The 230,686-nt window shown below is 45.3% G+C and carries 185 protein-coding genes, 2 pseudogenes and 1 riboswitch (1 of these 188 cut by a window edge); of the genes and pseudogenes, 72 read left to right on the forward strand and 115 right to left on the reverse strand.

Annotation, left to right across the window (positions count from 1 at the left end; all coding sequences use genetic code 11):
- Positions 1-903: 903 nt before the first annotated feature.
- On the reverse strand, positions 904-1,221 hold the full coding sequence (locus tag U4956_RS00120) for a PTS lactose/cellobiose transporter subunit IIA (RefSeq protein ID WP_323088078.1): 318 nt from the start codon (positions 1,219-1,221) through the stop codon (positions 904-906).
- Between the two features lie 31 nt (positions 1,222-1,252).
- Positions 1,253-1,966, reverse strand: coding sequence for a GntR family transcriptional regulator (locus tag U4956_RS00125; RefSeq protein ID WP_323088079.1), 714 nt, complete (start codon positions 1,964-1,966; stop codon positions 1,253-1,255).
- A 906-nt stretch (positions 1,967-2,872) separates the two neighbouring features.
- On the opposite strand from U4956_RS00125, the gene U4956_RS00130 reads away from it, so the two are divergent.
- From U4956_RS00130 to U4956_RS00140, 3 genes are read left to right on the forward strand one after another with little or no spacing between them, the layout of a single operon-like run.
- Entirely contained in the window at positions 2,873-4,279 is a 1,407-nt protein-coding gene (locus tag U4956_RS00130) for a glycoside hydrolase family 1 protein (protein ID WP_323088080.1), read from the forward strand.
- A gap of 56 nt (positions 4,280-4,335) precedes the next feature.
- Positions 4,336-4,503 carry a hypothetical protein gene (locus U4956_RS00135; RefSeq protein ID WP_323088081.1) on the forward strand — a complete coding sequence of 56 codons (168 nt, stop codon included), beginning with the start codon at positions 4,336-4,338 and terminating at the stop codon, positions 4,501-4,503.
- Positions 4,504-4,530: 27 nt separating this feature from the next.
- On the forward strand, positions 4,531-5,076 hold the full coding sequence (locus tag U4956_RS00140; RefSeq protein WP_323091414.1) for a PTS transporter subunit EIIC: 546 nt from the start codon (positions 4,531-4,533) through the stop codon (positions 5,074-5,076).
- A gap of 348 nt (positions 5,077-5,424) precedes the next feature.
- On the opposite strand, the gene U4956_RS00145 is transcribed toward U4956_RS00140, so the two are convergent.
- Together U4956_RS00145 and U4956_RS00150 are read right to left on the reverse strand one after the other, a co-directional pair.
- A complete protein-coding gene (locus tag U4956_RS00145; RefSeq protein WP_323088082.1) occupies positions 5,425-6,966 on the reverse strand; it encodes a hypothetical protein in 1,542 nt (513 codons plus the stop codon).
- A 29-nt stretch (positions 6,967-6,995) separates the two neighbouring features.
- Positions 6,996-7,664 carry an IS607 family transposase gene (locus tag U4956_RS00150; RefSeq protein WP_323088083.1) on the reverse strand — a complete coding sequence of 223 codons (669 nt, stop codon included), beginning with the start codon at positions 7,662-7,664 and terminating at the stop codon, positions 6,996-6,998.
- A 108-nt stretch (positions 7,665-7,772) separates the two neighbouring features.
- Here U4956_RS00150 and U4956_RS00155 point away from each other — a divergent pair, with 108 nt between their 5' ends.
- The 6 genes from U4956_RS00155 to U4956_RS00180 all read left to right on the forward strand — a co-directional run bounded on the left by U4956_RS00155 (position 7,773) and on the right by U4956_RS00180 (position 13,541).
- Complete coding sequence (locus U4956_RS00155; protein ID WP_323088084.1) at positions 7,773-8,393, forward strand: PTS transporter subunit EIIC; 621 nt, start codon at positions 7,773-7,775, stop codon at positions 8,391-8,393.
- Positions 8,394-8,549: 156 nt separating this feature from the next.
- Entirely contained in the window at positions 8,550-8,864 is a 315-nt protein-coding gene (locus U4956_RS00160; protein WP_323088085.1) for a PTS sugar transporter subunit IIB, read from the forward strand.
- A 410-nt stretch (positions 8,865-9,274) separates the two neighbouring features.
- Positions 9,275-10,261, forward strand: coding sequence for a patatin family protein (locus tag U4956_RS00165; RefSeq protein WP_323088086.1), 987 nt, complete (start codon positions 9,275-9,277; stop codon positions 10,259-10,261).
- Positions 10,262-10,469: 208 nt separating this feature from the next.
- Positions 10,470-11,786, forward strand: a complete 1,317-nt coding sequence (locus U4956_RS00170; RefSeq protein WP_323088087.1) for a MurT ligase domain-containing protein — start codon at positions 10,470-10,472, stop codon at positions 11,784-11,786.
- Positions 11,783-12,547 carry a glutamine amidotransferase gene (locus U4956_RS00175; protein ID WP_323088089.1) on the forward strand — a complete coding sequence of 255 codons (765 nt, stop codon included), beginning with the start codon at positions 11,783-11,785 and terminating at the stop codon, positions 12,545-12,547. Before U4956_RS00170 ends, U4956_RS00175 begins: the two co-directional genes overlap by 4 nt.
- A 229-nt stretch (positions 12,548-12,776) precedes the next feature.
- A complete protein-coding gene (locus U4956_RS00180) occupies positions 12,777-13,541 on the forward strand; it encodes an SDR family NAD(P)-dependent oxidoreductase (protein WP_323088090.1) in 765 nt (254 codons plus the stop codon).
- Between the two features lie 592 nt (positions 13,542-14,133).
- Here U4956_RS00180 and U4956_RS00185 read toward each other — a convergent pair.
- Both U4956_RS00185 and U4956_RS00190 read right to left on the reverse strand, forming a co-directional pair.
- On the reverse strand, positions 14,134-14,256 hold the full coding sequence (locus U4956_RS00185) for a hypothetical protein (protein ID WP_323088091.1): 123 nt from the start codon (positions 14,254-14,256) through the stop codon (positions 14,134-14,136).
- A 903-nt stretch (positions 14,257-15,159) separates the two neighbouring features.
- The gene (locus U4956_RS00190) at positions 15,160-16,533 is read right to left on the reverse strand and encodes an IS4 family transposase (RefSeq protein ID WP_323088093.1); all 1,374 of its coding nucleotides are present in this window, start codon (positions 16,531-16,533) and stop codon (positions 15,160-15,162) included.
- A 669-nt stretch (positions 16,534-17,202) separates the two neighbouring features.
- On the opposite strand from U4956_RS00190, the gene U4956_RS00195 reads away from it, so the two are divergent.
- From U4956_RS00195 to iscB, 5 genes are all read left to right on the forward strand, one after another.
- Positions 17,203-17,535, forward strand: coding sequence for a hypothetical protein (locus U4956_RS00195; RefSeq protein WP_323088094.1), 333 nt, complete (start codon positions 17,203-17,205; stop codon positions 17,533-17,535).
- A gap of 135 nt (positions 17,536-17,670) precedes the next feature.
- The gene (locus U4956_RS00200) at positions 17,671-19,041 is read left to right on the forward strand and encodes an IS4 family transposase (protein ID WP_323088095.1); all 1,371 of its coding nucleotides are present in this window, start codon (positions 17,671-17,673) and stop codon (positions 19,039-19,041) included.
- Between the two features lie 320 nt (positions 19,042-19,361).
- A complete protein-coding gene (locus U4956_RS00205; RefSeq protein ID WP_323088097.1) occupies positions 19,362-20,198 on the forward strand; it encodes a hypothetical protein in 837 nt (278 codons plus the stop codon).
- 494 nt (positions 20,199-20,692) lie between these two features.
- Positions 20,693-20,857 carry an RRXRR domain-containing protein gene (locus U4956_RS14360; protein WP_416347416.1) on the forward strand — a complete coding sequence of 55 codons (165 nt, stop codon included), beginning with the start codon at positions 20,693-20,695 and terminating at the stop codon, positions 20,855-20,857.
- Positions 20,787-21,992: an RNA-guided endonuclease IscB gene (iscB, locus tag U4956_RS00210; RefSeq protein WP_323088098.1), complete on the forward strand. Its 1,206-nt coding sequence runs from the start codon at positions 20,787-20,789 to the stop codon at positions 21,990-21,992. The genes U4956_RS14360 and iscB overlap by 71 nt, the downstream gene beginning before the upstream one ends.
- A 168-nt stretch (positions 21,993-22,160) precedes the next feature.
- On the opposite strand, the gene U4956_RS00215 is transcribed toward iscB, so the two are convergent.
- Positions 22,161-22,859, reverse strand: coding sequence for a hypothetical protein (locus tag U4956_RS00215; RefSeq protein ID WP_323088099.1), 699 nt, complete (start codon positions 22,857-22,859; stop codon positions 22,161-22,163).
- A gap of 398 nt (positions 22,860-23,257) precedes the next feature.
- On the opposite strand from U4956_RS00215, the gene U4956_RS00220 reads away from it, so the two are divergent.
- From U4956_RS00220 to U4956_RS00230, 3 genes are all read left to right on the forward strand, one after another.
- Positions 23,258-25,141 carry a PP2C family serine/threonine-protein phosphatase gene (locus U4956_RS00220; RefSeq protein ID WP_323088101.1) on the forward strand — a complete coding sequence of 628 codons (1,884 nt, stop codon included), beginning with the start codon at positions 23,258-23,260 and terminating at the stop codon, positions 25,139-25,141.
- A 1-nt stretch (position 25,142) separates the two neighbouring features.
- On the forward strand, positions 25,143-26,078 hold the full coding sequence (locus tag U4956_RS00225; RefSeq protein WP_323088102.1) for a transglutaminase domain-containing protein: 936 nt from the start codon (positions 25,143-25,145) through the stop codon (positions 26,076-26,078).
- A 68-nt stretch (positions 26,079-26,146) separates the two neighbouring features.
- Positions 26,147-28,030, forward strand: a complete 1,884-nt coding sequence (locus tag U4956_RS00230) for a hypothetical protein (protein WP_323088104.1) — start codon at positions 26,147-26,149, stop codon at positions 28,028-28,030.
- Positions 28,031-28,439: 409 nt separating this feature from the next.
- Here U4956_RS00230 and U4956_RS00235 read toward each other — a convergent pair whose 3' ends face one another.
- Positions 28,440-29,006, reverse strand: a complete 567-nt coding sequence (locus tag U4956_RS00235; protein WP_323088105.1) for a DUF1836 domain-containing protein — start codon at positions 29,004-29,006, stop codon at positions 28,440-28,442.
- 363 nt (positions 29,007-29,369) lie between these two features.
- Here U4956_RS00235 and U4956_RS00240 point away from each other — a divergent pair, with 363 nt between their 5' ends.
- The 10 genes from U4956_RS00240 to U4956_RS00285 all read left to right on the forward strand — a co-directional run bounded on the left by U4956_RS00240 (position 29,370) and on the right by U4956_RS00285 (position 39,310).
- Positions 29,370-30,302: a hypothetical protein gene (locus U4956_RS00240; protein WP_323088106.1), complete on the forward strand. Its 933-nt coding sequence runs from the start codon at positions 29,370-29,372 to the stop codon at positions 30,300-30,302.
- 468 nt (positions 30,303-30,770) lie between these two features.
- The gene (locus U4956_RS00245; RefSeq protein ID WP_323088108.1) at positions 30,771-31,727 is read left to right on the forward strand and encodes a sugar ABC transporter substrate-binding protein; all 957 of its coding nucleotides are present in this window, start codon (positions 30,771-30,773) and stop codon (positions 31,725-31,727) included.
- Positions 31,724-33,046, forward strand: coding sequence for a sensor histidine kinase (locus tag U4956_RS00250; RefSeq protein ID WP_323091416.1), 1,323 nt, complete (start codon positions 31,724-31,726; stop codon positions 33,044-33,046). Before U4956_RS00245 ends, U4956_RS00250 begins: the two co-directional genes overlap by 4 nt.
- Positions 33,043-33,720 carry a response regulator transcription factor gene (locus tag U4956_RS00255; protein ID WP_323088110.1) on the forward strand — a complete coding sequence of 226 codons (678 nt, stop codon included), beginning with the start codon at positions 33,043-33,045 and terminating at the stop codon, positions 33,718-33,720. Before U4956_RS00250 ends, U4956_RS00255 begins: the two co-directional genes overlap by 4 nt.
- Positions 33,721-33,871: 151 nt before the next feature.
- Positions 33,872-35,215 (forward strand): sugar ABC transporter substrate-binding protein, encoded by a 1,344-nt coding sequence (locus U4956_RS00260; RefSeq protein ID WP_323088112.1) that lies wholly within the window; start codon positions 33,872-33,874, stop codon positions 35,213-35,215.
- A 448-nt stretch (positions 35,216-35,663) separates the two neighbouring features.
- Positions 35,664-36,095 carry a PTS sugar transporter subunit IIA gene (locus U4956_RS00265; RefSeq protein WP_323088113.1) on the forward strand — a complete coding sequence of 144 codons (432 nt, stop codon included), beginning with the start codon at positions 35,664-35,666 and terminating at the stop codon, positions 36,093-36,095.
- A 262-nt stretch (positions 36,096-36,357) separates the two neighbouring features.
- On the forward strand, positions 36,358-36,849 hold the full coding sequence (locus tag U4956_RS00270; RefSeq protein ID WP_323088114.1) for a PTS sugar transporter subunit IIB: 492 nt from the start codon (positions 36,358-36,360) through the stop codon (positions 36,847-36,849).
- A gap of 185 nt (positions 36,850-37,034) precedes the next feature.
- Entirely contained in the window at positions 37,035-37,883 is an 849-nt protein-coding gene (locus U4956_RS00275; RefSeq protein WP_323088117.1) for a PTS sugar transporter subunit IIC, read from the forward strand.
- Positions 37,884-37,885: 2 nt separating this feature from the next.
- On the forward strand, positions 37,886-38,722 hold the full coding sequence (locus U4956_RS00280) for a PTS system mannose/fructose/sorbose family transporter subunit IID (RefSeq protein WP_323088120.1): 837 nt from the start codon (positions 37,886-37,888) through the stop codon (positions 38,720-38,722).
- A 321-nt stretch (positions 38,723-39,043) separates the two neighbouring features.
- Positions 39,044-39,310, forward strand: coding sequence for a hypothetical protein (locus U4956_RS00285; RefSeq protein WP_323088122.1), 267 nt, complete (start codon positions 39,044-39,046; stop codon positions 39,308-39,310).
- A gap of 965 nt (positions 39,311-40,275) precedes the next feature.
- On the opposite strand, the gene U4956_RS00290 is transcribed toward U4956_RS00285, so the two are convergent.
- Complete coding sequence (locus tag U4956_RS00290) at positions 40,276-41,703, reverse strand: mechanosensitive ion channel family protein (RefSeq protein WP_323088124.1); 1,428 nt, start codon at positions 41,701-41,703, stop codon at positions 40,276-40,278.
- 1,457 nt (positions 41,704-43,160) lie between these two features.
- On the opposite strand from U4956_RS00290, the gene U4956_RS00295 reads away from it, so the two are divergent.
- Both U4956_RS00295 and U4956_RS00300 read left to right on the forward strand, forming a co-directional pair.
- On the forward strand, positions 43,161-43,502 hold the full coding sequence (locus U4956_RS00295; RefSeq protein ID WP_323088126.1) for a hypothetical protein: 342 nt from the start codon (positions 43,161-43,163) through the stop codon (positions 43,500-43,502).
- A 376-nt stretch (positions 43,503-43,878) separates the two neighbouring features.
- A complete protein-coding gene (locus tag U4956_RS00300; RefSeq protein WP_323088127.1) occupies positions 43,879-44,016 on the forward strand; it encodes a hypothetical protein in 138 nt (45 codons plus the stop codon).
- Between the two features lie 155 nt (positions 44,017-44,171).
- Here the strand turns inward: U4956_RS00300 and U4956_RS00305 are convergent, their stop codons facing one another.
- A complete protein-coding gene (locus U4956_RS00305) occupies positions 44,172-45,233 on the reverse strand; it encodes a YdcF family protein (RefSeq protein WP_323088128.1) in 1,062 nt (353 codons plus the stop codon).
- Between the two features lie 494 nt (positions 45,234-45,727).
- Positions 45,728-48,313, reverse strand: a complete 2,586-nt coding sequence (locus U4956_RS00310) for an ABC transporter ATP-binding protein/permease (RefSeq protein WP_323088130.1) — start codon at positions 48,311-48,313, stop codon at positions 45,728-45,730.
- A gap of 1,013 nt (positions 48,314-49,326) precedes the next feature.
- Between U4956_RS00310 and U4956_RS00315 the strand changes: the two genes are divergently transcribed.
- From U4956_RS00315 to U4956_RS00335, 5 genes are all read left to right on the forward strand, one after another.
- Positions 49,327-50,910, forward strand: a complete 1,584-nt coding sequence (locus tag U4956_RS00315) for a hypothetical protein (RefSeq protein WP_323088131.1) — start codon at positions 49,327-49,329, stop codon at positions 50,908-50,910.
- A 200-nt stretch (positions 50,911-51,110) separates the two neighbouring features.
- A complete protein-coding gene (locus U4956_RS00320) occupies positions 51,111-51,620 on the forward strand; it encodes a metallophosphoesterase (RefSeq protein WP_323088132.1) in 510 nt (169 codons plus the stop codon).
- 143 nt (positions 51,621-51,763) lie between these two features.
- Entirely contained in the window at positions 51,764-53,389 is a 1,626-nt protein-coding gene (locus U4956_RS00325) for a transposase (RefSeq protein ID WP_323088133.1), read from the forward strand.
- 251 nt (positions 53,390-53,640) lie between these two features.
- Positions 53,641-54,291 carry an IS607 family transposase gene (locus tag U4956_RS00330; protein ID WP_323088134.1) on the forward strand — a complete coding sequence of 217 codons (651 nt, stop codon included), beginning with the start codon at positions 53,641-53,643 and terminating at the stop codon, positions 54,289-54,291.
- A complete protein-coding gene (locus U4956_RS00335) occupies positions 54,251-55,459 on the forward strand; it encodes a transposase (protein WP_323088136.1) in 1,209 nt (402 codons plus the stop codon). Before U4956_RS00330 ends, U4956_RS00335 begins: the two co-directional genes overlap by 41 nt.
- Before the next feature lie 688 nt (positions 55,460-56,147).
- Here the strand turns inward: U4956_RS00335 and U4956_RS00340 are convergent.
- Positions 56,148-56,588, reverse strand: coding sequence for a hypothetical protein (locus U4956_RS00340; protein WP_323088138.1), 441 nt, complete (start codon positions 56,586-56,588; stop codon positions 56,148-56,150).
- 654 nt (positions 56,589-57,242) lie between these two features.
- Positions 57,243-58,949: a C39 family peptidase gene (locus tag U4956_RS00345; RefSeq protein WP_323088140.1), complete on the reverse strand. Its 1,707-nt coding sequence runs from the start codon at positions 58,947-58,949 to the stop codon at positions 57,243-57,245.
- A gap of 797 nt (positions 58,950-59,746) precedes the next feature.
- Between U4956_RS00345 and U4956_RS00350 the strand changes: the two genes are divergently transcribed.
- On the forward strand, positions 59,747-60,145 hold the full coding sequence (locus U4956_RS00350) for a hypothetical protein (protein ID WP_323088142.1): 399 nt from the start codon (positions 59,747-59,749) through the stop codon (positions 60,143-60,145).
- Between the two features lie 187 nt (positions 60,146-60,332).
- Here U4956_RS00350 and U4956_RS00355 read toward each other — a convergent pair whose 3' ends face one another.
- The 5 genes from U4956_RS00355 to U4956_RS00375 all read right to left on the reverse strand — a co-directional run bounded on the left by U4956_RS00355 (position 60,333) and on the right by U4956_RS00375 (position 65,131).
- Positions 60,333-60,677 carry a hypothetical protein gene (locus tag U4956_RS00355; protein ID WP_323088144.1) on the reverse strand — a complete coding sequence of 115 codons (345 nt, stop codon included), beginning with the start codon at positions 60,675-60,677 and terminating at the stop codon, positions 60,333-60,335.
- Positions 60,678-60,752: 75 nt separating this feature from the next.
- Positions 60,753-60,926 (reverse strand): hypothetical protein, encoded by a 174-nt coding sequence (locus tag U4956_RS00360; RefSeq protein ID WP_323088146.1) that lies wholly within the window; start codon positions 60,924-60,926, stop codon positions 60,753-60,755.
- 506 nt (positions 60,927-61,432) lie between these two features.
- Positions 61,433-63,055: a hypothetical protein gene (locus tag U4956_RS00365; RefSeq protein WP_323088148.1), complete on the reverse strand. Its 1,623-nt coding sequence runs from the start codon at positions 63,053-63,055 to the stop codon at positions 61,433-61,435.
- 132 nt (positions 63,056-63,187) lie between these two features.
- Positions 63,188-64,564 carry a DNA-directed RNA polymerase subunit alpha C-terminal domain-containing protein gene (locus U4956_RS00370; RefSeq protein WP_323088150.1) on the reverse strand — a complete coding sequence of 459 codons (1,377 nt, stop codon included), beginning with the start codon at positions 64,562-64,564 and terminating at the stop codon, positions 63,188-63,190.
- Between the two features lie 417 nt (positions 64,565-64,981).
- On the reverse strand, positions 64,982-65,131 hold the full coding sequence (locus tag U4956_RS00375) for a hypothetical protein (RefSeq protein WP_323088152.1): 150 nt from the start codon (positions 65,129-65,131) through the stop codon (positions 64,982-64,984).
- A 997-nt stretch (positions 65,132-66,128) separates the two neighbouring features.
- Here U4956_RS00375 and U4956_RS00380 point away from each other — a divergent pair.
- Complete coding sequence (locus U4956_RS00380; RefSeq protein ID WP_323088154.1) at positions 66,129-66,755, forward strand: hypothetical protein; 627 nt, start codon at positions 66,129-66,131, stop codon at positions 66,753-66,755.
- 5 nt (positions 66,756-66,760) lie between these two features.
- Entirely contained in the window at positions 66,761-67,501 is a 741-nt protein-coding gene (locus U4956_RS00385; RefSeq protein WP_323088156.1) for a Panacea domain-containing protein, read from the forward strand.
- Between the two features lie 135 nt (positions 67,502-67,636).
- Here the strand turns inward: U4956_RS00385 and U4956_RS14365 are convergent, their stop codons facing one another.
- Together U4956_RS14365 and U4956_RS00390 are read right to left on the reverse strand one after the other, a co-directional pair.
- Positions 67,637-67,831, reverse strand: coding sequence for a type II toxin-antitoxin system HicA family toxin (locus U4956_RS14365; protein ID WP_416347417.1), 195 nt, complete (start codon positions 67,829-67,831; stop codon positions 67,637-67,639).
- Between the two features lie 67 nt (positions 67,832-67,898).
- A complete protein-coding gene (locus U4956_RS00390; protein ID WP_323088158.1) occupies positions 67,899-69,137 on the reverse strand; it encodes an ISAzo13 family transposase in 1,239 nt (412 codons plus the stop codon).
- A gap of 185 nt (positions 69,138-69,322) precedes the next feature.
- Here U4956_RS00390 and U4956_RS00395 point away from each other — a divergent pair, with 185 nt between their 5' ends.
- Positions 69,323-69,550, forward strand: a complete 228-nt coding sequence (locus U4956_RS00395; protein ID WP_323088159.1) for a DUF6290 family protein — start codon at positions 69,323-69,325, stop codon at positions 69,548-69,550.
- Between the two features lies 1 nt (position 69,551).
- Entirely contained in the window at positions 69,552-69,785 is a 234-nt protein-coding gene (locus U4956_RS00400; protein ID WP_323088160.1) for a hypothetical protein, read from the forward strand.
- Between the two features lie 338 nt (positions 69,786-70,123).
- Here the strand turns inward: U4956_RS00400 and U4956_RS00405 are convergent, their stop codons facing one another.
- Positions 70,124-71,020: a hypothetical protein gene (locus tag U4956_RS00405; protein ID WP_323088161.1), complete on the reverse strand. Its 897-nt coding sequence runs from the start codon at positions 71,018-71,020 to the stop codon at positions 70,124-70,126.
- A gap of 597 nt (positions 71,021-71,617) precedes the next feature.
- Between U4956_RS00405 and U4956_RS00410 the strand changes: the two genes are divergently transcribed.
- Positions 71,618-72,256, forward strand: coding sequence for an AAA family ATPase (locus U4956_RS00410; RefSeq protein WP_323088162.1), 639 nt, complete (start codon positions 71,618-71,620; stop codon positions 72,254-72,256).
- 16 nt (positions 72,257-72,272) lie between these two features.
- Here the strand turns inward: U4956_RS00410 and U4956_RS00415 are convergent, their stop codons facing one another.
- Positions 72,273-72,422, reverse strand: coding sequence for a hypothetical protein (locus U4956_RS00415; protein WP_323088163.1), 150 nt, complete (start codon positions 72,420-72,422; stop codon positions 72,273-72,275).
- A 583-nt stretch (positions 72,423-73,005) separates the two neighbouring features.
- On the opposite strand from U4956_RS00415, the gene U4956_RS00420 reads away from it, so the two are divergent.
- Both U4956_RS00420 and U4956_RS00425 read left to right on the forward strand, forming a co-directional pair.
- On the forward strand, positions 73,006-74,049 hold the full coding sequence (locus U4956_RS00420; protein WP_323088164.1) for a hypothetical protein: 1,044 nt from the start codon (positions 73,006-73,008) through the stop codon (positions 74,047-74,049).
- A gap of 342 nt (positions 74,050-74,391) precedes the next feature.
- A complete protein-coding gene (locus U4956_RS00425; protein ID WP_323088166.1) occupies positions 74,392-75,765 on the forward strand; it encodes an IS4 family transposase in 1,374 nt (457 codons plus the stop codon).
- 222 nt (positions 75,766-75,987) lie between these two features.
- Here the strand turns inward: U4956_RS00425 and U4956_RS00430 are convergent, their stop codons facing one another.
- Together U4956_RS00430 and U4956_RS00435 are read right to left on the reverse strand one after the other, a co-directional pair.
- Positions 75,988-76,527, reverse strand: coding sequence for a DUF2812 domain-containing protein (locus U4956_RS00430; RefSeq protein WP_323088167.1), 540 nt, complete (start codon positions 76,525-76,527; stop codon positions 75,988-75,990).
- Positions 76,514-76,843, reverse strand: a complete 330-nt coding sequence (locus U4956_RS00435) for a PadR family transcriptional regulator (protein WP_323088169.1) — start codon at positions 76,841-76,843, stop codon at positions 76,514-76,516. Before U4956_RS00435 ends, U4956_RS00430 begins: the two co-directional genes overlap by 14 nt.
- A 414-nt stretch (positions 76,844-77,257) precedes the next feature.
- Between U4956_RS00435 and U4956_RS00440 the strand changes: the two genes are divergently transcribed.
- The 4 genes from U4956_RS00440 to U4956_RS00455 all read left to right on the forward strand — a co-directional run bounded on the left by U4956_RS00440 (position 77,258) and on the right by U4956_RS00455 (position 82,343).
- On the forward strand, positions 77,258-79,900 hold the full coding sequence (locus U4956_RS00440; protein WP_323088171.1) for a DEAD/DEAH box helicase: 2,643 nt from the start codon (positions 77,258-77,260) through the stop codon (positions 79,898-79,900).
- Entirely contained in the window at positions 79,897-80,631 is a 735-nt protein-coding gene (locus U4956_RS00445) for an SWIM zinc finger family protein (RefSeq protein WP_323088173.1), read from the forward strand. Before U4956_RS00440 ends, U4956_RS00445 begins: the two co-directional genes overlap by 4 nt.
- A gap of 345 nt (positions 80,632-80,976) precedes the next feature.
- Positions 80,977-81,699, forward strand: coding sequence for a hypothetical protein (locus U4956_RS00450; RefSeq protein ID WP_323088175.1), 723 nt, complete (start codon positions 80,977-80,979; stop codon positions 81,697-81,699).
- Positions 81,696-82,343 carry an ATP-binding cassette domain-containing protein gene (locus U4956_RS00455; protein WP_323088176.1) on the forward strand — a complete coding sequence of 216 codons (648 nt, stop codon included), beginning with the start codon at positions 81,696-81,698 and terminating at the stop codon, positions 82,341-82,343. Before U4956_RS00450 ends, U4956_RS00455 begins: the two co-directional genes overlap by 4 nt.
- Before the next feature lie 236 nt (positions 82,344-82,579).
- Here U4956_RS00455 and U4956_RS00460 read toward each other — a convergent pair whose 3' ends face one another.
- The 6 genes from U4956_RS00460 to U4956_RS00485 form a co-directional block, all read right to left on the reverse strand.
- Entirely contained in the window at positions 82,580-82,738 is a 159-nt protein-coding gene (locus U4956_RS00460; protein WP_323088179.1) for a hypothetical protein, read from the reverse strand.
- A gap of 402 nt (positions 82,739-83,140) precedes the next feature.
- The gene (locus U4956_RS00465) at positions 83,141-83,905 is read right to left on the reverse strand and encodes a prolipoprotein diacylglyceryl transferase (RefSeq protein WP_323088180.1); all 765 of its coding nucleotides are present in this window, start codon (positions 83,903-83,905) and stop codon (positions 83,141-83,143) included.
- Positions 83,906-83,995: 90 nt separating this feature from the next.
- Positions 83,996-84,904 carry a metallophosphoesterase gene (locus U4956_RS00470; RefSeq protein WP_323088182.1) on the reverse strand — a complete coding sequence of 303 codons (909 nt, stop codon included), beginning with the start codon at positions 84,902-84,904 and terminating at the stop codon, positions 83,996-83,998.
- Between the two features lie 174 nt (positions 84,905-85,078).
- Positions 85,079-85,333, reverse strand: coding sequence for a hypothetical protein (locus tag U4956_RS00475; RefSeq protein WP_323088184.1), 255 nt, complete (start codon positions 85,331-85,333; stop codon positions 85,079-85,081).
- Positions 85,334-85,434: 101 nt separating this feature from the next.
- On the reverse strand, positions 85,435-86,427 hold the full coding sequence (gene bsh / locus U4956_RS00480) for a choloylglycine hydrolase (protein WP_323088185.1): 993 nt from the start codon (positions 86,425-86,427) through the stop codon (positions 85,435-85,437).
- Positions 86,428-86,888: 461 nt separating this feature from the next.
- Complete coding sequence (locus U4956_RS00485) at positions 86,889-88,085, reverse strand: SPFH domain-containing protein (RefSeq protein ID WP_323088186.1); 1,197 nt, start codon at positions 88,083-88,085, stop codon at positions 86,889-86,891.
- Between the two features lie 965 nt (positions 88,086-89,050).
- Between U4956_RS00485 and U4956_RS00490 the strand changes: the two genes are divergently transcribed.
- Positions 89,051-89,698: a hypothetical protein gene (locus tag U4956_RS00490; protein ID WP_323088187.1), complete on the forward strand. Its 648-nt coding sequence runs from the start codon at positions 89,051-89,053 to the stop codon at positions 89,696-89,698.
- A gap of 235 nt (positions 89,699-89,933) precedes the next feature.
- On the opposite strand, the gene U4956_RS00495 is transcribed toward U4956_RS00490, so the two are convergent.
- The 3 genes from U4956_RS00495 to U4956_RS00505 all read right to left on the reverse strand — a co-directional run bounded on the left by U4956_RS00495 (position 89,934) and on the right by U4956_RS00505 (position 93,103).
- Positions 89,934-90,929, reverse strand: coding sequence for a Fic family protein (locus U4956_RS00495; protein WP_323088189.1), 996 nt, complete (start codon positions 90,927-90,929; stop codon positions 89,934-89,936).
- A 101-nt stretch (positions 90,930-91,030) separates the two neighbouring features.
- A complete protein-coding gene (gene msrA / locus U4956_RS00500; RefSeq protein ID WP_323088190.1) occupies positions 91,031-91,573 on the reverse strand; it encodes a peptide-methionine (S)-S-oxide reductase MsrA in 543 nt (180 codons plus the stop codon).
- A 267-nt stretch (positions 91,574-91,840) separates the two neighbouring features.
- Positions 91,841-93,103, reverse strand: coding sequence for a helix-turn-helix transcriptional regulator (locus U4956_RS00505; protein ID WP_323088191.1), 1,263 nt, complete (start codon positions 93,101-93,103; stop codon positions 91,841-91,843).
- A gap of 716 nt (positions 93,104-93,819) precedes the next feature.
- Here U4956_RS00505 and U4956_RS00510 point away from each other — a divergent pair.
- Together U4956_RS00510 and U4956_RS00515 are read left to right on the forward strand one after the other, a co-directional pair.
- Positions 93,820-94,311: a hypothetical protein gene (locus tag U4956_RS00510; RefSeq protein WP_323088192.1), complete on the forward strand. Its 492-nt coding sequence runs from the start codon at positions 93,820-93,822 to the stop codon at positions 94,309-94,311.
- 849 nt (positions 94,312-95,160) lie between these two features.
- Positions 95,161-95,574, forward strand: a complete 414-nt coding sequence (locus U4956_RS00515; protein ID WP_323088193.1) for a hypothetical protein — start codon at positions 95,161-95,163, stop codon at positions 95,572-95,574.
- Between the two features lie 199 nt (positions 95,575-95,773).
- Here U4956_RS00515 and U4956_RS00520 read toward each other — a convergent pair whose 3' ends face one another.
- From U4956_RS00520 to U4956_RS00585, 14 genes are all read right to left on the reverse strand, one after another.
- Entirely contained in the window at positions 95,774-96,070 is a 297-nt protein-coding gene (locus U4956_RS00520) for an HU family DNA-binding protein (RefSeq protein WP_323088194.1), read from the reverse strand.
- Between the two features lies 1 nt (position 96,071).
- Positions 96,072-97,067: an NAD(P)H-dependent glycerol-3-phosphate dehydrogenase gene (locus tag U4956_RS00525; RefSeq protein ID WP_323088196.1), complete on the reverse strand. Its 996-nt coding sequence runs from the start codon at positions 97,065-97,067 to the stop codon at positions 96,072-96,074.
- A 2-nt stretch (positions 97,068-97,069) separates the two neighbouring features.
- Positions 97,070-98,374, reverse strand: a complete 1,305-nt coding sequence (gene der, locus U4956_RS00530; protein ID WP_323088197.1) for a ribosome biogenesis GTPase Der — start codon at positions 98,372-98,374, stop codon at positions 97,070-97,072.
- 2 nt (positions 98,375-98,376) lie between these two features.
- Complete coding sequence (cmk, locus tag U4956_RS00535) at positions 98,377-99,045, reverse strand: (d)CMP kinase (protein ID WP_323088198.1); 669 nt, start codon at positions 99,043-99,045, stop codon at positions 98,377-98,379.
- A complete protein-coding gene (locus U4956_RS00540; RefSeq protein ID WP_323088199.1) occupies positions 99,046-99,972 on the reverse strand; it encodes a hypothetical protein in 927 nt (308 codons plus the stop codon).
- A gap of 114 nt (positions 99,973-100,086) precedes the next feature.
- Positions 100,087-100,650 carry an elongation factor P gene (gene efp, locus U4956_RS00545; protein ID WP_323088200.1) on the reverse strand — a complete coding sequence of 188 codons (564 nt, stop codon included), beginning with the start codon at positions 100,648-100,650 and terminating at the stop codon, positions 100,087-100,089.
- A gap of 522 nt (positions 100,651-101,172) precedes the next feature.
- Positions 101,173-102,567, reverse strand: coding sequence for an NADPH-dependent glutamate synthase (gene gltA / locus U4956_RS00550; RefSeq protein ID WP_323088203.1), 1,395 nt, complete (start codon positions 102,565-102,567; stop codon positions 101,173-101,175).
- 2 nt (positions 102,568-102,569) lie between these two features.
- A complete protein-coding gene (locus U4956_RS00555; protein WP_323088205.1) occupies positions 102,570-103,412 on the reverse strand; it encodes a sulfide/dihydroorotate dehydrogenase-like FAD/NAD-binding protein in 843 nt (280 codons plus the stop codon).
- Between the two features lie 403 nt (positions 103,413-103,815).
- Positions 103,816-106,365 (reverse strand): beta-glucosidase, encoded by a 2,550-nt coding sequence (locus U4956_RS00560; protein WP_323088207.1) that lies wholly within the window; start codon positions 106,363-106,365, stop codon positions 103,816-103,818.
- 336 nt (positions 106,366-106,701) lie between these two features.
- The gene (locus tag U4956_RS00565; protein ID WP_323088208.1) at positions 106,702-107,670 is read right to left on the reverse strand and encodes a zinc dependent phospholipase C family protein; all 969 of its coding nucleotides are present in this window, start codon (positions 107,668-107,670) and stop codon (positions 106,702-106,704) included.
- A 1-nt stretch (position 107,671) separates the two neighbouring features.
- On the reverse strand, positions 107,672-109,177 hold the full coding sequence (locus tag U4956_RS00570) for a DUF2779 domain-containing protein (protein WP_323088209.1): 1,506 nt from the start codon (positions 109,175-109,177) through the stop codon (positions 107,672-107,674).
- The gene (locus U4956_RS00575) at positions 109,161-110,108 is read right to left on the reverse strand and encodes a helix-turn-helix transcriptional regulator (RefSeq protein ID WP_323088210.1); all 948 of its coding nucleotides are present in this window, start codon (positions 110,106-110,108) and stop codon (positions 109,161-109,163) included. Before U4956_RS00575 ends, U4956_RS00570 begins: the two co-directional genes overlap by 17 nt.
- A 284-nt stretch (positions 110,109-110,392) precedes the next feature.
- Entirely contained in the window at positions 110,393-110,653 is a 261-nt protein-coding gene (locus U4956_RS00580; protein ID WP_323088211.1) for a hypothetical protein, read from the reverse strand.
- Between the two features lie 77 nt (positions 110,654-110,730).
- Positions 110,731-112,575 carry an IS1634 family transposase gene (locus U4956_RS00585; protein ID WP_323088213.1) on the reverse strand — a complete coding sequence of 615 codons (1,845 nt, stop codon included), beginning with the start codon at positions 112,573-112,575 and terminating at the stop codon, positions 110,731-110,733.
- 335 nt (positions 112,576-112,910) lie between these two features.
- Between U4956_RS00585 and U4956_RS00590 the strand changes: the two genes are divergently transcribed.
- From U4956_RS00590 to U4956_RS00640, 11 genes are all read left to right on the forward strand, one after another.
- On the forward strand, positions 112,911-114,554 hold the full coding sequence (locus U4956_RS00590) for a CTP synthase (RefSeq protein WP_323088215.1): 1,644 nt from the start codon (positions 112,911-112,913) through the stop codon (positions 114,552-114,554).
- A gap of 748 nt (positions 114,555-115,302) precedes the next feature.
- Positions 115,303-115,512: a hypothetical protein gene (locus U4956_RS00595; RefSeq protein WP_323088217.1), complete on the forward strand. Its 210-nt coding sequence runs from the start codon at positions 115,303-115,305 to the stop codon at positions 115,510-115,512.
- A 40-nt stretch (positions 115,513-115,552) separates the two neighbouring features.
- The gene (locus U4956_RS00600) at positions 115,553-115,747 is read left to right on the forward strand and encodes a hypothetical protein (RefSeq protein WP_323088219.1); all 195 of its coding nucleotides are present in this window, start codon (positions 115,553-115,555) and stop codon (positions 115,745-115,747) included.
- 133 nt (positions 115,748-115,880) lie between these two features.
- Positions 115,881-116,285, forward strand: coding sequence for a hypothetical protein (locus tag U4956_RS00605; RefSeq protein ID WP_323088221.1), 405 nt, complete (start codon positions 115,881-115,883; stop codon positions 116,283-116,285).
- Between the two features lie 298 nt (positions 116,286-116,583).
- The gene (locus tag U4956_RS00610; protein WP_323088223.1) at positions 116,584-117,498 is read left to right on the forward strand and encodes an SGNH/GDSL hydrolase family protein; all 915 of its coding nucleotides are present in this window, start codon (positions 116,584-116,586) and stop codon (positions 117,496-117,498) included.
- A 156-nt stretch (positions 117,499-117,654) separates the two neighbouring features.
- Positions 117,655-118,149, forward strand: coding sequence for a DUF4358 domain-containing protein (locus U4956_RS00615; protein WP_323088225.1), 495 nt, complete (start codon positions 117,655-117,657; stop codon positions 118,147-118,149).
- A gap of 2 nt (positions 118,150-118,151) precedes the next feature.
- A complete protein-coding gene (locus U4956_RS00620; RefSeq protein WP_323088227.1) occupies positions 118,152-119,627 on the forward strand; it encodes an MBOAT family O-acyltransferase in 1,476 nt (491 codons plus the stop codon).
- A gap of 12 nt (positions 119,628-119,639) precedes the next feature.
- Positions 119,640-121,019 carry a DHHW family protein gene (locus U4956_RS00625; RefSeq protein WP_323088229.1) on the forward strand — a complete coding sequence of 460 codons (1,380 nt, stop codon included), beginning with the start codon at positions 119,640-119,642 and terminating at the stop codon, positions 121,017-121,019.
- A gap of 893 nt (positions 121,020-121,912) precedes the next feature.
- Positions 121,913-122,986 carry an ABC transporter permease gene (locus U4956_RS00630; protein ID WP_323088231.1) on the forward strand — a complete coding sequence of 358 codons (1,074 nt, stop codon included), beginning with the start codon at positions 121,913-121,915 and terminating at the stop codon, positions 122,984-122,986.
- Positions 122,987-123,002: 16 nt separating this feature from the next.
- Complete coding sequence (locus tag U4956_RS00635) at positions 123,003-123,956, forward strand: hypothetical protein (protein WP_323088232.1); 954 nt, start codon at positions 123,003-123,005, stop codon at positions 123,954-123,956.
- A gap of 74 nt (positions 123,957-124,030) precedes the next feature.
- Positions 124,031-124,669 carry an ABC transporter ATP-binding protein gene (locus U4956_RS00640; RefSeq protein ID WP_323088235.1) on the forward strand — a complete coding sequence of 213 codons (639 nt, stop codon included), beginning with the start codon at positions 124,031-124,033 and terminating at the stop codon, positions 124,667-124,669.
- 152 nt (positions 124,670-124,821) lie between these two features.
- Here U4956_RS00640 and U4956_RS00645 read toward each other — a convergent pair whose 3' ends face one another.
- The 9 genes from U4956_RS00645 to U4956_RS00685 form a co-directional block, all read right to left on the reverse strand.
- Positions 124,822-125,265, reverse strand: coding sequence for a hypothetical protein (locus tag U4956_RS00645; protein ID WP_323088236.1), 444 nt, complete (start codon positions 125,263-125,265; stop codon positions 124,822-124,824).
- A gap of 712 nt (positions 125,266-125,977) precedes the next feature.
- On the reverse strand, positions 125,978-126,709 hold the full coding sequence (locus U4956_RS00650) for a LytTR family DNA-binding domain-containing protein (protein ID WP_323088238.1): 732 nt from the start codon (positions 126,707-126,709) through the stop codon (positions 125,978-125,980).
- 190 nt (positions 126,710-126,899) lie between these two features.
- Positions 126,900-128,207, reverse strand: coding sequence for an alpha-amylase family glycosyl hydrolase (locus tag U4956_RS00655; RefSeq protein WP_323088240.1), 1,308 nt, complete (start codon positions 128,205-128,207; stop codon positions 126,900-126,902).
- A gap of 662 nt (positions 128,208-128,869) precedes the next feature.
- Positions 128,870-129,811 carry a hypothetical protein gene (locus tag U4956_RS00660; RefSeq protein ID WP_323088241.1) on the reverse strand — a complete coding sequence of 314 codons (942 nt, stop codon included), beginning with the start codon at positions 129,809-129,811 and terminating at the stop codon, positions 128,870-128,872.
- 179 nt (positions 129,812-129,990) lie between these two features.
- On the reverse strand, positions 129,991-130,719 hold the full coding sequence (srtB, locus tag U4956_RS00665) for a class B sortase (protein WP_323088243.1): 729 nt from the start codon (positions 130,717-130,719) through the stop codon (positions 129,991-129,993).
- 74 nt (positions 130,720-130,793) lie between these two features.
- The gene (locus U4956_RS00670; protein ID WP_323088245.1) at positions 130,794-131,921 is read right to left on the reverse strand and encodes a hypothetical protein; all 1,128 of its coding nucleotides are present in this window, start codon (positions 131,919-131,921) and stop codon (positions 130,794-130,796) included.
- Between the two features lie 296 nt (positions 131,922-132,217).
- Positions 132,218-132,961, reverse strand: a complete 744-nt coding sequence (gene lepB, locus U4956_RS00675) for a signal peptidase I (RefSeq protein WP_323088247.1) — start codon at positions 132,959-132,961, stop codon at positions 132,218-132,220.
- Positions 132,958-133,536 carry a hypothetical protein gene (locus tag U4956_RS00680; protein ID WP_323088249.1) on the reverse strand — a complete coding sequence of 193 codons (579 nt, stop codon included), beginning with the start codon at positions 133,534-133,536 and terminating at the stop codon, positions 132,958-132,960. Before U4956_RS00680 ends, lepB begins: the two co-directional genes overlap by 4 nt.
- 181 nt (positions 133,537-133,717) lie before the next feature.
- Positions 133,718-136,519, reverse strand: a complete 2,802-nt coding sequence (locus U4956_RS00685; protein ID WP_323088250.1) for a DUF5979 domain-containing protein — start codon at positions 136,517-136,519, stop codon at positions 133,718-133,720.
- Between the two features lie 379 nt (positions 136,520-136,898).
- On the opposite strand from U4956_RS00685, the gene U4956_RS00690 reads away from it, so the two are divergent.
- Entirely contained in the window at positions 136,899-138,278 is a 1,380-nt protein-coding gene (locus U4956_RS00690; protein WP_323088251.1) for an IS1380 family transposase, read from the forward strand.
- 535 nt (positions 138,279-138,813) lie between these two features.
- Here U4956_RS00690 and ybaK read toward each other — a convergent pair.
- The 3 genes from ybaK to U4956_RS00705 are packed head-to-tail and all read right to left on the reverse strand — an operon-like array spanning position 138,814 to position 141,018.
- Positions 138,814-139,290: a Cys-tRNA(Pro) deacylase gene (gene ybaK, locus U4956_RS00695; protein ID WP_323088252.1), complete on the reverse strand. Its 477-nt coding sequence runs from the start codon at positions 139,288-139,290 to the stop codon at positions 138,814-138,816.
- On the reverse strand, positions 139,253-139,858 hold the full coding sequence (locus U4956_RS00700; RefSeq protein WP_323088253.1) for an ANTAR domain-containing protein: 606 nt from the start codon (positions 139,856-139,858) through the stop codon (positions 139,253-139,255). The genes ybaK and U4956_RS00700 overlap by 38 nt, the downstream gene beginning before the upstream one ends.
- Positions 139,852-141,018 (reverse strand): glutamine synthetase family protein, encoded by a 1,167-nt coding sequence (locus U4956_RS00705; protein ID WP_323088255.1) that lies wholly within the window; start codon positions 141,016-141,018, stop codon positions 139,852-139,854. The genes U4956_RS00700 and U4956_RS00705 overlap by 7 nt, the downstream gene beginning before the upstream one ends.
- A 1,164-nt stretch (positions 141,019-142,182) precedes the next feature.
- Here U4956_RS00705 and U4956_RS00710 point away from each other — a divergent pair.
- From U4956_RS00710 to U4956_RS00725, 4 genes are all read left to right on the forward strand, one after another.
- Positions 142,183-144,276 (forward strand): glutamine synthetase III, encoded by a 2,094-nt coding sequence (locus U4956_RS00710; RefSeq protein WP_323088257.1) that lies wholly within the window; start codon positions 142,183-142,185, stop codon positions 144,274-144,276.
- A gap of 424 nt (positions 144,277-144,700) precedes the next feature.
- Positions 144,701-146,284, forward strand: coding sequence for an asparagine synthase B (asnB, locus tag U4956_RS00715; RefSeq protein WP_323088258.1), 1,584 nt, complete (start codon positions 144,701-144,703; stop codon positions 146,282-146,284).
- Between the two features lie 12 nt (positions 146,285-146,296).
- Positions 146,297-150,784: a glutamate synthase large subunit gene (gltB, locus tag U4956_RS00720; protein WP_323088260.1), complete on the forward strand. Its 4,488-nt coding sequence runs from the start codon at positions 146,297-146,299 to the stop codon at positions 150,782-150,784.
- 19 nt (positions 150,785-150,803) lie between these two features.
- On the forward strand, positions 150,804-152,252 hold the full coding sequence (locus U4956_RS00725) for a glutamate synthase subunit beta (protein WP_323088261.1): 1,449 nt from the start codon (positions 150,804-150,806) through the stop codon (positions 152,250-152,252).
- Positions 152,253-152,764: 512 nt separating this feature from the next.
- Here U4956_RS00725 and U4956_RS00730 read toward each other — a convergent pair.
- The 9 genes from U4956_RS00730 to ppdK form a co-directional block, all read right to left on the reverse strand.
- Positions 152,765-154,303, reverse strand: coding sequence for a hypothetical protein (locus U4956_RS00730; RefSeq protein ID WP_323088263.1), 1,539 nt, complete (start codon positions 154,301-154,303; stop codon positions 152,765-152,767).
- 591 nt (positions 154,304-154,894) lie between these two features.
- Positions 154,895-155,242 (reverse strand): cyclophilin-like fold protein, encoded by a 348-nt coding sequence (locus U4956_RS00735; RefSeq protein WP_323088265.1) that lies wholly within the window; start codon positions 155,240-155,242, stop codon positions 154,895-154,897.
- A gap of 85 nt (positions 155,243-155,327) precedes the next feature.
- Complete coding sequence (gene epsC / locus U4956_RS00740; RefSeq protein WP_323088267.1) at positions 155,328-155,975, reverse strand: serine O-acetyltransferase EpsC; 648 nt, start codon at positions 155,973-155,975, stop codon at positions 155,328-155,330.
- A gap of 643 nt (positions 155,976-156,618) precedes the next feature.
- On the reverse strand, positions 156,619-158,094 hold the full coding sequence (locus U4956_RS00745) for an MFS transporter (RefSeq protein WP_323088268.1): 1,476 nt from the start codon (positions 158,092-158,094) through the stop codon (positions 156,619-156,621).
- A gap of 313 nt (positions 158,095-158,407) precedes the next feature.
- A complete protein-coding gene (locus U4956_RS00750; RefSeq protein ID WP_323088269.1) occupies positions 158,408-159,460 on the reverse strand; it encodes an NAD(P)-dependent alcohol dehydrogenase in 1,053 nt (350 codons plus the stop codon).
- A gap of 884 nt (positions 159,461-160,344) precedes the next feature.
- Positions 160,345-161,469, reverse strand: a complete 1,125-nt coding sequence (locus tag U4956_RS00755) for an ROK family transcriptional regulator (RefSeq protein WP_323088270.1) — start codon at positions 161,467-161,469, stop codon at positions 160,345-160,347.
- Positions 161,470-162,343: 874 nt separating this feature from the next.
- Entirely contained in the window at positions 162,344-163,987 is a 1,644-nt protein-coding gene (locus U4956_RS00760; protein WP_323088272.1) for a hypothetical protein, read from the reverse strand.
- Positions 163,988-164,016: 29 nt separating this feature from the next.
- Positions 164,017-164,685, reverse strand: coding sequence for an IS607 family transposase (locus U4956_RS00765; RefSeq protein WP_323088274.1), 669 nt, complete (start codon positions 164,683-164,685; stop codon positions 164,017-164,019).
- Between the two features lie 229 nt (positions 164,686-164,914).
- Positions 164,915-167,545, reverse strand: coding sequence for a pyruvate, phosphate dikinase (ppdK, locus tag U4956_RS00770; RefSeq protein ID WP_323091418.1), 2,631 nt, complete (start codon positions 167,543-167,545; stop codon positions 164,915-164,917).
- Between the two features lie 992 nt (positions 167,546-168,537).
- Between ppdK and trpS the strand changes: the two genes are divergently transcribed.
- Positions 168,538-169,521 (forward strand): tryptophan--tRNA ligase, encoded by a 984-nt coding sequence (trpS, locus tag U4956_RS00775; RefSeq protein WP_323088276.1) that lies wholly within the window; start codon positions 168,538-168,540, stop codon positions 169,519-169,521.
- Positions 169,522-169,805: 284 nt separating this feature from the next.
- On the opposite strand, the gene U4956_RS00780 is transcribed toward trpS, so the two are convergent.
- From U4956_RS00780 to mraY, 3 genes are all read right to left on the reverse strand, one after another.
- On the reverse strand, positions 169,806-170,441 hold the full coding sequence (locus U4956_RS00780) for a hypothetical protein (RefSeq protein ID WP_323088278.1): 636 nt from the start codon (positions 170,439-170,441) through the stop codon (positions 169,806-169,808).
- A 541-nt stretch (positions 170,442-170,982) separates the two neighbouring features.
- Positions 170,983-172,314: a UDP-N-acetylmuramoyl-L-alanine--D-glutamate ligase gene (gene murD / locus U4956_RS00785; RefSeq protein ID WP_323088279.1), complete on the reverse strand. Its 1,332-nt coding sequence runs from the start codon at positions 172,312-172,314 to the stop codon at positions 170,983-170,985.
- A gap of 403 nt (positions 172,315-172,717) precedes the next feature.
- Positions 172,718-173,722, reverse strand: a complete 1,005-nt coding sequence (gene mraY, locus U4956_RS00790) for a phospho-N-acetylmuramoyl-pentapeptide-transferase (RefSeq protein WP_323088280.1) — start codon at positions 173,720-173,722, stop codon at positions 172,718-172,720.
- A 568-nt stretch (positions 173,723-174,290) separates the two neighbouring features.
- On the opposite strand from mraY, the gene rpmB reads away from it, so the two are divergent.
- The gene (rpmB, locus tag U4956_RS00795; RefSeq protein WP_323088282.1) at positions 174,291-174,482 is read left to right on the forward strand and encodes a 50S ribosomal protein L28; all 192 of its coding nucleotides are present in this window, start codon (positions 174,291-174,293) and stop codon (positions 174,480-174,482) included.
- A 254-nt stretch (positions 174,483-174,736) separates the two neighbouring features.
- Here the strand turns inward: rpmB and U4956_RS00800 are convergent, their stop codons facing one another.
- The 11 genes from U4956_RS00800 to U4956_RS00850 form a co-directional block, all read right to left on the reverse strand.
- Positions 174,737-176,080, reverse strand: a complete 1,344-nt coding sequence (locus tag U4956_RS00800; RefSeq protein ID WP_323088284.1) for a hypothetical protein — start codon at positions 176,078-176,080, stop codon at positions 174,737-174,739.
- Entirely contained in the window at positions 176,058-176,669 is a 612-nt protein-coding gene (locus U4956_RS00805) for a thiamine diphosphokinase (RefSeq protein ID WP_323088286.1), read from the reverse strand. Before U4956_RS00805 ends, U4956_RS00800 begins: the two co-directional genes overlap by 23 nt.
- A complete protein-coding gene (gene rpe / locus U4956_RS00810; RefSeq protein WP_323088288.1) occupies positions 176,663-177,319 on the reverse strand; it encodes a ribulose-phosphate 3-epimerase in 657 nt (218 codons plus the stop codon). The genes U4956_RS00805 and rpe overlap by 7 nt, the downstream gene beginning before the upstream one ends.
- Positions 177,320-177,750: 431 nt before the next feature.
- Positions 177,751-178,620 carry a ribosome small subunit-dependent GTPase A gene (gene rsgA, locus U4956_RS00815; RefSeq protein WP_323088289.1) on the reverse strand — a complete coding sequence of 290 codons (870 nt, stop codon included), beginning with the start codon at positions 178,618-178,620 and terminating at the stop codon, positions 177,751-177,753.
- 3 nt (positions 178,621-178,623) lie between these two features.
- Positions 178,624-180,303 (reverse strand): Stk1 family PASTA domain-containing Ser/Thr kinase, encoded by a 1,680-nt coding sequence (pknB, locus tag U4956_RS00820; protein ID WP_323088291.1) that lies wholly within the window; start codon positions 180,301-180,303, stop codon positions 178,624-178,626.
- The gene (locus tag U4956_RS00825) at positions 180,287-181,033 is read right to left on the reverse strand and encodes a protein phosphatase 2C domain-containing protein (RefSeq protein WP_323088293.1); all 747 of its coding nucleotides are present in this window, start codon (positions 181,031-181,033) and stop codon (positions 180,287-180,289) included. The genes pknB and U4956_RS00825 overlap by 17 nt, the downstream gene beginning before the upstream one ends.
- A gap of 280 nt (positions 181,034-181,313) precedes the next feature.
- Positions 181,314-182,495 (reverse strand): 23S rRNA (adenine(2503)-C(2))-methyltransferase RlmN, encoded by a 1,182-nt coding sequence (gene rlmN / locus U4956_RS00830; RefSeq protein WP_323088295.1) that lies wholly within the window; start codon positions 182,493-182,495, stop codon positions 181,314-181,316.
- Between the two features lie 299 nt (positions 182,496-182,794).
- Positions 182,795-184,081: a 16S rRNA (cytosine(967)-C(5))-methyltransferase RsmB gene (gene rsmB / locus U4956_RS00835; RefSeq protein ID WP_323088297.1), complete on the reverse strand. Its 1,287-nt coding sequence runs from the start codon at positions 184,079-184,081 to the stop codon at positions 182,795-182,797.
- A gap of 1 nt (position 184,082) precedes the next feature.
- Complete coding sequence (gene priA / locus U4956_RS00840; RefSeq protein ID WP_323088299.1) at positions 184,083-186,326, reverse strand: replication restart helicase PriA; 2,244 nt, start codon at positions 186,324-186,326, stop codon at positions 184,083-184,085.
- A 1-nt stretch (position 186,327) separates the two neighbouring features.
- Positions 186,328-187,197 (reverse strand): DUF4438 domain-containing protein, encoded by an 870-nt coding sequence (locus U4956_RS00845; protein WP_323088300.1) that lies wholly within the window; start codon positions 187,195-187,197, stop codon positions 186,328-186,330.
- A 270-nt stretch (positions 187,198-187,467) separates the two neighbouring features.
- Positions 187,468-188,223 carry an RNA methyltransferase gene (locus U4956_RS00850; RefSeq protein ID WP_323088302.1) on the reverse strand — a complete coding sequence of 252 codons (756 nt, stop codon included), beginning with the start codon at positions 188,221-188,223 and terminating at the stop codon, positions 187,468-187,470.
- 80 nt (positions 188,224-188,303) lie between these two features.
- Between U4956_RS00850 and U4956_RS00855 the strand changes: the two genes are divergently transcribed.
- Entirely contained in the window at positions 188,304-189,506 is a 1,203-nt protein-coding gene (locus tag U4956_RS00855) for an AI-2E family transporter (RefSeq protein ID WP_323088305.1), read from the forward strand.
- 209 nt (positions 189,507-189,715) lie between these two features.
- On the opposite strand, the gene cytX is transcribed toward U4956_RS00855, so the two are convergent.
- The 5 genes from cytX to thiW form a co-directional block, all read right to left on the reverse strand.
- Entirely contained in the window at positions 189,716-190,915 is a 1,200-nt protein-coding gene (cytX, locus tag U4956_RS00860) for a putative hydroxymethylpyrimidine transporter CytX (RefSeq protein ID WP_323088308.1), read from the reverse strand.
- Positions 190,912-191,727 carry a bifunctional hydroxymethylpyrimidine kinase/phosphomethylpyrimidine kinase gene (gene thiD / locus U4956_RS00865; RefSeq protein WP_323088309.1) on the reverse strand — a complete coding sequence of 272 codons (816 nt, stop codon included), beginning with the start codon at positions 191,725-191,727 and terminating at the stop codon, positions 190,912-190,914. The genes cytX and thiD overlap by 4 nt, the downstream gene beginning before the upstream one ends.
- 220 nt (positions 191,728-191,947) lie before the next feature.
- Positions 191,948-192,592 carry a thiamine phosphate synthase gene (thiE, locus tag U4956_RS00870; RefSeq protein ID WP_323088310.1) on the reverse strand — a complete coding sequence of 215 codons (645 nt, stop codon included), beginning with the start codon at positions 192,590-192,592 and terminating at the stop codon, positions 191,948-191,950.
- A gap of 301 nt (positions 192,593-192,893) precedes the next feature.
- A complete protein-coding gene (thiM, locus tag U4956_RS00875) occupies positions 192,894-193,796 on the reverse strand; it encodes a hydroxyethylthiazole kinase (RefSeq protein WP_323088311.1) in 903 nt (300 codons plus the stop codon).
- Between the two features lie 87 nt (positions 193,797-193,883).
- Positions 193,884-194,402: an energy coupling factor transporter S component ThiW gene (gene thiW / locus U4956_RS00880; protein WP_323088313.1), complete on the reverse strand. Its 519-nt coding sequence runs from the start codon at positions 194,400-194,402 to the stop codon at positions 193,884-193,886.
- Positions 194,403-194,592: 190 nt separating this feature from the next.
- A riboswitch (TPP riboswitch) is annotated at positions 194,593-194,698 on the reverse strand.
- Between the two features lie 358 nt (positions 194,699-195,056).
- On the opposite strand from thiW, the gene U4956_RS00885 reads away from it, so the two are divergent.
- Positions 195,057-196,535 (forward strand): hypothetical protein, encoded by a 1,479-nt coding sequence (locus U4956_RS00885; protein WP_323088315.1) that lies wholly within the window; start codon positions 195,057-195,059, stop codon positions 196,533-196,535.
- Between the two features lie 142 nt (positions 196,536-196,677).
- On the opposite strand, the gene U4956_RS00890 is transcribed toward U4956_RS00885, so the two are convergent.
- The 11 genes and pseudogenes from U4956_RS00890 to U4956_RS00940 all read right to left on the reverse strand — a co-directional run bounded on the left by U4956_RS00890 (position 196,678) and on the right by U4956_RS00940 (position 209,021).
- Positions 196,678-198,114, reverse strand: a complete 1,437-nt coding sequence (locus U4956_RS00890) for an MFS transporter (protein ID WP_323088317.1) — start codon at positions 198,112-198,114, stop codon at positions 196,678-196,680.
- Positions 198,115-198,584: 470 nt separating this feature from the next.
- Positions 198,585-198,815, reverse strand: coding sequence for a nitroreductase family protein (locus U4956_RS00895; RefSeq protein WP_323088319.1), 231 nt, complete (start codon positions 198,813-198,815; stop codon positions 198,585-198,587).
- Positions 198,794-199,255: pseudogene (locus U4956_RS00900) on the reverse strand (nitroreductase family protein). The gene U4956_RS00895 and the pseudogene U4956_RS00900 overlap by 22 nt, the downstream one beginning before the upstream one ends.
- A 244-nt stretch (positions 199,256-199,499) precedes the next feature.
- On the reverse strand, positions 199,500-201,191 hold the full coding sequence (locus U4956_RS00905; RefSeq protein WP_323088321.1) for an FAD-dependent oxidoreductase: 1,692 nt from the start codon (positions 201,189-201,191) through the stop codon (positions 199,500-199,502).
- A gap of 375 nt (positions 201,192-201,566) precedes the next feature.
- Entirely contained in the window at positions 201,567-203,111 is a 1,545-nt protein-coding gene (locus U4956_RS00910; RefSeq protein ID WP_323088323.1) for a transposase, read from the reverse strand.
- Between the two features lie 234 nt (positions 203,112-203,345).
- Entirely contained in the window at positions 203,346-204,647 is a 1,302-nt protein-coding gene (locus U4956_RS00915; protein WP_323088324.1) for a serine dehydratase subunit alpha family protein, read from the reverse strand.
- Positions 204,644-205,675 carry an L-serine ammonia-lyase, iron-sulfur-dependent, subunit alpha gene (locus U4956_RS00920; RefSeq protein WP_323088326.1) on the reverse strand — a complete coding sequence of 344 codons (1,032 nt, stop codon included), beginning with the start codon at positions 205,673-205,675 and terminating at the stop codon, positions 204,644-204,646. The genes U4956_RS00915 and U4956_RS00920 overlap by 4 nt, the downstream gene beginning before the upstream one ends.
- A 44-nt stretch (positions 205,676-205,719) precedes the next feature.
- A complete protein-coding gene (locus tag U4956_RS00925) occupies positions 205,720-206,544 on the reverse strand; it encodes a transposase (RefSeq protein ID WP_323088327.1) in 825 nt (274 codons plus the stop codon).
- Positions 206,545-206,997: 453 nt separating this feature from the next.
- Positions 206,998-207,921, reverse strand: coding sequence for an IS3 family transposase (locus U4956_RS00930; RefSeq protein WP_323091419.1), 924 nt, complete (start codon positions 207,919-207,921; stop codon positions 206,998-207,000).
- A gap of 17 nt (positions 207,922-207,938) precedes the next feature.
- Entirely contained in the window at positions 207,939-208,238 is a 300-nt protein-coding gene (locus U4956_RS00935) for a transposase (protein ID WP_323088329.1), read from the reverse strand.
- A gap of 84 nt (positions 208,239-208,322) precedes the next feature.
- The gene (locus U4956_RS00940) at positions 208,323-209,021 is read right to left on the reverse strand and encodes a hypothetical protein (protein WP_323088330.1); all 699 of its coding nucleotides are present in this window, start codon (positions 209,019-209,021) and stop codon (positions 208,323-208,325) included.
- Positions 209,022-209,298: 277 nt separating this feature from the next.
- On the opposite strand from U4956_RS00940, the gene U4956_RS00945 reads away from it, so the two are divergent.
- The gene (locus tag U4956_RS00945) at positions 209,299-209,430 is read left to right on the forward strand and encodes a hypothetical protein (RefSeq protein WP_323088331.1); all 132 of its coding nucleotides are present in this window, start codon (positions 209,299-209,301) and stop codon (positions 209,428-209,430) included.
- A gap of 78 nt (positions 209,431-209,508) precedes the next feature.
- Entirely contained in the window at positions 209,509-210,432 is a 924-nt protein-coding gene (locus tag U4956_RS00950) for a putative manganese transporter (RefSeq protein ID WP_323088333.1), read from the forward strand.
- Positions 210,433-210,549: 117 nt separating this feature from the next.
- Here the strand turns inward: U4956_RS00950 and U4956_RS00955 are convergent, their stop codons facing one another.
- The 3 genes from U4956_RS00955 to U4956_RS00965 form a co-directional block, all read right to left on the reverse strand.
- Entirely contained in the window at positions 210,550-212,913 is a 2,364-nt protein-coding gene (locus U4956_RS00955; RefSeq protein WP_323088334.1) for a CHAP domain-containing protein, read from the reverse strand.
- A gap of 573 nt (positions 212,914-213,486) precedes the next feature.
- Entirely contained in the window at positions 213,487-214,347 is an 861-nt protein-coding gene (locus U4956_RS00960; protein ID WP_323088336.1) for a deoxyribonuclease IV, read from the reverse strand.
- Entirely contained in the window at positions 214,344-215,657 is a 1,314-nt protein-coding gene (locus U4956_RS00965; protein WP_323088338.1) for a DEAD/DEAH box helicase, read from the reverse strand. Before U4956_RS00965 ends, U4956_RS00960 begins: the two co-directional genes overlap by 4 nt.
- A 450-nt stretch (positions 215,658-216,107) precedes the next feature.
- Here U4956_RS00965 and ispH point away from each other — a divergent pair, with 450 nt between their 5' ends.
- The gene (gene ispH, locus U4956_RS00970) at positions 216,108-216,977 is read left to right on the forward strand and encodes a 4-hydroxy-3-methylbut-2-enyl diphosphate reductase (protein WP_323088340.1); all 870 of its coding nucleotides are present in this window, start codon (positions 216,108-216,110) and stop codon (positions 216,975-216,977) included.
- A 135-nt stretch (positions 216,978-217,112) separates the two neighbouring features.
- Here the strand turns inward: ispH and U4956_RS00975 are convergent, their stop codons facing one another.
- The 14 genes and pseudogenes from U4956_RS00975 to U4956_RS01040 all read right to left on the reverse strand — a co-directional run.
- On the reverse strand, positions 217,113-217,487 hold the full coding sequence (locus U4956_RS00975; protein WP_323091421.1) for a family 1 glycosylhydrolase: 375 nt from the start codon (positions 217,485-217,487) through the stop codon (positions 217,113-217,115).
- A gap of 233 nt (positions 217,488-217,720) precedes the next feature.
- A pseudogene (gene rho, locus U4956_RS00980) lies at positions 217,721-219,014 on the reverse strand (transcription termination factor Rho).
- A 405-nt stretch (positions 219,015-219,419) separates the two neighbouring features.
- Entirely contained in the window at positions 219,420-220,097 is a 678-nt protein-coding gene (locus tag U4956_RS00985) for a class I SAM-dependent methyltransferase (RefSeq protein ID WP_323088342.1), read from the reverse strand.
- Between the two features lie 159 nt (positions 220,098-220,256).
- A complete protein-coding gene (rpoD, locus tag U4956_RS00990; RefSeq protein WP_323088343.1) occupies positions 220,257-221,426 on the reverse strand; it encodes an RNA polymerase sigma factor RpoD in 1,170 nt (389 codons plus the stop codon).
- Between the two features lies 1 nt (position 221,427).
- Positions 221,428-223,191 (reverse strand): DNA primase, encoded by a 1,764-nt coding sequence (dnaG, locus tag U4956_RS00995; RefSeq protein ID WP_323088344.1) that lies wholly within the window; start codon positions 223,189-223,191, stop codon positions 221,428-221,430.
- Between the two features lie 59 nt (positions 223,192-223,250).
- Complete coding sequence (locus U4956_RS01000; RefSeq protein ID WP_323088345.1) at positions 223,251-224,636, reverse strand: glycine--tRNA ligase; 1,386 nt, start codon at positions 224,634-224,636, stop codon at positions 223,251-223,253.
- Between the two features lie 206 nt (positions 224,637-224,842).
- On the reverse strand, positions 224,843-225,820 hold the full coding sequence (locus U4956_RS01005; protein WP_323088346.1) for a protein phosphatase 2C domain-containing protein: 978 nt from the start codon (positions 225,818-225,820) through the stop codon (positions 224,843-224,845).
- A gap of 373 nt (positions 225,821-226,193) precedes the next feature.
- Positions 226,194-226,472, reverse strand: a complete 279-nt coding sequence (locus tag U4956_RS01010; protein WP_323088347.1) for a (Fe-S)-binding protein — start codon at positions 226,470-226,472, stop codon at positions 226,194-226,196.
- A gap of 10 nt (positions 226,473-226,482) precedes the next feature.
- Positions 226,483-226,662: a hypothetical protein gene (locus tag U4956_RS01015; RefSeq protein WP_323088348.1), complete on the reverse strand. Its 180-nt coding sequence runs from the start codon at positions 226,660-226,662 to the stop codon at positions 226,483-226,485.
- Positions 226,662-227,240 carry an electron transport complex protein RnfA gene (locus tag U4956_RS01020; RefSeq protein WP_323088349.1) on the reverse strand — a complete coding sequence of 193 codons (579 nt, stop codon included), beginning with the start codon at positions 227,238-227,240 and terminating at the stop codon, positions 226,662-226,664. The genes U4956_RS01015 and U4956_RS01020 overlap by 1 nt, the downstream gene beginning before the upstream one ends.
- The gene (gene rsxE / locus U4956_RS01025; protein ID WP_323088350.1) at positions 227,240-227,941 is read right to left on the reverse strand and encodes an electron transport complex subunit RsxE; all 702 of its coding nucleotides are present in this window, start codon (positions 227,939-227,941) and stop codon (positions 227,240-227,242) included. Before rsxE ends, U4956_RS01020 begins: the two co-directional genes overlap by 1 nt.
- Positions 227,942-227,952: 11 nt before the next feature.
- Positions 227,953-228,480, reverse strand: coding sequence for an FMN-binding protein (locus U4956_RS01030; RefSeq protein ID WP_323088351.1), 528 nt, complete (start codon positions 228,478-228,480; stop codon positions 227,953-227,955).
- Positions 228,480-229,634 (reverse strand): RnfABCDGE type electron transport complex subunit D, encoded by a 1,155-nt coding sequence (locus U4956_RS01035; RefSeq protein WP_323088352.1) that lies wholly within the window; start codon positions 229,632-229,634, stop codon positions 228,480-228,482. The genes U4956_RS01030 and U4956_RS01035 overlap by 1 nt, the downstream gene beginning before the upstream one ends.
- A 13-nt stretch (positions 229,635-229,647) precedes the next feature.
- On the reverse strand, positions 229,648-230,686 hold the 3' portion of the coding sequence (locus tag U4956_RS01040) for an RnfABCDGE type electron transport complex subunit C (protein ID WP_323088353.1). It continues 272 nt past the right edge of the window; the window shows 1,039 of its 1,311 coding nt (coding positions 273-1,311); the start codon falls outside the window, past its right edge — the gene reads right to left on this strand; its stop codon occupies positions 229,648-229,650.

The following is a 230,686-nucleotide window of genomic DNA, read 5'->3' on the forward strand; positions in this document are numbered from 1 at the left end:
GATTGAACTCCTTTATATGATTTCAATTATAATCTTTATATTACATTGATCAATATTTTACTCATGTAATATCAATATATAATCACGTTTTTAATGATATTCAGAGATTTGAACAGAACGAATGGAAGAAATGATGGGATATCACCTGACGGCCGTGTCTATCTAAGAAAATATAATTAAGATTAAATATAAATCTATAATAATATTATAATGCATCTATTAAAGTTATACCAGCAACAGAGATAACGATGGTCTTTCAAAGGGGGTTGTTTACCATATGATAGTGAATATAAATTTGATTTTAAAATACATAGATTGAGATTTTTGATCAATGATGTCATTTATGATGCGTAGATTTAAAATGGCGGATTAAAAATAGAACATAAATTACGTTAAAACTAAATTTATAATCCGGATAAAATGCAAATATATCCAGCGACTTAAGAATTTGATTTTTAATGAATCAATTATGTGATTATAAAATGAATAATTGAATCACATAAATTGAAGATTTTGAAAGAAAAAACGTGGAAAGGACGCTGAAATGCAATTTGGGTTCACTAATCTGCATTAACGAACCCAAATTGCAGGAACCAAACGATATATCCGCAAATCTGCCCGAAAAACCAGATTGCCTGGCTGTTTTTTGCAGATAGAAAAGAATCAGTCCTCAGAAGAAAGAAAATGATCTTGAAGACAGAGAAACAGGAACATAAGAAGAGTCACGATCGGCAAACAAGAGGAGACAGAATTACAGACCAAACAGAAAGCTGCGCAAAAAGAAAAGGATCGGGCTATGAAGGGGTTCGAAAAAAAGCTGGCCTGCCAGAAAACTTGCAAAAGAAAACCCGCCATCAGGCGGGGAAAAGTCTTTTGAACAACGAAGAGATCTCAAAGACTTGTTTATTCAGCTTTTTCTAAACGTTTATAAAGGTCAATCATCTGAGCAGCCAAAGCTTTGAACTGTTCAGCACCCATCATCTGGTCTTCTGCATGCAGCAGCAGTAAGGATACAGGCGTTGACTCACCAGCTGCTTCTTTCTGGATGAGTTCGGCATGCGGGCCATGACCCTGGTTCATGTACTCGTCGCCTTCATTCATGAGTTCAGCAGCTTTTTCAAAATTGCCATTTTTCGCTTCCTCAATTGCAGACATATAGGCAGTTTTAGCGCCTCCGCTGTTTGCGATGATCTGGAAGCAGATCATTTCCATTCCTTCCATGGAATTTCCTCCTTTTGCCGGTTATCCTGGCTCAACGGCGCAGGGAATACACAGAAAACTTGAACAAGTCATAACGATGACGGGAGATGGAGTATTCAAAAGGCGTACCGTTGTCGAGGTAGGCGATCTGTTCAACGACGAGTACAGGCTCAATATCCTTTAACCCTAATTCCCTGTGGTCAAGATCCGAAGAAACATCAGCACTGGTCGTCTTCTGGGCCGCTCCAATCCGGAATCCCAGTTCGCTTTCAATGTAGTTGTAGACTGACTTATGCAGGATATCTTCGGTAATCCCAGGAATCAGGGCCGGGGACATGTAGGTCTGTTCAATGACGTAAGGCTGATCGTTGACCAGACGCACGCGCAGAATATCGTAGACCGGATCGTTGACACGGATGTTGAGATTGCGGGCAATTTCTTCGGTGGCAAAAATCAGCTGAAAATGCAGGATCTTCGAACGGCCTTTACCATCCGTTGCCCGGGTAAATCCACTGAGTTCTCTTTCGAAAATCTCAACTTCCTTTTTGGAACTGGTGCGGGACAGAACAAAACTGCCCTGGCCCTGCCTTCTGTAAATCAACCCTTCAAGAACGAGCATATCGTAGGCTTTTTTGACAGTCATCCGTGAACAGCCATACATTTCACACATCGAAAGCTCGTCGGGAATCATCTGGCCGACTTTGTACTCTCCGTTTTCAATCTTCTTTTTCGTTTCTTCGTAAATCGTTTTGTACTTGGTTTTCATATTCGCATTCTGTAGCCGGATTCGTGTACGACTTCACTATACCGCGATTTCGTTAATCTAGACAATAGAATATTTTAAATATTTACAAATTGTATTTGGTTGTCTGTACAATTTAATTTCCAGATTCTCTCTTTCAGGAAATACGAAAGCAGAATTCGCGTACAGATCGCGGAAGTCACAGATTCATTTCTCTCTTTCTTGTCCTATTCATTGTAACGTAAATGACCATCGTTTGCTTTAAAAGATATAGATTCGAATAAAATTTAGGTCATATTTTTGCCAAAAAAGTATTAGACATTTCTTGAAGCAGGTTAACCCAGGCAGTTTTGCGTAAGGAAACTGTCTCAAAAGAAATAAAAATGAAGATAAACCATATCTAGTTGCCATCCAAAATCCTGAAAGATTGCCAGGGATTGAAGGCGCTTATGTTGGAAAAAGGGGAGAAGAACCGAAGATGACAGCCGTTTCATGAAAATACATTCAATAAAATAAGAAGGACTTTTTTCGGTATATGTATAGACATTCTGTAACCGCTTGCTAGAATATAAGTGTCAATCCCATAAACATTCGATAATCTTCCATGATTTCGTTGAACGATCCGGCAATTGCTGAAATCAGATGGATGGTGTTGGCAGCTTTGAAAGACGCAAAGGAGATTTTTGGGCTTTTCCGATTTCAAAGACAGATGCCAGCCGATTGGAGTGAGGGAAATCGAATCAGAAAGGGGAATGTGCGTTTGAAATCCGATTCCTATGATCTAGACATATGAATCCGATTTCAATTAGCGGTTTTCACAAATTGTATATGCATGAAAATAGTAATGAAGAAATAAAATGTTAAAAATGACTAGACAAACAAACGAGAATTGGATAGACTAAAGGCACATGAAGAAAAGGAGCAAAAGAGATGGAGCAAAAACTTCAGTTTCCAGAAGGCTTCTGGTGGGGGGCTGCCAGCAGCGGACCTCAGACCGAAGGCTGGTATGGAAAGCGCCATGAAAATGTGATGGATTACTGGTATCGCAATCAGCGCAACGATTTCTTTGATGGAGTCGGGCCAGATGTGGCCAGCGACTTCTATCATCACTATCCGGAAGACTTCAGACTCATGAAAGAAATCGGTCTGAATTCCTTCCGTACTTCCATTCAGTGGAGCCGTCTGATCAAAGATCTTGAGACTGGCGAACCGGATCCAGAAGGAGTCGAATTTTATCGAAATCTCATTGCCGAGGCGAAGAAAAATGGCATTGAGCTGGTACTCAACCTGCATCATTTCGATCTGCCAGCTGAGCTGCTGGAAAAATACGGGGGATGGCAGAGCAAACATGTGGTCGACCTGTATGAAAAATTTGCCCGGACAGCCTTTGAACTGTTTGGCGATGATGTAAAGTACTGGACAACTTTCAATGAACCGATGGTCATTCCGGAAGCCGGCTGGCTGTATGGATTCCACTGGCCAAAACTGACTGGCAAGGGAAAAGAAGCCCTGCAGATTATGTACAACATCAACCTGGCCAGCGCGAAAGCTATTCAGGCCTACAGAGACCTTGAAAAAGACGGCGAGATCGGTATCATTCTCAATCTGACCCCAAGCTATCCAAGATCGCAAAGTGAAGAGGATCTCAAAGCGGCTGCCTTTGCGGATGACTTCTTCAACAACAGTTTCCTGGATCCGGCTGTAAAGGGTAAATTCCCCGAACATCTCGTAGAAGTCATTGAAAAAGACGGTGTGAAATGGGATGAAACCAAAGAAGAACTGGAAACAATCGCCAACAATACGGTCGATTTTCTGGGTGTGAACTACTATCATCCAAAACGTGTTATGGCCCCTTCCAATCCAGAGAAATATCCGGACTGGATGCCAGACAAATATTACGAAGAATGGGAATGGCCGGAAGCCAGAATCAATCCTTACCGCGGCTGGGAAATCTATCCGCAGGCGATGTATGACATTGCCAAAAACGTCCAGGACAATTACGGAAATATCAAATGGTTTGTTTCGGAAAATGGAATGGGTGTGGAAGGCGAAGAAAAATACCGCAACGCGGATGGATCGATCGATGATGATTACCGCATCGAATTCTACAAAGAACACCTGGCACAGCTGCACCGGGCAATGGAAGAAGGTTCGAACTGCTTTGGCTACCATCCATGGACCGCGATGGACTGCTGGAGCTGGAACAATGCCTATAAAAACCGTTATGGATTTATCGGCATCGATCTGAACGATCAGAAACGGACAATTAAAAAATCTGGACGCTGGTTTAAGGCAGTGTCCGATGAAAACGCTGTCACGATTGAAACAGAAGAATAACAAAAAAGCAATAAAACGAAACGTCATACGAATCGAACGTCTAGAGGAAGGAACTCATGGAACAGACAAAATCTAACGGGTTTATGACCAAGTTCGCCGACTTCGCTGCGAAATTTGGAAACCTGCTCTATCTGCGCACAATGCGCGATGCTTTTGCGACGATCATGCCACTGTATATTCTGGCTGGTATCGCATTTCTTTTAAACAACACCGTATTTACCTGAATCTTCTCCGGAGATGCCCTTACAAACATCCAGTACTGGGGCAACGCTCTGGTCAATGGTACGCTGAATATTTCCGGTCTGCTTATTGCAGCCACCATCGGATACTGCTTATCCGTCAACCGTGAATTCGACAACCCATTATCCACTGCGGTTGTCGCTGTAGCTGGTGTCGTTTTCATGATGCCTATGCAGGTTGAATTAACACCAATCGCAGAAGGTGCGAATGCGGATATCTTCTCTGGTGTGCTGACTTATAACAACCTGGGTACCGGAGGTATGTTTGGTGGTATTCTCATTGGTCTTCTGATCTCTGAGCTTTACATCAAATTATCCAACATGAAACAGCTCCAGATTAACCTTGGCAATCAGGTTCCCCCTGCTGTTGGAAAATCTTTCAACGTCCTGATTCCAGTTATGCTTTCCCTGGCCATCTTCGCAGTTTTAGCCACTCTGATCGCAATGTGTGGAACGGATTTAATTACCCTGATCAAGAACTTTATCCAGACTCCTCTGAAATCCATCGGTACAAGCCTTTGGGGAACGATCATTCTGTATACCGTAGCCTATTTTTAGCTAATCCAGCTATACGGATAAAATGAAGCTGCCCTAGAATCCCTACGGCTGGTTCCTCTGCCGGGTTGAAAAAAGCTCTTTCACCTTCAGAGCAAGGCTAATGATCCGCTGGCCATTAACCGGGATGAAGGATAAACTTTTCCGTGCCCAACAAACTTGCGTTTGTACAGAGTTGGACTCGCTTCATATATAGCGGACTGCAGATTAAATGCATTTCAAAAATACATTGCAAGACACCTTGGGCTTTCGCCCATGTCGCAATAAAAACAAGTGAGGCCTCTTCAATCAAGTGGACTAAGAGGCCGGATTTTCAAAGCAGAATGGACTTACATCATTGCTGAATGCCAGTTACGCACATGGTTTTGATGCCTTTGTTTCAGACTTCTTTGTTTTAGTTTTCTTTGCTTTGGACTTTCCTTTTTTTTTGGGAGGAATATAGAATTCGCTGTAATTCTGAGCCCGCCGGGCAATCACATAGGCTGCCGCCTGATGACGGCTGATCCCCAGCTTTTCAGAGTACTTCTCGTCTCCAAGAACGGATGACCAGTAAGGGGAGACGTAATAAAGGGGAACACCGCTTTTAAGTGATAATGCTTCACAGTTGTCCATATATCTTAAGTATGGGAAATTTGAAATCATTCGGTTATATTTTCTTTCCCATCTCTTTTGAATCTTTGTTTTCTTCTTCGTAAGATTGATTGTCTCGATGGCAACCCCATAATGGAGCTTCTCTGCTCTGGTAAAAATTTCAGACAGCTTCTGAGCCATAACGGTGGCATTTACCGCTTTGGAGCCTGAATTTGAATAGGTGATATCCTGGGAAGAAACAAATTTTCCCTGGCCGTCACTTTCAGTAACCGAGAAGAATCCATCATTAATATCGATTCCAAGCATTCCCTGTGGTTCATAGGTTTCTTTTTTCTGGATTGTAACCATCGGCTGGATATACAGTCCTTTATCTTTCAGAACAAAACGATAGGAAACAGAGCGGTTTTCGAGATTGTCTTTCAGTTTTTTTTTCAGATATGGAATCCGCACTGCGATGTGATGCTCAGTTTTGTCATCTTTAAATCCGCTTCTAAGAAGCAGACTGAACCAGTCAGAGCCAAGTTTAGATTCTGGTGTTAATTGACACAACTGGTTTCCCTGAGTCTCATCCGAACTGCCAAACAGATAATAGCTTTTCTTTCTGGCTTTTCTCCAGGCCGCTTTCCATTCCTCGTGGTTTGCAAATCCTGCTTCTATTAAATGGTATTGAGCCTTAAAGAGTTTTCTAGATCCAAAGCAGCATGAAAAAGAACTGCTTTCAATTTTTTCTTTCCAGTTAGCCAGTTTCTGCTTCATTCCATGGAGGCGGTTTTTCATGTTATTGAGTTTTCGCTTCCAGTATCTGTTTTTCTGGCAGTCACCTTTTTGCGGCTTATGCCAGTTTACGCCCTGGTGCCATTCTTTATGCTCCTTTTTCTGATCTTCAAGCAGCTCCTCGTAGGCGCTGATTTTGGATTCAAGCTCCTCCATCTGTGTCACTTTGAGAGCACTCAGGGAATTCATTCTGGTGCGAGCCTGGTTGATTGCCGCATTCGCTGCTCTTGCTTTAACAGAATACTGTTTGGTCAGAGAAGCTTTAATCTCACCATCTTCCAATCCATGGCAGATCATCACCCATGCCGAATGAACCATCCGGGAAAAATGTTCTGCCATTGTTTCAATATAGGCTCTAAGTTCCGCCAGCTGCGCCACAGCTTCTTCCTTTGGTTTGAGCAGTGATTTTTTATCCAGACATCCTTCTTTACCAAAACGGCCGGAGGAAGTGAGTGTAAACGATTCTTCATCAAAAAGAGCTGCTCTTTGATAAGGGACTTTTTCTCGAATCTTCATTTTTGTCGCCATATACACAGCTCCTTTCTTTTACAGGCCTCTCAATCTTTTGTTTCTTCCTGTTTGAGAGGTTCTTCAATTGCTTCTTTGGCCTGTTGGGCAATCTTTTTTCTTTGAGACCTTCTCATTCCATACATTTTCCCGGAAAAGGAGGCAAGGAGCGACATCATATCGTCTACCAGCTCCTCCTGATAGTTCTTATCCGGCTTATCCTCGGTCACTATGATTTTGACTCCATGGGCATTAAAAAACTTTTCAAGATAGCCATATCCAAATCTGGTGAGTCTGTCTTTATGAGTAATATAGAGGACATCAATCTTATTATGAATGACCTCATCTATGAGTTTATTTAGTCCTTTGCGTTCTGTATTCAGGCCGTTGCCAACATCAGAAAAGATCATTGCGCCAGAAGCTTTCTGGCAGAGCCTGCCGATCTGTCTGTCCAGATCACCATGTTTCTTTTGATCATGGGAAGAAACCCTGGCATAGATAGCATTCTTTTTCTCGGAATTGTTCCATAATCCGAGCTTTTTCAGATAATCAATCAGGTCTTTTTTATTGGCATACCAGAACCCGGAAACAGGATCCTGCACCATATTAATCATTCCCTTGTTTTTATGAAGGGCAATTGTATGGTAGCTTTTCCCTACAAGCTTTCCAATTTGTCCAGTGGTATAGCGTTCTCTTCTTAAGTCTTCAGGACCGATCATAACGTCATCTCCTGTTTGAATGATACCATAAAAAATCCACAATTAGTAGAATTATAAAATAGTTATATAGGAATATTAATATCTTGATTCGCCAAGATAAGGTAACAGTTGTGTACCCTGGGCAACCTGCTCTGGCTGTTTGGTATTCACCAGTCTGTTATTTACTCCTCGATTCTTGAACCACTGTTAATTATCAACATCCAGGAAAACATCGCTGCTTATGCAGCTGGTACTGCAATTCCAAACGTAATTAACGTCTCTCAGGTAACCTCCTTTGGTCTGTTAGGCGGATCTGGCTCAACCCTGTGCCTGTTAATTGCAACCTTCATCGTAGGCCGCAACGCTGCAACCCGCAATGTTGCGAAACTGTCGATTGTTCCAGGTCTGTTCAACATCAACGAACCTGTATTATTCGGCTACCCAATCGTTTACAACATCACCATGGCGATTCCATTCCTGTTAGTTCCAGTTATGGGTATCGTTATTTCTTACCTGGCCACTGTATCGGGCATGATGCATCCATGTGTAACGTTAGTTCCTTGGACAACTCCAGTTCTGCTCTCCGGCTTCTTGGCAACAGGTGGTGACTGGATGGCCGTTATCGTTCAGGCAGTCGTTCTGATTCTTGGTGTTCTGATCTACATGCCATTCGTTAAGGTCAACGATAAGGTTATGGAACGTCAGGCCGTTGAAGCTGATGACGATGATGATGTCTTCGACCTCGACTGATCAACAGAACAGCTGACAAAGAAACCGAAAAGTCTGAACAGAAATCAATAAAGCTGATTTCCATTCAATTTTAAAGACTCGAAAAGGCGCTTCGCCTTTGAGCATAAACTCAATGATTCATGCAAACAGACCAATGTCTGAAGGAGAAAATAGAACATGAAAAACATTCTGCTCGTCTGCAACGCTGGTATGTCCACTTCCATCCTCGTGCGCAATATGACCAAAGCTGCCGAAGAACTCGGCGTTGACTGCCACATCGAAGCCAAATCCTTAACCCAGGCAAAAAAAGAACTGAATGGCGTAGATGTCATTTTGCTTGGACCGCAGATCGGCTACGAACTCAATAACGTCAAGGAACTCGCTCCTGACACTCCATCCGCTGTCATCGACATGAAAGAATATGGTTCCATGGATGGTAAAAAAGTTCTGAAGACAGCCTATAAACTGATGAAAGCCGCTCAGAAAAAGTAAGAAGAAAAGCAAAACTGCTCCTGAATCACTCATTCCCAAAAGAACTGCAAACCTTCCCGCCGGCCTGCAGTTCTTTTTTTTACAGTTCCTTTTGCAGACTTAACTTTGCCAACTGCCAGACTTCTGGCAGCCTGTCTGGACGATACCGCTTACAGGTCAAACCATTCAATCTGTCCAGTAAAAATCATGCGTCTGGAAATGGTCATTTGCATCGCAAAGGGGATAATAAAAAACGTATCCTCGAAAAATCTCGACAGATGCTTCCTTATGCGAAGCAAAACAATAACTTTTATCTCATATCTGTCTGATCTCTGTCTGATCTTCAACAGTTTCTGTTTTATGAACAAAAGCAGTTTTTTATGAAAACTTAAGAAGATGAATGGAAGGATGAAGGGAAAGGAAAATGGAATATGCTGCAATGGATTGAAAACATTCAATCTCTTTTTAACCGCCAGGAAAGTGAATCTGATTCTTCGTCTGGCCAGAGCTTCGAGCCGGGAAAGACAAGCTTGAAACCTTCTTTGAAACCAGAGCATACAACATGCCTGATTGATGTGGGCGGAGGACTTCGCGGGGTGTATGCGGCCGGGGTCCTGGAAAGATTGATGGATGAAAATATCCAGGTTGATTTATGTATCGGGGTCAGTGCGGGCAGCGCCAATCTGGCTACCTATATCGCGAAACAGAAAGGGCGATTATACGCCTATTATCATGAATACGGCTTTCGTCAGGAGTATGCCTCGATTCATAATTATCTGACCAAACGCTCCTTTTTTGATATGGACTATATTTATGGAACACTCTCCAACTCAGATGGGGAATACCCGCTCGACTATTCGGCACTTATAGCTTCGCCCACCCAGCTGATTACGGTTGCAACCAATGCCTTAACAGGCCGGCCAGTTTATCTTGGCAAAGAATGGATAAGCCAGGACGATTATGCACTGATCAAAGGCTCCTGCTCGGTTCCTTACTTATGTACGACCAATAGCATCGCCAATCTTCCATTCTGTGATGGAACGGTCAGTGATCCCATCCCGGTCCAGCAAGCTCTGGACAGGGGAGCAGACCGGATCGTCATTCTCTTTCCAAGACCTGTCGAAGAAGACAAGCCAAGTAAAGCCATGGAACTGACCATCGAACTGGCCGCTCGCTTTTCTGAATACGGTCGCTCATTTCCGGCTGTCCATGAGGCCCTGAAAGTTCGCATGCACAAAAATAACGAGTCGTTACAGCTGGCTTTGAAACTGCAAGAAGAAGGAAAACTCCTGTTTGTCTTTCCAAAAACGCTTCATGATGTAAAATCTCTAGGTGGCTCGCCAGATGCCGTCCAGGGCCTGTATGATGAAGGGTATCAGGATGGCCGCAAGGCTGCTGATTTTCTGCTTCAACCATAAAATTTAAATTTATGATTCTTCTCTTGCTTTCCATGACCAGAGTCTGAATAGTCTGATCCAGGCTGCAGACAGCCAGATTGAATAGACTTTATGGGCCTGTTTGATGGAGGATGGATTTTCTCTTCCATATATTTATAAGATTCTTTATAGAGGAATATTTACAGAGAAAATTCTGCTGGGAAGAATTTCAGATCAGGAAGGATTCTTCATGAGTAAACTCTCTATTCTCGCTGCGAAAACTTCATTCAAGCTGCTTTCGCTGGTTGGCCGTGGTGGTTCGATGCCAGGGACGATCGCTTTGAAAGTGGATCCTGATTCACTGAGCAAGCTGCGTTTTCGCGGACCGGTCATTTTAGTGACCGGAACCAATGGCAAGACTTCAACTGCCAACATGATTTCCTCGCTTTTTGAAAAAGCCGGCAGGAAAGTCGTTTCCAACCGTAAAGGAGACAACCTGAAAGCCGGGATTACTTCAGCGCTGTTACAGAATACAAAAAGCGATGGAACCGTCGATGCGGATGTCGTCGTTCTCGAAGTCGATGAACTCAATGTCCGTCATATTCTGCCGTTTATTCCCGTTTCCGTACTGGTGGTCAACAACTTCTTTCGAGACCAGCTAGACCGGGCTCGCGAAATGGAACAGCTGATTGAGTCGATCGAAAACGTTCTGCCAGATTTTAAAGGCACGCTCGTTTTAAATGGAAATGACCCCAACACGGTCCGGCTGGCTTTGAAGGCCCCAGACGTGAGCGCGATGTATTTTGGCCTGGGCCGCACGCCTTACTCCTTTACGCAATCCAAAGAAGCCAGTGAAGGAAAGTTCTGTCCACGCTGCAACACGAAACTTGAATACGAGTATTATCAGTACTCTCATATCGGCAAGTTCCACTGCCCAGGGTGTGGGTTTGAAACCCCGGAATTTGATGTCCAACTTAACCAGATTGACCTGAACCGTCAGACATTTGACTACAAAGGCCATCGTTTCCAGGGGCCTTATGAAGGCATGTACTCGATGTATAACTATGCCGCTGTTCTGACGGTCCTGGAAAAATACAATCTGCCCCTTTCAGCCTTTGAAAAGATGTTAAAAGATGCCCCGCATCCTGCCGGACGCAATGAGCGCTTTAAAAAGGAAAATAAGGAAGTTGTTCTTAACCTCGTTAAAAACCCGACTGGTGCCAATGAGGTGATGAAAGTCATTGAACGCGATGGAACAAAGAAAGCCATTGTGATCGTTTTAAATGACCATGAGCAGGATGGCACCGATGTCTCCTGGATTTATGACACCCAGTTTGAAAAGTTCATGAACCCACAGACTGCAGCGGTCATCTGCTCAGGAACAAGAGCCGGAGATATGGCATTGCGGATGTATTACGGAAACTTCCAGTCGGATCTTTCTGTAGAGTCCAGCATTGAAAGGGCCGTGAACAAGGCCCTTGAAAAGAGCGATACGGTTTATGTGGTGGCAACGTATACAGCCCTGCTGCCAAGCCGTAAAGCGATTATGAAGGAATTAAATGTATGATCGTTAAATGTGCATGGATGTATCACGATATCATGGATCTTTACGGAGATAAGGGCAATATCATGACCCTGACCAGCAGAGCCAGCCAGCGCGGCATTGACTTTCAGGTGACAACTGTCGGCATTGGTCAGGAAGCTGATCTTTCGGACTTTGATCTGGTGTTTATGGGTGGTGGTGCCGATAAGGAGCAGGTCGCTCTGATTCCGGATCTGCTCTCGCGTAAGGACAATATCCGCAAGGCCATGGATGAAAACACGTTTTTCTTATTGATCTGCGGCGGCTATCAGCTGTTTGGCCAGTATTACGAAACAGCAGATCGAGAAAAGATCGAAGGCCTGAAATTTGCCGACTACTATACCGCAACGGGCAAGGCAAAATCCCGCTGCATCGGCAACATCATCATTGATGCTCCACTCGATGGGATTAATCTGCGGCTGATTGGTTTTGAAAACCATGGCGGACAGACCATGAATGTTGCCCATCCGCTAGGAAAAGTCGTTCATGGCTATGGAAACAGCTTTGATGGCGGTTATGAAGGATATTATGACGGCCATATTCTGGGTACGTATCTGCATGGACCACTGCTGCCCAAAAATGGTCAGCTGGCGGATTTTGTGCTGACCAAAGCCATCCAGAAGCGAAATCCGGAATTTACCTTTGACATGCTCGCTCCAATTGATCAGCCCTGGGAAGGGATTGCCCGCAAGGCACTGCTCGATCGCTGGAAACTGGAAGACAAGGCGGAAGTCCACAACAGTTAACCACCGCCCAACTTGTCCTTAAGACCATTCTGGATTTGGGGCTGCTTCAAAATTCTGAAGAAAACCTGAAAAACAGGGCACGTTTGTGGCAGATCGTCTGTTCTTTGCCGGCATTCTGATTGTCGGTCTTCAAAAAAGGTCCTCAGCTTGTATGAGAACTGGTTTAACGCTAAAATAAGGCAATATACAAGACGGATTTAACCGTCTCGAAAGGATATAACACAATCAAATGAATCGTTTAGCTGACAAAGTTGCTGTCATCACAGGTGGAAATGCCGGAGTCGGTGCTGAAATTGCCAAACTGTTTGCGGATGAAGGCGCAAAAGTCGTCATTTCAGCAAGACGGATGGACAAGCTGGAAAAAGTCGCTGATGAAATCCGCGAATCCTCAGGAGAAGTCCTGCCGGTTCGCTGCGATATTTCAAAACCTGAAGAAGCAGATAATCTTATTCATCAGGCAATTCGTGAATATGGTCAGATTGATATTCTCGTCAATAATGCTGGAATTCTCGAAGAAGGCATGAAACCGATTGAGTGTGCCACGGACGAAGATATCAGTCGGATTATCGATACCAATTTAAAAGGAACCATGTACGTGACCCGGGCCGCCTTGCAGGAAATGCAGGAAAACGACCGGGCTTCGATTGTGAATATTGCCTCTGTTGCGGGCGAAAAAGGCTGCGGACCTGCTGCCTATGCGGTTGCCAAAGCCGGAATCATCGGCCTGACCAAGCATACGGCTTTCCGTTTTACCGGCACAGGAATCCGCTGCAATGTCATCTGCCCGGGAACCATCGCCACCTCGATGACGGCTCATCAGGATGTGGCCGCACTCAATAAAGATATGATGAAAGCCATGCGCTCTCATCTTGATCTTTCCGCTGGTGTGGCTTCGGTTGAAGACATTGCCAACATCGCTTTATTTTTAGCTTCAGATGAATCCAATGCGATGACTGGACAGGTTCTGGTCTCTGATTTTGGCGCTTCGCTATAGATTCTGTCCACCCAATATTCAAATCACCTATAGAAAGAGGCTATTGCTTTTGGCAAAGATGCTTCTTTTGGTGTTGCAAACCAATGTCATTAAGTTTAGTAAGTTCAGGCTTCTGCTCATCAGGTCTCTGATAGTGGGGGCCTTTTTCTTGTGGGTAATACTGGGCATACAAGAAAAGAAGATGCCACTTTAGACATCTTCTTTCGTGAGAATTCTTGATTTGCTACAGACTTTGCACAAGATTCGGATAGAGCAGATCCGTTCTATGGCCTGATGAGGTTTGTTTTCATGTAATTTTCTAGAACCGATTTTTCATCATGAAATTTTTGATTATCAAAAATAATCGGCCTGCAAAGCATTCAGAGCAATGCAGGCCTGTAAGTCTTCAAAATCGTGACACAAGAATGACAGTATTTTGTTCTTTGCTTAGGCGGTTGCTTGATTTAAGTGAGTCTGCGTAGGATAGGCAACATTCATGAACTGTTCTTCTTTTTAGTGCTATCCACCGCAAAGCTAATCACTTCCATCAATGCACACCCAATAACGACCAAGAAGATATTGTTCGCTCCTACCCCCCCAATTGCAACAGATGCTACTGCCCACAAAGAAAGAACAGCGCATCTGTATGAATATGCTTTGGTGGGAGCTTTTTTAATGCTACCCAAACAAAAACTAATACAATTGCTAAAGCAATAGCTTTTTCAATAGTATTCATACCTATACCTCCTTACGATTCAAGGGAATTGTATAGAAGAGATGGAAGGTATAATGCATCATCTATGATAACAGTTTACCTTCGCATTATTAGTAATCTGTTCCAATGGCTTTTATATTTATTCCTGAAAGAAAATATTACTAGATTTACTTTTATATAAAGCCGGATCTCTAATGAGGCAGGGCCTTATTAATATGAAAGTCAGTGAAACAAAACATTAGGGGGTATTTGTATTTTCTAGTAGTATTACCCCAAAGTAAAAATGGTTCCTACTCAAATGCTGCGTTTTGAATGATTACTCCTATCAAATACAGTTTATTTATCTTCTGAAATATTTATTAGTATATTAGTACTAATGAACAGTCCTTTAATTAACTGCTTTTCTCGTCTACCATTATCCATTAGAGCGCTTGTTGGTTCTTAATTTAAATATAAAACTTTAAATAAAAGATTTTTGAGCGGTGCTTGTTCCGGATATTTTGTTTCATTACTTTGAAAGTTTTAATAACAATCAACTCGATAAACAATTGACTGATTTCTATATCAATCACTATTATCAGAAGACTGAAAAATTTTCATAGTTGTTTGAAAACAGTACCTTGGAACAAATATCGCTCAAGGTCCAAATAAAATCCATATAACTAAATTGTAGTGCTGCTTTTATCAATGTCATTTAGCTAGAAAAATATGACCTCAAACTTTGTATAAAAATCAAAGACAAAGTGGATGATAGGAATAGAATTTGCTGCTGATTATATCCATATGCACCAACCAAGCACAAAATATACTGATTGATTTGGCTGTATTCATCAAAATAGGTACACTAAAAACAACCCTTCGATAAGAGCCGTTTTTAAGAATTGTATGGGTGGTTTGTATCAATAAGATGCGCATATAATGCACTTATCGGTAAGTGAACCATATCAAACGATTGGGATGGAGATTTCGCTTGAAGCTCCTTTCCGGCCGAACGGGCAGTTTTTCTCTTAGCAGCTCCTCAGTCAGAGCTTGAAACTCCGCTTTTGTAATTTGACAGATTGTTCGTTTTTTCGTCCATTTCGGAGTAAACGTATTCCTGATAGCCCGTATCGCCTTAGTTGTATTGATTTGGTATTCATAAGTTGTCTGCTTCTCTTCTTTATTATCCGATTGAGATGATTCAAGAACACACTTTTTGATCTCGGAAACCAGATTGTAGAAGATAAGGGATGAATAAATCTCCTGAATGATGTATTCTGCTTTTATCGAGTGGATACGTTTCATTCCTATTCCATATTTAAGCCAGGAGAAACTCTGCTCGATTCGCCACCTTAGGTGGTAAATAAATCCAAGAGCCTCCGGAGGAAATTCTGCTTCATCCAGATTGGTAATCAGTCCTTCCCAGACGTTGTCGCCAATCTCGATAGCTACCACCCTGCAGTCAAAATCAATAAATTCAGATTCTTGATCAATCTGTCTCATTGATTTTTTGACCAGGTATTTCATCTGGGGGTTTTCTTTTTCCTCTTTTCTTTGGTGGTGGGTAAGAATGCGGCTGATCTGCTGGTCTTCTGTATGGTCAAGCTGTGTATAAGTCAGGCAGCTATACTCTCGTTCTTTCATACGTATGAGGTATTTGTGCCCTAAGGATTCAATAAGCTTACACAATGGATAAGAAAAATACCCTCTGTCCATGACAAAGAGAAATGTCTCGCCAGGATAAGCTTCATGAATCTCCTTGACCATTTTCATAGCAGCGCCCCGTTCGTCTTTGGACCTCTGGTCTTGAGTGACGATGGCTAAAAATTTGTCATTAAGTACGTCATAGGCTGCGTTAACATGAATACCGGCCCGGATAATGTTTTCCTTGTTCTTGGTATAAATGATGTAGTCAGGTTCATCTTCATTTGGCGCAACAGGTTCATTGGTTCCGTCAAAAGCGATTACCCTGTGTTCTTTATATTTTTTATCCATGGAATAAAGTGCCAATGTGGCTTTGTGCAGTGTTGAAAATACGCTGACTGGAGTCTTGGCTTTTGTCTGAACAAGTGCCGAAGCAGATGGTCTTACACTGCCCATGCCGAAATAGTTCATGGATAAATCGGAGAGTGTTGATCCATTCCCGATAATGGATGTATTCAGGAAATGGAACAAGTTTATTTTTGATGATCGATAATGACTTCGTGAGAGAGCTCCTGTTTGAGAAGCAAGAATCTTCTCCTGTTTGTGGGCAAATTCCTCAAGGAATTTCATGAATCTTTGATAAATCACGGACGGCGAAGTAACTTTAGTTGCCATATTTTCCTCCTTATAAAGTTATGTTTTCAACGTGATAAGGATTAAATTAGACAATTATAGAGTTGTTGTCAAAGCTAATTTTCGTTAAACCAGAAAATATAAAATCCACCATCTGTGCACGGATGGTGGACAATACTAACTATCAAAAACTAAGCTAAATGACATTGCTGCTTTTATTTTAAAATATAAGCACCAATGAATGGGAAGGGCTATTCTATCGACTGAGCAATAGACATGTTAAGGGACTATTACTAATAATTTTATATGAGAAATAACTAAATCCGTATGAAGGGCACCCGACTGTTTTGAATTGGATAGTCAACTGTGGGTTTGATATTCGATTTAGTCTTCAACCAAACCGCCTAATCCACCTTTCGGATCTATCAAGTGGACCCAACAATAGTCTTTTATTTGATGCTCTTGGCAAAACTTTGGAACTACTGTGAGTCCAGTCCATAAGATCGTGAAACAAACTATCACTATCATAGTAAAATGCTTCATAAATCTTTTTTTCCTTTCGTTTCTATGGATAAATACTACAATAGATTTAAAACATAATAAACCATGAAAAATTCGCGAACTTTTGGAGGGGAATATGGATATTGATAATGGTTATGAGAAGTACCTTGGTTTTATTGAGAAAAACATTAGATTGAAAAAAGGATTGTATTGGATAATGTTTCATATGACTTGAAAATTTCAAAGGGAAATCTGAGTGATTCTGAAAATGGGAAGAAACCAATGAGAGAAGCGATATTTAAAAGGTTTCTTGATTATTATGGAATAGAATTCTGCTTTGATCGATGTCTGCTTGATGAGGTTCGCCGGCTGCTTGGCAATTTAATGGATGCTTATATCTACAAAAATCGAGTAAAAGAAGCACAAGTTCTAGAACAGTTTATTCAAAGGCAGAGTATTTACGAGTATTCTTTCGGATGCCTGTATGTGCCTTTGTTTACTATGATGGCTTCAATGTCATTTAGCTTAGTTTTTGATAGTTAGTATTGTCCACCATCCGTGCACAGATGGTGGATTTTATGTTTTCTGGTTTAACGAAAATTAACTTTGACAATAGCTCCATAATTATCTAATTTAATCCTTATCACGTTGAAAACATAACTTTATAAGGAGGAAAATATGGCAACTAAAGTTACTTCGCCGTACAGGATTTATCAAAAATTCATGAAATCCCTTGAGGAATTTGCCTACAAACAGGAGAAGATTCTTGCTTCTGAAACAGGAGCTTTCTCACGCAGTCATTATCGATCATCAAAAATAAACTTGTTCCATTTCCTGAATACATCCATTATCGGGAATGGGGCAACACTCTCCGATTTGTCCATGAACTATTTCGGCATGGGCAGTGTAAGACCATCTGCTTCAGCACTTGTTCAGACAAAAACCAAAACTCCAGTCAGCGTATTTTCAACACTGCACAAAGCCACATTGGCACTTTATTCCATGGATAAAAAATATAAAGAACACAGGGTAATCGCTTTTGACGGAACCAATGAACCTGTTGCGCCAAATGAAGATGAACCTGACTACATCATTTATACCAAGAACAAGGAAAACATTATCCGGGCCGGTATTCACGTTAACGCAGCCTATGACGTACTTAATGACAAATTTTTAGCCATCGTCACTCAAGACCAGAGGTCCAAAGACGAACGAGGTGCTGCTATGAAAATGGTCAAGGAGATTCATGAAGCTTATCCTGGCGAGACATTTCTCTTTGTCATGGACAGAGGGTATTTCTCTTACCCATTGTGTAAGCTTATTGAATCCTTAGGGCACAAATACCTCATACGTATGAAAGAACGAGAGTATAGCTGCCTGACTTATACACAGCTTGACCATACAGAAGACCAGCAGATCAGCCGCATTCTTACCCACCACCAAAGAAAAGAGGAAAAAGAAAACCCCCAGATGAAATACCTGGTCAAAAAATCAATGAGACAGATTGAACCAGAATCTGAATTTATTGATTTTGACTGCAGGGTGGTAGCTATCGAGATTGGCGACAACGTCTGGGAAGGACTGATTACCAATCTGGATGAAGCAGAATTTCCTCCGGAGGCTCTTGGATTTATTTACCACCTAAGGTGGCGAATCGAGCAGAGTTTCTCCTGGCTTAAATATGGAATAGGAATGAAACGTATCCACTCGATAAAAGCAGAATACATCATTCAGGAGATTTATTCATCCCTTATCTTCTACAATCTGGTTTCCGAGATCAAAAAGTGTGTTCTTGAATCATCTCAATCGGATAATAAAGAAGAGAAGCAGACAACTTATGAATACCAAATCAATACAACTAAGGCGATACGGGCTATCAGGAACACGTTCACCCCGAAGTGGACGAAGAATCGAACGATTCGTCAAATTACAAAAGCGGAGTTTCAGGCTCTGACTGAGGAGCTGCTAAGAGAAAAACTGCCCGTTCGGCCGGAAAGGAGCTTCAAGCGAAATCTCCATCCCAATCGTTTGATATGGTTCACCTATTGATAAGTGCATTATATGCGCATCTTATTGATACAAACCACCCGTACAATTCTTAAAAAAGGCTCTTATCAAAGGGTTGTTTTTAGTGCACCTATTTTGATGAATACAGCCAAATCAATCAGTATATTTTGTGCTTGGTTGGTGCATATGGATATAATCAGCAGCAAATTCTATTCCTATCATCCACTTTGTCTTTGATTTTTATACAAAGTTTGAGGTCATATTTTTCTAGCTAAATGACATTGATGATGGCTTCAAGGACGAAAGAACCGTCATCTTTATCGAAGATTGAAACTCGCGCTTATGATGAAATTGATGAATATATGCCAGCCTTCGATAATGATGAAACGGCTCTGATCTTATATTTAAAAGCTTTCCAGGCCAGAAAAAGAATGGCCTTTGATCAGTCGATCCAATACTATGCTATGGCTCTTGACTCCTTTAACGGGCGGCTCTGGCCGCAGCTTGAAGGAATCATTAAGCTTAACTATGCCCAATCGCTGACGATTGCCTCGTCCTATTATGATGGGTATCTGTCAGCGAAAGAAGCACACGATCTATTTGTGAAGCATGGCAACTATGTCAGAGCGTTAATGTGTTATAACAATCTGGCAAATTATTTACTTTGCCTTCAATCCTTTTCGGCTGCCAGGACATGCAGCGAGAAAGCATTACTTTCCATGGGCTCCTTTACAGGAGATTCCCTTTATTACCGTCATGCAGTAACCACGATGCTGATTATTTTAACGCTGGAAGGCAGTTTTGAGCAGGCAATCCAGTTTGCAAAGGATCATCCTGTTGACTGGAGCGATGGCTTTGTGGGAAATCTGATTTTGATTCCGTATTGTTATTATCGTCTGGGGCAAAAAGAATGTTGTCTCAAGGAGATGGAAAAGTTCGATCCTGACCTGCTTGAAAGTGACGATAAAGCCTTGTTTGCACTGCTTAAAGCAATTTTGCGAGAGAATTCTGCCAAGATCGAGGCAGCCAAACAGAAAATGCTCAGGATTTGCTGCCGGCAGAAAAACTGGCTGATGCTGATGGTCCTCTATCAATTGCTGATTGATTACTATAAATCAGTCAATGACCTGGAATTGCTGGTCGATGCCTATGAAGGAAATAATAAAGTTCTTAGACACCAGCTGCCGCTATCAATTTAACAAGAGAAGACAAGTTGCAAAAATCGAGAATCTTTCCTTTCAAAAGATTTCTTTTGGTGGATCCTGGAGTTCAGGCTTTCTTATCCAGGCAATCTTATCAGGAACAATCCCTGAATAAGTGGTTTTAAACAGGATGAGTCAATGACCCCACCCAAACTGCCTTGCAATTTGGATGGGGCTTGAAGACAAGGCTTTAAAACACCTTTATTCAAGCTGATTGACTAGCCTGAGTCTTAACTGACTACGTTATTTGAGAATTGACCTTTCATAGGTCTAAACAGACACTCTGGAACGTTCAGCCTAATTCCAGACTCTGCGGATCTGCATTAACCAGCGCTGAGGTCAGGCGCAGTGTGCAGATCAACAAACCTCTTATAACATTGGCGAAGGCTGATGCTTTATACACTTCAAAGGATGCTTTTTGTCCCAAGAAGATTTATTACCCTGGAGGTAAAACTATGGTTTATGTATTAGATATCGATGGCAAACCTTTAATGCCAACCGAAAGGCATGGCAAGGTGCGCCGCCTTTTAAAAGAAAGAAAAGCTAAAGTGGTAAAGAAAACTCCCTTTACCATTCAGCTTTTATATGATTCAACAAGATATACCTCTTACTGTCACTCTTGGAGTAGACGCTGGTTCCAAACACATTGGTCTTAGTGCTTCCACGGAGACAAAAGAACTTCTTGCCTGGGATGTCCAGTGTAGAACAGATATTCCTGAGCTGATCTCCACCAGAAGAGAAGCCCGACGGGCAAGAAGAAACCGCAAGACAAGATACAGAGCACCCAGATTTAAAAACCGGAACAGATCGCAGTCAAACCAGGTTCAGCCTGAACAAAAGGATACTCAATCTAAACAAAAAGGATGGCTTGCTCCCTCTGTTGAACATAAAATTGACACGCATCTTAACCGGATTGCGGCAGTTCAAAAAATTCTGCCCGTGACAAAAATTGTGGTGGAAACGGCCTCCTTTGATACGCAGAAACTGAAGAATCCTGAGATCAGCGGTATTGAATACCAGCAGGGGGAACAGACTGGTTTCTGGAACGTTCGTGAATACGTGCTGTGCCGCGATAATCACGAATGCCAGCACTGTCATGGCAAAAAGAAAGATCCGATCTTAAATGTGCATCACATTGAAAGCCGGAAGACTGGCGGAGACTCACCTTCCAACCTGATTACGTTATGTGAAACCTGCCATAAGGAATACCATGCAAAAATCAAGGCTGGAGAAATTAAAGGACCAAAGGATTTCAAGCTTCCTGAACGGGCTGAGTCTTATCGGGATGCAACCTTCATGGGCATCATGCGCTGGACACTGCTGGAACGATTAAAAACAGCCAATCCCAATATTGAAGTGGTCAATACCTATGGCTACCTGACAAAGAATAAAAGGATCAGGCTTGGGCTGACGAAAGAACACTACAATGATGCATATTGCATCGCGGGCAATCTCAATGCCAGACCGTTAGACAAATGCCTGTATTTCAAAAAGATCAGAAGGCATAACCGTCAGATTCATAAATTTAACTTCAGCAAAGGACATGTACGTAAGAACAACCAGGCTCCACATCTGGTTGGCGGCTTTTGTCTTTTTGATAAAGTCCTGTACAAAGGACAGAAATGTTTTATTACCGGACGCCGGGTAAGAGGCGCTTTTACACTCAAAACATTTTGGGGACAGAAGATAAAAGACGGAGCTTCCATGAAAAAACTGATTCTCGTAGAACGAGCAAAAGGATACATTCAAGAAACAGCAATTCGGCAATTCCTCCCCACCCAAACTGCATAGCAATTTGGATGGGGTACCCTTGCCTATCATATGGAGCGAAGAAGATTGAAAACAAAGCGTGAAGAGCCGCGCTGAAAGAATCCAAAAAGAGCGTAAGGATGAGGTATGACGTTCATCTTTACGCTCTTTTTGATTGTAGGTGGCTCACTTTGGTTTTGGGGTCTTCAATCAGATGCCGATTGTGATCGTCCGATCTACCTGCGGGCTTTTAATGGTATCGCCGCCGCTAAGATCCGTACGGGAAACCTGGGAGATGCTGTTGGAAAGAAAGACAAATGCCTGCTTGAAATCTGAGGCTTTCGCTTTGAAGTAAGGCTTCTGGGATTGTTCTGGCGGATAGTAGTCCTGCAGGATTCTTGGATTTGCCTGATCGCCGATCGCCATGGGCAGATAGAAAACACCTTTATTTCTGATCTCCTTTTGAAGCCTTTCCTGTGTGGCTTTGGTCAGTTCTTTGTCTGTTGGATAGCCATCAGTTAAAACAAACAGCCAGGGACGATAATATTTGGTGCCGCTGACTTTGGCATAATAGTCTTTTCTTGAGCGGATCATGTCCAGGGCATGGTTGATGGCCCCATTCAGAGAGGTCATGCCACTGGCTTCAAGCGTCGGCGGCTGATACATGGAAGCTGGCATAAACGGCTGAATTTCATGGACACTTGAATTGAAGGTCACAATCGCAAGATCAGCCCGTCCTAAAGCCAGCGGATCTTCTCGAAGTGTCCTGCCAAAAATTTGTAATCCGTCATTGAGCTCTTTTAAAGGTGCTCCATTCATGGAATGGGAACAATCCAGCAGCAATACAGCCGGCACATGGTATTCTCCAGGATTGTCTGGCGGATACATCTCTTGTAAATAATCAGACATACAAAATTTTCTCTTTTCTCTTTTCTCTATTGTTTTGTTGAATCCGGTTTTCTCTTATGCCTTTCACTTTAAACCAGTCATTATGAATTGCACAACCTGTAGTCCAAAATGTGCTCAGACTGATTTCAGAAATGAATTCGAAAGATGTTTTTCTTCAAAAAGGATGCAAGTCTTCTGCCCAGGATGCTGACAAGGTGAAATGCGCCTTTTTCGTGTTCATCATCCAAAGTTTGGCCGCAGTTTACTGAAAGGGCTTTAATCCATCTGTAATCTTGCTAGAATTGAAGAACCTGAATGGGAGAGACGTGCAAAAAAGATCCAGATACGTCTTTAGAAAATCGAAAATCCTGTTCAGAAAACGTTCTGCAATCCAGGATGAAGAAGGGAAAGAAATCCATATGCCAGAAAGAAGCAACAACACTGTTTTTACCTTTGGACTGACTGCCGATCAGACAGATCCAAAAGAAGATGGACTGAGCTGCCCGGATTTTGTCAGTCCAAAAGAAGCAAAGAAGACCGACTGGAAGCAAGAACAGACAAAAAAGCCTCTTTCGAAGCCAGAAGAGAAGGCTTTCCAGACGCATAGGGCTGAACATCCAGAACAAACGCAAACGGATCCCGTGAATGAGAACTCAAAAAAAGAAGAAGACGAAAAGTCAGATCCTTCTTCAGATGCTGGTCAGAACAGGGAAGAAGCAGCCAGACAAGAAAAAGAAGAATCTCCAGCCCCCAGACCACAGGCAGATCAAGGTGGAAAGCCTCTGGAAGCGCAGGAAAATCATTCCACTGACAATTTTCAAAACGAATCCGCCTTTGAGAAAGTCGCAGAAGCCTCTGAACTGGAAACTGTTCTTTCTTCAGATGAAGAACCAGAGTTTGTGAAAGCATCTTTTCTTGAACAGACAGATGATAGTCAGTCGGAGGCTTTTGAAGAAGAAACGGACACCATTTCTATCCCGCCTGTTCCTGCCTGCCTTTCCAGATCTTATCGGGGTTCTGATCTGTTTGTTTTCAACATCACCCAGACAGGAGAAAGCCATGTAAAGAACGAAACAGAATGCCAGGATTACAGCGGTTTTGAAGTGGTCGGGGACCGGATCGTTCTGGCTGCCATTGCTGATGGTGTGGGCTCCTGTATTCATTCTGACTGGGGAGCAAGAGTGGCAGTCAGTGAAAGCCTTCAGTACATGAAAAACTACTTCACTGCTGCTTTAGAAAAACATGATTTTGTTTTTGATGATGTCCTGGCCATGGGACCCCTGCTTCAGGAAACGATGCATCGTGCTTTGCGAAAGATCAGTGAAAAGGCTGACGAGTTCAATGTTCTTGACTACGCGATGCACACAACGCTGACCATCGCCGCCTACGATGGAAAAACGCTCTATTTTGCGCATGCTGGAGATGACGGCATTGTCATCTTACAGGATGATGGCGGCTATAAAATGATTACGCACCGCCATAAAGGGCCTGAAGCCAGCAGCGTCTTTCCTTTACAGAGCACAACCACCTGGCAATATGGAAAAGAAATGCATATTACCGGCTTTGTGATGGCTACGGATGGACTGCTTGACTACTTCGTTCGGAGTGCTTTTGAAGACAACCGGGTATTCTTTCCCTTTATCAGGCCAATTCTTTTTACCCCGATCGAAGATCCGAAGCAGGCTGAAACTCTGCACCACGATCTGGAAGACTTCCTGAACTCGCCCAGACTGCGAAAGGCCGTTGGTGATGATTTAAGCCTGATTGGTGTGGTTAACGAGAAGAAAATGCAACAGATTGTGGAGCCAGAATTTGACATTGAACACTGGAAAGCGATGACGAAAGTCTACGAACGGCAAAAACAGAAAGCTTTGTATCCGGGACTTTTTGAAGACAAAGATGAAGACGAAAAGGCAAAAAAGACAGGCGATGCTGCTTCAAAACCGGAAAAGCAAGCTGTCCAATCCACCAAACCCGAATCCTCTTCACCCTCTTGCGATGAACACCCGCAGCCTGCTTTCAAACCGGAAAATACCACTCTGCCTGATTTTCCATCCTCCCAGCCGCTTCCTTTAAAACCGGCGGATCTTCACGCATTAGAAAGTCCGACTGCTGCCCATCCAGAAGAAATCAAAGACGAAAACACATTTGGAGATAAATTGCTTCGCAATGTTGGAGCAGCCGCTTCGTATCTTGGCCGTAAGCTGGTCAAAGCCGGTCAGGATTTAGAAGAAAGAGCCAGCCGGGATTCCAAAAAAGTCAGGGAAATGAAGGAAAAGTCAGATTCAGATAGGGAGAGCTGAGATGGACATCAGACCTTATTTTTACTACCGAAACCTCCTGGATTTGCACGATCAGAAAATTGTCGACAACCTGATTGATGAATGGATGCATATGCCAGAAACAATCACCATTCCCCAGCCCTATGCCCGGCTGCTCGATATTACGCATGCCATCAAGATGGATGTACCAGCGCTTTTCTATATTCATTACTGGTTTATCCCTGTGGATTGCGCGGATCATGAAAAAGTTGTTCTCAGGCCCAATTATCTCTTTGAAAAAGAGCAGGCCAGAAAGAATCTGGCCAAAGTTGAAAAGTGGATCACGGAAGTCTTGCGTAAGCTGCCCGATGGTCTTGATGATCTGAGCAAAGCTTTATGGCTGCGAGATGTCATCATTCTCAATTGTAAATATGGAGATTCCAAGAATATGGAGGCGCACAGTGTCTATGGGGTTGCTGTCAACCGGATTGCAGTCTGTGAAGGCCTGGCAGCAGCCTATAAGATGCTTTGCGATCTTTGCAATCTGCCCTGCATCATTGTCAATGGCAAGCTGGCTGGTGAAAATCACAGCTGGAATATTGTCTGGATTGATGGCAAGCCTTCCTTTGTCGATCCGACTGCGGATCTGAGGGATGGAAGAGCCACCTGCCGCAACAGCTTTATCCGCGCCAGCGATGAAATGGCCGGCTATGAATGGAATCGTGACGAAGTCCCGGAATGCAAAGTCAAAAATTTAAGCAATCCTTTCATCCGGATTGGCTGCGAAGACGATCTGATGAGTGAAATTCGAAAACATCGTGAATGTCCATCGATGACCTTGTTTCTTGATTATCCAGGGGCAGATTCTGATGCGTATCGAAATCGGATCAGCACCCAGCTTGCATTCACCCCTGAAATTACATCCCGCTGGAAAGTCAGCCACTGCACCAGAAGACCGATTATCTATCTTGACCAGTAGATCAGAAAATAGAGAAGAGAAACAGACCGAAAACAAATAGGCCAAAAAATAAAGGAAAGGAAGATCACATGCGTACCTGTATTGGACTTGGAGGGAAGAGCTATATACTGGAAGATTCCCAATTTCAGGGCGGTGGAGAAGCGTCGTTGTATCAGATTGTCGACCGGCCAAATCTGGCTGCCAAACTCTACAATTCCAGAATTTCAGAAGATCCTGTCCAGATCCGTGAGCGGGAGCGCAAGCTTAAAGCGATGGTTGCCACCAATATTCCAGCCTATATGGATGGACTGCTGCGGCTGGCCTGGCCGATGGATGTTCTGTACGAGAACGGAAAAATGGTCGGCTTTGTGATGCCCAAAGTTTCCTGTCCACTCAACTTCTATGACGTGCAGCGTTTTAACCGCAGTGCGCCAAACAGTCTGAGCACAAAAAACGTTCTGGCGGTATGGCCGGATTTCAACTGGAAATCGTCACTCCAGGTCGCCTACAATCTTGCTGCGCTGGTGGCCTTCTTACATGCCAAAGGGATTGTCATCGGGGATTTGAACCAGAAAAACATTCTGCTCGATGGGAAAACCCGACAGGTCGTTCTGGTCGACTGTGACTCTTTTCAGTTCATGGATCCGAAATCCAAAGAAATGTTTTATTGTGATGTCGGCATGCCGGAAATTCTCCCGCCCGAACTTCAGCAGAAAGGATCTTTCCGGGGAAAATTTAACCGTTATACGGATGATTTTTCGCTTGCGGTTCATATCTTCCGCCTGATGATGATGAACGCCGATCCTTTTGGCGGCATCGGGAGTCAGGGACCATCGAGAAGCGCGATGGAGTGGGGAAATCAAGACATCCTGGAAGGCAACTGTCCCTATGTGAGAACCTGTTCGATTCAGGTGCCGCCATTTGTCCCGGATTACACCATGATTCCATCCGAAATCCGTCAGTTGTTTGACCGGACGTTTAACTATACGGCCGGGAGTGCAAAAGCCAGGATTTCGCAGCGGGCCACAGGAAGGGAATGGGTCAAAGCGCTTGAACCGTATTGCCTGCCCAAAACAAGCTTGATCACACATTGTCAGAAGGATCCAAAATCTCACGTTTATCCTTTCCATAACCCCTATTGTCCCTGGTGTGCTCTTGAACAGAGGATGAATCTAAAAGCGAGCCAGAACACTGGCGCAGGCAAAAGCAGACAGAATCAAAAACAAACCAATCCGTTTTCTTCCACCGGGCAAAAAAGCGGCTTTACCGCAAACAACCGGAAAACTTCCACCAGTTCCAATTCCAGCCAGACACAGCGAACAAGAACAGCCCATACCGTCTCTGGTTCAGCCTTTTCAGCGGCAGCCAAAAATGCCAGTCGAAATCAGGGTCAGAATGCTGCAGCATCAAAATCCGCTGGTACGGCTTCCAGAGTGTCGGGTTCAGGCCGCGCTTCTGGCACCCGTTCAAAGAGTGTCTCACCAAGTGCCCATCATTCAAGTGTAAAAAGTTCGCCAACTTCTGCCAGGCAAAACCAGACCGCGAAAACCAGATCGGCTGCCAGTTTTCCAGGTGGTTCTTCTTCGAATAGAACAGCCAAGATGGCCGGTCCTGCTCAGCCTGCCAGAAGTGCAGGATCCAAAAGGCCTGAGCGTTCGACGTTTTGGATGTACGTTCTCTTTGGCCTTTCCGGCCTTTTTGGATTTCGAATTTTGCAGGGCATAGATATGGTTTCAATTTACTATTGGACGCAGGTCGACTTTGAAGCGCATGTGTTTTTTGTCAGCATTTGCGGCCTGATCTTTGGACTTCTTTGTGCAAGACTGCTGGAAGAAAGCTATCAGACAAGCGAGCATCCGGTTTGGATGCTGGCGTATATGTCAGCCGGCCTTATGATTCTGGCGCCATTGGCTGGCGCGATTGTGTTGATTGGCCTGATGGCAATTGAAGTCTTGCTGGAATCTATCCTGTAGAAGGCCAAAATGGGAAAAGCAAGAGAAGAAAGGCTCTACATAAAGTTCAAAAGAGAAAGAGAACTGGACAGATTCTTTCTCGAAACTCAAGATTTCAAAAAGCCAGAAAACAGAAGGATCGATTCTGGATCTCTTTGTTTTCTGGCTTTGATGCTTGTGGCTTTTCTTAGGCCTGCATCTCATCGTTCCATCGTTTTGTTGTTGTCAGTCTTTTATGAATCCGCCTGCAACAGAGACTGGATACGGATGTCTGGATGAAATCCTGGACTTTGACAGGCTCAAAACGGATCCGTCTAGTCAAGTTTGGTCTTTGTGATGCCTTTTATGGACATTTGTTGAATCTGGCCGGTGACCATCTTTACCTTTGTGATTCTTCATTCTCCCTGAGAAGGCAGGACAAAAAGAAAGACTATCGGATTTTGGGATGCGTTTTGGCAGAGATCTGATCCTGGTCTTCGCTAAAAAAGACAATCTGGTAGACGCAGAAGATTTTGCAGCAGACCGCCTGCAAAGCGTTGATCATCAGATGCTGCTGCCAGTTGGGCTGTTCAATGACAGTGCAGTCTGCCTCACTGGTTTTCATCACCTGATGGAGCATCGTTTCAAAGGCCGAGGCAAACGTATCAAAGTGGTCTGCTGTGTGACTTGGATTTTGCATCGTGCGATAGATCGTGATTAAAGTCGAGATCTCGTTTAAAGAGAAACAGTGTTTTAAAACCATCACGACATACAGGAAGGCAAGGTGATAGCGGGTGTAGCGCTTTTTAACCGGAGGTTCAACGATCGAATTCTTGACATAATTATTGATCATACTGGCGGTGATACAGGGCTTGGTCTGGTCAAAATATAAAGGAGACAGCCAGCTGGTTAACAGTTCAACCATCTGATCCATATATAAGTCGATATCAGGAAATTCTTCAAAGCGGGGCGCTTTATAGTTGAGCAGTTTAGAGTAGATGACATGAGAGGGTTGCATGGTTTCTATTTTAACAAATTTAAACTGTTCTTGAGCGACGGTTATTCAATTCGATCACTGTACGATCCTTCTTTTTTCTCAAGGATAGACAGAGTTGCGAATCTGGCTGAATTTTGAAAAACAGAAAGGGAAGCGGCCTGCACATAGCCGCAAAATGGTTAAGTCCTATGCGCGAAGCCGATCCTGGTCTGGCTCGATTGAATTCAGGCTAACCGCTTCCAGTTCAATCCAACGAAAACATTTTCTGAGTCTGAACGATACAATCCGGTATGAGGATGTGATTCTGGTAGAGGAAAGGTCAGCTGGTCCAGTCCCGGTTGGCAGATTGTCGGTTTTTTTCTAAAATGGAAAAAGGTGATAAACATGAAAAAACTATTGAGCGCATTGCTTTGCTTTCTGATGGCTTTTACCCTGGCAGGCTGTCAGCCAAAAGTCTCTTCAATTGAGGTGGCCGATGGTGTTGACTTTAAACTGGTTGACGTTCTGGAAGTCGAAAACCACCAGGTCAATACGGTCTACTACTATTTTCTGGCCAGCATCGAAAACAATTCTGAATCGGTTTACCATATGTCCAATCTGGTCTATCAGCTTTCTGCCTCTTCCAAAGACGGCTATAAGCCGATCAACCCGATTGACCAGTTCAAGACAATCATTACCAACGATGTCAACCCAGGATCTTCGACCTATATTTACGGCTACATTGGCGTACCAAAGACCGAAGATCGGACCATTGGCCTGTATGTGAAGAAAGAAGACTCCTTCATTCCCTTTGACAGCGTCAAAATCCGAACCATTCAGGATGATAAGATCACGAACTCAGATGCCAAGAAATTTACCGTATACTCGGATGATTATTACGAATTTGAGGTCGATGCTGAAAACGTGACCTACACCTACAAGGATGGCAAATCGACCATCGATGGTCTTCTGATCAATTACAAAAACAAGACCGACAGCCGTCTGGTCGTGCCATTTTTGTCTCCAGCCTGCACCATTGATGGCTTCAAGGTTTCTTCCCTGCCGGATGCCGATAAACTGAAAGGGATGTCCTTAGAAGAGATTTCCCAGCAGAAATTTGAACAGAACGGGATGAGCGCCAAGACGGAAGCGATCAAGGCGACTACTTATGGCTATCAGGTCTTCTACCTGGATCCAAACCAGGAACTGACCGCCCATATTCTGTTTGAAGCCGATGATGCCATTCCTGATTTCTCTGCGAAACAGAAAAATGGGGTGACGATTACCATCAATTCCCCCGCTTTTGGCTATAAGCAGGTCATTAAAGTCAATTACTGATCCCCCGCGAAGCTTTGCTTTGCTTTGCTTTGCAAATGAAATGCTGGAGTGATCAACAGACTTATACTCCACACCTTCAACCAGAAACCCTAATCCGGGTTTCTGGTTTTTTTAACGGGCTGAAGGCATGGAAATTGAGGTTTTTGAAGAGCGTTTGAAAAACTGATACTTTCTGGCTTCTAAAAACGAATTCAAAACGGGTCAGAAATGATTGGCAGCCATCGAAAAAACAGGGTCCCTCGAACACGCAGGATCAAGACCAGTTGGAGCCAGAGTCCGTATTTTCGGCCGAAAAGAAACCTCAACTTCTTGCGAATATGACAATTGTCAATTTCTTCCCTAACGGGGCTGTGTTAAGTTTATGAATTGGAAGAGAGACCTTTCTGCCTTAAAAAAGGGCAGTGGTTTTTCATGTCGTCTTGTGCATAGAATCAATCAAGTACGATTAAAAGGGATGAATAAAGGGAAATGAGAAAGATACAGCAGAATCTGTTTCTGTATTGCCTGATTGCCAGCATGGCTTTAGCCGGGTCACTGATCTATTTTGGCAGCCCGCCGGTCGCAAAAAGCAGCAATCGGCGCTTTGGGGTTACCTATATGACCATGAACAACCCGTTTTACCCGGTCTTGAACAATGAACTGGTCAAGTATATCGAGGGCAACGGCGATCAGCTGATTTTACGCGATCCTTTGCTGGATGAAGAGAAGCAGATTGAACAGATTGAAGAATTTATTGAGATGGGTGTAGAGGGGATTTTTATCAATCCCGTCAACTCCAATACGATTTCGCCAGTGTTAAGCAAGGCGGCAGCCCATCACATTCCGGTGATTATCATCGACTGTCCGGTCGATGATCAAGAAGGGATCACAACACAGATCTATTCAGATAACTACCAGGCCGGTGTCCTTTGCGCTCAGGATCTGATGCGCCGTTATGAGCAGGGCACGATTGGCCTGCTGGAGCATTCCAAGGTTCGAAGCGGGGCAGAGCGGATTGCGGGATTTGTCGATACGATTGCCCAGGATCCCCGCTTTTCCATCGTGAACCGCCGTGAGTGTTATGGACAGACAGAAACAGCGATGCCAGCAGCCCTGGATTTGCTCGAAGAAAGTCCAAATATCAATTTTCTGATGTGCCTGAACGATCCAAGCGCGATTGGCGCCATGGCAGCCGTTGAATACTTGCAGCGTTCGGATATCCATATTTATGGCGTTGATGGAATGCCGGAATTCAAGTCTTTACTGGCCTGTGCCAATGCTGCGGAAGCAACCGCCCTGCAGTCCCCGTACACCATGGCTCAAAAAGCGGCCGAAAGCATGTATGCCGCCCTGAATGGGCAGGAAGTTGAAAAAGAGGTTGTCATTCCTGTCAGCCTGCTGAACCGCGAAAATGCTGCCAGTAATGATCTGAGGTCGTGGCAATGAAGCGGCTGACCAATATCCAGACCATTTCAGCCCTGCGAAATGGGATGATTACCCTGAACTACATCATCGTGATGTTCTTTGCATCAGTCAATCTTCTGGTGTCCAGAGAGGTGATCCGCCAGGACCGGAGCCATCTGCTTCTGGAAACCGTCGAACATCTGCCTAAAAATCCAGATTCGGTGTTCTGGATCTGCCTGGTGGCCTATGCATTGCTGGCTGCCCTGATCCTTTCACGGGTGGTGGCTGAAATTCCAGGCAAAAAGGCCAACTATGCCTCCATCGTACTGGAAATCCTGCTGTCCTTGCTGATTACCTGGCAGCTGAATCTGGCCTATTCGGGACTGTATCTGCTGGTCTTTTCGGATTGCCTGTTTCATATGCGCCGGGAGAAAAAATCAGCCAACTATACGGTCATGGTGGTGCTGGTCCTGTTTTATTTTCTGTCCAACTATTACGTGATTTCATTTTTCATGCCGATGACCGATCCGATGGCCTATTTTTCCGTCCCTGAAAGGAAGCTGTCGCTTTTGCTGGTGCTGGTCAAAAATGTGCTGGAAGTCGCCAACCTGCTGATGTTTGTGGCCTATCTGTCCCTGTATATTGCTCATCAGACCGTTGAAAATGAAAATATTGCCCAGGAGCTGGACATGATTAACCAGGTGAATAAAGAGCTGCGCAACTATGCGGCGGTGACCGAGCGCATTGGGGAAAATAATGAACGCAAGCGTCTGGCCAGAGAAATTCATGATACCCTCGGCCATGCACTGACCGGAATTGCTGCCGGCGTTGATGCGACCCTGATCATTATTGATAAATCTCCTGATCTGGCCAAAAAGCAGCTGGAACTGGTCAGCCAGGTGGTGCGCGAAGGCATTAATGATGTCCGCAATTCGCTCAATAAGCTGCGTCCGGGAGCCCTGGAAAATACCGGCCTGAAAGGCGCCTTGCAAAAGATGATCAGCGAATTTGTGGGACTGAGCAAAGATTTGTCCATTGATCTGGATTATGAAGCGGAACAGGTCAATTTTGAAGTGGCCAAAGAAGATGCCCTGTTTCGCGTCATTCAGGAAAGCCTGACCAATTCTATCCGCCATGGCCTGGCCAGCCATGTTTATATTCGCCTTTATATTGAAGACAACGCCCTTCACATTCTGATTGAAGACAATGGACAGGGATGTCTTTCCATTCAGCCCGGTTATGGGCTGACTCAGATGAAAGAACGCATTGCGGCCTTGCATGGGGCTGTTCAGTTTGATGGATCGGATGGATTTACGACATCCATCGTGGTCCCGATGCAGACAGGAGAGTATCAATCATGATAAATGTAGTAATTGCCGATGATCAGGCGCTGATCCATGATTCTCTGAAAATTGTGCTTTCGATGGATCCGGAGATCAATGTCGTCGGGACCGCTGAAAACGGATTCCAGGTGCTGGATCTTTTGAAGATTAAGCGTGTGGATGTCATTTTGATGGATATCCGGATGCCCAAAATGGATGGGGTTCTGGCCACGAAACTGGTTAAAAAAGACTATCCGCAAACCAAAGTGATTGTCTTAACCACATTTGACGATGACGATTTTGTCTTTTCCGCCTTGCGCTATGGAGCCAGCGGCTATCTGCTCAAAGGGGTCAGCATGGACGAACTGGCTGCATCGATCAAAACAGTTTATTCGGGCGGTGCCATGATCAATCCAGACATCGCAGCCAAAGTCTTTGCTCTGTTCAATCACCAGATGGATGAAGAAAGCATAATTACGATCCGTGAGGATGCTGAACAGGAAATTTCGCAGACCGAATGGGAAGTCATCCGCCAGGTGGGCAAAGGAAGGTCCAACAAAGAAATCGCCTCAGCCCTGTTTCTTTCTGAGGGCACTGTGCGCAATTATTTGTCCAGTATTTTAAGTAAGTTCTGTTTGCGGGATCGCACGCAGCTGGCCATCTGGGCGGTAGAAAACCGCAAGCGGATCAAAGAACTGGTCGGCCAGAAGTAGTCGCATTTTCCCATGCTTCTACTTTGAAAACAGCGCCTATCCATTCACTGTTTTCATTTTGGCATGTGGCTGCCAAGCCATGAAGTTTCTTTGGATGGAAGTCTGACAGAGCAGGTGGATTTCCTGTGATCAGATGAAAAGGGAGGTTCAGATGAAGTCACTGTTTTCTTCTTTTAAGCAAAATCTGTCCAGGTCGCGCAGCCATCGTGTGGTCTGGCTGGTTAGTCTGATTCTGGTCTGTGCGCTTGGCGTGGGGCAGCTTCGAAGCTGCCTGCCCATTTGTCGCACGCTGCATCTTGGCGTCTTTTCCACAAGCAACTGGGATGTGCCTGATTCCAGTACGTATGAGGTAGTGGACCAGGTCATTGCCCGCTTTGAACGTCTGCATCCAGGTCTTTCAGTGTCCTATACCAGCGGCATTATTAAGGATGATTATTCGTCATGGCTGTCGGATCAGATTGTCCAGGGACGCCTGCCGGATGTCTTCATGGTTCTGGATGAAGACTTCAATATGCTGGCAAGTCTGGGCGCTTTGCGCAATCTCGATTCCTATATCCTGCGTGATCCTGCGTTTGACCAGGAAGCCTATTACAAAAGTGCCCTGCAGGCCGGACAGTTTGATGGAGCCCAATATGCTTTGCCTTACCAGTGCAACCTTCGGCTCATGTTTGTCAACACCACCCTGCTGGACCAGGAAAAGATCAGCCTGCCGGACTGGAACTGGACCGTTGATGATTTTGCTGCCTTGTGCCAGCAGGTCACCAAAGATACCGACCAGGATGGCATGGTGGACCAGTGCGGATTCGTGAATTATACCTGGAAAGATGTCCTGGCCGCCTTTGGTGTTCCCATCTTTACCGATGATGGTCTTTCAGTCCAGATCAACAATGACCAGGTCAGAAGGGCGCTGCGCTTCATGCAGCAGATCAAGGACTATGACCAGGCGTATTCCCCCTTTACTTCCGCCGATGGCTTTGACTCCGGGCAGGTTGCTTTTGCGGCAATGAGTTATGCCGAATATAAAACATACAGTCCCTATCCCTGGAAAGTAAGGCGCTATTCCAGTTTCGAATGGTCCGTACTGCCGATGCCGGCGGGCATTGAGGGCGGTGCCAATATCAATCTGGATTCGCTGATGATGGGGATTTCATCGCAGAGTTCTCATCCCCAGGAAGCCTGGGAGCTTTTGAAACTGTTTGTCCAGGACGAACAGACTCAGCAGCTGATTGCTTCCAATACCGGTGGTCTTTCTTCTTTGCGCCAACTTTCCGGATCGTTTGCCCAGTTTGAAGAGGAAGATTCGGAAAAGGCCAATACGGAAGGCCTGCTGGATTATGCTCTGGAAAACTCAACCTGCAAAGTCCGTTTTAAAAAATATGAAGATGCGATGAATCTACTCGATACCGGCATGAATGAAATTGTATCGGGAAACGAGGATATCGGTCTGCAGCTGCTTACCCTTGAACGACGGATCAACGACTATTTACGCAGCTGAATAAGAATTCGTCAGCTGCCCTTCAGGACGTCAGAAATGCCGTCCTTTTTCTGATGGAAAAAAAGCAGGCCCAATTGCCGCAAAAAAAAAGCAAAAGAGCTTGGAGTCAGCAAAGTTTCTCCAGACAGAAACACGTATTCTGTTCTTTTATCCGACGCTCCTTTATCTGATCGTTTAAACGATATCTTTTATATACAATCCATTTCGATACAGAATAAGGCCAAAAGTGAAATGGATTCAAAAAATTTCAATCTGAATTCGATATGGACATGGAATATTTGCCATAAAAATCACCTGCAATTGAATACAACTCTATACGAATTATCGATTTGTCAAATGACAGATGTCATGAATCGATGTGAATTTTTTCTTGGATCTCATGACATCTGACACATTATATTTTCCCGAATTCTTCATAGAATAACGCTGTAAGAAGGGAGAAATATTGATGAAATATGTGATTTTAGTCAGCCACGGACAGCTTGCATCAGGGCTGGCCAATGCACTGGGGATGCTGGCAGGAGATCGGAAAGATTTGATTGCCTGCCAGCTGGAAGATGGCAAGAGCGCCGACCAGTTTGCAAAGGAATTTGGCCAGGCCATTGAGTCCGTTACCGATCAGGATGAAATTCTGATGCTCGGGGATATTCTTGGCGGATCCCCTTTGACAACCGCTGCCAATGTAATTGCGCAAAAGGGTCTGGCTGCAAATACCCGGGCAATCGGCGGGATGAACCTGCCGCTGGCTTTAACTGCGCTGCTGATGAAAGATGCGATGGATCTGGATTCATTAAAAGAAAGCATCCTGATGGAAGCCAAAGATGCGATGAAAGAATTCGCCTTTGCTGCTGTTGATGAGGATGACGAAGAAGATGTTTAATTCACAACTGTCCTGAAGCCGAATCATTCAAAAAGATTTGAAACTGAAAATCGAAGCTGGCCTGGCCTTCCCTTGCAGCAGTCAAAACGATCGGCACAAAAACGATCGGCACAAAAGGGAAGCAAGTGACATCAGTGAAGCAAGTGATCAGAGAAAATGCTTCGAAAGCTGTAAGCGACAGCCACCAAACCAAGAAAAGATTCAGGGCGATCCCAAAGAAGAAAAACGATCGAAAAGCCGGCAGGCTTAACAGGAGGAAAGTATGAGTGTTTCATTTATTCGCGTTGATGACCGCATGATTCATGGTCAGACTTGCACCCGCTGGGCAAAAGAATATCCCTGCGATGGCATTATTGCTGTGAACGACAAAGCAGCAGCCAATCCGGTTTTAAAAAATGCCTACAGAGCAGCGTCCGGAAAGAAAACCTTTGTCTGGGGCGTAGATGAGTTTATTAAGAAGAGTCCGAAAGTGCTCAACTCTGACACCCAATATTTTGTCATTACCAAAAATCCGGTGGATATGGAAAAAATTCTCGTTCAGGCCGGCTTTAAGCCCGGCGTGGAAAAAGTGATTATCGGTCCTTGCAACGATCGCCCGGATGCCGTGAAACTTGGCAATAACCAATCCATTACCCAGGAAGAAGCCGATGCCCTCGAAAGCATCAGCAAAGCTGGTTATGATGTTCGATTCCAGCTGCTGCCCGATGTATCGATCGGTGGATGGAATGATTTCAAAGGTCGTTTCGGATATTAATCGGATATTCGTCACATATGAAGAGGGAAGGATTCATCAAGCGAATCAGCAAACCCTCAGAAAATTTTGAATTCTCGATCCATCCAAAGGATCCAACGAAACAATGACTCAGACAGCACCTGCTTCTGTTCGAGCCATTCAGGAAAACAAAGAAAATAAACAGAAAAATGAGAGGAAAAAATCATATGGAAATCAGTTGGCTGCAGGCAGCCATTATTGGTTTGTTTGCCTGCTTATCGAGTATGCCGGGTCTTGGCGGCACCTCGTTTGGTAACTATACATTAGGAAGACCTTTAGTTGGTGGTCTGATCTGTGGAATTGTTTTAGGAGATATTCAAAGCGGGGTTTTAGTCGGTGTTGCAATGCAGATCGTCTATATCGCCCTGGTTACTCCAGGCGGTACGGTATCGGCGGATGTGCGTGCTGTTTCCTATATCGGTGTACCACTGGCCATGATCGCTTTAAAATCCTATGGCTTATCTGCGGATTCGCCAGACGGCCAGGCCCTTGCGACTTCCTTTGGCACGATGGTTGGTACGTTAGGAACCGTTCTGTTTTATGGAACCGCGACCATGAACCTGGTGTGGCAGCATATGGGCTGGAGCGCTGTGGAAAAAGGAGACTTTGACAAGCTGTATCTCGTGGATATGGTCTATCCATGGGTATCGCATATTCTGTTCTCCTTCTTGCCGACCCTGATCATGGTCAAGATGGGCGCGCCAATGGTAGAGCTGATCAAAAACTATCTGCCTATGGATGGCCTGGCTATGAAAACCCTGTTTACAGTCGGAGCGCTGCTTCCCTGCGTCGGAATTGCCATCCTGCTGAAACAGATCGTAGCCAAAGCGCTGGATTTCATTCCATTCTTCTTTGGCTTTACGCTGGCTGCTTCCTTAGGCATCAACCTGGTCAGCGCAACCATTATTGCGGCGATGTTTGCCTATATCAATTACCGCATCAAGATGCTTTCCCTTGCAAAATCCGCGCCCGGCGGCGTTGCTGAATTTGAAGAGGAAGAAGAGGAGGATATCTGATCATGGCAAAGATCTCCAAAAAGGCGCTCACCAAAGCCTTTAATAACTGGTATTATGGAAATTTGACCTGCTTTTCACAAGAACACATGCAGACATTTGGATACATGGTTTCCATGCTGCCCATCATCCGCGATCTGTATTCGGACGATCCAGATCTGCAAATGCGTTCGATGAATACCTATCGGACTTTCTTCAATACAGAACCTCAGTTAGGAACCGTGATTGTCGGCATTACCGCTGGTCTGGAAGAAGCCAGAGCCAATGGACAGGAAGATGTCGATGATGAAACCATCAACAGCCTGCGTGCAGGTCTGATGGGGCCAATTGCTGGCATTGGGGATTCCCTGGTTGTCGGAACCTTGATTCCAATTCTGCTTGGTATTGCAATGGGGATGTCCACTGGCGGAAGTCCGATCGGTGCGATCTTCTATATTATTGTCTGGAACCTGATTGCCTACTTTGGCATGAAAATGCTCTTCTTTAAGGGCTATGAAATGGGTGGAAAAGCGGTTGACTTCCTGGTTGGCCCGCAGGGCGAAGCGCTGCGTGAATCCATTACGATGCTTGGCGGTATTGTCATTGGTGCTGTTGCTGCCAGCTGGGTATCGGTAACAACGGCTTTCTCCATGACTGCCAATGGCGCCGATGAACCATTCCTGGTTTTGCAGGATACCTTGAACAATGTTTATCCTGGCTTTTTAACCGCTGCCTTCATCATGCTTTGCTGGTGGCTGATGGCCAAAAAGAAAATGTCGCCGCTCAAAGTGATGCTCTTACTGGTTGTCATCGCTTTTGTGGGCGTACTGATCGGCTTCTTCGATCCAGGCCTGAACTACTAAACAAAAACAAGCATCTGCCTTCATGTGGTCTTCGTTGTATTGACTCCAATGAGAAATTCAGGCGAGAAATTTCAACAGGAAATCTGGAAAGTCTGAAAGGGTACACAACGGGGCCTTGGTCATGAAATGAGGCGGATATATTTCAATTTTGCTAAACAACGAAGAGAACGTTTTGGTCAACAGGCCGAATGGTCTTTTCAAACGAATTAGCTCCTGACTGTATGAATGTCTTCTTCATTCGGAGTGTCCGTTCTGGATGCCGGGATTGGAATTTTAGGGAGCGATTGATCATGAATTGAATTTGGAAGGGGAGTTTGAACAATGTTGAGTCCACAACAGATCAGACAGCAGTTTGTTACACAGACAACACTCTACAACCGGCTTAAAAAATGGCTGGCAAATACAATGATATTGTCTTCCTTTTTCATCAGCCTGGCTCTCTTCTTCAGATCTGTTCCCTGGGTTGTCTGGCCGGCCTGTATTCTGTTTGCCTGCAGCGTAGCAGCAGTCCTCACAATTGGTCTGGCTTTAAAACGGGGAAAAGACAATCTTGACAAGCTGCTTCTCCTTCTGAATCAAGAGGCATAATTCCTGCCATGCCGAAAGCCATCCGGATCCACCTGATTCGGATGGCTTTTTTTGCAGAAATCTCACTCAGGCCAGAAGATCTGTTTTAGTAACAAACGATAAACAGACAAAACAGGAAAGAATCGTTGCTTTAGAAAAATCGGAATTTTCCTCAAAGGACAGACTGCACGAAAAGCTGAAATTTCAGACCAGGAAAAAAAGCAGTGATAGTCATGGCCGAAATGAGAGCTGGGCACTTCCTGTAGAGTCTTACCGAGATTGATTCCTATCCTGATAAGTAAATCAGGCGTTAGAATTGTCATTGAATTCAATTTTGTTAAGATGATATCAGTTAAACAGTCTGGATGACTCGATAACAGGCTGCGCTTTTTGTTGCCGCAAAAGCAATAACTATTTATTTCTGGCAAGCTGACGATGATTCCCTCATCATCTGTCAAAAATCCCTCAAATCCTTTACCGCAAGGTAAGGCCCGCTACGGTTCCATTGATGAAGACTCCTGATGTGGAGCCTTTTTTATTTTGTTTTCCGCCGGTTTAACGGCTTGTGGAATCGTCATCGAATTTCTCCATCCCGCTGCGTCTGTTCCCATCTTTTCTGCGCTTTTCGTCCTGGTTTTTTCATGCTTCAGCTCATCTTTCCTCGTCTTTCTTTCCTGGCCTTTCTTTCTAAATCACATCAAGTCGGGTTTGTCTTTCGCGTAATGGTCTTCTTCATTATTTGATCCCTGCTTTCTTTCCATAAATATGGGTTAGAAATATGGATCAGGAAACCAGACTTGGAAAATTTCTGCTGCTTTCAGTCTGTAAACTGACCATTTTCGCGCTTTAAAAAGCCTTGAACGTCAAAAAAAGCCACCTGTAAGAAGACAAGTGGCAACGGAAGAGATGGCGTGCTGAGAGGGCAGGGCGATCCCTGAAGAGCGTCCTTCGATTTCTGGCCTGATCTTTGATTGAAAAGAATCCGATCAGGATGAAGTGTTTTGGTCTGGATGAACATCAGTCCTCTTGCTTTGGGGCTGGTCCATGGAGGAAGCGGCAGACGAAGAGGATTGTGGGGAGGCGGCCAAAGACTTTTCAGAAGTCTTTGTTTCGACAGCATTCTGCAAGGAAGCTGATGAAGAACTGGCTTCAGGCTGCAAAGCCGGATCCACTGAAACTGGAATGGACGGAATACGATCGGGTTCTGGGCTGATGGAATCGGCGGTTTTCAGGTTTGCAGAAGCGGGATTTAAAGCCGTCGTGGCGGAGGGGAAGCTTTGCGCGGTTTCTGTACTGGAAGCCTGTTTTGGATTAGAAGTCTGGCTGGTCAGTTGAGACGTGTCGGCAAAAGCAGGCTGGCAATCGTCAGTACTGGTATATTTTTCGTTTTCCTCCAGTTCATGTTCCCGGATTTTATCTTCGATTGTGCGGATGGGGTGGAGAAAGGGTTCAAGCGGCAGGGAAAGATCTTCTTTGAGTTTATCTTCCAGATCTTTAACCTTACTGGCTTCAGGAACAGGCTGTGGAATCGGAGCCTGGATGCTGGCTGGTTCAGGCAGGTCAGCCAGGTCAACCCCGGCTGCTTTGGTATTGATATCCTTCTGGTTGACTACTGTTTCTGGAATATCGTTGACCAGCTTCACGACCTCAGTATCCGTTTCGCCATGCTGGAAATAGGGAAGACCACGAGAAAGTTCCTGATAGACAAGATTTTTGCAGACTTCCATCTGGCTGACCAAAACGAAACCGATGACTTTCATTTCTACCCCACTGCTGGTCATATTGGTGACCAGCACATCGACGGGTTTATCTTTGATGAAATAGGGATTGTCCTTCATCAGACTCAGAACCCGCTTGCGAACCTGTTCATAATCCATGCCGATCGGCAGGACAAATGGAATTTTAAGGCGCAGGGCCGGATATTTTGAATAGTTGATAATCATGTCCTCTACGATTGTGGAGTTAGGAATAACAATTTCTTTGCCATTATCGGTTCGAATGGTAATAAACATTAACTCAATGGCCGTTACGACTCCGCGATGACTGGCAACTTTGATATAATCGCCAACGTTGAACGGTTTTGTGATCAGAATCTGGATCCCTCCGGCCACGTTGGCCATATTGCCTTTTAAAGCCAGTGCAACGCCAAGACCCAATGCAGAGATCAAAGCAATTACACTGTTCATTTTCACACCAAAAGCTTCAGCGGCCATGATCAGGGAAATGGCAATGATCAACATATTGGCTGCCGATCCAATGAAAGTCATCAACCCCTTATTTGCGGACTTTCTTGACATCCGAACGATCAGACGTTTGACCCACGGTCCAACAATCACGCCAAAAAGGACTTCCACGATTGGAATCCAGATGGTGGTTAAAAACTGAAGAATATCTTTACTGATGTCTTGTGACATAAAATCCCCCTGTTTGCGAATACAGTTTCAATTTAATTGTAGACAGAACCTTCTTTTGGGGGATTGACTTGACCGGGATTCCTGAAATATGCAAATATCAATATCGACCAGATTTCTGCCCGTTTTCTTTACGGATAAAAGCGCACAGGCAAGAGGACCACAATGTTATCGATCACTTTCTGGCTGGTGAAACTTTCTGGTCAAGGTACAGATTCAGAAAATAAAGCCAGAATCAGTCTGTTCATAAAAAGATGGGCAGGCAATTGACAGGCAATCGAAATGATCTGTTGAGAGAAAATCAAAACCAGGAAATTGAGCAGCCAGACCTTATTCACGCACCCTCATGCTTTCAGGCAGGAAAAAGAGGTGTCTATAAAAAAAGGCAGAACTGAACTGAGTCGGTCTTTAGGCAGATGGCCAATTCAAATGAAAAATGATCAGTTTGAATCGATCATCTCGAACAGAGAGAATAAAGACAGAAAAATTCCCGGCCTAATGAAATCAGTCTTTCTTCTTTGTCTCTTCTTCCTGACCAAAATCAAGTTCAACCGGAGGATAAAGCAGAATATACATTTTCAGAAATGGTAATTTTAAATTTGAAGCAAAGAGAGATAAATAATAGAGATTTTTCTTTGATTAATTTCGTATAGGGGACGGTTTTCTATACGAAAAAGGCACATATAAAATATAAATAAAAATTTTATACAAGATCTCACCTGATGGCAATTTTGAATTTCGAGGATTTGCCAGAATTTCGAAAAAATACCAAAAAACAATACACTTTTAAAAATGTATAAAAAAGTGATTAAACATGATCAGAAAAATGTTTTAACAAAAGCTATGGGATATATCCATCTGATTGAGATAAGCGTATAAACAACTTTGATTCTCTAGGGAATAGTTGCTTTTTCTAATCCTTTGAGCTTTACTTTAAGTGAAAACAAAGGTCATACTAATTGCCGGATCTGTCGATTTCATTAGTGTAAAAATCGAAATAATACAGCGCGTCCCGGTCAGGTTCAGGGTCAGGCAGTCCCGTGGTCAGAACCAGTGGTCTGGAGGGATCGGGAAGGGAATGTATTATTCTGAATGCATATTTGTGAATATATGGACAGACAAATCCATATTCACCAGCTTGATTCCATGTGATTGAACGATTATGAAGACCGGGAGGGAGAGAACAGAAGTCTCAAAGAAGAGATAGCAATTAATATTCCTTGTACATAAAAGGGAATCATCTTATCCTTGAAGATTTCAAATCATCTAACAAAAACATGCAAAAAATCCATATTTTTTAAAAAATCGCATTTCATCGCATTCATTGACAGAAAATCTGCCTATAATGAAAATGTGAATTGTGAATAACTCGAATTTCTGGATGAAATGATCGTCCAATCATTAAACAACCGAATGCAATTCGGTTATCATCCCTAGATTGTCCCATGGAGGAAACGGATATGAGTAAAACGAACAAAATTAAAAGTCTGCTCGCGTTAAAAGGAGTAAAAAGCGTCGAATATACTCGGATTCTGGGACTCTCCAGACCCCAGGCTCTGAACACGAAATACTCCAGAGATGCCTTTTCTGGCGACGATTTAATCCGTCTGGCGGATCTGACTGGTACCAGACTGGCTTTTATCGATCCAGCTACACGCGAACCTCTGGTTACTTTTGACCAGAATGATGTCAAGAAGGAAAAACCTGCCACCCATGCAGCGAATGAACGTTCGTCCAGACGCAACGAACAGCATGATGTTCGGATGGAGAAGATTGAAGCTGAACCCGCAAGCGCAGCTTAAGTCAATGAATAAAAACCTCACCTCGATTGTGGGGTTTTTATTTTGGCCGCCACAGGAGCGTTTCCTTAAAGGATTGGATAAACTTATTCTTTTCGAAGACTGATAAGGCTTTCATCTGAATTGAGCCGTGATCCAGGTCTTAAAATTGTCTGCTTTTCACTCAATCCGGATCGCTTCAACGACTTTGAGAGATTGTTTTTTCATTCCAACCTGTGATAGACTCGGCTACACGTCAGCAATTGATCGGATTTCGGCCTGATTGTGGGAAGCGTCTGCCCAGAAATCAGTAGAAAATGGATTTCTTTCAGTTTTATTCGCCAGCTGAAAGAGGATGGTCAATGTTGATTTGTTACTCTGATAAGCAGGAGGAATATACATGAGAAGAAGCAGAAACTGGTTATGGCTGCTTGGCATCATGGCTGTCGTCTGGTGGCTGATCTGCGGCTGGTATCAAATCATAGGCCTGTTTGCCCGCGGCAGTGGATACAGACCCCGCAGATCCAGAAAACACTGAAGGAGTCTTTGATCTCATTTCAGCCTGGAGATGCAATTTCATTAGATGGATAAACTGCCCGCTTTACACGGGCAGGCAAAGAGAAAACGCCAGAACGCATGGATTTGATCAATTTTGACCATCCAGAAGGTTCTGGCGTTTTAAATTCAGATGGATTAAGTACTGAAAATCAGGTTGAAGAGCGCAACAAGCAAGAACGGCGACATCAACACCAGCAGATACTTGATCTGCTTTTTTTTCGTCATGCTCAGATACGCGACAAACTCACGAAGCAAGGCATTGAGAGTGAAATACCACTTGGTTTTCGATCCATAGCCGATTGCTTTCATATGCACCTGGCGGCTGAGCAGCAAAGCTCGAAAAACATGATAGCGGGTTGTGACCAGGGCGGTCTTTCCATAGGGACTGGCAAATAGTTCTCTTGAAAAGATCAGGTTCTCCTGGGTGTTCTTCGATCTGGTTTCAGCGATAGTTCGATCTGGATCTGCTCCATGATCAATCGCCCAGGCCATCATGGCCATGCCTTCCGGGATTTGTTCACCTGGACCCTGACCGCCAGACAGAATCAAAACAGCATGGGGATTCTGTCTTTGAAGCCGAATTCCTTTTTCAATGCGTCCCTGAAGAAGCGGCGGGACAACCGTGCCAATCAGACCAGATCCCAGTACAACAATCTGATCCAGTTTTCTTCTGCGAATCGGATGAAACAGATTCACCAGTGCGGACAGGCAATAGATCGCCAGCTGAATGGAGAAGTAAGTCGTTATGATCAAAAGAATCGATGCGATAAACCAATAGAAGGAATTGTCTCCAAGTTTTTGTGCCAGCAGCGGGATAATGAACAGATCAAACAGAATCAGAGTTCCAAGCCCTAAAGACAGGCAGTTTGACCACGAAAAACCTTCACGGCGAATCAGCTTGATGCCCTCAATGATCAAAAACCCGCCCAGTGCAAACGGGAAGAACACCAGAAAGAGTAAAAAGCCCATTGCCAGAATCACCAGGAACATTGACAGCGCTTGATTGTTGACCCAGTAGTCCCTGAATCCAAACAGTAAAATGACGGCTGATAAGCCAACGCCCACCACCAGGGCAAATAAAGCTGTTCCACTCCACAGCGATCGCGGCTCAATAGCCATGACCACGATAAAGAATAACAGTCCCATAACAAATGGAAGACTGGCCAGCATCCATACAGAATCTGTAATGAAAATCACCTCACAATCGACAGATCTTGGTCTGTCTTCATTTTTTTTATTGCCATAAGCGTTAATTCTTCCAACGATTATAGACCGCAGACTTAAACAGAGTGCTTCTGTCTTTTCCAATTCATTTTCAAAATCAATCGCCTCAACCTGCTCAGGGCATCTTTTGATTTTGAACCAGAATCAGGCGGCAGCAACGACGTTATAGTCTAATCGTAATCCACAATCTTTTCAGCAGGATTTCACCAGTCCAATAGTGACCTTACATTGATGTAATCTGGACTGCCAGAAATCTTTACAATTCTAGCGATCTACACCTACCTAAATTCAGGTCTATTGTACAGGCGCCAAACAAAAGCCCTTTGGAGATGAACATCCAAAGGGCTGACAACGATCAATAAACGATAGATATAGATATAAATATATGGATAAGAGAATAGCTAAATGTGGAAAGCTGATTTTATTGATTCGGTGCGCATTCGTTTATGCACATGATTGGATGCACATTATTCTGTACGCAGTGCTTCGACTGGATTTTTCTTGGAGGCAATCGAAGCAGGAATCAGACCGGCGATCATGGTCAGAACCAGATTGATTGCAATCAGAATCAGGCCGCCCTGCCATGGCAGGACTGCAACATTGGCTACTCCAGTCAGGTTTTCGACAACCATGCTGATGGGAATATTCAGCAGGATTGTCAGGCCCACACCAAGAAGTCCGGCAGTTAAGCCGATAATGAACGTTTCCGCATTGAATACATTGCGGATATCACGCTTAGAAGCCCCCATCGCACGAAGAATACCGATCTCTTTGATGCGCTCGAGAACGGAGATGTAGGTGATGATTCCAATCATAATCGAAGAAACGATCAGGGAAATGGAAACAAAGCCCATCAGAACGTAGGAGATCATATTGATAACCGTCTGGACACCGGAAAGCATCGTACCGATTGTATCGGAATAGGTGATGATATTTTCTGGATGATTGTCATCTTCCTGAAGGGTGTTGTACTCCGTAATCAGATCGCCCAGTTTTTCCTTGTCATCAAAGTTTTTGGCATACAGCTTAATGGAAGAAGGAATTTCCTTGTCCAGTACGCCTAGTGTATCCAGGTTGCTCTGGTAAGTCGCATTGGCGTTGTTGTTGTAGGTGGCAATGTATTCAAGCAGCTGCTCTTGCGGCATGGACTGCATCTGCATCATCTGTTCTGGGGTTAACGTATCCATCGAGAATTTTTCACCGTTAGAGAACTCTTTGCCGGTAAAGATGTTGATATCCGGATTGTCTTGTTGCTCTTTAACGATTTCACTTTCCTCAGCCTGCTTTCCAGCCCAGTCACGCAGTTTGGAATCATAGAGAACACCGCCCAGGGCAGTGGTGCTGACTGTCTTTTCTTTTGGCTTGACGATACCAACCACTTTAACATGAGCAGCTTTGTTTTGGATTTGCGTTTTGATGAAATCTTTATCGTCGCTGTTATCAAACCAGAGTCCATTTTCTTTGGTATATAAATCGCAATCAGGCAGGACTTCTAATTCCATGCCTAAGAAGTCTTCGTTGGTATATTCCCCTTCGCTGGAAACTTCAATTTTATCAAGCTTGCCATTCAGGACATTCTGGTAGTTGTCTGCCAGCTCATCCTGGTCGAGCATGCCTAATGAATATAGCGCGTAATCCGTGATTTCATTGCGGGAGTTCACAGCCAGCAGAATTTCATTTTCATTGGCCGGCCAAAAACCGTCGATCAGCTCATAGTTTTCTTCACGCAAAACCTGTGAATCCGGCATCTGTACCCAGACTTCCTGATTCATTGGCGTTTTCATCCCGAAGGTAGACTGCATCTGGCCCATAGAACTCAGTCCAAGTTTATCCATCAGTCCATTTGGGGAGACTTTGACCAGACCATAGGGAGAAGCTTCGTTGTAGACACTCATCTGCATCGCATACGAGTATTCAATGGCTTTTGCGGTATCCCGAATTTCTTGGCCATCTTCGGATTCAATGTATTTCTTGAACTCAGAGAGATTGTTGGTTTTGGTGTTGGAGATTGAACTGAGAATCGACTCAACCATTTTGGACGTCTTAATGTTTTTGTTGTCTTCCTCATTAACTTCCTGATCATCGGCCATATCCATCATGGTCGTCATCATGACTGACATATCCATCGTATTGTCCTTCAGATCAATCGGATAATCCGCCATCGTATCATTCTGCACCTGGTTGATATAAGCCTGCATTCCATTGGATAAGGACATGATCAGCCCGATGCCAATAATGCCAATTGATCCGGCAAATGCAGTCAAAAATGTCCTGGCTTTCTTGGTCATCAGGTTATTGAAGGAGAGGGAAAGCGCGGTCCAGAAGGACATCCCCGGCTTGGTCATCTGGCGGTTTCTGACTTCTGTTTCTTCTTCAGTTACCGGATTGGTATCAGAAAGCATCTTACCGTCTTTTAAGCGTACAATTCGGGTCGAATACTGCTCAGCCAGTTCCGGGTTATGGGTAACCATGACAACCAGTCTGTCTTTAGCAATTTCTTTAAGCAGATTCATGATCTGCACCGATGTTTCGGAATCCAGCGCGCCCGTTGGTTCATCGGCCAGGACAATTTCCGGATCATTCACCAGGGCTCGGGCAATGGCCACACGCTGCATCTGGCCGCCCGACATCTGGGTTGGTTTCTTATAGATCTGATCGTGCAGACCGACTTTTTCAAGAGCCGCAATGGCGCGTTTTTTCCGTTCTTCTTTTGGAACACCAGATAAAGTCAGCGCCATTTCAACGTTTTTGAGAACAGTCTGATGCATGATCAGGTTGTAGCTCTGGAAAATAAAGCCGACCCGATGGTTACGATAGGTATCCCAGTCTTTATCTGTGTATTGCTTGGTGCTTTTGCCGTTGATGATCAGATCCCCGCTGGTGTACTGGTCCAGGCCCCCAACAATATTTAAAAACGTCGTTTTTCCACACCCGGAAGGACCGAGAATCGAAACAAATTCACAATCCCGGAAGGTGACCGACAGATCATTGACTGCTTTTACAATCTGATCGCCAGCGTAGTATTCCTTAACGATATGTTTGCATTGAAGCATAGAGTATCCTTTCTGCAGATTTGCTGATGAATTCAGAGTAGCGGATTTCATGCTGACTGTCTTTGATTTCGATTGATATCCACACGATTTCCATGACCAGACTTCAATAAGAATCGGGCTGAATTTTCTTTGGATCCATCACAAACTGCCTTGAACGAAAACAATTGTATCAGAACTGCAATTACAGCTGGCTTGATTCGTCAAGGCGTAAGGCGATCTGAAACACAATGGAATTTCTTGAATCGAAATGTAGATTTTGCGTCATGTTTACCATACTTGTTCAAAGAAAACGGCTTGAGACAAGCAAATGGAAAACGTTTCCTATTAAAAATTCTCCTGAAAACCGCCAAATTTAGGGGCGCTGAATAATCCGGCAGGATTTGGGATTCTTAACTGCTGTCGGATATGAGACTTCGATGATCTTCAGGAAGAAATAGCCTTCACCTCATCCCCATAGGCCTGCCTTTGTACGGTTTTGATCTTGTTGTTGGCTCCTTGTATCCGTCTGGTAAGCCATAAGGAACAGTTTGAGACTTCGATCCCATCGGGCACAATGATGCTGGCGATTTTTACAGCACTTGCCCAGTTGGATTTGAAAGGGAAATCGCGCTGGCCAAGCAGAAAAGAAAGAGGGAATTGCCATGCAAAGGGAAAGGAATTTACAAAGGACGGAAGAAAACGGAAATAATCGCGGATCGGATTTAGGCAATGAAAAATGGGCAGATAAGGAAATCTCACTGGAAACTGTACTCAGATTCTGCAATGAGCCCAGCGCATCGTTTTTCCGTGTGTGTCGTGTGCAAGGAGAACGAATTTTCGAGAAGAACGAAGAAATAGCTGTTAATAAAGAAAGATCCAAAATCAGGGCAGCCAATACGAGGTCATAAGCCAGTGTTCAATAGTTTTGTTTTACCACAGTTTCTGTTTTGCTTAATGTTCGCTCATAAAAGCAGCTATAATAATTGAAAACACAAAGCAAATTTCAGCGCTGAAATGAGAAAGGAAATTGATCTATGAGTAAAAAAACCAGAGACCAGATTACAGCAGGCGCACTGGCACTCCTGCTGAGTCTGGGACCTGTCGGCTGCAGCATAGCGGACAGTTCAGGATCCACCACTGCTTCACAAAGTACGGTTTCCGGATCCGATCAGACGAATGGAGTGGGTTTGAGCGGCAGACTTGCGTATGCGTCTATTGACCATAATCTCAAAGCCCTATATCAAAATCAGTCAAAATCTATAAAGGCTGTCTGGAGCTTTGATGAGCTGAAACAAGCAGTAGACCAGGCCAGTCAGGAAGATGCTGATGACAATGATGAATCCTTAACTGTTCAGGTTTATCAGAACCTGACATCAGAGAATTCGAGTGGTGAAGACATTGTGGTTGAAGGACCAGTCGATATTTATCTCACCTCCGGCAGTCTATGGAACCTTCCAGAGGTACTGGAAGAGAAAGAGTGGATTGTTGCAGAGTTGCTGGAAAACTGCAAAGACGATCCTGCCAGACTCCAGCAGCTGGTGGCAACATACGGAATTCGTTTTTTTGATCCACTGGATGACGTCACAGAAGTTACTGTGAAAACACCCGAAGAACTTTCAAATCTGATTGAAACCCTGAAGTTGATGTCCTTTAAGTCTCAAAAGACAGGAGACATTGCCATTACGCTGGAAAATGAACCCACAGATGACCAGATCGTACAGGAAATTGCAAGAACCATTCAGGCAATGGATGCTCTGGATGTTTCCTATGCAGACCTTTGTGCAGAAACCGTAAAACGAATAGAAGCCTCGAAGGGAATGGTGAACAAGACGATTGATAACGTTCACTTTACTGTTCAGGATGGCGGAGCACTATGGTTTTATGACATAAACCTGACCGCTCCCGAACACCAGACGCTCGCTTCGGTAAATGGGGGATATTTTGGAGCGGCTCTTGATGGATCCATTGCGGATAAAAAAGAGACAATTACGGGATCGCCGGTTCTGATCGAACTGAATGCCGACAGTAAATTTGGCAGTTCGACTGCTCTTTGCGGCCGCTGGTCAGGGAAAGTTATCATACAACAGGGAAATCAGATGCCTGGACCTGATAACTGCGTTCTTGCAACGGATCCAGTTGAGATAACTGTTCAAAATCAAGACAACAGCCAGCCTGTTTATTCCGTTCTGGTCCCTGATTGGTATGAGTTTGGTGACCTTCCTGTTTCCAGTAATGCTTTTTCATCGTTGCTGAACAGTCAGCCTGATGAGATTCTTGCAGCCTCTTTCTGGACAAGATGCTATAGTGATCCTGCAATGTGCTCTTCCGTGTTTACGATCCACTCAGATTTTTTTGACAGTGACAAGCCAGAGGATTACAGAATCTGCTATCTGTCCATTCCCCGGCATTTAGGACCGTTTACAGACAACGAAGAGATTACCTCACAAGTTGACGCACCGATTCAGATTATGGAGCTGACTCCCCAAAAGATTTCAAAAAAAGATTCGGAATATGAAATGGTCATCGAACTGCCTGTTGACAAGGACAATTCATCTGACGAAAAATCCGATTCTGTTCAACAGCAGTTCTATGTTGCGATCTTCAGAAGCAATCACTAAAAAACTGTAGAGGACTTATTGCTTTCATGAATTCATGAGTTTTACAGACCAAGGCCGAAAAGCTGCCAAATAAGGCCGATTATCCCCAAGAAATCCAGTTTCGTGCAGCCCGTCCATCCAATTGCAGGAAGACAGATAATCCATCAATATCTGTTGCCAAATTACGAATGTTGAATCCAGAAAGAAAGGAGTCCAATAATATGCAGTCAGAAATTATTGTGGTCAGTGATACTCACAGGTTCAACGGATATTTAACAGATTTGGAAAAAGCCTATCCACAGGCAGATCTTTATCTTCATCTGGGAGATCTTCAGGATGACCCCTCCCGTTTTCCAAAATGGAAATTTGTAAGAGGGAATACCGATGACTTTTTTCCTGGTCAGCTGATGCCGTCTATGAGAGTAGTGGAAAAGGATGGTATCCGCATTCTGATGACTCACTCCCACAAGTTTTCGCAGTCCAGTTTGAAAGAAGAACTGGTTCGACTGGCACAAGAAAACAGCTGCTCAGTTGTTTTATATGGCCATACTCATGTTCCAGCCATAAAAAATGAACAGGGAATCTGGATGATCAATCCCGGCAGCCCATCCATTCCCCGAAACCAGAGCCAGCCCTCTTATGCAAGAATTTTGATCGAAGATGGAGAAGTAAAACCTGAACTGATCAGGCAAGAAAAGTGGCCGTTTAAGCGAATCAGCCGTACTGAATAATCCTTAGATAATCAGGAAAGTAGAAGCACACTGTCTATTTTTCCAACAAACCCTTTAAGCATCAATTAAATTTCATATCTTCCTCGGTAGAACTATACTAAATGTGCTTCTACTTTGAAGCATAGAGGAGTGTGCTTCTACTTATGGCTTATATCAAGGTTCAGAAAATCGTTCGTGATGCTGAAAATAACATAGTCTCTGGGTCCGCGGCCATTGTTAAGTCTATTTATGCGCCAGAGAGGAAAAACCATTCTGCTCAACAGGTTTTAGAACGTCTTGGCAAGGTGATTTCACTTGCTGAGGATAAGAAATCCGGGGTTTTTCTTTCTCCAACACGTGGTTTAGTTCACTATAACGTGACTACGGATACTTTTTCTCCTGTTTCAGAAGAAGAAAAAGAGAACCAATGTAAGCTGGTTTTCCCAGAGCCGCAAATTCATACGGTTTTTGGTGACTCATATCTACTTCTACAATTTTTAGAAAAACGTGGCCTGCTGGAGGTTTTCAAAACGGTTTTTCCAAAAAAAGAAGAACTGGAAAGGGTTCTTGCTCATATTCTTCATGGAGTTCTCAGAGATGGATCAAAAATTGGCTGTGATGATTTTCTTGAAAAATCTTATGCATCTTATTTATTTGAAGACTTGCCAATTCAATCCCTACACTCCGATACAGCTTTTTTCTCTTTGCTGGGAAGCGATAAAACCCGGGTGGCATTCTTCAAAGAGTTTATAAAGCTGATGAAGAAACAAAATCCAAAATTTGGCCAGGGATGCTACGTAGACTCTACTCCTCTTCCAAACCAGATTACCAACAACCCTTTTAATGCACTATGCTGCCATGGACTTTCGTCATCTGAAATTCAAATCCGCCTGGTCTTGGTTTTAGACGATGCGACTGGCCTGCCAGTTTGGTATGACATCATTCCTGGCAATGTGCTGGATTTAAGCACGGTGATGAACATTGTCAATGATGTCGCTTCGACTTTGGATATTGAAATTGAATCGCTGGTTCTTGATGCTGGCTATGTATGTGAGCCGCTGATAGCCGCTTTCCATATTGGAAGTTCAAAATCCGTCATCAGCCGGATGCCAGCCAGACGGGGGTACCCGTTCAAAGAACTCTACTGGCAGTTCAAAGACCAGATAAATAAAGGGAAATACCAGTTTGTTCGTAAGGATCACACCTATTTCGGAAGAAAGAAGAAAATCAAACTATACGGAAAATATGACGAATACGCCTACGTTTATGTAGATCAGAACAATGCGCTTTACCACTTTATTGATTATCTTGAAGACCACAAAGATGAGTTTCAAAAGATGAAGGATAAAGACAAGGACTGGATGACTGTCAAATTCGGATATTTTGTTCTTCTATCCAACATCGATACTTCTCCTGAAGATTTGCTTTATCGGTATTTCTGCCGCACTGAGATAGAGACAGTTTTCAAAACCAGTAAAGAATATTTGGAACTGCTTCCTCTTTCAAAATGGAGCGATACAACAGTCAGAGGGAAAATCCTGCACGATATTATCGATACAATCATTCTGTTGCTCGTTCGAAAACAAATGGAAAATACCGGCGTATCTACATCACGATTATTTGGGAAAACCCAATCGTTGATGTGCTGCCTAGGACCTAATAAAAAAGTTGTGATCGAAGTTCCTAACAAGCACGTAAAACAATTTTATAAAATTTTAGATATAGAAATTCCAACTCATCTAAACCTTGATAAGGAACGAAGTAGAATGCGCGGCTATACTCATCTGTAACAGTCATTGATGTGTATAGCTAAACTAGTTTAAAATCCAAAGTTGTGCTTCTACTTTTTCGATTATCTAAGGATAATTGATTCAATTGGTCTTCCATACAAAAACAGGACGAACCCAAATGATATTAACCAGTTAATATTTGATATGGGCGTTTAACAGTTATAAATAATATTATAAATCCTTTTATTTAATATAAAAATATATAGGCTTTCGGCTATGAAAGCGATATCATAATAGCGGAGATGATGTTTATGGCCCTGATGAAAATCGGTGAATTTGCCAAAGAACTGGGCGTGTCTGTACAGCAGCTCAGAATTCTGGATAAGAACGGAATTCTCAAGCCGGCTGTCACTTCTCCCAAAGGGACCCGCTATTACTCAGAAGATCAGCTATATCAATACAAACGTCAAAATCGTCCAACCAGAATAGTCGTCGGTTACTGCCGGGTCAGTACGAACGGCCAGAAGAATGATCTGGAAGCTCAGATCTCGAATGTCAAAACCTACATGCTTGCCAAAGGCTACAATTTTGATGTCATCAGCGATATTGGTTCCGGAATCAACTACAAAAAGAAGGGCCTCCAGAAGCTGATGAAGATGATCTCCAGTAACGAGGTTGATAAGGTTGTTGTGCTGTATAAGGACCGTCTGATGCGGTTTGGGTATGATATGTTCGCTTATTTTTGTGAACTGAACGATGTAGAAATCGAAATCATCGACCATACGGAAAGAATAGAAGAACAGGAACTGACAGAGGACCTGATCCAGATTGTTACCGACTTTGCAAACCGCCTGTATGGCAAAAGATCAAAGAAAACAAAGAAGCTCATTGCAGAAGTGAGCCAAAAGGAGGCTGATCCAGATGATTATGGCGCAAAAGATCCGCCTGCTGCCAACACCTGAGCAGGAAAAACCGTTCTTTAAATCGGCAGGAACAGCCCGCTTTGCCCACAACTACTTTGTGCAAAGAATGAAGGAACATCACGAAGAGACCGGCTTATGGTCCATTAAGGAAGAAGATGTCCGAAAGGAGTTGACGCAGCTAAAAAAGACAAAGGAATACTCATGGCTGAAGGAAGTCGGGGCTAATGTCGTCAAGCAGTCTGTTAAAGATGCCGGAAAAGGACTCACCCGCTTTTTGGAAGGTACTGGCGGACTTCCAAAGTTTCACAGCCGCAACTGCACAAAACCGTCATTTTATGTCAACTATGAGTCCCTGACTAAAACAGAAAACGGATTTCGCGGTGAGAAGATCGGCTTTGTCAGAACAGCCTCACCTCTTCCAGACCTTCCAAAGGGACAGGCTCACTATAGCAACCCAAGAGTCTCCTATGATGGAAAACACTGGTATATCAGTGTCGGCATCGAGGTTCCCGAAGAAAAAGCAGAATTGACTTCTACAGTCCTGGGCATTGACCTGGGAATTAAAGTGCTTGCTTATCTTTCAGACGGAACCTGGTATCCAAACATCAACAAAACCGGACGAGTGCGCAAGCTTGAGCGAAGACTGTTAAGAGAGCAAAGACGCCTGTCCAGAAAAGAACGGGCCAACATCGACCACTATGAGGAAGTCATTGGAAAAGACGGAAAGACTTATCGAAAACCGGTCTATAGAAGAGGGCTGCATGAATGCCGGAACTACCAGAAGCAGAGAAAAGTGGTGGCCGGTGTCCATAAGAAACTCAAAGACCTGAGAACCAATTATGTCCATCAGGTAACAAGGGACATCGTCAATACTCTGCCTAAGGCAATTGTTATGGAAGAGCTGAAGGTCCAGAACATGATGAAAAATCATACGCTTGCCAAAGCAATCAGTGAGCAGATGTGGTCAGAGTTTCGAAGACAGATTGAATATAAGGCGAAGATGAAAGGGATTAAAGTTGTCTTTGCCGATCCGTTCTTTCCAAGCTCAAAAACCTGTTCACACTGTGGAAACGTCAAGAAAGATCTTCAGTTAAAGGACCGGATTTATATCTGTCCGGTCTGCGGCCATGTGATTGACAGAGACTTGAATGCCAGCATGAATCTGGCATACTGCTACATCAATCAGCATGACCTGGTGCAGGAATAAAGGTTCACCAAAAAGAACATCCTGCAAGTACCCTTCGCTATGGGGGAAGGAGAATGCCTGTGGACTGCCATATAAACGCTGTGTAAGCCAGCGGGCGGAAAAACTCCAAAAGGAGAAGAAGCAGGAATCCCTCCAGAGCAGACCTGTTTAAGAATTTGCATAAATCCCTGTTTTATGTTTTTGCAGAAATAGCGTGCTGACCTATAACTAAATTATATTTATATCGTTGTTTGATTTTTATAGTTTGAATATAGTCGCTATATATCTGACTTAGGCTAGATTTATTGGGAGAGTTACTTTTATGCAGATCCTTAGCAGGTTCAAGCTGGATGGGGGAAGATATCTGTAACTATCGAGCAGAAATATTAGATAGTTGTAGATATTTAGTAGCGGATTCGTCCTTTGTAGCAGCTGGCATATCAGCTCCGTTCATGTATTTTTTCTCTGGTCAGGCTTGGGCGAGAGGTCCTTTACAGCGCATCCTCTTGCTCCTGAACCTCTGAAAACCGCCTTCAATCTAAAAAATGAGTCGTTAACAGTTGGCTGAAGGCGCAGCTATTGACCAGGGGAAGGCCGCTATAAAGAACCGCTTCGAAAACTTACGTTCACTCATTGAATCAATTGGTTTGGTATCCATCAAGCAATTGTGGATATCTCTTTTCCTCCAGATAACTGGAATCGGTTCGATTTATGTCCAGGGTTCTCCCAGTAAAAAATCCCGAATATTCCAGTGGTGATAGCCATTTCTTGAAAAATCCAGTTCATCCATCGAAACGGCGAACTTGGGAAAGTTGTCATGAATTTCATTGAATACTCCAAATTCCTGTTCGATCGTTTGAGGGGAAGCCAGAAGATAAGAAACCTGGATGTATAGTTTTTCGCCGCCTTTGGTCCCAACGAAATCGACTTCTTGCGCTCCAACTTTACCAATCCGCACCTCATATCCACGGCGTTTCATTTCCAGAAAAACCAGATTTTCCAGAACCAGCTGAATATCCCGCTGATTGCTTTCAAGGATCGCTTCCCGAATTCCATGATCGGCCAGGTAATACTTTTCCATTGTTTTTAAAACTTTTTTCCCCTGTGGATCAAAATCCATTACAATGGATTTTGATCCGATGTTACACACTTTTTCCATCATAATGGATTTTAAATTTATGGAATTCTCGAAAAAAGAAGCGAGTCTGACCTTCTGTTTCAAGTCCAGACCGCTTCTTTCGGATATCCACAATTCATTTTGGAGGAGTCTGTCAGCTGCCTGCAATGATGAAAACCGCTTAAATTGGACCATATGAATACAGTTGAATACAGTTTTAATTGGCATTCTGTGTTTTTGCATTCAAAACAGGCCGAAATACTCACAGCAGATGATGATTCCGGCCTGTTTTTTGAATTGGTCTTTCACTTTGATTCCTTATTCTGTTTGGTCATGCGCCGTTCTGTTTAGCCATGTGCCGATACTTGCCGTAATCGGGCTTTGTTTTCATCCAACAGGCCAGATCCACTCCTCCAAGAAATGCTCTGTATCCACCTTCCTCCTCCTGAATACCAACCATCTTGTCTGGCCAAAAAGGATTGATGGCATCTTCTCGAAACGCCATAACCCAGCATGGACCGCTCTGTCTGGAACTTAAAAAGGACACTGTTTTTACTGGCAGTGTCCTTTAATGGTTAGAGTTATCGGTCGTTTCTAAGATCTGCAGGACCCGCAGGAATTCATGCTGCAAAAACGATAGCTGATTCTGTCATCGGCCTAAAGAGCAGAGACTCCTTTGGATAGAGTTTAAAAATCGTAGCGGCCGTTGACTGACGGATTTTCGATTCCAAAGACGGAACCAGCTTCATAGGCCTCTGAATATGCGCTCTTCTGCGCATAAACGATCTCTAAACTGTATCGTCCGGAGCGGGAAGAGTCATAGGGATCATGCACATAGACCATGCCGTTTTCATCATATCCATAAACCAGAATCTGATGATCGATGGAGGTACTCGCAAAGAGTCCGGGTCCGGCTGTTAAAGAGATCATGCCGCCCGCCTTTAAAAGAGCCCGGGATTCTTCCAGAGTCATATAGGAGTGGCAGACAAGGCCATATTTTTCGGCAAGCCATGGGATTCCATTGGTTACTGTTCCTAATGGTTTGCTGCCAAAAACATCTCCGCTCATGTATCCGGCCGCCTGAAGCGCGTAGCCAAGTTCGAGTGGTGTCGTCGACGCCGAAGTAAGCGTATTGATAATAGAGGACATCACAGTCGGAACACAGCCGAGCTGGGAAAAACTGACATTGGTAAAAACAACGCCTCCCCAGCGAGGATCAGTCTGCATATAACGGTAAACTGAAGTAAATGCAGATTTTTGGATTGTGCCATCGCTTCCAGGGGTGAGGACGACAGAACCGATCCGTTGAATACCTGGATCGATCTGGCCCTGTTCATCTAAGACAAAAACTGTGCCATTTCTTGAAACATATGTGCAGGAAGTCAGCATCTGGTAGTTCTGGTCAAACACCCGGGTCTGGCCATGGACGCTCACCATTCCCTGACAGGCTTTGCCATCCGGGCCAAAGTAGTATGTCTTCTGGATTTGTGGATGGTTAAGCAGCAAATCGGCCAGCATGCATCCGGTATCGGGATCAAAATAGTACAGATTGTTGTCAATGAATTGCAGGCCGGTTGCATAAGTACCATCAGCTTTTTCATAGACAGTTCCTGGCTGGCCGTTGAAAGTGGTCGTTTTCAGCTCGGCCGGGGGCAGGGCAAAAAAGGCGGTGCCTTCCTGACGCCATCCCAGCCTGGCCAGCGTTTCATATTCACCGGCATCCGTCGTGTAGTGATGGGTACCGGCTCTTTTTTCATTCGGGTTATACAGGCGATAGACACGGGTTGTCTGTTTAGGATCGGTAGACCAGGCAACTCCTTCATCTTTCCATCCGACATTGACCAGTGTATCGCGTTCATTGGAGTCAAGTGTGTAATGATGATCGCCTGTGTTAGGGTTATACAGTCGAAATAAAGGCGCGCCGTCCTCAGACTGATTGATATACCAGTTCACGCCCTCATATTTCCAGGTCAGCCGCATCAGTGTATCGCGTTCAACTTCGGACAGAGTGTAGAAATGTTCACCGCTGTTCGGATTGTACAGCCGAAAAACAGGGGAAAGGGAAGAAGAAACAGTCTCTGCTTCATTCTGCGTTTCCATCTTGCTGCTCATTGCATGATCTTCACTGGATGAGCGATCAGAACTGGAAGCTGGAGTTTGAAGATCATGCTCCGATTGGGTATTTTCCTGCTCAATAGTCTGGGTTCCAGATATCTTTGAATCCGAGATTTCAGAAGCAGATGAGGCAGTTGAATCTGTCTGTTGATTTTGAGTGGCAGAGGATGAGTCTTCAAACTGCTGATCTTCGAAAATATCTTCAGCAGCGAAAACCGGATTACTGACAGGCTGAACCAGCAGCAGTCCGCACAGCGTAAACTGAATTGTTCGTTTCATCAAATTTTTGGCAGGGATACCTTCGAATCAAACCGTGAGGCTGAAATGGAATGGAACTGCCAACTCCTACTTTCTTTTTGAAGTATCCTGCTGCGCTTCAGACAATGCACGACTGGATCTTTCATCCGCTTTTGCAAATTAAAATATCCGTTCTTACATGCATCGGACCAAAGCCATCTTTGTGATCAATTCAGCTGGGACGGTTTTTGATTCTTCATTTAACCCTTTACTGGAAAGAATCGGAAAAGCTTGAATGACCGTAAAATGCGAAGTTATAGAAGTTATAAAGGTGGCTTAAGAGCATGATGAACCGAATTTTATGTCTTTTGAACACGCAGCATTCCTTTTTTTAAGTCAGCATCTTGTCAGGAACTGAAAGCCGAGATCTGCCCCTGATACCTTGGTTTTGTTGAGCTTGCTTCTCCTCATCGTGACAATTCGAGGGGATAATTTTCGGCCATCGTCCAAGGGTAGAGGCTCCGGATTTTGCGCTAGGAACAGTATTTGGACCAAATTTAATCCTCTTTTTGGATCGTATCAGGTCTTTCATAGCAATCACGGCTGCCCATTCAGTGACAAGATTGAAATTTCACCAGCATTTTAACATGATGGAAAGCCATACTTAAAAAAATAATTTAACCATTAAAAAGAAGCTACATTTATGTAATAAAATCGTTTGTTAATAAGCAATGATGATTGTTATTCATAAATTCTATGCTGAGCTGCCCGAAAAGAATCAGCAGGTTGAAATAGATAGGATATAATTAGGTGAAGATCATTTAAAACGAGGAAGATATATGAAAAAAACAATCAGAAAAATCAGCCTTATCCAGGCACTGATCTGCCTGGTTATTTTTATTGTCCTGCTCTATCTTCAGGGCTCTTTCTATTATCCGCAACAAGTAGCATGGCTGGCACCAAATATTTTGATCTGGCTGATCTGTCAGTACTTTTACTGTATCCGGCTTCTTTGGATGATGCTCAAAAAACGGCATACATTTCTAATTCAGATCACTGTATTCGCCATTGTCGGCCTGATCTGTTTTGGAATCGGATGGATTGATCCATTCAGTACAAGCCTGTTAGCAAGAGACCATGAGTGGTGTATTGTGCGTGTAGTCTTTTCAGAGATTTACGGCCTGATTCTTTGGATCTGCAATTGCTTCATAGCAAAGTGCCTGAGAAGCAAATCCTGAAACCAGTTCTGTTTTACAGGTGACAAGTAACAGAATTCTGAAACTTGTAATATTCCTGTCACAATTCTGGAATGATTACAGGTTTATCCGGTTGAAGATAAAAACCGATACCGATGCAATAAATCGGACGAAACTTGCTGCTGCTCTGATTTCGTCCGATTTCATTTTCTAATCAACTTTGTCACAGTTACAAGCCGCGCTCGTTTCGTATACATGTCTCATTTTCTGCGTCTGGAACAAGCCCGAATATGTCTTCCGCTGCTTTCAGTACCTGCAGAATATGCACCGGATCCAGGCTCCATCTTCTATAATCATCCTCAACGCCAAATTCTGCAAAGTATTCCCGATATCCTGCAATCTCCCCCGCCGAGACCTGTTCCATCCTTTCGAACAATGTAGTGACAGCTTTCTTGTCACGAATAGTAACGTACATTCGAGCCAGAAAACGGCTGTCTTTTCCTTTGGAATAAGACTGATATTCTTGGCAGATGATTTCTGCGGCCAGAGGATGGAGGGACAGCTCTGTTTTCATGGGGGCAGATGAGCAAGATTTAGTTTGTGTGAACAGGGAAGATTCGAAAGTATTACAATTCCTGCTTCTTAATCTTTAAAGAATAGTCTCCATGTTATTTGCAATCGTTGCCTCTTCCTGCCTGGCAGCAGTCACTGAATGAAGTATACTTGATCCGTCTAAAGGACCAATGGCAATAACAGCCATTGCGCAGAACAGGGCAATGGCAAAGTACAGCTGGGCTTTTGTTACGATCTGTTTGATACACACAGCACAAACTTTTCCTGTTTTCATTCTGGTGCCGATCAGTCTAGTTATGGCCGGCTTCAGGAAAAATGCAGACAGTATTGCAGCCGAAGTGAATGCCATCATAAAAAGCAAGGGATCTGCCGATCCATAAGCAAGAAACGTATAAATACCGAAGGGAAGCGAAATGTTGGTGAAAATGCTGGGGATGCTTCGGTTTTTCTGATAGCTGACCACAATGCCGACTGCTTCCACAAACAGAATTAGAAGCAGAAGTATGATTTTCGAATTTCTGTAGCTCAATCGGGAAATGCTGCTGAACATGGCGTCCCTATTATAGAAGAAAAAGCAGGAAGGTATAAAAAATGTGGTTGAAGATGTATTCCATGCGGCTGACTGTATTAGTGTTTTTCATAACTTCCTCCTTAAAAAATAACATTATACCCATTCGAAAGACGCATAATGAAGACTATCTTTACAGCAGCTGTTTACGCCATGGAAATCGGCTTTTTTACGACAACCCGTCTGTATCAGGTCATAGGATCCTCATCAACAACCTGTTCAAAGCATCCGATTTCCCTGAGCTTATAAGCCAGTCTGTCTGTCTGGAACTGCGCTCCAAAAATTTCCTCAAAACGGCTCTTCAGTTTTGAAATGCTCATTCTGCCTTCTTTTCTGGCAATCCAGAGACTGATATCTCTTACGGATGGTCTTGCTGGATTTCTGGTGCAGATCAGTGTACCCCCAATCCGGTTGGCGAGAATCGATGAATTCTGGCGGAGAACAGAATCCAGAAGCCACTGACAGCCTTCTGCTTTTTGCACCAGAGGAAACTGGCAAATCTGATTCCAGATGCTGTGAGCGTTGAAGAATTCCTCCGTGCAGCAGGGAAGAATCTCTTTTTGAATTTCAAACAGGTCATCTCGTTTCAGGCCAAATTTTCCGTTTACTTTTTCCATGGTCAGCATAAGCGTCGAAGAAACGTCAACAAGATCAAAAGATTTCCTTCTTTCCAGGAGGTAAGCAGAGAAAACGCTCATGCCCGCAAGCCTGGGATCCACACTGGCAAGATCAATACATCCTGTTTTTCTCACCTCAGCATCAAAATAGCCGGATAAAGAACCGTATTTTGAACTGTACGCATAAGCAGAATTCAGGACATATCCGATCTGTCTCAATGAGGCTGCGTTAAAAGCATCAGGTGAGGAATGGACACAGACTTCCTGAAACAGCTTTCGGGCGTTTTCTTCAAACCAGAAATCCTGCTGTTCCAGTGCGGCTTTAAACGCAGGCACGTCAGCCGGATCGAGAAATGAAACATCGATTTTGTACAGGTCTCCATCAAGGTAAGGAACAACGGCAGAAAAGACTGTTGGGCTGGAAGCCGGAAACTTCACTCCATATTTTTTACGATAGGCAGCATTGAACTGATCGGTTCGGACAGGAGACATTTCTTTGAGCAGTTCAACAGCCTGTTTCTTTTCATCTCCATTTCCAAAAACTATCATTGGAACTCTTCGAAAACGAACATCCAGGTCCAGGCGAGATATTGTTTCCGATGTTTTCAAAACATAAAACAGCTCGTTGCCATCCTTTATTCCGTATTCGTCCATGAATTCAGAATTGTCCTTGAATATAAGATCAGCAGAGACGACCAAATCTTTGTATTTTGAAAGATCTATTTCAGAGATCAGCCTGTCTGAATTGCACGAAAGAAGCCGTATTCTGTTCTGACCGTTATAGACAATGCCTTTTCTGATTCGCAAACGATTGCTTAGTGAACGCTTGTTCCGCAAAAATTTATCGGCTGGAAGATCGTTCTCCTTGATATATTTCTGATACTTTTCAAACAGTTCATCTAAGGTCAGGGGCGTATCCACATTTTCCATCAGGATTGAACAGGCAATTCCAATAGAATCCTGTTCCCGGATACTTTTCATGATTCCATAGGCCTTTCTGACTTTCTCTTTCCACGGGCCATCGTATTCTTCAATCGTTTCGTCAGTCAGTTCGTGCTTTCCGGATATCCATCGTATTGAAAGATATTCAAACGCTTCATCATTCAGTTCTGGAAAGATCATTTTGAAATCACTCTTGGGAAGATGGAAATATTGATATACCGGTGCGTAGTAGTCTTCGTATATCAGCGGCATGCGCCCAACCGCCAGTACAGAAATCTTCCAGATTCTTTCACCTGACACACCAAACGACTGGCTGATGGACTGGAGTGTCTCTCCGGACAGCCGCCGTAAGAGAATTTCTCTTTCACGATTTGTAAACAGATGTTAATGACAGAAAAATTCCTGAAGCGTTTCTTTTGGCAGCAGATAGTAACCATTCCTGGTCTCAAGAAAACCCGCAGATACAAATGCATCCAGCAGAATCTGAAAGTCAAAGTCAGGATTCTTTTTGCGAAAATATTCCGCCGTCCTCTCAAAAGAAACGGCCACATCCGGAAATTCTAAAACCCAGATCCGTTCAAAGACTTTAAGAACTTCCGGAATGTCGAATACCAGCCTTGTAAATTCCTCCCGGTTATTCGAATCGTATGACTGGATCAGCCGTTCATGAATTCCTCTTTGACTGGCTGATGCATAGATACTGTCTACACCCAGAAGGAAAAATGGAGAAAGCATTTCGACAGCCTGCCGGAACGGACGCAGGTTTAGGGCATCATCCTCGCAGACGTCTGTCTGTTCCTGATGACCAGCCGCTGAGTTTTGAAAGATATATTCCTGGAAGGCCATTATTTCCTTCTGAACCGGATTTGTCATTCTGAGCAAAGCAGCCATGTTTACGGGAGTCATTGTATAGAGATCCCCCACAATAAGGATCTGATTGACCTGGCAGGCCCTGACAGTTCTGCGTGTCATTCCTGTTTTATCAACAGTCTGGAATCCATTGACCAGTAGCTTTTCTTTTGACAGCGGCGGCAGTCCGGATTTCATCCGCTGCTGTACAATTTTATCCCAGACCGCATCAAATTGGCTCCAGTAATCAGCAGCGGACTTTAAGAGAGGGGAGGGATCGGGATGGTCTTTCATCAATGCTGGAGAAGCAAAATCACCTGTTTCAAATATGCCGGATAAATAAGCTTCAAGCAGAAGATCCAGCGGAAGACTCAGTTCTTCAAGCGAAAGGCTGGTTTCAGAATCCAGGCTGCCGATATTGGCTTGAGCCGGTCGAGCTTTTAAAAGAGCCAGTTTCCGATTCCAGCAGTCAAGATAATGATCCACCTGTCCGGCGATTTCCTTTGCGGTTTTAACGCCTGAACCTTTCAGGTTGAACACCTGTGCCGCATCCATCGCAAAAAGAGAGCCGCAAAATAGAATTCCGGCCTGTGAGCAGACATTGCTTGCTCTGACAGACAGATTCAGTTCGCTGACAGGAGCAGACCCCGCAATAAACAATTCCTCCTGTGAAAAGGACGGGCGGTGATTCAAAGGCCGTTCTGCTTCATATTCATTCCAGACCACAGCAAATTTGTACCAGTAATCCTCTAGGCCTTTCAGAAACTCGAAAGTCTCGGCAGATTCACTGCTCTGTGAAACGTCAAAACAAAGCAGCTTAAGCAGGTCGCTGGTTCTAAATATCTTGAGTCTTTCAGCCTCATTCTTGTAAATATTTGGAATGTACAATTTTTTAATCGGGACGTCTATCATTGGTTTTGCTCCTTTCAGATCAATATTGAACAGTCTTGATATATTGCAGCTGTTATTCTGATATCGATCATACAGGTTTTTTGATAATGTTTGTTTGGGAAATTTGTCTCGCCGTTTTAAAAAGATGATAAAAACAGCAGGCGGCATACCAAATCGATACCCAGCCTGCTGTTTTCCTGATACTTGTAAGTTGAGATAAATAGTGCTCTGAAAATCATTGCCGCCATCGCAAGTGGAATTTGTGGTCAGGCGGCTGATCAAGTTTAAAGATGACCATCTTGTAAATGTCAACTGAAAAGTTGCGCAATTTTCGGTTAAAAAGTTGGCAGTTGCTGATGAGAAACCTCTATTTTAGTTGTATTAAATCTTGACATAGGACCAGATTCTTCAGAACATAAATCTCTTTGATATCCTGGCTTAAATGCCAGGGGCATGGATCTGTACTGTGTCCAGGAAAATTTCGATACCAGAAATCCAAACAATGACAGTATCTGCGCGCTGTTTGCAGCGATAGACCATGGACGTTCGCTCAATCGCATAGGTTTCGACAGTTGTTTCAGTTTCCATAAAGATTTATGAATGGCTGAAACAAAGTTTGAATCTTTTTGATAATCACGGCTGATTATTCTGTAGCCTGTTTTTTAGATGTCAGACGTTTAGGACAGACAAATTAGACAAATTTGAAATCTCAAAAAAATCGCCGGACACCGGGCGAAATGAGTTTTTGGGTTTTGAAGAACGAGGTGCTTTTGAAGGACCAGGCAGAGGGTTAAAAATCGGCCAAGATGATGGAATCCAGATAGATCTGATGGGGGCCGGATGCTTATATCCTCAAATGTTACATAATATATGTTATGCGCAGTTGTAAAATACACTATACATAAAGGGGCTGACGCACTGAAAGGCGTTGATAATCTCGTTTTTTTGTCACTCAAACAAAAAAGTAAGATGGGTGCAAAACACCTTTCAAAGAAAATCTTAGGAACATTGCATATTGCGTGAAAAAACGAGAATTTATGTGTGTGTTGTTTCTGGCCCTTAAAAGCCCTTTGAAAACTGTCCGCAGACGGTAGACAATTGGTATTTGCCCTGCTCTATTGAGCGTTTCGACACCCAAAGCATTTGGCTCCTTATACAGGCAGCCAGGAGCTTTTTTGGTCCAAAAAGCCATAAAACAGGCGGATTTCAAAATTTTTGAAAAGAAATTCGGCTTATTCTTTTTGAATCTGAGCTTTGCAATATGGATCTTGAGCGATATTTGTTCCAAGGTCCTGCTTTCAAATGGCTATGAAAAGTTTTCAATCTTCTGTGAATGGGTTATTGGTATATCTATCGAAGCCGGCCATCTATGAAAACTTTTTTAATCATTCACCTTCTGTTAATGGTGGACCGACACAGAAATTAGCGTTGTATTGAGAGCCGCCAACTGATTGTGAAAACTTTTTCAAAATTGTTGAAAACACAAAACATTCTATTCGGATGGAATCTAAAGCTCAGATTCCCTTAACCGAATAGCATTGGATTTTCCTTTATTTTTGTATGGTAATTAGCTACCATGATAAGCATGCATGAACCTCAATCTACTATAGTCTTAGAGAATATAAAAGAATTTATATCTGAATTGTCTGATTTTCATCATGATTTGAGTAATGAATGGATATGTTTCAGTTCAAATTCAATTAACTTCAAGCACAATCTTCGTAAATTGTATACTGATAGTAATTTTTTACTTTATTTAAAGGATTACCAAAAATTCGTTCGGCGTTATTTATTAGTTAAAAGGCCAAAAGAGCCTCTAAAAGAGTGTGACTCGTTTGCTGTTCAGCGTCGGGTAAAAGAGTGGGATTCATTAAGAGATAAAATCGATCGCTACTTAAAAAGGCCTGAAAAAGGAGAAGTTCCATTAAAGAAATGTCTAAATGATATAGTTGGTTTTCGATTAAACCTAAAGTGCTCATTAGACAAAGATGACTTACTCCAACATCTTAAATCTACTTTTGATAATCCGAAAAAATTTAGCTGCATTGATGCTACCAAGAACGGATATACTGCAATCCATGTTTATATCAGAGAATCGAATTTGTCACCCAGCTGGGAGATTCAAATTTGGAATCAAAAGGACATTAATTCTAATCTTCAATCCCATGAAGCCTATAAACAGGACTATACTAAATATAGTGAAAGGAAGTGATTAGGATGTATCAACACTATATTTTTACCGCAACTTCTTATACACAGCATAAACGTGTTGCCTATGACCTTGTTCTTACAGAAGAGCAACTAGATCAGGCACAAGTAATTGGGGCAGAAATCGAGCAAAGAAACGTTCATTCAATTCCTACTTCTTTACATGTTAAAGAAATTGATTCTCCAAGTATAGAAGCTTTAAAAAAATCGGATCCCTATTTTAAAAACGTTTATTTTTGTAGCTCAGTGGATGAATTTATGAAGTACGTTGAAGCTGATCTTGAGTTGAGCAGTATTGACATTGCAAAATACATCCTTTCTATACTTGACACATCAAAACTCAAACTCCAAAAGCTAGTTTGTTTGAGCTATGCTGCTTATCTTAAAAAGACCGGAAAGCCCTTATTTACTGATAAAATTTATGCCTTTAAATATGGGCCAGTAGCAAAAGATTTGTATGATACAACTAAAAAGTTCAAAGATGTATTTTTAAGAAATCTGTTGTTTCCTGACTTTGATGACCATACATTTGTCCAAATGGATTGTCGATTTGCTAGAGCTGAAGACGGTTTCGTAAAAACTCAGGTCATTCAAGAGGTACTCAACAAATTTGGGAGCATGAGTGCTAAGGAATTAGTAGACTATACTCATCGAAATGGTTCTCCCTGGTCATCTGCTTATGATAGAACTATCTGGAAAGAAATCCCAGACAATTTAATTCTATCCTGTAGCAACGATAGCTTAATCTAAAATCCAATAAATACTGGACTCTATTATTAAGATAGGTTACTGTTCACACCCTACTCCAAAACACCTCGGAATAGGGTGTTTTAGTTTTTGAATTTATAGTTAAGTTTCTGACTTCTGACAGACATAGAACCACTATTACTCCGCAGGACATCCTTCTTTTAGAGCGGATGCAAGCGGCAAAACATACTCAATTCCATTAATCATTGTGATCATTCCGACAAACCCCTTTTTCATGTCTTTGCCATGGACAGGAAGGATAATGGTTTGTGGATTGTTAGGATGCTGTAGTTTATGGTGGGAGCCACGTGTACTAACGATTAACAGTTTAATCTAAGAACGCATTTGCGTTCTTTGGCGTTATTATCAGCTTAGGAATTGCGTAAAAATAAATCCCAATTTATTCAGACTTAAGCCCCTTGATTATATAATTCCAATGTGCTTCATTCCCGAAATGTGTGATGTCGATTTTGGACATTTCCTCATCCGATACCTTTTTGCCAATTGGATATTCGTGATCGTCTACAACGCATTTAACCTTCAGTCCGGTTTTTGTCGTTGTTGAGCTGATAAGCTCAACTACTGTCTCGATATCATAAAGCGGTTTGCCCTCCCAGTTTCGGGTGATATAACAAAACAGCCGATGTTCGACCTTGTTCCACTTGCTTGTTCCAGGAGGAAAATGGCTGACCCAGATCTCCAGTCCTGTTTCTTCAGCGAGTTTAGCCAGATCTTCTTTCCATAAACGGCATCTGCTTCCGTTGCTTCCTCCACCATCACAGTTGATGTATAGGCGCTTTGCATTTGGAAAGGTCGGTTTTCCGACAGTATTCCACCATCTGCGGATACTTTCTATGGCAAAATCACTCGTATCGTGATCTGTTCCCAGATTTACAAACCCTGTATTGTTATTGAGAAGATAGACCCCATAAGGATTGACCTTTCCAAGTTCTTTATCCAGAAAGTCATGGTCCAAAACAAGTCTGGGATCATGAGCCGGCCGGTATTCCGTACCGTTATTTTTAAAATTGCCAAGGTTCTCTTTCTTCTTTGTATCTACAGAGATGACTGGGTCCCCCGCGTCAAGGAATTCTTTGACGGTCGCGTTAATCGTCTGAAACTGTTCATCACGGTTTGGATGCGGTTTGCCTGCCTGAAGCATCTTCTTGTTGTTCTGACGGCTATATCCTTCTTTTTCAAGGAGAATGCCAACTTCAGAAGGGGAGACAGAAATCTGATATTCTTCCATGAATTTTTCGGAAATTTTGGATTCAGAAAGAGTGGTCCATGACAATGGATTCATCGGATTGCCATAGGTATGGTCGTCAATGATCATATGAAGGTCATCCAAAATCTCTGGGTGATGGTCTATGACCGTTTTACGGCCTGATCCCTTGAGCCTTTGGCGTCCCTGCTCTGGAGTTGGAACCTCCCCATGAAGTTCTTTTCTGCCCCGCTCAATCGTTTTAGGGTCAGTATGGGTAACGGTTTGGACATAGTGCTGAGTTCCGTATCCACACTTTTCGCAGATCCAGGCAAGAGCTTTTCGATTTGTTGGTTCATCAAAGCTGTCCTGCATGGCATTGTAGAATTCAAGGTAGTAATTAACTTCATCACTGGGTTCGTAGGCTTTCTTCATTATCCATACCTCCAAAGGAAAACGAGTTCTTCGGTTAAAGTATAGAACGAATGGAAGCTAAAATCAGAAACACAGTTTTGTCTCAGTGGATTCGGTCGGACTGAGAAAATCAATTATGGGAATTATGTGTAGCATTAAATATGGAATTACTTTTACGAAGTTCCTTAGATAAGGAGGTAAAGACTATGGTTTCAACAATAAAATCTACAACTATTCGTTTTGATACTGAGGTTCTAAACCTGATTCATAAAGAAGCCGCTTTAAACAGGCAGATAGCTACAGAATTCATGAGAAATGCCATTCAGGAAAAATTGGAAGACAGTCTTGATTATCAGGAAGCAGCAAAAAACTTGATGGAATCAAACGGTCGTACTCTTTCCAGAGAAGACGTCATCCACGATTTAGGGCTTTAGCATGAAATATACCTGGAGATTTGATGAAAAAGCATTCAAACAGTTTAAGGAGGAAATTGGCCGGCCTGTTCACAAACGAATAATTGAATGGCTTGATTCTCATATTGAAGGGAGTGACGATCCTAGAAAATGGGGAAAATCCTTTCAAGGAACCCTCGGCACTTGCTGGTGGTATCGTGTCGGCAGCAGGATTCTTGCCGATATCCAGGATCATGTTTTACTGTGGTCATTATAAAAGCGAAAAAAATGATGTTTATAAACGGTAATTGAGGAACCTGCTTATCGAAGAAAAGAGTAGAAAGTCCTTATCTTTAGTCAGGTGATGATGGCTCCCTTCTTTTGTAACAGTCTTTCTTGTTGCTGATTGCCGTAAACTAAAAAGACAGACCGATCCAAACTTCAAGCCATCTCTTTCTGCCTGAACCAAAAAGAAACTGCCATTCTGCGGCAGTCTCTGTCTTATCAATATTAGTATCTTCTGTTTGGATCATTATTCGGATTATAGGCTCCAGACTGATTTCCGTTGAATCCCTTCTGACTTCCCTGCTGGTAATTGCTGCAGCCAGGCTGATACTATTGGCTGTTCCGATTCTGATAGCCATTATTGTATCCACTATTGTAGTTCATCTGCTGGTTTTGCTGGCCGTACTGCATATATGGATTTGTCTGCTGGTTCTGAAAGCCGCTTTTGTATCCATTATTCTGGATGGGTTGATTCATCTGGCCGCTGCTGTAACCGTTGCTGCGGAAATCTTCTTCCATATTATTATCCAAAGCCGTAACAATGGTTGGTTGTTCGGTATATGGGCTTGCAGAACGGGTGATGCCAAGTGCTTCAAGCTGGCTTTCTGTCCGGTTGTTGTTTGCATTACAGTAGAATCTTGGCGGATTGTCGTGCAGAATCACTTCCTGAATGGAACCGGAGTTGTTTCCATTTGAACCATAGACTTTGAGAATCACAGTAACTCTTGATCCTTTTGCTGGCTCATATCCTTCTTGCATTTCCAGATCGGCCAGGTTGGCCTGCCCCTGGCTGTAGTCAGCAAGATTGACGGAGAGCCTTGGAAATCTTCTTCGACTGTAGTTGTTGGCAGAAAGTGTTTTGAAGTTCATCATTTTCTTTCCGGATGTCTTGGAAATGTAGCTGACTGAATCAATGTATTCGGGTACAAGGGGTGTCTTGCAAAGGCATGAGACTTTCGGATCGGAAACAGTAAGACTGATAAACGGTTTTGTCTGGGGATATCTGGATTTGGAGCGTCTGTTATAGACATCCAGCTCTTCCCCTTCATAAAATCTTGTTATATGGCTGAATTCAACAATACCGTCAATGAGCAGCAGGTCTTCGGGTCGGAAGTTATTGAGCGTAATCCGGTTTGTCCTGGATCCGCCGCCATAATTGTTATTTATGTAGTTTGTATTGTTCATACCTTTATTATAGCTGTTTGGCGCACTTACGCTATTTTGCATGGATAGATCCTTGCCTCTGTTTCTGGTACTGTCTTTGATATCCGGACCATATATGGTCTTTGGGTGCAGCAATTGAATTTGTCAGCATCACTGATTGTAAAAATATCCTTATGTTTGAATTGGAATCCCCTTATGAAACGGTGCATACCATTCATTGTGTTTAGAATGGATTCAGTCGTTAAACCGCGCCGTTTTGTATCTTGTCGTGTGGCTTTTCTTCTTTGCAGGGCGGATTTCCCTTCTGGCGCAGAGCAATCTGTCCATCTCAGAGCTGCATTGGACATCCGAACAGGCTTTTAAAGCAGGACCACAAGGTCTGGAATTGGAACTACGTCTTATAGAGTGTTTTTCGCCCCTCTAAGGCTTGCCATGGGGTCAACCCGGATTTTTTGATTATGAATGTCTACAATGAAGTCTGGGCAAGACGAACAAGAGGATAACTTAGAACACCGAATCGAATTCATTTTTGCCGGTAAATCCAAATAACTATGAGGTAACTCATGAAAGATGCTTGAGTTTGACCAGTACAAACCAGAGGATATATCAAATAGACGAATATTGAATTCGGAATATGGAATAAAGAAATGAGGAATTGCAATGAGAACTTTAACTGTTCTGCTTCTGACCGGCGGTCCTGGCGGCGGGAAAACCGAATCGGCAGCCTGGTTGAAAAAGAAATTGGAAGAAGAAGGATTTGGCGTTGTGGTTGTTCCGGAAGCCGCAACCGAACTGCTTCTTGCCGGACTGGACTGGCGAAATTCGATGGAAAATTTTGACTTTCAGAAAGCCCAGCTCGAACTCGGACTGTTCCGGGAAGAGCTGTATAAGAAGTATGGATCAAAACTCTACAATCCGAATGTAATCATTCTCTGCGATCGGGGTGTTCTGGACGGCAGTGGTTTTATTGAGCCGGAGCTGTTTGACAAAATACTTCAGGAAAAAGGACTGGATAGAAATGAACTGCTCAAGCGCTACGATGCCATTTTTCATCTTGAAACAGCCGGCCGTAACAATGATAACTTCTACACACTTAAAAACAATAAAGCCCGTATTGAAACTGCCAGTGAAGCGGCAATGGAAGATGAAATTCTGGTCCGGACTTATAAAAACCATCCCTGCCACGTCATTATTCATTCGCAAAAAGATGTCGAAGCCAAGTTTTCCAATCTGCTCTGTGAGGTGAACAGATTCCTTGCGCAAAAAGGGATTCGAGCTGAGCAGCGGTCGCAAGTTTAATCAGTGCATCAGAAAATTACTTTTCCTTTTCATGCACCAAAATGGCTTCCTCCAGGAGCTGTACGACCAGTTTTTGAAACGCAGACCCCTTTTGCAGCACTTCCCTTTCTGGCTCATACATTCCTTCCAGAGAAGAGAGCAGATCCCGGCAGTAGTTTTGCAGCATATTCTTCCTCTTTTAGAGATCTTTTTGTTCCATCCCGAAAAAGATGGTAAGATTTGTCTGCATTCTGCTGGGCAGATTGGAAATAGATCCTGTCGTTACGGCTTTGGAATTCTATTGCCTATTTCGCATCTGGAACAACCCGGCGCACAGTTTTGCTCTTTGTTTTTGGGGAACTTGGTTAATCATTTTACGACCTAATATAGGTTACATACGCCACTCCCTGCATCCATTTATTTTCTTATCTTCATGCTTCCTCAGCTTATATTTGTATTTGTAAGTGTATCATCAATTGTTCTAAATTCAATGTTTCATTATTTGTTTTACTATCTATTTCATCTTTTTTTGTTTCAATTGGCTACAACATTGTTTCAGCAATTGATCCAGATTTTATTTCAAAATTGGTTTCAACTGTTGTTTCATTTTTTGTTTCTCTTTTGGTGCTACCCTGTTTGTGACATATCTTATTCCATATTTAAGTTGCACATTTGATCGAATTGTTCCCTATTTTTAAAGGAAAGGTGTTAAAATATGGAAAAGAAAGGCTGTATGTAACTTATATTAGGTCGAATAATGGAGGCATATTATGGATGAAAAAAGACCTGCTTCACAACCTGCAAAAGCAAAAACACCAGCAAAGTCCCCCCAGAAGGGGCGCAGACTTCGCTATTCAAAGGCGATGGTCAGCGATCTGGACTGGAACGATCTGAAAGGCGTGGCTGATCGCTACAGTATGAGCACCCGTGATGGCTGCCAGATGTTCAAGGTTCACATTGAAACCTGGATGAAATATTTCCACGATGTGATCCCCAATATTGCCATGCCCTCCTACACCAGAAAGACAGACAAGAAAGGCTTCATCATTGAAGGCGGGCGCGACTACGGAAGGCAGGCCGGATTTGCGGACGGTGTCTACCACTACGATGCAAAAGGCTTTGATGACTGGTTTGCAGAAAACACAAAGTTTCATCAAAGATCCAAGTCCATTGTGATGGATTGCTTTGTGGCTGATCCTGATGCCTGGGCGAAGACGACTGTCGAACTCTGGAGCGAGCAGCCCCATCCAGATGCATATCTGGCTGCCCAGGATGAGACCGGATTTCGCCGCTATCGAAAAGCACTCCAGGCCTGGCACAAAAAATGTGCGGCTGCTCTGGTGGAGGCGCTGGATCCTGCTTTTGTCTGGATCTGGGAAAACCGGATCGGGCCTGCTGGACGGGATCCGGAAAAATGCCCCTGGATTGAGCTGGAGGCCGACCAGAAGCTAAAGGACTATGCGGTGGACTGCCTGCATAAGCGGATGCTGACCTCTCCAAACATTATGCGAAATTATGGCGACCAGCAGGAGACCTACTTTCGCCAGCTGCACAATACTGGAGCGATACGGCTTTCCATTTTTGAAAACGAATACCATCACAGCCTCGATGCCGAGGGAAATGAAAAGCCTGTGCTGGTTCGCTACCTGCCTGATCCAGATCCATTTTTGAAGGATCCTCTTCCCTTTGTATCCAGATTCAGAGTGGTGCTGAATTATCCGGACTATCAAAGACTGAAAAAACAGGTCGAAAGTGGAAGAAAAAACCAAGCCCAACTGCCGCCGCTGCTGGAAAGGACCTGCCTGTTCAAGTAAGCCGGCAATCCCTTGCAAAACATATTTTCAATACAGCATGGCCAGCCTTTTCAAACAATGGAGGCTGGTCATGCTGTTATGCACGGTTTCGAATTTGTCTTTCGCTCTTGCAAAAGACTGGATTGAATTTTCATGACTGCCTTTCAATGGACAACAAAAGTCTTACATATTGAATCAATGTCATTTAGCTTAGTTTTTGATAGTTAGTATTGTCCACCATCCGTGCACAGATGGTGGATTTTATATTTTCTGGTTTAACGAAAATTAGCTTTGACAACAACTCTATAATTGTCTAATTTAATCCTTATCACGTTGAAAACATAACTTTATAAGGAGGAAAATATGGCAACTAAAGTTACTTCGCCGTCCGTGATTTATCAAAGATTCATGAAATTCCTTGAGGAATTTGCCCACAAACAGGAGAAGATTCTTGCTTCTCAAACAGGAGCTTTCTCACGAAGTCATTATCGATCATCAAAAATAAACTTGTTCCATTTCCTGAATACATCCATTATCGGGAATGGATCAACACTCTCCGATTTATCCATGAACTATTTCGGCATGGGCAGTGTAAGACCATCTGCTTCGGCACTTGTTCAGACAAAAGCCAAGACTCCAGTCAGCGTATTTTCAGCACTGCACAAAGCCACATTGGCACTTTGTTACATGGATAAAAAATATAAAGGGCTAAGGGTAATAGCCTTTGATGGAACCAATGAACCTGTTGCGCCAAATGAAGATGAACCTGACTACATCATTTATGCCAAGAACAAGGAAACCATCATCCGGGCCGGTATTCACATTAACGCTGCCTATGACGTACTTAATGACAAATATCTAGCCATCGTCACTCAAGACCAGAGGTCCAAAGACGAACGGGCCGCTGCTATGAAAATGGTCAAGGAGATTCACGAAGCTTATCCTGGCGAGACATTTCTCTTTGTCATGGACAGAGGGTATTTTTCTTATCCATTGTGTAAGCTTATTGAATCCTTAGGGCACAAATACCTCATACGTATGAAAGAACGAGAGTATAGCTGCCTGACTTATACACAGCTTGACCATACAGAAGACCAGCAGATCAGCCGCATTCTTACCCACCACCAAAGAAAAGAGGAAAAAGAAAACCCCCAGATGAAATACCTGGTCAAAAAATCAATGAGACAGATTGATCAAGAATCTGAATTTATTGATTTTGACTGCAGGGTGGTAGCTATCGAGATTGGCGACAACGTCTGGGAAGGACTGATTACCAATCTGGATGAAGCAGAATTTCCTCCGGAGGCTCTTGGATTTATTTACCACCTAAGGTGGCGAATCGAGCAGAGTTTCTCCTGGCTTAAATATGGAATAGGAATGAAACGTATCCACTCGATAAAAGCAGAATACATCATTCAGGAGATTTATTCATCCCTTATCTTCTACAATCTGGTTTCCGAGATCAAAAAGTGTGTTCTTGAATCATCTCAATCGGATAATAAAGAAGAGAAGCAGACAACTTATGAATACCAAATCAATACAACTAAGGCGATACGGGCTATCAGGAACACGTTTACTCCGAAATGGACGAAAAAACGAACAATCTGTCAAATTACAAAAGCGGAGTTTCAAGCTCTGACCGAGGAGCTGCTAAGAGAAAAACTGCCCGTTCGGCCGGAAAGGAGCTTCAAGCGAAATCTCCATCCCAATCGTTTGATATGGTTCACCTATCGATAAGTGCATTATATGCGCATCTTATTGATACAAACCACCCATACAATTCTTAAAAACGGCTCTTATCGAAGGGTTGTTTTTAGTGCACCTATTTTGATGAATACAGCCAAATCAATCAGTATATTTTGTGCTTGGTTGGTGCATATGGATATAATCAGCAGCAAATTCTATTCCTATCATCCACTTTGTCTTTGATTTTTATACAAAGTTTGAGGTCATATTTTTCTAGCTAAATGACATTGCATATTGAATCGTAAATAAAATGAAGATAACCAGATAGATACAGAACAGGAAGCAATAAACGAAAAACAAAACTTTCTCAAGCGGCTCATCATTATGTCCCAGCCAGAAAAGTTGAGGAAGAATGATCAGAAAGAAAACCGCCAGCAAGGGAACCATCCAGCCTTTAAAGATACGGTTGAGCATCTGAATCCTGGATTCATCATCACAGAAGATCTCTTCATCGCGGCCATTCATCCTGGAAGCCGGCTTGCAAAAATAGCTGTAGCCAAACTTATCCTGCAAATACTCCCAGCCGCAGTCTTCAAACAACTGGCGGTACTCCTCGTTGTTGTAGGCGCCATTTGGATGGTAGTCGAGCTGGTAAATGATATCTTCTGGTTCGCTTCTGACGAAATAATATTGATTCAGGCCGGCAATCCGCAAAAATTTCCAGCCTTCATTTGCCATTTTGCGCAGCCATTTTTCTTCTTTTTTCCACTGACAAATCGAAAAAAAGCGATAAACAGTTTTAACGTTTTTCATCTGAAGTCATCTCCTTCATGTTTTCATACAGCCGCTGAATTCGTTTGATCTCCAGGTCAAGAACCTCCTGACCGAGATCTGTAATTTTGTATAATTTTCGCTTCTCCTCTTCCCGGACAAATGCGATCAGACCATCTTCTTCCATTTTAGAAAGCGATCCATACAGAGTTCCGGGAGCGAGAATGACTTCGCCATGGGTGATCTGCTCGGTCTTTTTAACAATGGAATAGCCATGGGCCTCTTCTCGCAGGTTGAGCAGGATATAGAACCCGGTTTCGGTCATTGGTACGTAAACTTTCTTGATATGTTTATCCATAGACGCCTTTCCATCCAGCTTTTCCATACATCGAACTGCTGGCTCTAGTATATCGAACTGCGATGTATGGAGGGGAGAAAATCTATATGATTTTGAAACTTGACAAGAAATAGAGTCGGAAAGAATACAAACCAAAAAGAGCCAGCCTGGTCTAAAACACATCAAGAGAAGAGGATGGCGTTAACCGATAAGGCTGATGGACGTTCAGTCTGAATGACAAAAGAATAGGCGAAGCAATGAAATCGGATGAAACACGGCTCTTACAAGATGAATTCGCCGGTCTTTCCATTCTTTTTCAATGAGCTTTGTTACACTGGAAGTAACTCCTTCTGGAAACAAAGACTGGATTGAATCTTGAATCTGTTATCTGCTTCGGTTTCTGGAATCAAAGGAAACAAATACGAGGAAAAATTTATGGAACCTGTCTATCAAATTACGCCTGAAGGGTTTATCCTTCGAATTTCGCAGGCGGAACTGGATCAACTGGACAGCTCGCAAAAGCAGCGGGCTTTGCGGTTTATGTTTTCCCCCTGGGATGCTGTTCTTGAACTGGGGCTGGAAGCACCGATTGAAAGCCAGTCTACGGTTTTAAAATTTCTGCAAAAAGTAGGAGCGGCCTTTATTTCGGATCTGCTCAAGGCCCCAGGGCTGGAAACACTGCGTGAAAATATTCAGCTTGCTCCCGATGAATACCAAAAGGAAAAACTGCTCAACGAACGACCATTTGTTAAGGAGTCTTCTTTGATTGATTCCCAATGGATTGATCAGGCTTATGCCCATCTTCTTGAAGTGTTTAAAAACCAGATTGTTCTGTATCCACACAGTGTCAAGAAATTCTTTAACGAGAAAAATCCAGCACTGAATCCGGCCGAATCGATCTTCTTCCATCTGGTTGAATATAAAAATGGACTGTATCCCTTTGCCTTTCTGGCCACCTATACCCACATCACTCCACAAGGGGATGTGCGCCACTTACCCCTGTCAGAGATTTTGCATGAATACCAAGGAGACCAGAAAAAGATGCTCGAACTGCTCTCCTGCCTGAACCAGGCCGCTGAAATCTGTCCGGAACTGGGATCTTTCATGACATCAGGAGAATTGTTTCACACGATTGGCCTGAACGAAAAAGAGGCCTATGCCTTTTTGAAGTCCGTTGAAGAGCTGGAGAAGATCGGAATTGTCTGCCGGATTCCAAACTGGTGGCGAAGCCGTTCTTCAAGAGTGGCGCTCAATGTCAAACTCGGCAATCAAAAGTCGCTGCTGGGCCTGGATGCGTTGATTGCGCTGAGTCCGGAGCTGAGTGTTGAGGGCATGAAGCTGACCAGTGCGGATATTCGCAAGCTGTTGGCCAGTGCCGAAGGTCTTTCCTTAATTAAAGGGCGCTGGGTAGAAGTCAATCACGCCAGGCTGAAAGCCCTGCTGGAACGAATGGAGTCTATGCCTCATTCCATGAGTCTTGGTGAAGCACTGCGGCTGGAAAGCGGAATGGAGACACCGGACTGGATGGACAACCAGGAAGATGGCGACATTCAGATCTCGAATGGTAAATGGATGGGCAATATCTTCAACAAGCTGACTGATCCCAAAATTCTGCGCAAGACAGCCTTGCCGCGCAAACTTCAGGCCACCTTGCGCCCCTACCAGCAGGAAGGCTATAACTGGCTCAATGCTCTTTCTTCTTTAGGCTTTGGCGCACTTCTTGCCGATGATATGGGTCTTGGAAAAACAGTTCAGACCCTGGCCTGGCTGGAAAAAGAACACCAGAATCATCCAGAAAAGAAGGCTCTGCTGGTTGTTCCTGCATCCCTTCTTGCCAACTGGTCTAAGGAAGCTGCCCAGTTTACACCGGATCTGAAGATTGGCGTCATCCATGGCAAAGCCGGCGTCGAAGCGTTTGAAAATACCCCGCACGAAAATCTCCCCTTCTTAAACTTGACAACTTATGGCATGGCTTCCCGGCTGGACTCGCTGCAGGAAGTCGACTGGGATTTTTTGATTCTGGATGAAGCCCAGGCGATTAAAAACCCGAAAACCAAACAGACGCGTTCGATCAAGCAGATTCCTGCCGCCATGCGTCTGGCCATGACAGGTACCCCGGTTGAAAACGATCTGGTTAACCTCTGGTCGATTTTTGACTTCCTTAATCATGGCATGCTGGGAAATCTCAATCAGTTTGGCGCCTACCTGAAAGATGACAGCCGTCCGCAGGCTGAAAAGCTGAGCCGCCTGCAAAAAATCATCTCTCCATTTTTGCTGAGACGCTTAAAAAGTGATAAATCGATCATCAACGATCTGCCGGATAAGGTTGAGCAGAATGATTACATTACTCTTTCTGAACAGCAGCGAGTCTTATATACCAATGTCGTCGATAAGCTCAAAGAAGAGCTGGAAAACCAGCCGGAACTGGGTGAATCCACCAATGCCATCAACCGCCGCGGACTGGTTCTGGCTACCCTCAATAAGCTCAAACAGATCTGCAACCATCCCGACCAGTATCTTGGACAAAAACAGTTTACTGAAGCGGAAAGCGGCAAATTCGAAATGCTCGAAGAAATCTGCCGCCCGATTGCGGAAAACCGAGAATCGGTTCTGGTCTTTACTCAGTATCGCGAAATGACCGAACCGATTGCCAGATTTCTTGAACAGATCTTTGGTGCTCCAGGGTATGTCATTCACGGCCAGACCCCGATCAAACAGCGTCAGGAAATTGTCGATGCTTTCAATAAACAGGAAACATATATTCCTTTCGTTGTTCTCTCCTTACGGGCAGCCGGTACCGGACTGAACCTGACCCAGGCCAGCCATGTGGTACATTTTGACCGCTGGTGGAACCCGGCCGTTGAAAATCAGGCCACTGACCGTGCCTATCGAATTGGTCAGAAACGAAATGTCATTGTCCATAAGTTTGTCTGCTCCAATACAATTGAAGAGGCTATCGATAAAATGATTACCTCCAAACAGAAACTGGCAGATGATGTGATCAGCAGCTCGACCGAAAGCTGGCTGACTTCCCTTTCTGATGATGAGCTCATCCAGACATTGAGGTTAACGTTATGAGTTACTATGGCAATTTCTATTACAAAACGCCTACAGTTGGTGAACTGCAGGCCAAAGCCCGCAAATCGATCGAACGGGCCAGAAAGAAAGGTGTTATTTACGATCCGATTGTTGTGCCAGGCACCGGTTCCCAGCGAAAGCTTTGCACAAACTGGTGGGGCAAAGCCTGGTGTGCCAACATGGAACAATACTCAGACTATGCCAACAGACTGCCTCGAGGGCAGCGCTATTGCCGCAACGGTATGGTCATTGACCTTCAAATTGAAAAAGGCGTTGTTCATGCCAAAGTCCAGGGATCGGATCGAACCCCTTATGACATTACCATTACCATCAAGCCATTAAGTCAAAAGGCAAAGAAAGCGATTCAGGAACGCTGTGAATTCGGGATTTCATCGCTGGAAACGTTAGTGGCAGGCGAATTTCCAAAAGAGTTGCAGGACTTATTTACGGCCAAAGAAGGCCTTTTCCCTTCTCCTTCCGAAATCAAATTTCATTGTGACTGCCCGGATGGCGCCTATCTTTGTAAGCACGTCGCTGCGGTGATGTATGGCATCGGCATCCGGCTCGATCAAAAACCGCTGCTGTTGTTTGAACTTCGCGGCCTGGATCCAAAATCCCTTGTTGAAAAAGCCATCGCAAATAAACTGGAATCCATGCTCAAAAATGTCGACCGGCCATCCGGACGGATTCTCGACGCTCAGGTTAATACCAATGAGCTGTTTGGTCTGTAGATCTAGAACGGGCACCCCAAAGGTTCATGCTCTATCGAAGTCAATGCCCAGATGGCATACAACTGCATAGCCCCTTAGATGCATATCCTTGCCTGAGCCTCAACCACCAAGAACCAAGCAAAAAACAGATACTCTCGTTTTGCACGTAAAAGCCGAGTATCTGTTTTTTATGTTGTTTTTTACCAACTAAATGGAAAGCTAAAAAGATCTGCCAGTTGCTCGCATTCCTCATACGGAAACAACTCGGCCCATCCTTGATTCTCCATCATGATTTTGACCATTTCCTGGGCGGTCTCTCGGGCAAATTTTGTATGCACTTTGCATATCATGCTAGAGGATGGAACAATGCTGAACCTGGACCAGTATCCAGCCCAATTGCCGTTGATTCTGATTCCGGAAAGTCGTGTAGCTGAATTAAAAGAAAACGACCAGCTTCGTATGATGTGCCAATCGGGACAGAAGCTATACGTCAAAGATGGAATTCGGCTTTATCCTCATCTGAGTTCCGATCAGACAATTTCTCAGATTCCCTATCGGGACCCAGTGAACTGTGTGAGTCAGCCACCAACTAACTACGGCCAAAGCTATCGTTTCATTCCAATCGAAGGTGAGCAGATAGAACAGGAAGTCCAGGAATTTTTAAAGGCAAACCATCTTGAGGGAATTTTGAATGATTCACTGAATACCTTAAACTATAACAACACGAAAAACAGCGTGACGATTTCACTGCTTCAAAACGGACTGGTGATGTTGATTTATCTGCTCTGCCTTGGCATGATGCTCAAGAGTCTGTTGCAAATCTGGCTGGCTTCTGATCAAAAGCTGATTGCAGTTCAATACCATCTTGGACTTTCCTGGTTTAAGCGATACCAGGTCTGGTTTGCGATTGGAATTTTGATGCACCTTTGTGTGCTGCTTGTTTTACTGCTGAAAAAAGCAGCTATCAAAACCATCGCAGCTGGTTCTTTGACCTATTTGCTGCTGCTCATTGTAATTTCCTGGATGACGATCCGAAAATTTGAAAAAGGAAGAATCCATCGAATCCTGAAAGGAGAACAAAGTCTATGACAATCCCTGCAGTTGAAATCCATCATCTTCAGAAAAGCTTTAACAAGAAAACAGTTCTCGATATCCCCGAACTCATCATTCCGGCAGGAAGCTTTGTGATCATTGAAGGACCTTCCGGAGCAGGCAAGTCAACCTTGCTTTCTTTAGTTGGACTTTTAGACAGTCCTGACCAGGGTGATATCCAGCTGTTTGGTCAGACTGTAAAACCTTATTCTCGTAAAAGCATTCAATTTTTTAAAGAAAAAATTGGGTGGCTCTTCCAGAATTATGCTCTGGTCGATTCACAGACTGTTGAGTACAATCTGGACATGGTTTTGGATCAGAAAAAGCAGAAGAATAAGTCTCAGCTGCTTCAGGATGCCCTGCACCAGGTCGGTTTAGAAGGAAAACTGGCAAGCAGAATCTATGAGCTATCTGGTGGAGAACAGCAGCGGGTAGCTCTGGCAAGACTTTTATTAAAATCCTGTGATCTGATTCTGGCTGATGAACCAACCGGAAATCTGGATCGAGAAAACGCAAAGCGGGTGATGAATCTGCTCAAAGCGATGCAAAGCCAGGGCAAAACCATTCTGGTTGTCAGTCATGACCGCTCTTTTGATGAGCTTGCAGACCAGATCATTCAGCTCAATTCTCCTATACAGTAAGAGTCGGCAAGGATCTGTGCTCTCTGGAAGAACTGATATCCATGTTAAAAGATGGAAGATATTACCTGACCATATTGCCTGTCCATGCGATCAGGCAATAGTGGTGGAAACAAATTAAAGGCCGAAAACGTCTTGATCATTTTGGTCATTACATTTTCGGCCATTTTTATTGTTGCGTTCTAAATCTGTTCATTTCGGTAGCCGGTTATCCCTTGTAACTTCCTTTTTTGCAGCAATCAGATCAGGGTCAGGATAAAGAGGACCACTGCACCCCAGACAATGGTCATAATGATCTTCTTGACCGTCCGAATCGGGTGAAACAAGGCGTTCAGGACAAATGAAATCACTGAACCCATGAAGATCAAGCCAATAATCATAAAGAATAAAGTAATCATGCACTTCTTCCTTTCTTTTCTTTGTCACAATTCATCTGCCCAGTGAAAGCTTATGACCTTTTTCGATCAATCAAGATATTGGAATATCAGGCCGCTCTGCCTTCCTCTCCTCCTAAAAATTCTGCGCAGTTTGGAAAGTTCATAGACTGGGGATTGAATTGTGTTTATATCATGGTTTTGTTTACCTATTTAAACACAGAATTTCCATCCTCGATGGAACATTTCGTAAAGAAACATGGAAACTATGCAGAAAAAAGATGAAAGGTCACAAAGAAATGGCTCGAAAAGCGTTTGATCTGGTCCATCATTGCTTTTTTCCCGGCCCTGGTCAGTCTTCTTTCTTGGCCGTTTCCATGCAAAAAGCAGGAACAGCCATCAGAACTGTTCCTGCCATGAGAGGTCCTATTTGTTGGATTGGGAGAATCGTTTGCGGCCGATCACGATAATTGCGATCCCTGCAATGAAAGTTGCAATGGCAATGTACTGGGAAGTAGAAAGACCATTCACGACCCCGCGGATCATATCTCCGCGGAAGAATTCGATGACAAAACGGCCAAAGGAATAAGCAATCAGATAGGCTGCCCCAACTTCCCCATTGAATTTCTTCTTTTTGGAAAACCATTCCAGAAAGAAATACAGGCCAAAGTCATAGGCTGACATGACCAGCTGGCTTGGAAAGAGGGAAATCCCTGCCGGTGCCAATGACTCTTCCGGGAACACAACCGCATACCAGGCATGGGTTTCCACACCATAGCAGCAACCCGCCAGAAAACAGCCGATCCGGCCAAAGCCCTGCGCTAAAGCGACTTCCGGAATAACCATGTCAAAGGTTTTCCAGAAGTTCATGCCGTGATTCTGGCAATAGAACCAGCCGGCAACAAGACCGCCGATGATTCCACCATAAACAACCCATCCATCACCCAGGTTGGTAAAAATCGTTGGGTCGGTGCCGATGTCTGGAATCCGGGTGATCCAGTAGAGGATCTTGGATCCTGCAAATCCACCGGCAAGAATTGAGAAAACAAGCCATTCCAGGCGTTTGGGGTCAATGCCATTGGCTTTGATTTTCTTTTCAGCCAGATAATAGGCAACAAGAATACCGATGGCAATCATCAGTCCATAGGAATAGAAGTGAATGCTGCCAAATGAAAACAGAATTGGGTACATTAGATTTCCTTTCTAAAAATCAATGAAAGATTTGGTTCCTGTTTTTTCGCTTTTTCAGAAAACTTCCCGATTTGCCGGGGCAATCGGGTCTCAATCAGGTCTGCAAGCGAGCCTGTGATTGGATTTCCAATCCGGCTTGTTTGAAGTGTTGTTTTCTGGTTTGCGGCGAAGAGTAATCCAGACCAGTTCGGGTGGATTGAGCAGTCTTGGAATGCGCATCTGATCGCCAAGTCCGCGGCTGACAAACATCTGGCAGTTTCCGATTCGAAACAGTCCAGCATCGTACTTTGGAAAAAAAACGAACCGATCTCCATTATACGGAGTCAGAATCCCTTTATTCAAGATCCGCCAGTGCCCGCCGTGAATATGGCCGCTCAAAATCAGGTGCGCATCCGCTTCAAGGCTCTGTTCAAACAAGTCCGCCCGATGCGACAGCAAGATCCGAACCTTATCTTTTCTGGAAGGAAGCTTGGCGATGTTTTGGTGATGCTGCTGCAGTCTTCTGGCATACAACCAGCGATAATTGAGATCCGGGTCATCAACCCCACAAAGCTCAATGCTCTGGCTATCTTTCCAGATCTGGGTGCATTCATTTTCCAGAAGATGGATACCCATCTTTCTTAAGCGGGCAGTACGCTCTGGCCAGTTGCCCGCATAGTATTCATGATTGCCGCTCACAAAATAAACAGGGGCAATTTGTGCAAGTTCCTTGAGAACTCGAAAAGTCGTTTCCGCATTCCTTACACCATCAAAAATATCCCCGGTACAGGCAATCAGATCCGGTTTGAAGGCTTTACTTTTATCGATCAGATCGTAAGGATCATTGCCATGTAAGTCAGATACCTGCAAAATCCGATATCCATCAAAAGCAGGCGGCAGAAAATCCAGTTCGATTGATCTTCGGGTAATCTGGATCGACTTGTTGAGCTTTTGATTCCAGAAAAAAAGCAGAATCAAAGCCAGAATCAATCCGGATACGAAAAGAATCCAAAAGGTCATGCCTGCATTATACCAGCTTGTCCACTGAACATGACTTGAGGACAAGACTGTAAGGACAAACCTGTCGATATAAAACCTGAAGGCACAAAACCATCCTCCACAATCCTTTTATGACGATCCCTTCATTGCCGTCCCTTCATTCCGGCCACTTCAACTAGACTGTTTCAACTTTGATCAATTCATCCGCCATGCCTTCATCCATGGCCCCAGCATTCGAAAGAACCTATCTTGTATGCTCAAACCTTTTCCTCTTTTTCCCTTTTCCCATGCTCCCTTGTGCGCAACGGGTGTTTGTGGCTTTCTGATATTCCCTGATTCCCTATTTCTCTGATTCCCCGATTTTCCTGTTTGTTCTTTCAATGCCGTTTTCCCTTTTAATCCGTTTTTCTCAATGCCTTTTTTCTTTGTTTTTTGTTTTGCAAAGTCCAAGAAAAAACTGCATCCTTTTCAGGGATACAGTTTTAAGTCATGTAAGTCGGTAAAGTCGATTAAAACGAAAGGTTTGGGGGAAGATTTGGGAATACGGGAATTCAGTTCTGTACGTTAACCTGCAGATCACGGATAACAGGAATCATCTTGCACTGATCCGCTTCGAGGTCTTCCTTCATCAGATCAACCGCATTTAATGACTGGTTGTTATACGTGGTGTAATAGAAACGTAAAGTCTTGGTGTTGCATCCACAGCTATACTGTGTGATTTCATATTCACCAGGTTTGTTGTTATCGCCGCCATCAGGCTGAGCAACACTTTGCAGAATATGGAAGAACTGGGAAACATTCGCCTGTTCAGTATCTGCACAACGGCTGTTCAGTGTATAGAAAGCAACACGGACGAAACGGGATACTGGATCAAGACCACCAGGCAGGTTTGCAGTGCCGGTACCAGCACCAAAGTTGCGGAAGTCAGGCATATTTGGAGCAAAACGGCTTTCTTTGAAGTCTTTGATATGGTTGCAGACGTTGCAGTAGTAGTTCAGGTTCTCTTTATGGAACGGGAAGGTTGGTTCGTTGGTCAGGACATCGTATGGGTCATCATAAACTTTCAGACCATCAATCGTCTGTTCAACAACGATAGTTTCCTTATCATCGCCAATGATCCAATGTAATGGCGAAGGTGGCATATGAACGGAGAACCCTTCATTTGTAATATTCAGATTTTCGAATTTTTTGCGGGCATCTTCAACAGTAGCGCAGTCAGCCATGATATAAGGGATCAGTTCGAAGGAAGCTACATTTGTTTTTCCTTCTGCTGGTTCGAAGTAATGGCAGCTGTTCCAGAAAGCCAGACCGGCGATACCAAGACCTTTTTCATTGATGGCTTCAAACATCAGTGGGAAGCCGTCAACAACCATTCCCATACCGATCATTGCGTAATGGTTTTTGTAGGTAGTGTCAAGATGACGAAACTTATACTCGTAGTTTCGTGGAGTGATGGTTACAGTAATCGGATAATCAATTTCAAGGTCAAGGTTACGACCGAAATAGTGGCTATTTCCGTTTCTGAACGAAAGACCAGTGCACATTTTAAAACATCCTTTCCTCGTACCAGATCAAAGATCTGCCCACAGATCTCACAAACACATCAGACAGGCTGATTCACTTTTGAGATCAGGTAAGTAGACCATATGAATGGTACTGCTTTGTAATTCTGTTCTTATTATAGGAGAACATGAATAAGACCGTTTTCGAAATGACCATTCTTATTTTTGCATCTGGCGTTTCGAAAAAAAGACTTCCCGTCATCAAAAACAGGAAGTCAACAAGGGGTGTCTGAATTGAGATCAAAATATTTTGTGATACACAATTACGGGATCTGTTTCACAATCCCTGATGAAAAAAGCAGATTCAGATCAGTTCAGGGATTGGGAGGGGCTGGATACTCTGTGCTGGATCTTTAAAGATCGAAACAGGCAGCCTTCTTTTTCTTGCAGGTCGATCTCCTGTAAAGAAACAGACCTGACGATGTCAGTTTAAGTTTAGCCAATTAACCGAGCTTTGTTCCGCATTCCGGGCAGAATTTTGCGCCGGTTTCTACCTGGTGGCCGCATTCTGGACAGAATTTTGGACCGGCAGGTTTTGGCGTTCCATCATTGGGACAGAACTTTCCGGTGTTCACCGCCCCACAGACCGGGCAGGTCCAGCTTCCGGATGCATGGGAAGAGGAGACAGGAGCGGCCTGGGATGGAGCGGGCTGCGAAGCCATTTTGGCTTTAAGCAGATCACTGGCATTCATTCCCCCACCAGCCATATTCATGCCCATAAAGCCGTTCACTGCGCCATGCGCATTGCCGGCGGCATTTTGCATGGCCTGGTTCTGGGCGTTGACCATGGAACCAATCGCCATATCAGTATTGGAAAGGGTCTTTGCATTTTCCAGTTCCATCACGCGCTTGGAATCAGCTGGTGAAAGTTCAGGATTTAAAGCCACCTTCACGAGTTCAATTCCGCGGGAATCGAGCCATTCTTTTCCAAGAGATTCGTTGAGCGCTTTCGCCAGGTCTTCATCATGAGCATAGATGTCCTGGTAGCCATTGACGCAGAATGGAGCAATTTTGGCCAGGGCTGCCGAGATCTTTGGCATCATCTCTACGCGCAGCTGTTCGGTAATTTCGTCTTTGCGATATTTGCGAGTTGGATCCATCAACAGATTTTCATAGAAAACCGCGGGATTGGAGATTCGGAAAGTGTAATAGCCATGCAGCCCAAGCAGCAGGCGTGTATTGAGATAGTTGTCGACAAATGGAATCTTGCCAACACCAACAGGGTTGCCAGTGATTTCTTTGAGGTTTAAGTAAACCAGATTCATCGTGTTGGGACTCTGGCCGCCAAAGCTGAAACGGTCTTTCACCGTCTTCCATACATTATCCCAGTTGCGAAGGCCTCCAGTTAATAAGGAAGGTTCCGCATTTGTATCGTAAATATACTGGCCAGTATTTTTTTCACTGTCCGCAATGACAAAGTCATGAACTTTACCATTTTCAATGAGCAGGGCCGCCTGATTGATTCCGACATTAAATACAGAACCATCACTCAGGACAGGATTTGCCCGGCCGTTTTTTCCTTTTTGGGTGGCAGGAACCGCCAGAACATCATTGCTTAACCCTTCACAGGTCAGAATTTCCTTTGGCTGATCCGCATATGTCGAACGAGCCGCATCGAGTGACCATTTAATAATTCCCATGTAGTTTACCTCCAGAGAGTCTGCGATCCCCTGACAGGATCGGATTATTTAGAATATACCATACTGTTCAGACAAATTATGAGAATCCTCAGAATGTATTCCTTATCCTTTTGTAAACAGATTCCTATTTTCTTCAAAACTGCCAGGACAGGTACTTTTCAGAGCGCTTATTTATCTAACATAAAGGGAAATCAATGAACAGATCTGTAAACCCAACAGATACCACAAAAAGAACAAATTTACGAAAACAGTTATTTAAAAGAGTCATTTCAGGCATCTCTATTCTGGTTTTATAAATTAAAACACTTTTGTGAATTCAGCATCCGTATCATCGAGAAGTAAAATATGTCTGGAACAGCCAGGATTGATTCATGGTGAGATATCGTCTTTAACAATATATATTTTAACAACTATAACATCGACTGAATATCGTGCTCTGTGTTGTGTGTGATCGGTTCTTTTAACATCTTACGTTATATTTCCATGACTTGATTCAGACTGTATTGGTCACTAGACTTCTCCATGTGCTTTCGTTCGTTTTTCACTCGTACTCATACAAAAAAGGAACTTCACTTTTCCTGATCGACGATTTTGACTTGGATAACGATGATGAATGACCGTTCAGATCGAACAGATAAAATCATACCGGTTTTTCTGTCCGATCTGCCATGCATAAGGACGCCCGTTTGGAAAAGACAAAAAATGGTTTCTTTGATTTTTCAGTGACCTACAAATTCATGGAGTCTTAAAACTGGCGTCAGTCAAAGTCGGGCAGAGATTTTTGATCCAGATCTGATCTGTTTCTTATCGGCATGGGATCTTTTCCGTGGAATCCTGTTTGCAGGATTTCAGATCCATATTCTTCTTTGCAGCCTCTTATCCAAACAGCCTGCAGCATTTCTCAGACCAGACAACCGATCGACTTTGAAATCTCATTGCCCCATATAGAACAGGAGAAAGAAATTATGAGCAGCAATTCCAATCACAACCCTTTTGAAGACACTTCAAATGAGATGGCCCGCAAGGTCAGATACTATCGCCGACAACTGGCTATCGCCAAAACCGAGGTTGAAAAACAGATGTTTGCCCGAAACCAGGATATGTTTTTACTTCCGGATGAACAAAAAACCATACAAGATCTCGAACACACCCTCCAGCAGACTTTGCAGACAATTATCAATAGCGGCCAGCCAATGCCCGAGAGTGTCTATGAAAAACGAAAAGCGGACTTTACAAAAAGAATGCAGAGCATGATCACCTTTTCCTTCGAAATCGGAAACCAAGATGGCGATGCTCAGGTCTTTGATTATCTTTTTATCAATGACCAGATTGTCAAAACGACCTACATGCGCCAGTCTCCAGTGAATTCAAAAACCATTGTTGTCCAGTCCATGAACAAAAGCGACTTTGTCAAAGTTCTGGGTCAGATTGATCTGGTCGACTGGTTTCGCCGCTACAAACCCAAAGGATTTGACCGCCAAAGCAGCAAAAAAGTCTACTGGTCTGTCAGACTGCGCTGGAAAGCCAGAGGCTATAAAGTCTTTCTGATCGAAGGCTTTAATGATTTCCCCTATAATTTCGAAAAGCTGCTGACCTTGATTGACCAGATCTGATACCGGCTGATGATAGAGGACATAGATGGCGGATAGAGATCAGAAGAATATTAGCGGCTGACAACGATAGCCGACGACAAGGATACCGACGACAAGGATAGAGGATAGAGGAGAACTGGCACATAACAGAGGAAAGCGGGCATAAGAAAACAGCTGGAAGTTCTTTCCACGACGAAAACAGGATGAAGAAAACCCCACCCTGTTTATACAAGTGTCCTGAATCAGTTGTCCTGACTTAAGCCAGTCCAATGGCATCAGATGGTTCCTGAGCTGGGTTAGGCTGGGCAGCTTTTTTTGGTTTCCGTTTCCGGGATGAAGAAAGATATCGCTCCATCGCATTTTCAACTTTCTCACTGATTAACCGGATCATTTTTGATGCGTCGTGGGAATTGAAGAACTCCCGCATGGCCTTTTTATAGGCATCCTGATCAGAGGCAGTGAAAAGAATTGGGGGATAGCTGTTCTGCATCAGTTCCAGATTCAGCAGGACCCTGGCAGTCCGTCCGTTTCCATCTTCAAAGGGGTGAATGGACTGAAACTCAAGATAGAACCTGGTGATTCGCTCAATTGGGTGCATCACTTTTTTTCGCTGCGTATTGATGTTCAACAAATCGTTGACCCGCGGCTCAATCAGATCAATCTGGACAGGGCTTGAATCTGCCCCTTTCAATCTGACCTTGACCCGCCGGTATTTTCCTTTAGTCAAAGGCTGGTCCATCAGTACTAGAGAATGAATGTTCCGGATAACATTCTGAGACAATGGTTTACGCTCTCGGGCACAGGCCATGGCATAGCTCATGGCATCTTTGTTGCCGACAACACTCATATGCTCAGTCAAAGAATGTCCGGCGACCACGCGTCCGTTTAAAACTTCATCTACCTCCTGCTGATTCAGCGTGTTGCCCTCCATCGCTGAACTGCTGCAGGTAAATTCCTTTAAAAACTGCTGGTCACTTTCTTTTCGATACTGAACACCTGGAGAGGGAGTATCGCCCATCATTGCTTTGAGAAAATCCAGTCTCGTAAAATCATTATACTTACGTGGATCAGAAACTTTTGTACGCCGGACACGTTCATCACGAGGCTTTTCCGTGGTATCCGGAATCAAATAACGCCGCCCTTGCTGAATGATGCCCCTGATTCTTCCCTGAGAACAGAGAAAACGGACACGACGATCAGAAATTCCCCACTTGCGGGAGGCTTCCAGCACCGTCATGTATTTCATCGGCATCAGACCTTCCTAATTGGCAACTCCATTATAAGTGGAAAAAAAGGGTTTATCGGAACTAATGACCGCAACACTTACCTCGCACTTGTGATGAACAGCTTATATCATTCCGATAAAACTGTTTCCAGTGAAGGATAACTTTTGAGCACTTCAGATTTTGAAGGCAGAAAGTGGCCGGCAAGCAGCCATTTTGGCAGGTGACAATATCCACCCGGGTTTTTATCCAGGTATTTCTGGTGATAGTCTTCAGCAGGACAGTAATTTTTCAGCTGTCTGATTTCGATCTGGACAGGCTGGTCGAAATGCTTTTGCAAATCGCTCAGCATGGCTTTTGCAATTTGGGCTTCTTGAGGATTGGTGACATAAATCCCTGTCCGGTAATTGATCCCAATATCGTTTCCCTGCCGATTCAAAGAAGTTGGATCGACTGCTGCAAAATAAGCCGCCAGAATCTGGTCCAGGTCAATGGAATCTGGATACTCAATCTTTACCGCTTCCGCATGCCCGCTTCCTGCGCACACTTGTTGATAGTTGGCCTGGCTTGTCTGCCCGTTGACATACCCAGTTTCTGTTTTCAGTCCTTCAAACTGGTCAAAAAATTTCTGGAGTCCCCAGAAACAGCCTCCGGCTAAGATAATGGATTTCATTGGATTTCCTCCTGTCTTCCAGTTTGCAGATCGTATAGGTGAAAGCCTTGTAAATCGAAGAGATGTGTTGACGAGAAACTGACTCTACAGGATCTGCATTCTTACTCTTCATTTTAATAACGACCTGTACAAATCATGAAGATGATGACGCCATTCCTGTATGAGCTGTTTACCGTTCGGTTTTTGGCAGCCAAACTTCTTCAATCCTCCCAAAAAGTCATCAAATCAATTAAAAGTTCGCGAACTTTTGGTCCTTGCTTTCTCTTGTCAGATCTTTAGCGGCAGCTGGTGTCTGAGAACTTGATTGTTTTCTTCATAAGCCTCGACCAGTGATTCCAGATCGTTGACAGACTTATAGTAGTAAATCAGCAGCTGGTAAAGAATCATAAGCATACTCCAATTCCGTTGCCTGCAGCAAATCCTGCGCATTTTCTGTTTAGCGGCTTCAATTTTGGCAGAATCCCCCTTCAAAATTGCTTTAAGCAGACCAAATAAGGCTTTATCATCACTTTCAAGCAGGCCAGGATCGAATTGTGCCATTTGTTCCAGACACTGGTCATATTGTCCCAGACGATAATGACAATACGGAACCAATGGCAAGTTACGAATAAAGCCATTATTGGCGTCGATAGAGTGCTCAGCTGCAAACTCGATGGCTTTTTGAAAATTCTCTTCCAGTGTCAGGGTGATCAACATGGTTGTGACTGCATCTCCATAAACCGGAACGTTTTGAATCGATGGTGAAAGCAAGATTTTTCGAAGATATTCCTTTGCCCCTTCGAATGCCTGGAGGCAAAGCAGATAGTTTGCGATATTGTTGTCACACATTAAAGCTCTGGTATAATTTCCATGCTTGACAAAAATATCGTGCGCTTCCAGACCAACACAGTATCCTTCATAATATGATTTTCCAAACATAATGGTATACGCGTAATTCAGCTTAATGATTCCCTCGAGCTGTGGCCAGAGTCTTCCATCAAATATCGCCAGGGCCTGGGCATAATAATCCAGCGACTGGTCAAACGCCCTTCTTTTCCCCGCCTGAAACGCCTTTAAATAGAAGATAAGAGCTATTTCATCATTATCGAAAGCGGGCAGATATTCATCGATTTCATTGAATGCATTCCGTTCTAAATCTGACATGCTGGCTGGATCTTTTTTACGAGCTGCCATCATCCTGAATAACGGGATGTACAGACAGGCAAGAGATTTTTCATAAGACGATGTTTTGTCTGCAAAAATTGTCAGTATTTGTTCTTCTTTTTCCGAATTTTTGTAAGTATAGGCTTCCATCAGATCGTTCAGTAGCCGATGTACTTCCTTTGATAAATTTGGATCGAAATCAAAATCGATTTCATAAAAATCAAGAAATTTTCGGAACGTGAATTCATTGAGCTTCCTTTTTCCATTTTCAGCTTCGCTCAGATAACCTTTAGAGATTTTCAGGTCATTTGAAACGTTATCTATCGACAACTCTCTCTGAATTCGAAGCTGTTTTTCAATATAGCCAAAGTGGTCGTTAATAATCATTGATTTCCTCAAATCTTTTCGCGAATATATCGTGGTTTATTTATTTTTCTTGTATGGTAGCATTGAATCATAAAAACGAAAGGAAAAAAAGATTAATGAAGTATTTAGTGACAGCATCAATGATTCTTCTAACAATCTCATGGAGCGGACTCTCAATAGTGCCCAAGTTTTGTCAGGAACATAAAACTGAAGACTATTGTTGGGTCTACTCAATATCCCCCCAAGGAGGAAACGGAATCTCGGGTGATTAGTATGAAGCCTTAGGAACGGCATAGAAATAAAGCCCATTAGATAGTTATCGACTAAAGCATAGATAAAATACCTATGCTCTATTAATTGACTATCAATATTTAGATTTAAACGATAACTCCCACATTTTCAGAACTAAAAAAGCGAATATATACCCCGAGAAGATACATACTAGCAGAATATAGATAAACTTAAGTGCAGTATATTGAAGTCGTTGTGAGTAAGCTAAATTAATTAATATATGGGATTTTGCCTGAGTCATATTATGACTAAGGTAAAATAGCTAACAATTAAATAACTTATTTGTAGATTAGTTGGAAATATATTCTTTAGTTAAAGAATATTTTCTATTTTATCTATAGTTCCGAAACTCACTGTCCCATTTTTATTAGTACTGCATTTAAGGGCGTTATCGTTTAAATAGCAAAAACTTATATCCGCATCAAAGAAAGGTTGTGAAGTAAAGTATGCGTTCTTTATTAATTGCTCTCTCTATTGGAATCTCATCAGTATGCGGCTCTTCTTATAACGAGACCGTTATTGAAGAAGTTCCCCAAACCGATTTAAGTCAAACTGATTTAACAGATGAATTTATCCCATTAGATGATTATAACAAAAAATATGCAGGTGATGATTATGCACTTGTAATGGATTCAAATTCTCTGATCGATGAAGAGTATGATATTCTGTCTCTTTCACCTGTTCAAACGAAGACCGCTCAGTTCCTTGATAGTTCCGGCAGTGCAATCGGATATGTTACGCTTCAATACCAAACCCAAGTGATTGGAGGGCGCCCACAATTCGCCTATGATACATGTTTACTAAGTACTCCTGTTGCTTATAACGGATGGCAATGCACTTCTTCATATGCAAGCTATAGTGGGGATATGATCAAAGTATATGGTACTTTTGTTTTCGGGGCATTTCAAGAACAGGGTGTGGCAACGTTTAGGCCTTAATAGTAAAGAGATACTTATGACATTTCGGAAATTTTGTTTAATCACTCTGAGCAGTTCTATGCTTTTTGTTTATGGTTGCTCTTCCTCAGACACAAATTCTAAAGAGGACCAGATGTTAAATTTAGATGAGTATAATTCCGTCTGGGAAAGTAAAGAAGAGTCAACATCTTCTGTGGAAAACTGATCTTTTAATGGCTTCAAAGCCATAACCGTACCAGACTACTGGCTCCATACGCAAAGTGTATGATGTGACCTTGTTTTGATTTATTGAAGATGTCATTCTGGCATCTTCTTTCTTTTGCTGGAAAAGCTCGTCTGTGAGCAGATGACAATCAACTGAAGAACTGTCGGAGCCATCGTTTCCCGTGTTCAGAAAGCCAAGGAGAAAGACCCCAAAGTGAAGGATGAAAATCTTGAAGTTATTGGGATTGATGAAACAAGCCATAAAAAGGAACATACCTGCCCTACAACAGTCGTGAACCACAAGACCGGAGAAATCATCTGGGTCCATGATGGCTTTAAAGGCCTCGTCCTTGAGATATTCTTTTCCTTAAGTGAATGGCATTAGATATTTTTGACAAAAATTGCATGTATAGTTTAGTTTATGCTTTAACGGCATCGATAAATACTTTATAATTTGTTTATAAAACGGAGTGCAAGAAAAACCATTAAATGGATGATATCACGCGTTATTATAAAAAAGCATAATAAACCGGTTTATCCCTGTACGCTTCATCGATAACTGTATCGAATATCTTATCAATCCAGGACAAGATAGAATAGCTCCTACTGAATCATCCATTACGCAAAGCATTCTCAAGATCATAAAAGAAAAGGAGAAGAATTTTTATGAAACTGTTTGCCAAAGTCGATCCAGGTTTAGATGTTGGTGTAAAACCAGCCATCAATAAGCATATCTATCTGACCATTCTTCTTGCTGCGCTTATCCCTCTGGCCTGCGGACTTCTTGTGATTGACGGGACTCGTCTGTCAATGACTGGATATTTGTGCTGGACTGTTTGTGCAGGGTTTCTAGCCTGGCTGCGGGATAAAACGGAAAAGTTTTTCCCGTTAACAGTGGTTGGCCAGTGTCTGCACTGTGTCCTCCTGTTTCTGTGCGGGATGGTTGCCTACAATGCGGTAGTCTTGATATTTTCGAGTCCGGTTTATTCGGTTTTACTGATGGGCAATGGCGTTGCAATTGGTCTGGTTCTGATCATGGTCGCTGTTTTACTGGTCATCAACCGATCAATCGATGAATAATTTCAACATAACCTTTAAGCTTGAATTGGTCTGAAAATCATTACTGATAATACGAAGAATCAGTCCTTAAACTGTACTTTAAATCTATGCCAGCCACCTGGTGTCCGGCCTGCGTTTATAAACCTGAAAACAAAGATCAAAAAAGCCCTTTGCAAATCCATGTTACGGATTTACAGAGGGCTTTTCAAATTGCGGAGAATTAGTTATTCCGGTTATTGCATCTGTTTTTCAGGGTCTGGCTTGGTTTGAATTTTGGAAGTTTGGTCGATGGGATTTCCATTTTTTCCTTGGTTACAGGGTTGATTCCCATGCGGCTTTTCCGGTCGAAAATGATGAATTTTCCAAATCCGGTAATTTCTACAGTTCCCTCGGAGACAAGGGCCTGGGACATTTCTTCGAATACAGTATTGATGATCTCAGCGGCATCCTTTTTCTTCAGATGGAACTGAGAATAAAGGGTATCTGTCAGAGAATCTTTGTTTACATACTTTGGCATACTAAAACTCCTTCTTTAAATCTCGTAACATTAAATCGTTGGCACAGTTTTTCGGTTCTTTTCCTTCATACAGAATCTGGTAGACTTCTTCGCAGATCGGCATATCAATCTGCTGGGCTTTGGCTAAATCGTGGACAACTTTTGCGGTCCGGATCCCTTCAGTGGTCTTGGTATTGGTGGCCAGAAAGTGATTGACATCATTTTCCTGTCCGATCTGTTTTCCCGCCTGGAAGTTGCGGGAATTTTCAGAAGAGCAGGTTACAATCAAATCTCCGACACCTGTCAGACCGATAAAGGTTTCCGGCTTACCGCCAAAGTGGGTGCCAAAGCGGATCATTTCCTGCAGGCCGCGGGTAATCAGGGCAGCCCTGGTATTGTCCTTATAGCCTAATCCGTTAATAATACCGCTGGCAATCGCCATAACGTTCTTGACAGCGGCTCCCAGTTCACTGCCGATTTCGTCTGTTCCTGTGTAAATTCGTAAGTATGGATTGGAGAACAGTTCCTGAACGATCTGGGCGTCTTGTTCAGACTGGCTGACGGCATCAATCGAGGTCAGCTGGCGTTCCACAACTTCTTCGGCATGACTGGGGCCAATCAAAGAGACAACTGAGGATAGTTTCTCTGCCGGAACAACCCGGCGGATGACTTCGCTCATGCGCTCATCAGTTTTGGGATTAAACCCTTTGGCAACGTTGACAAAAATGACCGGGCGAGTGGCATATTGTGCGGCTTTGGCAGCAACTGATTCAATGGCCTGTGTCGGGACTGCCAGCAAAATGACATCGGCATCTTTTAAGACATCCCAGTTGTCGGTTGCTTTTAAGTCTGGGTTTAAATCCGTATGAGGAAAATACTTCGAGTTTTTGTGGTTGAGATTAATGTCCTGAATTTCACTTTCATTGACACCAATCAGCTCAACCGGCTGATTGTTATCGGCAAGCACCTGAGCTAAGGCGGTGCCCCAGCTTCCGCTGCCAATGACTGCTGTTTTCATAACTATCGTTTCCTTGCATTGATTACAATTGGAGTGCCGATAAAGCCGAAAGCATCCCGCAGTTTATTCTCCAGATAACGCTTGTAGGAGAAATGGAACAATTCTGGCTCATTACAGAAAATCAGAATTGTCGGCGGTGCGACCGAAACCTGTGAAGCATAATAAATCCGCAGCTGTTTCCCGTTGTGTGGTTTTGGCGGGTTCATCATCTGCGCATCCATGATAACATCATTGAGCACATTTGTTGGCACCCGCATGGTGCATGCATCATGAACCTGGTCAATTAATGGAATTAAATTTCCTACTTTTGCACCCGTCAGGGCACTGACAAACGCAATCGGTGCGTAGCTTAAGAATTTAAACTCTTCCCGGATTTTCTTCGTGATTTCATTCATGGTCTTGTCGTCTTTTTCGACAGTATCCCATTTGTTATAGACGATGATGACACCTTTACCGGCATCATGAGCGATTCCGGCCACATGCTTATCCTGTTCCCGGACTCCTTTTTCACCGTCAATCAAGAAGAGTACAACATCCGCCCGATTAATGGCGGATACAGCGCGCAAAACGGAATATTTTTCAATATTCTCGTAGATTTTACCGCGCTTTCGCATCCCTGCCGTATCGATAATGACATAATCGCGGCCTTCATAACGGAAAGGTGTATCGACAGCATCGCGGGTTGTTCCTTCCACATCAGAGACAATCGCCCGATCCTCACGCAGAATGGCGTTTGTTAGTGAGCTTTTGCCAACGTTAGGCCGGCCGATGACACAGAATGTGGTCATGCCATCATAGGATTTCAGTTTCTTGTCTGGCAGCAGACGGACGATTTCATCGAGCACTTCTGCAACGCCGGTTCCGTGTTCTGCCGACATCGGCAGCGGGTCACCAATTCCAAGCTGATAGAAATCATAGATTCCCATCCGCAGACTTTCATTATCGGCTTTATTTACCGCCAGGACAACTGGTTTTTTCGAACGGTTGAGTTTTCTTGCAATTGCGATATCATCACTGGTCACCCCTTCTGTAGCACTGACCAGAAATAGAATGACATCGGCTTCTTCAATGGCAATATCCACCTGCATATTGATTTCATCGCCAAAATCCTGATCCTGAATCTGAATACCGCCCGTATCAATCAGGTTGAATTCCTGGGTGAGCCATTCGGCCTTGCCATAAATTCTGTCCCTGGTGACGCCGGGCATATCATCGACGATACTTTTGCGTTCGCCGATAATTCGATTGAAAACGGTTGATTTTCCGACATTTGGGCGGCCGACAACCGCTACTGTTCCTTTAATCATAGTTATGCTTCCTTTAATAGGGTCTGATTGATGATCTTACAGACGGTTTCGACTGTCTGGTCGAAGCTGAGATGGCTGCTGTCCACGATCACCGCCGCATCGGAGATGCGAAGCGGGTCCGTTTTGCGGTTGCGGTCTGCCTCATCTCGCTCGAGGATCCCTTTAAGAACATCTTCGTAAGATACATCAATGCCTTTGGCCTGATCCTGAAGCAGACGTCTTTGGGCTCTGGCTTCAGGGTCTGCATCCAGGTACAGCTTCACTTCTGCATCTGGCAGCACGACATCACAGATATCCCGTCCATCAAGAATATACCCTTTATCTGCAGCAATGTGCTGCTGAAGGACCACCAGTTTGCGGCGGACGGATGGAAGGGCTGAATACTTCGAGGCAAGCGCAGAGACATAAGGCTGGCGGATCTGGTCAGAGACATCCTGGCCATTCACAATAACCACGCCATCTTTGATTTGCAGATCTATGCCGGCTAAAGCCTGATCGAGCGTCTTCCCCGACTTTGCGGGTATATCCTGGTTATGCAAAGTCAGACCAATCGCCCGATACATCGCCCCGGTGTCGAGGTGAGTCAGGCCATAGCGGCTTGCAATGACATCAGCAATGCTGCTTTTTCCAGCACCGCTTGGTCCATCTAAGGCTACATTAAATGCTTTCATTTAGAAAATCCCCAATTTTGACATCCAGAAGATAGTCAGTACGATCAAAATGACAAGAATGACACAGCATACGATCATAAAGATCATTGCGCCCTTCCCTGCTGGTTTGTCCTCATCATCCTCTTTATTGCGCTTTGAGCGGGAGCGATTGGTGGCAAAGTAGTCATCTTCAGCCTCCTGGCCAGCAGGCCGGGATGTATTTTTTGGGCGCGGGCGCGCATTGGACTGCGTCTTTGGTGCAGCGGGTAAAGTGGTGCTTTCAAACAGGTCCTCAAACTCTTTGGAGCGGCTTGTAACCTGTCTGGGTGCGTTCGCCGTTTTCTTCTTTTCTTTTTTCCGGTTAGCCTTATTGCCAGAAAGTGAAGTTTCAAAGCTGTCGTCTTTGCGAATGGCCTGAACCACTTCCTGCTTGGCGTTTGGCGTAAACAGATCCAGGTAATCTTCTTCAACGATCTCGTCAGCCTGAATTGCCCGCGGATTTTCAGCGGTGTTGGCAATGGACGCGTTTTTATTCTGACTTGGAACCGGTCTGGATGAGACAGGTCTTGTCTGCGCCGAAATCACTGAAGAAAGGTCCGAACCATACAGGTTGCGGGTCGTACCGCCGGCATCTTCGTTTTGCTCCATGGCAACCAGATGCTCTTTGCGTCTGGCCTTGGCTGTTTTTTCGCTGTTGAGATTATGCAGGATCTGCATCTGCGTATCCTCCAGGTTGAGGTCGCCATTGTCTAGATTGTATTGCTTGACTTCTCCAAGCAGGTCTTCAAGCACGGGAATCTGATCCGTTCTGCTCTCTTTTCGCAAATCCGCGCGCAGATCCGGTGCGGCCAGGCGCACCGACCTCTCGGTCCGGCCTGTCTGACTGGCTTCGTGCTCGATAGACGTGCGCAGATCGCGATACTTATCTTTTCGAGACAGTTTTGTCATACTTCTCCTCCTTGAACACTGTTTCTATTATAGCAAAATCTCAGGAATAATATACTCCAGGACCCTTTAAATAAAGGGGTTTTCATAAAAAAAGCCGCTAAGCGGCTTTCAGGATCAGGATTTTGCACGGCCGGAATATTTTCCGTCAGCCGTAGAAACAACGATCATTTCGCCATCATTAATGAATAATGGCACTTTCAGTTCAAGACCGGTTTCAAGTTTAGCGTTCTTCTGGGCAGAAGAAGTTGTATCCCCTTTTACAGCCGGTTCACATTCAACAACCTGCAGCACTGCTTTATCTGGAAGAGAAATACCAAGGATTTCATTTTCGTAGCTTGTGATGTTCACGTTGTCATTTGGTTTGATGAACTTGCGTTCCCATTCAAGACGGCTTGTTGGGATTTCAACCTGTTCGTAAGTTTCGTTATCCATGAAGACCATCGCGTCATCTGTATCATACAGATACTGCATTTCGCGCTTGTCGATCATCGCTGGTTCTACTTTTTCACCGCCGCCCCAGGAAAGCTCAACATTGCTTCCGGTTCTGAGGTTGCGCACTTTTGCTTTAACGACCATGGCAGATCTTGCAGTTTTGTTCTGGAGAGTATCCAGTACGACGTAGATTTCACCATCCACGTTGATGGTCTGTCCTGGTTTTAAATCATTGGAACTGATCATAGTTTATCGAACTCCTTATTTGATTTTGATATACAGTAACGTAAATATTTTAATGGTCTGACAAACGCTGTCAATCAACTTGTTCTTTAGGCATCGAAGATTTGACAATTATCCTCCATAGTGCCAGAAATTGACCGCTTTTAGTCCACCATGATAGACCTATTCAGCCTCTCGAAGCCGAGTAAATCTGTCTCCATTATATACGGATATTCGCCTGCATGCCCTGTAGAATCCACAATATTCAATCCGTAACTCTATGCCCTAGCTACTGTTCACACCTCCTGTTGATAGATGGTGTGCTAAACGGGTGCAAACTATTTAGGCAGCAAATCAGCCGATCGGGGAGAAAATTTCCCCAAGATATAACGAATAGAGCTGAATCGGAGCTGAAAACAGCTTCAATTTAAGAAAAATTGCTGCACAACCACATTAAGGTGTGAACAGTAACATGCCCTAGCTCTCGAACAGAGAAAATGCCGGCCTGCCTGCAGGCAGATCCGGCATTTAAAATCACAGTTGAATTTAAGCGGTGCGCACTTTCTTCTGGATGTACTGATCCATCGCCGCAGCGGCTTTTTTACCAGCACCCATAGCAGAGATGACCGTAGCTGCCCCAGTCACCGCATCGCCGCCCGCAAAAACACCATCACGGGTTGTCATTTCATTGTCATCGACAATCAGACAGCCTTTCCGGTTGGTTTCAAGACCTTCAGTCGTATGACGGATCAATGGGTTTGGAGAGGTACCGATCGCCATGATCATGCAGTCTGCATCCATCATGAAATTGGATCCTTCTTTGGCAATTGGACGACGGCGGCCGCTGTCGTCTGGCTCACCAAGTTCCATCTGGATGCATTCAACCGCTTTGACACTTCCGTTTTCATCACTGTGGACGGCCACCGGATTGTTGAGCAGATCGAAAATGATGCCCTCTTCCATTGCGTGTTCCACTTCCTCTTTACGAGCTGGCAGCTCTTCCAGGGACCGGCGGTAGACAATATGGACTTCCGATCCTAAACGCTTTGCACAACGCGCCGCATCCATGGCCACGTTTCCGCCGCCAACAACAATCGTTTTCGTTGGATGCTGAATCGGGGTATCCGAATCTTCGCGATAGGCTTTCATCAGGTTGAAACGGGTTAAGAATTCATTCGCAGAGTATACACCTTTTAATTCTTCACCCGGCATATTCATAAAGTTAGGCAGACCAGCACCACTGCCAACAAAGATTGCTTCATAACCGTCATCGACTAACTCATCGATGGTTCCGGAACGACCGACAACATAGTCCGTCACGATTTCCACACCCAGATCGCGCAGTTTCTGGATTTCGTGCTGCACGATACTTTTCGGCAGACGGAATTCCGGGATTCCATACATCAATACGCCGCCAGGCGTATGGAGCGCCTCAAAAACGGTAACCTGGTAACCGAGTTTTGCCAAGTCGCCGGCAGCCGTAAGACCAGCCGGACCCGCACCAACAATGGCCACTTTGTGTCCATTACGCTCGGGAGCAGCCAGTTTGGCTTCGCCTTTTTCACGCATGTAGTCAGCCACAAAACGTTCCAGGCGACCGATCGCAACCGGTTCGCCTTTAATGCCGCGTACACACCGTTCTTCGCACTGGGTTTCCTGCGGGCAGACACGGCCGCAGATTGCAGGCAAAGAGCTTGTTAACGAGATGATTTCATAAGCGCCTTCAAAATCACCTTCGGCAACGCGGGCAATAAAATCCGGAATATGGATATTCACCGGGCAACCCTGCATGCAAGGTTTATGTTTGCATCCCAGGCAGCGCTTCGCTTCATCAATGGCCATTTCAGGGGTATAGCCAAGTGTTACTTCGTCAACATTTGTAATTCGGACTTCCGGAGCCTGAGAAGGCATCGGATTTTTGTCCATTCTCATATTTGGCATCCTTACTGTCCCTCCTTCATGTTAAGCAGATTGCATGTCTGTTCATAGTCATGGCGTTCTTTTTCAGAATACTGACGATTGCGGCTCATCGCGGCGTCAAAGTCGACTTTATGGCCATCAAAATCTGGACCATCTACGCAGGCAAACTGCATTTTGCCATCGACCATCAGACGGCATCCCCCGCACATCCCGGTTCCATCAATCATGATTGGGTTCATGGAGACAATTGTCGGGATGTCATACTGTTTAGTCAGGGCACAGACAAATTTCATCATGATCAGCGGTCCAATGGCGATTACTTTGTCAATCTTCTGGCCGCTCTTGATCAGTTCTTCAAGTTTTGCGGTCACTAAACCTTTCTCGCCAACGCTGCCATCATCACTCATCAGATAGTAGTGATCCGATACATTGCGGAATTCATCTTCCAGAATAACCAGGTCTTTATTTCGGAAACCGACAATGGTATCGACATGCTTGCCAGCTTCGTGAAAGGCTTTGGCAGTTGGCAAGGCAATGGCACATCCAACACCGCCGCCAATAACAACGACATTTTCACCGATGATTTCAGACGGTTTACCAAGCGGACCAGCAAAGTCAGCCAGTTCGTCGCCTTCTTCAAGTTCCATCAGTTTTCGAGTCGTCGCACCGACCACCTGGTAAATAATGGTTACCGTTCCATTTTCAGGATCGGCATCAGCGATCGTAAAGGGTACTCGTTCGCCTTCCTCATCAACACGCAGGATAATAAACTGTCCAGCCTTGGCTCGACGGGCAGCATGGGGCGCTTCTACAGTAATCGAGATGACTGTAGGATTGAGAACTTCTTTGCGAAGTATTTTAAACATAATTTCCCTCTTTTCCTCTTTCAAATCATTCGCTGCCCTATTATAGCCAGAATCGGGCTTTCAAAAACAGGCCATTCTTGATAAATGACCTAATTATGAGTTAGTAAGAGGTGAAATGTGTTCAAATTTGCGATTTTTTCACGATAATGCCTGTCTGTTTTTTCCTTGTGCGATCCCTTCTCCTCCCCAAAAATCCAGCAAGATCAAAATATCACATGATTTTGAAGATCAAATCATACAATTTGCACAGACATAAGCAGACACACCACCAAACATACCATCAGACATAAAAATGCTGCCTGACCATTGAGGCCAGACAGCAATCAGACTCCTTGTTTTACGCGCTGCTTTTCTGTTAAAATCCGTTGGTTTTGCATCACTTTGAGATGCGTCTCAACTTTACTCACTGATCTTTCCTGAGCGGTTCAAATCGGCTTTCTTTATTTTCCGCAAGAAAGCGTCGGGCGACGTTGGAATGAATCAGTTCATCAATAACCCGGGCTGCCGACAGACGCAGATCGTAATCAGAAAGCCGGTGTTCCTTTAGAGCCTTATAGATCTGCTGCTTTGCCGGCCAGGTGCCAGGCATAATCAGATCATTGCCAGCCTTGATACAGTCGACGTTGCTGGCCAGTCCTTTTCCCGTGGCATACCAGTCGGTCATGACAATGCCATCAAAGCCCCATTCCGCTCGGAGCAGATCCGTCAAAAGCTGTCTGTCATTGGCCGTGTAAAGGCCATTGAGCCGGTTATAGCTGGACATCACTGCGGCTGGATGCGCGTCCTGGACACAATACTGAAATCCCAGACAATAGATTTCCCGTAATGGACGCTCATCCACAATGCTGTCAGACTGCGTGCGGTCACTTTCCTGATTATTTGCCACAAAATGTTTGATCACGGCGTAAGTTCCTGGAATTGTCTGGACGCCTTTGACGACGGCACTGGCAATTTTTCCTGAGACAATCGGGTCTTCTGAGTAGTACTCGAAGTTGCGTCCGCACAATGGGTTTTTCTGGATATTCATTGCCGGCGCCAGCCAGTAAGTCACCAGGTAGGCATTCATCTCACCGCCAAGCGCCCTGCCCACCTGATGGCATAAAGCCTGGTTCCAGCTCTGGGCCAGCGCGCAGCCGACTGGAAAAGCGGTGACGTGCTGATAGAGGACTTTATCCTTTTTGGGATTGACCAGCATAAAAGATTTGAAAGCCTCAGGCAGAAATTCCATGAAACTCATCGTAAATTCACTGGTTTTAAGCAGACCGTTTTTACGCACAGCTGCTGCTCTGGCAATGCGAAGGCCCGCCGGCCCATCCGACAGATTCACGCCCGGGATCTTCTTTTTCCACAGCTTGTCGGTCGTTTTGCCAACGCTCGCAAACGAAGCAATATATTTGGCCTGGAGGGAGGTTTCATACCCGGCTCCAACCAGGACTTCAATTTTCTCTTTGACAGACAAAGAATTCAGAATTTTCATGACATCCGCACCGAAATCCATCTTTGGCCGGTGATAGCAAATGCCCCGGGCAGGCAGAGCTGGAACCAGCATCGTCGGCACTCCCTCTTTGCGAGCTTCAAGGATCTGCCGGTTCAGTCTTGCCTGGACTTTTTCTTTTGGTGCAAACAGCTCAGTGACTGGTTCTTTGGCCATGCACAGATTGCGGCCATTGATGAGAGTCTGTGTTTTCTCATTGATCAGCAAGCCGCCAACCTGAGTATGCGCTGAGCAATTTCCAACGCGAAGCACATACGTTCCCTCTTCGAGAATCCAGGCCGCTTTACGCGTATGGTAAGAAGCAAGCTGTTTGAAGGGTGCCTGCAAGAGCAGAATCTGGGATTCACCCGGTTCGAGGGTTCTGGTTTTGACAAAATCAACCAGCCGCTGGTATTCCTTATCTAAATTTCCCTGGGGGCAGCTGACGTAAAACTGGACCACTTCCTTGCCCGGCCTCGTGCCAGTATTGGTTACCCTGACCCGGATCTGGACTTTCTTCTGGAACACATTCATTTCCAGACAATCGATTTCAAAGTCTGTATAGCTCAATCCATATCCGAATGGATAGCGGCAGGGGACTTCAAAGGTATCAAAATAGCGGTACCCGACAAAGATCCCTTCTTTATAAATGGCATGATGGGTATCTCCATTCAGGTAACTGTATTCCTCCCCAAAAGGAAGATCTTCATAGGCATTCAGCCAGGTGCCTGTCAATTTGGCACTCGGCGTCACTTTCCCCGTCAAAAGATCGGCAAGCGCATTGCCGCCTTCTTCTCCCTGCTGGCAATAATAAAGCAGCGCCCCGACTTGAAGATCTTCAGGTTTTCCCAGATCCATCTGACTTCCAGAGTTGATGACCAGGATCGTATGGGCATAGTTTCTGGCCAGAATGTGTAGATTCTCTTTTTCTGTCCAGGTCAGATGGAATTCTTCGTTGTCCAGTTTCTTATCGGTGCCTTCTCCCGCCTGTCTGGCCACAACATAAATGGCCGTATCGGTCTTGCTGTCGAGAATGTCTTTTTCATCAATCAGCCGGCCGCTTGGCAGCATGGGCGGATCTTTCATGACATCAATAATCGCGGTTGGATCCAGGACATTGGTTTTTGCTTTTTTGAGCGCATAGTCCACCCTGGACTGATGGTATTCTTTTTCAAAATCCTCAATCCATCGTTTTGTGGAAATCGTAAATCCAGCATTTTCCAGGCCCTGAAGGATATTCACCGTATACCGTTCGTTCACTTCTCCCGAGCCGGTCCCGCCTTTCACGGTTCGAGAGGCGCCGGATCCATATAAGGCAATCCGGCCAGGCTGCAAAGGGAGGGTCTGGTTGTGGTTTTCCAGCAGGACAATCCCTTCACAGGCAGCCTGATAGGCAATCTGACGGTGCTCAAGTTCCTGGATTGTTGGTTCTGGTGATGGTAAAGCCCCGGTAATGTAGGGCCGGCCTTTAAAAAACATGACATCCCTTCCCTTCTTTGAAGCCTGAATTCTTTGACGTTGGAATCAAGTTTCTGTTCTCCATGTGTGTATCTGTCTGTTGTGTATCTCTCTGTTGTGTACCTGTCTATTCTCCATGTTGGTTTTCAAAACAATAAATCCTGCCTGCAATGCTTAAAAAGGCAGGCTTTTTGGCCCGCCTGATCAAAACTGCAAATTTAAATTGTCAATCTGCCTCTGTTTTTTGATCGACACGCCAGACAATAGCCACTCTGATCCCCAGAGCAACGGCCATTCAGAATGCCAAAGCAGCCATTTTGATTGTCAGAGTCAAGGCTGCTGTAAAAAGGTTTCTGGCTATAGGGACAGATCGACCGGATCAAAGTAGACTGGTTTTGGATTTCCAGGTTCATCCATCTCATAGTTGCGGTCATCCAGATAAGCCAGGAAGGCTGATGTCTGATGTTCATCGCGTAAAGCGTCCAAAAAGAGAGTAATGGCTGTTACAGCCTTGTGCTGCGCCTGCTCGTACAGATCGAAAAAGGACTGCGTGGAAGGCTGGCCGCTCGCTGGATTGAGCCATTCGTTATGGAGCAGATTGCAGACATCAATATTGTCTTCGGCAGCATTCGGGATCGAACAGCCTGAAGTCAGATATTCCACCCCCAGCGTTTTCTCCAGCGGGATCACCAGTTTCTTCTTACGGTTGGAAGGATCATACAGATAGGTCTGCATGGTTTTCCAGTCCTGTAAAGCCTGGGCAAAATGATAGGCGGGAATCAGTTCGCCATAAATTTTGTCGATGGCCGGGACATAGACTCTGGCCAGCGCTCTGGCCACATCCGGCTGATCACTTAAGCATTCAACGGCCGGATTGTAGTCGGCCATGGTCTTATTCTTTTTATATTTGAGCATGGCTGCATCTAACAACGACTCATAGCGGTGATGAGCCCAGGAAGAGCGGCCTTTGCAGTTGCCTGTGCGAAAATAGATCAGTGGATGAGCGGTGGAATCCAAAGCCCAATGGCACAAATGGCCGCAGACATAGGCAATCATATCTTCACGAATCTTTCGATCTTTCTCACGGCGGATGGACCAAAGAGCACTGGCATAAAAATCATTGATATGCTCTGCATGAAACTTTGTTCCATATTTGCGGATTGGAGATGGTTTAAAAAAATGGGTAAACGTTGCGTTATGGAAGAATAGAAAGTCCGGTCCCTGTCCGCCGGTAATCATGACTTTACGGTGGGCATTGAGCATCGGATTGTGCAGTTTTTGCAGGACATCTTCCGTGAATAAAGCATGGGTAACAAGACTTGGCATATCAGCCCTCCAGTTTCTTTTTCAGCCCGAGAAACAGTTCCCGCTCCGCAAAGGTATCCATGGAGCAGTAATCACAGATCTGCTGGGCAATTTCTTCTTTTTCGTTTTCATCTTCAGTGCGGGAAGCTTTGCGGTAGGCAAAGACGGCATCCATGCCATTCTGTACCTCGAGCAGCTTATACCCATCCTTGGTCGAAAACAGAGGCAGCAGCGTTTTGAGCGAACTTTTGCCCCGCTGGCGCAGATCATAGTAGCAGCCGGTTTCAAACGGTGTGGACAGATCGACCATCCGCTCACACAAAGCTTCCAGCGGCTGGCGATACGCCGGAAACTGTTCAGCCAGCTGCATCAGCCGCAGCTTTTCCGCACCTTCCATATTAAAGACCATGATACTGCCTGATGGCGGGATTTCGGCTAACAGATGTTCAATGAAATCCTTACGGCAGTCGCCGGTCGAAAAATAAACGGAATGCTCCAGCCGGCCGTTTTCCTGTTCGATGTGCATGGAATACTGGAAACAGAGCACGGAAAAAGGCTTCATTCCCACATAAGGAGCCAGCGCAAAGGTATCCCATTCAAAATCAAGATAGGTAATCGGATAGACCAGATCATTCATCCATTCCTGCAAAGCTGGCTTATCCATGAACAGCCCCTGCAAGCTTTTGGCCGCCTGAATCTGGGCATACTGCAAGCTGGTGCCTTCAATCATCGAGGCCGGGATCTGATCGAGGGTAAAAATTCCCTGCTCATCAAAATCGTTGCGATTGGATGAACTGCTGAGCAGCGCTGCCGCCTGATCGGGAAGTTCTTCCACCTGGAAGCACTCATTGTAAAATGGACACTTGGATGGCGAGGTGCACATTTTGACATGGCGCGCCACCTGCGCCTGAGGCGGGGTGCGAAAAACTTTCCAGGCCAGTTCGACCAGTTCTTCGGGTGTAATGTAAGTTTCGAGTCTGGCAATCTGCTCGTCTGCGCTCTGGCGGTGATAGCCGCCATGCATTTTTTTAAGATGGGTCTGCAGTGCGAAGAAATCTTCCGGTTTTGCGTCTTCTTTTCGTACACAGGCTTTATTCAGGTATAGAAATTCATGCTCACTGATGGTCACACCGCAAAGCTTTACAATCTGCTGATCAATCCAGAGCAGATCGAGCAGGCTTTCTTTGGGCGCTGTCGAGCAGACTGGGTAGATTGCTTTATACGTTCCATCTTCTTTTCTGACCATCACCGGGATTGTCGTTCGCAACCCTTTGGCTTCAAAACGAAGATTTCGCCCTTTGCCATCCTGCGCGAGAATTTCCAGGGAACGCTCGGTTGGATCGTTGACTTTGCCTTCCTGCAGGTGAGCTTTCTCAAAAAGCAGATCTAACATCTTCTGATATTCAGCCCGATCTGGCCGCAGCAGGGGCGGCATTGTTTCCGTTCGGGCAAGCAAAGCCTTGCGCGGGCAGTGCATGGCGACAGCCAGTTCGTTTGCATGGATTGTTTTTTTATTCGTAGTTGGCAAGGATGTCTTTCATTCCCTTCACATATTGTTCAACGCGGCTTGATGGAGCCATAAGCCGGACGTTTGCTTTCATCGAATACAATAATCGCATAACCTGCTCGGGATTGTTCGATTGAAAACTGAATCGACACCATTCTCCCTTACTTTCCAGCTCCTGGAACTCATCGCCCCAGTCGATTTCTTCAAAAAAGCGCTTCTGGTCTTTGCGCACTTCCACTTCATAGGTCTCGGTATCGGTTGGGACAATCGTTGTCTTGCCGATATGATCGCGAAGTCGAAACTCAGGATCACGAGTGAAATGATGGAAAGAAGAGTAGAGTTCCACAATGCGCTGCTCGGAAATCCGGTAGTTGCGATATTCCTGATGCAGATGGTCAAACCCGCAGAAATACCAGCGCCCTTCCATACAGATAATCGCATAGGGATCGACCAGGCGGGTTAAAGGCTGGGTATTGGCGCGGGACAGATAGCTCATTTCCAAAGTCTGGTTTTCAACCATGGCTTTGCGGATGGTATTGAGCAGAACCATTCCTTTCTCGGAAAGATGCTGGCCATTTTCACCGACAAAGTAGATCGGGGTCTCCTGCAGCGGATGAGCGGTCTGCGACAGGATCTGATCCATGACTGCCAGCGATTCTTTGGTAAAGGGAAAGCCCGTCTGGGAGCTGATGAAATCCCGGGTCTTGCGCAGGGCTTCGATTTCCTGGCTGTTCAGATCTGGCAGGGCAATCAGGGTGGTCCTGTCAAGTTCATACCCGCCGCCAACGCCGCGCCGGCCCTTAATGGAGTAGCCGGCTTTTTCCAGATCTTTGCGGTATTCCCGAATGTTGCGCTCGTTGCATCCGATAATCTGCGCCAGTTCCCGAATGCTGACAAGACCCCGGCTTTTTAAAAGGATCAGCATCCGGATACAGTTTGCTGTTCGATTCATTCTCTCTTTCCTTTCCACTTCTTTGACATCCTCTGTTTTCCTGATTCCTGTCAAAATTTACTGGTTTTAGGCTGTAAGAGTCAGCAGCCAAAGTAAACCTGTTTAAACTTTTCTCGATCTTTTGTCTGCCTTCTCTTCTATCCAGTTTTCAGACCGTCAGACCTTTCTTTTTTTTCTTGAATTCAATACAGATTTTACCTGTCAGTTTGAGGGATGTGAAATGTCTTCGGCAGGATTATTGAAAAGGAACACCACGTTTTTTCAAAATCATTCTTTTCAGGGTTCTACCTTGCGGTGATCCTTTCCACCAGACGAATAAAAAACAGCAGAGGTTCAAGAACAAATCCTGAATCAATGCTGTTTGGATGGATCTGGAAGCTGAAACAGCCGTACTCGTACAGTATGGATCCAATACGAAGATCTTCAAGTAAAAACATATGAATATATAAGAGGAGCGGATCTTGAGCTTCTGGCAGAATCGATCTGAGGAGGAAAACAGCTCTTTCTTCTATAAGATTTCCATGTTTTTCAAGGTTTTCCGGCATTTTTTCTTCGATCAGCCAAACCGTGATCTATCATTCTCTAGTTTTGCAGTTTTTAGAAGATAAAAAGGCCAAATGGCTTAATTTAAAGCACTTTTGGCCTTTTTTACTTGTGCACGAACTTGCGTAACATTTTTGCCTTTCGAATTTTTCAAAAATTTTTTTAAATTTTGTAGAGTAATCACTTCTCTATCTACATTATAGTTAAAAATATCTATAAGTCTGTCTGTTATTACGTTTCTCTCAAATGATGGCACATAATAATCGTTCTTAAGGCGATGAACATTCATTTGTCGGAGTGTTTTAAAAATTTCAAAGCAGCTATCCATGCTTTCCAGATATTGCTCCAGAATTCTGTAGACTAACAGAGCTATGAAGCAGATTAGCAGGTGTCCTTTGATAGCTTCTTCCCGGCTAACGTAGATTGGTCTGCTTTCAAGTTCTGACTTCATGATCATGAAACTTTCTTCAATCTCCCAACGGCTGTGATTAGCTGCCAGTATTTTATTTACATCATCATATAAAAGATCTGTTGCCACGCAATAAAATCCATCATATTGAGCTTCTTCATCGATTCTTGCCTGGTCCAGTTCATAAATTTCGTGATCTGCAACTTCTCCTTCCTGGGTGACGCTCGTTTCTGAGATGTAATATCGTGGATCACGGTTATTATTACTCTTCTTCACTTTCCCCTGTTTAATCAATTTCCTAGCTCGTTCCAATTTCTTTTCACGTATAAATTCATTATATTTCTTATATTTTGTGTTGTATGTAACGACAATGCGTTCCGTCAGCTTCTCCTTTTTTCCGGTTAACTGAGACTTCTTCTCAGTTTCCATCCAAATCTCTTTATAGAAAGTAAGCCGTTTTGTTTCATATTTAATTCCGTCTATATTAATTGTATCCTTTAAGTTATTAATCGAAAACTCGCCTTTAAAGCCGCTTAACTTCCAGCCGTCTGGCTTCAAAGCCCACTCTTTATAATTATTCCTGAGTTTTTTTATAGACTGAGTGACGATATAGGCTCTGTTTTTCTTTCGGTCGTTATAAATCTTATTTTCAAATCCATTCAGTCCGGCATCTGCACATACGATAAATTTTGAGTCTTTAAAATCGGCGTCAATTTTATCCTCGAGAGTTCTAAGTGAAGCTTGTTCATTCTGATTGCCATCAAAGACGATATCTGCCAGGGGGATTCCCTTTGAATCCATAAAAAGACCGTACTGAACAATCGGATTCGGACGATTTTCCTTACTTTTGCCATACTTTCTGAAATCATCTTCATCTTCTGTCTCGTAATAGAAATTTGTGCAGTCGTAAAAGAGAACGGTGGTATCCCTTTCGCATATTTTTGAACTTTGGTCATAAAGCTTTGACTCAATGAAATATCGTTCTGAAGACAGGATTGGGAGTGATCTATAAATATCATCGAGGGAATAAGTTATCGGGTCGAAGAATTTTTTTACTTCGCGAAATACAGATCGCTTAGATCCCGGGAAAACGACTTGAGCACAAACAAGATCAGAAACAATCCTTTCCAATGGAAATTTAAATTGATATTTGGCTTCTATTTCTTCACAAATTCCTTTTATGGAGAGCATGTGAAGAATTTTATTTGGAAACAAGTATCCCACGTTGTAGATTGGAGCATCCATTGGAATCTTCTTGTTTTCATCGAGAACGACATTAACAAGATTTGACCCAGGTGCTTTTCGTTGATCGTCTTTTTCTTTAGCCAGCTTTTTTAAATGAGCAACAACAACCGAGGGATCATTGGTGTTCAGTTTTTTAAACCAGTAAGTCTGGTTGCCCAGTTTTTCGACAACTTCTGTAGACCGTTTCTTGGTCTCTGGATTTGTGTAGTCTGAGATTATAAAAAACGAAACAGAATTTTTTGATTTAGATTGTTTGAGCCGATACGACATATGATCACCCTATTGCATCATATAGAATTACGAAAAAGTACGCATTTTAAATGACTGAAAATTTGACAACAAAAAAAGTCTGCCGTAACTCGCTACTGCTGACTTATAGATTTTTATAATTAAGATGTAAATCACCTATCAAATCTGACTTTTTCAAAAACTGCAAAACATCCGGATCTGAGGAGGAAAACAGCTCTTTCTTCTATAAGATTTCCATGTTTTTCAAGGTTTTCCGGCATTTTTTCTTCGATCAGCCAAACCGTGATCTATCATTTTGACGGTTGTTTTCAAACTCGCTAGAATCACGTCATAAATTTTGATCGAAGGGGTGAACTATGAAATACATTTTTGTAACGGGAGGCGTTGTATCCGGCCTTGGAAAAGGAATTACCGCAGCCTCCATCGGCCGTCTGCTCAAAGCACGCGGCTATAAAGTCACTGCACAGAAACTGGATCCCTATATTAACGTCGATCCGGGCACCATGTCGCCATATCAGCACGGTGAAGTTTTCGTCACCGATGATGGTCTGGAAGCAGATCTCGACCTTGGCCACTATGAACGCTTTATTGACGAAAATCTGCATCAGTATTCCAACCTGACCACTGGTAAGGTGTACTGGAACGTCTTAAACAAAGAACGGGAAGGAAAATACCTTGGCCAGACTGTCCAGGTCATTCCGCACATTACGGATGAAATCAAAAACTTTGTCATGTCCGCTGGTACGGTCGCCAATGCTGATGTCGTCATCACCGAAATTGGCGGTACGATCGGTGACATTGAATCCCAGCCATTCCTCGAAAGCATCCGTCAGGTTGCCCAGGAAGCAGGCCGCGGCAACTGCCTGTTTGTCCATGTCACCTACATTCCTTATATTTCCGGCTCCAAAGAATTTAAGTCTAAACCAACGCAACACTCGGTCAAAGAGCTGCAAAGCTTTGGTATCCATCCGGATCTGATCATCGCGCGCTGTGACGAAACGATCCCGAAATCAGTTCTCGACAAAATCTCCCTGTTCTGTAACGTAGAGCCTTCCAGTGTATTCGAAAATCGGACGCTTGAATCTTTATATGAAGTTCCTCTGATGCTTGAAGACCAGGATATCGCCAAGGTTGTCTGTGACAAACTCAGCCTGCCTTACCGTGAACCGGATCTCAATGACTGGCGAGAACTCGTTAGCCGGATCAAGTCAGCCAACCAGAAAGTCACCATTGGTCTGGTGGGCAAATATGTTCAGCTGCACGATGCGTACCTGTCGGTAGCCGAAGCGCTTGCGCATGGTTCGTTTGAAAATGGCGTCGATCTGACCATCAAATGGATTGACTCTGAGCATCTTGACAATCTTGATGAAGTCTTTGCGGATGTTGATGGCATCATTGTGCCCGGCGGCTTTGGCGGCCGGGGGATTGAAGGAATGATTGCAGCAGCCGGGTATGCCCGCACGCATAAGATTCCATACCTTGGCATCTGTCTTGGCATGCAGATTGCGGCAATCTCCTTTGCCCGCGACGCCCTGGGATATTCGGATGCCAACTCCTTTGAATTTGACGAAACGAGTGAACATCCAATCATCGACTTCATGGTCAACCAGTCCAACGAAATCAAAAAAGGCGGCACCATGCGCCTTGGTGCTTACCCCTGCTACATCCATGACAATACCTTGCTCCATAATCTGTACCAGGCTGACCATACCCGGGAAAGACACCGCCATCGCTATGAGTTCAACAACCTCTATCGACGTGAATTCGAAGAACACGGGATGAAGATTTCTGGAACCAGTCCAGATTTCTCCTTAGTTGAGGCCATCGAATATACAGATCACCCCTTCTATGTCGGCGTGCAGTACCATCCAGAATTCCGTTCGCGTCCAAACCGCCCGCATCCCCTGTTCGCAGGTCTTGTCAAAGCCAGTCTTGAAAACGCAAAACGAAAAGAAGATGAGCACGTTCTTGAAGAGGTCCTTGAAACTGCTGTTCTTTAATCCTGCGTTTCAAAGAAAAAGCCAGTACTCAACGAATTAAAAACACAAAACGAAATAAGCAAGACGAACTGCAGCAAGGCTTTGAACCAAAGGATTGAACCAAAACGCCTGTTGTGCCAAGCTTTGCCGGCAGCAGTTCTTCTGAAAACCCATGCAGCCAAGAGCAATTTCAGGCAGCAGCGCTTTTCCTTCTGGATTTTGGAAAGTGGATCTCCATTTCATGATTCAGAATGGCCGCTGCTGCCTTTTTCATTTCCGGCAAAAAGCTTTTGGACTGTTTTAGAAGCATCTTCCCGGCTTTTGTGCTGGATTCTTGGAGGAATTCCAGAAACACTCGATCTTTCTGTTGCTGGTGTGAGCAGACTGTACGAGCAGACGGCTTTCAATTCTGGTGCGGCGCTGCCTCTTTGGAGCTGGTGCAAGCAAAGTTTTTCAAAAAGAAAGGTCACAAAAGCTGTTCGAAACTATGCTTTTCTTGCTTTCAGAACCATTTTCATCATGTGTTCTTTGCAAATGTTGTCTTCCTTCCATTTCTGCTTTAGATGTCATCTAAACCTGTATTTTTTAAAAATGTAACAATGAAAACGCAATCAATGTACTGTTTGTTCTTTTTTGAAAGCGAATGCATTTATTTCGAGTCATGTTATTTGTCAGCAAAGCCGTGTTCAAATGGTCAATCCGATTCCAATCCCCATATGAATCAGATAAGATCTGATGGTAAATGAATTAGTTTCAGGGAGGTTTATCAATGAACAAACGTATTTTCGCAGCAATGGCTGTTGCCGGTTTATTATTTGCAGGATGCTCTTCCAACTCTTCTGAGGCATCCAGTGCTGCTTCCGGTGCCGGTGAAACAAGCAACACAGCCTATGTAGAAGCAGACGGTACAGAAATTTCTGCAACTGTTACAAAAAAAAGATGGCAAAGTAACTGCTATCCAGATCGACCAGACAACTGAAGACGGATCTTCCAAAAAAGAAAAAGGTGCTGACTACGGCATGAAATCCGCTTCCGCCATCGGTAAAGAATGGAACGAACAGATTGAATATCTGGAACAGTACATGGTTGATAACGGTATTGATTCCGTTAAACTGAACTCTGATGGATATGCAGAAAACGAAGATGTTAAATCCGGCTGCACCATCAACCTCAGCCAGATCATGGAAGCTGTAAACGAAGCCAACAGCAAGTAAACCATCTGATTCAATCAGACAAACAAATGAATCAAGACTGCACAGAAGCTGGAAGATATCCTCCAGCTTTTTTTCATGCCCAACCGGCAGAAAAGACAGGCCCACGAAGACTTCAGGATGAACATGAAACATTTTGGCAAGCCGCCTTTTGTCCTCTGAACCTTTTTCTTTCCGCCAGACTCTGTCCATTCTAATTTTGCCAGAACTGCTGGTCTTTAAAGAAAAGTCTTTGAACGCGAAAATTCTCCGATTTCAATCACATTATTTTTTACAATTTACAGCTATACTTGAATATGGTCAGCCAAAAAATTCCCATATTTTATTTGGACAGAGGATCTGCTCTTTCCTGCATAAAAATCGACGAGAATATTTTGTCCTTTTCCATTTGGGACAAGCCTTACCAATCCTGTCTGGCCTCGCCTCATCTTCGCTAAGCGATACAGCTTGGATACCAGAAAATTTTGAAAAGCCGCAAACAAATCCTTCTCTTTCATCTCTGGATTTCAACAGCCCAAAGCAAATGATATTAAACAGTTAACATTTGATGAAAATGAGCCATCGGATATCATTTTTCTTTCGAGCAGGCAGATTGGCTGCATGTTCCATCAAAGCTGAGAAGCTCTTTCAAATCATGCATTCCGAGTACGTATGTAAATGGTTTCGAATTTCCTTCGCAAATCTTAATATCTTTTCGATACGATATTCAGGCAGGACTGATCCTGATTTCATCTTCTTACAAAAGAAGATCCAATCGTTTCAGGCCGGCGTGGAAAGCTATTCCTGAGCCTGCAAAATACAGGAAATGGATTCCGTCATCTTAATATGAAAAAAACTTTATGAATAACCAAAAGAAAACCAACCAAAGCCCTGGCAGCGCCCAGTTTTTCGATACGCCAAACAAGGCTTTCGCCGCCACAGAAAATCCGGCCGGCTCTTTAGCCCAGAAAGAAGCCGGACCGCATAAAAAAAGCTTAAATTTTAAAAACAGTCTGCTTGTGATCACTGCGCTTTGCGTGGTGATTGCCGGTGTGACCATCTGGGCAATGCGCTCTGCTTCCACCCAAAGCAAAAAAGAGGGGCTGGCTTATCTGAGCAGTCAGGCCAATAAAAACCTGGATGATGTTCAAAACAAGCTCAACGAACGCAAAACAGCGGATCAGCAGGCACGAATCGATCAGGAAATCGACAGCATTAACAACAACGCTGCCTCCATCTGGCCGATGTTCAACAACTCCGTGATCTTAGGAGATTCGCGCGCTGAAGGGTTTAAATCGTATGATTTATTGCCGGATTCCATCGTACTGGCCGAAATCGGCGCCCAGATCAAACGGATCCCCGAATTTGCCGAAACGATTGGCACCCGCAAGCCAGAAGTCATTTATCTGTGCTATGGACTTAATGATGTCCTGGCCAATGTCGGGATGGAAAATGGGCCTGATGGCTATGGGGAGCTGTACGAAAGCTACATCAAGCAGCTGCTTGAAAAGAGCCCGAACTCCAGAATTGTTGTCTGCTCTATCATCCCTGCTTCTCCTTCGGCAGTCGCCGCCAATCCTGGCTATGAAAAAACGGCTGACTTTGACCGCCAGGTCAAAGAAATGTGTGAGCGCAACGGGTGGACGTATGTCGATGCCAGCTCACTTGTGTCTGATCCATCGGTCTATGAACCAGATGGCGAACACTTTGTCCGTTCGGCTTATGATGAATGGGGCAAGCTGCTGCTCAAAAGCCAGTATCCATCTCTGAACTGATTTCAGTGCGGGCGACCAGGGAAAACATTTCTTTGGCTCTCGGGCTTCCTTCATTGCAGCCCACAAACCCGCCTAGACTATTCAAACTTTAAAACACTGTAAACAAGCTCTGTGAGCGCACAGAGCTTTTGAGGATAAAAATTCGATATTCTTTTTATGAAAAGCAAGTTCAAAAACCCATATATTTATGGTCAAGCCATTCTGCTTGTCATTCTGGCCATCTTCTTTCTTTCAAGCTGCCTGCAGCGAAGCATCCATTCTCATGCTTCATTCGAGAGCGTTGAAAGTGCAGTTCTAGCGGCGGTTGACCAGACCAGATATCCAAAACAGGACAACCTGAAAATCCGCCGTCTTTTTTCCATTGATCCTTCCCTGGCTGAAAATATCGCTCTTTATCGGGTAAGCAATGGCATGGAAGGAAGCGAAATGATTTTAGTCGAGTTTGATCCGGCTCATAAAGAACAGATCGAACAGGCAATGATCAATCGTAAAGAATCCCAGAAATCAATTTATGAGGGGTATGCTCCCGATCAGGCCAGCCTGATGGATGGAGCAGTAATTGATTTCCAGGATAATTTCGGCCTTTACTATGCGGGTGAAAATCCCGCAAAAGTCGATCAGGCCTTTTTAAAGGCAATTAAGGGGAACTAGGTATGCAGTTTACAGACTTTTCATTTTTATTTGTCTTTTTACCCCTTTCCTATCTGATTTATCTGCTTTTAAACAGGATGAGGCTCAAAACATCAGCTCTCAATTTTTACCTGCTTTTGATTTCCCTGCTTTTCTATTCTGCCGGTGGATGGACTTCCTTGTTTATCCTGGGATTTGTCCTGCTCTGGAACTGGATGTGCGCAGGCGCAATTCAATATGACTACGATCATCCAGAAAATGAATCCACAGCGTCGCAGACTGCACCAGACAAGGCGGGTGCTAAACAGCCGCTTCGCGCGTTTTTGGCGATGCCAAACGCCAAAAAAACACTATGGATCTGTATTGCGGTCAATATCCTGCTTTTATTGGTCTATAAATATATCGGCGTCTGGATCGAAGAGCTGACGGGCAGTACAACTTTTCTTTCGACTTTTGTGATGCCTGTCGGTCTTTCGTTTTATATATTCTCGTCTATCTCCTATGTTGCAGACGTTTACATGAAAAAGGCTGCCGCCTGCTCACTGGTCGATTTCGGTCTGTTTGCAGCCTTCTTTAGCCGGGTCAACATGGGGCCGATCGGACATTATGCAAAATTTAAAGACCAGCTCGCCTATCACCCGCAAACCCGCCGGGGCAAACGGTATGGCGCCGCTTTGTTTTTGCAGGGACTGTTCTTTAAAGTCTTTCTGGCTGACAATCTGGCACTGGTTTTTTCCGGGCTGGAAAACAACTCTACCTGGCTTGGCACGTGGCTTTTAGCCATCAGCTATATGCTTGAGCTTTACTTTGACTTTGCCGGCTACTCCCGTATGGCCAGAGGCCTGGCCAGTCTTTTTGGTTTTGATATCCCGGCAAACTTTGATAAGCCCTACATGGCGACCTCGATTCAGGACTTCTGGAGACGCTGGCATATTTCACTGACCGACTGGTTTCGTGAGTACATCTACATCCCTCTTGGGGGCAACCGAGTCAGTGACAAACGCTGGATCCTCAATCTGTTTGTGGTCTGGTTTTTAACCGGGCTGTGGCATGGCCCGACTTTAAGCTTTATGGTCTGGGGGCTTTTGCAGGGGGCGCTCATCTTGCTCGAACATCAAAAACTCAATGCCCTGCTTGAAAAACTGCCTTCTTTTGGACGTCATGTCTATGTCTTATTGATGGCCATGATCTCCTGGATTCTGTTTTTCAGCCCCAGTCTGCTCGATGGCCTGCAAAGAATTGGAAGACTATTCTTTATCGGCATTGCAGGCCTGGCCAATACGCAGGCTTTGTTTTATCTGTTCCATGCTCCCGTTCTGTTTGCGGCAGCGATCTTCTGTGCAGGCAGCCTGCCAAAAAAAGCCGCAAACTGGATTTCCCGGCATATACCGCTCAATAAAGGCTTACTTGGAGCCTTTGGCTATGGTTTAGGCTTTCTGTTGTGTCTGGCAATGCTCATCTCCCAGACTTCGCAGGCTTTCCTGTATACCGCATTTTAAGGAGGCCGTTTTATGAAGAAAACTGAACATCAGCCACATATTACCCGCTATCAGAAGTACCTGTATGGGCTTCTTTCCGTCATCTGCTGCACTGTGATGGTGCTCAACCTGATCATTCCAGACTCCGTGCGTTCAGAAGTGGAAAACAGACCCTTAGCTGGTTTTCCCAAGCTTTCGATTTCAGCCTTACAGTCTGGCCGCTATGCCGATCAGTTTGAAGATTATGTTTCCGACCAGTTTCTTGGCCGCAATACTTTGTTTCATGTCAACTACCTTTTCCGCCGGCTTTGCGGCCAGCGTGAAATTGATGATGTCTATCTGGGCAAAAACGCTCTGCTTCAAAACCCGTCCACACCAGCAGATGGGCTTCTGGAAAGCCAGATTGAAACCATCAATGAATTTGTAAACCTCACCGGTCTGCCCGCTTCGGTTCTGGTCGCCCCAAGTGCCGCCAATATCCAGGCGGATAAGCTGCCGCTCGATGCTCCGGCCACCGATGAAAATGGCCCGCTTGATCAGCTGTATTCCTCTTTGAATACCTCCAAAGCCGATGTCCGCCAGATCCTCAAAGACCATAAAGATGAATACATCTATTACCGCACGGATCATCACTGGACCAGTCTTGGAGCCAGATATGGCGCCCAGGTATTTCTGGATTCCTATGGCATCACGATGAATCCAGACGATTTTGAAAACCTGAAAGTTTCCGATACTTTTGAAGGGACGCTGGCCAACAAAACCGGATCCGTCGGTCTTTGCGATGATATTTATATCTGCCCGGATAAATACCAGACTGAATATCTGGTCACCTGGAATGATGGCTCGAAAACCACCAGCATTTACAACCAAGAAGCGCTGGACCATAAAGACCAGTACCAGGTTTTCCTTGGCGCCAACCAGGGTCTGGTTCACATTGAAACCTTAAGCAGTTCCAATGAAAACCTGCTTCTGTTCAAGGATTCCTATGCCAATGATGTCATCCAGTATCTGCTGCCTTACTTCCGCAACATTTACGTCGTCGATCCCCGCTACTTCTACGAAGATATCAACTTCGTCCTGGCAGCTGGCAATATCACCCGCCTGGGCTTTCTGTTCTCCTATAACAATTTCGTGACCGACAGTTCCCTGCGCGATGTTTTGCAGACAAGAATCCTGCAGGAAACAGCGGATCTGACAAACGAAACGGCTGATGAAGCCGAGCAGTCAGAAGCAGCAAACGAAGAACAGCCTGCTTCCAGTGAGCAAAGCCAGGAAAGCCAGAGCGCTTCGACAAGTGAAAACGACGCCAGCAGTGCATCCGAATCAGTTTCCAGTGAAGAATCCGCGCAGTCTTCAGTCGAAACCGAGACTGAATCAGAAACTTCCGATCAGGCGCAAAGCCAGGATTCATAAGCGTGATATTTACAAACTCAACACCCCATTCCCATTCAACAGACTAACAAATGGAGAAGCCATTGTTCTACCAGGTAGAACAGGGCTTCTCCATTTTCAGTTTCTGATCCAACCAATCAGGCTGATCCGCACATGGGAAAAACGAACCTGTCCTCATCGAACCGGACCATTTCATCTCCCTTATCCAGACGACTTCAAAAAAAGATTTCTGGTTTTCAGCCAGACCGGTTGTGTTGGGTACAACAGACTAAAGCTAAATCTAAACGTTGAGTTTTATACCAGGAAAAGTGTTTTATAAGCTTTAAGTCTCCTTTGCCTTTGTGCCAGGCAGCCACTTATGCAAAAACAAAACCGGTTGATCATAGCTCATTGTTCCTGTCTGCTTCTTCATTTATGGTGGATGTGCAAGTGATGCTGCGGTTGCAAAGGACACAGTTATAAATATATATACTAAAATTAATCATGAATGTTGGTAAATTAAACAGAGCAATTTGGGCAGATGCAATTGCTAGATGAGTCACAAATCCGGCTGGAGAAACATCTGCTCTCTATCCCCAACAAGAGGGCAGTGGAACGATGAAATAAGTGCTCTGAGGTCTTTTGCAGATGACATCAATCTAGCTTTAATCCATGGATCCACAGTCTGTCATGATAGGGGACTTCTCGCCTATGCTGCTGGGCGGTCTGGACCATGATCGCAGGCGCCGGTCTTAATACACTGGTCAGGGGTGCGTTCTTGTATAACAGACAGTCCTTCAAAAGCTTAAATACTGCCTTATTTATCCATCATTTATATGTCCGATCCCTCTTCAACCGCAGCCATCACTTCGGTTCGAAAGTCCATGCAAAGTCCATGCGAGACTTTTGAACCTGCTTAGAAATGAGGTGTAAGCATGAAAAGAACGCTCATTTTCATGTGTGGAGTGTTATCTGCTGTCTTCTGTCTGCTCTTCTGTATGAATGCGCAGTTTTCGGACAATATCGCTTTAGAGCATTTGGGAAAAGTGGATTCTTATATCGCTCTGTCCTTGCCGGGTATGGACAGCCAGAGAGCCATTTCGGAATTTGAGAAGTTATCCAATCAGTATAAGGCAGTCTTTATAAGAGAAGACATCAAGGAAGAAGAGAACAGACAGGTCACGTATCGAACGATCGTCGCCCCAGATGGATATTGGAAGTCGGCAAACTATCCCCTGTCTTCTGGACGTCTTCCCCAGTCTGACCAGGAATTTCTTGCCACTTGGCAGACAGGAGATCAAAACCAGACCGGTTTGACCCGTGATCTATTTGACGATTCACCTGCCATTTTTCAGTCCTTAAAAGGTAATCCAGACTTGGTTTTATCGCAGGGGACTTACATTCTTTGCAGCGCCTATGATCAACGCGACCAGATTCTGAGCGAATTAGCCAATGATCTGGAACTGTCCAAGGATGAAATCCTGGAAACAGGATTTGCAAAAAACTATTCCCCTGGCCCGACCAAAATCGTGCTGGCTGGTGCAGGGATCCTTCTGCTTTTGTATATGATGATCTGCTTGTTTTATCCTTTTTCAAAAGCAAAAGAAATATCTATTCTGCGTCTGGAAGGCTGGAGTCTCACTGAAATCTGGAAGAAGTTAATGGGAGAGATTTTACTTGTGGCATTTTTTGAAGGAATACTCGCCACAATCGTTCCATTTGGATTGTTTCGAAATCTAGATCTCCAATTTGGACTCCAGCTAGGTGCAATGGAACTTGGGGTATGGCTGCTCTGTCTGGTGCTGACGAGTATTTCCCTGCTGGTGATCCGAAATTTTACGATTGGTTCGATGCTGAAAAATCAGGTTCGCGGGCAGCTTCCGTATACTATATACTATCAGTTCTTTGATGAAAGCAGCCGTCATACTGGTTCTTGCTTGTGCAACACCTGTATCGGTGACACTCATTCAAACTGCGTTTTGGCATATTCAAGCCATTCATGCTTATGACTCTGTTCCCGACCAGATGACACTTACGCATTTTGAGTATGTAAATGATGAATTCCAGCAGATGCTCAATGGCAACCATAGCTTGAATCGAAAATTTGACGCCTTTTTTCGCGAGCTTGAACAAACGGCCGATGCAGGGTATTTTCAGGCATTGAAATATGACCAGAACTACTTCAATACGACAAAACCAGAACCAGTAACTTTGGAAAGACCGATTTTTGAAATTCAAGTCAATGAAAATGAACTTGAACAGTTTGCCAATTTCTTTGATCATCCGGTCGCTGAATATTTTCAAACGGATGAAATAACCATCTTAGTTCCAGATTCAATGTCTGAAAACGAAAAAAGCCTTGCCCAATTTGCATTTACTTATCCCTATACAGTCAATGGACAGGCTGTTTCGACTCATATCGAAACGTATAAAACTGCCAATCGACCGGTATTTCTTCAAAACGGAAATTTAATCAATACGGGCGACTTGTTTGCCAATGATCCGGTCTTTGTCTGTCTTCAGGGTCCCTATCTTGAAAATGCTGGCGGGCTGACAAACAGTGCAATGACCAATCCAATTCGCATTGCAGATAGTGAGTCAAACAGAAAAGCAATCCAGCAGGCAGTTCTCAATCATGATCTGGTTGACAATCATGTCGAGATCGAAAAAATGACCGATACGATTGCTCAGGAATTCATCAACTCTTCAAGGATGTATCTCTTGATGGTCACTGGCTGTCTTTTATTTCTGGGATTTTCTGATCTTCTTGCTTCCTACTATCTATTGCGGATTGTGCTGACAATCCGGAAGAAAGAAATTTTTGTCAAAAAGCTGAATGGATATCCCCTGACTTCTCGTTACAAAAAAGAAGTACTGATGAGCATTTCAATCTGGAGTGCTGGAATCGTTGTTTTGATTTTATTAAAGCGAATTTTTGGGGATACTGCCTCTATGCCGTTTTATTTTTATTGGATGTGATGATTTGGATTTGGCAGGTTAAACATCAGGAAAAGAAGTCATTGGCGCTGCTTCTAAAAGGAGAAGAATAAAAGATGAATGCGATTGAAGTCAAAAATTTAAAGAAGTCATTTGGAAACAGGGTCCTGTTTGAAGACTTGAATTTAACCCTGCCGCAAGGAAAAATGACCGCGATTATGGGAGCATCAGGATCAGGAAAGAGTACTCTGCTCAATATCATGGGAATGATCGAACCGGCCGATGAAGGAAGTGTTTACCTTTTCGGAAAAAGAACGCCCAAACCCGATTCAAGTCAGGCGGCAAAAATGATTTGCAACCACATCTCTTACTTATTTCAGAACTACGCTTTGATCGACGATCAGACAGTAAAAGAAAATTTACAGATCGCTTTACATCATGTCAAAGAAAGCAGAAAGCGAAAGGATGACAGGATTGCAGCCGCTTTAGCAAAGACAGGATTGAGCGGATTTGAGCAACGAAAAGTATACGAACTTTCTGGTGGAGAGCAACAGCGCGTGGCTGTGGCCAGAGCGTTGCTCAAACCTGGAGAATTAATCCTGGCAGATGAGCCAACTGGAGCGTTAGATGCAAAAAACCGGGATGCCGTGGTTAGCTTGCTTCGTTTCATGGCAGATTGCCAAAAGACTGTCGTCATTGTCACCCATGATCCCGTAGTGGCAGAAGCATGCGATCAAATGATTCTGCTGGATTGAAAAACATCGACTGCGATAGATTCAACTGCCATGGATTATGGAAAGCGTTGCGAAGTGGTTAATCCTCGAGATTTTTATTGGCAAATAAGCCGCCAGATCACAGGCGTAGAAATACGATCCGATCTGGCGGCTTTTCAAGGTTCAGCTCATTTTTATGGAGTGTTAGAGGCAGGAAAGATGACTTTAAGTTTTGAACGATCTTTTCCAGATAAAAATTCAACCTTGCACTCATTGGGAAGAAAGCGAAGATCAGGCATTTGAGCTGATGCTGAACAGGACATGATAAAGACCGTTGATCCATTCTCTTTGTTCTGGCGAAACACAAGTCCCCTCTTTGGGCTGGAAGCTAAAGCATGCAGTCCGGATTGCAAAGCTGCCTCATACAATTGGTAGACCATGCTGGTGGCCAATGCAGGAAGATCGGGATCGATCATGGTTGTGGAAATCTGAATATCCAAATCCTGGATCTGGTTTTGGTGCTCGACCAGAACAGCACTCAAAATCCAGGAGCTGCATGAGACTTGCGCAAACAACTTCTGCAGCTTTTGCGAATCGTGATCAATCGCTTTGGCTAAATCGAAATGACCTGCCTGCATAGCCAGCGTATAGAGCTGGCTGTAGTCATGGATCTGCTCGTGTAAATACGGGGAAATTCCAGTTCATAATTTCGCCGTAAAAGATCCAGTCGTTTGGACAGCTCGTTTTCGCGAATCTGGATTTCTCGATGAAGAACATGGTTCAGATGAAATGCTAACAATATCCAGACGATCGCCAGCATTACAACCATCAAAATCGTGTCCATCCCGCCCTGTTTTGTAGAAAATGCAGACCATATCGTAAGCATGCTTAAAAGTACGGCAGGAATCCAGAGAATCCAGTCAGGTTTCGAAAAAGAAGAAGCAAGGATCAGATGCAGCAAAGATCGAACCGGCCGCAAACTGATCAGACATAAACCACTCAAAAGGATCCCAACCAAAAAGGGCTGCGTAGTGAGAAGTCCTGGAAAGACAACACTTCCGAGTACCGTCAGAACTATGGCAAGCATATACAAAACGATCCACATGACAGTCCCAAGAAACAAAACCGTGATCCGAGCAAAAAACGAATCCCGGAAACCAAAACAGAAATAGCCGCCTGCAAGAATCAGAACAATCCAGAGCGGTGAAAATCGAGACCACCAGGCATTCGTCGTGAAAACCAGGATGATCAAAAGGAAAAGAAATATCTGGCCTGGCCTTTTCAAAACGGGATGCAGCAGCTGATGACTGAGAATAAAGATCCAGACAATAAAGATGGAACCAATGAAAATCATCGCAGCCCGCCTCGATTCCATTGCTCAAAGGCAGACTGAAAGGGCTTATGACGCCTTCTGGACACAGGAATTTTGCTACCGTCTTTTAAAAGAACCATATCCTTTTCGATGGACTGGATTTGGGCAAGATTGACCAGGTATCCTTTCGCCGGAGAGGAAAACCCATAGCTGCAGACAAGTTCATCAGCTTCGAAAAGGGCCATCGAAGCTGCGATCCGGTGGCCATTGGTCAGATGGAAAACGCATTTTCGATCTCGATATTCGATAAAGGCAACGCTGCCAACCCGGATTTTGAAATCTCCTAAGCGCGGATCCGAAATCAAAGCACGCTGCCGAAACTGGGGTTCGTCCATCAAATCCTGCATTTCGAGTTTTAGAATCTCGGGATTGAGCGGTTTTAAAAAATATCGGGCCGCCCGAATGGTATATCCTTTTTCAAGATAGGCGGTATATCCGGAGACAATGATCATGGTCAGGTTTGGATAGAACTGCCGGAGTTTTTTGCCAAGTACAATCCCGCTGGTTTTTCCGATCTCCATATCCAGAACGACCAGATCCGCCTGCATGAGATATGGATTCTCTTTCAAATTTTCAGGCTCCGTAAAAAAGACATGAAAGGACAGCGCAAAGGAATACGACTGCAGCGCCTCTTTCAAAGCGGCCTGGATATGGTCTGCATCCCTTTTACTATCCTCAAAAAGCACAATGTTTAAACGATTCAGATTCATATGTTTATTTTAAACAAAAAGCATAAGGAAAGATACACGCATCGGGTAAACCGGAATCCTTCATGGCTTTTCCCGTATTGCATGCATACAAAAAGCCGATTCGTATCAAATGGAATACAAATCGGCTTGGATGATTTCAGCCTCATTCCTTGGCTATTCTGGCTTTCTTGGTAATTGATTATGCGGCAGTTTAGAAGGCCAGCAGCTTAAAGTTTTCCGGTTCAAGATGAACGCGGCCTTCAATCGCTTCATCTTCATCTGTCATCAGGTTTTTCATCTCACCATTGAAGTTCACTGAAATATCAACGCTTTCTGGCAAGAGGTTAATGCAGGTCCAGATCGATTTTCCATTCAGTGAGCGCTGGTAAATACACCAGGGATTGTTGATCGCAATCTGGGTATAATCGCCATCGACCAGTTCCGGATGTTCTGAATGGATTTTGGCCAGTCTGGCAATCATATCGGTCAGCTCATTCCACTTGGGAACTTCGACTTCCGGGCGAATGGATGTATCGTTATTATTCTTGATCCCTTCCATACCCCATTCGCTGCCATAATACACTGCCGGAATGCCAGGCATGGTATAAAGCATCGCATACAAAGCGGGCAGCAGATTCTTGTTTTCCAGCGTCGAGGCGATGCGGTTGACGTCATGGTTATCCACAAAGCTTAATAAATGCTTGCCGCGATACAGGCACCATTGTTCCTTGCCAAACTGACGATTGAAGGAATACAGGATTTCATAGAAGTTTTTGGAATTGAATGAAGAATACAGTCCCTTATAGCACTCATAGTTAGTGCAGGAATCTAACATCTGGTCATTGACCCAGGTGTTGTAATCGCCATGCAGGGTCTCCCCTAATAAGAAGAACTCAGGGTTTCTGGATTTGACATGCGCATGGAGAGTCCGCAGAAAATTCTGGTCCAGGCAATACGCCACATCCAGACGCAGACCATCTACACCAAATTCATCGATCCAGAAATCAACAGTGTCCAGCAGATACTGAACAACCTGAGGATTTTGCAGGTTCAGTTTTACCAGTGCATCATAACCTTCCCAGTTCTGATAGCTTAAGCCATCGTTATAGCCGTTGTTGCCATTGAAATCGATATGGAACCAGTCTTTGTAGGCAGACTGTTCACGGTTTTTGAGGACATCCTGGAACTGGGGGAAGTCACGGCCAACATGGTTGAACACGGCATCGAATAAAACGGAAATGCCCTGGTCATGCAGGGTGTTGACCAGTTTTTTAAGATCTTCATTATCACCAAGCCGGGAGTCCACTTTGCGATAGTCAATGGTGTCATAGCCATGGGTTGCCGACTCAAACAGGGGGTTGAACAGGATCATATCCATATTCAGCTTCTTGTAATGATCCAGCCATTCCTCATTTACAAACCGTGGCAGACGATGGGTGAGTACATGGTCATTTTCAAAGGGGGTTCCTGCTGCCCCTAAGGGATAAATCTGGTAAACGTTCTTTTCAAAAGCTTTCATTGTGCATACTCCTTCATGATCGAAACAAAATCAAAACAACAAAACGAATCGTTTCTGCAGATCTTCGCATAGTGAATGATCAGGAAAGTTCTTAGCTTGAGAAACGTCTCAACTTAAGAAATACCGCAGCTTTCAGCCGCGTATAAATGGAGATCTGAAACAATTCGGGGGATTTTGTTATGCGGATAGACCGATTGTATTCAGGAATCAAAACCGATCACTGGACAAAGAGGGGGAATTGTCTGAATTCTGACCTGCCTGGGGGCTTGTCCTTTGAATCTGTCGGGAATTCAGTTAAAAATGAATCCATTTTCTGAATTGATAACCGCTTTCTATTCCTGAAAACTACCTTTCTGATTATACAGGAACCAATTTTTTGCGGGCAGTGAGGGGCTTTTGTTTTCGCCAGAAAGGTAAGGGGCTGTACGATTTCACCGCTTCTAAACGAGTAATGAAAGATGCAGCAGTGAAGACATGCTCACTCATTCTGCTTTAGTTCTGACTGATTCAGATATTTTAAATGACTTGTCATTTAGAGGGCAAAACACGAAAGAACGCTTCGAAGCGCTCCTGCCAAATTTGCAAGAGTCTCGAAGCGTTTTTTCTATAGGGTCATTTTCTACAAATGCATTTGATCTGATCCTGAATGGAAGGTCAGGCTCTTATTGACCATGATCTTTCCGGTCTTTGTCCTTTCTTCCTGCAGTCATTTGAAGAATACAGGAAATAAACAGGACAATCACTGCCAGTACTGCTGCCATCGCATAGAAATGAGCATGAGTTGGATCAGCGGTGTTAATGGACTTGGATCCCGATGGATTCTTGTTGGAAGTCTGCTTCTGATTTCCATTCACGATGGTCTGCTGGCTTGTTTTCCGTGCACCAGCTTTGGTCCAGTCGGTATTGTGAGTGGACGACTGGTTTTGCGATGAGGATTTGCTGCTTTGCGAACTTTGGGAATCGTCATGATTCTGGCTCGAATCATTTTGGGGGCTGGGTTCTGATTCCAGTCTGATATGAAAGACTGTCTCCTCTTTCCCGGATTCGGTTTGATCAGGATGGTCTGGATCTCCCCGTCGTGTCGGGTCTGCCATCGCATCAGTTGCGGTGATGCCGGAAAACAAGGTTCCATCATCATCCCAGAAGGTCTCGACACGAATAATCATGATCCGTTCATCCACCAGCTCAACATCTTTGCCGCTGATCAGCTTTTCGGTGAGCTCATAGCTCCAGTCGACAGGCTCACTTGCTGGAATCGGTCCAAATTCAGCCTTTCCGCATCCATCGATCGTCAGCGTATTGGAACATGGCATTGGGGCGCCCTCGATTGGTTTCAGTTCAAACTGGGTGACTGCATTTCGCTGATCAATTTCTTCTTCCTGCTGCTGCTCGATGGCCTGGTTTTCTTCATCTGCTTTCCAGGGTTCCACTTCAACCGGGATATAAATATCCAATGATTCTGATGAACTTGGTTCTGATGTACTCTTTGCCTGGAGAGTGAAAGATCCTCCAAACATCATCGAGATGCACACAAAGACCGATATCATCAAGCTGAAAACAGGAAGATACAATCGTCTTTGCAATTTTCTCTGACTGATTTTCATTTCCCTCCTCCTGTTTACCTGGATCGTCCAGGGTTTATTCAATCCATTCCTTTTCAAAACCTTTCTTTTTGTCTGGCTGGTGTCCAGAGCTGTCGGTTTTCTTATATTGATCTTCTTTATTGATCTTATTGATCTGCTTCTTATCGATCTGCCGATCTACTTCTTCTGCCTTCTGCTTTTTATTCCTTTTCCATCGTGGCAAAAACAATCACCCGTCCATTCGAAACGGCATCATAGCAGGTGGACATGGCAAGGACAGACGCAGATGGATCCACATCCCGAAAGTGGGAAGCATTGTCTTTCAGATACTGGATGAGCTGGGATGCATCCTGCTGGTACTGAACGGGTGAATAGACAGCCTGGTTTCCGGAATCCGTATCCAGAACCGCGAACAGCTCGAGGTTGTATTTGCCATCTTTTGTGGTCAGCAGCCCGGTTGTATGGTCATCGAAGTAATCCTGATCCAGAAAATGAATCAGGTCGCCATACATCCCGCCATTGTCCATATGATGGCCATAGGTCAGGTTATAGTGGTCAGAAAAATCGGGGCTGTTTTCACAGCTGAGGAAAATGGCGCCGGAAAGCGAGAATTCTTTTTTGGCGTTTCGGTTCAGGTATTCAAAGTCGTTGCTGCCCTGCACCATGGGCTGGTCAATATGCGTCTGATCGATTGTGATCCAGCCAATGACATCCGGATTGACCGACATCAGCTGGTTAAAGGAGAGGCTGTCCTCGTCATCTGGCTTATATTGCATCAATGAAGGTGAAAATCCCTGATGGGCAGTATTCCAGTTATCAAAAAGAGAATACCCACCAAATAACAGCAGCAAAATCACCGTCAGCATGACAGCGAAGTCCAGAATGTCCAGACCGATTCTTGCCATACGCGCTTTATCATCCAGATTCATTCCTGTCTTCTCCTTTCTGCTGCCATACTCTTCTTATTTCTGTCCTGTTTTCCTGTATCAGTTCTCTTATTCCGTTACTCGTGTTTTCTGCGAACCAGGTAGAAGCCGCCAAAGACAAGAACAAGGGCGACGACAAGGACGTATGGAAGATAGGTCTGAATCATACCGGTTGGTAAGGATCCCTCTTTGTTATTGGTAAACTTAACTTTCTGGTCTGCCTGACCAATTGTCGTTGTGGCGACTGCACCATCGGTTGCTGCAGTTTCTTTTCCATCATCAATCTGGTAAGTCTGGGTGTAATCAGAGCTGTTTGTTTCTTTGAAGCTGTACGAATCTTTCGGGGTCAGTCCATAGACCGTAACTGTCTGTTTATTTCCCAGTTCGATCGGACTTTGTACAGTTGCAGTACCCTTATCCGAAATCGTCAGCGTATTGGTTGTTCCATCTGGCAGTTTGTACGTGATTACCTGTCCAGGAGTACCCTGAATTGTAAAGGTGAATGGGAACTTCGCTTCCATGTCGGCCTGGTTACCGGTGATCATCTTGGTCAAAGAGACAGACTGCGTCTGGAAATTTCCTTTGAAGCCTGCTTTACTGATTTTTTGCGTTTCATCACTGGACTGGTAAATATCGACGCCGCCGACACCAAGACTTCCATCTGACTGGTCAACAATCCATACTTCGGCAGTCAAAGACTGAGGATCGATCGTCAGACCATCAAGGGCTGTTGGTTCATAGGTTTTGCCGCCAAGACTGACGACTGGCTGCAGGATATAGACATAAAGTCCAGGCAGTGTGAATTTTGATGCATCAAACTGCACCTGGGCTGTATACACTGCGGTATTTGTCTGGCTTCCCTCTTGTGGAGCGCTGCTGTTTTCAACAACAGAAGCTCCCTGGGCAACACCCGCAAAGCGCGTATCTGGTGCGGCATCATCGCTTGCAGCTGGCAGGCTGGCATCTGGGGTAATGTTACAGGTAAAGCTAAGTGGCTGAATGCTGTCCTTATCGTTATAGGTCAGATCCAAAGTCACAGGAATGGTCATGGTGCCGGCTGCCCCACTGGCGCCTGATGTCTGGCTGGAGGTATCAGTCGAATCATCTGCCAGGACTGGAACGGTAACCAGAGCAAGGCTCGTGATGATCGCTGCTGCTTTTGCGAATCCTTTCTTCAGTTTTTTCAGGATCCCGTCTGTTTTCATACTTACTCACATTCTTTCTTTATCCGGCATGCGGCTGAAGTTGGGCCTGGATCTAACCAAAGGCAGAACCAGTCGCTGCTGTTTTTGATTCATCGGTTTTACCGATTGGATCAGCTTTATTGAATTCTCAGTTTTACTCAATGGAATGCGTTGTTGAAATGGATCAGCCCGCAAAGTCCATCTGCTTCATATCGCTGGCAGAGTTTGTTTTTCTCACGCCTGGGCGATGCTCATTTTTTCATCTTCCCTTTTTACAACTTTTCCAGCTTTTACAACTTTTCCGATGCTTCTTTCGGTTACTGGAAACCGGACCGCCTGATTGCACTGATTACTTTTCCAACAATCTGGCTGCGCTCAACGGGACCGGTCTGGCGGCTGTCCATAGCGGTCTGCCGGTTATCTCCCAGAACGAAATACTCATCCTGGCCAAGGGTTACGGGATAGACAACGCTGCTTTGATAGGCTGGCGTTGGAGAATCAATCTCGTCATTATCCGTTTCGGTTCCGTTGACATAAAGTTTCTGGTCATCACTAATCTCCACGGTTTCCTGGGGCATCGCCACAATACGACCTGTGTGAAGCGTTCCGTCCTGGTTGTAGACAATGACGTCATTGGTATACAGGTGCTGAGGATAGCGGAAGACCAGTTCCACGTCCTTGTAGTCCAAAAAAGGCTTCATGTCGTCATCCTGAACGGGAACGATCCGGAAAATCCCAACAAAGACCACACCAAGAAAAACAATCAATACCGACAGCCGGATCCAGAAACTGTGGATATCTTCCTTATCGAGAAGATGGCGGCGTTGATGCTCGATCGCTTCTTCTGGCGTTTCCTCTTGGGGATGTTTCCAGAATCTGTGATGGCTGCCAGACTGTTTTCTTTCTTGTGAGGAATTGTCATGGGGTGGGCTGTCGTGGTCCGTTTGATTCATTTGGGAGGCCTGTTTTTCACTGATCTTTTCGTCGGTCTTGTGATCAGTGGGCGGGGTCTGGCCGTCTGGGCTTTTCAAGTCGTTTGGATCTTTTCCGTTTTCCGTCATGTCAGTCTCTCCATTTCTGACGGACTGGTTAAAGAGTGGGCTTTGAGCTGTTCATCTTTTTCCTTGAGCTGCTGGTCTTTCTGTTCAAGAAGTCGGTCTTTTTCCTTCAGCTCTTCGTCTTTTCTTTTCAGTTCCTGGTCTTTCTGCAGGATTTCCTGCTTACTGGCCTTTAACTCCTCGTCTTTTTTGTTCAGCTCCAACAGAAGGTCCTCACTCAGCCGCTCATCCAGAGCAGGATCCTCCTTCTTTGCCTCATCCTCTCCGCCGGGGTCTGTTTCATTTTTCTGTGAATCGATCCTGGTGATCACTTCGTTCAGGGATTGAATCACCCCGTCTTTTTCATCAAGAATTGCCTTGTCATAGGCCGCTTTGCATTCATAGACCTGGCGGTATAAACCTTGAAGGATATCCATCTGTCGAAGGACGTCAAGTGGATCTACCCCTCCAAAAACTTTCTTTTTAAACTTCATCTGCGTAATGAATTTTGAGATATCAACCATAGTTCTGATTGGCTCGGGCAAAGATTTGCAGCTCTTTTCAGAACTGGAATTTGTACTGGAATCTAGAGTCGTCATTGTATTCACCTCGTAATCTCTGCTGGACAGGCTCGGGCTGCTCCAATCAATTTTTAGATTTATTCTCTGGCTGTGCGATTTACTCTGCTTTGCGCACTGCACATTGGATGCAGTCCGTATTCATGCAGCCATACTGCGAATCTTTAACCACTCTACTTGGGTAAGCGCATACAGTTTGGGGTTATCGACTCTGATTCAGGCGGTTCCTTCTGCTCCAGGCAAAGAAGCCTGCTGTCGCAATGAGGACTGCAGCTGCTGCAATCAGCCACAGCCAGGAACTGCTGCCATTTTTCAGGTCAGTTGGCGGTGAGATATTTTTGTCGTTATCAATGACGACTTTCGTATCTCCCTGAACAACGAAATGAACCGGCATGGTGTTGCCATTTGATTTTCCGTTGACAGTCGAACTGACCGTGTAGCCTTTTGTATCCGTCTCGGTAATGGAGACTGTTGTTCCATACGGAACTTTGATGCCATCGACGGTCTGGCCATTTTTCATGGTGAACTGATAGGTTTTGCTTTGCGGATCATAGGTCATCTCATCCGGAATGGAATCTCCCGGCAAAGTCTGATCCATGTTTCCATCCAGAGACATCTGCATCGTAAAGGAAGCGTTTTTGCTGGCATCATTGCCGCTGACCTTTTCGGTGATGGAAAGAGGACAGAGAATTTCGTTAAAGAACGTTACATAGTCCGTTCCATCGCTGAACTTTGTTTTTTCATATGGATCCGGATCGGTTTGATTCTCGTATTTTTTGGCATTCTCTTCAGTCTGCTTGAAGCTTCCTCCGATACCGATCCAGGTCATCATGCCATCACTGCCATCCTGGGTAATTTCATACTCCTGGCCATCATCAAGCAGTGTTGGCAGATCCAGGCTTTCACCGCCTTCGAGCTGAAATTCATAGGTATTTTTATCGCTGTTCCAGGGGATTCTTACCACTTCTGTAGATCCATCTGCTTTGGTCAGGACTGCTTCAACACCATCCGGCAGCTGCGTTTTTCCTGGTATCGTCAGCTGGTAGGTGAAAGGATACGTCTTTTCTTCTGGATCGCCATAGACTTCATTGGTCACAATCAGATGGGTTGCCTTTTTAAACGTGGCATAGAAGCTTGTGTTGCATACGATCTGGTCATCAAATTCTGCCAGTTCCGTCATCTCTTTATTGTTGTACCAGTCGGTCATGTAATAATCCGAATACTGGGGGAACTGGGCACTTTCCGGATCTTCATCTCCTGGGATATAGGCTTTTGGCTTCGTAATATCCTGTTCCCATGTGTCTTTGCACACCGTCTGGGCACTGACCAGGGAGAAGTTTTCTGCACCTGGCTGGAGAACATTAAAGCTGACTGTACAGGTCTGGAGGGAATTCAGAATGATGACACCGTCGAGGTGGTAACAGAATCCCCATGCTTTCGAATGCATTTTTCCGTTTTCATCCGGAACAGGAGGATAGGCTCCTTTGTTTGTGGTCATGACTCGAATCCAGCGAATGGTATAGTATCCAAGCTCACTGACCTCCGGCGTGTCTGGTCTGGCATATTTATAGGTATGTGAGGTGCCGGTCCGGTCATTGAAGGTAATGTCCGGGAAAAAGTTTTGATTATCCGGATCCGGATACTGAATTACGCCCTCCGGAATATTCTGGACAGGGATGGATTCACTGGCGCCGGGCTTGTATGTTGGTTTAATCGTGGTGTAGGCCATTCCTCGCCATGCGGCGACTACCCAGTGGCCTTCCCCATTGCCGGAAACCTGCATCATCTGATATCCAGGCAGCATGCCATAACAGTAAAGCGGCTGCACGGATGAGTCGTCTGAATCTTCTGTCTCGTCGTATCCAGACTCCATTGACCTTGCGACCAGAACATCAGGAGAATCCAGATCGAACTGGGTGATAAAGCGGTCATCCTGAACCGCCCAGTCACCAAAATCGACCGTGCTGTCTACCAGTTTTTCAGGGACAATGTCATCTTCATCTTTCTGGAGATGCAGCAGACCGAAAACAGTAGGATCAAGATCCGCATCGGTATCAAAGGCAGAAGGTTTGACAGCCATCTGGAAATGGACGGAACTGGATGGTTCGATGCGTTTTCCATCTTCGTCGGTAAAACTCATTTTCCAGGCCGCCATCGGATACCCATCTCTTTGATCCGAATATTCCATGACATCAGCGAATGTCTGTGAATCGGCATCGATCTTTTCGCAGTCGAAAGATGTATCCTGGTCAAACGTTCCCTCATCTGCATTAACATTCAGCAGCAAATCATCATCCTGCCAGAGATAGGTTGTCGATCCATCGTCGTTCTCGATGGTCTGACTTCCGTTTTCACCATCTGTCAGGGTGACCAGCGTATCCAGATCCAAATCGTCTCTAATTGTGGATGAGTCGTCAGATCCATCAGTTGAGGAGTCTGCTGATGAATCCATTGATGAATCATCCTGATCTGAGCAGCGATCACTGGATTGTAAGTCTTCAGAGTCGGGATTTTCTTGTTCACTGCTCTGTGAGTCGAAAGCACTGGAAGAATCGCTGGTACTGGATGAATCGAATAAATCAGGCGAATCAGATGAATCAGATAAGCCGTACATATTGGAACTGTAGTCGGAGTAGAAAGATGAAGAACCTGTCCGTCTTGGATTGAAGTCCTGGTTTGAAATCGAATCCTCAAAGGATCCCGAGAAGGAAAATGCCGAATCTGACTGGCTTGGATCTTCCGAAAACGTTTGGAAGGAAGATGAATCCGCAAAACCAGGCGGTGATGGACTCAGAGTGTAATCTGACCCTTCATTGTTCTTAGTGAAAATCTGGCTGTTTTCATGTTCACTGTCATCCTGCTCAGTCATTTCGTCATAGACAGCCGAATTGGCAGATGGATGATTGAATTGATCCTGGGCAGATACTGGCGATATCAATGTTCCGGTCATGAACAAAGCACACGCCAGCGAAACACAGCAGTGGCCAAAATGACGTTTATTCATGCCAGCCTCCTTTCTGCAATTAGAGGAAAATTAAAATACTCTAATTGTAAATCTCAACAAAAAGCATCATTAAATAAAGCTTTTAAGATATGATATAGTCTTTATTCCTTACACCGCTATCATGAATTATCTAATTTGCTGTTTCAAGATATTCGCCCAACTGGTTTATAATTAAACTCACCGTCATTTAATTTGACTGTTATTGGTTTCGATGCTACACCTGAACCTGAACAATTCATCAAAACCGACAAATGGCCGGAAACACCTTTAAAGAACGTGTTTCCGGCCATTTTGCTTTTCACCAAACAGGTGAGTGTAAATCGTTCATCATTCCTATACAATATTAGTCACACACACCAAAAAGAAAGGATTTTGAACAATGACACACACCCTGAACAACAGTATGGCCGGTTTTATTCCTGAATGCAACATTTCTTTTAATGGAGGGGATCTTTCTTCCGACACCGGTGCAATTCTCCCTCTCGATTTCATCAATTCTAATTTACTTCTTCAGCCTTATGCCAACCTTCCTTTTTCGGACGAAAGGCAATCCTGCCATCCGAAAAATTCCAACTTCTCTTTGATGAGCCAGCAGGTTTTCAAGTATCTCCTTGGTTATTCGTCTCAGGCTGATCAGGAGGTTCTTGCCAAAGATCCAATTCTTTGTCAGTACTTTCAGGGGATTTCTTCCCAAAGCTCTGTCAGCCGTTTTTTCAGCCGTGTCTGTGAAGATACGAATAATGCTTTCTGGCAGATTTTTATGAATCAGGCCTGTCAGTTTATCAGTTCTAACCAGGACGATATTCTTCTCGATGCCGATTCGACAAAAACCGATACCTATGGAAAGCAGGAAGGGGGTGCATGGATCCATCACTACAGTCAGACTGGATATCATCCATTTGTCATTAACGAATACAACTCGAAAACCCTTGTTGGGGCATGGCTGCGTCCTGGATCCACTTATTCTGCCGACGAAGCTGAATCGATCATGGCCGAAGTCCTCAAACGACTGCCTGACTGTACTGGAGCTGGCAGAATACGGATTATCATGTTCCGTGGAGACGCTGCTTTTTACTCGGGCGGCCTGATGGATCTGTTTGAAGACCGTTTCAATCCAGTTCGTTATGCCATCAGAGCCAAAGGAACAGACAGACTTGAAAGCTTATGTCAGGATGCCTACTACGACAGTTCCGATCACGAAGAAGACAGCACTTATACTTCAGCTAAGCCTTTTTATGGAGAAATCCGCTATCAGATGTCCAACTCTTCAAAAAGCAGAAGGGTCTGTTTTAAGCTCTATTTCACCGAAGAAGAGGATGAGAAAGGGCAGGCTCAGCTTCTGCTGGTCCCTCATGTTTTTGCGGTAATCACCAATATCGAAGACATGACCGTAAAACGGGTCATCGACTTCTATTGTCAGAGAGGCAACAGCGAAAACTACACCAAGGAGTTGAAAAGTGACTTCATGGCAAATACGCTTTCGCATCGCTCATTTGAAGCCAATGCCTTTGAATTTCTTCTGAAATGCCTTGCCTATAACCTTTTTCACTTTTTCCAGTTTCGGGTGATGGAAGGTGCTGATCAGAATATGACATGTGGATCATTCCGGAAAAAGTATCAGAAAGTTGCTTCAAGGCTGAGCTTTCATGCGCGAAGTTTTCACTTGAAGATTGCCAGTTCATTTCGTCATGCCGACAGATTCACCCGATATCTGCAAAAGTCCAGGACAATCGGATGGATAGCCGCTCATTTGTGTTGAATCTATTTTAAATAAAGTAAAATTTTAAATTTGACAGCCTTCGGACTGTCTTTTTGTCGTGGACAAAAGGTTGTTATATGCGATTTCGACCAGTTTTTGCCCGTCATTTTTGAAAAAATCAAGTACCCCCCTCCACCGGAAACAATGTGGATAACCGAACCGAGAAAGATTTGTTTGCGTTTTGAAGACAAAACACGAAAAATGGTTTTGTGAAAAAAGCCATGAATTATTCGGGCTGAAGTCACCTTTAGTAGATCCAAACGAATTATTATTTTTCCGAATCAATTTAGTTAACCTTTTTGACAACACAATCTATTGCCTCTCTGTTTTCCTTTCAATCGTCAGCAAACCCACATTTTCAAGCCCTGCCCAGACAAACGAGAGACTGCTTTCCTCAAAAAAACGAAACAAAACGTGCAGGAATCCCGACAAAAAAAGGCTGTAACCTTCACCGGTTCTAAACGACCGATGAGGATTACAGTCCTTAACCAAATTGGCTTGTTTAATATTCTTTTTTTTGGTGTTTTCTTTGTGATCAGTCTTCGCACAGATCAAATGGCTTGGCTCCTACAGCCTGTTCAAGCAGTTTTGGATCCATCTCAATCTGCACCCCAATTTTGCCGCCGGAAAAATAGATGGTTTCAAATTCTAAGGCACTCTGATCAAAGAAAGTCGGAAACTGCTTTTTCATTCCCAGTGGGGAGCAGCCGCCATGCACATAGCCGGTCAGCGGCAGCAGCTGTTTCTGGGCGATCATTTCGATCTTCTTTTTGCCTGCAGCCTTGGCCGCTTTTTTGAGTGACAGGTGTTTATCGGCTGGAATCATGAAGACAAAGTGTTCCTTGTCATTGGATTCCGTCACCAGGGTTTTGAAGACCTGTTCTTTTTTGGCATGAAGCAGATCGGCAACCGTATTGGCATCGGCTGCTTCTTTTAAATTGAGGTCAAAATGTTCATACGGCAGCTTGAGGGTATCAAGATGGCGCATTGCATTGGTTTTTTTGATTTTCATTGACGATTCTCTCCAGTTTTCGCATGATCTGCCTTGCAGCGGCAGATTTGGTCATGGAGTGATCCATGGCTGTTTTCAATATATACTGATGCGCTTTTTCTTCACTCCATCTGCACAGCGAAACCAGCTGGACTTTGCACTGGCCGACCAGTTTTTCATCCTGAAACCGCCGCTTTTCCTTATTAATAGAATCCTGCAGGCGGCGCTTGGTATCAACGGTTTTGGACAGGTAAGCCAGAACCTGCAATAAAACAGTCCTGGGTGTCTGCAAGGGCAGAACCAGGATTGGGGCGCTTCGAAATTGGTAGCTGATTGTATCGATTTTTTCACTGGGGCAGAACACCACTGCAGACAGCGAGTGAATCGTGCTCAGTTCCAGAACTCCTGAACCGAGAGCCGAGGATTTCGGCTGCAGCTGGGCGGCTAGAAGATCAAACGTCGAAGTCCCCAGAAGACGTTTGGCTTTTTCCAGCGTTTCTGCATTCACAATTTCCCATTCTGAAGCCGCAAAAACCTCCTGCGGCAGAATTGGACACTCCTGGACAATCAGCAGCCGCTTTTTTAACACTCTTCCTCCACCGCCAGGTAGGCATTCACCAGATCAGGATGAAGAGTCTGTTCGATGAGCTGGGAAGTTTGGACGAGTTCCTTGGCTTCTTTTAAGGATGAAGCGACCGGGCGATCTGCGTTCTTTGGCAGATCCAGATTTTCTTCGATGCCCTGCAGGCCGGCAATCAAAACCAGCGCAAAATTGAGATAGGGGTTGGTCAGTGAATCTGGGAGTCTGACTTCAATCACATCTTTAGCCAGCGGCGGGATGCGGACCATCACATTGCGGACTGTATCCGACACATCAAAACGACCTGGCGCATTGACCGAAGCCAGCCGTTTGACGGAAAGTGGCGACGAGCACATGAATAACTGCATTTCCGGCAGGTATTTGAGCAGACCCGCAATAAAGGCGTCTCTTTTTTTAAGCCCTTCAACAAAACGGACCTGAACGTGCATGGAACTGCCTGCCTGGTCTTCTAACGGCTTAGCAGAAAAATCCGCATATAAGCCATTGGAATTGGCTGTAGTCCGGACCACCCATTTAAACAGGCTGGCCTCATCCGCTGCCTGCAATGGATCTGAGAAGTGAAAATCAATCTCATTCTGGCCGGGTCCGGACTGATGATAGGACTTATGGGGATCCAGACCCATTTCTTCCAGAATCAGGCAGATTTCACGCCGGATGTTTTCCCCCTGATCAAGAGGCGCCACATCCATATACCCGCCATGATCAAATGGCTTCTTCGTTGGATTGCCATTTTCATCCCGTTCAAACAGATAAAACTCATTTTTGGCAGCCATCAGCACTTCCAGATCTTGGCTGGCAACAGATTGAAGAACGCGTTTGAGCAACAGACGGGTGTCGGCTTCAAAAGGTTTGCCATCAATCGTATACAAATCGCAGACCATATGGATCACACCGTTCTCCATGCTGCGCCAGGGCAGCAGCACCATTGTGGAAGGATCGGGTTTGATAATCAGATCCGTTCCCTCGTGGGTGCAGCCAGGAAAAATCTGGGTGGCATCAATCGCCACCCCTTTTTCAAAGGCCCGGTTGAGCTGTCTTGGCATAATAGATACATTTTTCTGTTTACCAAACAAGTCGTAAAAACCAAGGCGGATAAACTTCACGCCCTCGTCTTCGACATAGTTCAGTACATCTTCTCGAGTCGTCATTTCAATTTCCCTTCTTTAATCCATTTCCTGAAACTTTCTGCCCCCTCCATCCTTCAGTCCATGCAAAACAGGCTAAAAAGCGGCCAGCATCATTGTCACACCCGATCTGTGATATGAACTACCCTGCCTTGGCAGCGTTCTGGATCGGTTCAGAATGAACAACTGTGAAAACGTTCCTGCGATTCGTTCTGCTCTAAACGTTCTGCTCTATATTGGAAATGGATCATATTCTTCGTTTTTAAGCACTGGTTGAGCATCAAAAAATCTCTGAAGATCTGGCCCAATGGCAATTCATGGCTGTGGTCAGAATCTCAGTCTTTCAATTACCGATTTTCGAAATATTTATTCGCGTTGAAAACAGATATTGAATCCTGTCTGCATCCAGACTGAAAAGATCAATCGAACGCTGGAGTAGTCAAAGGCAGAAGGCGCTGTTTTTTCAGAAATGTTGGATTTAGAGGCAGACAGAATATCGAAACTTTATTCAGAAACCATACCGCTGATTGATTCAGCTTTTGTTTGGTTTATTCAATAGTATAGACAATTTGGGGACGGTTCGTTTTGGATTCAACCATCCAGAGATGCAATCGGCTTGATTTTTCGTAAAAAGCGGCCTTTCTTTACAAATCAAAACCGGATGCCCAGCAATCGGATTTTCACTCTTCGATGACTCAGGGATCGTGTCGGCTCGTTGAAAAAAGCAGTGGGCATCGCTTTGATCGCGTCTTTTCCTTTAGCAGAATCGAGTCGAATTCAATCTATATAAGACTGGTTCAAATCCTGATCAGACATTCCAATCGGATTCAGGCTTAAAAACTCTACCAGATCCATGGGATAAAAACCATATTTTTCCCAAATTTCAGGGATAGAGAATTCATAACAGTCAAATTAAGGGATTTAGAACCAGAATCCCTTAAAAACGACGTAAATCGAGCAGCTTTCACGTATTTTCATGTCTTTTCGAAAAAAGTTTTCATTTTTCAGGACGTATCCTTGACAGGTGCCCGCTAAATTTTGTAATCTTTCACCAGTCAAAGGCAATGACGCCGCAATGCTTCACTTGAAGCCTAACTTTCAGGACTGCTTGGCAGTCATTGAAACCGGGCGAAGGTGCAGCCGGTTCGTTATTGCCTTTTTTTATTGACAAGACTGAGGAGATGGATTATGAACACGAACGTCACAGAGATTTTCGGAGAAAACGTCTTTGATGATGCCACGATGCGTGAGCGTCTTCCTAAAGAGACATACAAAGAACTGAAAAAAACGATCGATCTGGGCCTGCCACTGAACAGAAAAATCGCGAATGCTGTAGCGCACGCAATGAAAGTCTGGGCCATTGAAAAAGGAGCCACTCACTTTACCCACTGGTTCCAGCCAATGACTGGCATTACGGCTGAAAAACATGATTCCTTTATCACTCCCGATGGACCTGGCCAGGTCATCATGGCTTTCCAGGGCAAGGAGCTGATTAAAGGCGAACCTGATGCTTCTTCTTTCCCAAGCGGCGGTTTGCGCGCGACCTTTGAAGCCCGCGGCTATACGGCATGGGACCCAACAAGCAATGCATTTATTAAAGAAGGCGTTCTGTGTATTCCAACTGCTTTCTGTTCCTATACCGGCCATGCTCTGGACAAGAAAACACCGCTTCTTCGTTCCATGGAAGCCATCAACAAACAAGCGCTGCGCATTGTCCACCTGTTTGGCAACGAAGATGTCACAACGATCCGCACCACGGTCGGACCTGAACAGGAATACTTCCTTGTAGACCGTGATCTGTATAACCAGCGCCGTGACTTGATCTATGCGGGCCGCACCTTATTTGGCGCCATGGCTCCAAAAGGCCAGGAAATGGAAGACCATTACTTTGGAACGATCAAGACCCGCGTCAAAGCCTTCATGGATGATCTCAACCAGGAGCTGTGGAAACTGGGTGTCATGGCCAAAACCCAGCACAACGAAGTCGCCCCTGCCCAGTTTGAAATTGCTCCAATCTTCACCACAACCAACCTGGCAACCGACCAGAACCAGCTGACGATGGAATTCATTCAGCGGATTGCGCACCGTCATGGCATGGCTGCCCTGCTTCATGAAAAACCATTTGATGGCATCAACGGCAGCGGCAAGCACAACAACTGGTCCATGTCCACCAATACTGGTGCCAACCTGCTGGAACCTGGTGACACACCCTATGAAAACTTGCAGTTCCTCTTATTCCTGGCTGGAATTGTTAAAGCTGTCGACGAGCATCAGGATCTGTTAAGACTCTCTGTTGCGACAGCTGGCAACGACCACCGTCTTGGGGCCAACGAAGCACCTCCCGCAATCATCTCGATCTTCACTGGAGATGAACTGGCTGAAGTCATCGAAGCGATCATGCGCGATGAAAACTATGGATCCAAAGACAAAGCTTTCATGAACATTGGCGCAGCCGTTCTGCCCAATCTGCCAATGGACACCACCGACCGCAACCGGACTTCGCCATTTGCCTTTACCGGAAACAAATTCGAATTCAGAATGCCTGGTTCCAGCCAGTCTATTGCCGGCATCAACACAGTGCTCAATGCAGCCATCGCCCAGTCTTTAGAAGAACTTGCCGATCAGCTTGAAGGCGCCCAGGATTTCGAAGCCGCTCTTCACCAGCTGCTGCGCGAAACCTTCATCAAGCATTCCCGCATTATCTTCAATGGCAATGGCTACAGCGATGAATGGGTCGAAGAAGCAGAGCGCCGTGGACTGCTGAACCTGAAAACAACGGCTGATGCAGTCCCTTATATTAAATCTGAAAAGAATATCGCGCTGTTTGAACACCAGCATGTCATGACTCGCGAAGAAGTTGAATCCCGCTACGAAATTCTCATGGAAGAATATGTCAACCTGCTCCACATTGAAGCCTGCACCATGGTTTCCATGGCCCGCAAAGAGATCCTGCCAGCCGTTTCCAAATCCCAGAAGCAGCTCGCTGATTCCTTGATTGCAAAAAAACAGGCCGGCTTAAATCTTCCAGAAAGCTATGAACAATCAACGCTTGAAAAGTCTGCAGTCCTCTTAAATGAAGCCTATAAAGCCAGTGAAGCGCTGGCCGTGGCCAAAGAAGAAGTTCTCATCTTACCGACGATCGAAGAAAAAGCAGCCTTTGTCAAAGACGTTATGATTCCTGAAATGGACGCTCTGCGTAAGCCTTGCGATGAACTGGAAATCATCACAGACTCCAACGACTGGCCATTCCCGACCTACGGCAAATTACTGTTTGGTCTCTAAAAATTTACAAGCGGCATAAACGCCGCTTGTTTTTTACCCAATTTGCCAAACCTTTTTGTCAAATTTTAATCTACAGTCTTTATTTCATAAAGAATTGTTTATAACTTCGCGTTTCAATCTTGTTTCTCTTCTGGCCAGGATCGAAATGCAAAGACGATCAGGAAACAGGAAATGATCACAGATTCCAATATCAACTCTAACTGACTCTTGATTTTCCTCCCGTCAGTTTTCGCTGATCCTTCTTGTTTTCCTGGTTTCTTTCTTCAGATTCCTGGGATCATCCCAATGGCTTTTTCTCTGGTGCCCCGGAATTTGAAGAAAGAAATTGGATTGAATTCCAAACCTCCCATCCGCTTTAAGTTTCTGCCACGGCTTAAAGCTGGATCCAGTCAAACTGATGATCAATCAAAAGGAGAACCATCGTATGTGTACTGTATTTGCGATTGAAACCGACCGACCCGATCTTTTAAAAATCGAAGCTGCACTCAAAAAGACGGAAAGCCGCGGACCTGATGATCAGCGGATTGCCGTTTTAGACAATGCCGTCCTGGGATTTCAGCGCCTGTCCATTATGGGCGTGGCCTCGACCGGCATGCAGCCCTTCTTTCTTGGCGAAAATGCAGTCATCTGCAATGGTGAGATTTATGGATTCCGCCCGCTGAAAGAAGAACTGAAACAAAAAGGCTACTCATTCGTTTCCCAGTCCGATTGTGAAATCCTGCTTCCTCTATATGAAGAATATGGAACCGACATGTTTGCGATGCTCGATGCCGAATATGCCTGTGTCATTTATGATGGCAAAAGCGGCCGCTTAATCGCCGCCCGTGATCCCATCGGCATCCGCCCGCTCCATTTTGGCTACACGCCGCAGCACGAAATCGTGTTTGCATCCGAAGCCAAAAACCTGGTGGGTCTGGTCGACCAGATCTTCCCGTTCCCACCCGGCCATTATTACAAGGATGGCGAGTTTATCTGCTATCGCGATATGCGAAAAGTTGATGAAGTCATTCATGATGATCTCGAAACTGTCTGCCAGGGCATTCATGACCGTCTGATCGATGGCGTTCTCAAACGCCTCGATTCGGATATGCCGGTTGGCTATCTGCTTTCCGGCGGGCTGGATTCTTCCCTGGTGTGTGCGATTGGCGCCGCAAAGTCGGATAAACCGATTGAAACCTTTGCGATTGGCATGGACAGTGATGCCATTGACTTAAAGTACGCCAGACAGGTCGCTGAATACATTGGCAGCAACCATCACGAACTGATCATGACCGAAAAGGAAGTTCTCGATGCGCTTGAAGAAGTGATTGCGGAACTGGGAACTTTCGATATCACCACCATTCGGGCCTCAATGGGCATGTATCTGATCTGCAAGAAAATCCACCAGATCTCGGATGTCCGGGTTTTGATGACCGGTGAAATCTCTGATGAGCTGTTTGGCTATAAATATACGGATTTTGCCCCAAGTGCCGAAGAATTCCAGAAAGAAAGCGAAAAGCGTGTTCATGAACTCCATATGTATGACGTTTTACGCGCCGATCGGTGCATTTCGACGCACTCCATGGAAGCCCGCGTTCCGTTTGGCGACCTGGAATTCGTGAAATATGTCATGGCGATTGATCCAGCCATGAAGATGAACACTTACAACATGGGTAAATACCTCCTGCGCCACGCCTTTGAAGCGGACCATCTGCTGCCCGAGTCCATCCTGTTCCGTCAGAAAGCAGCCTTCTCGGATGCTGTCGGCCACAGCATGGCAGATGATCTCAAAGCCTATGCCCAGGCCAAGTATTCTGATGCCCAGTTTGAACAAAAAGCCAGCCAGTATGCCTGGTCGGCTCCATTTACCAAAGAATCTTTGTTATACCGTGAAATTTTTGAAAAGTACTATCCAGGCCAGGCCCAGATGATTGCCGGTTTCTGGATGCCCAACCCGAACTGGGAAGGCTGCAACGTCAACGACCCATCGGCCCGTGTGCTTTCCAACTATGACCAGAGCGGAAACTAGAAAGGAAGACCTATGAACGAACTGTTTAAAGAACATGATGCCTGCGGAATCGGCACTGTCTGCCAAATCGATGGAACACAATCCCATCAGGTCGTCGACCAGGCTCTCCATATTGTCGAAAAACTCGAACACCGTGCGGGTAAAGACGCCACCGGCACGGTAGGCGATGGAGTGGGAATTCTGCTGCAGATTTCCGATGACTTCTTTGAAAAAGCTGCCCAAAAGGAAGGCATTGCCTATCAGCCAAAAGGAAAAACCGGAATCGGGATGTTTTTCTTCCCCCAGGACCAGCTCGAACGCAACCAGGCCAAACGTCTGTTTGAAACCATCGCCCGCAAAGAAGGATGCACGTTTGATGGCTGGCGGAAAGTGCCTGTAACCGAAGAAATCCTTGGCCAGAAGGCCCGTGAGTGCATGCCTTCGATCTGGCAGGCTTTCTTAAGCGCTCCAGAAGAAGTCAAAACCAAAAAAGATTTTGACCGATTGCTCTATGTCATCCGCCGTGAATTTGAAAAGAGCTGCCCAAATACCTATGTTGCTTCTCTTTCGTGCCGGACAATCGTCTATAAAGGCATGTTTTTAGTCGATCAGCTGCGCCGCTTCTATGAAGATCTGCAAGATCCTGACTACAAGAGTGCCATTGCGATCGTCCATTCCCGATTCTCCACCAACACGACTCCATCCTGGAAGCGTGCCCATCCAAACCGTCTGATCGCCCACAATGGTGAAATCAACACCATCCGCGGCAATGCCAACCGGATGCTCGCCCGTGAAGAATCGATGTCCTCTCCACTCATCGATGAGCAATACAAAAAAGTCCTGCCGGTGATCAATCCAGATGGCTCTGACTCTTCGATGCTCGACAATACACTGGAATTTTTGATGATGAACGGCATGGATCTGGCCAAAGCCGTTGCCATCTCCATTCCGGAACCCTGGAAACATGTTCCAATGGATTCGGCCAAAAAAGATTTCTATCACTACTACGCCACCATGATGGAGCCATGGGATGGCCCGGCGGCCATTCTCTTCTCGGATGGTGAAGTGTGTGGGGCAGTGCTCGACCGCAACGGTCTGCGTCCAGCCCGGTATTACATCACGGATGATGGATTGTTCATTCTCTCTTCCGAAGTCGGTGTTCTGGATCTTCCGCCTGAAAAAATCAAAGTAAAATCCCGCCTGATGCCTGGCAAGATGCTTTTGATCGATACCCGCCAGGGCCGGATGATCCCAGATGAAGAACTCAAAAAATCCTATGCCTTACAAAATCCATATGGCGAATGGCTCAACCTCAAGCTGCTCCATTTGCAGGATTTAAAGGCCCCGGATAAAAAGCCGCGCATGCACTCCCAGGCGGTGCGCGACCAGTTATACCGTGTCTTTGGCTATACCTATGAAGATGTCAACGACCAGATTCTGCCCATGGCCAAAGACCATAAAGAACCGGTTGCTTCGATGGGAACAGATGTGCCGCTCGCCTTGCTTTCCAAGCTGCACCCTTCCCTGTTCCATTACTTCAAGCAGCTCTTTGCGCAGGTCACCAACCCGCCAATTGACTCGCTGCGTGAAAAAGTCGTCACCGATACGACAATCTATATCGGCGCCTCCGGCAATCTGTTAGAAGAAAAAGCCAACAACTGTGCGATGCTCGAGATCAATCACCCTATTCTCGATGCCCGCGATATGGATAAGATCCGTCATCTTGACAAACCAGGCCTGAAAAGCCGGGTTATTTCCCTGCTGTTCTACAAGGGCATGCCATTAAAAGATGCTCTGGACCAGCTGTTCATCGAATGTGACCGGGCATACCGGGACGGATGCTCGATTCTGATCCTTTCGGATAAAGGTGTTGACGAAAGCCATATGGCCATCCCAAGCCTGTTGGCCGTTTCGGCTCTGGAGCAACATTTAGTCCGCACCAAAAAGAAAACGGCGATGTCGATTCTGCTCGAATCTGGCGAACCGAAAACCGTTCACGAATTTGCCGCTCTGCTTGGCTTTGGCGCCAGCGCGATCTATCCCTATCTGGCGCATGAATGCATTGAAGAGCTCATTGAAAAAGACATCCTGGATAAAGAACCTTCCAAAGCGATCGAAGATTACAATACCGCAATTCTTTCTGGCATCGTCAAAATTGCCGCCAAAATGGGCATCTCCACCCTGCAGTCTTATCAGGGCGCTCAGATCTTTGAGGCCATCGGAATCTCGAAAGACGTCATTGATGCCTACTTCACCAATACGCAATATGAAATGGGCGGTATCGGCTTAAAAGAAATCGAAGAAGATCTCTTATGGCATCATGCCCGTGCCTTTGATCCACTGGGTCTTTCTGTCAATACATCCCTGGATTCGATCGGCTTTCACAAACTGCGTTCGGGTAAAGGCAAAGAGGACCATCTCTATGATCCAAAAGCGATCGTCATGCTCCAGAAAGCCACCCAGACGGGCGATTATGAGCTGTTCAAAGAGTATTCGGCTATGATCCATGATCCAGTCCGTCCCCATAACCTGCGCAATCTGCTCAAGTTTAAAGGCGGCAATCCAATCGATCTCAATGAAGTTGAACCGATTGAAAACATTGTGCGCCGCTTCAAAACAGGTGCAATGTCCTATGGCTCCATTTCTCAGGAAGCGCACGAATGTATGGCACAGGCCATGAATGCGCTGCATGGCCGGTCAAACTCTGGCGAGGGCGGTGAAAGACCTGAACGCTATGGCACCGATAAGAACTCGGCGATCAAGCAGGTTGCTTCCGGCCGGTTTGGCGTCGATTCAGCTTACCTGTGCTCGGCCAATGAAATCCAAATCAAAATGGCTCAGGGGGCAAAACCTGGAGAAGGCGGCCACTTGCCGGGGGGAAAAGTTTATCCATGGATTGCCAAAACCAGATGCTCCACACCTGGCGTTACGCTGATTTCTCCTCCGCCTCATCACGATATTTATTCCATCGAAGACTTAGCCCAATTGATCTTCGATTTGAAAAACGCCAACCGCGATGCGCGCATCTCGGTAAAACTCTGCTCTGAAAATGGGGTTGGTACCGTTGCCTGCGGGGTGGCCAAAGCGGGTGCCAGTGTCATCCTGATCTCCGGTTATGATGGCGGCACCGGGGCGGCCGGCCAGTCGTCTATTCACCATGCCGGCCTGCCGTGGGAGCTGGGCCTGATGCAGTCCCATAAAGAGCTTGTCGCCAATGGCTTGCGCAGTCAGGTCATCCTCGAAACCGATGGCAAACTGATGAGCGGCATTGACGTTGCGATTGCTGCTTTGCTTGGCGCGGAAGAATATGGTTTTGCGACTGCCCCGCTTGTCACCATGGGCTGTCGAATGATGCGGGTATGCTCTTTAGATACCTGCCCATTTGGGGTAGCCACCCAGAATGAGGAACTGCGCAAACGCTTCAAAGGAAAACCCGAATATGTCATGAACTTCATGCGGTTTACCGCTATGGAACTGCGTGAAATCATGGCCGAACTTGGCTTCAGAACGCTCGATGAAATGATCGGCCATGCTGAACTGCTTGAAGTTGATGAAACGATCACCCCAAGAGCTGGTCTTGCCAAACTGGATGACCTGCTTGAACAGATCCAGCCGGCTCACCATCAGCCAGAAGCCGCTTATGACTTCCAGCTTGAAAAATCCATCGACGTGGATCAGCTGCTGCCGCGCTTATCCAAATCCATCAAAAGACGCAAACCGGCTTCGATGGATGTCGACATCTGCTCGACCAACCGGACATTTGGAACGATCCTCGGTTCGGAAATGACCAAAGCCCTCAAACCGGGTGAAGAATTTGAAGAAGATCTGATTACCGTTCGCGCCCATGGCGGAGCGGGCCAGTCCTTTGGCGCGTTCGTTCCAAAAGGCCTGCGCCTGGAGTGCGAAGGCGATGCCAATGACTACTTTGGCAAAGGTCTCTCGGGTGGAACGTTAGCGATCTACCCGCCTGAAGTAAATGGCTTTAAACCGGAAGAAAACGTCATTATCGGAAATGTGGCTCTGTATGGGGCTACCAAAGGCAAGGCCTTTATCAACGGAATTGCCGGCGAACGCTTCTGTGTTCGCAACTCTGGTGCCATTGCGGTCGCTGAAGGATGCGGTGACCATGGTCTGGAATACATGACTGGCGGCATCGCGGTTGTTCTGGGAAAAACTGGTAAAAACTTTGCCGCTGGCATGAGCGGCGGCATCGCCTACGTTCTTGATGTGGATCATGATCTGTATCTGAACGTCAACCAGGAACTGGTCGATATTGAAATGGTCGAATCCAAACAGGATATCGAAACGCTCCAGCATATTCTCCAGCAGCATGTCGCAGCCACCAACAGTCCGCTTGCCAAAGCGCTGCTCAAGGATTACCACAACAATCTCTCGCACTTCAAGAAGATCGTTCCCCGTGACTACCAGCATGTCCGTGATCAGATCAAGTATCTTGAAGACCGTGGATACAATCACGATGAAGCCACTCTGAAAGCCTTCAGAATGGTTCATCCGCAATAAGAAAGGAAAGGAAAACATCATGGAAAAAAACTTTGGATTTCTCCAGTACGACCGCCAGGATGACCCGATTGTTCCAGCCGAGGAACGTCTGAAATCCTTTCGGGAATTTCACCGGCCACTCGATGTCAACACCAGACGTAAACAGGCTGCCAGATGCATGCACTGCGGTGTTCCTTTCTGTCAGTCGGCCATCGAACTCAACGGCATGGTCACCGGCTGCCCGCTGCACAACCTGATTCCCGAATGGAATGAAGAACTGTTTTTAGAAAATGACCAGTATGCGCTGGTCAGACTTCTCAAGACCAACCCATTTCCGGAATTTACCAGTCGTGTCTGCCCGGCCCTGTGTGAAAAAGCCTGTATCAACGGCATCGATTCCAAGCCGACAACCGTTCATGACAATGAGTTTTACATCATTGAAAATGGCTTTGCCAATGGCTGGGTCAAACCCCAGGAAGTCAAAGAGCGCACCGGCAAAAAAGTTGCTGTCATCGGCAGCGGACCTTCGGGTCTGAGTGCCGCAAATTTTCTCAATCTGCGCGGCCATCAGGTCGATGTGTATGAGCGTGAAGATCACCCCGGCGGCTTATTGATGTATGGCATTCCCAACATGAAGCTCGACAAGTCCGTTGTCGACCGGCGCATTGACCTGCTTGAAAAAGAAGGGGTGCGGTTCATTCTCAATACCGAAGCCGGTAAAGACATCTCGCGCCAGGAGATGGAAGACCAGTACGATGCCATCATCATGGCCACGGGTTCGACGCTGCCAAGATCGCTGGCTGGTGTCAACGACCAGCTTGGCGGAGTATATTATGCGGTTGACTTCCTCAAGCAGACCACGAAAGACTTGCTTGCTCACCGCCCCTGGACAATTGATGCCAAAGATAAAAATGTCATCATTGTCGGCGGCGGCGATACCGGAAACGACTGCACAGGCACCGTTCTTCGCGAGGGTTGCAATTCGGTTACCGCTCTGGAAATGATGCCCAAACCGCCTGTCGAACGACTCGAAAGCAATCCCTGGCCTGAATGGCCTAAGGTGCTCAAAGTCGACTATGGTCAGTTAGAATCCATCGAACGCTTTGGCAAAGATCCCCGTCTGTTTACAACAACCATTTCGGAAGTTTACGAAGAAGACGGCCATATCACCGGCGTCAAAATCGTCAGATTAGGACCGGATCGCAAGCCTATTGAAGGCAGCGAAGAATACCTTCCCTGTGATCTGTTATTGATCGCAGCCGGCTTTATCGGCATTCCAGGTGAACTTTCCAACAGTTTTGAACTGCCGCTGACCGGCCGCAATACGATTGCCACCGACCACCCGACTAGCAAGCATGTCGAAGGCAAGCTCTTCGCGTGCGGTGACTGCCGCCGGGGTCAGTCCCTGGTTGTGTGGGGCTTGATGGAAGGACGCATGTGTGCAAGAGAAGTCGATGCGTCGTTAATGGGCTATTCGAATATCGAATAATCACTTTTTCACTCCAGAAATGCCAACTGGAGAACCCTTTTGATCCGTTCTGAGTCCATAAACGCAGAAAGATCAGATTTGATTGGCAATACAACATCATCAAAAAGCAAAACCCGCAAGATTCTTCATCAGCATCTTGCGGGTTTTTACTTCCTGGTGTTTCCGGCCTCTAAGCCGGCTCTGATTTTCTGAAAATGGACTTGTTCTGGAAAGAAGATGAAAAAAGCTGTCGTGTGGACAGCCCTTTTCGCTTCTTCTTTAATAAACTTTCCCGGCAGGCCGGTAGAAAGATTCCTCTTTCTATTTTTAGTTTAAATCGGAACGATACGATCGGATACTCATATGCATCCGCTTTTTGTTCTGAAAAAAGATCGGAACGAATTATGGATTTATTCTTTGGATGAGCCTGTTTTTCTATTTTCTACTGTTCCGATCGTTCAATTGGATCTCGCCTTGATCCTGGGCGGATCAAAATCAGGCTTTCTGCATGCAAAAAAACTGGTCAGTCATCATCAGATGGTCGGCCAGTTTTCATTTTCCAAGTTCAATTCGGAAGTTCGTTTTGGAGTTAATTCTTTCCTGCAGCAATCCAGCTGCCTCTCTTTGTTCTCGATCTGCGACTCTTCGAAGCTTTGCGCCGCTTTATCATCAAGCCCTGGTTCTTCAAAGCCCTGCAAACCTTCATCTCTCAATTGAAGTCCGACATTCTCTTGGTGAAGATCTTTGATGATTTGTAGTCCTGGATTGAACTCCTTTTCAGCTGGCGTCTCATTTTTTATCCGATACATCGCCATCTTCTGCATCCAGCAGGCCTGTTTCAGTCCTGATTTGGCGAAATCAGCAAAATCATGACGGACTCTTTCTGCCAGCCGGTATTGTTCCGGTTTCTGGAGTTTAAGCTTCTGATGGTCAATGGCTTGGACAGCTTGTGGATCTAGCTGACTGAAAAAACGTTCCATTCCATCGAGCAGAATCGTTGCTGCAATTTTTGGACTGATTGAGGTTTCGGTATCATAGAGAATTCTGGCCTGATCCATGGAATAGATGCTTGCACTCTTAAAGTTTTGCTGGGCATAGATCTGATCTTTCCACGAAAGTTCAATATCATCAAAACACGCCAGATAGACCAGAAACAGATGACAGAACCAGGCATCTTCCTTGCTGATGCCACAGATTTCATACGGATTGAGATCCACCATGCGCAATTCAATATGGTTAATTCCCTCCTCGTTGAGCAGCTCCAGGTCGTATTTTCCTTTTGGTTTGATCCGTACCGGATAATACAGCTCACTTGGTGCCTTGAGCAGCCCTTCTTTAACATAGCGGTCAATGGAGTTCGTATAGGCTTCTAAAGACGAATAGTCAAAATAAGGCGTGAAATAGTTCCAGTAACCGAGGGTGGAGTTGCGCATGGAACTCATGCCACAAAAAGCAGGTTTTCCAAGATCCTGCTCGCTTTGCAAAGAGCCATCAAAGACAGGACTCGCATTGAAAAGCAGATCGATCAGCCAGCCATACCAGACAACTTTGCTTACAAGGTCCAGATAGAAGCGATCTTTGAATTCACGATAGGTTTTGTACTCCGGATGGTATTGCCATTCTTTTTTGAGCAATTCATCACGAAACGAGAAGTTGTAATGAATGCCCGAATAAACCATCTTACAGCGTCCGTAACGCGATTCCAGATATTCTCGGTATTCTATAGCTTGTTTAGAGCCGCTTTTGAGCATCGGGATATCATGAAAACTTCGAATAATCGATGGATTGGAAAACGGCCAGAGAACTTCGCCCATGTCATTTAAAACCACCTGCATCTGGCAGGTCAGATTCTCACAGGCTTCGCGAGCCTGCTGCCATGAGGGGTAAACATCGGTATTGATCTCGGTCTGGTTTTCAGCAAAATCCTGAACAATATGGGGATCATGAAATGGATGAGGGGTACTGGCAAAAAGTCCGGTAGACTGCATGACACGCAGGGATTCTTTTTCCAGTCCAAACCATCCTTCAAAGAGGTGTCCGCGAATGCGTTTATCTTCCAGGTGTAGTTTCATAGACTGCCTTTCTATATTGGATCTTTGGCAGATATGGCTGTTAGACAAATCATCAAACCAATCTGTCAGAAGAGTAAATGGATAAATAATCAGCTTGATTCCCTTTCTGACTTTTTCGGGCTGGCGAGCCTTATTTTCAGCTATTTTCAATGAGGAAGGTTTTTAACTTCTGCCATTGAAAATATTGCTGCAAAGGCTCTAGCGAGTCCGTCTTCTGCTTTGAATTGAAATTTCATCCAGTTGATGGCCTGTAAGGCTGGATTTACATCACAGAAGTGATCAAAATCAAAAGGACGAACAGGTTGGGCGAACCCGGAAACACGAATCGAAACGGGAATCTAAGAATGGTTTTATTGTAGGGAGAATTGCTGATTTTTGCCCTCAATATGTCCGCCGATTTGTAAAAGAGTCACTGGCGCTTGAAAAGAGTCAATCGAATAAGAGTCAATCGAATGGCTGACAAGGAAGGATAAACACTGGTATAGAAACAGGTACGGAAAAATTAAAAGGAAGAGGCCCATTCGAGTCTCTTCCTGATTGTTATCTTTTCTTTACGCCCTTTCGGACAACATGTTTGTTTTTACAGCAGCATTAAGCAACTTTTTCGACGATAACATCGCCTTTGAGGTTGCGGACAGCGCCCATACCACAAATTGGAGTTCCCAGCTCATACAGGTCTTCGTATTCACTGTAGCCACCGTAGTAGAGGATGATTTCGTTCCATGGCTGATGGTAGCAAAGACCTTCGATTCCACCAGGTGCAAGCTGAGCACCGAAGCAGTTCATTTTCTTTGGTGGAACGAACGAGAATTCTCTCGAACCCGTTTTTGTCATTTTGACAGTCATTGGCAGCATTCTTTCGAATGCGTATCCGAGTTCGGATTCTGGTACATTGTAGGTTACATCATTTCCATACTGATCTGAGAATTTTACTTTCATGTGTTTACCTTCCTTTGCGTACTCTTTACTTTTTATGCTTCCTTTTTTCTACGCTGCTTAGCCTCATTGTAATCCATTGCGCCACTCATTCACATTCGTGATTTTTCTTTTTTCCATCAGAACAATTGACTTTGATCTGAGCATTTTGCAGGCATCGAACATCATCCCGCGACCAGCGTTCCTTGCCCTGAACACACAGGTTGGAAAGTTTGCCACTCTTGGCACGAACTGGATAAGCAGGTGGACAGACAACCGTCGAGCCGGGATCAACATTGCGAATAACAATCGCTCCCGCACCCACCTTTGAATCTTTGCCTAAAACAATGTTGCCAAGAATCTTGGCCCCTGCACCGATCAGAACATTGTCTTCAACAGTTGGATGGCGTTTGCCATGGTCTTTTCCAGTGCCGCCAAGGGTAACTCCCTGGTAGACTTTGACGTCATCACCAATAATGCAGGTTTCCCCAATGACAACGCCGCTGCCATGGTCGATAAAGAAGCGCCGGCCAATCGTAGCACCCGGATGAATATCAATTCCGGTTTTCTGCTGCGCGCGAAGCGACATCCATCTTGCCAGCACAAAGTGCTTTTTCAAATAGAGCTTATGCGTCCAGTACCAAGTCTTGATGGCTCGATACCCTGGCATCATAAGAATCTCCAAAGATGAATTTAAAGAAGGGTCCTGCTCCATAAAGCAGGCTTTTTCTTCTTTTAAAAAGGCTCTGTAACCCAATGGGATCATCCTTTCCGGTTAAGCTAGATCAATTCTATCTCAGCTTGTTATTTTTTGCACAAATAACCCGCATGAAAACTGAAAACAATTCCATTTTGTTTCCGATTTGGGATGGTGCATCTGATTGTAAGCGATTTCGGGTTAACGATCACTTTTAAGAGAATGGCCTCCATTTTACTGGAGGCCATCAGTTTTTTAAATTTTGTTTAACTTTTCACGAAAGAGAGAGGGTATTTTTCGGTGGATTTCGAACAAATGTCAAAATCTGACTGAGTGTATTGATAAACCAGCTGTAGGTTTATTTTCTTAAACTATGCGGCTTTCTTTCTCATGCAACCCGCTTTACGGCGGATCATTCTATAGAAACCATCTCAATACATTCAGATTTTTATTTAAAAAGATCATATTAAATCCCTGAATATCAAAACGATTAAAAGAAACAGCCGGTCAGTCTTCCCGTCGAAATGAAATCAGGATGGATCTAGACTCGTCATCTTTCATTTCTGAAATCTATCAAAATGTTAGCATTCCATTTTGCCTGGCTCGGATATTTTACCTGTTGTCTTCTATGAGCAGTTGAAGTGCTCCAAAAAAAGCCTTCAGACTCATCTGTTGGTTTGAGCCTGAAGACGTGAAAGGCAGATCAGCTGCGGAAAGGCTGTTTTTTGGCAGCAAGATCGGCGATGATCTGATTATATGATTTTTTGTTAATCGAGTAAAAAAGCAATATAATCGCAGTTATAATCCATAACACTCCAGGAATGGTTGAAAAAGAATGCCGGATTACATTTTGAATCAGCGGACTTTGGATCTGATTGGCCTGAAAGCCCAGAACACCAAGCACTGCAGCCAGAACCGAAGTTCCAATAGCCATGCCAACTTTATTGCCAAGGGAGACAAAGGCATACTGAAATCCGTCATTTCGAACACCAGTTTTCCATTCTCCGTACTCTACGCAATCAGGAATAATGGCATAAATCGCAGTGTTGAATCCGCAGAAGAACAACTGGGAAAGAGCCGATAGAATATAAAACGGAACAGGTGAGAAAACCGGACTGAAAAAGTACAGCGCAACCACACAGATTCCGGTTCCTGCCGCAAACAGCGAAGCGGCATGTCCTTTATTGCCCAGCCATTTGAAAGCCAGGGGAAACATCGCTGCTCCAATAATGGACGGAACGATTAAAACCAGGGAATAGGTTGTAAAAAGTGCCTCGTTTCCTTCTACATATTTGAAGTAATACATCAGATTTGCACTGCGTCCATAGTGAACAAGTCCAAATAGAAGCTGACCGGCAAGAGCAACCAGATACGGTTTATTTGCAAGAGCAGCCTGAAGCTGAACCTTGATTGACACTTTCTCTTTGGCTGGAATACTGCCAATTTCTCTGGTTTTGGCAAAACAGAACCAGTGACAGGCAGTAAAAATAGCTCCATACAGAATGGTCACCAGCAGATATCCCCGGGATTGATTATTTCCACCAAATAAAGCAATCAGTGGAAGCGTAATGATATTAATAATATTGATTGCGATCATGGCACAGACTGAGCGCGAAGTGTTGATCTGGGCCCGCTCTTCCATATTCTGTGTCATTGCCCCACATAAGGTCCCATAAGGGATGTTGACACACGTATATCCCAGGACCAGCAGACAATATGTAACATACATATAGATGGTTTTGGGCCCATCGGACCAGTTTGGATGCGCCCAGAAAGTCAGGACCAGGATAACCGCCGTCAATGGCGCTCCAAACACCAGCCAGGGGCGGTAACGCCCCCAGCGCGTTCGTGTCCGGTCGCTGAGGCTGCCAATCAACGGATCATTGATAGCATCCCAAAAGCGGGAAAACAGCATCAGCATTGAAACAGCAGCCATCGAAATTCCACAGACATCAGTATAGAAAATCATCAGGAAATTACTGACAAACATCCAGCTGAAATTGCATCCTACATCTCCAAATCCATAAGCAATCTTACTGAGAAGCGAAACCCTAATGTTTGTTTTTTCCTGAACAGTCTGCCTTTTTACAGACTGCTCAAAAAAACGTTGATTCTGACTTTCAAATTCATTTAACGCTGCAGCCAGTTCACCTTCTGGCTGCATTTCGTATTCATTCATCCTGTTTCCTCCCTGGCCCTTTCAACTGGCTCTCTTCCCTTCTAAATAGCCTTATCACAGAGTGCTGCCCAGACTTTCACGAGCATGAGCCGCTGATGAATCCAATCTGTTTGTAAGGTGCTTTCTGCCGATCAAAATAATCGTCTGAATCTACTTTTTGTATGAACTCATTTTTGATTTGATTCGTATCGTTTCAAGTCAAGCACCCTGCATGGATCTCTGACTGATCATTCAATCGTTTTTCAATTTTTCCTCAGATTGTTCCTGAATTCCACTTTTTTCTGCAGATTATTTCTGCAGCCGACAGGAATCTTTATTCTTTTTCGATTTTTACAACCGCTTTGACAATGTTAGCTTTATCTGCAACGCTGCGATCCATTGCATTCTGGATGTCATCGAATTCAAATACGTCTGTAACCAATCCTTTCAGGTTGACTTTTCCGGAAGCGACTGCGTCGATAGCCATCGGATAAATATGGCGATAACGGAAAACCGTTTTGAAAGTCAGCTCTTTGTCGAGTGCAAGACTCATTGGCAACGTCATTTCACCTGTTTTTGAGTAACCGACAAGAACGATAGTTGCCCCTTTTTTGGTCATATGAATCGCCTGGCGGGTTGTGATTTCTGTTCCGGCTGTTTCGATCACCAGATCACAACCTTTTCCATCGGTCAGGCGTTTTACAGCTTCCACTGCATTCTCATTCTTTCCATTGATAACCCCGTCTGCTCCCAGCTCCAGAGCTTTTTCCAGACGTTTATCCATTACATCAACGACATAAACGCGGCTGACTCCTTCAGCTTTAAGGGCCATCATGGAAACCAGACCAATACAGCCAGCTCCCATGACAACAGCGGTCTGCCCAGCATGGGCCCCACCTTGATTGGCAGCATGGAATCCTACGGCCAGCGGTTCAATCAACGCGCCTTCGAGCGTGCTGACACTATCTGGCAGTTTAAAGCAGAGATCCGCTTCATGAGCCACATATTCCTGAAAGACACCATCGACTGGCGGAGTAGCGAAGAATACTACATCCGGACAGAGGTTGTACTTACCTTCACGGCAGAATTCACAATGACCACATGTTTTTCCAGGTTCCAGAGCGACCCGATCACCCACTTTAAGATGCTTGACGTTCTTACCGACTTCGACAACCGTTCCGCCTGGTTCATGGCCGAGGACGAAAGGTGGTTCAACGACGTAATCGCCGATTGCTCCTGTTTCGTAATAGTGCATATCGCTGCCGCAGATTCCGACATACTCAAGCTTGACCAGAACTTCATCATCCTTTGGTGTTGGAATCTGGCGTTCGGTATATCCCATTTTGCCAATTCCTTCCATTACTGCCACTTTCATCATTCCATTCATTACTCTATCCTCCTAAACTTTAGATACTTTTATAAAGTATCTATGTAAGTGATTTCATTAAACCAGCTTTGCTTTGAATTGTCAATACACTCTCCCGATTTTTTGATAAAGATTTAAAGCTCAGTTACTGTTCACACGTCACCCCTCACAACGATAAATAAGGAATATCCAAGGTTGTGGGTGGTTGGTCTACTCCTCTAAACTAAATTGTGGTTTCCCACACTTTCTTGGAGGTACCCTCCACAAACTATTTGTGGTCGCCTAAAGGGGACCAATTTCCATTGAGGTTTCAACCATTATGGAGAATCGGTATCCCATTGACTTACGGAGCGATTAAATTTTTTCGAAGCGGCCCTTTACAGTGGGCTGCCCCCTGGTAGACTGCCAGCGTCCCTATCGGGAGATATTTTTCAACCGACGGGGACGCTTTTTAGGGGTCCAGGGGGCAGGGGTCCCACTGTCAAGGGTTTAAGCGGAGGAAAAATTTATGAGCGGATCTGGCTGAAAATGCATCTTAGTTTTCGAAAACAATGAATATCAATATCCATCATTCGCCTTATTTCAAATCAATGATGTTTTCTTACATTAGATCGTCGCTCTACGATTAAAATGTGGTCCGACCACATCCACCCACATTCCCCACACAACCATAAACCACCAGCAAATGCGGAGGACCTAAATAAGCCAAAAAGCCGATTTTGTCAGAGCAAGCAAAAACCGCTCCGACAAAATCGGCTTTAAATTTATCCTTTACTTTGTTCTATTTACTTGGATTGGCGAACACTGAATTTGACCGTCTCCAAAACATTATTTCCCCGCATACGAACAGTCATATGCAGCTGAAAACAAAACAGCGCATGGAAAATTAAATTCTCAGGGCGCTCCTATAGGGTGTCAATAAATTCTTCGATCTGCGTCAGGGCGGCCCCGACGGCAGAAGCTTCAAGGCGATATTTACAGTACTTCAGATAGGAAGAATCCAGACCGAATGTGTTGCGGTTTTCCAGTTTTCCCTTAAGCGACTGGCCATACTCTTCAAGGAAGGCTCCCACATATCCTCCAACAATCACATCAGCGTCAAAACACATATGCAGATTGTTGATTGCAACGGCCAGATAATCCAGATACTCTTCCCAGATCTGTTTCAGTTCAGGATTATTTTCAGACAGGCCTGCAAAGAAAGCGCCCAGATCGCCATTCGTTTGCTTAGACAGAACATTGGCATTGCAATAGGCATCCAGACATCCCTTTTTTTTGCAATAACATGGTTTGCCACCAATAACCAATGTCATATGTCCAAATTCACCAGCCCGCAGATGGCTTCCTGTATATAAGGTACCCTGGTTGAGAATCGCTCCGCCAACACTGTTGCTTAATGACAGGTAGACCAGGTTTTCTGAAGACGTCTTTCCATAAATTTCAGCCAGGCCGCCTGCATTGGCATCATTGATAAAATTACAAGGATAAGAAATATGTCGGGAAAACGCTGTAAGAGGGACATCTTTTAAATTCAGTACATGAGAATCTCTCAGCAGTCCGGCTTCATTATCCACAATCCCAGGCAGAGAAATTCCAACTCCAAGGACTGACTCTGCCCGACCATATTCACGGATGATTTCTACCACAAGATTTCCCAGGTCTTTAAGATAACTCTCGTCAAAAGTAAAAGGCTTTTTTATTCGTTTATACCGAAGGACTTCTCCAGCCAGATTGACCAGGACCACACTGACGTGATTTGCCGTCAGATCCAGTCCGACGGCAAGCCGGGCATCCTCAACCGGAGCATACGCTTTGGCCTTGCGGCCGCCTGTGGACTGATACTGACCAACTTCCTGAATGAGGCCCATTTCAAGAAGTTCTTTTACATTTGCCAGGATTGTCGGCCAGCTGAGTGCAAGCCGATTTGAAAGTTCGGTCTGGGAAACACGCTGATTGGAGAGAATACATCGAAACGTCTGAATTCGATTGCGGCGTTTTACATCTACATTGCTTTTGAAAGAAGATTTCATAAGTCACCATCCATAAGCCAAGCAAGGGTACCCCATCCAAATGGCTAAGCAGGTAGTCTGAGTGGGGTCATTGACAATCTGTTTTATAAAGTTTCTATATACCAGATTAGAAGATTCACGAAAAGACTGCAAGACTTCTCCTCTTGTCGAAATCGCGTTGTCTCGCCATTCATTCGATTGAGTCTCCATTCATAATTGATGAATTCTCTTCGCACATGGACTGATTTCCGGACCTTACGCAAATGTAATTTTTAGCACTAATAGTCATGGCGAATGAATAAGCTTGCATCATTCATAGCGTTGGTTAAAAACAACGCCTAATTCGAGATGAGGCTGCTTATCACAATTTGGATTATTGAGCTAAGCGATAATTGCTATCATCCATAATATCGATGGGAGCTAAACTTATTATTTGTGTAAGAGCTGATTTCCTTATCCAAATTTTAAAGAAAATCTATTTCGTTCATTGCTTAATGGATCAAACCGTAGAAGCAAATGGCCATTCTTTACCGTAGCCTATTTTTAGCTAATCCAGCTATACGGATAAAATGAAGCTGCCCCAGAGTCCCTACGGCTGGTTCCTCTGCCGGGTTGAAAAAAGCTCTTTCACCTTCAGAGCAAGGCTAATGATCCGCTGGCCATTAACCGGGATGAAGGATAAACTTTTCCGTGCCCAACAAACTTGCGTTTGTACAGAGTTGGACTCGCTTCATATATAGCGGACTGCAGATTAAATGCATTTCAAAAATACATTGCAAGACACCTTGGGCTTTCGCCCATGCCGCAATAAAAACAAGTGAGGCCTCTTCAATCAAGTGGACTAAGAGGCTGAATTTTCAAAGCAGATTGGACTTACATCATTGCTGAATGCCAGTTACGCACATGGTTTTGATGCCTTTGTTTCAGACTTCTTTGTTTCAGACTTCTTTGTTTCAGACTTCTTTGTTTCAGACTTCTTTGTTTCAGACTTCTTTGTTTCAGACTTCTTTGTTTCAGACTTCTTTGTTTCAGACTTCTTTATTTTAGACTTCTTTGCTTTGGACTTTCCTTTTTTGGGAGGAATATAGAATTCGCTGTAATTCTGAGCCCGCCGGGCAATCACATAGGCTGCCGCCTGGTGACGGCTGATCCCCAGCTTTTCAGAGTACTTCTCGTCCCCAAGAACAGATGACCAGTAGGGAGAGACGTAATAAAGTGGAACACCGCTTTTAAGCGATAATGCTTCACAGTTGTCCATATATCTTAAGTATGGGAAATTTGAAATCATTCGGTTATATTTTCTTTCCCATCTCTTTTGAATCTTTGTTTTCTTCTTCGTAAGATTGATTGTCTCGATGGCAACCCCATAATGGAGCTTCTCTGCTCGGGTAAAAATTTCAGACAGCTTCTGAGCCATAACGGTGGCATTTACCGCTTTGGAACCTGAATTTGAATAGGTGATATCCTGGGAAGAAACAAATTTTCCCTGGCTGTCACTTTCAGTAACCGAGAAGAATCCATCATTAATATCGATTCCAAGCATTCCCTGTGGTTCATAGGTTTCTTTTTTCTGGATTGTAACCATCGGCTGGATATACAGTCCTTTATCTTTCAGAACAAAACGATAGGAAACAGAGCGGTTTTCGAGATTGTCTTTCAGTTCTTTTTTCAGATATGGAATCCGCACTGCGATGTGATGCTCAGTTTTGTCATCTTTAAACCCGCTTCTAAGAAGCAGACTGAACCAGTCAGAGCCAAGTTTAGATTCTGGTGTTAATTGACACAACTGGTTTCCCTGAGTCTCATCCGAACTGCCAAACAGATAATAGCTTTTCTTTCTGGCTTTTCTCCAGGCCGCTTTCCATTCCTCGTGGTTTGCAAATCCTGCTTCTATTAAATGGTATTGAGCCTTAAAGAGTTTTCTAGATCCAAAGCAGCATGAAAAAGAACTGTTTTCATTTTTTTCTTTCCAGTTAGCCAGTTTCTGCTTCATTCCATGGAGGCGGTTTTTCATGTTGTTGAGTTTTCGCTTCCAGTATCTGTTTTTCTGGCAGTCACCTTTTTGCGGCTTATGCCAGTTTACGCCCTGGTGCCATTCTTTATGCTCCTTTTTCTGATCTTCAAGCAGCTCCTCGTAGGCGCTGATTTTGGATTCAAGCTCCTCCATCTGTGTCACTTTGAGAGTACTCAGGGAATTCATTCTGGTGCGAGCCTGGTTGATTGCCGCATTCGCTGCTCTTGCTTTAACAGAATACTGTTTGGTCAGAGAAGCTTTAATCTCACCATCTTCCAATCCATGGCAGATCATCACCCATGCCGAATGAACCATCCGGGAAAAATGTTCTGCCATTGTTTCAATATAGGCTCTAAGTTCCGCCAGCTGCGCCACAGCTTCTTCCTTTGGTTTGAGCAGTGATTTTTTATCCAGACATCCTTCTTTACCAAAACGGCCGGAGGAAGTGAGTGTAAACGATTCTTCATCAAAAAGAGCTGCTCTTTGATAAGGGACTTTTTCTCGAATTTTCATTTTTGTCGCCATATACGCAGCTCCTTTCTTTTACAGGCCTCTCAATCTTTTGTTTCTTCCTGTTTGAGAGGTTCTTCAATTGCTTCTTTGGCCTGTTGTGCAATCTTTTTTCTTTGAGAACTTCTCATTCCATACATTTGCCCGGAAAAGAAGGCAAGGAGCGACATCATATCGTCTACCAGCTCCTCCTGATAGTTCTTATCCGGCTTATCCTCGGTCACTATGATTTTGACTCCATGGGCATTAAAAAACTTTTCAAGATAGCCATATCCAAATCTGGTGAGTCTGTCTTTATGAGTGATATAGAGGACATCAATCTTATTATGAATAACCTCGTCTATGAGTTTGTTTAGTCCTTTTCGTTCTGTATTCAGGCCGCTGCCAACATCAGAAAAGATCATTGCGCTAGAAGCTTTCTGGCAGAGCCTGCCGATCTGTCTGTCCAGATCACCATGTTTCTTTTGATCATGGGAAGAAACCCTGGCATAGATAGCATTCTTTTTCTCGGAATTGTTCCATAACCCGAGTTTTTTCAGATAATCAATCAGGTCTTTTTTATCGGCATACCAGAACCCGGAAACTGGATCCTGCACCATATTAATCATGCCCTTGTTTTTATGAAGGGCAATTGTATGGTAGTTTTTCCCTACAAGTTTTCCAATTTGTCCAGTGGTATAACGTTCTCTTCTTAAGTCTTCAGGACCGATCATAACGTCATCTCCTGTTTGAATGATACCATAAAAAATCCACAATTAGTTGAATTATAAAATAGTTATATAAGAATATTAATATCTTGATTCGCCAAGATAAGGTAACAGTTGTGTACCCGCTGAATCTTACGGCAAAGCAAAAAGGCTCTGTCAGATTCGAAGAATCAATGACAGAGCCTTCAAATTCAGAAATCAAAGGCCTTAGGCCTCTGTTTTCAGAATCAAATGCTTATTTCGAGTGTTTAATTGCAGCCTGAGCAGCAGCCAGACGGGCGATTGGCACACGGTATGGAGAGCAGGATACATAATCCAGGCCCAGTCCGTCTACAAATTCGATGGAGTTTGGATCTCCACCATGTTCGCCGCAGACACCAAGGTGGATGTCAGGACGAGTTGCACGACCCCGTTCAGCCGCAGTTTTAATCAGTTCACCCACACCAGACTGGTCGAGTCTTGCAAATGGATCCTGATCGTAGATCTTGGCATCGTAGTATTCTGGTAAGAAGTTACCCGCATCATCACGGGAGAAACCGAATGTCAGCTGAGTCAGGTCATTTGTACCAAAGGAGAAGAATTCTGCAGCTTCAGCCAGTTCACCGGCTTTCAGAGCAGCACGTGGAACTTCAATCATTGTACCCACATGGTATTTCATGTCGGAGCCTTCTTCAGCCAGGATTTTCTGTGCTGTTTCATCAACGATCTTTTTAACGTATTTCAACTCTTTCAGATCGCCGATTAATGGCAGCATGATTTCTGGTTCAAGGTTCCAGTCAGGATGTTTCTTATTGATGTTGAGAGCAGCGCGGATAACGGCTTCAGTCTGCATCTTGGCAATACCAGGATTGGAAACAGCCAGACGGCTTCCACGATGGCCCATCATTGGGTTGACTTCATGCAAAGAATCAACTACAGCCTGCAGTTCTTCTGCTTCCATACCCATTTCAGCAGCCAGGTCAGCGACTTCTTCAGGTTTGTGCGGCAGGAACTCATGCAGAGGTGGATCCAGGTAACGAACTGTCACTGGACGGCCTTCCATTGCTTCATAGATTCCTTCGAAGTCAGCCTGCTGCAGTGGTTCAAGTTTTGCTAAAGCAGCATCCATCTGTTCTGGAGTTTTGGAAACGATCATTTCACGGATCGCTTTGATCTTGTCTCCGTCGAAGAACATATGTTCGGTACGAACCAGACCAATACCTTCCGCACCAAAAGCAACAGCCTGTGCAGCATCTCTTGGGGTATCTGCATTCGTGCGGATCTGCAGACGACGACGATCGTCAGCCCACTTCATGAAGCGTTCGAAGTCACCGGAGATTTCAGCAGGAACAGTCTTAACCGCCTGACCATAAACTTTTCCCGTAGAACCATCTAAGGAGATCCAGTCACCACGTTTGAATGTCTGGCCGTTTACATAGAATTCGCCTTTTTCTTCGTCGATTGTAATGTCACCAGCACCGGATACGCAGCATTCACCCATACCACGGGCAACGACAGCCGCATGAGAAGTCATACCGCCACGAACGGTGAGGATACCTTCAGCAGCAGCCATACCCTGGATATCTTCTGGAGAAGTTTCCAGACGGACCAGAACGACTTTTTTGCCATTTTCAGCTTCAGCAATGGCTTCTTCAGCAGAGAAGACAACCTGGCCGCAGGCAGCGCCTGGAGAAGCTGGAAGAGCAGTTGTGATGACTTCAGCCGCTTTCAGGGAATCGGCATCAAACATTGGGTGTAATAAGGAATCGAGCTGCTGTGGTTCAACCATGAGCAGTGCTTCGTCTGTATTGATCAGGCCTTCATCGACCATATCGCAGGCAACTTTCAGGGCAGCTTGAGCAGTCCGTTTACCATTCCGGGTCTGCAGCATGTACAGACGGCCGTTTTCAATGGTGAACTCCATATCCTGCATGTTTTTGTAATGATGTTCAAGAGTATCGCAGATATTTACAAACTGTTCGAAAGCCTGAGGAGCAATTTCTTTTAACTGGCTGATTTTGTTTGGTGTACGAACACCCGCAACAACGTCTTCACCCTGGGCGTTCATTAAGAACTCACCATACAGAGTGTTTTCACCGGTTGCAGGGTTACGGGTGAAGGCAACACCAGTACCGCAATCGTTACCCATGTTACCGAATACCATCATCTGTACGTTAACAGCTGTACCCCAGTCAGATGGGATATCATTCTGCTGACGATAGAAGATCGCACGTTCGTTGTTCCAGGAACGGAATACGGCTTCGATGGCTTCCATCATCTGAGCTTTAGGATCTGCCGGGAAGTCTTCGCCTAATTCCTGTTTATAGAATTCTTTAAATTTCTTGACGAGAACTTTCATGTCATCTGCATCAAGATCAAGGTCGTTTTTAATGCCTTTTTCGGCTTTCAGTTCATCAATGATTTCTTCGAAACGCTTTTTCGAAAGTCCTTTAACGACGTCAGAGAACATCTGAATGAAACGTCTGTAAGAATCGTATACAAATCGTGGGTTGCCGGATTTTTCCGCCATCGAAGCGGCAACTTCATCGCTGATACCGAGGTTCAGAATGGTATCCATCATGCCAGGCATAGAGGCTCTGGCACCGGAACGTACCGATACTAACAGAGGATTTTCGGGATCCCCAAATTTTTTACCTGTTTCTTTTTCGAGAATATCGAGATACTCATAGATCTGTTTCTGGATATCTTCGGAGATTGCTTCCCCGTCGTCATAATACTTGTTGCAAGCTTCAGTCGTGATGGTAAAACCGTTTGGTACAGGCATACCGAGTTTGCTCATTTCGGCAAGGTTGGCCCCTTTACCGCCGAGCAGTTCACGCATATCCGCATTGCCTTCATTGAAAAGATAAACGTATTTCTTTTCCATGCGTTTCCTCCTTATATTTTTCTCATACTCCAACATTCTACCCCAAAATTTTTTTAAAGGAATAAAGCCCCCAAACTCCGGCTGAAATGTGGCCTCTTCTATTGAAAACTGTTCCGTTTTTGAATTATTTTCCAAAGATTCTGCGTCTGTTTTGAGACAAAGAACATCGATTTTGTGTTGTCTTGCCGGGCATACGGCGCGCTTTGTACACTTGCGAAGACACTGCTCAAAGTATTCTTTTTGTTCAAGCGCTACCAAAAAGTCGACTTCTTTATCCGACAGCGTATTGGAAACGGTTACCAGCGGTCTGCTGATCATTGAAGGGTTCTGAATCAGTTCACTTACAGAGATCCCATAATAATTTGCGATTGCGGTAATATCTGAAGTGTTGGCCTGCTGATCCAATAAGAAGCGAAACACATTTTCTTCCTCAATTCCGACTTCCATCTCATTGGCAGACTGTTTGATGGATCGGGCTCTGGAACAGCCCGGAATGGTAAAAAGTCTAATCATCGTCTTGGTTCTCCTGTTTATTTCCTTATTGTATTCCATGTTGCAAGACATCGGCGGACTCTCTTGATCTTGCCAGTCATTGGCAGGCTTTTCTGCCGCCATAGACTTGCCTGCCGTCTTTTTATCCATGCTGTATCCATCCTGTCTTCAGGTCTGATTGCTCTGCCGGCGTTTATAGAGCCTGCGGCCTGCAGCTCATCATTTCAAAAACAATTTTGCATGATAAAATTCATGAGGTAAAAATTCATGAGGGATATTCAGAAAGTAAAAGTACAGGGAAAGTCCTCCCTGTTCCAACCTGTTGAAGGATCAGCCATATTTTGAACGGTTCAGGAATTTTTGGCTTTCTGAATTTAAAATCTCTTCAAAAGAGAATAGAGTTTACAAAGACAGACATAGAAAACAGACAGAGAAGAACGATAAAGATCAACCTCTGCCAATTTTCTTTTCAACTGTTCAAACAAAGGAGTTATCGCATTATGAAAACCATGCTCAGTGGAATCAAGCCAACTGGCCGCCTGACTTTAGGCAACTATATTGGTGCGATTCGCGAATTCGTAAAATATCAGGATGAATACGAGATGTTCATCTTCATTGCCAACCAACATGCCTTGACCGTTCCAATCGAAGCCGCTGAACTGCGCAAAAATACCAAAGATCTGATTGCGCTCTATCTTGCAGCCGGCCTGGATCCTGAAAAAACCACCATCTTCTTACAGAGTGATGTTCCTGCTCATGCCCAGCTTGGCTGGATCATGACTTGCCTGTCCGGTTATGGCGAACTGCAGCGGATGACACAGTTCAAAGACAAGATGGCCAAACAGGAAACAGGCATTACCGCCGGCCTTTATACCTATCCGTCTTTAATGGCTGCCGATATCCTGCTTTATGATCCGGATTATGTTCCTGTAGGCATCGACCAGAAGCAGCACGTCGAACTGACCCGCAACCTGGCTGAGCGTTTCAATAAGCGTTATTCCGATACATTCAAAATTCCAGAACCACTCGTCACAAAAGTCGGTGCGAAAATCTACGACCTGCAAAATCCAACGAAGAAGATGTCCAAATCTGAATCCAGTCCAAAGGGCTGCATCGAACTGCTCGACAATCCAGCTCAGGCCCGCAACAAGATCAAGAGTGCAATCACTGACTCACTTGGAATCATTCAATACGATCCTGAAAACCAGCCTGGTCTTGCCAACCTGATTACAATCCTGTCTGCTTTAACTGGTGAATCTATCGAATCCATCGTGGACCGCTACCAGGGCAAAGGCTATGGAGAGCTGAAAAAAGAAACCGGCGACGTTGTCTTTGATTTCTTAACCGACCTGCAAAAACGCTACAAAGAAATTCTCGACAGCAAGATCGTCGACAAAGTTCTTGAAGAAGGCGCTAAAAAAGCCAACGCTGTGGCCAATAAGAAAGTGGCCAAAGTTTACCGCAAGGTTGGCCTGAAAATTTAATTTCTCTTTTTCTTTCAAGTGTTTTACTGTCCTTGTCTTTTGATGAGGACTTTTTTGTGCTCCCATGCAGAGATCAAAAAGGCGCAGGCATCAGGAGCGCCAGCCGCCTGATAAGAGATGCCCCCAGCAAGATCCAAAGGACCCCTAAGCCAAAAAGCCAATAAAAAGCCCCAGCCCCTTTGTGTGAAAAATTCTACCCAAAGGCCTGGAGCCAGTCATTCTAAAACCACCTATATTCAGAATGTAAAAATTCATAAATCCCCTTAGTTTTTGAACCGGTCAGATCAGGCCGTTTCAGGCTGAAACGACCATGACGTTTCGACATTTGTGCGCAAAGTCACTGTTGGAATCTGCAGCTGATCCAGTAAAGATGGCAGAGCCCCTTCCGGATATTCCACTGGCTTGCAGCCATGGAGGGCGCTGAAATCTTTAGAGGACTCTTTGAAGGACTCGGATTTTACGCCTGTACACTGTAAATGGCTTCCTTCAAACAGTCTGTTGATGCCATCCGCCTGAATCTTTGCTTTTTCAATCGCCTTTTTTAGAAGCGTCTGGAAGTAGTCGTCTTCCTTTTGCAGAAAATAGCTCATTCCCATTTCGATCGCGAAGGGCATCGCAGCAGCGACCTGCCAGATCGTGCGCAGATACTTCAGATCGGCTGCCCCCTGGGTTGCCAGGCGGACAACAGCTTTCTGTTTCTGATCTGCGTCCAGAGAAGTGGATTCGAGAACTTCGATTGAAAAAGAAGCGGGATCAATCGCAGCACTCTGAAATCCTGCCAGCAGCTGATCTGTCGATTCCTGAAGCTTTCTCAGGCTGGCCTGCATGGATAAACCTTCACATTTAATGTTCAGCGAGATTTCCATTCCATCATAATGGACAGACTGTATTGCATCTGTCTTCAAAACAACGTTTGTCATGTTATTCTCCTACATCAAATCACAGACTCCGGTTAATCTGTTTTTAACATGTCCATCTTATCGTTTTTGGAAACCTCATTCAACCCCTTTATTTAAAGCATAATAATTCATTTAAATTTATTTATGTCCAGTCATTTACCTGAGAATGCCCCTTGAAAAGTCCATTTTCTCTCGTTGAATGGCGGACTATGATCCAAGCTTTGTCCAGACAAGCTGTCTGCTTTTTTTACATTTTATGTAAGCGCTTCTATCAAAAAGAAACACGGGCAATTGGCTAAAAATCGACCGAATTTGCAAAAACGTTGTCTTAATTGGATTGCTTCCAAATATTTTCTCTTCTCTGGTCTATTTTTTGACTTGTCCGCTTTCAATCGCGTTTCTGAACTTCTCATTTGCAAAACACGCAAAAAGCAGAGAATTTCTTCCCTGCCTTTTGCTTTTCGCGTTTCCTTTCAATGAAATTTTCCTGCAGTGCATAAGAAATCAGCGTTGTGTTCATTTGAATCCTTTCAAATGGACATTTCTGATGCAAAATGGATTCTCACACCTGCTCTTGTCTTTTTTTAGCCAGTCTGTCGCGCACAAGATCTTTAAAAATTTCGCCGCGCACTTCATAATTTTTGAACTGGTCAAAGGAAGATGTGGCCGGACAAAGCAGGATGACTTCGCCAGGTTTTGCCTGGGCAAGCGCTGCATCCAGTGCGTTTTCCATCGTCCGGCATGTTTCAACATTGGAGAAGATCTCATGAAAGACATTTTCGATCTGGCCAAAACTGTAACATTTGGCGATGCGGTCATCGTATTTTTTCAGAACAGTATAGTCAATGCCTTTGTCCTTGCCACCTGCCAACAGTCTTACTCCGCCATCAAAGCTGGATAAAGCGGCCTCGGCTGAATGGGTGTTAGTGGCTTTGGAGTCATTGTAAATCCGGATGCCATTCCACGTATCGACGTACTCAATCCGGTGTTCAACACCTTTGAAGGTTTTGACCACCTCTTCAATCGTTGGCTGATCAACGCCAAGATGATAGGCCATGGCAGCTGCCATCATCGCATTGGCCAGATTGAAGGAACCCACCAGTTTCAGATCCGTTACATCAAACAGCCGCAGATCATCCAGATAGACACTGCCCTTCTCTACTCGCAGATTGGCCTTGGGATTGGTCAACGAAAAATCAATGACCTGGCAAGGGATATTTATTGCATAGTGCATGACATTGGGGTCATCCAGGTTGCGGATGAAGTAGTCGTCTCTGGTCTCGTTTTCATACACTCTGAATTTGGAGCGATAGTAGTCTTCCAGCGAGTCCATATAGTCCAGATGATCTGGAGCCAGATTCGAAACGACACTGATATGCGGATGGAATTTTTCAATGCCAAGCAGCTGGAAGTTACTTAGTTCCAGTGCCACTGGCAGATCCTGGTCTTCATTGCCATTGACAACTTCGGAAAGTGGAATGCCAATGTTTCCCGCTGCCTGGGCGCGGTCATCTTTGGCTTTCAACATTTCATAAAGAAGCGTGGTAATGGTTGTTTTGCCATCCGTTCCGGTTACTGCACCATACTGGAATTTGGGGGCAAACCAGCCAGCCGTTTCGATTTCGGTATAGATGGGGACGCCTTTTTCTTTAAAATAGGCCACCAGCGGTGCCCGATAAGGAATACCAGGATTCTTGACGATAAAGTCATAGTCCTTTTCCTTTAAAAAGTCAGGATGACCCTGATCATAAACCTCAATGCCCATTTCCATGAGTTCATCTTTTTGGTCAACAACCTTCATGTCCGTCAGGATGACATGATAGCCATGTTGATGAAGCAGTTTTGCGGCAGCAACCCCGGAACGGGCTGCCCCAATTACAAGAACATCTTTCATAGCATAGGCACAGCTCGAATTTCGATCTGCACCTGCCTCCTTTCACTTATTGATTTCTATTCTTATCCTGCCGCCTCTGTTTTCTTCGCCCAGATCCTTTTTGGATCTGGACTTGGATCTTTCTTTCCTCTTTTCCTCTCAATTTGTCGAAAGTCTGAAAGCAGACAGAAATTCAAAGCGTGCTAGGGTATTCATTCCTTTTCTTATTTTAGCCGGATTGGCCGCTGTCTGCCTGATCAGTACCAGTCCCGACATGCAAGAGCATAAAAAAACGCTGCATCCGATCAGTTTCGAAGGCAGCGCTTTTAAAAATCAGGAAGAATCCATACTCAATTCAGAACGTTTTGATGAACTGCCAGGCCATTGGCCAGGTCAGGAATGAAAAAAGGTTTCGCGCTTTAACCTAAATCGAGAACCAGGCCAGAGCCATGGAAATGCCCGCAAAGACAGCCTGCCAGGTCCAGAAAATCGCGCAGACTTTCATCTCCGACCAGCCTTTTTTTTCATAATGATGATGGAGTGGAGCCATTAAGAAAATTCTCTTGTGCGTCTTCTTATAGTAAGTGACCTGAATAATATCAGAGAGGGTTTCGGCGATAAAGACGATGCCCGCGACAATCAGAAGCAATTCAAGATGGGTCATCATCGCCGCCGCTGCCAGCAGACCACCTAAAGCCAGCGAACCCGTATCCCCCATGAACACTTTGGCAGGATGCAGGTTAAACTTCAGATAGCCGATCAGGCCGAAAATCACCAGAATCAAGATCGCAGCCCCGCTGACCTGACCTTGCCAGAACATCGCAAATACAAATGGCACCAGCGCAATAATGCTAAGGCCGGCGCAAAGTCCATCTACCCCATCTGACAGGTTGACTGCGTTACTTGCCCCGGTAAATAAGAAGAAGCAAAGCAGAACAAATAACCACACCGGAACATTCCAGACAACGTGGCCAGGAAGCAGAATGGTCGGGGCATCTCCATTCAGGTAGACAAACGTCAAAACAACCGCAAGAACGGCCTGGGCACCAAATTTCAAAGACGGTTTCAAGCCGATATTGGAGTGCTGGACAACAATCAGGTAGTCATCGATAAAACCGATCAGTCCATAGCCGACGTAAGCGATCAATAAAACCCAGGCGGTTTTATTCCAGGCCCCTGGAAGCAGCCAGCCTAAAGCCAGATAAATCATCAGGGGAGCCAGAATGAAGGCCAGACCACCCATGGTTGGGGTTCCGGTTTTCTTTTTGTGTGAAGCCAGACCTTCTTCCCGTTCAGTCTGACCAAATTTCAGTTTATGCAGATAACGAATCAGACGCGGCATGCCGGCAAGCATGAAAGCCAGCACCAAAAGACCCATACTCAGGATCAGAAATGCATCCGATACCGTCAGCGTTGCAAGAGTACTCATACAATCACCTTTCTTTAAATCTCAAAGATTATAGCATGTTTACAGCTCTTTTCTACCTGTCGCCTGCAGACAGCCTTCAGGATTGAAACCTTTGATTTTTCCAGCGGTTTTCAAAGCCACCTTTGAAAACCGCACCTCAGCCAAACTGAACGAAAAAGAAAAATCCTTGATAAAAACTCTGCCTCTTTCTGGATGATAAATTTCAAAAAAAATCGAATCTATCCTCCTTTTTTCGCTTTGCTTTGCGGCCGGTTTCTTCTGTTTTGGAAAAGAACTGCCCCCCATCTCTGTCTTCACTTTGGGCGTTTGTATCCCTTTTCAATGATCGTACCATTCTTTTTCCTCTTTTTTGCCCTGTTGCTCATTCCATCAAGGCACAAGAGATCGCTATCGATCTCTATTTTTGATAGAATAGTCAGGGCTATTTCTGATTTCACCTTTTCCGTTCAGTTTTTTCAATTTTCTATTGTCAAATGACGGTGAATGTTGAAAAGGAACGGAATGAGTGCTAATATGTCAAAGCGACTGTGAACAGACGCCTTAAAAATGGAGAAGGAGGGATACATCGATGTCTAGAAAATGTGCGATCTCTGGTAAAGGACCTATGTCCGGAAACAAACGTTCTCACTCCATGAGAGCTTCCCGCCGTAAATGGAACGTAAACCTGCAGAAAGCTACGATCATGGTTGACGGTAAGCCAACACAGGTTAAAGTGGCTGCCAGAACACTGAGAACACTGAAAAAACAGGGTGCTATCTAAGATCCCTTTAAGCTGCCAATGGCGGCTTTTTTTCGTTTGTCCTTACAGCTTTCTAACTCCCGTTTCCTTCTTCCCTCCTTCTTTCTTCTTCCCTTCTTCTCTCCTTCCGCTATGGTCATGCAAAACAATTTTTCAAAATCGTTTTACCGGTTTTCTCTGGTCAGCTTTTCCGCTCAAATTCCCGCAAAATCGTCTCCCCCAAAATTCGTTCTCCAAAAACTACTGCGGCAAAATTTCAACACAAAAAAGGCAGCCTAGATGCCGTCTGACACCTGTGAGGCCGCCCATGAATGAACGCGTCGTTCAATGATTGGTGAATTTTCTTTGACATATTCCTGTTCGAGATAGTCAAAATAGGAGCCCGGGGTAACAATCCCGCGCAAGGAGAGAACATCCGCGCCGATGCTTCCTAAAATCACATCAGAAAACAGCACACAGTTATCTCCCACAACCCAATACGTCTTGAACATTCCGCTTTTGATCTTGTAATACTTAGCGCCGGTGCGGTAATGAAGCCGGCAGGGATAGTCACTTTCCATTGCACCAAGCTTGGTGGCTGTCCCGGTCTTTTCCAGATCACAGTACCAGCGGATCGAGCGGTTTTTGAGATCTTCCAGCATCTGCTCGATCTGCTCATCCTGCTCGGGTGTAGTCTGAATCGTATATTCAAACAGCGTATTGTGCTCGTATTTGACCAGGTTAGGAAAATACAGCTCTTCCGGAACGGTAAAGTAAACCCCATCGCCAAACATGGAAAAGAACCGCTCGCTGTTTTTATCGTAGTTGCCATACGAGTAAACCAGTCCCTTCCAGGAGAAGGTAAAATGACCTACTTTCTGAAACCCTTCGGCCCCGATATGGACAATGCACTTCAGTTTGGCCGGTACATCGCGTTTGACGGTTTTCATCGCATACTGCCGCCCTGTGCGGATTTTTTCGTTGATCTGGCGCAAAGCCATATCCGGAAGCAAGGTGCCTAAAATTAACGGCAGCGAGACGTGCAGGCCGCGTTTCCAGCTGTAAGTGGTCGAATACAAATCGATCTGGTTGATGACATCGCGGATCGCCAGCAGGATAAAGTAAATTCCAAAGAGTCTAAGCAGCAGCAAGGAGTCAACAATCTGCGTGAACATCAATATGACAAACAGAAAGCCATAGCTCAGACAGAACAATACGTTTGGAATATGGACCTTAACCCCGTTGGCGCGGTGAATGAGAATCTGAACGAGCATCCCGATGCACACCGCAAAACAATACCAGCCAAAACAGGTTCGAATCATCCACTCTGGCAGCTGGTTGTTAAACAGAAGCAAAGCCGCAAAAAGCAGCGCCAAAAGGCCGTACACCAGGTTGGAGTGCGAAGAACGTCCCTGATAGAAGTAACGGATCAGCGAGAAGCAGCCGTAAATGAGCAGGGCGTACACCGCCAGGTTCAGAATCAGAGAAAGAAAAGCAGCAGGCATGAACAGCGAAACGATCCCTAATGCAAACAGGCCGATCGCAACCACCCAGCCGCCAAAATATTCAAGCTTATCCATCTGCAAAAAATTAGAAGTATTTATTGTGTTTTGAGGATTATCGACAATTGGTTTCGACACAGATCACCCTCCCTTCATACAGCACAACAGTTCCCGTTTTGCCGGCATTGGAAATGGAGTTGGAGCAGGTGTAGAAATCCTTCTGATCAATGCGGCGATGATCCAGCGGATAATCAAAATCAATCAAAGAAATGATCGATGGCTCCATCGCAAAAAAGGAAATATGGGCATATTGATCATCCATTGTATATTTGCCCGGTAAAAGGCAGCAAACCCGGTGCATTTCATCCATGGCCATCACGGACGGATATTGCCACGTAATGCAGCGAAGATTGGCCAGCGTATGATCCAGTCTTCCTGATAGTGCGCCCCAGAGAATAATGGTGTCATAGCCCATTTCTTTCGCTTTGGCGATGGCCAGTTCAGAGTCCGTTTCATCTTTAGCGACGGGATGACGTTCAATGGGAAAAGGCAGCGGCTCTTCCAGCTGGCCGCTGTCAAAATCACCAATCGCAAACAGGCAGGGCTTTTTCTCTTTGACAATCAGTTGATACCCCATATCAATGCCAATCCAGTCCACATTCTTCAGGTTTGGAAGGGACTTTGCGATTGGCGAAACCAGGACGGCTGTTGAATGTTTTCTTAACAAAGAGACTCTACTTTTGCTGGAATATCGCCTTTAAAAACATAGCTGCCCGCAACCAGCGTATCGACACCGGCTTCTTTGGCTGCTTTGGCCGTTTGCGCATTGATGCCGCCGTCAATTTCAATCCGGCAGTTGGGATTCTTTTTATCTCTGGCTTTTTTGAGCGCCTGGGCTTTTGGAAGAACTTCCGGCATGAAGCTCTGGCCGCCATAGCCTGGGTTAACGGACATGATTAAAACCAGATCTGCATCTTCAACCAGATCCAGGAATGGTTCGATCGGGGTCTGCGGCTTTACGCTGAAACCAGCCTTCACGCCCATTTTGTGAATTTCGTCTAACAGTTCTTTCACTTTTTTTGGATCGTTATCGAGAGCTTCGGTATGGAAAACGATGGAATCCGCACCCGCCTTGACAAAAACAGGGGCGAAGAAAGTCGGATCGGTGACCATCAGATGAACATCCAGAAACAGATCGGTCGATTGACGGAACTGTTTGAGAATATCCGGTCCAAACGAAAGATTTGGAACAAAGTGGCCATCCATGACGTCATAGTGAATCCACTTGGCTTTTGAATGTTCAAGATCACGAAGCTGCTGGTCCATTCTGGTATAGTCCATGGACAGAACAGAAGGGGCAATAATAAGTTCTGGCATATATCCTGAGTAATATCCTTTCTGGAAAGCGCACTCTGGCCGCTTTCTGAGCAATACGTTGATAAAGCGGGCGTTTCAAGCTTCAGAAACACAAAAGCAGCGAAAATCTTCGTTGCTTTGTTTCCTGAAATGGCACCCCATTTACCATAGAATCTGTTTCCTATCCATATTGTGGCTTAGATATGAACAAAATATGAATAAATCCTTCAGTTTTCGCGAACAAGCGGTTACTTTTCGAAAAAAAGAGACCTCATCCTCTGGGACGAAGTCAATTTGATTTAAAAACCAGACCGAGAAATCCTTTTCGACATAAAGAGTATCCAGCGGGCGGCTGGATTTCTCTGATTTCTGGATTCAGATTCTCATTTTTGTTTTTGTTTTTCTTTCCTTTAAACTTTCCTTTAAAGCCGGGCAAGACTTGCCAGGCCTGACTAATACTGCTTCCAGGTTTTCGCTTCTTTGCGCAGCTGGGCATAGTCTTCATAGAGCACGGGATTGATTTCGTGGCGGGCTACTGCCTGCTTGATGGCACAATCCGGCTCATCGACATGAATGCAGTCGGCAAAGCGACAGCCTTCTTCGATCGCCCTGGCAAAATCAGGCAGCCGTTGATCCAGCTTAGAAACATCCATCCGGGAAAAATCAAGCGAAGAAAAGCCCGGGGTATCGGCGACCAGCCCATTGGCCACAGGATGAAGTTCACAATGGCGGGTCGTATGCTTGCCACGTCCTAACGCCTTGGAAATTTCCTGGGTATGCAGTTTAAAAGATGGATCCAGACGATTGAGCAGTGAGCTTTTTCCGGCTCCGGACTGTCCGCACAGCACGCTGATCTTGCCATCCAGCAGCTCTTTGAGCTGTTCATCGTCAGAGCCCGGATGGGAGAAGAAAATCCGGTAGCCGGCTTTGCGATACCAGTCGAGAATGTGATCAATCCGGTCAAATTCTTCCTTGCCGACCAGATCAGACTTGGTAATGCAGATCACCGGCTCAACATCGCAAAGCACAACCAGAAAGATCAGGCGGTTGAGCAGGTGCTCCGAAAAATCCGGATCTTTGAGGCTGGTTACGATCAAGGCCTGATCGACATTGCAGACGGTGGGGCGTAAAAGCTTATTGCTTCTTGGCAGAATGGAGTCAATGCGGACGCTGTCTTCAATTCTTTCAAAATTAACCAGATCCCCCACATATGGAGTCTGGCCTTTGCGCATTTTGCCGCGCGGCTTGGCTACGAGCAGTTCGCCATTGGAATAAATCGTATATTGATTGGAAATAACTTTGATGATTCTTCCTTGTTCCATGAATTAATGGTACAGCGTGATTACGCTGTCGCTCCCTTCTTGCGTGTACAACGTTCCGACGGGCGGATCGATATCAATGACCTGATCGGAACCGTAAATTTCTCTGGTCATGACGGCCATGCCTTTGTTGTTGAGATCCTCTTTGGCTTTTTCCACATCCATGCCAATGTAGGATTCATCAATGACCATGGTCGGATAGGTGGAAACAATAAACTCAATTGTCTGCTCACCGGCCGGGTCGATTCGCTGTCCAGGTTCCAGGCCTCTTTGCGAGAGGATCACACCCGGATTGACCGTCGCATTGCCCTGTTCGACCACATGAATATTCATATTGATGCCCTGCTCTTCAAACATCTGCTCAACATCTTCAAGATACTGGCCAGAATAATCGCCGACCAGGAAAGTTGGTCCTTTGGACACTTTCAAAATGAGCGGATTGCCTTCCTGAATGAAACTGCCTGCCGGGACACTCGTACTGGTGGCCAGACCTGGATCGTATTGGTCATTGGCCACTTGCTCAACTTGAATCATATCGTCTGGAATGCCGGAATGCTTCAGCTTGTCGATGGCTTCCTGGGCACTTAACCCTTCAGTTGCGGGTACCTGATGCCAGCCAAACCAGCCATCAATTGGGGTGATGCCGGTTGAAATCAGCAGATATCCGGCCAGAGTGCAGGCAAGCAGGGCGATACAGCCCGCCAGAATGGCCATCCGCCAGGAGAAACGGTGGTGAACCACTTCGACATGGCTCAATGGTTTCTGGTTGGTCGGCGTCAGATCAAGCTCCGTAATGTAGCCATCTTTGCGCGTTGGCAGCTGCAAAGCCTTGGTTTCTAATTCGAGCACAGGCTCATCCTGCTTATCCGGATCGAGACAATGCTCAATAGCATCCATCAGTTCCTTTGCACTCTGGTAGCGTTCTGCCGGGTTTTTGGCCGCTGCCTTGATGACCACATTTTCGACCGCCTGGCTGACGGTCTTGTTATAAGGGTGGATTGCAGGCAGCGGATCCTGCATATGTTTGAGCGCAATGGCCGCCGGATTGGGGCCGGTAAAGGGCACAGAACCCGTCAGCAGTTCGAAAAAGACGATGCCAAGCGAGTAAATATCCACCCGGAAATCTGGAATCAGACCCGCGGCTGATTCCGGGGCGAGATAATGGGAGGAGCCCATCACCGCATTGTTGCGGGTGAGGGTAACTGAATCTGCCGCCAGGGCAATGCCAAAGTCGGCAATTTTCAGATCGCCGCTTTTGGAGACCAGCACGTTTTGCGGTTTGATGTCGCGGTGAATAATATTGCGGCTGTGCGCTTCAATAACCGCTGAGGTCAGCTTTTTCATGATTTCCACCGCCTGGACGGCCGGAACTGGTCCTGTACGGGAGATCAGCTCTTTAAGTGTCATGCCATTGATATATTCCATGACGATGTAATGCAAATCACCGCTTTCGCCGACATCGTAAATTTCAACGACGTTTGGATGCGAGAGTTTACGGGCGGCCGAGGCTTCCCGAATAAAGCGCACCAGAGTCTGGGGGTCGCTGGCCAGTTTAGTGCGCAATACTTTAATCGCCACTTCCCGGCCCATGATCTCATCATAGGCAAGATACACATCCGCCATGCCGCCCTGCCCGATCAGACGCTTGATGGCATAGCGATTGGCAATCTTATCCTGCATAATCATAGCCCGGTCCGCTCACAATGACCGTGCAGTTATCCAGACCCCCAGCCTGATCCGCCAGCTCAATAAGCAGACCGGTTTTCTGACGGATGGACAGGCTGGATTCGAGAACCCGGCTGATTTTATTTTCCGCCACGTAGCCATGCAGACCATCCGAGGAAATCAACAGCGCTTTGTAATTGGATTTGATCTTGTTGACATCCAGCCGGAAGGCCCGCCATACCCCGATGGCGTTCGTCAGGGCGCTGCGTTTTTCATGATTGCGCGCTTCTTTGGCGGTAATTCTGTTTTCATTGACCAGACTTTGTACATAGGAATGGTCTTCACTCATCTGGATCAGGCCATCCGAATACAGTGCATAGACGCGTGAGTCGCCGGCATTGAAAATATACGTTCCATGCTCGCAGATCAGACACCCGGCGACGGTCGTTCCCATACCGCGGTTTTTGCGCGTCCACATGGATTTGGCATAAATTGAATCATTGGCCTTGTTCATGGTCTTGCGGATCCATTCGTCCACCTGATAATCCTTGGTAAAGACTGGGGCTTTTTCGAACATTTCCGAAGCAATCTGGCAGACCATGGCGCTGGCCACTTCGCCGCTGGCCGCCCCGCCGATTCCATCACACACCAGCAGCAGCTGGTCGCCATGTTCATTTTCCTGAATCAGAAAACTGTCTTCATTCAGTTCCCTGGTTTTGCCGACATCACTGGCTCCAAAGACATCAATCATATTTTTCCTTTCCTCCATCTGCCACCACCTCAGACCAGGACGCTCCGTGCAAAACACGCAAGCATCGTTTGTGGGCCAGATGGTTTGTGGTCCCTCTTATTCCTCTTACTTTGCCGGATCAGGCTGGTGATTGCCAGACCAAATTGGGCATGAGCCGGCAGTTTCTGGCATTCCTGTAAATTTTGACAGAATTGAAACGCCTTCCTTCAAATTGCCCCTCTGCTCTTTCTCTGGCTGTCCAATCGTATCCGAAGTTTCGAAATTCCGATTGTGGAAGCCATTACTCCTTGTCCGGATCTGGCATTTCGTCAGCCCCATACGCATCGTCATACACATTAGCCGTGCCATCAGCCATGGCGGCTTTAAAGCCTGGCTTGCTTTTCTGGTCCTGTTTGATCTGCAAAGCGCTTGCCTGCCTGCGTTCTTTTTCCTTGCGCAGCTCTTTAATGCGCAGCTGACCACAGGCAGCATCGATATCCGAACCATGTTCCTTCCGGATGGTGACCTGAATCTGTTCTTTTTTGAGCACATCATAAAACTTCATCGCTTCAGCGCGGCTGACCGGTTGATAACCGTGTTCGTCGACGCTGTTGTATGGAATCAGGTTGACATAGCAGGTGTATGGCCGCAACAGGCGGGCGAGTTCATGGGCATGTTCAACGGAGTCGTTGACGCCTTTGAGCAGAATGTATTCAAAAGTCAGTTTGCGGTTATTTTCTTTGGAATAGTAAGCCACCGCATCCATCAGCTGATCCAGTGGATAGGCGCGGTCAATGGGCATAATCTTGGAACGCAGCTCGTCATTTGGAGCATGCAGCGAAATGGCCAGGTTGTACTGGTAGTGGCCATCCGCAAACTGCTTGATTCTGGGCACGATGCCAGAAGTCGAAATGGTAATATGGCGGCTGCCAATCGCAAGACCGCGGTCATGGTTGGCGGTGAACAAAAAGTTCATGACATTGTCATAGTTATCAAAGGGCTCTCCAGTGCCCATGACCACGATATGGCTCAGACGCTGGCCTTTTTTGTCCAGTTCAGCCTGGACATGCATGACCTGGCCCATCATTTCTCCACTGGTCAGATCCCTTTGTTTTTTGGTCAGACCCGAGGCGCAAAACGTACAGCCCATATTGCATCCCACCTGGCTGGAGACACAGATCGAATTGCCATATTCAAAAATCATCAGGACACTTTCAAGCAGAGCGCCATCCGCCGTCCGAAACAGAAACTTGGTCGTGCCATCGCTGGCAACCTGCTTGCGGACCAGTTCGAGGGGGTTGAAAGTGAAATCCTTTTTCAGCTCTTCACGGGTTTCCTTGGACAGGTTGGTCATCCGATCAAAATCGTAAACCCGCTCCTTGTATAACCACGCAAAAATCTGCTGGGTGCGGAATTTCTTCCACCCTTTGGATTCACACCACTCTTCCATCTGCTTGTAGCTCATATCGTAAATGCTTTTCATTTTTGCTTGTCTCCTTACATTGTGGCCAGAAGAATCTGGATTGCTTATCAAATATTCACTGTTGAGTCTCATTGCCTTCAGTTTAGTCAAATTTGCCTTATTTTCCAATTGAGCCACCAGCCAGGATTCAGACCGTTTTTTTGAAGAAAATCAGAATTCTCAGACACATACAAGTCTGGCCTTATAAGCCTGCCAAGTAAAAAGGCACAGAGCCAAAGGATCTGCACCTTGAAGCAGAGAACAATGCAGCATTTCTTTTTGCAGCACCGGTTCTGATTTCTGGCATCTGTCCAGGGAGTCTATGCCTGTTTTGGTTTCCGGGATTCAATCTGACTTTGATCTTCAAGCTTACGCACCAGTTTACACAAATAAAAGCCGCCATTCGCTTGGGATGGCTCAATGGTCTCTTCCCTGATCTTTTCAAAGCCAGGATGCGTTTCCAAAAAAGCCTCGATTTGCTTTTCATTTTCTTTTTTATCCAGCGTACAGGTCGAATAAATCAGCGTGCCGCCAGGCTTTGTCTGCAGGGCGCCGGCTTCGAGCAGTTCTTTCTGGATCGGCAGCAAAGAATCAATATTGGCCGGACTCAGCCGCAGTTTCAGATCCGGTTTGCGCGAAAGAATGCCAAATCCGCTGCAGGGCACATCGCAAAGCACGACATCATACTCTTCTAAAGGATTGGAAATCTTTGTGGAATCCTGTTTTCGCGCCAATACATCCTTTAGGCCAAGCCGTCTGGCATCCTGTTCAATGAGCTCCACCCGATGTTCATGCAGATCCTGCGCAACAATCTGGGCTTTGCCGCCGCTCATTTCAGCCATGGCCATGGTTTTCGTTCCGGGAGCGGCACAAAGATCAAGAACGGTATCGCCAGCTTTGACATCCGCCCATTTTGCGATTTCATAGCTGCCCGGATCCTGGGCGGAGATTTTGCCTTCCAGATACAGCCAGTCTTTGCCAAACTGACTGCCGGTATAGTTGAACAGACCTGTTTCTTTCGAATCGGGACGTTCCTGCAGTCTTGGACATTTCAGGGCTTCTTCAATCGAATAGCGAAGCGGGTTGACGCGCACGACTACTGGCAGGGTCATATTCGAAGCTTTCGCAAATTTAAAAGCCTGCTGGGGCGAATACTGCTTGATCCAAAGGCGGATCAGCCATTCCGGCAGTGAAGTGGTCAGCGCCAGCGATTTGACGGGATCGGTTGGATATTCAATCGGGTGATCCACGACTTTGCGCAGCACTGCATTGACAAGACCACGCTGGCCTTTGAGATAGCGCGCCGCAATCCGGTTGGCATCATCAATCACCGCATAAGCCGGGACCCGCTTTAAAAAGAGCAGCTGATAACAGGACATGGTCATCAGGATCCCTGTTTTGGCTTCAACCCTGTCATCGGTAAACCGGCTCCAGGCATGCTGGCACAGCGCATAATTCTGCAAGGTGCCATAAAAGATATTGGTGGCCAGATTCCGGTCCTTTTCATCAACTTCCTGCAGATGTTTTTTCAGATACAGATTGGAATACTGATCGTGTCGGATGACATCGACCAGGGCTTTAAAGACCCATTCCCGCACACTGCTCATATTATTCCTCCAGATTCATCGGATGAACGTTAATGTCCATCCGGCATTTTGATGCATTCTTTTCAAACCATAAAGCGCATTTCCACAAAGCGTCGATCAGATGCCCATCCTCTTTGGATTTAATGATCAATCGATACCGGCTCTGCCTGGCGCGCAGCGTAATTTCCGCCGGACCGAGCACTTCCAAGTTCTCCTTTTCCAGGCCCGCCTTGACTTCGAGCGCTTTGGCATAGGCCCGCTCAGGATCTTCATGCCGGATGATCACCGTAGCCAGATACACATAGGGGGGATAATTGCCTGCATGCCGAAAACTCATCTCCCGCCTGAAAAAAGCTTTATACGCATGCCTTAAAATACACTGCAAAACAAAGTGGTCCGGGTTGAAAGTCTGGATGATGACTTCCCCTGGCTTGTCTCCCCGTCCAGAACGGCCGGCTGCCTGTTCGGCCAGCTGATAGGCCCGCTCACTGGCCAGATAATCTGGCCGGGAAAGAATGGAGTCAATCGAGAGGATGCCGCATAAAGTAATGTCATGATAGTCAAGCCCTTTGGCAATCATCTGGGTGCCCATCAAAATATCGCCGTTTTGGGCAAACTCAGCCAGCAGTCTTCCGTGAGCGCCTTTGGTCCTTGTGGTGTCATGGTCCATGCGCACAATCCTGGCAGTTGGAAACAGTGCTGCACTTTCTTCTTCCAGCCGTTCGGTTCCCTGCCCGGTATGGCTCAATGGCCCCGATCCGCAATATGGACAGGTATCAACCATCGGATAGCGCTTGCCGCATACATGACAGACTAAAGCATGCTCGCCTTTATGGTAGGACAAAGGCACATTACATTCTGGACAGCGCAAAAACTCATGGCAGGCCTGACAGCGCACAGTCGGTAAATACCCGCGGCGGTTAAGCAGGATCATGGATTTCTGCTCCAGAGCCAGCCTTTTGGTGACGCCCTGGATCAGATCTGATGAATAGTTACAGTACGTCTGCGCGCGTTTGAGATCAACCAGCCTGATTCTGGCATCATGCCCGCTGGCCCGCACCGGAATTTCCGCCAGGCCATAGACCCCTTTCATCGCTCTGGCATAACTGTCAAGACTTGGGGTAGCGGAGGCTAAAATCAGCTTGCACTCATGCGCTTTTGCGCGCAGCATGGCGGCATCCCGGGCGTGATAGCGGGGCGCTTTATCCTGTTTATAGCTGGTGTCATGTTCTTCATCCATGATGATCAGCCCCAGGTTTCTCAACGGCAGAAAGACAGACTTGCGCGTGCCAATGACAATGCACGGACCCGCCTGTTCAAGGTTTTTCCAGACTGATACCATTTCGGAATCCGAAAGCCGGGAGTGGCAGGCATACACATCGACATCAAACCGGGAGGCAATCCGCTCTTCCATCATTGGTGTCAGGGAAATTTCCGGCACCAGAATCAGCACCTGTTTTCCCTTGTCAAGGGCCTCTTTGGCCAGGTGGAAAAAGACCTCGGTTTTGCCTGACCCCGTGACCCCATGCAGCAGGACAACCTGCTGTTGGGCCTGATGGATGGCCTCCAGGGCATTTTTCTGATAAACATTGAGTTCGGGCCAGGGCTGCAAAGGCCGGCGCGGGAGGGTTCCATGATTCAGGATCCGTTTTTCTTTGATCAAAAATCCCTGCTTGACCAGACTGTTGATCCGATAGTCCGAAAACTGCTCCTTGGCCGCTTTCAGGGTCATCTCTTCTGGCATGGCCTGCAGGGTTTCTTCTAACAGGGGAGTCAGTTTTTTGCGGCTGCCGGCAGCCGGCTGACTGGTCTGCCCATCGGCCGAAGCCTCTGCCATCAAAGCAGGCTGTCCCTCGATTGGCACAATCTGGTCAGTTTGCATGCTTTTGGCTGTCTGCTCGGCTTTTCGAACCCAGAATTCATAGGCAAATTCGGGCTTGGTGGTGCGGGCATCGAGGGCATTAGGCAGCATGACATGAATCATCGCCATCATCGGCGAGACTGTCTGATAGGCCATCCTGGCGGCCAAATCCATCTGTTCCTGATCCAGAACCGGCTGATCATCCAGCACTTTGAGAATTTCCTTGATCTTCTTTCGGGGGGTATCTGGGTTTTGCGCAGGCTTAATGACCAGTCCCGTCAGTTTCTGAGGGCCAAACGGAACGAAAACCCGGCAGCCAGGCTGGACGGGTTTGGAAGAGGTATAGGTAAAGGTGCGCGACAGAGCAATGGTCGGATGTTCGACCATGACTTCATAGTCGTACATCCTAGGCTTCAGACTCCATTTTTTCGAAGTAAGGTTTCAGGTTTGCATCTGGGTCTTTATACGGAATGATCCTGCCCTCTTTGGATGTGGCAACAACCGTCAGACCTGGCCCATGGCCGGAAGTAAAGGAATCAGAATGAACAACGACGCCAATGGTTACCGCCCCTTTTTTGTAATGCGGGCCATAGGTGCTGTCATGATCAAGGACAGCAACAAAATCACCAAAGCGAAGGTCATTGAGACCAAACTGTTCGTTGGCTTCTGGATCCTGAGTCATGATGTCATAATCACCGGACATCATGGTCGAAGAACCAAGACCGCTGCCCATTAAGAAGGCTGGAATCACCGTAACAACCGGGAAGTGCACATTGCCTTCTTCATCGATTTCAAGATCCATGGCCTCTAACAGATTGGGATCGATATTCATCCAGAAAACGTCTGGGGCTTCTGGCGTTTTTAATCCCTGGCCAAGGGTGCGGATCAGAAAATTTTCAGTTCCTTCCATTTGATCCAGGTCTTCTGGATCAAAATACGCCATGCAGTGCTCAATGCCGCCATGCGTTCCCGTTACCCGGCCTTTGGCTCCTTTAGCCGGGCCAGAAATGCAGGTGACCGGGTTGCCGATGCAGGAGAAAGTCTGTACGGCTGCATTTTTGGCACTGTCAGCGTTGGCCATGGAAACCCCTGGTTCCACATGGTCGCCAGCCAGATTCATGCATTTGTCGCCAATCGCATGCGAATAGGTGATCCCGCCAACCGCAATGGTAATCCGGGCCCGGCCATCATAGCCGCCGCGATACTTTGGGCTTGCGGGATGATCCACGCTGGCATTGACAGCCATTTCAACTAACTGATCACGATTCATTTCCATAGTGAAGTTCCTCTCTTTCTTGTTTGTCTTTCCTTTTGTCTGGTCTGTCTGCGGGTATTTCTTGTTTACAGACAGCACTTTAATTCTGAATGACTCGATCTGCTTTCTGCTCAAGGCTTCCAGCGTTTTTCCTTTGCTGGATTTCTTCTGGCATTCTTCTGTGATTTTACTTTCTCGTTTCTGGATCCTGACGTAAGGAATGGGAGTCTTGCGTGATTTAAGCGAATCTTTATGTCATTTTTAAAATCTTTCAGTTCTGGTATTTTGATCTTACTCACTTTCCTTTACACTCGATACATGCAAAGGATCAATTCCATATTCACGCGTCCAGGCAAAGCCAAAAACGGCTGCCGCGCTGACACTGTCCAGAGCGTTTCTGAATTCGCGCCCATAAGGAATATAAATATGTTGATCTGAAGCATACAGAATGCGTGAACTCAATCCCCGCATTGCTCCGCCAATCGCCAGCAGCACATCTTCTGGTAAGGTGGTATCGAACAGGCTGATGGCGCCATCATCTCGGGCAGCCGCATAAATCGACCGTCCCTGAATCTGGGCAGCACGGATGAGCTGTTCGTCTTTTTCAATCGTCACGATGGGCAGTCTTTCCCACGCGCCGGCAGAAGAGCGAAGCAGAATTGAAGTTGCACTCGACCAGTCACGCTTCTGGATAATCATCAGCGAAGCTCCAGCTGCATAGAGGGAGCGGGCGATGCTGCCAAGATTATACGGATCTTCTACGCCGCTGATATAGACGACAAGGCCATTCAAGGGGATATTCTCTTCTAAAGAAGGCAGTTTGCGGCTTTCGGTTCGAAGAATGACGCCGCCATGAGCGGGCGCTAAGGCATCCATCTCTTCTTTGGAAGACATGGTAACGGGAATGCCTTGCTTTTTGGCAATGGCAATCAGATAACCAATGTCTTTCGATCGTTTTTTAGGGTTTACCAGCAGTTCAAAAGCCTTGCGTTTATGGCATTCAAGAACTGCTTTAACGGAAATTGTTCCGGAAATAATTGTGTCCATAGGACTATTTGAGCCTTTTTCAAACGGACTTGTCAAGTGACAGTCCTGGAAGGATCAATAAAGAAACAAGGGGTTAAAAAATGAAATTTGATTTAAAAAATCCCATTCAGCGCAAGATCTTCATTTACTCGACTTCGCTGATTATCGGAATTATCGCTTTTCTGATTCTGACACGGGTCAATGATCTGATCCACTTTCTGGGAACTGTCGTTTCTCTGCTTGCACCATTTCTGATCGGATTCGGGCTGGCCTTTTTACTGGATGGGCCGGTTAACTGGATTTCAAATCGACTGATGAGTTTTGGAATTCTGGAGAAAAAGGCTCGATCGATGTCGATTCTGATCGTTGTCATTCTGTTTATTCTGTTTATTTTCTTCACCTTCTGGGTCATGATTCCATCCCTGCTGGATTCCATCCGGGTATTTGTTTCCAACTTTTCAGGCTATTCAAGGTCTTTTGAAGCCAATCTCGAAAAGCTCGCCGTCAAATACAATCTGGATGTTTCGGCGATTGTCACCTACCTGCAAAGCCTGGATCTTGCCGGCATGCTTCGCAACTATGTGCAGTCTTCCATGACCAAAGTGATGTCCTACTCCATGAATGTCATCCACTGGACAGCCAATCTGGTGATCGCGATAGCGGCAGCTGTCTATATGATTATGGATAAGGAAAACCTCCTCCATGCCGGCAAAGTCATGAGCTATGCCTTTCTGGGCCGGAAAAACGGCAACTTCTTACAGATTTATATGATGGATGCCAAAAATATTTTCCAGCAGTACATTGTCGGCAACATCATGGACTCCGTCATTGTCGGATTCATCACCTGGTTTGGCTGTACCCTGTTTGGCTTTCCTTACACCCCAATGATTGGTCTGATCGTCGGAATCACCAACATCATTCCCGTCTTCGGTCCGTTTTTGGGTGCCATTCCGGTCTGCCTGCTCTTATTTCTCATTAAGCCAATGGATGCTTTGATCTTTGCGATCTTCATCCTGATCGTTCAGCAGGTGGATGGCAACGTCCTCAAGCCATTGATTTTAGGCGACAAGCTAGGCATCTCCGGCTTCTGGATTCTGTTCTCTGTTTCTGTTGGCGGCGCCCTGTTTGGGGTGATTGGCATGTTTCTGGGCGTGCCCGTCTTTGCCCTCATTTACGAGGGTCTCAAAGACCTGACCACCCTGCAGCTCAAGGACCGGCATCTGGTCATTTCTGACTCAGCCTCGATTGTCGACGATGAAGAAATCGAAAAAATCCCAGATCACTCTTCTTCGCCTGCATCCTGAAACAGGGCAAATTCTCTTCCTTTCTTTGACTTCAAGTCAGCCTGTCATCGGCTGGCTTTTTTCTTTGTCTGGGTGATCGAACCGCAAAAGGGGAGGTCCGTCGATCTTTCCCACTGAAAAGAAAAATATCCTTCTGGTTCTGAAAATATACCCTTCACAGAACCAGAAGGAAAAAGAAAATTTGAATTTTTAAAAAACAGAAATCAGCCTCAGCTGCCAGCAGAGGTCGAATGCGCAAGTTCATGATCGGATTCAGGCTGTGGTTTCCAGACTTTCGCAAAAGCCAGGCATAAGACAATCGTCAGTGCCATATCCGGGATTGTTGAACCCAATGGCGTATCCACATGCATCAGAATCCGATAGGCAATAAAGCCAGTCAGCCAGAGAATCAGGTTTTTCCAGCAGAAGTTTTCTTTAGACCGATCCGTTTTCAAAAGGAAGAAATCGGCAATCTGGATGGCAATCATCGGGGCAAAAACCGAACCGATCAGATACAGAAAGTCAGTAATATCTGTAATAGGAAAACAGATCGCACAAACCATCCCTGCAGCGCCAACAAGCAAAGCGGACTTTTTGACATCCAGTCTGGTTGTCATAGCATTTGCGGAAACACCCGCTGAATAGGCATCCAGAAAGGTTGTCGTCACAGTTGAGAAAACGATGATGACAAGACCGATCACGCCAAGACCGGCTTTGAGAATGATCTGGTCAATATCGTACTGGCCAGTAAAGACTGCTGTTCCCAGGCCGATCGCATACATCCAGATACTGATCAGACCATAGCTGATGGCACTAATAGCGCTGGCTTTGACAGGATGATCGGCTTCCTGGGTATAGTCGCTGATTAAAGGCAGCCAGGAAAGCGGCATGGCAATGGAAAGCTCAATGCCCGCGCCAAAGGACATCACTTCGTTGGCAGAAATTTCAGGTGCGGGATTGCGGGCAATGACAAAGCTCAACACAATCGTCAAAAGAAGCAGGGCCGAGATTGCAATGGTATTCAGCTTGCCAAGATTTTGCAGACCAATCGCAATCCAGAGCAGAATCAGTCCGCCAATAATCAGGCAATAGACCGCATTAGAAACCGGAAAAATTCCCTGGGCAGCCAGGGCCCCATCATAAATCATGATGGCGGTCCATCCGGCAAGCTGCACAATATTCAGAAAGGAAAATAACAGACTTCCTTTGCTTCCAAAACTCGAACGGACACTTTCCATCGCACTTTTATGCTGGCTGCCGCCAATGACACCAGCCAGAAATAACAAAAAGCAGCCCACCAGATGGCCAAGAAGAATAGCAGCCATCCCGCGGCCAAAGCCAAGGGGGGCCAGGGACATTCCGGTCAGGATTTCTGCGATGGAAAGGCCGGCGCCAAACCAGAGCAGAGCGTGTTCGTAGGATTTTTTCATACATCCTCCTGATCGCGCGAAGCAAACTGGCCGGTCAGTTCAAAGCCATGATCAACTGGTCCATGCGATCTTCCCAGATCCAGTCCGGCTTCCAGTGCCCCAGAAAGATACGCTTTGGCCCGCTGAATGGATTGTTCCAGACTGTATCCTTTTGCCAGATTGGAAGCAATCGCACTCGAAAGCGTGCAGCCCGTTCCATGGGTGTTGTCAGTATCAATCCGGCGGCCTTCAAACCAGTGCAGGGTTTTGCCATCAAAAAGCAGGTCATTGGCCTCATGAATCGCATGGCCGCCTTTGACTAAGACAGGGGTGTTCCAGCGATCGTAAATGGCTCTGGCCGCTTTTTCCATCTCAGCCTGGCTGGTAATTGAAAAGCCGCAGAGAATTTCAGATTCAGGGATGTTTGGCGTAATAAGACTGGCCAGCGGGAACAGTTGGCTTTGTAAAGTTTCTATCGCATCCTGTTCAATCAGCAGCGATCCACTGGTCGCCGCCATCACGGGATCAAGCACAATATTTTCAGCTTGATGAAATTTGAGCCGCTCGGCAATGGTTTCGATTAAAGGCTTGCTGGAAACCATCCCAATCTTGACTGCATCCGGCCGGATGTCTTCGAAGACCATATCGATCTGATCCGCCAGAAATTCCGGACTCACCGGATAAATACTGCGCACGCCCGTTGTATTCTGGGCGGTCAGTGCGGCAAACGCACTCATCCCATAAACGCCGTTGGCAAGCATTGTCTTTAAATCTGCCTGTACACCAGCGCCTCCGCTGGAATCCGATCCAGCGATTGTTAATGCTTTAAACATATTTTCCTCCATGTATGCATTCTTTTTTTAAGCGATCCAAGGCGGTGCCCTCAATGAACCGCTGCTCATACGCCCTATCCAAGGCGAAAATGAACTGTAACCTAAAAGCAACTCAAACAACCATTTCCTGCCAGGACTTCTTTTCAAGGCAGTCTGGCTTTGTGATCAGCTGTTTGCGCTTTTGGTGGCTTTGATGGCTGGTTCTTCTGTCTTTTTGGCATTACTTTGCCTGAAGGTCCATTCCATCGAGTTTTGCGATCAGTTTCTGGCAGGCTTTCGTGATATCCGGCTGACCAAAAATGCCATGAATAATTGCCGGCCCAGCCATCCCGGTCTTTTCCAGCTTGGGCAGGGTATTCAGATCGATCCCGCCAATTCCAACCACTGGGATCGGGACAGATTTACAGATGGCTTTGAATGTCTCAATGGGCAGTGTGGTGACATCAAATTTGGATGAAGTGGCAAACAATGCCCCGCTTCCCAGATAATCAGCACCATCTTTCCACGCTTGCACGGCTTCTTCAACTGAATGGGCGGAAATGCCAATGATCAGATCGCCGGCTTTCTGGCGGGCGGTTTTTAAGTCCAGATCTTCCTGACCCAGATGAACACCATCGGCATGGACTTCCAGAGCAATATCGAGATCATCATTGATGATCAGCGGCACATGATGCCGATGGCAGACTTGGGCCAGTTCTCTGGCTGCATTTAGGAAGATCTCTCGATCCTGATTTTTTTCCCTGAGCTGAATGCAGGTTGCTCCACCCGCAATTGCCTGTTCAACTTGTTGGGCCAGGCTGAGTTCTGGGTGGGCATCGGGATCAGTCAGGGCATAAAGCTTTAATGTTTCCGGAAAAATTCGCATTCAATTTCGCAGCAGGATCGAAACAGATCCATTCAGGGAACTATTTTTTCGATCCTGTCACTCTTCCTCCTTTTCATACGATGGGCAAGGATACCCCATCCAGATTGCAAAGCAGTTTGGGTGGGGCATTGACTTTTTATCCTTGACTTTGGGTCAGGTATCCGCCTGTTTTCTTTCAAGCCTGCGTGTATTTCGCTTCAGGCCTGAAGTCGGCACTGGTTCAGTCCGCCTGATTCTGGATGGATGCACAAGAGGATCAGAATCAGGCCGATCTCCTTTCTGGCCAATTTCAGGCGGCTGCCTATTTTGCCGGATCAATCGTGTATTTCGCCTGGCTTTGTAACGTATCAGGCTTTAGGGTGCTCAAAGCATCCAGCAGGCCAACCGCAAAGCTTCCGCTTCCCTGTCCGGGCTGGAGTCTGGATCTGGCCAGTTCGCCGCTGATGGACATACTCATGACTGCCCAGGCACACGCATCCAGAAGCTGATCTCTGAAAACGCAGCCCATCGCAGCTACCATTGTCGTCAAGGCGCAGCCGGTTCCGGTGACTTTGGAAAGCATCGGTGTTCCGTTTTCGATTTTGATGGTTGTTTTGCCATCGGTCACATAGTCGGTTTTGCCGCTGCATACAATCACAGCCGATGTTTTGCGGGCCAGTGCTTCAATTTCGCGGACCAGACCGGTCTGATCCAAGTTGGATGCAAGAAAATCGCCAGTGGGCCGCTTTTCATCGTTTTCTTTTCTGGCATCAACACCTACATTGATATAGTCTGCATGGACAAGAGCCATCAATTCTGAATGATTCGCCCGGATGATTGCCGGATGCAAAGTTTCAATGACCTTTGATGCAAACTGTCGGCGAAAATCGGAACCGCCGCAACCGCATGGGTCCAGAACAATGATTCCGCCATGTGCATTCATTGCCTTGCCAGCTTCGAGCATGGCCTCCGTTTTGGCCAAAGAGAGCTGGCCTAAATTCAAAACCAGCGCATCACTGCCTGAACTGATCTGGGCTGCTTCTTCGATGGCCTGGGCCATGACCGGTCGTGCGCCGATGGCCAGCAGGACATTGGCACACAGATTGATACTCACCGCATTGGTAATTGTATGAACCAGCGGGCTGCTTTCTTCAAGTCTCTGGAGCAGTAAGGCGGGCTGAAGTTTAAGCTGGTGCTGGATTTCAAGATTGGATCTGGATGACATAGGAAAGGCTTCTTCTTTCTTTACAATTTGCTTCCTTTTTCTCATTCTTCTTTTTTCATGAATTTGCCTGTTATTGCATTGCAGCTCTTAGTTTTGAAGGCTGGCCTGGGCTCTGGCGATCACGCCGGCTTTTTGCAGGGCAATGAGGACGACAAAAGCAATCATTGCGCCAGCGGCTGTTGAAATCAGGAATGGGATGACGTAGACATAAAATGCGATTGTCCCCGCATTCTGCCCCATGAGAAATACTGCGACTGGATAGGCACAAAGTCCGCCAAGAATACTGGTTCCAAAGACTTCGCCAATTAAAGCGGAAGAAATAGTCTTAAATCTGCGATAGAGAAGTCCCGAAAGCAGAGCACCAAACATACTGCCGGGAAAAGCCATCAGTGAACCCAGTCCCGTAGAGACCCGAATCAGGCTGGCACAGAAAGCAATGCCCACACTGTATCCCGGGCCAAGCAGGACGCTGGCCAGAATGTTGACCAGATGCTGGATGGGTGCGCATCTTGAGCCGAAAATCGGGAAGGAAAATGTGCTTCCTGCTACTGCCAGCGCGCAAAGCAAAGCAGCCTGGGCCAGTTTTCTTACGTTTGTCTGTTTCATTTGTCTTTTCTCCTTCTTCGACGCCATCGTCGATCATTGTCGGTCAAGACTTAATGGTCTTTTCTCAAGCCAGACACATGGCCTCCCTCGCAAAAAGCTACAGATCCAGGGGGCTCGCCCTCAATCCGCCACGCTGCATCCTCCGTGGATGAAATAAAAAAACAGAAGAGGCCTGGATGCGTCTTCTGTCGTCGTTCGATCTTTCGCTTCCTCCGTCGGCATTATCCGCATCAGGTTTAAGGGTCGAAGGTTCCACCTTCCTCTCAGCCTGTTTACAAGCTCCCCTGTTTTCTTTTTCGTCATGATTATAGCTCAGTATGCATTGCCGTGCCCAGTATTTGGGAAAATGATGGTGTTTTTGTCAAAAATATTTCCAAAGAGCGGTTTCTTTCTTCACTTCTCTGATCCTGCCCTCTCAAATCAACGGAAACAAAGAAGGATAAATTTTCATTTTTGATCAGTTGCAAAAAGAAGAGTCTGGCGATCATAAGTAACATTCTCCAAAAATCCATCGCCAGTCCTGAAAAACCTGCATGGATCAGACCGGCTCATGTATACTAAGAGAGCCAGAAAACGCTTGTATTTAATTTAAAAAATCTTATTTCGAATTGTCTTGCCGATCGAAACAAGCAGAATCAAGAAGGAGAAAATCGTATGGCCAAGAAAACCAAAAGCAAAAAGAAAAAACAATCTTCCGTTCAGGTCTTTTTGAAGAAAATGAATATCCAGAAGGAAGAAGTCCACCCTTCCGATACTCCAATCCTTTCTAAGTATAGTCGTCTGATGGGTACCGGATCAGAGATCCAGGATCTGTTTTACTCCAGCTTTCATGGTATGGACGAAGACGTTCCTGACCAGGACAAGATGAATCTTCCAAAAAATCCGAATGCATCCCAGGCTGATCATCCAGATCAAAACCTGACTCAGGATTTTGAAGAGGAAACATCTGGCGATCTTTTTGACTATCTTCGAAACACTGGAGATCCAGAAATTCTCGAACTGCTTAAAGAAGATGATGATGAATTCGATGAAGCTGAGACCGAGGATGCAGTTGATGACGAATTCGAAGACGACGATTACGAAGACGACGACGAAGACGACGACGATTACGAAGACGACGACGATTACGAAGACGATTTTGATCATGATTATTATGAAGAAGAATTTAAACAAATGAGATTATACGATGCTGTTGATACATTTATGGAGACCTCCGTTAATCTTTCAAGAGAACTTTATGAAGTGAATGGCGAAAAAATCAGAACAATCCTGCTGCCCTATCTCGAATGGATGAGCAGGCATAAACAGCAGCTCAATGGCAAAATTCTTTGCATTGGGGAGTATGGATTTCTGAGTGCTTTCTATCTTGCAGCCAATCATCCTTTCTCAAAAATTTTCTGGAAAGGCGAAGATGAAGCGAGTGAGGCCGTTCAACTTGGTCTGGAAGAACTCCTTTTCGTTCAGCTTCCTTCGGTAATGCACGGAGTGGAGAATCTGAACTATCTGATAGCTGGAAGTGAAGAAAAAGAAGGCCCTTATGATGTCATCCTCATGGAAAGTCAACAGCAGCCCTGGTTTGCGCCAAGACTCGATGATAAAGGTCTAGTAGGCCGTTTTTTAGATACTTTACTGCAACAGATAACGGAACGGACAATGGATAAAGAACTGAATGAGACTGAGAAAGAACAACTGGAAGAACTCACTCAAATCATGAAAGAAAAAATTACGGATATCGAAAAGACGAATAATGATCATGATATTACCAAAGAACAGCGAGAAAGCCGAGCCAAAGTCATGGCTGAACGAGCCCGCCGGCTGTTAAACCCCGATGGCCTTCTAGTCAATATCGAATATGCACCAACCTCCCAGGCCCTCGATGACTGGGCGGATGAGTTTTCTAAAAATGGACTTGAAGCGCTCGACATTGAGAAAAACCAGCCTGTTGAAAGTACAGAATATCCGGGATATATGAGTATCCATACCTACCGCACCCCGGCTCTGGCTGACGCTAAAGAAACAACAGAAATCCAGTCTCTGCCAAGTGTTGGTACAAATCCAGAAAATCCTGATGAACAAAATATGTCCATGGTAGAGCTGGTTACGATGCTTGGATCTTTGCTGGAGGTGTATTGATTTTGCTTGAGCCAATCAAATCAGGACAAAACAATTCCCTCAATTCGTAGAGGGCAACCCGCAAAAAACAAGGAGGCTTGGCAAAGTCTCCTTGTTTTTTTAATTCAGTCCTCAGACTGTATGGATCAATTTCAGTTCAGGTTTACTTTTCAGCTGCTTTGTTTCTTTTGTTTACCATTACTCTGTAAACGAAGAAGGCCAGGATAAATGTGAGATATCCAGTAACAGCCGCAATCAGGAAGATTGTATCTGCACCTTCAGTCAGACCACCAATACCTTCATGAGCAAGACGCAGGCTGTCCCAGGCAAATCCATCAACGCAAGCCGAAATAACGTTCGACAGGGAGATTGCAAATCCGACCAGCGAAGTACCGATACCAATATCGGCTTTGGTCAGAAGCTGCTGGGCGGCTGGGGTTGTGCTGACAGCACGGAAGGAATCAGCAATACCGGTTAAGGTAATGCAGACAATTACAAACCAGACTGGCATATGCACACCAAACCATACCAGGAACGTAAAGCATACACCTAAGCAGATACCGGTAATACTTAAGGAAGTAGCGGTTCTCTTGGCAATGTTTTTAGTCAGCCAGATTCCAATGAAGGATGGCAGAATCAGCTGAACGATTGTACGTGGCAGCTGGAAGATACCAATGACAGATTCTTCAGTATGGGTGATCTGGCGCATAGCCTGCGGCAGATAAGAGTTCATGGCGGTCATGTAGAAAACAGACAGGAAAGTGATGACCAACAGCATCGTATACTCTTTGTTTTTGAACAGATACATTGGAATCAGTGGCGAAGAGACTTTCTTTTCGACCATGATAAACAGGACCAGACAGATAATGCCCAGAACCAGTCCACCCCAGATCATTGGATTTCCAAAGCCCATCGATGGTGCAAAGGTTAATGGAATGCAGATGAAGATCAAAGTCAGGCTCAGTAAGATAACCCCTTTAACATCCAGTTTTACCGTTGCAGATTTTGGCTGCTGTGGCAGATTTGGCAGGCAGAGAGCCATGGATGCAACCAAGAAAATTGCTGGCCACAGAACACCGATTGTCAGCATTCCGTTTGCACTCAGAATATTGGAAAAATAGCTTCCGGCTAAAGATCCAACAGCAAGGGAAATCGTTAAATAACCCATGATTTTTGGAACATCTTTCGGTGCCACAACCATTGGTGCCATCAGGTATGGTGCGGTAACAAAAGCGCCCATGCCCAAAGACATCAGGAATCTGACAATCAAGAATAAAAATTTATTGGATGCAAATGGCAGGATCAGGTTCGTGATCAGGCAAAGTGCTCCACCGTACAAAATGACTTTTCGAACACCGTAAATATCGACCAGACGGCCTCCGATTGGAGTCATGATACAAAGCGCAACGGTCGAAATCGTTGTGATCAGGGAAAACATATCGATTGCATTGATTTTTTCAAGCATTGGTCCCTGGATAAAGCCAAGGGACATACCGGAAGCAGCAATGAAGAAGATCAGCAGGACGGAGCCGAGCGTGATCATACTGGACTGTTTCTTGGTAAATCCCTGAGCAGATGTTTTAGCTTGAGATTCAGCCATAAAGTAATTACTCCTCCTTACGGGCGGATTTCCGCTTTTTTGTCTTATTTCAAAGGGAAATTCACTTGCTATGGTTATATTAGCAAGGCATTAAGACAATCTCATTCCATTTGATCGATCTTTGAAAGAACGCCAATTTCGAAACTTTGTCTTATAATGCCCAAAAAAAATGTGACTTTATCTGATAGCCATTTCTCCCTTGACTTTCCATTGTTTTGCCCTTTGCTGACTTTAGATTATGGTTAGATCGAAACAAGACCTGCTTTCAGTATGGCATCATCCTCTAAAATGAACAGGCCATAAATAAAATGAGGGTTTCACTCATCGAAACTTCTAGAAAGCTTCTCAAAGCCAAACCCTCAAATCTCTGTTTTTGACAACTCAGATCTCTTGAACACTTTTCACCGAATGCCCGCTCAATCTTCCCTACTCTAAAACGGATCGAGTTTCCTCCTTCTTCTGCCTGTTGCTTAACTTATCCAGATGGAACGATCTTTTTTAGCTCCGATCTCGAAATGATATTTTGCAATGCCAAGATCAATATCCGAGTAAAAGCCGCCAGTTGTCTTTGCGGTTGCCTGGTCGCCATCCAGACTAAACTGGAATTTCTGCTGATTGACAGCTGTCGGGGCAAGCATGACTGCTTTCATGCCGTTGACAAACCATTCCGGCTTTTGAGCTATATGGCAAAGATCATCCATTGGCTTAGACTTATGTGCAATGCCCTGAGTCGTACCATAGCTATTGCAATGACGCAGACCAGCTTTTCATCGGGTCCAATTTTGACATTTTTCTTTACTGCACCTTTACTCATGGTCAGGGCCACCCAACACGTATTCAATCCGAGCTGCTGCGCTTTGAGCACCACTTTCTCGCCATAATAACCACATGTTTCTTCCAGATTGCTGCTCTTCTTTCCGACCAGCACAATGTAGTTTCGTACTCCAGAAAACTTTCCGTAATGCGCCATGAATCCGTCAAATGCTTTTGGCTCATTTAAAACCAGCTGCATGTCCAGTCCGCTATCCTAGTTGCATTTTTCAATCCAGGCCTGCAATTCTTCTTTGACTTTTCCTTCAATCGGCTCATCGCGATAGGAACGAACCGAATGACGTTGTTCAATGGCTTCCATTAGATCCATATACTTCCTCTTTCCTCCAGAAGGCACCAGTCCAATGAATGATGCGCCTTGATTCTTCTTGACTATCAGTTCTTTGCTTCTGATACTTGCTCCTCAGAAATCTTCATCACTGCCATCAGGAACGGCTTTTATCATAGGTCGGATATTCAGGAGCAGATCGATAATTGTTTCTGTTTCATCTGATCCGAGTCAAGGCTGCATCGCTTTGCCGACCATCTTATTGACGATCAGCCTTGATTCGTTTTCAGCAATCCATGCCACAGTCTGTTGCCATTTCGACGAGCTGGCGTTCATGGGTGACATCATCATAAAACCGATAGCCGCCCGCAAAATTAAAACAGTCAAAGCCGTTGCCTTCCAGAATCCGGCAGGCAATATAGCTGCGCAATCCGCTCTGGCAGATGACATAAACTGGTCTTGATGGGTCGATCTCATTCAGCCGGTTTCTGAGTTCATCCACCGGGATATTCAGGAAGCCCTCAATATGGCCGCTGCTGTATTCCTCTGGAGTCCGGACATCCAATCGGGTGATATGCGGATTGTGCCTGATCGCATCCAGATCGGACAGGTGCCATTGTCTGAGAATGCCATCCTGAATATTTTCGATCATGAAGCCAGCCATATTAACTGGATCTTTAGCCGAAGAATAAGGGGGCGCATAGGCAAGGTCCAGATCTTTGAGATCTCCCGCGTTCATCTTGTTATGGATGGCAGCAGCCAGTACATCTATGCGTTTATCCACACCTTCATAGCCGACGATCTGGGCGCCCAGGAGTCGATAGGTTCCCTTTTCAAAAACAACTTTCATGGTCATGACTTTGCCGCCTGGATAATAGCCGGCATGACTCATTGGCGAAAGGATGACTGAATCCGCATCCAGGCCGGCTTTACGGGCGTTGGTTTCATTCATGCCCGTTGTTGCAGCGGTCAAATCAAAGACTTTCAGAACACTGCTTCCCTGGGAACCCATAAAATGGCTGTCCTTGCCGCAAATATTATCTGCTGCAATCCGACCCTGTTTATTGGCCGGACCGGCTAAAGAGATCAGTGCATCCTGACCGGTTACTGCATGTTTAACCTGGACGGCATCCCCAACCGCATAAATATCCGGGATTGAAGTCTCCATCTTGTCATTGACAACAATACTGTTCTTTATCCCCAACTCCAGACCGGCCTCTTTGGCCAGCTTGCTGTCAGGAGTGACGCCGATGGCCAGGATGACCATATCGGCATGGATCGGGTTCTGGTCTTTGAGCAGAACATCCACACCATTTTCTTTTTTGACAAAGCCTTCAACCGTATGACCGAGTGCCAGTTTGATGCCATGGCGGCGCATTTCGGCCTGAATCAGGGCAGCCATATCTGGATCAAACGGATTCATAAGCTGTTTTGGACGCTGGACAATGGTCACATCAATGCCCAGCTCCCGCAGGTTTTCCGCCAGCTCCAGACCGATAAATCCACCACCGGCAAGAACGACTGATTTTGGATGATGAGTATCGATGTAGTCCTTGATGCGTAAAGTATCTTCGACTGTTCGCAAAGTGAACAGCTGATCGGCATCCATGCCAGTGAGTCTTGGCAGAACAGGTTTGGCTCCTGGTGAGAGCAGCAGTTTATCATAGGGTTCTTCAAACTGTTCGCCCGTTTCCAGATCGGTTACTGAAACAGTTTTACGATCCGGATGAATGGCTGTAACTTCATGGCGGACTTTCATGTCGACCTGAAAGCGCCGTTTAAAACTCTCCGGACTCTGGAGAGTAAGATCGTGCGGATCCGTAATGACATCCCCAATGTAATAGGGCAGTCCGCAGTTTGCATAAGAAATATAGTGGGAACGTTCAAAGACCATCACCTTTGCATTTTCATCGAGTCGGCGGATTCGGGCAGCAGCGGTCGCCCCGCCAGCTACGCCTCCGACAATTACTACTTTCATTTTTTTCTCCTTTTCTGATCTAAGAATCGGATCTTCCATCAGAAACAATCAAATCCTTTTTGATTCGACTTGGATAAGACAAGCCAATATTGTTCTGATTAAACTTGAGTAAGACAAAACAAATTATAAATGGGATTCTTTTTTGAAGGAATCCCATTTTGTTGCGACATTCTGCTTTCTTCAGTTTTTTGAGAGCACTCTCATAAATTCTAGGAGGAATCTGAATAAATTATTAACTAATTATTAATAAAATATTAGCTAAGCGGCTTTTATTAGTTCTGTCTTTCTCAAAGAAAGTTTTGAGAAGTCAGTTTCAGTCGATCTGAAAAAAAGGCCGCATTAAAAAAAGTAGGAATACTAGTTTGTTTTTTCACACTAATTATTAGCTGCCTTTTCCTCTTTTAACCAGGCATCTGTATGAATGTTTACACATACAAGAAAGGTTACAAATGATATCCGGCGCTGAGTACGTGTTTTCGTTTTGTGGAGACCGTAATCATTCAGACAACGATTGTTGACTCGCTCACAGCTTGTCCGATTGTTATAAACTGTCTTCCACTCTTTGGTTCCATGCTTCTGCATAGCCCTTTCTCTGGCACTGTTACACTTCAGGTAGACGGAGAGGCCATAGGTACCTTTTGAACATTCGTCACGATGGGAGCACTCCGGAATTCGCTTCATAACATACGGACAGCGATATTTATAGGCATTATGTGTTTTGTCAAAACCAGTACAGTACATCTCTTCGCCTGATTTGCATATTGGCTTGCCGGTAGAGGAAATGGTTACGCTGCCTTTTTCGGTTCCTTTTCCTCTTCTTTTATTGAGGTCGATAACGGGATTGATAGACCAGTTTTCGCACAGCTGAAAAGTCGCTTCATTATCACTGGCGCTGTCCAGACAGAGATGAGTAATGTTTATGTTCGGATATAAGTGCCTGACCTGGTTTATTGCTTTAATCGAAATGGTTGAATCGTGTTCTCTGGCAGATTCGATCATAAAGTGGATTGGCAGATCAATATTTTTATCGGAGTTATGAACAACGTTAAAATAGCCTGTAAAGCCAAAATAGTAATCTCCCTTATCACTGTCAAAACCAATACTGGCATCAGGATCAGAATAACGACGAAGGGTATCAAATTTTTCGGTTCCAGTGTATTCTAATAGATGATGACCTCTGTTGTTTGCGTGAACATAGACAGCGGTTCCATCACCCGAAAGAATGAGATTACCCGGATCGATCAGGCCCATTGCGATAGATGGTTCCACCGCAATTTCTTTAAAGAGAGCTTGAAGAATCCTGATAGACCTTTCTGGGTCAATCTCGCCCATTTGAGCCTGAATCGCCAGGGAGGTTGTCGCCCCGGGAGGATTCAGGTTCATTTTTTCTCCCTTTCTGGTTGGATTTGGTGTCCCGGACTGATCAATATCAGAATCTGGAGGACTGGCAGAGTTTTTTGGCTTTCGTCCCGGCTTGCCTTTTGGCTTTTTAGCTTTCTTAGGCTTATTATTCTTTCCTGCGGGAAGGATGTTCACAGAAATATCCCACAGATAAAGTCGATCCATTAAGGAATAATAGGTCCCGACTGCTGGGTTGCGTCCACTGATGCCGCAAAGTACCCGGAGTAAAAAGTCGTACTCAAGGCGGTCATGCCATAACTGAATACTGGTTTCCTGGAAGTGATACATAAGAATCAGAGAACGAATAAGCATCCGTGGATCGGCAGCAGGTCGCCCTCTGGAGGAATACAGGTGAGAAATCACATCTATAACTGGATCCAGATTAAGCAGAGTGACCTTACCTAAAGCCATGGCGTATGACAGATCGTTAAGCCTGTCAATTTGCGAAGAGTGCATGATGGCTATCCGGCCATTCAGATCCTGTAAAAAATCCTGGTGAGTACTAGAAACGGTTAACATCTCGACTGCTCCTTTCTAAAAGTCGTTTTTCTGATCGGCAGGAGCCTGCAGAAAAGTGTTAAGTTTTCAACGCTCAATCCAACACTTAATAAAAAGTTAATATTTGTTCAAATAAAAAATACCATCTTTCGCTTCTGAATGTAGGAAAAACGAAAAATGGTGAATATAAAATCCATGACACCTAAAGGTGTTTCGAATTTATGAGAGTCGTCTTTTGAAGCTGAAAGGATACAGTTACTGATTCATCATGATGTTGACGATCTCTTTATCGGTTTCTCTCATGCCATCCCTGCCAAGTCTTCCGATGTTGCGGATCGTATTTTCGACTCCTTTGGTGACGATGCCATCGCCGCCTTTGAACTCCTGGCCATTCAGATACATGTGGTAGCCAAGAATTCCGGCCTGAACGCTGGACGCAATTTTAGCTGCACAGCTTGGTTTTGCTCCATCGCAGATAATGCCGGATACAATTGCCAGCGCGTTGACCAGGGTATGTTCAATCCCTTCACAATCTGCTCCATATAAATAGGCAATTCCACAGCCTGCCGCACATCCGGCGCTGACTGCTCCACAATAGGCTGACAGACGTCCGATTCCGGCTTTTTCATGAATGGCAATCAGGTTGGAAAGAACCAGGGCGCGGTACAGCTGCTCTTTGCTGGCACCAAGGGATTTGGCATATTCAATCACCGGAACAGAGACCGTGATTCCCTGGTTTCCAGAACCGGAGTTGATTACAACCGGAAGTTCGCAGCCGCTCATGCGGGCATCAGAACCGGCTGCGGCTCTGGCAATCGCCCGGTTTCGAACATTATCCCCATAAAATTTCAGCATGGTTGAGCCCACATTGGCACCATACTCATTGCGAAGTCCTTCATCAGAAATAATTGTGTTGTACTCGATTTGTCTGGCGATGACATCCTGGACATCTGCCAGATCACAGGTATTGGCAAAATCATAGATTTCTTCGATGGTCAGAAGGCTCTTATCCGTTAATCCACTTTCTACCGGGTTTTCATTGGCACAGGAATTGTTCTGTTCGTTCACTGTGTTGAGCAGAAGGACGTTATTTTTCTTGATGTAGACGATATTGGTATGGTAATTGATGATTCGAACGATGGCACATTCTGGACCATTATACAAAGCAATCAGGATATCGAAGATGAATCCATTATCAACAGCTTCAACGGAGACAGGAACCGTATTGAGAAATTCGCCCATCTTCTCTTTCTGCTCATCGGTTACCTCAGAAATCACTTCGAGGGCTTTTTCAGCGCGGCCGGCTACAATGCCCGCAACCGCTGCGGATTCAATTCCCTTCATGCCGCCCGTATTGGGTACAATAACGCTTTTTACGTTTTTAATAATGTTATTGCTCACGCCGATTTTGACTAGGTCCGGCATACTGCCAAGTACTTCCCTGGCCTTCGCGGCTGCATAGGCAATGGCAATCGGTTCGGTGCATCCCATCGCCGGAATGAGTTCTTCTTTTAAAATCTGGGTATATGCCTGATAGAGAATGCTTGTGCGTTTCATGCGTTTCGAGACTCCTTTTCTTTTTGCTTCTGGTTGAGAATATCCATTATCGTTTTCTCGGTTCCAATCATGCCTGGAGAGGCAATCTTTCCCATGTTATACATTGTCTTTTCTGGAGTTGTGCCATTGATTCCATGAACATCAAAGACATAAATTCCCTGGAGGGCCATCTTTGCAGCCCGCCATGCTGCATCCACCGCCATGACACCTTTCATTGTGCAGCCCTGGTTTCCGCCATCGCAGATCATGCCGGTAATGCTGCTGGCCATATTGTTAATCGTCTGCTTCATCTGAATCAGACCTCCGCCATGCAGCAGCACCAGCCCACAGGCCATATCGGTTCCAGCCGCTATGGTACATCCGCAGAACGCTGACAGCTTTCCTGAATACTCTTTGATGTACATACAGATCAGATCACTCAGGGCTGGTGCGCGTAACAGCGTTTCGTCATCATAGCCGCTGACTTTTGCGGCTGCGAACAATGGCATCGTAGCAATAATTCCATGGGCTCCAGATCCAGTAACACTCATCGCCGGCTGTGGAAGGCCAAGAACTCTTGCTTCAATGGCCGCACCGCAAAGCAGAGCGGCTGTTTTCTGTTCGTCTTCCGAGATGATCTGGTTTCCATTCTGGGCCAGCAGTTCATAGCGGCTTAACATCGAAGACAGCTCCCGGGTTGCCTGATCGACCGCCTGCCCAGAGAGCAGAAATTCTTTGGGGTCTGGCAGGGTGAATTCATGGCGCGTCTTAAAACTGGTTCCAGCCGCTTTCTTTTTCAGTTCCAGAAAAACGGACGTCGTCGCATCATAAGCAGGTTGGTAAGAGCGAAGACGGACTTGCTGTTTCAGGCCCGGTTTTCCTTCGCAATGGCGCAATAAATCAAGCTGCCTGGTATCAAAATAGATCGAATAGATCGTGCAGTCAAAATAGATGTCTGGTTCAATCTTTGATTGAAGGCATTCAAGCAATTGCTGTTTCTGCTGATCAGTGATCATATATTTCATTTCTTTTCTAATAAACGTTTCCATATCGGAAGATATAGCCTAAATTCCCGCCTTTATACACATGTCCATTAAAGGCCGAATAGTTCCATAATCTGATTCTGTAGACTGGTTGTCTGCAGAGTCAGATTTTTTCTTTTTCCTTCCACGCTGATTTTCTTAAGTTCTCCAATCTCATTCATGATTTCCTGATAGGAATACTTATTGGACCATTTCACTTCTGAAAGCTTCTGACGAATCCAAACAACCAGGATCAATGTCAGAAACTGTATGAATATCCGCCCGTTCATTGTCTCTTCACTGTGGACTCTCAATCGTTTCATATCCATCTGATTTTTCAGGTCATCAAATGACTTTTCAACGCAGTCTTTCTCTCTGTAGATGGTCAATGCTTCTGTTTTATCCTTGATGAAATTACTGGCCATGACAAACCAGCCCACTCTGTTTTTTAGATGGCTTTCGATGGCCGCATCGTTATAGAGAACCTTGCGTCCTCTGACTTTTGTCTCTTTTATGGTGAAATACGTTTCAACGAATTTCTCATCATTTACCTTTTCATCGTTGCAGAGCGCCTGGTAAGTAGTATGCAATTTATGATTGAATGCTTTCTTTTCTCCAGCAGCTTTATCGCTGTCAAAATAAATATGGAGATAGAGACGATGGCCTTCCCATTTCTGCAGCTCTGTTACTCCATAAACCTCATCACCTGCAACACTCACCACATTGTAGTGGCTTTCAATCGTATCTCTGTATTTTTCTACAGCTTCTTTGGCGATCTTACTGGTAAAAGGTACACCTAACGCAAAGTGAAAATGGTCCTTATAGAGAGCCTCCAGGTTGTATAACGAGAAAAATCCTTTATCCATGATCAAAGAAAGCATTTTTGGGGTAATCATCGTCTGGTTCTCCAAAACGGACTTCAGTGCCTTGGTCCTATGTCAAGATTTAGTACAACTAAAATAGAGGTTTCTTATCAGTAGAAGCCCTAACTACTTTTTTTCTGCGGCTTTCCTTTAGCCTTATTTGTTCGTTTTCCGTTTCGCCTATCGGCGACCAGCCTCTGCGGCTGGACTGCACCAGCGTGGCACGCTGGACCGCAGCTCGCTCCGGTGAGGTGTGTGGGACTTTCACTCGTCGCTTGCTCGATGACCATCGTCGCACATTCGGTCTACGGCTGAAAAGGGCCGCTGTCGCTTAAACCCTTGTCAGCCTACGACCGCCTGTGCACTCAGGTCTTCCATCGAGCGAAGCGACGGTGAAAGTCTTTCAAGCTATCTATGATGCCGTATGACAGCTCACGTTCTCGAGCGGCTGCGCCTTTCGAGAACTGGATCCTGGCAACGCGGCTATCATCCTCCACTATCCGTTTTTTCTGCGGATGCAGTTTTCTGTTTTTCATTTGTAAATGGTTGTGCATTAGAACTTGCCTTCATCTGCTCAAAGGTGTTTGGAGACAGGTAATTGCAGTGGCTATGAATTCGTACCGGGTTATAGAAACTCTCGATATACTGATCGCATAAGCGATAGACCTGCCAGTAATTTTCCAGCTCAAATCGGTTAAGCCACTCTCTTTTGATTAGAGAATGGAAGGATTCAATGCAGGCATTATCGTAAGGGTACCCTTTTTTGGAGTAGCTGCGAATCATATCGGAAGTCAGATTCTGATAGTGGCTGCAGGTAAAATGGATACCCTGGTCTGTATGCAATACAATTGGCCGATCGGATTTTCGCCTGATTTTAGCCGTTTCCAGCGCTTCCAGAACATCTTCAGCCTCCATGGTTCTGGATAATTTCCAGGCAATAATCTTTCTTGAAAAGAGGTCCATGATACAGGTTAAATAGACAAACCCTTCCTGTCGGGTGTGAATATAGGTAATATCAGTACACCAGACCGCATTTGGTTGATCAGGATTGAACTTTTGCTTCAGAATGTTTCTGAGCTTTTGATCCGTTCCTGGGATAATTGAAGGCCGCTGTGGCTTTTTTATCCATTGTGCCCGGATACCCATCTCTTTCATATAGGTACCGACGGTTCGATCTGTAATCGTGTAGCCTTGCCTGCGTAGAAGAACTCCAATCTTCGGGGCACCGTAATTTTGGTGACTCTGATCATATATTTTTTGTATTTGTTTTTTCACATCTTCTTTACGTATCGCCTGATTACTGGGTTTTCGATTGAGGCAGGCATAATAACCAGATCTGGAGAGGCCGAGTAGTTTAAGCACTCTGGCCACGGAGAAGTCTTCTCCTTTTTCGCTTTCTTCGTGTACCAGGCTATAGAGCGTGGAGTTTAATTTCCCAGAATGCTTATAGCTTTTTTTAAGATCTTTAGCGCCTCAAGAGCATCTTTGAGTTCCCTTTGGAGACGGGCATTTTCCTTTTCAACTGGATTGGTATAATGACCAGATCCAATAAATTCCGGTTCACCATCCTCTGAGCGTTTGGCCTGTGTCTTGAATCGACTCAAAGTGCTCAGCCCAATTCCAAGGTTGTCTGCGCATTCTTTCATCGTCAGATCGGGATGGTCTTTAACATATTGAAGAGCGTCTCTTCGCTGCTCTTCAGTAATTTGTTTCCGTTTGTTTGCCATAGAAATACTCTCCTGTTCGTTTCGAATTGTAACTCTATGACATAGAACCGGTTAGGAATAAACTCTATTCGGTTTGTCCACTAATTATTCTAACTTCACCTTTACATCCTTGATCTTGCCATCAAGGGGCATGAAATAGATAGGAAGCTTGCTTTTCTGCCCTGTAATCATCAGAAGATTAATCTGGGGAAGAGGTTCATGATCGCGGTTATAGCCATACTTCACCATGGAAATGAATTCGGAATAGGATGAAACACTTGTGATGTCCAGGGCAAAGTATTCTTTAGACTCATTATGAGCTATCCATGTTCTGAAAAATTCTTGCTGCTTTGACAAGGTAAGACATTGCAGAAGCTCACTGACTCTTTGGCTGATTAAACCATTAGGAAGGTAGGTTTCATTATGAGCAGACCAGCGGTCAATTAAGTAGAGCGGATCACCGGTAGAGGCTAGAAATTCACAGCAGGTCATAATGTAAGGCCAGTGATTTGGGAAGACTTTTTTAAGGCAGTCCATTAACCCCGTTTCACGAGCGGCCTTATCCACAATCGAAAAACTGCCGCTGCCAGTTACAGTAATCTGTGACTCTGGTTTAGATTGACGAAGTCCGTTTCCATTTTTAGCTCTAGGCCGATTCGGAACGATTTCTCCCGTCCGTTCATCGATATGGCCGATGCATTTACGATGAGAATCAGGTTTTTTCTTCTCTTTGTTCCAAAATGACTCAACCTCATAAACATAAATCCGACCATTTTTACCTTTAACCTTCACTTGAGATGACATAGCAGGCCTCCAAAACATATGTATAACTTGTAAATATTATAGATTATACATACTTAATAAGTCAAGAGAAAAGTCCTGATATTTCTTTATAAAAAGTAATATCAGGACTTTCGGACCACTACATCTCTGTATATAGTGGGGAATTTAGGATATAGAAGATAATCCTAAAACGGATGTTAAAGGTATACAGAATTTCACAGAGTTTGAGATCGTATCTGGTTTTCCTAGATATGGCTGCTATATGGCTGCTATATGGCTGCTATATGGCTGCATATATATGACTACATGGTATCTGAATCTGATTGTTATCAGTCTTTATCCTGTCAAAGCCGACAGGAAGAAGTCTGTCTCCCTGTCCATGGATCTGGCTGTTGAGCACAGGAAGCAAAAGAAAAGACCGGAAAGATAGAAATGAAGAAAGACTTGAAAAGATGGATAGATGAGCTTGAAACCAAAAAGATGAGAGATTCGTGTTATAACAGAAATCATGGAATTGATATTAGAAAGTTTACTTGATGCTCTGAAAGATACCTGGCTGATGCTGCCCATCCTGTATGTGGTGTATCTGTTTCTGGATTCTTTTCAGCGCAAAACAGATAACAACGACTCCTTTTTCTGGAATCTTCAGAAATATGGACCTTTGTTTGGCGCAGCTTTAGGACTGATTCCGCAGTGCGGATTTTCCATCCTGGCTGCCATGCTTTATGTCAGCCGCAATATTACCTTAGGTACGATGATTGCGGTTTTTCTGGCCACCAGTGATGAAGCCGTTCCGATTCTGATTTCCGAACCCCGGCTGCTTCCTTCCCTGGGTGTGCTGCTGGTGCTGAAATTTCTTCTGGCCGCAACGGTCGGCTGGCTCATTGACCATTTCGTTGTCCCCAATCAGAAAATCATCAGTTTCAACGATCTTGAAGACGAAGAGGAACTGGATGAAGAGGAGCAGGAAGATGAACAGATTGAAGACAATCTGGAAATGCAGAATGCGCCTTCGTGTTCCTGCTGCTACCCACAATATCCAGTCTGGCTTTCGGCTCTTTTAAGAACCGGAAAGATTTATCTGTTTATCTTTGGTTTTTCGGTCGTGATGAATATCCTCACCGGGCTGATTGGCGAAGAAAACCTGGCTGCCTTCTTACAGACCAGCGAAGTCTATCAGCCATTGTTTGCTTCCCTGTTTGGCTTTATCCCAAACTGTGCGGCAACTGTTGTTTTGTGCCAGTTATTTGCAAGCCATGCCTTAACCTTTGGTTCACTGCTTGCTGGTCTGATGACCAATGCCGGTCTTGGTCTGGTGGCCCTGTTCCAGTATGATCCGGACCGTAAGCAATTATGGAAAATTCTGCTGCTGATGTGGATCCCTTCGCTGATCTGCGGCTATATCGTCCAGCTGATTGAACTGGCTCTTTGATTTTGAAGAATCAACTTTAAAGAAAAAGGCCAGATCCTGTAGTCTTCCAGGATCTGGCCTTTTTTATTGGATTCATGAATTGAAACAGATCTCTCATCCAAATGGAATCGAATGAAATCAATCAAAGTCTTCAAATGTGTCAAATTCATCGCCCGTTGTGAAGTCGTTTTTCGACGAATTGGCAGAGGAATCTGCTGTTGAAGAATCCTCTTTGGATGGAGTGACTGGATCAAAGCTCACGAATACTTTCTCTTTGACTTTTTCCTTGGCAAGAGCCTTCAGACTCTTCAGGCCTTCACTGATGGATCCGGATTCCTGCTTCTCTTCTTTCTTCGGGCTGGAAGAAGAAGTCGTTACAAACTTCGTGTCCGAACGAGGAACGGCGTAGACCACGTCTCCATATAAAGCCCGCATCTGGGCGGAAGTCAGGCGGATTGTCCGATAGTCTTCAATCGCATCTTCCCAGACGGGGTTGGAAACACCGTCCAGGTTGGCTTCCTGAATCGTTAACAGGTCTTTTTCTTCGTCGTAGTCCAGAACAATCCCGACATGGTTATGGGCATAGTCAGACGAGAACACAGCCCCGGACGCCGGTTTTTTAGATCGTTTGAACTTATCGCCATGTACTGCAAGCAGCTGGTCTACGCATTCATAGCCATTGCCATAAAAGCGTGGCGAGAAGCCATACAGTTCATAGAAACGACCCCAGGCAAACCAGGTACACTGTCCCCACAGGGAGGGAACGTTGTACGGCGAGCCGGAAAGCTTCCAGGATCTGGAGTCTTTGAAATCTGGAAGCAGATTGATGGTTCCCATCTTTTCAACTTTCAGACGATAGTTGATCTTCTTGGACAGCTTGCGCACACTGATCAAAGAGGTATTCGATACAGACGTAACATAAGTCGTCGAGATCGGTAAGTCCGTCTGGATAAAATCGTTTTTCGAAGGAGAAGCCGGGCCGGTATAGACCAGCTCTCCATCCACAGACTCAAAGGGCAGTCCTGGTAAAGTGACATCTATGTCTGGCGTCTCCACTGGCGTAAAAGAATCCCCCGGCTGTGGGAACTCATCTGGTGAACTTCCGATATTGGGTTCATCGGCAGCCGGATCATCCTTTTGATCTGGCAGCGCCTGATCGGGTTTATCAGCTGTCGAGCCGCTGCCATCCGGCAGTTCTTCAAACTGATCTTCCAGTTCTTCGACCCCGCCGGTAATCGGAACAGAAACCGATGGCTGGGTGGTCGACGGATCCGGAGAGTCTGTACTTGAATTCGAGGAACTGGACGAATTTGAGGAAGCAGACGAATCCGATGCTGTTGAGTCAGATTCTGCTGCTGAGTTCGTACTGGATGAGGTTCCAGCTGAATCGGTCTGGGAAGTGGATGGTGTCTGTACGGAAGGAGCTGGCGTCTCAACGGGTGCAGGGACGACTTCCTGTTCAACGACTATTGTGGTGGTTGTCGTTTGCTCAGGACGCTCATTTTCCAATTCTTCATAGGCCGGCGGCATCTCTTCGACTTCAGCTGAAGCCATACCCGTTGGTTCAGGGGTGATATCCGTGTAAGCGATCGGTTCGGGTTTACTATAGGCAACCGAATCAACCTGAATATCTGTATAGTCATAGCCTGTTGTGGCAACGGCTGGCTCAACCGTGACATCCGTCGTGGTAACAGTTAATGGTTCTACATTGAACTGGACTGGATCGGCTGCTGGAGCTTCAAAATTCTGAACAGCACCCCCTGCTGGATCTGTCGTCTGCACTGGGGCTGCATCCATCGGTTCAAAGGAATTCTCTTCAAATTCACCGCTGGAAACAGGTGTTTGTACGGGAGCTGCGGGCTGTGGTGCTGGCGTGTAGGTTGTATAGGTGACCTGGCGGACAACAGGAACACGGACGACGGTGCGGGCTGCGGCCTGGGCTGCAGCTGCCTGTTCCTGCTCAAGCCGGGCTTTTTCAGCCGCTTTTTTTTCTTCCTCTTCTTTGCGAAGAGCTTCTTCCTTGTCCGCTTGTGCCTTGGATTCAACGAGATTTCCAATTCGATTGATCATTTTTGGCCAATCTATCTTGGTTATGGGATTGGAGTTGTGAGGAGCAGACTGAAAATCTGCAGGCGAAAATACCGGAAATTCTGGATCCATCCTGCGGATCTGGGCAATCCAGGAAACAATTGAGGCGACTTCCTGACTGGACAGCATACTGGCGGATTCGCTTAAAATGCTCAGACCGGCCAAAGCCTGCTCACGAAGAGACTGCAGGTCGGTTTCCTGGCTGAAGGCAGCATAGGCTTCCAGCTGATTGAGCAGGTTCTGTTTAATCGTACGGATCTGCTTACTGTTCACTCCAAGAGATTCAAGAGTCAGAAGGTTCACTGAATCATGCAGCTGGTCAAATCCAGCGGCGTGAACAGTGAGTCCTTGAAGGTTCTGAGTCACCAGAGTGGTCACAAGCAGAGTCGCTGCGCTCTTTGTGAATTTTTTCAAAGCAACTTCCTTTCTTTATGTACTCTTTGGCTAGAAATGAATCACTTTCAACAGGCAAAGAAACATCGTTTGAATTATACCTTGAAAGCCGCCTTGCCGCAACGCAGCCTCTTTTGCATGAATTTTATTTCTTACAGAAATCTGATCCATTTTCTGCTTTATCTATCGCTGCAAACAAAGTGAAAAACAAATTTCGATTTTCCATCTTAAAAAGAACGTTCATTTTTGGCTGATGTTTTTTCAAACATCGCGTCAAAAAATATTCTATTCCCAAATTTTTACCGGAATTTCGATTCGCTTTTTTCAGACTTCTTTCCATTCCGATTCAGATGAGACCACCTTTACTGTCTGGACGATGCTGTAAATCCACTTTTGACAGATCTCTTCTCACTTTACAGACGTCCTCTTCCTGCTGCGCTTCTTCTCCAAAGAAACAGCATGGCTTGCAACTACATACCAAAATAAAAGCGGTGGATGGATCGGCACTGTTTTCAAGGAAAAAAGACCGGGCTGCAACAGGATGCTGAAGCTTAAGTGCTCCCTGCTATGCAGCACGATCTTTTTGGGCAGTTTTTACTGATCTTCTGGATTCCAGGCGCGCAGCCGATTGATTTCATCCTGATAAGGCGGCTGATCCTCAATATAGGGTGTCTCCAGAATTTTGATCACATCTTCCAGTCTGGAATCATGAACAATACGGGCCAGAGTTTCAAAGCCAATGTTGCCCTTCCCGATATTTTCATGACGGTCCTTATGGGAGCCTCTGATATTTTTGGAGTCATTAATATGGAAGACTTTCAGTCTGTCCAGACCAATCTTGTGATCGAACTCATCCATCAAAGCATCAAAGTCATCCAGATCATAACCGGCATCATGCAGATGACAAGTATCCAGACAGACCCCAATCCGATCGGATCGATGGACACCCTGGATGATTCTGGCCAGTTCTTCGAAGGTCTGGCCCACTTCACTGCCTTTGCCAGCCATGCTTTCCAGGCAGATGATGACCTGACTGTCATCCTGATCCAGCACGTCATTAAGGCCATTGACAATCCATTCCACTCCGGTTTCTACACCTGCTTTTAAATGGGAACCGGGATGTAAAACAAGATAGTGAGACCCAATGGCAGCAGTCCGGCGCAGTTCTTCCTTGAGAAAGTCCCGGCCGAAATAGGCGGTGTCTTCTTTGATGGAATTGGCCAGATTGATGATATAGGGCGCATGGACAACAATCTGAAAAGCCTGCCATCCCGCATCCTGATACAGTTTGATCCCCTGCTCAATATGCATCTCTTCAATGGGTTTTCGTTTGGAGTTCTGTGGGGCACCGGTATAAATCATGCAGGCATCCGCCCCATAGGATAATGCTTCGGCAATCGAGCCCTCAAAATACCGGGGTGCTTTCATGCCAACGTGACAGCCAAGATATCTCATCGTTCGTTCTTGGCGCGCTGTTTTGCTTTGGCGCGTTCCCGTTTCTGTTCCTGAATTTCCTTACGGATGAGAGCGCGTTTGGCTTTATGACGTGCCCGTTCCATGGCTTCATTGCGTTTTTTCTTATAGTTCGGTTTTACTTTGGACTTGGATTTATGCAGGATCTTGCCCATTTCAGCCGTCATGGTCTGATTGGATTTCGGACGTTTTGTACGGTCAACAATTGGAACGAATTCTTTGCCTTTGATATCCATTTCCTTGAATTCAATGCCCTGTTTTTTCAAAGAAGCAATCGCATTGGCATCTTTTGGCGAATAGATCGCAACCGCAAGACCATCACGTCCAGCGCGTCCCGTACGGCCCGAACGATGCTGATAGAAACGCAGATCTTTCGGGAAACCACACGAAATGACATGTGTGATTCCTTCCAGGTCAATTCCACGCGAAGCAATATCACTGGCTACGATATAGCTCTTTTTCTGTGACTGGATCTGACGGATCGCCCGGGAACGCTCACGCGCTTCCAGATCACCATGCAGTTCAACCAGATCATAACCGGCATTGCGCATATCTTTGGCAATGCGGGCCGCTTCCTGGTTAGAGTTGGCAAAAATCAGGCAGACATAGGGGTTGATGGCCCCTAAAACATCAATGACACGTTCCGACATGGTTTTGTGCTTGATGGGAACGAGATAATGCTGGATATCTGCCGCAAATTCATCATCACTGCCAATCCGGATAAGTTCCGGGCTGGTCAGATATTTCTTCAGGAATGGCTGGAGCAGATCTGGAATGGTTGCAGAGAAGACCATAACAGTAACATCTTGGGACATATGTGAAAGAATAGCATCGACATCTTCCAGAAAGCCGAATTCCAGGGTCATATCAGCTTCATCAATCACCATGATCTTAGCCGTATCCAGCCGCAGTGTCTTGTCTTCAAGAAACTGGTCTTTCATACGGCCAGGCGTGCCAATCACGATCTGTGGAGTCAGACCGCCTTCTTTCTTTTCCGTGCCGCCGACAACCAGACGGACTCTTACCCCAAAATGGTCAGCCAGCTTTTTGGAGCGTTCATACAGCTGCCAGGCCAGTTCACGGGTTGGAACAGAAATAACAGCCTGAACTTTATCGAGTTCTGGATCAATCATGTCAAAAATCGGCATGAAAAACGCATGTGATTTCCCTGAACCAGTCGTGGAAATACCAATGAGGTCACGCGTTTTGTTTTTACGGTTCACAACCGCTTCCTGTATCGGAGTCAGGGTCTTAAACCCCTCGACATTCATCATTTCTTCAATACGATTCACTAAAAAACACCTCTTTCAGTTATTGTGGCATACCGAATCTTTCGGTTCAATTGATAGGCCGGACAGAAAAATCTATCTTAAAATTGATCGAAACGTTAACGGATGGACCACAGGGAAGGCAGAACAATCAGAGCATAAAGATCAAAAGATCTCCTGAGCTTTGATTGTACCGCCAAAATCCTCGATTGATTTCAGGAAAGACTGAGCGGAGCAAAGGATCAGATGGATTTCAGTCCAACAAGCACCATCCGCCAAACTAACCAAACTCAATCAACCGCTCAATTTATCTGTCATCCCCGACGCTTCAAGATGTGACGCTTCAAGATTTTCAGAATTGCTTCTGAATTGATTTCCATTCAAAAACTCAGATCCATTCTGATTCAGGTCAGATTCATCGTAAGGAAAGAAAATTTCTCCATTCTGATCAGAAAAACGAAAAGAGGTAACGATATGATTGAAATTATTGATGTCCCCGTGCAGGGCTTTTGCAAGGGCGTCGCAAAAGCTATTGATAAAGCACAGGAAACTCTGCATTCCGACTGCCCAAAACCCGTCACAGTTTTAGGCTCACTGGTTCATAACGCCTATGTCAACGATGCCTTAAAAAAACAAGGTCTGGAAGTTCTGGAGGCCAAAGGCAAAAACCGGCTGGAACTGCTCGACGAAATCCATCAGGGAACCGTAGTCTTCACTGCCCACGGCGTCTCGGATGCAGTCCGCCAGAAAGCCCAGAAAAAAGGTCTGCATATTGTCGATGCTTCCTGCCCTTTTGTTCTGGCCACCCAGAAACTGATCGCCCGCCGGCAGAGTGAAGGGGATACGATTTTATATATTGGAAAAAAAGGCCATCCGGAAGCTGAAGGCGCAGTTTATGGCCATGAAGGCATCTATCTGATTGAAACCATTGAGGATCTTCCAGAAAACCTGGAAGGAAAAATTTTTGTCACCAACCAGACCACCATGTCCGTTCTCGATCTGGAAGCCTTATTCGAACAGATTCGCCAGCGCTATCCACAGGCAGAATTTTGCAGCGAAATCTGCAATGCCACCCGGGTGCGCCAGAAAGCGGTCCTCGATCTGCAAAATCAGAACATTGATCTGCTGATCGTCGTTGGCGATCCACAAAGCAACAACACCAACCGCCTGGCTCAGACAGGCAAAGCGGCTGGCATTCCCCGGATCCTACAGATCGAATCCGAAAGCCAGCTGCAAATGGAAGAGCTGGAAGGTGTCAAAAAAGCAGCCATTACCTCTGGTGCGAGCACACCCGCCTATCTTAAAGACCAGATCATCGAAAAGATCAAAACCTTCCAGAGCTGATCCAAATTCGGACTGGATCCTCAGACTGTTCGTGCAAATTTCAATCCTTTTGCTTTCGCGACGAAAACCCGCAGAAGCACTTCAATCTTTCATTGAAATCTTCTGCGGGTTTTCATCTGATTTGGTCAGGTTTCATCAGAGTTCTTCGCCATTGGAGGCAATCACCTTCTGATACCAGGCAAACGATTTTTTAGGGATTCGCTTCAGATCTTTGAGATCCTGATTATCACGATTGACATAGATGACGCCATACCATTTCTCCATATCGGCATGAGAAGAGAGAATATCGATCGGCGCCCACATCAGAGATCCACGGATATCAACGCCTTTGGCTGCAGCATCTTTTAGAGACTGTAAGTGATCTTTCATATATTCAATGCGATAGTCACCTTCGATCTTTCCATCGACCAGCTCATCTTTTGCCCCATAGCCATTTTCAACGACTATGACTGGTATGTGGTATTTGGCTCCCAGATCGAGCAGAGCAATTTCCATCCCTTTTGGATCAATCTGCCATCCCCGCCATGAGAAGCACTAAATGTATAGACATTTTCATTGTTTCACTTCTGCCTGCTCTGGACAAGACCATTTTCCAGAAACCTGGAAACAGACAAAGACCGGACAGAAAGATAGATGGCTTTCTGTCCGGTCTTTGATCGGCTTCGGTTTCAAATTCACATTCGTACTTTCATGCAAAATATCGAATTTCACACAATTCAATCCAATTCAAGCCCTGTTGAAACTTACGAATGTTTAGAACGATTTGCAGCCGGCTCAGTGAGCAGATCGACCAGCGCTTCGTTGCTGGCACAGACTTTGAAGGATTTAATGACATCCTCTGTTGCCTGTTCTTCAGCAGCTTTGGCATGGGCCCGAATCATATTGGCCGCTTCGGTTTCGCCTTTGGTCAGTAACAGATCATCTTTACGGGTGCCTGAACGCAAGATATCAATTGCCGGGAAAACCCGCTGGAAGGCCAAGTCTCTTGAGAGGACAAGTTCCATATTGCCAGTTCCCTTGAATTCTTCGAAGATAACTTCATCCATGCGGCTTCCCGTATCCACCAGTGCGGTGGCCAGAATGGTCAGCGAGCCACCCTCACGGATGTTACGGGCTGCGCCAAAGAAGTGTTTTGGGTAATAGAGTGAGGTTGGATCCAGACCACCGGAAAGGATTTTTCCGGAGTTTGGCACGAGTAAGTTGTAGGTACGGGCCAGACGGGTGATGGAATCTAACAAAACGACCACATCGCCACCCATTTCGACCAGTGCCTTGGCTCGTTCAATCGCCATTTCAGCCACCCGGCGATGATGTTCTGGCTCTTCATCAAAGGTGGAATAGACGACTTCAACATTGTGATCAATGACGGTGTCTTTGATATCCGTTACTTCTTCAGGACGCTCATCAATTAAAAGAATGATCAGATGGACATCAGGATGATTGACCTGAATGGAATGGGCAATGGATTTGAGCAGAGTTGTTTTTCCTGCTTTTGGAGGAGAGATAATCAGACCGCGCTGCCCTTTACCGATTGGACAGAGCAGGTCGATCATCCGGCCAGCCATATTGGAAGAGTCAGTTTCCATTTTCAGCTTTTCGGTCGGATAGATTGGAGTCAGTTTTTCAAAGTTTTTACGGTGGAGCGATTCGAGAATCGGTTTGCCATTGACGGTATCAACCTGTTCAAGCTGACGGGCTTTGTTTTCCTCAATCCGGCTGCTGAGTCTGCCGCTGATGAGGTCTCCTTCCCGCAGCCGCATCGATTTAATCCGGTTGGCGGAAACGAAAATATCATTGCGGCTGGAAAGATAATTTTCGCCCCGTAAAAAGCCATAACCGTCCTGTAAAATTTCAAGAACGCCTTCTACTTGTTCTGCCATTTGTTCCTGCTTTCTTTCTGTATTCAAAATGAATCAAGAGATTGAAAAATGAGTTTTTCTCAGCCATAAGGCCGGAAGATGAAACGCCCGTCTTTGAAGCTTCGTCCAGAATGTCTATCGGCTTCCAGTCAGACAGACGAAATAAAACGAATTCCATACTGATGCCGCGAACCATTTTCGTTCACGCTTCTGGTTTTCGTCTGATCAAAATAAAGGGACGCTGGCCAGCTTTCAGAGTATTGCCTGACCGAACGTTATGTTAAGAATACCGCAAAAGGTTCAGGCCTTGTCAATCCAACGCCTGAACCTTTCGAAGTCTTTAGCTGCTCATTCATGACTTTTCAGCTTTTTTATCTGGCAACGCTTGCGTCTCGATCCTGATCTGGCCTTTTTTTGCCATGAGCGGCTAATCGGACAAACAAGAAAGATCAAGACTTTTCTACCGCTTGAAAGAAAAGAGCTGACGGCCTTTGGCTTTCTGAATTTTCTTCCAGAGCAGGACAGATTTGAATTGGGACAGGTTTCATTCCGTTTGTGCCCGGGCCATCTGGATCCTGCCTGCCTACAGGGATGCTTTGCGATGATTGGCGAGCTGAATCTGGTCAAGCAAAGTCTGTCTGTCAGCACGGTCGGGAATCTTGGCAGCAATGCTGGTCCAGAGTTTGATCTGCCAGTCCAGATAACGAAGATAGTCTTCATCCGCTTGGGGATGGAAACCCAGAAGCAGGCTTTCCTGATCCTTCAACAGCTCTTCCTGGCTGAGGACATCATCCGCCCTCTGACGGACGACTTTCAGGATCGGATAAAAATGACCCTCTTCAACCATCCATTCTTTTTCAATCCGCCATCCCTGTTCAATCAGAAACTGGCGCAGATGGGCTGCATCTTTATGGGGGGAAAGCAGCAGACTGTGCACATTGGCTCCAATAGGATCATCACTCAGAATCTGTTCGATTAATCGGCCGCCCATGCCGCAGATAAGAATCTGCAAGGTATCTGTCGGCAGATCATGAATGCCGCTTTCCAGGCGGGTAAAAATACGATCCGACAGGCCCTGGGCTGCAATATTGATCTTTGCCTGTTCCAGCGGGCCTGGACGCAAATCGCAGGCATAGGCTTTTTGTACGTGATGGTGGTTGAGCGCTTCAATACAAACAAGAGCGTGATCACATCCAATATCCGCGATCACGCTTTCGTCTGCCAAAGAAGCAATTTTTTTCAGTCGTTTTGAAATGTCCATGAATCTCATATCCAATCTTGAAAGGAACGGAGCACAGGATTGAATTAGGATTGAATCCTTCGGCTTCCTGTTCCCTGTATTTTGCTCTTTGGGCTTGTAAAAGATGGTCAGCGTGCCCATGAAGGCAAAGGCTGACCATAAAAATTCAAATTATTTTGTTTACGGTTTGACGAAATCTTTAAGACGTTTCGAACGGGTCGGGTTGCGCAATTTGCGAAGAGCTTTGGCTTCGATCTGACGGATCCGCTCACGAGTGACTTCAAATTCGCGGCCGACTTCTTCAAGCGTGCGGGTCTTGCCATCGAGCAGACCATAACGCAGCTGAAGAACCTGTTCTTCACGGGCAGTCAGCGTATTTAAAGCCAGTGCGATTTCGTCTTTGAGCAGCTGGCTGCTTGTATAATCCGATGGCGAGACGGACGTCTTATCTTCGATAAAGTCACCAAGATGAGAGTCATCTTCTTCACCAATCGGGGTTTCCAGGCTGACTGGATCCAGGGCGATCCGCTGAATTTCGCGGACACGTTCCGCTTTCATGCCATCCATCTTTTCCGCGATTTCCTCAGGCAGAGGATCACGCCCAAGATCCTGGATCAGCTGGCGCTGAATCCGGGTCAGCTTGTTGATGGTTTCAGTCATATGCACCGGAATACGGATCGTTTTGGCCTGGTCCGCAATTGCACGGGTGATGGACTGGCGAATCCACCACGTTGCATAAGTAGAAAATTTAAAGCCTTTGGTATAGTCGAACTTTTCAACGGCTTTAATCAGACCGCAGTTGCCTTCCTGAATCAGATCCAGGAATGGAAGACCGCGTCCAACATATTTTTTGGCGATAGAAACAACAAGACGCAGGTTGGAGTTGATCAAAAGATCTTTGGCTTCTTTGCTTCCTTCCATGTAGGCCTTGGCCGCCGTTTTTTCCTGTTCGGCATTTAACAGTGGAATCCGGCCAATTTCACGCAGATACATTTTGACCGGGTCACTGGTTTTATTTTTAGCCCCTTCAGAAAACGAACGTTCGAGTTCAAGAATCTGGCTGGCGACGCCATCCTCATCTTCACCCTCGAGACTGTCTTCGTTTTCTTCCAGGGACTCCTCCTCAATCTCTTCGGATAAATCCTCAAATTCCTCATCATCTGACTCGGAAAACAGCTGTTCTTCTTTGATCCATTCGAGAAGATCCTCACTTTCCTCGTCCGAAAGACGAAGGTCAGAGATCATGTCAGGAAGATCATCGAGTGAGATTTCATTTCCTTCTTCTGCACAGTTTTTCAGATATGTTTTAACTTCGTCTGCCGAAGTGAATTTAAGTTTATTCTCAGCCATGTCAGACCACCTTTCGTGATTTCAGGCTATTTCTGCGGGCGATCAGTTCTCTTTTCTGATTCATGAGGGTCTTCATATCACTCATATTCTGAACCGTTTTCATTTTCCTGTTCAGCTCGTCAATCTGATGACTGATAAATTCATATTTAATTTTGACGACCGATTCTGAAAACAGACCATGTGTGGACTCAGAATAATCTGGCCACTCCGCAAGTTCCGCAAGTAAGCCGCGGACACTTTCTTCTTCAATAATCGAAAACAGCTCCACCGGATCGATCTGCCGATGGTTCTGATAGGCGCTTTGAATATATAAAGCCAGTTTCTGGCAATCCTCATTGGCAAATACGCCAACTTCATTCTGGTATTGCCGGATATAGTTTTCATCATTGAGCATGGACCACAGGACGGCTTTTTCAGCCTGAAGCCGGCCCTGAGCCGCAGGGAGAGTCTGCAAAGGAATGGCAGGGCGCATCTGACTCTTTTTGGAAGAATACGAGCGTCGGGGTGATGGATTGGCTTCAAAGCTGAATCCAGTCAGCTGCTGCAGTTTACTGAAAAGAACAGGCTGTTCAAACTGCTCAAGCGAAGCGCGGATGATGCCCTCCATTTCTCTGGCATATTGTTTTTTATCTTCATAGTTGTCCAGGTTGTATTCCGTCTGAAGATACTCCAGACAGAACTGGGCAAATGAAATGGTATTGTCAACGGCCTGATGGACAGCCTCGGCGCCTTTCTGGATAAAAATATCATCCGGGTCTTTGGCTTCCTTTTGTGAAACGATGGAAAAACGGATGCCCGCAGCCATCGCTTTACGGCCGAATTTATATGCTGCCTTCTGTCCGGCGGCATCCTGATCGTAGAAAACCACAACCGGAACGCGCAATCTGGCAATCAGGTTTAACTGTTCATCCGTGCAGGCCGTCCCTAAGTTGGCAATGCCTTCAGAAATGCCAGCTTTCGCCAGGCCCAGAACATCCATTGCTCCCTCACAAAGGATGACACGCCCGGCTTTATGGGCTGTTCTGGCAGCTCGATGGTAGTTGAAAATCAGGTTGCTCTTCTGGTAGAGCACACTGTTGCTTGTGTTGACATATTTTGCCCCGCTGTTGCCGGGCGGAACGATTCTTGCTGTATACCCGACGGGATTTCCTTTGGCATCATGGATCGGAATGAGAATCCGATCATGAAAGCAAGGAACAATCCGATCCGTTCCCACCTGAATCAGTCCCACTTTTTCCAATGGGGCTGGATCTGGAAAGCGGGCCTGTAAATACTCGCTGACCATGTTGAACGATGGGGCGTAGCCAATCTGGAAGGTATCCAGGATCTGTTTGTTAAATTTGCGGGAAACCAGATAATTTCTGGCTGCCTGTCCGTCTTTACTGGCAAGCTCATAGCGGCCATAGGCGGTAAACAGATCCAGCGCATCATAGAGTGGCTTGTTTGGGTCTGGGACAGCCGGGGCTGCCTGTTCAATCTGCAAAGGATAGTGAATCCTGGCAGCCACTTTGGCTACAGCATCGACAAACGAAATCTTTTCATATTTCGAAACGAAACCGATCGCATCGCCGCCGGCTCCGCAGGCAAAGCACTTAAAAATCTGCTTGTCGGGGGAAACCCGCATGGATGGCGAGTGGTCATCATGGAAAGGACAGACCCCGACATATTCCTTTCCCTGTTTTTCGAGGGGCAGATATTGCGAAATGATCTCAACGATATCCGCTTTTTCCTTGATCGCCTGAACATCTGCTTCAGGAATCCGCATCCTGGCACCCCCTTTGTATTTCAATAGCCAGATGTGTTCATTTGACAAGTCGAGTCAAATTACTGGAAGCTGACACGCTGGGCCAGGTAGTTTTCAAGTTCAGTGATTGGCAGACGAACCTGTTCCATGGAATCCCGTTCCCGTACCGTTACGCAGCCATCGTTTTCCGTTTCAAAGTCAATGGTAATGCAGAATGGGGTGCCAATGGCATCCTGGCGACGATAGCGTTTTCCGATGGTCTGGGCATCATCGTAAGTCACGTTGAACGATTTTGCTAAAGAGCGGTACAGCGCTTCAGCCGGTTCAGCCAGTTTTTTGCTTAAAGGCAGAATGGCCGCTTTGTAAGGAGCAAGGTATGGGTGGAGACGTAAAACCGTGCGGGTATCCTTGTCGCTGATTTTTTCTTCTTCAAGAGCCTGGGACATAACAGCCAGAATCAGACGCTCAACACCAACGGATGGTTCAATGACATACGGAATGTATTTGGAGTTGGTTTCCTGATCGAAGTATTCCAGCGACTGTTTGGAAGTTGTCTGGTGTGATTTCAAATCAAAGTCTGTACGGTCAGCAATTCCCCACAATTCGCCCCAGCCAATCGGATCGCCAAACAGGTATTCAATATCGGTTGTCGCCTTGGAGTAGTGCGCCAGTTCTTCCTGTTCATGGGCTCTTAAACGCAGGCGGTCTTTGTGCAGGCCCAGGTCATATAAGAACTGTTCACACATCCCTTCCAGTTTTTTGAACCATTCTAAATCGGTGTCTGGTTTGCAGAAAAATTCCAGTTCCATCTGTTCGAATTCACGAGTTCTGAAAATGAAGTTGCCCGGAGTGATTTCGTTACGGAAAGATTTACCAATCTGTCCGACGCCAAATGGCAGCTTTTTACGCATAGTGCGCTGTACATTTTTAAAGTTGACGAAAATACCCTGAGCCGTTTCCGGGCGCAGATAGATTTCGTTTTTCGCTTCTTCAGTAACCCCCTGGAAGGTTTTGAACATCAGGTTGAACTGACGGATTGGTGTAAAGTTTTTCTTGCCGCAGTTGGGGCAGACGATATCGTGTTCGTCAATGTAAGTTTCCATTTCCTGGTTGGTCCAGCCAGCAGGTACGACTTGGCCATCCGTTGCCTCTTCAATTAAGGTATCGGCACGGAATCTGGTTTTGCATTCTTTGCAGTCCATCAGCGGGTCAGAAAAACCGCCGACATGGCCAGAAGCCACCCAGACTTGTGGATTCATCAAAATCGCACTCTGAATGCCGACGTTTTCAGGCTGTTCCTGAATGAATCTTTTCCACCAGGCATTTTTAATGTTGTTTTTCAGCTCAATGCCAAGCGGACCGAAATCCCAAGTATTGGCAAGGCCGCCATAAATTTCAGAACCCTGGTAAACAAATCCATAGTTCTTCATATGTGCTACAATATCGTTAAAACTTAAGTAACTCATTGTTCCCTCTCCAGTCTTTTATTTTTTGCGCCATTTCGACAGCTTGCTGGCGCCTGATCGATATATTATAGAGCTTTCTGAAAGAAAAAGAAAAGAACCCGCATTTTTCGCCATACAGTTGGCTTAGGAATGCGGGTTTTCGCTTTGTTTTTGCAATTTTAAAATCATTTCAGGATGCAGACTGGATGATTGCAGGCAATCCTTTTCTACTTTGCCGGGCTGTTTTCTGGATCAGAATCAAGTTTGGAAACTGTGCAAGTCTGATCTGAATTCTCTTTTTCTGAGTCGTCCTTTTTTGAGCATTGAGGATCTGGACTTTCAGGATCTGAATTTTCAGGATCAGCTTCCCGATCCCTCGTGTTGTCTGGTTCTTTCAAATCCAAATTGCGATCTTTCAAGTCGCGATCTTGTAAATCCCTGCTCTCATCTTTTTTGGTTTCCGCTTCACGATCCGTATCCATGATAATCGCAACCGTCTTATCATCATGGCCTTCCAGGGCTTCAATCTGTTCTTGCAGCCATCTTCCCTGTTCGTCTTCCGGGATATTTTCAATGGAGAACAGTTTGTCGATGAGGGCATAGTTGCCAGCAGGGAGGCCATCATACGGAATAATGAGCTGATCAAAGACGCCATCGGTCGCTGCTAGAAAACGGACAACCGGGTCTTCTTTCGATCCCCCCATAAAAAAGCGCCACTCTTCAGTATCCCCAATGGGATACACGCTGGAAGAAGACTTCAGACGGGTAATCATCGTCCCTGAATTGTGCAGTTTTGTCTGATAGAGAATCCCGCCATCCCCGGCAATCCCCCCATAAAGCAGACCATCTTTGTATAAGGCGATAATTAATGTTGTCTGACAATCGAAAAACGGAATTCCGGCTTGTTCAAGGGCATCTTTTAGTACGGCCAGAGAAAACAGAAAGGCATCCCGGATCTGGTCACAGACATGGTCCGGGTTCAGATTTTTATCCAGCCTGTTTTCCAGAAAGGCCTGCGAGGCTTTGCTGACTAAGGCTGCAGCCAGTTCACTGTTTGAAAAGGTCCAGTCAGATTTGAGTGAAACGCCATCACAGGCAATCACGCCTGTAAATCCGGCTGCCTCAAAAATCCGGATTGCATCCTGGTTTTTGATTCCATATTGTTCATGCAGAGTTCCCTGCATGGTAATTCCTGCTTTGAGCATTGCATTCCCTCCATTGTCTGTTCCTGTTGTTCGAGTGTGTTCTGATTTCATCATTTTCCAAAATTTATTTTTCTGGCACACTTTTTGACTCTCTTACTGTTTTCGGATTGTGTACGCCAAAGAATACAGAACTTCTTTTCACTTGCAGATTGCCAGTTCCTTGCCTGGCAGATCTTCTTGATCGACTATCCGGCAGGCTTGTCTTGATGGACCATCTTGTACTCTTGTACTCTTGCTGAATGGTCTGTCACGGACTTCTTCCTGGCCTTATCGTAAGCGACAGAAAAGAAAGTGACAACGAAGAAAACTTCCGACCAATTAAAAAGCTTTCAAAGGGCCAAAGCCAGCTTTGAAAGCTTGTCCGTTCTCGGGTTTATGGTCTTACGGTAATGGTCTTTCCATCCGGACCCGGTGTGTTTTTCAGGTAGTCGATAATATCGGCTTTAGCCTCCGGTTTGCAAGGTTTGCACTGCCATGAGTCAGTGTCACCACTGACCAGGGCATCGGCAAAACCAGAGCATCCAGGATAGCCGCATCCGCCACAGTTGTAGCCTGGCAGATGAGTAGCAACGTAATCGACACGGTTGTCCGGTTCAACATGGAAGACTTTCGCAGCAATTCCAAGGCCGGCACCAAGAAGTGCGCTCAGCATTCTGTCTACCTCAACTTTCTTGTTTTGGATGGTTCGGGCAGTAAATATCTTTACAGCCGTCGCAATCCGCCTTCAGGTTTTCGCATCCCTCTGGTTTGGGGGTGCGTCTGTTTTTGAGAAACAGGAAAATATAAATTCCCACCAGCGCTCCAAAAAACAGGATCGCCAGAATCAGACGGGTGAAATCCATTAAATAATTCCAGCCAGTCCGGAGAATGCCATAGCCATCAGTCCGGCAACAACCAGAGCGACCGGGTTGCCTTTGAAGCTTTCTGGTACGTTTGCAACTTCAAGACGTTCACGAATCGCCGAGAAGATGTACAGAACCAGGGCGAAGCCAAGTGGAGTCCCAATGGTGTAAACCAGCATATGAGCGAAGTCATAGCCGTTAGAAATGTTCACCAGGCAGACGTTTAAGACAACGCAGTTGGTCGTGATCAATGGCAGGTATACACCTAACGATTTGTACAGAGCTGGTGAAGATTTCTTTAAGAACATTTCAGTCAGCTGTACAAGCGAGGCGATAACCAGAATGAAAGTAACTAAGTCCATGAATTCCAGTTTTAATGGAACAAGGACAAGGTAGTACAGAGCATAGGTAACCAGACCTGCTGCAACGATAACGAAGACAACAGCCATTCCCATACCCAGGGCGCTGGATTTCTTACGGGATACACCCATGAATGGGCACAGACCTAAGAACTGGTTGAGTACGGCGTTATTGAGCAGAACAGAGGTGATTAACAGCGTAACGAGTTCACCAAACATTAAGCGGCCTCCTTAGCAGCTTTAGCGGCTTTGGCTGCTTCAATTTTTGCTGCTTTGGCAGCTTCTTCTTCCTTTTTATGGATGTTGTTTTTGTAGGCCGTTAAGGCTGCGGCCAAAAATGCGAACGTCATGAACGCGCCCAGAGGAGCACTGAACATGGAGATCGTGTAGCTGTCCGGGATCAGGCGCAGGCTGAACAGAACCTGCGCTTCGTCAAATGGGTTTGTCATGGACAACACCCCAGTTGACAGAATCTGACGGATTAAGGACATGGCCAGGACTGCTAACAGGTAGCCAAGACCCATGCCAAGGCCATCCAGTGCGGAATCCAGAACACCGTTTTTGCTGGCAAAGGCTTCGGCACGACCCAGGATGATACAGTTAACAACAATCAGAGGAATAAACACACCCAGTGAAGAGTTCAGAGCTGGAGCATAAGCCTGAATCAGCATCTGAATAATCTTAACCAGAGTGGCAATAATGACGATATAGACTGGGATTCGGATATCATCCGGTACCAGTTTACGGATCGCAGAAATGATCATGTTGGACAGAATCAGAACGGCGATAACCGCAACGCCCATACCGATGGCGTTATTAATCGAAGTGGTAATGGCCAGTGTCGAGCACAGACCTAAATACAGTCCGAAAACAGGATTATCCTTGATCAGACCGTTTTTGAAGTTTTGCATTCGGTTCATCAGGGTTCTCCTTAGTCAATTTCGGTGGCAATGACTGCACACTCGTTGATTGCCTGAACAACAGGCGTAGACGTGTACGTCGCGCCAGAGATCGTATCCAGCTGTCCGCTGGCCTGTTTGCCAATTACAGATTCTGCGAAGGCTGATTCGGTAATTTTCGAACCAATGCCCTTTGTATCCGCATTCGAAATGGCTTTAAATCCATCGACAAGATCGTTGGCTGCATCAATGCCGACCAAAAAGACAGTACCACCATCATAGCCGGACACAGTACATTTGAAGACAACCACATTGTCGCCATATTTATAGACCTTATCCACGAATGGATGATCCGGGGTAATGTCAGAAGCATCAACCGATTCGAAATCATCGATGCTGGCCTCTGGATACATTTCCAGTAAGGAAGCCTTTTCAGCTTTTTCTTCGTTGGCCGCAATAATTGGAGCCGTTGCACTGTTGGCAGCGTACAGAGCGCCGCCGGCAATGGCCGCAACAATGGCTAAGAAAATTGCAAGGTAGAGAGGACTCTGCTTATTCATTACAGCACCTCCTCAAAAACTGCCGGGCTTGCCAGCGCAGTTTTTTCAATGGTTCTTGGCGCATTGACACGACGTACAGTCGTCGCTGCGTAGAAAGAAACGCAAAGCGAAAGAACAGCAGCACAACCAATCATGATCCAGGCTTTCTTCATCTGCTCAAGCTGAGGACGATCGAGAGCGGATTCAATCATTGGCGTGAAGGTATTCATGATCAGGATGGAGTATAAGCATCCTTCTGGCAGGTTTCCTTTTAAACGGATCAGAACGGTGAGCGCAGCTGCACACATCGCAAAGAAGATTCGTCCAGATGGAACCGTTGGCGCGGTAACCGGGTCAGTTAACATGAATACGCCGCCGAAAATCACACCACCAGTTAAAAGATGCAGTGCAGGGTACCATAACCATCCAGGAATACCGTGGTAAGATTCAACCCCTTCCAGCAGGGCGATCACGAACGTGATCACGAAAATGGTTCCTAAGTAGAACACAGGAATACGCCAGTCGATGACTTTGCGCACCACCAGGAAAATACCAACCAGGATGATCAGCAGACTGAAGGTTTCACCGATTGCTCCAGGGTATGTTCCCAAAAGTAAGCTGCCCCAGCCGCCGCAATAGTCCAGATAAGACTGAAGAGCTGCTTCTGTTCCTGGCATCCAGCTGAATGTGGAAGCAAGAACACCAGTTGGTGTAGCGGAAGTAACCAGATTTGTGGTTGCCCCAGAGAAGGAAGCGAAGATAACCGCTCTTCCGACCGCAGCCGGGTTGAAAATATTAAAACCAAATCCACCAAAGACCAGACGGCCGATCGCAATCGCAAAGAAGGTTGCAACGATGACCGCATAAGGAGGGATGGAAATCGGGCACATCATAACGAGGATGATGGAAGTCACCCAGCCAAAGGAATGGGTGATTGTCGATTTGATGTCCTGTTTCTTGACTTTTGCAAAAACGGCTTCGCATACAAAAGTCGTGATCAGGGAGCATACAAGCAGCAGCAGAGCCTGCAAACCATAGGCAGCGCCCCAGGCTGTGAAGTAATAAATAACAGAAGCTGCGAACACAATCAAAAGACCGATGGTCAGATCCCGCATAATCATCTGCGTGGAATGCTTACTTTGAAGGTTCGGGCTTACATGAAAGGCAAATTTCATTTCAAGTTCCCTCCTACTTCTTTCTGGCCTTCATCATTAATGTTCGTTTAGCTTTTCGAACATTTTCAGTGACCTGAATGTGGCTTGGGCAGACGTAAGTGCAAAGACCGCATTCGATACACTGCATGGCACCACGTTTTTCCATTTCTTCTGCATCATTCATCTTCACCGCATTGGCAATGCGAACAGGCTGCAGACCGATTGGACAGTGCTGCGTACAGTTTCCGCAGCGCATGCACGTCATTTCTTCTTCATCGTGGTTTTTCAGAACAGTAATGGCGTTCATGGCGCGGTCGATCACGATCTGATCGCTGACCATAGTTTTTCCCATCATAGGACCGCCGGCAATCAGCTTGAGGCTTTCCTGTTTTTCAACAAAGCCGCCGATCTGTTCGAGGATTTCCGCTACCGACATGCCAACTGGAACCAGGACGTTTGTCGGATACTTCAGCCCTTCGCCTGAGAAAGTAACATATTTCTTGGCCTGGGCCTGTCCCATTTCAAAGGCACGGGCAACCAGAATGGCTGTGTTGGCATTGTTGACAATCACGCCGCATTCTCCAGGCAGCCGCTTGTATTCTCGCTTAAGCAAGGTGCGGATCAGAGTCCGTTCACCACCCATTGGGTAAACATCCGGGACTTCGCGAACTTCAATGCCCGCCGCATGTTCACGGTTAATTTCTTCGCGGATGGTGTTGATCAGATCTGGATGGGTCTTTTTTACACCGATCAGAACGGTATCCACTTCAGCCATTTTCTGCAGAATACGGACACCGTGGACAAACTGTTCCGGATAGTCCATGACACATTTGTAGTCCGCTGTAATGTAAGGTTCACATTCAACGGCATTGATGACCAGAGTGTTGATGTTTTCAACTTTCTGATACTTTACGTAAGTTGGAAAGCCTGCGCCACCCTGACCGATGATTCCGGATTCTTTAACGAATTCAACCAGTTCATCATGGCTTGCATTGTGCCAGTCCATAGGTGGAAAAGCCTGAATGGCTTCCTGCTGCTCATCAAGTTCGATGACCAGGTGCTGCTGTGGTTTT

Source organism: Allobaculum sp. JKK-2023 (assembly GCF_034745455.1).
GTDB lineage: Bacteria > Bacillota_I > Bacilli_A > Erysipelotrichales > Erysipelotrichaceae > Allobaculum.

Coding starts and splice junctions, on each gene's coding strand:
- U4956_RS00925 (WP_323088327.1), bottom strand. CDS start 206,544: ATGATTACCCCAAAAATGCTTTCTTTGATCATGGATAAAGGATTTTTC.
- U4956_RS00200 (WP_323088095.1), top strand. CDS start 17,671: ATGGCAACTAAAGTTACTTCGCCGTACAGGATTTATCAAAAATTCATG.
- rpe (WP_323088288.1), bottom strand. CDS start 177,319: ATGCCAGAACTTATTATTGCCCCTTCTGTTCTGTCCATGGACTATACC.
- U4956_RS00125 (WP_323088079.1), bottom strand. CDS start 1,966: ATGAAAACCAAGTACAAAACGATTTACGAAGAAACGAAAAAGAAGATT.
- U4956_RS00225 (WP_323088102.1), top strand. CDS start 25,143: ATGGACATCAGACCTTATTTTTACTACCGAAACCTCCTGGATTTGCAC.
- U4956_RS00705 (WP_323088255.1), bottom strand. CDS start 141,018: ATGACGACTCGAGAAGATGTACTGAACTATGTCGAAGACGAGGGCGTG.
- U4956_RS01005 (WP_323088346.1), bottom strand. CDS start 225,820: ATGCTCAAAGCAGGAATTACCATGCAGGGAACTCTGCATGAACAATAT.
- U4956_RS00350 (WP_323088142.1), top strand. CDS start 59,747: ATGAAAAAAACAATCAGAAAAATCAGCCTTATCCAGGCACTGATCTGC.
- U4956_RS00150 (WP_323088083.1), bottom strand. CDS start 7,664: ATGATCGGTCCTGAAGACTTAAGAAGAGAACGCTATACCACTGGACAA.
- U4956_RS00560 (WP_323088207.1), bottom strand. CDS start 106,365: ATGTTTTTTAAAGGCCGGCCCTACATTACCGGGGCTTTACCATCACCA.
- U4956_RS00260 (WP_323088112.1), top strand. CDS start 33,872: ATGAAGTCACTGTTTTCTTCTTTTAAGCAAAATCTGTCCAGGTCGCGC.
- U4956_RS00180 (WP_323088090.1), top strand. CDS start 12,777: ATGAATCGTTTAGCTGACAAAGTTGCTGTCATCACAGGTGGAAATGCC.
- U4956_RS00255 (WP_323088110.1), top strand. CDS start 33,043: ATGATAAATGTAGTAATTGCCGATGATCAGGCGCTGATCCATGATTCT.
- thiE (WP_323088310.1), bottom strand. CDS start 192,592: ATGCGAATTTTTCCGGAAACATTAAAGCTTTATGCCCTGACTGATCCC.
- thiD (WP_323088309.1), bottom strand. CDS start 191,727: ATGTTTAAAGCATTAACAATCGCTGGATCGGATTCCAGCGGAGGCGCT.
- U4956_RS00735 (WP_323088265.1), bottom strand. CDS start 155,242: ATGAAAGTAAAATTCTCAGATCAGTATGGAAATGATGTAACCTACAAT.
- ybaK (WP_323088252.1), bottom strand. CDS start 139,290: ATGAAAATCAAAAAAACCAATGCAATGCGCCATCTTGATACCCTCAAG.
- mraY (WP_323088280.1), bottom strand. CDS start 173,722: ATGAGTACTCTTGCAACGCTGACGGTATCGGATGCATTTCTGATCCTG.
- U4956_RS00315 (WP_323088131.1), top strand. CDS start 49,327: ATGAGTAAAAAAACCAGAGACCAGATTACAGCAGGCGCACTGGCACTC.
- U4956_RS00590 (WP_323088215.1), top strand. CDS start 112,911: ATGAAATACATTTTTGTAACGGGAGGCGTTGTATCCGGCCTTGGAAAA.
- U4956_RS00330 (WP_323088134.1), top strand. CDS start 53,641: ATGGCCCTGATGAAAATCGGTGAATTTGCCAAAGAACTGGGCGTGTCT.
- U4956_RS00745 (WP_323088268.1), bottom strand. CDS start 158,094: ATGAATGAATACGAAATGCAGCCAGAAGGTGAACTGGCTGCAGCGTTA.
- U4956_RS00485 (WP_323088186.1), bottom strand. CDS start 88,085: ATGGGAATTATTAAATGGTCACTCGATGCGGCTCGTTCGACATATGCG.
- U4956_RS00845 (WP_323088300.1), bottom strand. CDS start 187,197: ATGGAAATGAATCGTGATCAGTTAGTTGAAATGGCTGTCAATGCCAGC.
- U4956_RS00185 (WP_323088091.1), bottom strand. CDS start 14,256: ATGAATACTATTGAAAAAGCTATTGCTTTAGCAATTGTATTAGTTTTT.
- U4956_RS00400 (WP_323088160.1), top strand. CDS start 69,552: ATGAAATATACCTGGAGATTTGATGAAAAAGCATTCAAACAGTTTAAG.
- U4956_RS01000 (WP_323088345.1), bottom strand. CDS start 224,636: ATGAGTTACTTAAGTTTTAACGATATTGTAGCACATATGAAGAACTAT.
- U4956_RS00620 (WP_323088227.1), top strand. CDS start 118,152: ATGCAGTTTACAGACTTTTCATTTTTATTTGTCTTTTTACCCCTTTCC.
- U4956_RS00380 (WP_323088154.1), top strand. CDS start 66,129: ATGCATGAACCTCAATCTACTATAGTCTTAGAGAATATAAAAGAATTT.
- U4956_RS00365 (WP_323088148.1), bottom strand. CDS start 63,055: ATGCCGCTGATATACGAAGACTACTACGCACCGGTATATCAATATTTC.
- U4956_RS00730 (WP_323088263.1), bottom strand. CDS start 154,303: ATGAAACTACACCTGGAAGATAAACGCATTCGCGGACACCTCTTTGAA.
- U4956_RS00625 (WP_323088229.1), top strand. CDS start 119,640: ATGAAGAAAACTGAACATCAGCCACATATTACCCGCTATCAGAAGTAC.
- U4956_RS00385 (WP_323088156.1), top strand. CDS start 66,761: ATGTATCAACACTATATTTTTACCGCAACTTCTTATACACAGCATAAA.
- U4956_RS00335 (WP_323088136.1), top strand. CDS start 54,251: ATGATTATGGCGCAAAAGATCCGCCTGCTGCCAACACCTGAGCAGGAA.
- thiW (WP_323088313.1), bottom strand. CDS start 194,402: ATGAAACAGACAAACGTAAGAAAACTGGCCCAGGCTGCTTTGCTTTGC.
- U4956_RS00250 (WP_323091416.1), top strand. CDS start 31,724: ATGAAGCGGCTGACCAATATCCAGACCATTTCAGCCCTGCGAAATGGG.
- U4956_RS00850 (WP_323088302.1), bottom strand. CDS start 188,223: ATGGACACAATTATTTCCGGAACAATTTCCGTTAAAGCAGTTCTTGAA.
- U4956_RS00910 (WP_323088323.1), bottom strand. CDS start 203,111: ATGTTAACCGTTTCTAGTACTCACCAGGATTTTTTACAGGATCTGAAT.
- U4956_RS00410 (WP_323088162.1), top strand. CDS start 71,618: ATGAGAACTTTAACTGTTCTGCTTCTGACCGGCGGTCCTGGCGGCGGG.
- U4956_RS00750 (WP_323088269.1), bottom strand. CDS start 159,460: ATGAATGGAATGATGAAAGTGGCAGTAATGGAAGGAATTGGCAAAATG.
- U4956_RS00285 (WP_323088122.1), top strand. CDS start 39,044: ATGTTGAGTCCACAACAGATCAGACAGCAGTTTGTTACACAGACAACA.
- U4956_RS00355 (WP_323088144.1), bottom strand. CDS start 60,677: ATGAAAACAGAGCTGTCCCTCCATCCTCTGGCCGCAGAAATCATCTGC.
- U4956_RS00495 (WP_323088189.1), bottom strand. CDS start 90,929: ATGCCGATGAAATACATGACGGTGCTGGAAGCCTCCCGCAAGTGGGGA.
- U4956_RS00280 (WP_323088120.1), top strand. CDS start 37,886: ATGGCAAAGATCTCCAAAAAGGCGCTCACCAAAGCCTTTAATAACTGG.
- trpS (WP_323088276.1), top strand. CDS start 168,538: ATGAAAACCATGCTCAGTGGAATCAAGCCAACTGGCCGCCTGACTTTA.
- U4956_RS00950 (WP_323088333.1), top strand. CDS start 209,509: ATGGAATTGATATTAGAAAGTTTACTTGATGCTCTGAAAGATACCTGG.
- U4956_RS00670 (WP_323088245.1), bottom strand. CDS start 131,921: ATGAAAACAGACGGGATCCTGAAAAAACTGAAGAAAGGATTCGCAAAA.
- U4956_RS00240 (WP_323088106.1), top strand. CDS start 29,370: ATGAAAAAACTATTGAGCGCATTGCTTTGCTTTCTGATGGCTTTTACC.
- der (WP_323088197.1), bottom strand. CDS start 98,374: ATGATTAAAGGAACAGTAGCGGTTGTCGGCCGCCCAAATGTCGGAAAA.
- U4956_RS00135 (WP_323088081.1), top strand. CDS start 4,336: ATGGAACAGACAAAATCTAACGGGTTTATGACCAAGTTCGCCGACTTC.
- U4956_RS00145 (WP_323088082.1), bottom strand. CDS start 6,966: ATGGCGACAAAAATGAAGATTCGAGAAAAAGTCCCTTATCAAAGAGCA.
- U4956_RS00760 (WP_323088272.1), bottom strand. CDS start 163,987: ATGGCGACAAAAATGAAAATTCGAGAAAAAGTCCCTTATCAAAGAGCA.
- U4956_RS00540 (WP_323088199.1), bottom strand. CDS start 99,972: ATGACAAAACTGTCTCGAAAAGATAAGTATCGCGATCTGCGCACGTCT.
- U4956_RS00855 (WP_323088305.1), top strand. CDS start 188,304: ATGAAATTTGATTTAAAAAATCCCATTCAGCGCAAGATCTTCATTTAC.
- U4956_RS00325 (WP_323088133.1), top strand. CDS start 51,764: ATGGCTTATATCAAGGTTCAGAAAATCGTTCGTGATGCTGAAAATAAC.
- U4956_RS00470 (WP_323088182.1), bottom strand. CDS start 84,904: ATGACCTTTTGGATTCTTTTCGTATCCGGATTGATTCTGGCTTTGATT.
- U4956_RS00525 (WP_323088196.1), bottom strand. CDS start 97,067: ATGAAAACAGCAGTCATTGGCAGCGGAAGCTGGGGCACCGCCTTAGCT.
- U4956_RS00885 (WP_323088315.1), top strand. CDS start 195,057: ATGGCCAAGAAAACCAAAAGCAAAAAGAAAAAACAATCTTCCGTTCAG.
- U4956_RS00220 (WP_323088101.1), top strand. CDS start 23,258: ATGCCAGAAAGAAGCAACAACACTGTTTTTACCTTTGGACTGACTGCC.
- U4956_RS00505 (WP_323088191.1), bottom strand. CDS start 93,103: ATGATTATTAACGACCACTTTGGCTATATTGAAAAACAGCTTCGAATT.
- U4956_RS00935 (WP_323088329.1), bottom strand. CDS start 208,238: ATGGCAAACAAACGGAAACAAATTACTGAAGAGCAGCGAAGAGACGCT.
- U4956_RS00235 (WP_323088105.1), bottom strand. CDS start 29,006: ATGCAACCCTCTCATGTCATCTACTCTAAACTGCTCAACTATAAAGCG.
- rsgA (WP_323088289.1), bottom strand. CDS start 178,620: ATGGAACAAGGAAGAATCATCAAAGTTATTTCCAATCAATATACGATT.
- U4956_RS00165 (WP_323088086.1), top strand. CDS start 9,275: ATGCTGCAATGGATTGAAAACATTCAATCTCTTTTTAACCGCCAGGAA.
- ispH (WP_323088340.1), top strand. CDS start 216,108: ATGATTGAAATTATTGATGTCCCCGTGCAGGGCTTTTGCAAGGGCGTC.
- U4956_RS00555 (WP_323088205.1), bottom strand. CDS start 103,412: ATGTTTAAAATACTTCGCAAAGAAGTTCTCAATCCTACAGTCATCTCG.
- U4956_RS00430 (WP_323088167.1), bottom strand. CDS start 76,527: ATGAAAAACGTTAAAACTGTTTATCGCTTTTTTTCGATTTGTCAGTGG.
- U4956_RS00595 (WP_323088217.1), top strand. CDS start 115,303: ATGAACAAACGTATTTTCGCAGCAATGGCTGTTGCCGGTTTATTATTT.
- U4956_RS00600 (WP_323088219.1), top strand. CDS start 115,553: ATGAAATCCGCTTCCGCCATCGGTAAAGAATGGAACGAACAGATTGAA.
- U4956_RS00230 (WP_323088104.1), top strand. CDS start 26,147: ATGCGTACCTGTATTGGACTTGGAGGGAAGAGCTATATACTGGAAGAT.
- U4956_RS00690 (WP_323088251.1), top strand. CDS start 136,899: ATGACACACACCCTGAACAACAGTATGGCCGGTTTTATTCCTGAATGC.
- U4956_RS00945 (WP_323088331.1), top strand. CDS start 209,299: ATGACTACATGGTATCTGAATCTGATTGTTATCAGTCTTTATCCTGTC.
- U4956_RS01030 (WP_323088351.1), bottom strand. CDS start 228,480: ATGAATAAGCAGAGTCCTCTCTACCTTGCAATTTTCTTAGCCATTGTT.
- U4956_RS00585 (WP_323088213.1), bottom strand. CDS start 112,575: ATGTCGTATCGGCTCAAACAATCTAAATCAAAAAATTCTGTTTCGTTT.
- U4956_RS00320 (WP_323088132.1), top strand. CDS start 51,111: ATGCAGTCAGAAATTATTGTGGTCAGTGATACTCACAGGTTCAACGGA.
- U4956_RS00915 (WP_323088324.1), bottom strand. CDS start 204,647: ATGAAACGCACAAGCATTCTCTATCAGGCATATACCCAGATTTTAAAA.
- U4956_RS00645 (WP_323088236.1), bottom strand. CDS start 125,265: ATGCAGGCAGGTCATTTCGATTTAGCCAAAGCGATTGATCACGATTCG.
- U4956_RS00515 (WP_323088193.1), top strand. CDS start 95,161: ATGAAACTGTTTGCCAAAGTCGATCCAGGTTTAGATGTTGGTGTAAAA.
- U4956_RS00960 (WP_323088336.1), bottom strand. CDS start 214,347: ATGAGATATCTTGGCTGTCACGTTGGCATGAAAGCACCCCGGTATTTT.
- U4956_RS00610 (WP_323088223.1), top strand. CDS start 116,584: ATGAATAACCAAAAGAAAACCAACCAAAGCCCTGGCAGCGCCCAGTTT.
- U4956_RS00660 (WP_323088241.1), bottom strand. CDS start 129,811: ATGAAAATCAGTCAGAGAAAATTGCAAAGACGATTGTATCTTCCTGTT.
- U4956_RS00170 (WP_323088087.1), top strand. CDS start 10,470: ATGAGTAAACTCTCTATTCTCGCTGCGAAAACTTCATTCAAGCTGCTT.
- U4956_RS00890 (WP_323088317.1), bottom strand. CDS start 198,114: ATGGCTGAATCTCAAGCTAAAACATCTGCTCAGGGATTTACCAAGAAA.
- U4956_RS00290 (WP_323088124.1), bottom strand. CDS start 41,703: ATGTCACAAGACATCAGTAAAGATATTCTTCAGTTTTTAACCACCATC.
- U4956_RS00265 (WP_323088113.1), top strand. CDS start 35,664: ATGAAATATGTGATTTTAGTCAGCCACGGACAGCTTGCATCAGGGCTG.
- rsxE (WP_323088350.1), bottom strand. CDS start 227,941: ATGAACCGAATGCAAAACTTCAAAAACGGTCTGATCAAGGATAATCCT.
- U4956_RS00440 (WP_323088171.1), top strand. CDS start 77,258: ATGGAACCTGTCTATCAAATTACGCCTGAAGGGTTTATCCTTCGAATT.
- U4956_RS00710 (WP_323088257.1), top strand. CDS start 142,183: ATGAACACGAACGTCACAGAGATTTTCGGAGAAAACGTCTTTGATGAT.
- U4956_RS14360 (WP_416347416.1), top strand. CDS start 20,693: ATGCCAACCGAAAGGCATGGCAAGGTGCGCCGCCTTTTAAAAGAAAGA.
- U4956_RS00275 (WP_323088117.1), top strand. CDS start 37,035: ATGGAAATCAGTTGGCTGCAGGCAGCCATTATTGGTTTGTTTGCCTGC.
- U4956_RS00640 (WP_323088235.1), top strand. CDS start 124,031: ATGAATGCGATTGAAGTCAAAAATTTAAAGAAGTCATTTGGAAACAGG.
- msrA (WP_323088190.1), bottom strand. CDS start 91,573: ATGAAATCCATTATCTTAGCCGGAGGCTGTTTCTGGGGACTCCAGAAA.
- U4956_RS00655 (WP_323088240.1), bottom strand. CDS start 128,207: ATGAAAGCTTTTGAAAAGAACGTTTACCAGATTTATCCCTTAGGGGCA.
- U4956_RS00520 (WP_323088194.1), bottom strand. CDS start 96,070: ATGCCAAAGTATGTAAACAAAGATTCTCTGACAGATACCCTTTATTCT.
- U4956_RS00490 (WP_323088187.1), top strand. CDS start 89,051: ATGAGCAGCAATTCCAATCACAACCCTTTTGAAGACACTTCAAATGAG.
- U4956_RS00780 (WP_323088278.1), bottom strand. CDS start 170,441: ATGACAAACGTTGTTTTGAAGACAGATGCAATACAGTCTGTCCATTAT.
- U4956_RS00455 (WP_323088176.1), top strand. CDS start 81,696: ATGACAATCCCTGCAGTTGAAATCCATCATCTTCAGAAAAGCTTTAAC.
- U4956_RS00205 (WP_323088097.1), top strand. CDS start 19,362: ATGCCAGCCTTCGATAATGATGAAACGGCTCTGATCTTATATTTAAAA.
- U4956_RS00510 (WP_323088192.1), top strand. CDS start 93,820: ATGCGTTCTTTATTAATTGCTCTCTCTATTGGAATCTCATCAGTATGC.
- U4956_RS00565 (WP_323088208.1), bottom strand. CDS start 107,670: ATGCCAAGTCTTGTTACCCATGCTTTATTCACGGAAGATGTCCTGCAA.
- U4956_RS00425 (WP_323088166.1), top strand. CDS start 74,392: ATGGCAACTAAAGTTACTTCGCCGTCCGTGATTTATCAAAGATTCATG.
- thiM (WP_323088311.1), bottom strand. CDS start 193,796: ATGTCATCCAGATCCAATCTTGAAATCCAGCACCAGCTTAAACTTCAG.
- U4956_RS00765 (WP_323088274.1), bottom strand. CDS start 164,685: ATGATCGGTCCTGAAGACTTAAGAAGAGAACGTTATACCACTGGACAA.
- murD (WP_323088279.1), bottom strand. CDS start 172,314: ATGAAAGATGTTCTTGTAATTGGGGCAGCCCGTTCCGGGGTTGCTGCC.
- U4956_RS00465 (WP_323088180.1), bottom strand. CDS start 83,905: ATGTACCCAATTCTGTTTTCATTTGGCAGCATTCACTTCTATTCCTAT.
- cytX (WP_323088308.1), bottom strand. CDS start 190,915: ATGAAAAAATCCTACGAACACGCTCTGCTCTGGTTTGGCGCCGGCCTT.
- U4956_RS00650 (WP_323088238.1), bottom strand. CDS start 126,709: ATGAATCTGAATCGTTTAAACATTGTGCTTTTTGAGGATAGTAAAAGG.
- U4956_RS00300 (WP_323088127.1), top strand. CDS start 43,879: ATGAGAAGAAGCAGAAACTGGTTATGGCTGCTTGGCATCATGGCTGTC.
- U4956_RS00460 (WP_323088179.1), bottom strand. CDS start 82,738: ATGATTACTTTATTCTTTATGATTATTGGCTTGATCTTCATGGGTTCA.
- U4956_RS00725 (WP_323088261.1), top strand. CDS start 150,804: ATGGAAAAAAACTTTGGATTTCTCCAGTACGACCGCCAGGATGACCCG.
- U4956_RS00635 (WP_323088232.1), top strand. CDS start 123,003: ATGACACTTACGCATTTTGAGTATGTAAATGATGAATTCCAGCAGATG.
- U4956_RS00575 (WP_323088210.1), bottom strand. CDS start 110,108: ATGAATCGAACAGCAAACTGTATCCGGATGCTGATCCTTTTAAAAAGC.
- U4956_RS00985 (WP_323088342.1), bottom strand. CDS start 220,097: ATGGACATTTCAAAACGACTGAAAAAAATTGCTTCTTTGGCAGACGAA.
- U4956_RS00450 (WP_323088175.1), top strand. CDS start 80,977: ATGCTGAACCTGGACCAGTATCCAGCCCAATTGCCGTTGATTCTGATT.
- U4956_RS00190 (WP_323088093.1), bottom strand. CDS start 16,533: ATGGCAACTAAAGTTACTTCGCCGTCCGTGATTTATCAAAGATTCATG.
- U4956_RS00375 (WP_323088152.1), bottom strand. CDS start 65,131: ATGGAAACTGAAACAACTGTCGAAACCTATGCGATTGAGCGAACGTCC.
- U4956_RS00825 (WP_323088293.1), bottom strand. CDS start 181,033: ATGATTGATGTCTTTGGAGCCAGTGATGTCGGCAAAACCAGGGAACTG.
- U4956_RS00370 (WP_323088150.1), bottom strand. CDS start 64,564: ATGATAGACGTCCCGATTAAAAAATTGTACATTCCAAATATTTACAAG.
- U4956_RS01020 (WP_323088349.1), bottom strand. CDS start 227,240: ATGTTTGGTGAACTCGTTACGCTGTTAATCACCTCTGTTCTGCTCAAT.
- U4956_RS00920 (WP_323088326.1), bottom strand. CDS start 205,675: ATGGAAACGTTTATTAGAAAAGAAATGAAATATATGATCACTGATCAG.
- U4956_RS00420 (WP_323088164.1), top strand. CDS start 73,006: ATGGATGAAAAAAGACCTGCTTCACAACCTGCAAAAGCAAAAACACCA.
- lepB (WP_323088247.1), bottom strand. CDS start 132,961: ATGACGGAAAACGGAAAAGATCCAAACGACTTGAAAAGCCCAGACGGC.
- U4956_RS00215 (WP_323088099.1), bottom strand. CDS start 22,859: ATGTCTGATTATTTACAAGAGATGTATCCGCCAGACAATCCTGGAGAA.
- U4956_RS00160 (WP_323088085.1), top strand. CDS start 8,550: ATGAAAAACATTCTGCTCGTCTGCAACGCTGGTATGTCCACTTCCATC.
- rlmN (WP_323088295.1), bottom strand. CDS start 182,495: ATGAAAAGCATTTACGATATGAGCTACAAGCAGATGGAAGAGTGGTGT.
- U4956_RS00130 (WP_323088080.1), top strand. CDS start 2,873: ATGGAGCAAAAACTTCAGTTTCCAGAAGGCTTCTGGTGGGGGGCTGCC.
- cmk (WP_323088198.1), bottom strand. CDS start 99,045: ATGAAAGCATTTAATGTAGCCTTAGATGGACCAAGCGGTGCTGGAAAA.
- U4956_RS00895 (WP_323088319.1), bottom strand. CDS start 198,815: ATGGATGATCTTTGCCATATAGCTCAAAAGCCGGAATGGTTTGTCAAC.
- U4956_RS00120 (WP_323088078.1), bottom strand. CDS start 1,221: ATGGAAGGAATGGAAATGATCTGCTTCCAGATCATCGCAAACAGCGGA.
- U4956_RS00390 (WP_323088158.1), bottom strand. CDS start 69,137: ATGAAGAAAGCCTACGAACCCAGTGATGAAGTTAATTACTACCTTGAA.
- U4956_RS00415 (WP_323088163.1), bottom strand. CDS start 72,422: ATGCTGCAAAACTACTGCCGGGATCTGCTCTCTTCTCTGGAAGGAATG.
- U4956_RS00630 (WP_323088231.1), top strand. CDS start 121,913: ATGAAAAGAACGCTCATTTTCATGTGTGGAGTGTTATCTGCTGTCTTC.
- U4956_RS00345 (WP_323088140.1), bottom strand. CDS start 58,949: ATGAAACGAACAATTCAGTTTACGCTGTGCGGACTGCTGCTGGTTCAG.
- rpoD (WP_323088343.1), bottom strand. CDS start 221,426: ATGGCTGAGAATAAACTTAAATTCACTTCGGCAGACGAAGTTAAAACA.
- U4956_RS01015 (WP_323088348.1), bottom strand. CDS start 226,662: ATGGATTTCACCCGTCTGATTCTGGCGATCCTGTTTTTTGGAGCGCTG.
- rsmB (WP_323088297.1), bottom strand. CDS start 184,081: ATGAGCAGTGTGCGGGAATGGGTCTTTAAAGCCCTGGTCGATGTCATC.
- U4956_RS00615 (WP_323088225.1), top strand. CDS start 117,655: ATGAAAAGCAAGTTCAAAAACCCATATATTTATGGTCAAGCCATTCTG.
- srtB (WP_323088243.1), bottom strand. CDS start 130,719: ATGAATCTGGATGATAAAGCGCGTATGGCAAGAATCGGTCTGGACATT.
- U4956_RS00755 (WP_323088270.1), bottom strand. CDS start 161,469: ATGAAATCTTCTTTCAAAAGCAATGTAGATGTAAAACGCCGCAATCGA.
- U4956_RS00680 (WP_323088249.1), bottom strand. CDS start 133,536: ATGACGACTCTAGATTCCAGTACAAATTCCAGTTCTGAAAAGAGCTGC.
- iscB (WP_323088098.1), top strand. CDS start 20,787: ATGATTCAACAAGATATACCTCTTACTGTCACTCTTGGAGTAGACGCT.
- asnB (WP_323088258.1), top strand. CDS start 144,701: ATGTGTACTGTATTTGCGATTGAAACCGACCGACCCGATCTTTTAAAA.
- U4956_RS00395 (WP_323088159.1), top strand. CDS start 69,323: ATGGTTTCAACAATAAAATCTACAACTATTCGTTTTGATACTGAGGTT.
- dnaG (WP_323088344.1), bottom strand. CDS start 223,191: ATGCGGATTCCTGAAGCAGATGTTCAGGCGATCAAGGAAAAAGCGGAT.
- bsh (WP_323088185.1), bottom strand. CDS start 86,427: ATGTGCACTGGTCTTTCGTTCAGAAACGGAAATAGCCACTATTTCGGT.
- priA (WP_323088299.1), bottom strand. CDS start 186,326: ATGTACGACTATGAAGTCATGGTCGAACATCCGACCATTGCTCTGTCG.
- U4956_RS00445 (WP_323088173.1), top strand. CDS start 79,897: ATGAGTTACTATGGCAATTTCTATTACAAAACGCCTACAGTTGGTGAA.
- gltA (WP_323088203.1), bottom strand. CDS start 102,567: ATGCCAAATATGAGAATGGACAAAAATCCGATGCCTTCTCAGGCTCCG.
- pknB (WP_323088291.1), bottom strand. CDS start 180,303: ATGATTATGCAGGATAAGATTGCCAATCGCTATGCCATCAAGCGTCTG.
- rpmB (WP_323088282.1), top strand. CDS start 174,291: ATGTCTAGAAAATGTGCGATCTCTGGTAAAGGACCTATGTCCGGAAAC.
- U4956_RS00905 (WP_323088321.1), bottom strand. CDS start 201,191: ATGAAAGTAGTAATTGTCGGAGGCGTAGCTGGCGGGGCGACCGCTGCT.
- U4956_RS00295 (WP_323088126.1), top strand. CDS start 43,161: ATGAGTAAAACGAACAAAATTAAAAGTCTGCTCGCGTTAAAAGGAGTA.
- U4956_RS00175 (WP_323088089.1), top strand. CDS start 11,783: ATGATCGTTAAATGTGCATGGATGTATCACGATATCATGGATCTTTAC.
- U4956_RS00405 (WP_323088161.1), bottom strand. CDS start 71,020: ATGCAAAATAGCGTAAGTGCGCCAAACAGCTATAATAAAGGTATGAAC.
- U4956_RS00940 (WP_323088330.1), bottom strand. CDS start 209,021: ATGTCATCTCAAGTGAAGGTTAAAGGTAAAAATGGTCGGATTTATGTT.
- U4956_RS00580 (WP_323088211.1), bottom strand. CDS start 110,653: ATGCCGGAAAACCTTGAAAAACATGGAAATCTTATAGAAGAAAGAGCT.
- U4956_RS00270 (WP_323088114.1), top strand. CDS start 36,358: ATGAGTGTTTCATTTATTCGCGTTGATGACCGCATGATTCATGGTCAG.
- gltB (WP_323088260.1), top strand. CDS start 146,297: ATGAACGAACTGTTTAAAGAACATGATGCCTGCGGAATCGGCACTGTC.
- ppdK (WP_323091418.1), bottom strand. CDS start 167,545: ATGGAAAAGAAATACGTTTATCTTTTCAATGAAGGCAATGCGGATATG.
- U4956_RS01035 (WP_323088352.1), bottom strand. CDS start 229,634: ATGAAATTTGCCTTTCATGTAAGCCCGAACCTTCAAAGTAAGCATTCC.
- U4956_RS00685 (WP_323088250.1), bottom strand. CDS start 136,519: ATGAATAAACGTCATTTTGGCCACTGCTGTGTTTCGCTGGCGTGTGCT.
- U4956_RS00245 (WP_323088108.1), top strand. CDS start 30,771: ATGAGAAAGATACAGCAGAATCTGTTTCTGTATTGCCTGATTGCCAGC.
- U4956_RS01010 (WP_323088347.1), bottom strand. CDS start 226,472: ATGCTGAGCGCACTTCTTGGTGCCGGCCTTGGAATTGCTGCGAAAGTC.
- U4956_RS00435 (WP_323088169.1), bottom strand. CDS start 76,843: ATGGATAAACATATCAAGAAAGTTTACGTACCAATGACCGAAACCGGG.
- efp (WP_323088200.1), bottom strand. CDS start 100,650: ATGATCAGTTCCAATGATTTAAAACCAGGACAGACCATCAACGTGGAT.
- U4956_RS00310 (WP_323088130.1), bottom strand. CDS start 48,313: ATGCTTCAATGCAAACATATCGTTAAGGAATACTACGCTGGCGATCAG.